The sequence below is a fragment of the Polaribacter sp. R2A056_3_33 genome (assembly GCF_019278485.1).
GTDB lineage: Bacteria > Bacteroidota > Bacteroidia > Flavobacteriales > Flavobacteriaceae > Polaribacter.
Genome location: NZ_CP058984.1, coordinates 3,256,029 through 3,486,714 on the forward strand (window position 1 = coordinate 3,256,029; position 230,686 = coordinate 3,486,714).

The 230,686-nt window shown below is 29.9% G+C and carries 182 protein-coding genes (2 of these 182 only partly in view); 108 read left to right on the forward strand and 74 right to left on the reverse strand.

Annotated features, from left to right (window positions below; translation table 11 throughout):
• From H0I29_RS13715 to H0I29_RS13725, 3 genes are all read right to left on the reverse strand, one after another.
• Positions 1 to 917: the 5' portion of a DUF4105 domain-containing protein gene (locus H0I29_RS13715; RefSeq protein ID WP_218752803.1), read on the reverse strand. 259 nt of this gene lie to the left of the window's left edge; only the first 917 of its 1,176 coding nucleotides appear in the window; it begins with the start codon at positions 915 to 917; its stop codon lies beyond the left edge, outside the window.
• A 5-nt stretch (positions 918 to 922) separates the two neighbouring features.
• Positions 923 to 1,993 carry a PorV/PorQ family protein gene (locus tag H0I29_RS13720; RefSeq protein ID WP_218752805.1) on the reverse strand — a complete coding sequence of 357 codons (1,071 nt, stop codon included), beginning with the start codon at positions 1,991 to 1,993 and terminating at the stop codon, positions 923 to 925.
• 70 nt (positions 1,994 to 2,063) lie between these two features.
• Positions 2,064 to 3,047 (reverse strand): YheT family hydrolase, encoded by a 984-nt coding sequence (locus tag H0I29_RS13725; protein WP_218752806.1) that lies wholly within the window; start codon positions 3,045 to 3,047, stop codon positions 2,064 to 2,066.
• A 168-nt stretch (positions 3,048 to 3,215) separates the two neighbouring features.
• Here H0I29_RS13725 and H0I29_RS13730 point away from each other — a divergent pair, with 168 nt between their 5' ends.
• Together H0I29_RS13730 and H0I29_RS13735 are read left to right on the forward strand one after the other, a co-directional pair.
• Positions 3,216 to 3,959: a phosphatidylcholine/phosphatidylserine synthase gene (locus tag H0I29_RS13730; protein ID WP_218752807.1), complete on the forward strand. Its 744-nt coding sequence runs from the start codon at positions 3,216 to 3,218 to the stop codon at positions 3,957 to 3,959.
• Complete coding sequence (locus H0I29_RS13735; RefSeq protein ID WP_218752808.1) at positions 3,931 to 5,163, forward strand: ATP-binding protein; 1,233 nt, start codon at positions 3,931 to 3,933, stop codon at positions 5,161 to 5,163. The genes H0I29_RS13730 and H0I29_RS13735 overlap by 29 nt, the downstream gene beginning before the upstream one ends.
• Here H0I29_RS13735 and lptB read toward each other — a convergent pair.
• From lptB to H0I29_RS13755, 4 genes are all read right to left on the reverse strand, one after another.
• Positions 5,160 to 5,897: an LPS export ABC transporter ATP-binding protein gene (gene lptB, locus H0I29_RS13740; RefSeq protein ID WP_218733284.1), complete on the reverse strand. Its 738-nt coding sequence runs from the start codon at positions 5,895 to 5,897 to the stop codon at positions 5,160 to 5,162. The two genes, H0I29_RS13735 and lptB, sit on opposite strands and share 4 nt — an antisense overlap.
• A gap of 135 nt (positions 5,898 to 6,032) precedes the next feature.
• The gene (locus H0I29_RS13745; protein WP_068448397.1) at positions 6,033 to 6,377 is read right to left on the reverse strand and encodes a carboxymuconolactone decarboxylase family protein; all 345 of its coding nucleotides are present in this window, start codon (positions 6,375 to 6,377) and stop codon (positions 6,033 to 6,035) included.
• Positions 6,352 to 7,179, reverse strand: coding sequence for a twin-arginine translocase subunit TatC (gene tatC / locus H0I29_RS13750; protein WP_218752809.1), 828 nt, complete (start codon positions 7,177 to 7,179; stop codon positions 6,352 to 6,354). Before tatC ends, H0I29_RS13745 begins: the two co-directional genes overlap by 26 nt.
• Positions 7,179 to 8,147, reverse strand: a complete 969-nt coding sequence (locus H0I29_RS13755) for an SIS domain-containing protein (protein WP_218752810.1) — start codon at positions 8,145 to 8,147, stop codon at positions 7,179 to 7,181. The genes tatC and H0I29_RS13755 overlap by 1 nt, the downstream gene beginning before the upstream one ends.
• Positions 8,148 to 8,287: 140 nt before the next feature.
• Here H0I29_RS13755 and H0I29_RS13760 point away from each other — a divergent pair, with 140 nt between their 5' ends.
• Positions 8,288 to 10,471, forward strand: a complete 2,184-nt coding sequence (locus H0I29_RS13760) for an ATP-dependent DNA helicase RecQ (RefSeq protein ID WP_218733288.1) — start codon at positions 8,288 to 8,290, stop codon at positions 10,469 to 10,471.
• 106 nt (positions 10,472 to 10,577) lie between these two features.
• On the opposite strand, the gene H0I29_RS13765 is transcribed toward H0I29_RS13760, so the two are convergent.
• Entirely contained in the window at positions 10,578 to 11,255 is a 678-nt protein-coding gene (locus H0I29_RS13765; protein ID WP_218733290.1) for a ZIP family metal transporter, read from the reverse strand.
• Positions 11,252 to 11,977: a class I SAM-dependent methyltransferase gene (locus H0I29_RS13770; protein WP_218752811.1), complete on the reverse strand. Its 726-nt coding sequence runs from the start codon at positions 11,975 to 11,977 to the stop codon at positions 11,252 to 11,254. Before H0I29_RS13770 ends, H0I29_RS13765 begins: the two co-directional genes overlap by 4 nt.
• A gap of 180 nt (positions 11,978 to 12,157) precedes the next feature.
• Here H0I29_RS13770 and H0I29_RS13775 point away from each other — a divergent pair, with 180 nt between their 5' ends.
• Positions 12,158 to 13,351 carry a class I SAM-dependent RNA methyltransferase gene (locus H0I29_RS13775; protein WP_218752812.1) on the forward strand — a complete coding sequence of 398 codons (1,194 nt, stop codon included), beginning with the start codon at positions 12,158 to 12,160 and terminating at the stop codon, positions 13,349 to 13,351.
• 397 nt (positions 13,352 to 13,748) lie between these two features.
• Here the strand turns inward: H0I29_RS13775 and H0I29_RS13780 are convergent, their stop codons facing one another.
• From H0I29_RS13780 to H0I29_RS13790, 3 genes are all read right to left on the reverse strand, one after another.
• The gene (locus H0I29_RS13780) at positions 13,749 to 15,515 is read right to left on the reverse strand and encodes an ATP-dependent endonuclease (RefSeq protein WP_218752813.1); all 1,767 of its coding nucleotides are present in this window, start codon (positions 15,513 to 15,515) and stop codon (positions 13,749 to 13,751) included.
• 187 nt (positions 15,516 to 15,702) lie between these two features.
• Positions 15,703 to 17,586 carry a membrane protein insertase YidC gene (gene yidC, locus H0I29_RS13785; RefSeq protein WP_218752814.1) on the reverse strand — a complete coding sequence of 628 codons (1,884 nt, stop codon included), beginning with the start codon at positions 17,584 to 17,586 and terminating at the stop codon, positions 15,703 to 15,705.
• Between the two features lie 211 nt (positions 17,587 to 17,797).
• Positions 17,798 to 19,411, reverse strand: coding sequence for a CTP synthase (locus tag H0I29_RS13790; protein ID WP_218733300.1), 1,614 nt, complete (start codon positions 19,409 to 19,411; stop codon positions 17,798 to 17,800).
• A gap of 224 nt (positions 19,412 to 19,635) precedes the next feature.
• On the opposite strand from H0I29_RS13790, the gene rpmH reads away from it, so the two are divergent.
• Positions 19,636 to 19,797, forward strand: coding sequence for a 50S ribosomal protein L34 (gene rpmH, locus H0I29_RS13795; protein ID WP_036820926.1), 162 nt, complete (start codon positions 19,636 to 19,638; stop codon positions 19,795 to 19,797).
• Between the two features lie 107 nt (positions 19,798 to 19,904).
• The gene (carB, locus tag H0I29_RS13800) at positions 19,905 to 22,760 is read left to right on the forward strand and encodes a carbamoyl-phosphate synthase large subunit (RefSeq protein ID WP_218733302.1); all 2,856 of its coding nucleotides are present in this window, start codon (positions 19,905 to 19,907) and stop codon (positions 22,758 to 22,760) included.
• Positions 22,761 to 22,900: 140 nt separating this feature from the next.
• Here carB and H0I29_RS13805 read toward each other — a convergent pair whose 3' ends face one another.
• The 5 genes from H0I29_RS13805 to H0I29_RS13825 form a co-directional block, all read right to left on the reverse strand.
• The gene (locus H0I29_RS13805) at positions 22,901 to 23,431 is read right to left on the reverse strand and encodes a flavodoxin (RefSeq protein WP_254712633.1); all 531 of its coding nucleotides are present in this window, start codon (positions 23,429 to 23,431) and stop codon (positions 22,901 to 22,903) included.
• Positions 23,419 to 25,482 carry a PepSY domain-containing protein gene (locus tag H0I29_RS13810; RefSeq protein WP_218752815.1) on the reverse strand — a complete coding sequence of 688 codons (2,064 nt, stop codon included), beginning with the start codon at positions 25,480 to 25,482 and terminating at the stop codon, positions 23,419 to 23,421. The genes H0I29_RS13805 and H0I29_RS13810 overlap by 13 nt, the downstream gene beginning before the upstream one ends.
• The gene (locus H0I29_RS13815) at positions 25,482 to 25,784 is read right to left on the reverse strand and encodes a hypothetical protein (protein WP_218733305.1); all 303 of its coding nucleotides are present in this window, start codon (positions 25,782 to 25,784) and stop codon (positions 25,482 to 25,484) included. The genes H0I29_RS13810 and H0I29_RS13815 overlap by 1 nt, the downstream gene beginning before the upstream one ends.
• Positions 25,785 to 25,786: 2 nt before the next feature.
• The gene (locus H0I29_RS13820) at positions 25,787 to 26,116 is read right to left on the reverse strand and encodes a hypothetical protein (protein ID WP_218752817.1); all 330 of its coding nucleotides are present in this window, start codon (positions 26,114 to 26,116) and stop codon (positions 25,787 to 25,789) included.
• Positions 26,117 to 26,188: 72 nt separating this feature from the next.
• The gene (locus tag H0I29_RS13825) at positions 26,189 to 28,813 is read right to left on the reverse strand and encodes a TonB-dependent receptor (RefSeq protein ID WP_218752818.1); all 2,625 of its coding nucleotides are present in this window, start codon (positions 28,811 to 28,813) and stop codon (positions 26,189 to 26,191) included.
• 587 nt (positions 28,814 to 29,400) lie between these two features.
• On the opposite strand from H0I29_RS13825, the gene H0I29_RS13830 reads away from it, so the two are divergent.
• From H0I29_RS13830 to H0I29_RS13880, 11 genes are all read left to right on the forward strand, one after another.
• Positions 29,401 to 29,739 (forward strand): hypothetical protein, encoded by a 339-nt coding sequence (locus H0I29_RS13830; protein WP_218733309.1) that lies wholly within the window; start codon positions 29,401 to 29,403, stop codon positions 29,737 to 29,739.
• A 7-nt stretch (positions 29,740 to 29,746) separates the two neighbouring features.
• Positions 29,747 to 30,433 carry a class I SAM-dependent methyltransferase gene (locus tag H0I29_RS13835; RefSeq protein WP_218752819.1) on the forward strand — a complete coding sequence of 229 codons (687 nt, stop codon included), beginning with the start codon at positions 29,747 to 29,749 and terminating at the stop codon, positions 30,431 to 30,433.
• Between the two features lie 512 nt (positions 30,434 to 30,945).
• A complete protein-coding gene (locus H0I29_RS13840; protein WP_218752820.1) occupies positions 30,946 to 31,530 on the forward strand; it encodes a TetR/AcrR family transcriptional regulator in 585 nt (194 codons plus the stop codon).
• A 27-nt stretch (positions 31,531 to 31,557) separates the two neighbouring features.
• A complete protein-coding gene (locus tag H0I29_RS13845) occupies positions 31,558 to 32,913 on the forward strand; it encodes a TolC family protein (RefSeq protein WP_218752821.1) in 1,356 nt (451 codons plus the stop codon).
• Between the two features lie 13 nt (positions 32,914 to 32,926).
• The gene (locus H0I29_RS13850; RefSeq protein WP_218733317.1) at positions 32,927 to 33,919 is read left to right on the forward strand and encodes an HlyD family secretion protein; all 993 of its coding nucleotides are present in this window, start codon (positions 32,927 to 32,929) and stop codon (positions 33,917 to 33,919) included.
• A gap of 91 nt (positions 33,920 to 34,010) precedes the next feature.
• Positions 34,011 to 35,090 (forward strand): ABC transporter permease, encoded by a 1,080-nt coding sequence (locus H0I29_RS13855; RefSeq protein ID WP_218752822.1) that lies wholly within the window; start codon positions 34,011 to 34,013, stop codon positions 35,088 to 35,090.
• Position 35,091: 1 nt separating this feature from the next.
• Positions 35,092 to 36,315, forward strand: a complete 1,224-nt coding sequence (locus tag H0I29_RS13860; RefSeq protein ID WP_218752823.1) for an ABC transporter permease — start codon at positions 35,092 to 35,094, stop codon at positions 36,313 to 36,315.
• A 267-nt stretch (positions 36,316 to 36,582) separates the two neighbouring features.
• The gene (locus H0I29_RS13865; RefSeq protein ID WP_218752824.1) at positions 36,583 to 37,506 is read left to right on the forward strand and encodes a DUF368 domain-containing protein; all 924 of its coding nucleotides are present in this window, start codon (positions 36,583 to 36,585) and stop codon (positions 37,504 to 37,506) included.
• Complete coding sequence (locus H0I29_RS13870; RefSeq protein WP_218752825.1) at positions 37,507 to 38,514, forward strand: DUF368 domain-containing protein; 1,008 nt, start codon at positions 37,507 to 37,509, stop codon at positions 38,512 to 38,514.
• A complete protein-coding gene (locus H0I29_RS13875; protein ID WP_218752826.1) occupies positions 38,495 to 39,253 on the forward strand; it encodes a shikimate dehydrogenase in 759 nt (252 codons plus the stop codon). Before H0I29_RS13870 ends, H0I29_RS13875 begins: the two co-directional genes overlap by 20 nt.
• Positions 39,254 to 39,508: 255 nt before the next feature.
• Entirely contained in the window at positions 39,509 to 41,398 is a 1,890-nt protein-coding gene (locus H0I29_RS13880) for a DUF349 domain-containing protein (protein ID WP_218752827.1), read from the forward strand.
• Positions 41,399 to 41,939: 541 nt separating this feature from the next.
• On the opposite strand, the gene H0I29_RS13885 is transcribed toward H0I29_RS13880, so the two are convergent.
• Both H0I29_RS13885 and H0I29_RS13890 read right to left on the reverse strand, forming a co-directional pair.
• A complete protein-coding gene (locus H0I29_RS13885) occupies positions 41,940 to 42,713 on the reverse strand; it encodes a zinc ribbon domain-containing protein (RefSeq protein ID WP_218733330.1) in 774 nt (257 codons plus the stop codon).
• A 2-nt stretch (positions 42,714 to 42,715) separates the two neighbouring features.
• Positions 42,716 to 43,810, reverse strand: coding sequence for a Nif3-like dinuclear metal center hexameric protein (locus tag H0I29_RS13890; protein WP_218752828.1), 1,095 nt, complete (start codon positions 43,808 to 43,810; stop codon positions 42,716 to 42,718).
• 439 nt (positions 43,811 to 44,249) lie between these two features.
• Between H0I29_RS13890 and lpxK the strand changes: the two genes are divergently transcribed.
• Complete coding sequence (lpxK, locus tag H0I29_RS13895) at positions 44,250 to 45,263, forward strand: tetraacyldisaccharide 4'-kinase (protein WP_218752829.1); 1,014 nt, start codon at positions 44,250 to 44,252, stop codon at positions 45,261 to 45,263.
• A gap of 299 nt (positions 45,264 to 45,562) precedes the next feature.
• On the opposite strand, the gene H0I29_RS13900 is transcribed toward lpxK, so the two are convergent.
• The gene (locus tag H0I29_RS13900; protein ID WP_218733335.1) at positions 45,563 to 46,279 is read right to left on the reverse strand and encodes a YebC/PmpR family DNA-binding transcriptional regulator; all 717 of its coding nucleotides are present in this window, start codon (positions 46,277 to 46,279) and stop codon (positions 45,563 to 45,565) included.
• A gap of 164 nt (positions 46,280 to 46,443) precedes the next feature.
• Between H0I29_RS13900 and H0I29_RS13905 the strand changes: the two genes are divergently transcribed.
• Positions 46,444 to 47,604 (forward strand): T9SS type A sorting domain-containing protein, encoded by a 1,161-nt coding sequence (locus H0I29_RS13905; protein WP_218752830.1) that lies wholly within the window; start codon positions 46,444 to 46,446, stop codon positions 47,602 to 47,604.
• Between the two features lie 78 nt (positions 47,605 to 47,682).
• Here the strand turns inward: H0I29_RS13905 and H0I29_RS13910 are convergent, their stop codons facing one another.
• The 7 genes from H0I29_RS13910 to H0I29_RS13940 all read right to left on the reverse strand — a co-directional run bounded on the left by H0I29_RS13910 (position 47,683) and on the right by H0I29_RS13940 (position 60,058).
• A complete protein-coding gene (locus H0I29_RS13910; protein WP_218733339.1) occupies positions 47,683 to 48,867 on the reverse strand; it encodes an acetate/propionate family kinase in 1,185 nt (394 codons plus the stop codon).
• 1 nt (position 48,868) lies between these two features.
• A complete protein-coding gene (pta, locus tag H0I29_RS13915) occupies positions 48,869 to 50,962 on the reverse strand; it encodes a phosphate acetyltransferase (RefSeq protein ID WP_218752831.1) in 2,094 nt (697 codons plus the stop codon).
• A 134-nt stretch (positions 50,963 to 51,096) separates the two neighbouring features.
• Complete coding sequence (locus tag H0I29_RS13920) at positions 51,097 to 52,725, reverse strand: acyl-CoA carboxylase subunit beta (RefSeq protein WP_218752832.1); 1,629 nt, start codon at positions 52,723 to 52,725, stop codon at positions 51,097 to 51,099.
• A 218-nt stretch (positions 52,726 to 52,943) separates the two neighbouring features.
• Positions 52,944 to 57,485, reverse strand: a complete 4,542-nt coding sequence (locus H0I29_RS13925; protein WP_218752833.1) for a T9SS type B sorting domain-containing protein — start codon at positions 57,483 to 57,485, stop codon at positions 52,944 to 52,946.
• A gap of 120 nt (positions 57,486 to 57,605) precedes the next feature.
• Positions 57,606 to 58,451: an ABC transporter permease gene (locus H0I29_RS13930; RefSeq protein WP_218752834.1), complete on the reverse strand. Its 846-nt coding sequence runs from the start codon at positions 58,449 to 58,451 to the stop codon at positions 57,606 to 57,608.
• A gap of 21 nt (positions 58,452 to 58,472) precedes the next feature.
• On the reverse strand, positions 58,473 to 59,372 hold the full coding sequence (locus H0I29_RS13935) for an ABC transporter ATP-binding protein (RefSeq protein ID WP_218733349.1): 900 nt from the start codon (positions 59,370 to 59,372) through the stop codon (positions 58,473 to 58,475).
• A gap of 182 nt (positions 59,373 to 59,554) precedes the next feature.
• Entirely contained in the window at positions 59,555 to 60,058 is a 504-nt protein-coding gene (locus tag H0I29_RS13940; RefSeq protein ID WP_218752836.1) for a plasmid pRiA4b ORF-3 family protein, read from the reverse strand.
• Between the two features lie 72 nt (positions 60,059 to 60,130).
• Here H0I29_RS13940 and H0I29_RS13945 point away from each other — a divergent pair, with 72 nt between their 5' ends.
• Complete coding sequence (locus H0I29_RS13945) at positions 60,131 to 60,550, forward strand: PaaI family thioesterase (RefSeq protein ID WP_218733353.1); 420 nt, start codon at positions 60,131 to 60,133, stop codon at positions 60,548 to 60,550.
• Between the two features lie 10 nt (positions 60,551 to 60,560).
• A complete protein-coding gene (locus H0I29_RS13950; protein ID WP_254712634.1) occupies positions 60,561 to 61,610 on the forward strand; it encodes a chorismate-binding protein in 1,050 nt (349 codons plus the stop codon).
• Between the two features lie 154 nt (positions 61,611 to 61,764).
• Here the strand turns inward: H0I29_RS13950 and H0I29_RS13955 are convergent, their stop codons facing one another.
• The gene (locus H0I29_RS13955) at positions 61,765 to 62,142 is read right to left on the reverse strand and encodes a PUR family DNA/RNA-binding protein (RefSeq protein WP_218733355.1); all 378 of its coding nucleotides are present in this window, start codon (positions 62,140 to 62,142) and stop codon (positions 61,765 to 61,767) included.
• A gap of 81 nt (positions 62,143 to 62,223) precedes the next feature.
• Entirely contained in the window at positions 62,224 to 63,978 is a 1,755-nt protein-coding gene (locus H0I29_RS13960) for an ABC transporter ATP-binding protein (protein ID WP_218752838.1), read from the reverse strand.
• Between the two features lie 195 nt (positions 63,979 to 64,173).
• On the opposite strand from H0I29_RS13960, the gene nusB reads away from it, so the two are divergent.
• From nusB to H0I29_RS14005, 9 genes are all read left to right on the forward strand, one after another.
• The gene (gene nusB, locus H0I29_RS13965; RefSeq protein ID WP_218733359.1) at positions 64,174 to 65,112 is read left to right on the forward strand and encodes a transcription antitermination factor NusB; all 939 of its coding nucleotides are present in this window, start codon (positions 64,174 to 64,176) and stop codon (positions 65,110 to 65,112) included.
• A 51-nt stretch (positions 65,113 to 65,163) separates the two neighbouring features.
• Positions 65,164 to 65,628 (forward strand): DUF1573 domain-containing protein, encoded by a 465-nt coding sequence (locus H0I29_RS13970; protein WP_218733361.1) that lies wholly within the window; start codon positions 65,164 to 65,166, stop codon positions 65,626 to 65,628.
• A gap of 5 nt (positions 65,629 to 65,633) precedes the next feature.
• Positions 65,634 to 65,954, forward strand: coding sequence for a preprotein translocase subunit YajC (yajC, locus tag H0I29_RS13975; RefSeq protein WP_165730628.1), 321 nt, complete (start codon positions 65,634 to 65,636; stop codon positions 65,952 to 65,954).
• Positions 65,955 to 66,119: 165 nt separating this feature from the next.
• Positions 66,120 to 66,998: a CdaR family protein gene (locus tag H0I29_RS13980; RefSeq protein ID WP_254712635.1), complete on the forward strand. Its 879-nt coding sequence runs from the start codon at positions 66,120 to 66,122 to the stop codon at positions 66,996 to 66,998.
• Position 66,999: 1 nt separating this feature from the next.
• Positions 67,000 to 67,596, forward strand: coding sequence for a dephospho-CoA kinase (gene coaE / locus H0I29_RS13985; RefSeq protein WP_218752842.1), 597 nt, complete (start codon positions 67,000 to 67,002; stop codon positions 67,594 to 67,596).
• 103 nt (positions 67,597 to 67,699) lie between these two features.
• The gene (locus tag H0I29_RS13990) at positions 67,700 to 69,268 is read left to right on the forward strand and encodes a sensor histidine kinase KdpD (protein WP_218752844.1); all 1,569 of its coding nucleotides are present in this window, start codon (positions 67,700 to 67,702) and stop codon (positions 69,266 to 69,268) included.
• Positions 69,269 to 69,278: 10 nt separating this feature from the next.
• Positions 69,279 to 69,980, forward strand: a complete 702-nt coding sequence (locus tag H0I29_RS13995) for a response regulator transcription factor (RefSeq protein WP_165730636.1) — start codon at positions 69,279 to 69,281, stop codon at positions 69,978 to 69,980.
• A 74-nt stretch (positions 69,981 to 70,054) separates the two neighbouring features.
• A complete protein-coding gene (locus tag H0I29_RS14000) occupies positions 70,055 to 70,675 on the forward strand; it encodes an L-threonylcarbamoyladenylate synthase (protein WP_218733369.1) in 621 nt (206 codons plus the stop codon).
• Positions 70,675 to 71,163 (forward strand): SRPBCC family protein, encoded by a 489-nt coding sequence (locus tag H0I29_RS14005; RefSeq protein WP_218752845.1) that lies wholly within the window; start codon positions 70,675 to 70,677, stop codon positions 71,161 to 71,163. Before H0I29_RS14000 ends, H0I29_RS14005 begins: the two co-directional genes overlap by 1 nt.
• Here H0I29_RS14005 and H0I29_RS14010 read toward each other — a convergent pair.
• A complete protein-coding gene (locus H0I29_RS14010; protein ID WP_218752846.1) occupies positions 71,155 to 72,153 on the reverse strand; it encodes a glycosyltransferase family 2 protein in 999 nt (332 codons plus the stop codon). The genes H0I29_RS14005 and H0I29_RS14010 overlap by 9 nt on opposite strands.
• A 152-nt stretch (positions 72,154 to 72,305) precedes the next feature.
• Entirely contained in the window at positions 72,306 to 72,749 is a 444-nt protein-coding gene (locus H0I29_RS14015; protein ID WP_218733373.1) for a type I restriction enzyme HsdR N-terminal domain-containing protein, read from the reverse strand.
• Between the two features lie 17 nt (positions 72,750 to 72,766).
• Here H0I29_RS14015 and holA point away from each other — a divergent pair, with 17 nt between their 5' ends.
• Positions 72,767 to 73,768, forward strand: a complete 1,002-nt coding sequence (gene holA / locus H0I29_RS14020; protein WP_218752847.1) for a DNA polymerase III subunit delta — start codon at positions 72,767 to 72,769, stop codon at positions 73,766 to 73,768.
• A 1-nt stretch (position 73,769) separates the two neighbouring features.
• Positions 73,770 to 74,222: a DUF1569 domain-containing protein gene (locus tag H0I29_RS14025; protein WP_218733377.1), complete on the forward strand. Its 453-nt coding sequence runs from the start codon at positions 73,770 to 73,772 to the stop codon at positions 74,220 to 74,222.
• A gap of 68 nt (positions 74,223 to 74,290) precedes the next feature.
• Here H0I29_RS14025 and H0I29_RS14030 read toward each other — a convergent pair whose 3' ends face one another.
• The 4 genes from H0I29_RS14030 to H0I29_RS14045 form a co-directional block, all read right to left on the reverse strand.
• Entirely contained in the window at positions 74,291 to 77,071 is a 2,781-nt protein-coding gene (locus H0I29_RS14030; RefSeq protein ID WP_218752848.1) for an alpha-amylase family glycosyl hydrolase, read from the reverse strand.
• A 67-nt stretch (positions 77,072 to 77,138) separates the two neighbouring features.
• Positions 77,139 to 78,458 carry a SusE domain-containing protein gene (locus H0I29_RS14035; protein WP_218752849.1) on the reverse strand — a complete coding sequence of 440 codons (1,320 nt, stop codon included), beginning with the start codon at positions 78,456 to 78,458 and terminating at the stop codon, positions 77,139 to 77,141.
• 11 nt (positions 78,459 to 78,469) lie between these two features.
• A complete protein-coding gene (locus tag H0I29_RS14040) occupies positions 78,470 to 80,044 on the reverse strand; it encodes a RagB/SusD family nutrient uptake outer membrane protein (RefSeq protein ID WP_218752850.1) in 1,575 nt (524 codons plus the stop codon).
• An 11-nt stretch (positions 80,045 to 80,055) separates the two neighbouring features.
• The gene (locus H0I29_RS14045) at positions 80,056 to 82,968 is read right to left on the reverse strand and encodes a SusC/RagA family TonB-linked outer membrane protein (protein ID WP_218752851.1); all 2,913 of its coding nucleotides are present in this window, start codon (positions 82,966 to 82,968) and stop codon (positions 80,056 to 80,058) included.
• 199 nt (positions 82,969 to 83,167) lie between these two features.
• Here H0I29_RS14045 and H0I29_RS14050 point away from each other — a divergent pair, with 199 nt between their 5' ends.
• From H0I29_RS14050 to H0I29_RS14090, 9 genes are all read left to right on the forward strand, one after another.
• Entirely contained in the window at positions 83,168 to 84,190 is a 1,023-nt protein-coding gene (locus H0I29_RS14050; protein WP_218733387.1) for a LacI family DNA-binding transcriptional regulator, read from the forward strand.
• A 146-nt stretch (positions 84,191 to 84,336) separates the two neighbouring features.
• Positions 84,337 to 85,686 carry an MFS transporter gene (locus tag H0I29_RS14055; RefSeq protein ID WP_218752852.1) on the forward strand — a complete coding sequence of 450 codons (1,350 nt, stop codon included), beginning with the start codon at positions 84,337 to 84,339 and terminating at the stop codon, positions 85,684 to 85,686.
• 65 nt (positions 85,687 to 85,751) lie between these two features.
• Positions 85,752 to 86,405, forward strand: a complete 654-nt coding sequence (pgmB, locus tag H0I29_RS14060) for a beta-phosphoglucomutase (RefSeq protein ID WP_218752853.1) — start codon at positions 85,752 to 85,754, stop codon at positions 86,403 to 86,405.
• A 95-nt stretch (positions 86,406 to 86,500) separates the two neighbouring features.
• The gene (locus H0I29_RS14065) at positions 86,501 to 88,795 is read left to right on the forward strand and encodes a glycoside hydrolase family 65 protein (protein WP_218752855.1); all 2,295 of its coding nucleotides are present in this window, start codon (positions 86,501 to 86,503) and stop codon (positions 88,793 to 88,795) included.
• 58 nt (positions 88,796 to 88,853) lie between these two features.
• Complete coding sequence (locus tag H0I29_RS14070) at positions 88,854 to 90,785, forward strand: glycoside hydrolase family 13 protein (protein WP_218752857.1); 1,932 nt, start codon at positions 88,854 to 88,856, stop codon at positions 90,783 to 90,785.
• A gap of 41 nt (positions 90,786 to 90,826) precedes the next feature.
• Positions 90,827 to 93,247 carry a TIM-barrel domain-containing protein gene (locus tag H0I29_RS14075; protein WP_218752859.1) on the forward strand — a complete coding sequence of 807 codons (2,421 nt, stop codon included), beginning with the start codon at positions 90,827 to 90,829 and terminating at the stop codon, positions 93,245 to 93,247.
• Positions 93,248 to 93,257: 10 nt separating this feature from the next.
• Positions 93,258 to 95,135, forward strand: coding sequence for an alpha-amylase family glycosyl hydrolase (locus H0I29_RS14080; protein ID WP_218752861.1), 1,878 nt, complete (start codon positions 93,258 to 93,260; stop codon positions 95,133 to 95,135).
• Between the two features lie 56 nt (positions 95,136 to 95,191).
• On the forward strand, positions 95,192 to 96,844 hold the full coding sequence (locus H0I29_RS14085; protein ID WP_218752862.1) for an alpha-amylase family glycosyl hydrolase: 1,653 nt from the start codon (positions 95,192 to 95,194) through the stop codon (positions 96,842 to 96,844).
• Positions 96,845 to 97,440: 596 nt separating this feature from the next.
• Entirely contained in the window at positions 97,441 to 97,977 is a 537-nt protein-coding gene (locus H0I29_RS14090; RefSeq protein ID WP_218733401.1) for a M48 family metallopeptidase, read from the forward strand.
• Positions 97,978 to 98,012: 35 nt separating this feature from the next.
• Here the strand turns inward: H0I29_RS14090 and H0I29_RS14095 are convergent, their stop codons facing one another.
• Positions 98,013 to 98,663, reverse strand: a complete 651-nt coding sequence (locus H0I29_RS14095; protein ID WP_218752864.1) for a peptidoglycan-binding protein — start codon at positions 98,661 to 98,663, stop codon at positions 98,013 to 98,015.
• Between the two features lie 52 nt (positions 98,664 to 98,715).
• Entirely contained in the window at positions 98,716 to 99,744 is a 1,029-nt protein-coding gene (locus tag H0I29_RS14100) for a LacI family DNA-binding transcriptional regulator (protein ID WP_218733820.1), read from the reverse strand.
• A 154-nt stretch (positions 99,745 to 99,898) separates the two neighbouring features.
• Here H0I29_RS14100 and H0I29_RS14105 point away from each other — a divergent pair, with 154 nt between their 5' ends.
• The 11 genes from H0I29_RS14105 (at position 99,899) to H0I29_RS14155 (ending at position 111,616) form a co-directional block, all read left to right on the forward strand.
• A complete protein-coding gene (locus H0I29_RS14105) occupies positions 99,899 to 100,945 on the forward strand; it encodes a sugar kinase (RefSeq protein ID WP_218733404.1) in 1,047 nt (348 codons plus the stop codon).
• 98 nt (positions 100,946 to 101,043) lie between these two features.
• Entirely contained in the window at positions 101,044 to 102,261 is a 1,218-nt protein-coding gene (locus H0I29_RS14110; protein ID WP_218752866.1) for a 6-phosphofructokinase, read from the forward strand.
• A 112-nt stretch (positions 102,262 to 102,373) separates the two neighbouring features.
• Entirely contained in the window at positions 102,374 to 103,042 is a 669-nt protein-coding gene (locus H0I29_RS14115; protein WP_218733408.1) for a bifunctional 4-hydroxy-2-oxoglutarate aldolase/2-dehydro-3-deoxy-phosphogluconate aldolase, read from the forward strand.
• Positions 103,043 to 103,221: 179 nt separating this feature from the next.
• Complete coding sequence (locus H0I29_RS14120; protein WP_218733410.1) at positions 103,222 to 103,635, forward strand: response regulator; 414 nt, start codon at positions 103,222 to 103,224, stop codon at positions 103,633 to 103,635.
• A gap of 2 nt (positions 103,636 to 103,637) precedes the next feature.
• Positions 103,638 to 104,177 (forward strand): heme NO-binding domain-containing protein, encoded by a 540-nt coding sequence (locus H0I29_RS14125; protein ID WP_218733412.1) that lies wholly within the window; start codon positions 103,638 to 103,640, stop codon positions 104,175 to 104,177.
• Between the two features lie 81 nt (positions 104,178 to 104,258).
• A complete protein-coding gene (locus tag H0I29_RS14130; RefSeq protein ID WP_218752868.1) occupies positions 104,259 to 106,622 on the forward strand; it encodes a PAS domain S-box protein in 2,364 nt (787 codons plus the stop codon).
• Positions 106,623 to 107,768 carry an FIST signal transduction protein gene (locus H0I29_RS14135; RefSeq protein WP_218752870.1) on the forward strand — a complete coding sequence of 382 codons (1,146 nt, stop codon included), beginning with the start codon at positions 106,623 to 106,625 and terminating at the stop codon, positions 107,766 to 107,768.
• On the forward strand, positions 107,768 to 108,811 hold the full coding sequence (locus tag H0I29_RS14140; RefSeq protein WP_218752872.1) for an ATP-binding protein: 1,044 nt from the start codon (positions 107,768 to 107,770) through the stop codon (positions 108,809 to 108,811). The genes H0I29_RS14135 and H0I29_RS14140 overlap by 1 nt, the downstream gene beginning before the upstream one ends.
• A gap of 2 nt (positions 108,812 to 108,813) precedes the next feature.
• Positions 108,814 to 109,131, forward strand: coding sequence for an Hpt domain-containing protein (locus tag H0I29_RS14145; RefSeq protein ID WP_218752874.1), 318 nt, complete (start codon positions 108,814 to 108,816; stop codon positions 109,129 to 109,131).
• A gap of 5 nt (positions 109,132 to 109,136) precedes the next feature.
• On the forward strand, positions 109,137 to 109,847 hold the full coding sequence (locus tag H0I29_RS14150) for a LytTR family DNA-binding domain-containing protein (RefSeq protein WP_218733422.1): 711 nt from the start codon (positions 109,137 to 109,139) through the stop codon (positions 109,845 to 109,847).
• A 98-nt stretch (positions 109,848 to 109,945) separates the two neighbouring features.
• The gene (locus H0I29_RS14155) at positions 109,946 to 111,616 is read left to right on the forward strand and encodes a T9SS type A sorting domain-containing protein (protein ID WP_218752876.1); all 1,671 of its coding nucleotides are present in this window, start codon (positions 109,946 to 109,948) and stop codon (positions 111,614 to 111,616) included.
• A 51-nt stretch (positions 111,617 to 111,667) separates the two neighbouring features.
• Here H0I29_RS14155 and H0I29_RS14160 read toward each other — a convergent pair whose 3' ends face one another.
• Entirely contained in the window at positions 111,668 to 113,758 is a 2,091-nt protein-coding gene (locus H0I29_RS14160; protein ID WP_218752878.1) for a lipopolysaccharide assembly protein LapB, read from the reverse strand.
• A gap of 252 nt (positions 113,759 to 114,010) precedes the next feature.
• Here H0I29_RS14160 and H0I29_RS14165 point away from each other — a divergent pair, with 252 nt between their 5' ends.
• Complete coding sequence (locus H0I29_RS14165; protein ID WP_218752880.1) at positions 114,011 to 115,276, forward strand: oligosaccharide flippase family protein; 1,266 nt, start codon at positions 114,011 to 114,013, stop codon at positions 115,274 to 115,276.
• A gap of 112 nt (positions 115,277 to 115,388) precedes the next feature.
• On the forward strand, positions 115,389 to 116,573 hold the full coding sequence (locus H0I29_RS14170; protein ID WP_218752882.1) for a glycosyltransferase: 1,185 nt from the start codon (positions 115,389 to 115,391) through the stop codon (positions 116,571 to 116,573).
• Here the strand turns inward: H0I29_RS14170 and H0I29_RS14175 are convergent, their stop codons facing one another.
• From H0I29_RS14175 to H0I29_RS14185, 3 genes are read right to left on the reverse strand one after another with little or no spacing between them, the layout of a single operon-like run.
• The gene (locus H0I29_RS14175) at positions 116,574 to 118,091 is read right to left on the reverse strand and encodes a glycoside hydrolase family 2 TIM barrel-domain containing protein (RefSeq protein WP_218752884.1); all 1,518 of its coding nucleotides are present in this window, start codon (positions 118,089 to 118,091) and stop codon (positions 116,574 to 116,576) included.
• Positions 118,085 to 119,302, reverse strand: coding sequence for a hypothetical protein (locus H0I29_RS14180; protein WP_218752886.1), 1,218 nt, complete (start codon positions 119,300 to 119,302; stop codon positions 118,085 to 118,087). The genes H0I29_RS14175 and H0I29_RS14180 overlap by 7 nt, the downstream gene beginning before the upstream one ends.
• The gene (locus H0I29_RS14185; RefSeq protein WP_218752887.1) at positions 119,302 to 122,391 is read right to left on the reverse strand and encodes a hypothetical protein; all 3,090 of its coding nucleotides are present in this window, start codon (positions 122,389 to 122,391) and stop codon (positions 119,302 to 119,304) included. Before H0I29_RS14185 ends, H0I29_RS14180 begins: the two co-directional genes overlap by 1 nt.
• 177 nt (positions 122,392 to 122,568) lie before the next feature.
• Here H0I29_RS14185 and H0I29_RS14190 point away from each other — a divergent pair, with 177 nt between their 5' ends.
• The 3 genes from H0I29_RS14190 to manA are packed head-to-tail and all read left to right on the forward strand — an operon-like array spanning position 122,569 to position 125,399.
• On the forward strand, positions 122,569 to 123,741 hold the full coding sequence (locus tag H0I29_RS14190; RefSeq protein ID WP_218733438.1) for a response regulator: 1,173 nt from the start codon (positions 122,569 to 122,571) through the stop codon (positions 123,739 to 123,741).
• Positions 123,742 to 123,760: 19 nt separating this feature from the next.
• The gene (locus H0I29_RS14195; protein WP_218752888.1) at positions 123,761 to 124,168 is read left to right on the forward strand and encodes a hypothetical protein; all 408 of its coding nucleotides are present in this window, start codon (positions 123,761 to 123,763) and stop codon (positions 124,166 to 124,168) included.
• 13 nt (positions 124,169 to 124,181) lie between these two features.
• Positions 124,182 to 125,399: a mannose-6-phosphate isomerase, class I gene (gene manA, locus H0I29_RS14200; RefSeq protein WP_218752889.1), complete on the forward strand. Its 1,218-nt coding sequence runs from the start codon at positions 124,182 to 124,184 to the stop codon at positions 125,397 to 125,399.
• A 9-nt stretch (positions 125,400 to 125,408) separates the two neighbouring features.
• On the opposite strand, the gene H0I29_RS14205 is transcribed toward manA, so the two are convergent.
• Positions 125,409 to 125,768, reverse strand: a complete 360-nt coding sequence (locus tag H0I29_RS14205; protein ID WP_218752890.1) for a hypothetical protein — start codon at positions 125,766 to 125,768, stop codon at positions 125,409 to 125,411.
• Positions 125,769 to 126,119: 351 nt separating this feature from the next.
• On the opposite strand from H0I29_RS14205, the gene H0I29_RS14210 reads away from it, so the two are divergent.
• The 20 genes from H0I29_RS14210 (at position 126,120) to H0I29_RS14305 (ending at position 163,571) form a co-directional block, all read left to right on the forward strand.
• Positions 126,120 to 126,914 carry a gluconate 5-dehydrogenase gene (locus tag H0I29_RS14210; protein ID WP_218752891.1) on the forward strand — a complete coding sequence of 265 codons (795 nt, stop codon included), beginning with the start codon at positions 126,120 to 126,122 and terminating at the stop codon, positions 126,912 to 126,914.
• Between the two features lie 217 nt (positions 126,915 to 127,131).
• Entirely contained in the window at positions 127,132 to 129,909 is a 2,778-nt protein-coding gene (locus H0I29_RS14215; protein WP_218752892.1) for a triple tyrosine motif-containing protein, read from the forward strand.
• Positions 129,910 to 130,130: 221 nt separating this feature from the next.
• Positions 130,131 to 133,133: a TonB-dependent receptor gene (locus H0I29_RS14220; protein ID WP_218733449.1), complete on the forward strand. Its 3,003-nt coding sequence runs from the start codon at positions 130,131 to 130,133 to the stop codon at positions 133,131 to 133,133.
• A 52-nt stretch (positions 133,134 to 133,185) separates the two neighbouring features.
• Positions 133,186 to 134,628, forward strand: coding sequence for a RagB/SusD family nutrient uptake outer membrane protein (locus tag H0I29_RS14225; protein ID WP_254712754.1), 1,443 nt, complete (start codon positions 133,186 to 133,188; stop codon positions 134,626 to 134,628).
• A gap of 5 nt (positions 134,629 to 134,633) precedes the next feature.
• Complete coding sequence (locus tag H0I29_RS14230; protein WP_218752894.1) at positions 134,634 to 136,655, forward strand: PKD domain protein; 2,022 nt, start codon at positions 134,634 to 134,636, stop codon at positions 136,653 to 136,655.
• Positions 136,656 to 136,665: 10 nt separating this feature from the next.
• Entirely contained in the window at positions 136,666 to 138,345 is a 1,680-nt protein-coding gene (locus H0I29_RS14235; RefSeq protein WP_218752895.1) for a family 16 glycosylhydrolase, read from the forward strand.
• A gap of 105 nt (positions 138,346 to 138,450) precedes the next feature.
• Positions 138,451 to 139,710, forward strand: a complete 1,260-nt coding sequence (locus H0I29_RS14240; protein WP_218752896.1) for a glycoside hydrolase family 2 TIM barrel-domain containing protein — start codon at positions 138,451 to 138,453, stop codon at positions 139,708 to 139,710.
• Positions 139,711 to 139,819: 109 nt separating this feature from the next.
• Positions 139,820 to 143,278, forward strand: a complete 3,459-nt coding sequence (locus H0I29_RS14245; protein WP_218752898.1) for a hypothetical protein — start codon at positions 139,820 to 139,822, stop codon at positions 143,276 to 143,278.
• 94 nt (positions 143,279 to 143,372) lie between these two features.
• Positions 143,373 to 145,004 (forward strand): glycoside hydrolase family 30 beta sandwich domain-containing protein, encoded by a 1,632-nt coding sequence (locus tag H0I29_RS14250; protein ID WP_218752900.1) that lies wholly within the window; start codon positions 143,373 to 143,375, stop codon positions 145,002 to 145,004.
• Between the two features lie 114 nt (positions 145,005 to 145,118).
• Positions 145,119 to 146,387 (forward strand): glycosyl hydrolase family 17, encoded by a 1,269-nt coding sequence (locus tag H0I29_RS14255; RefSeq protein WP_218752902.1) that lies wholly within the window; start codon positions 145,119 to 145,121, stop codon positions 146,385 to 146,387.
• 11 nt (positions 146,388 to 146,398) lie between these two features.
• A complete protein-coding gene (locus H0I29_RS14260) occupies positions 146,399 to 147,889 on the forward strand; it encodes a glycoside hydrolase family 30 beta sandwich domain-containing protein (protein ID WP_218752904.1) in 1,491 nt (496 codons plus the stop codon).
• A gap of 12 nt (positions 147,890 to 147,901) precedes the next feature.
• Entirely contained in the window at positions 147,902 to 149,317 is a 1,416-nt protein-coding gene (locus H0I29_RS14265; RefSeq protein WP_218752906.1) for an MFS transporter, read from the forward strand.
• Between the two features lie 635 nt (positions 149,318 to 149,952).
• Positions 149,953 to 151,779 carry a T9SS type A sorting domain-containing protein gene (locus H0I29_RS14270; protein ID WP_218752908.1) on the forward strand — a complete coding sequence of 609 codons (1,827 nt, stop codon included), beginning with the start codon at positions 149,953 to 149,955 and terminating at the stop codon, positions 151,777 to 151,779.
• 258 nt (positions 151,780 to 152,037) lie between these two features.
• Positions 152,038 to 152,808, forward strand: coding sequence for a LytTR family DNA-binding domain-containing protein (locus tag H0I29_RS14275; RefSeq protein ID WP_218752910.1), 771 nt, complete (start codon positions 152,038 to 152,040; stop codon positions 152,806 to 152,808).
• Position 152,809: 1 nt separating this feature from the next.
• A complete protein-coding gene (locus H0I29_RS14280) occupies positions 152,810 to 154,447 on the forward strand; it encodes a histidine kinase (protein WP_218752912.1) in 1,638 nt (545 codons plus the stop codon).
• A gap of 96 nt (positions 154,448 to 154,543) precedes the next feature.
• Positions 154,544 to 157,090 (forward strand): zinc-dependent metalloprotease, encoded by a 2,547-nt coding sequence (locus H0I29_RS14285; RefSeq protein WP_218752913.1) that lies wholly within the window; start codon positions 154,544 to 154,546, stop codon positions 157,088 to 157,090.
• 3 nt (positions 157,091 to 157,093) lie between these two features.
• Positions 157,094 to 160,387: a SusC/RagA family TonB-linked outer membrane protein gene (locus H0I29_RS14290; protein WP_218752915.1), complete on the forward strand. Its 3,294-nt coding sequence runs from the start codon at positions 157,094 to 157,096 to the stop codon at positions 160,385 to 160,387.
• 10 nt (positions 160,388 to 160,397) lie between these two features.
• Positions 160,398 to 161,714: a RagB/SusD family nutrient uptake outer membrane protein gene (locus tag H0I29_RS14295; protein ID WP_218752917.1), complete on the forward strand. Its 1,317-nt coding sequence runs from the start codon at positions 160,398 to 160,400 to the stop codon at positions 161,712 to 161,714.
• Between the two features lie 86 nt (positions 161,715 to 161,800).
• Positions 161,801 to 162,844, forward strand: coding sequence for a DUF5018 domain-containing protein (locus H0I29_RS14300; RefSeq protein WP_218752918.1), 1,044 nt, complete (start codon positions 161,801 to 161,803; stop codon positions 162,842 to 162,844).
• A gap of 85 nt (positions 162,845 to 162,929) precedes the next feature.
• On the forward strand, positions 162,930 to 163,571 hold the full coding sequence (locus tag H0I29_RS14305) for a hypothetical protein (protein WP_218752919.1): 642 nt from the start codon (positions 162,930 to 162,932) through the stop codon (positions 163,569 to 163,571).
• Between the two features lie 230 nt (positions 163,572 to 163,801).
• Here the strand turns inward: H0I29_RS14305 and H0I29_RS14310 are convergent, their stop codons facing one another.
• The 4 genes from H0I29_RS14310 to H0I29_RS14325 all read right to left on the reverse strand — a co-directional run bounded on the left by H0I29_RS14310 (position 163,802) and on the right by H0I29_RS14325 (position 172,133).
• Positions 163,802 to 164,167 carry a YchJ family protein gene (locus H0I29_RS14310; RefSeq protein ID WP_218752921.1) on the reverse strand — a complete coding sequence of 122 codons (366 nt, stop codon included), beginning with the start codon at positions 164,165 to 164,167 and terminating at the stop codon, positions 163,802 to 163,804.
• A gap of 240 nt (positions 164,168 to 164,407) precedes the next feature.
• Positions 164,408 to 166,933, reverse strand: a complete 2,526-nt coding sequence (locus H0I29_RS14315; protein WP_218752923.1) for a hypothetical protein — start codon at positions 166,931 to 166,933, stop codon at positions 164,408 to 164,410.
• Positions 166,934 to 167,014: 81 nt separating this feature from the next.
• Positions 167,015 to 169,540, reverse strand: coding sequence for a hypothetical protein (locus tag H0I29_RS14320; protein WP_218752925.1), 2,526 nt, complete (start codon positions 169,538 to 169,540; stop codon positions 167,015 to 167,017).
• Positions 169,541 to 169,619: 79 nt separating this feature from the next.
• Positions 169,620 to 172,133, reverse strand: a complete 2,514-nt coding sequence (locus tag H0I29_RS14325; RefSeq protein ID WP_218752927.1) for a hypothetical protein — start codon at positions 172,131 to 172,133, stop codon at positions 169,620 to 169,622.
• A gap of 237 nt (positions 172,134 to 172,370) precedes the next feature.
• Here H0I29_RS14325 and H0I29_RS14330 point away from each other — a divergent pair, with 237 nt between their 5' ends.
• From H0I29_RS14330 to H0I29_RS14370, 9 genes are all read left to right on the forward strand, one after another.
• Complete coding sequence (locus H0I29_RS14330) at positions 172,371 to 177,377, forward strand: DUF4132 domain-containing protein (protein WP_218752929.1); 5,007 nt, start codon at positions 172,371 to 172,373, stop codon at positions 177,375 to 177,377.
• 121 nt (positions 177,378 to 177,498) lie between these two features.
• Entirely contained in the window at positions 177,499 to 177,912 is a 414-nt protein-coding gene (locus H0I29_RS14335) for a hypothetical protein (protein ID WP_218752931.1), read from the forward strand.
• Between the two features lie 18 nt (positions 177,913 to 177,930).
• Positions 177,931 to 178,254: a hypothetical protein gene (locus H0I29_RS14340; protein WP_218733496.1), complete on the forward strand. Its 324-nt coding sequence runs from the start codon at positions 177,931 to 177,933 to the stop codon at positions 178,252 to 178,254.
• Positions 178,255 to 178,312: 58 nt separating this feature from the next.
• Positions 178,313 to 178,798: a phosphoribosylaminoimidazolesuccinocarboxamide synthase gene (locus tag H0I29_RS14345; protein ID WP_218752933.1), complete on the forward strand. Its 486-nt coding sequence runs from the start codon at positions 178,313 to 178,315 to the stop codon at positions 178,796 to 178,798.
• A 303-nt stretch (positions 178,799 to 179,101) separates the two neighbouring features.
• The gene (locus H0I29_RS14350) at positions 179,102 to 179,713 is read left to right on the forward strand and encodes a DUF1444 family protein (RefSeq protein WP_218733500.1); all 612 of its coding nucleotides are present in this window, start codon (positions 179,102 to 179,104) and stop codon (positions 179,711 to 179,713) included.
• A gap of 169 nt (positions 179,714 to 179,882) precedes the next feature.
• Positions 179,883 to 180,518, forward strand: a complete 636-nt coding sequence (locus H0I29_RS14355) for a DUF1444 family protein (RefSeq protein WP_218752935.1) — start codon at positions 179,883 to 179,885, stop codon at positions 180,516 to 180,518.
• Between the two features lie 236 nt (positions 180,519 to 180,754).
• A complete protein-coding gene (locus H0I29_RS14360) occupies positions 180,755 to 181,129 on the forward strand; it encodes a hypothetical protein (RefSeq protein WP_254712636.1) in 375 nt (124 codons plus the stop codon).
• Between the two features lie 78 nt (positions 181,130 to 181,207).
• Positions 181,208 to 183,583, forward strand: a complete 2,376-nt coding sequence (locus H0I29_RS14365) for a hypothetical protein (protein WP_218752936.1) — start codon at positions 181,208 to 181,210, stop codon at positions 183,581 to 183,583.
• A 34-nt stretch (positions 183,584 to 183,617) separates the two neighbouring features.
• A complete protein-coding gene (locus tag H0I29_RS14370; protein ID WP_218752937.1) occupies positions 183,618 to 184,388 on the forward strand; it encodes a hypothetical protein in 771 nt (256 codons plus the stop codon).
• 79 nt (positions 184,389 to 184,467) lie between these two features.
• On the opposite strand, the gene H0I29_RS14375 is transcribed toward H0I29_RS14370, so the two are convergent.
• The 12 genes from H0I29_RS14375 to H0I29_RS14430 all read right to left on the reverse strand — a co-directional run bounded on the left by H0I29_RS14375 (position 184,468) and on the right by H0I29_RS14430 (position 193,565).
• On the reverse strand, positions 184,468 to 184,899 hold the full coding sequence (locus H0I29_RS14375; RefSeq protein ID WP_218752938.1) for a hypothetical protein: 432 nt from the start codon (positions 184,897 to 184,899) through the stop codon (positions 184,468 to 184,470).
• A gap of 20 nt (positions 184,900 to 184,919) precedes the next feature.
• A complete protein-coding gene (locus H0I29_RS14380; protein WP_218752939.1) occupies positions 184,920 to 185,429 on the reverse strand; it encodes an endonuclease V in 510 nt (169 codons plus the stop codon).
• Positions 185,426 to 186,250, reverse strand: a complete 825-nt coding sequence (locus tag H0I29_RS14385) for an alpha-ketoglutarate-dependent dioxygenase AlkB (protein WP_218752940.1) — start codon at positions 186,248 to 186,250, stop codon at positions 185,426 to 185,428. Before H0I29_RS14385 ends, H0I29_RS14380 begins: the two co-directional genes overlap by 4 nt.
• An 18-nt stretch (positions 186,251 to 186,268) precedes the next feature.
• Positions 186,269 to 187,492: a hypothetical protein gene (locus H0I29_RS14390; protein WP_218752941.1), complete on the reverse strand. Its 1,224-nt coding sequence runs from the start codon at positions 187,490 to 187,492 to the stop codon at positions 186,269 to 186,271.
• Positions 187,492 to 187,947, reverse strand: coding sequence for a hypothetical protein (locus tag H0I29_RS14395; protein WP_218752942.1), 456 nt, complete (start codon positions 187,945 to 187,947; stop codon positions 187,492 to 187,494). The genes H0I29_RS14390 and H0I29_RS14395 overlap by 1 nt, the downstream gene beginning before the upstream one ends.
• Before the next feature lie 32 nt (positions 187,948 to 187,979).
• Positions 187,980 to 188,408, reverse strand: coding sequence for a hypothetical protein (locus H0I29_RS14400; RefSeq protein WP_218752943.1), 429 nt, complete (start codon positions 188,406 to 188,408; stop codon positions 187,980 to 187,982).
• A 152-nt stretch (positions 188,409 to 188,560) separates the two neighbouring features.
• Positions 188,561 to 188,749: a hypothetical protein gene (locus H0I29_RS14405; RefSeq protein ID WP_218752945.1), complete on the reverse strand. Its 189-nt coding sequence runs from the start codon at positions 188,747 to 188,749 to the stop codon at positions 188,561 to 188,563.
• A gap of 21 nt (positions 188,750 to 188,770) precedes the next feature.
• Positions 188,771 to 189,526, reverse strand: a complete 756-nt coding sequence (locus H0I29_RS14410) for a DUF2314 domain-containing protein (protein WP_218752947.1) — start codon at positions 189,524 to 189,526, stop codon at positions 188,771 to 188,773.
• A 131-nt stretch (positions 189,527 to 189,657) separates the two neighbouring features.
• Positions 189,658 to 190,389, reverse strand: coding sequence for a hypothetical protein (locus H0I29_RS14415; RefSeq protein ID WP_218752949.1), 732 nt, complete (start codon positions 190,387 to 190,389; stop codon positions 189,658 to 189,660).
• A gap of 182 nt (positions 190,390 to 190,571) precedes the next feature.
• Entirely contained in the window at positions 190,572 to 191,828 is a 1,257-nt protein-coding gene (locus tag H0I29_RS14420; protein WP_218752951.1) for a hypothetical protein, read from the reverse strand.
• A gap of 54 nt (positions 191,829 to 191,882) precedes the next feature.
• A complete protein-coding gene (locus H0I29_RS14425; RefSeq protein WP_218752953.1) occupies positions 191,883 to 192,530 on the reverse strand; it encodes a hypothetical protein in 648 nt (215 codons plus the stop codon).
• A 126-nt stretch (positions 192,531 to 192,656) separates the two neighbouring features.
• Complete coding sequence (locus tag H0I29_RS14430; protein ID WP_218752955.1) at positions 192,657 to 193,565, reverse strand: hypothetical protein; 909 nt, start codon at positions 193,563 to 193,565, stop codon at positions 192,657 to 192,659.
• Between the two features lie 161 nt (positions 193,566 to 193,726).
• Here H0I29_RS14430 and H0I29_RS14435 point away from each other — a divergent pair, with 161 nt between their 5' ends.
• The 9 genes from H0I29_RS14435 to H0I29_RS14475 all read left to right on the forward strand — a co-directional run bounded on the left by H0I29_RS14435 (position 193,727) and on the right by H0I29_RS14475 (position 205,349).
• On the forward strand, positions 193,727 to 194,077 hold the full coding sequence (locus H0I29_RS14435) for a hypothetical protein (protein ID WP_165730891.1): 351 nt from the start codon (positions 193,727 to 193,729) through the stop codon (positions 194,075 to 194,077).
• A 2-nt stretch (positions 194,078 to 194,079) separates the two neighbouring features.
• Positions 194,080 to 194,943: a hypothetical protein gene (locus H0I29_RS14440; RefSeq protein ID WP_218752957.1), complete on the forward strand. Its 864-nt coding sequence runs from the start codon at positions 194,080 to 194,082 to the stop codon at positions 194,941 to 194,943.
• Positions 194,944 to 196,080 (forward strand): adenylosuccinate synthetase, encoded by a 1,137-nt coding sequence (locus tag H0I29_RS14445; protein ID WP_218752958.1) that lies wholly within the window; start codon positions 194,944 to 194,946, stop codon positions 196,078 to 196,080.
• Positions 196,081 to 196,191: 111 nt separating this feature from the next.
• Positions 196,192 to 197,235: an SMI1/KNR4 family protein gene (locus H0I29_RS14450; protein ID WP_218752959.1), complete on the forward strand. Its 1,044-nt coding sequence runs from the start codon at positions 196,192 to 196,194 to the stop codon at positions 197,233 to 197,235.
• A 56-nt stretch (positions 197,236 to 197,291) separates the two neighbouring features.
• Complete coding sequence (locus tag H0I29_RS14455) at positions 197,292 to 199,781, forward strand: hypothetical protein (protein ID WP_218752960.1); 2,490 nt, start codon at positions 197,292 to 197,294, stop codon at positions 199,779 to 199,781.
• Positions 199,782 to 199,784: 3 nt separating this feature from the next.
• Positions 199,785 to 200,444 carry a DUF1266 domain-containing protein gene (locus H0I29_RS14460; protein ID WP_218752961.1) on the forward strand — a complete coding sequence of 220 codons (660 nt, stop codon included), beginning with the start codon at positions 199,785 to 199,787 and terminating at the stop codon, positions 200,442 to 200,444.
• Complete coding sequence (locus H0I29_RS14465; protein ID WP_218752962.1) at positions 200,441 to 202,690, forward strand: hypothetical protein; 2,250 nt, start codon at positions 200,441 to 200,443, stop codon at positions 202,688 to 202,690. The genes H0I29_RS14460 and H0I29_RS14465 overlap by 4 nt, the downstream gene beginning before the upstream one ends.
• A 23-nt stretch (positions 202,691 to 202,713) precedes the next feature.
• Positions 202,714 to 204,681 carry a tetratricopeptide repeat protein gene (locus H0I29_RS14470; RefSeq protein ID WP_218752963.1) on the forward strand — a complete coding sequence of 656 codons (1,968 nt, stop codon included), beginning with the start codon at positions 202,714 to 202,716 and terminating at the stop codon, positions 204,679 to 204,681.
• A gap of 5 nt (positions 204,682 to 204,686) precedes the next feature.
• Complete coding sequence (locus H0I29_RS14475) at positions 204,687 to 205,349, forward strand: response regulator transcription factor (protein WP_218752964.1); 663 nt, start codon at positions 204,687 to 204,689, stop codon at positions 205,347 to 205,349.
• A gap of 36 nt (positions 205,350 to 205,385) precedes the next feature.
• On the opposite strand, the gene H0I29_RS14480 is transcribed toward H0I29_RS14475, so the two are convergent.
• On the reverse strand, positions 205,386 to 206,378 hold the full coding sequence (locus H0I29_RS14480) for a hypothetical protein (protein ID WP_218752965.1): 993 nt from the start codon (positions 206,376 to 206,378) through the stop codon (positions 205,386 to 205,388).
• 150 nt (positions 206,379 to 206,528) lie between these two features.
• Here H0I29_RS14480 and H0I29_RS14485 point away from each other — a divergent pair, with 150 nt between their 5' ends.
• Positions 206,529 to 206,924 (forward strand): hypothetical protein, encoded by a 396-nt coding sequence (locus tag H0I29_RS14485; protein WP_218752966.1) that lies wholly within the window; start codon positions 206,529 to 206,531, stop codon positions 206,922 to 206,924.
• Between the two features lie 107 nt (positions 206,925 to 207,031).
• Here H0I29_RS14485 and H0I29_RS14490 read toward each other — a convergent pair whose 3' ends face one another.
• Positions 207,032 to 207,433, reverse strand: coding sequence for a hypothetical protein (locus H0I29_RS14490; RefSeq protein ID WP_218733550.1), 402 nt, complete (start codon positions 207,431 to 207,433; stop codon positions 207,032 to 207,034).
• Positions 207,434 to 207,685: 252 nt separating this feature from the next.
• Here H0I29_RS14490 and H0I29_RS14495 point away from each other — a divergent pair, with 252 nt between their 5' ends.
• The 8 genes from H0I29_RS14495 (at position 207,686) to H0I29_RS14530 (ending at position 212,983) form a co-directional block, all read left to right on the forward strand.
• A complete protein-coding gene (locus tag H0I29_RS14495; protein ID WP_218733552.1) occupies positions 207,686 to 207,853 on the forward strand; it encodes a Lacal_2735 family protein in 168 nt (55 codons plus the stop codon).
• 13 nt (positions 207,854 to 207,866) lie between these two features.
• Positions 207,867 to 208,268, forward strand: coding sequence for a DUF2452 domain-containing protein (locus H0I29_RS14500; protein ID WP_218733554.1), 402 nt, complete (start codon positions 207,867 to 207,869; stop codon positions 208,266 to 208,268).
• Position 208,269: 1 nt separating this feature from the next.
• Positions 208,270 to 208,560 carry a TIGR03643 family protein gene (locus tag H0I29_RS14505; protein ID WP_218733556.1) on the forward strand — a complete coding sequence of 97 codons (291 nt, stop codon included), beginning with the start codon at positions 208,270 to 208,272 and terminating at the stop codon, positions 208,558 to 208,560.
• Between the two features lie 109 nt (positions 208,561 to 208,669).
• Positions 208,670 to 210,127: a cryptochrome/deoxyribodipyrimidine photo-lyase family protein gene (locus H0I29_RS14510; RefSeq protein WP_218752967.1), complete on the forward strand. Its 1,458-nt coding sequence runs from the start codon at positions 208,670 to 208,672 to the stop codon at positions 210,125 to 210,127.
• A complete protein-coding gene (locus H0I29_RS14515; RefSeq protein WP_218752969.1) occupies positions 210,127 to 210,753 on the forward strand; it encodes a flavin reductase family protein in 627 nt (208 codons plus the stop codon). The genes H0I29_RS14510 and H0I29_RS14515 overlap by 1 nt, the downstream gene beginning before the upstream one ends.
• A gap of 2 nt (positions 210,754 to 210,755) precedes the next feature.
• Positions 210,756 to 210,884, forward strand: coding sequence for a DUF2256 domain-containing protein (locus H0I29_RS14520; protein ID WP_218752971.1), 129 nt, complete (start codon positions 210,756 to 210,758; stop codon positions 210,882 to 210,884).
• Complete coding sequence (locus H0I29_RS14525; protein WP_218752973.1) at positions 210,881 to 212,362, forward strand: cryptochrome/photolyase family protein; 1,482 nt, start codon at positions 210,881 to 210,883, stop codon at positions 212,360 to 212,362. The genes H0I29_RS14520 and H0I29_RS14525 overlap by 4 nt, the downstream gene beginning before the upstream one ends.
• Before the next feature lie 129 nt (positions 212,363 to 212,491).
• Positions 212,492 to 212,983 carry a CIA30 family protein gene (locus H0I29_RS14530; protein ID WP_218752975.1) on the forward strand — a complete coding sequence of 164 codons (492 nt, stop codon included), beginning with the start codon at positions 212,492 to 212,494 and terminating at the stop codon, positions 212,981 to 212,983.
• 37 nt (positions 212,984 to 213,020) lie between these two features.
• Here the strand turns inward: H0I29_RS14530 and H0I29_RS14535 are convergent, their stop codons facing one another.
• Positions 213,021 to 213,704 carry an SDR family NAD(P)-dependent oxidoreductase gene (locus H0I29_RS14535; protein ID WP_218752977.1) on the reverse strand — a complete coding sequence of 228 codons (684 nt, stop codon included), beginning with the start codon at positions 213,702 to 213,704 and terminating at the stop codon, positions 213,021 to 213,023.
• 103 nt (positions 213,705 to 213,807) lie between these two features.
• Here H0I29_RS14535 and H0I29_RS14540 point away from each other — a divergent pair, with 103 nt between their 5' ends.
• Positions 213,808 to 215,058 carry an FAD-dependent oxidoreductase gene (locus H0I29_RS14540; RefSeq protein WP_218752979.1) on the forward strand — a complete coding sequence of 417 codons (1,251 nt, stop codon included), beginning with the start codon at positions 213,808 to 213,810 and terminating at the stop codon, positions 215,056 to 215,058.
• A gap of 230 nt (positions 215,059 to 215,288) precedes the next feature.
• Here the strand turns inward: H0I29_RS14540 and H0I29_RS14545 are convergent, their stop codons facing one another.
• The 8 genes from H0I29_RS14545 to H0I29_RS14580 form a co-directional block, all read right to left on the reverse strand.
• A complete protein-coding gene (locus H0I29_RS14545; RefSeq protein WP_218733571.1) occupies positions 215,289 to 215,747 on the reverse strand; it encodes a DUF2062 domain-containing protein in 459 nt (152 codons plus the stop codon).
• Positions 215,748 to 215,893: 146 nt separating this feature from the next.
• Entirely contained in the window at positions 215,894 to 216,439 is a 546-nt protein-coding gene (locus H0I29_RS14550; protein ID WP_218752981.1) for a YceI family protein, read from the reverse strand.
• Between the two features lie 59 nt (positions 216,440 to 216,498).
• A complete protein-coding gene (locus H0I29_RS14555) occupies positions 216,499 to 216,966 on the reverse strand; it encodes an OB-fold putative lipoprotein (protein ID WP_218752983.1) in 468 nt (155 codons plus the stop codon).
• A 73-nt stretch (positions 216,967 to 217,039) separates the two neighbouring features.
• Complete coding sequence (locus tag H0I29_RS14560) at positions 217,040 to 217,321, reverse strand: hypothetical protein (protein WP_218752984.1); 282 nt, start codon at positions 217,319 to 217,321, stop codon at positions 217,040 to 217,042.
• Between the two features lie 15 nt (positions 217,322 to 217,336).
• A complete protein-coding gene (locus tag H0I29_RS14565) occupies positions 217,337 to 217,918 on the reverse strand; it encodes a sigma-70 family RNA polymerase sigma factor (RefSeq protein WP_218752985.1) in 582 nt (193 codons plus the stop codon).
• Between the two features lie 240 nt (positions 217,919 to 218,158).
• Positions 218,159 to 219,553: a tRNA uridine-5-carboxymethylaminomethyl(34) synthesis GTPase MnmE gene (gene mnmE, locus H0I29_RS14570; RefSeq protein ID WP_218733580.1), complete on the reverse strand. Its 1,395-nt coding sequence runs from the start codon at positions 219,551 to 219,553 to the stop codon at positions 218,159 to 218,161.
• A gap of 95 nt (positions 219,554 to 219,648) precedes the next feature.
• The gene (locus H0I29_RS14575; RefSeq protein ID WP_218733582.1) at positions 219,649 to 220,524 is read right to left on the reverse strand and encodes a mechanosensitive ion channel family protein; all 876 of its coding nucleotides are present in this window, start codon (positions 220,522 to 220,524) and stop codon (positions 219,649 to 219,651) included.
• A gap of 49 nt (positions 220,525 to 220,573) precedes the next feature.
• On the reverse strand, positions 220,574 to 221,074 hold the full coding sequence (locus H0I29_RS14580; RefSeq protein WP_218733584.1) for a Dps family protein: 501 nt from the start codon (positions 221,072 to 221,074) through the stop codon (positions 220,574 to 220,576).
• Positions 221,075 to 221,246: 172 nt separating this feature from the next.
• On the opposite strand from H0I29_RS14580, the gene H0I29_RS14585 reads away from it, so the two are divergent.
• Positions 221,247 to 221,585, forward strand: coding sequence for a DUF4870 domain-containing protein (locus H0I29_RS14585; RefSeq protein WP_218752986.1), 339 nt, complete (start codon positions 221,247 to 221,249; stop codon positions 221,583 to 221,585).
• Between the two features lie 404 nt (positions 221,586 to 221,989).
• Here the strand turns inward: H0I29_RS14585 and H0I29_RS14590 are convergent, their stop codons facing one another.
• The 3 genes from H0I29_RS14590 to H0I29_RS14600 are packed head-to-tail and all read right to left on the reverse strand — an operon-like array spanning position 221,990 to position 223,429.
• Positions 221,990 to 222,421: a DUF4268 domain-containing protein gene (locus H0I29_RS14590; RefSeq protein ID WP_218733588.1), complete on the reverse strand. Its 432-nt coding sequence runs from the start codon at positions 222,419 to 222,421 to the stop codon at positions 221,990 to 221,992.
• Positions 222,422 to 222,424: 3 nt separating this feature from the next.
• Positions 222,425 to 222,838, reverse strand: a complete 414-nt coding sequence (locus H0I29_RS14595; protein WP_218752987.1) for a hypothetical protein — start codon at positions 222,836 to 222,838, stop codon at positions 222,425 to 222,427.
• 9 nt (positions 222,839 to 222,847) lie between these two features.
• On the reverse strand, positions 222,848 to 223,429 hold the full coding sequence (locus H0I29_RS14600) for a tRNA-(ms[2]io[6]A)-hydroxylase (RefSeq protein WP_165731051.1): 582 nt from the start codon (positions 223,427 to 223,429) through the stop codon (positions 222,848 to 222,850).
• 791 nt (positions 223,430 to 224,220) lie between these two features.
• On the opposite strand from H0I29_RS14600, the gene H0I29_RS14605 reads away from it, so the two are divergent.
• Positions 224,221 to 226,041: a sodium:proton antiporter gene (locus tag H0I29_RS14605; protein WP_218752988.1), complete on the forward strand. Its 1,821-nt coding sequence runs from the start codon at positions 224,221 to 224,223 to the stop codon at positions 226,039 to 226,041.
• A 499-nt stretch (positions 226,042 to 226,540) separates the two neighbouring features.
• Here the strand turns inward: H0I29_RS14605 and dnaX are convergent, their stop codons facing one another.
• Positions 226,541 to 228,235, reverse strand: coding sequence for a DNA polymerase III subunit gamma/tau (gene dnaX, locus H0I29_RS14610; RefSeq protein WP_218752989.1), 1,695 nt, complete (start codon positions 228,233 to 228,235; stop codon positions 226,541 to 226,543).
• A 423-nt stretch (positions 228,236 to 228,658) separates the two neighbouring features.
• On the opposite strand from dnaX, the gene msrA reads away from it, so the two are divergent.
• The gene (gene msrA, locus H0I29_RS14615) at positions 228,659 to 229,318 is read left to right on the forward strand and encodes a peptide-methionine (S)-S-oxide reductase MsrA (RefSeq protein WP_218752990.1); all 660 of its coding nucleotides are present in this window, start codon (positions 228,659 to 228,661) and stop codon (positions 229,316 to 229,318) included.
• Between the two features lie 1,007 nt (positions 229,319 to 230,325).
• Here the strand turns inward: msrA and H0I29_RS14620 are convergent.
• Positions 230,326 to 230,686, reverse strand: the 3' portion of a protein-coding gene (locus tag H0I29_RS14620) for a DUF1572 family protein (RefSeq protein WP_218733598.1). The gene runs 200 nt beyond the window's last position; only the last 361 of its 561 coding nucleotides appear in the window; the start codon falls outside the window, past its right edge — the gene reads right to left on this strand; the stop codon is at positions 230,326 to 230,328.

The window sequence follows — 230,686 nt, forward strand, 5'->3', positions numbered from 1 at the left end:
AAAAACCAAAGAAAAAATAATGCACAACCTATAAGACCTGTAACAAAGAATAAGGTAAAATCTAAAGACTTCGTTCTTTTATTATTTTTAAAGTCTTTATATGTAATGTAAATACCTAATAAGGCTAAAACGCTAAAGATTAAAAAAGGATTAAAAATAGATGTCTTAGCTTTTTTTTCTTTAAAGTTTAGAAGTACTATTTCTTTCTTTATCAATTTTTGTGGTTGATTTTTAATAAAAACAGTAGCGCTTTTAAATGAAGTATACACATAGTCTGGTAAGTACATATATTGCTCAAAAGTAGCTTGTTCATCTAGTTTTGTACCTGCTATTAAATTTAAGCCAAAAGTTCCCCAAGAGTTCCAAGGAATTTCATTGTTTGTTAATTGTCTAAATGTGAGGTTTTTTTCTAGGTTGTTGTCGTCAAAGACAACTTTGTCTCCTAAAATAGTTTTGGTAATATCTCTTAATTTGGTAGCGCAATTATCAAAATAAGGATCATATTGATAGTTGCTGTTTTCTGGCAAAGCATTGTTTTCTAAAAACTTAAAATAGCGTTGTTTCTCTTGCTGTGTTAAATTTAAAACTTGCTCTTTTAACCAACGTTTGTCTCTTCTGTAACTTGCTATAAAGTATTTAAAATCATAACGAGCTAAGCTATAAATCATATTTCCTTTTGCAAAATTTGTATAAAAGTTAGGCTGATTAAAATCAAACATTCCGTAATTGTAAACTAAATCTAATTTTAAAACGGGATCTTTAATTCTAATGGCAGAATGTCCAAAAGCTTCATATAATTCTTCTCCTGGTCCTGCAGTAACAATACTTACTTCTGCATATTCAGAAAGTTGTACTTGTGCTTTTAAGGGTGAAAATATGGAAAGTAAAAATAGTAAGAGAAAGTACTTTTTGTTCATAAAAACTAAGGTCTAAAAAAACTATAATCTATAGTGATTGAAAAAATATTTGAATACAATGCATTACCAACACTACCAATGTTTGTTAAAGCATAATCTATTTTTATGCCATTGTATTTAAAGCCAACACCAAAATTGGGTTGCATAGAAAGTGATCTTGTGTTGTCGAATTCTGTTATGTATTGAAAATTACCAACACCGGCTCTTAAGAAAACTAATTCATCATAATCTAACTGAAAACCCATTGCTGGATCTATACTTACTACATCAGAAGAAAATATATCATTGGTTTTGGTAAAACGCATATTTGCATTTGCTTCCGAAAGTAGATTAAACATATGGCCTATTCTCCAACTTTTAGCCACTCCTAATTGTAATTTAGGTTTGGTAATTTCTGTTGTTTCTGGTAAATCTTGATTTTCTCCAGGAATGGCGTCTTTAATCTTGTTAAATTCATCTTCATTAATTGCCCAACTATTAAAAGTAGTGGTAATATCTCTTGCCATCAATCCAAATTTCCAAGAATTTCGTTCAAACTGAATTCCTGCATCAAAGCCAAATCCGTAAGAAGAAGCAAAATCACCAATAATTCTTCTAACAATTTTAGCATTTACACCAAATTTAACATCCTTAAAAATTAAATTTCTAGCATACGCAAAGTTAAAAGCATAATCTACGGAAGAAAATAGTTGAATTCTGTTATAATCGATGTTTCCATCACTATCAATTAACTCTGTGGTATTTAAAATATCATCTACCCCAAAACGAATTATAGAAACTCCAACGGCACTTTCTTTGTCTATTGGCATTGCAAAACTAGCGTGATTATAATTTGCAATTCCGGCAAAGTAAGAAGCATGCATTAACGATCCTTGATAGTCCTCTATACCTACTAATCCCGCAGGATTCCAATAAATAGAGTTTACATCATTGGTTGTAGCAACAACACTTTTACTCATTCCTAAGCCTGCCGCATCAACTCCTATTGTTAAAAATTCATTAGAGTAACTTCTAAATGCTTGTGCAGATAAAAGGAGCGGACTAAGTAGTATAAAAAATAATATTTTTTGTTTCAAAGAGTGAAAATTATCAGTAACAAATATCTAAAAACATACTAAAATAACAGTAGTTTTTTAAAGATATTGTTTACAATAGATTAATCTGGATATTTTGTTTGATAAATCTTTCAATTCTAAGTTCTAGCCAGTTGTTTTTAGCGTTGTAAAAAGAAGAAATAAAGCCACAATGACCGCCATAATTTGTAGTTTCAAAAAAGAAATTTTTAGAATTATTAGCTTCCTCAAAAGGAAAGCATTTATCAGATAAAAAAGTATCATCTTTAGAGTTGATGAGTAAAGTTGGTATTTTTATTTTTGATAAATACGGTTTGGCACTCGCTTTTTCCCAGTAATCTTCTGGACTTTTAAAACCAAAAATAGGCACAGTATATAGGTTTTCTAAATGTTTAAATCGGGTAGCCTTTGCCAATTGATCTTTATCTACATGAAATTCAGGAAATTTTGCTGCTTTTTCTAAAATTTTAATTTTCATGCTTTTCAAAAACCGCTCTAAATACAATTTGTTCTTTAATTTTTCTAATTCATATTCTCCAGAAGCAATATCAATAGGAACAGAAACAGCAATTCCTCCTTTTATTTTAGAAGATATATTTTCAGATTGTTCACCTATATATTTTAAGGTTAAATTACCGCCTAAACTAAAACCAATTAGTACAATATTCTCATAGTCATAATGGGCTAAAAGGTGTTTTACAACAAAATCTACATCTTCTGTTTTACCACTATGATACGTTCCTAAAAGTAAATTATCTTCACCAGAACAACCTCTTAAATTAAAACAAACAGTATCTAATCCTTTTGTATTTAAATGTTTTGTGGTAGATATGATGTATTTAGAATTAGAACTTCCTTCTAAACCGTGAATTAATAAAGCCAAGGTTTTAGAGCCCACTAAAGAAAAGTCTAAATCAATAAAATCTTTATCCCAAGTAATAATTCTTTTTCGTTGATAATTACAATGTTCTTTGGTAAAAACAGATCTGTAAATAGTATTAAAATGACCACTTTTAAAGAGAAAAGTAGGAGTGAAGTCCGACGTAAATACAGGCATATATTGAAATTAAACTATTTTAAAAATTGAAATTAAAAGTTTTACTCGTTGTATAGTATGAATTGTGATTTTTTCTAAAAAATACTTACAAATATCATAAAAAAATAAAGAATAATTTAAACCACGCAAATTTGATTTCTTATTTTAGCTTTTCAATTAAACTAAAAAATGAATTTAAAGAAACACATTCCTAATTTAATAACGCTAGGTAATCTTTTTTGTGGAACAGTAGCTACTATTTTTGCGGTTGAAAGTAATTTTATATATGCAGGTTTATTTGTTGTTTTAGGAATTTTATTTGATTTTTTTGATGGCTTTGCAGCGCGTTTACTAAATGTTTCTGGAGAGTTAGGTAAACAATTAGATTCTTTGGCGGATATGGTTACAAGTGGAGTTGTACCCGGAATTATCGTTTATAAATTATTGATAGAGAATGCTGCAGGGATACAAGATTTTAATGAGCAAAGTTATTTGCCTTTTTTAGGTTTACTATTAACTTTAGGAGCTTGTTATAGATTGGCCAAATTTAATATTGATACAAGACAATCAGATTCTTTTATAGGTTTGCCAACACCTGCAATGAGTTTATTTATCATTTCTTTGCCTCTAATTCAAGAATACTCAACGGTAGCATTTGCTCAGGAGTTAATAGCAAGTAATTACTTTTTAATTGCTGTTACTTTGATTTTAACCTATTTAATGAATGCAGAATTACCTTTATTTTCTTTAAAATTTAAAGATTATTCATTTAAAAAGAACATAATTGTATATTCTTTTCTTTTTGCATCTTTAATTTTAATTTACACTTTACATTTCCTTTCTATTCCATTTATTATTATATTGTACATTATAATATCACTTATTAACAAAATAATTGTATTTAATGGAAATAGCCAGAATCCCCCAAAATGAACAAGAAAGGTTAGACGTTTTAAAAAGTTATAATATTTTAGACTCTTTACCGGAAGATGAATATGATGCAATTACAAAAATAGCATCAAGTATATGTAATACTTCAATTGCCCTAGTTTCTATTATTGATAAAAATAGACAATGGTTTAAATCTACACACGGTATAGAAGGCGTAACAGAAACACCAAGAGATGTCGCTTTTTGTTCACATGCAATTTTAGATCCCAATGAGTTATTTATAATAAATGATGCAACAAAAGATAAACGTTTTTTTGATAATCCTTTAACGATTAATGAACCGAATGTAATTTTTTATGCAGGCGCACCATTAAATAGTTCAGAAGGGGTTCCTTTAGGTACTTTGTGTGTTATTGATAACAAACCAAAGATTCTAACAGATAATCAAAAAGATTCTTTAAAATTATTATCAAAACAAGTAGTTGTACTTTTAGAACTTCGAAAAAAAAACAAAGAATTATCTACTTCTAATAGCGAGGTAAAAAAGTTAAACGACCAACTAAATAGTTTTGCTTATCGATTAACACACGATTTAAAATCGCCAATAAATGGTGTAAGTTTTTTGTTAGATGTTTTAAAAGAAGATCATATTGCTCTTTTTAAAAATACAGGAGCAGAAGAGTACATTGGTTTAATTTCAGATAGAGTTGTATATATAAATACTTTGATAAACGAAATTCTAAATTATTCTAAAGTAACCAGTGAAAATATTGTTTTTGAACATTTTAATTTAAAATTATTTTTAGATAGCATTATAACAAATATAGATTTTGAAAATAAGATATTCTTAGATACTTCTCATTTAAATCTAAATGTTTTTACTTCTAAAATAGGGCTTCTACAAGTTTTTCAGAATTTAATATCTAATTCAAGGAAATTTTTTGACGAAGAAAAATCTATTATTACTGTTAGTTTTAAAGAGGATGTAGAAAGCTATTATTTCATTTATGAAGACAATGGTCCTGGTATTGAAGAAAAATACTTTAAAAAAGTCTTTGAAATGTTTGAAACTTTAGGAAGTACAAATGATAATAATACCGGTATTGGTTTATCAACAGTACAATCTATAGTAAAAAGACTTGGAGGTAATGTTGGTTTAAAGAAAAGAGAAAATAATAAAAAAGGAGTTTGTTTCTATTTTAATATTTCTAAAAAAGAAGATAAATTATCAATCTGTAAAGATTAAAAAACTCTCTTCTTTTTCAATTCGAAGTCTTTACCTAAATATACTTTTCTAACCATTTCATCTGCTGCCAATTCTTCTGGAGTCCCGCTTTTTAGAATACTTCCTTGGTACATTAAATAGGTTTTATCTGTAATCGCTAAAGTTGCTTGTACATCATGATCTGTAATTAAAATACCAATATTTCTGTCTTTTAAATGAGCCACAATGCTTTGTATATCTTCTACAGCAATAGGGTCTACACCAGCAAAAGGTTCATCTAATAAAATAAATTTTGGATCGGAAGCTAAGCAACGTGCAATTTCTGTTCTACGTCTTTCTCCTCCAGATAATAAGTCTCCTCTGTTTTTACGAACATGGCCAATATTAAACTCTTCAATTAAAGACTCTAATTTTTCTTTTTGTTCTTTTTTAGATAAATCTGTAAATTGTAAAACAGACATAATATTTTCTTCAACAGATAATTTTCTAAAAATAGAAGCTTCTTGCGCTAGATAACCAATCCCTTTCTGAGCACGCTTATACATGGCATCTTCGGTAATTTCTTCATCATTTAAGAAAATTTTACCAGAATTTGGTTTTATCATCCCAACAATCATATAGAAAGAAGTTGTTTTTCCGGCACCATTAGGACCTAAAAGTCCGATGATTTCACCTTGTTTTACCTCTAAAGAAATCCCGGTAACAACTTTTCTACTTCCGTAGATTTTTTCTATGTTTTCTGCTCTTAAAATCATATTTTATAAATATGTAATTGTTTAATTGTTGAAACGTGTAATGTTAGTTTGTGTAAAAGTAATAAATTATGTTTTTTTTAATCTTAATAGATTCACAACATTCATTTTTTACTGATTAATGCAACTCAAAAGAGCTTACTTATTTTCTAGCATTTCCCAATACTCAACAGCTCTTCTTAAATGCGGAATTACAATAGTACCACCAACCAAGGTAGCAATAGACATTGTTTCCATCATTTCTTCTTTAGTAACTCCATTTTTCATAGCAGCTTCTAAATGATATTGTACACAATCATCACATCGTAAAACAGCAGAAGCAACTAAACCTAAAAGCTCTTTTGTTTTAACAGGTAAATGACCTTCTTTAAAGGTATTTGTGTCTAAATTGAATATTCTTTTTATTACTTTATTATCAGAATCTAAAATTTTATCGTTCATTTTCTGACGATAGTCATTAAACTCCTGTACCTTTTCGTGCATTTTTATTTTGTTTTTTTATTACTATTTTAGAAACTCTAATACTTACCTCATATAAAATAAGGATTGGAATGGCCACAATTACTTGACTAGCAACATCTGGTGGCGTAATAATAGCTGCTAAAATTAATACAACTACTAAAGCATGTTTTCTGTATTTTCTTAAAAACTCTGGTGTTACTAAACCAATTTTAGTTAAAAAGTAAACTAAAACGGGTAGTTCAAATAAAATTGAAACACCTAATAACATATTGGTGACTAGCCCTATATGAGAGTCCATTGTAAAGTTATTCTGAATTAAATCTGTAATTTGATAATTATACAAAAAGTGTATAGAAATAGGTGCAATTACATAAAAGCTAAATGCGATACCACAGAAAAATAAAAAAGAAGCTATAAAAATAAATCCTCTAGACTTATTTACTTCTTTTTTTGTTAATCCAGGTGCCACAAAACGCCAAATTTCCCATAATAGATAAGGGAACGCCAAAATAATACCCAATATAAATGAAGACCAAATAGAATTCATTAATTGTTGGGTGGGCTTTAAACTTATTAAGTTGTCTTTAAAAACAACATTACAAAAGCTACTATCCAACTTAAAAAAAGTGAAAAAATCACAAAATAGTTGATAGGTTATAAAATCGGATTTTCTGTGTGCTAATAAGAAGTTTTCATACACTTCTTTTTGAAACACAAATAATACAATTGCTATGATAAATATTGCGGCAGCACTTCTTACCAAGTGCCATCTTAATTCCTCTAAATGACCTAAAAAGGACATTTCTTTTTGTTGCTCTGCCATTAAAAAATACCTTCTTTAATTAAATCATGTAAATGTACAACACCAACATATTTGTTTTTATGGTCTACAACTAACATTTGTGTAATGCTATTTTTTTCCATTAGAGTTAATGCATCTACCGCCATTGCATCTTCTAAAATAGTTTTTGGGTTTTTACCCATTATATCTTTTGCTGTAATTTGAGAAATTTGTGTAGATTTAGAAAGCATTCTTCTAATATCTCCATCGGTAATAATCCCTGTTAATTTTTCTTTATTTAAAACAGCAGTAACCCCTAATCTTTTTTCAGAAATCTCTACAATAACTTTTGCAATACTATCTGTTTCGTTAACAGTAGGAACTTGGTTTTTTTCTACCAAATCAGCTACTCTTAAATACAAACGCTTACCTAAAGCGCCTCCAGGATGGTATTTTGCAAAATCTTTACTTGTAAAACCGCGTAAATCTAGTAAACAAACAGCCAGTGCATCACCCAAAACTAATTGTGCAGTGGTACTTGTTGTTGGTGCTAAATTATTTGGGCACGCTTCTTTTTCTACATAAGCATTTAATGTAAAGTCTGCATGTTCGCCTAAATAGGAGTCTACATTTCCTGTAATTGCTACTATTTTATTCCCATAATTTTTTATCAATGGAACTAAAACTTTAATTTCTGGAGTATTACCACTTTTAGAGAGACAAATAACAACATCGTCTTGTTGTACATTTCCTAAATCTCCATGAATAGCGTCTGCAGCATGCATAAAAATAGCAGGTGTTCCTGTAGAATTAAATGTAGCAACTATTTTAGCAGCAATGTTTGCGCTTTTACCAATTCCGGTTACAATAACCCTTCCATTAGAATTTAAAATAAAATTAACGGCCTCTTCAAAGTCCGCATCAATTAATTTTGCTAAATTAGCAATAGCATTACTTTCTGTTAAAATAGTTTCTCTGGCAGTATTTATAATTGTGTTTGTCTTTTTCAAATGTTTGGTGTTTTATCAGAATAAAAAAAAGTTATATCTTTAGATTAAGAAACAAGCAAATTTACTATAAATAATAATTAGAGCAAATATAATAGTATGTTTGTGAGTTGATTTTAAAGTTAAAATAATATTTAATAAAAATGGATTTATATACCCCTCTAAAAAAGTTCTTTGGATTTAATAAATTTAAAGGTTTACAAGAGCAAGTAATTAAAAGTATTGTTGAGAATAACAACACTTTTGTAATAATGCCAACAGGTGGAGGAAAGTCTCTTTGTTATCAGTTACCTGCATTAATGACAGAAGGAACTGCTATCGTAGTTTCTCCATTAATTGCTTTAATGAAAAATCAAGTAGATGCAATTAGAGGTATTTCTGAACACAATGGTGTGGCACATGTTTTAAATTCATCTTTAAATAAGACTGAAATCGCTCAAGTTAAAGAAGATATTGCTAACGGAATTACAAAACTTTTGTATGTAGCGCCAGAATCTTTAATAAAAGAAGAGTATGTTGCTTTTTTAAGAACTCAAAAGATTTCTTTTGTAGCGATTGATGAAGCACATTGTATTTCTGAATGGGGTCATGATTTTAGACCTGAATATAGAAATCTAAAACATATCATTAAAGCAATAGATAATGTACCTGTTATTTGTTTAACGGCAACTGCAACAGAAAAAGTACAAGAAGATATTTTAAAAACTTTAGGAATTCCGGAAGCGAATAGATTTAAAGCGTCATTTAATAGACCTAATTTATTTTATGAAGTAAGACCAAAAACAAAGGAAGTAGAAAAAGATATTATTCGCTTTGTGAAACAAAGAATGGGTAAATCTGGAATTATCTACTGCTTAAGCAGGAAAAAAGTTGAAGAAGTTGCTCAGATTTTACAGGTAAACGGAATTAAAGCTGTTCCGTATCATGCAGGTTTAGATGCTAAAACAAGAGTAAAGCATCAAGACATGTTTTTAATGGAAGATTGTGATGTGGTTGTTGCAACGATTGCATTTGGTATGGGAATTGACAAGCCAGATGTTCGTTTTGTAATTCATCATGATATTCCTAAAAGTTTAGAAAGTTATTATCAAGAAACTGGTAGAGCGGGGCGTGATGACGGAGAAGGGTATTGTTTAGCGTTCTATGCTTATAAAGATATAGAGAAGTTAGAGAAATTTATGGCTAGCAAGCCTGTTGCAGAGCAAGAAATTGGGCATGCATTATTGCAAGAAGTGGTTGGTTATGCAGAAACCTCTATGAACAGACGTAAATATTTGTTGCATTATTTTGGCGAAGAATTTGACGTTGAAAATGGTGAGGGAGCAGATATGGATGACAATTCTAGAAATCCGAAGAAAAAACACGAAGCAAAAGAAGACGTTAAACTCTTATTAAATGTTGTTAAAAAGACCTTGCAAAAATATAAATCTAAAGAGATTGTAAATACAATTGTAGGAAAAGAAAATGCTTTATTAACATCTCATAAAACACATTTACAACCATTTTTTGGAAGTGGTAAAGATAAATCTGCACTTTATTGGATGGCACTTATCAGACAGATTTTGGTGGTTAATTTAATAAAGAAAGAAATAGAACAATATGGTGTTGTTAAATTAACTGAAAAAGGAGATGCTTTTATAAAGAATCCTACTTCATTTATGATGACAGAAGACCATTCTTATAGTGAAGAAGATGATAACTCTATTATTACAAATGCCAAATCTTCAGGTGGTGTTGCTGATGATAAGTTAGTAAAACTATTAAAAGATTTACGTAAAAGTGTAGCAACAAAACAAGGAGTGCCTCCATTTGCTGTTTTTCAAGACCCATCATTAGATGATATGGCTTTAAAATACCCAATTAACTTAGCGGAACTTTCTACAGTTCATGGAGTAGGAGAAGGTAAAGCAAGAAAATTTGGAAAGGATTTTGTGAAATTAATTGCTTCTTATGTAGAAGAAAATGAAATTCTAAGACCAGATGATTTAATAGTAAAAAGTACGGGGACAAACTCTGGCTTAAAGCTTTTTATTATTCAGAATACGGATAAAAAATTGCCTTTGGAAGATATTGCAAAGTCTAAAGGACTTGAAATGGGAGAATTAATTAAGGCTATGGAAGGAATTATTTTTTCTGGAACGAAGCTGAATATTGATTATGCTTTAGATGATTTGCTAGATGAAGATCAACAAGAAGAAATTCATGATTATTTTATGGAAGCAGATTCTGATAATATACAAGAGTCTTTAGATGAGTTTGATGGTGATTATGATGAAGAGGAATTAAGGTTAATGAGAATTAAATTTATAAACGAAGTCGCTAATTAATACAGGTTCTTATAGAGAATAAAAAAAATATTAGTAGAATATTTATTACAATACAAAAAAGCACCTAGAAATAGGTGCTTTTTTGTATTGTAAAAGAAGTAAAATTCTATAAAGTAAAAATAGTAAGTAATACCCCTAAAATAATGGCAATAAATTTTTTTAAATTAAATTTATGATTTTCAGAGCCTTCAAAAAGAATAATGGTAGAAATATGAAGAAAAACACCAATAATTATAGCTGTTATTTCTTTTGCATAGGTTGTAAAAAATGGAATTTTATCTCCTAATAATAATCCAAGAGGACTCATCAATGCAAAAACAATCAAGAAAATAAACGTTATTTTTTTAGAATATTTTGTCTGAATTAAAAAGGTTGTTAAAACAAATGCAATTGGTATTTTATGCACTATAATTGCCCATAATAAATTATCTCCTGCATGATGAATAGGTAAACCTTCGGAAAATGCGTGTAAAGACAAACTTATAAATAACAAGGTTGGAAACTCTTTACCATCAGAATGAATATGAATATGTCCGTGTTCTGCTCCCTTAGAAAAAGATTCTAATATAGACTGAATAATAATTCCGATTAATATAAAAATTCCTATTTTTTTATATTCTGTAGTTTCAGCATATACTCCTGGTAGTAAATGCAGAATAGTAACAGATAATAAATAAGCGCCACTAAAAGCTAATAATAGACGAACAGCTTTTTTACTTGGTTTTATTATATAGACCAGTAAAGAACCAATAAAAACTGCTGTTAATAATAAGACATAACTCATTTTGCAATAATAATTAATCGATCAGAATTTTTTGATTCAAACGTATCTAAGTTGTAATTTCCAAAAACGCTTGTAATTGTAAATCCTACTTTTTCTAAAAATGTGGTCATTTTAATAAGATCTAAGTCTTTAACTTGTTCTGTATAAGAGTGGTTTTTTCCATCAGCAAAAAAAGAAATATGCTTTAAGATAAAACCATCTTTAATTTCTCTTTCTATATGAAAGGTGATATTGTCTACAGTTTTTGTTTCTTTCTTAACCAAATTCAGTTTTACTTTTTCGGCATTTAAAAAGTCAAATACAAAAACTCCGTCTTTATTCAAGCTATTTTTAATATTCTCTAGAATTAAAATATCCTCTTTATCGTCTTTAAAATAACCGAAACTTGTAAATAAGTTAAAAATAGCATCATAAGTATGATGAAAAGGTTTGCGCATGTCATGCACATTAAATTTTAACGTATCATTTTCAAATTCTTTTGCAGCACTAATACTGTTTTCTGCCAAATCACCACCCGTAACAGTATAGCCTAAAGAGTTTAAAAAGACAGAATGACGCCCTTTACCACATGGTAAATCTAAAATATGCGTTGTTTTTGGCAAGTTTAAAAAAGAAGTAATATTCTTCATAAACAATTGCGCTTCATTGTCATTTCGTTCCTTATAAAGTGTGTGATAGTAAGAGGTGTTAAACCAATCTGTAAACCAATCTTTTGTTTTCATTTTTATAAAATTTGCAATAACCAGCGAATTACTTTCATTGCTATTGGCCATTCTTAGCCTTGTGCCATTATAGACATTTCAGTCTGTAAAAGTAACCAAATCTTACGTTCTGTAAAATGAATTTCTTAATTAGTATAAAAGCTATTTATAAATAGTATTTTTGCAGTCAATTTTATGAGCATGAACAAAGATTTTAAAATGACAGCAACAACACTTTTCGGATTAGAAGGTGTTTTGGCAAAAGAGTTAAGAGACCTAGGAGCACAAGATGTTAATGAGGGAGTTAGAATGGTTTCTTTTAGAGGAGATACAGGTTTTATGTACAAAGCAAATATTGCTTTAAGAACCGCTGTAAGAATTTTAAAACCGATTAAAGTTTGTAAAATCTACGATGAAGAAGATTTATATGAAGCAATTCAGAAAATTAAATGGGAAAACTATTTAGAAACTGAAGGGACTTTTGCAATAGGAGCAGTAGTAAATTCTAAGAACTTTACGTCTAACTCACATTATATCTCTTTAAAATCTAAAGATGCAATTGCAGATTATTTTAGACATAAATATAGTAAAAGACCTAATGTAGATTTAGATTATCCAGATTTAAAAATTCACATTCACATTCAAAAAGACTGGTTAACCGTTTCTTTAGACTCATCTGGAGATTCTTTACATAAAAGAGGGTATAGAACAGCGACTAATATTGCGCCAATAAACGAAGTTTTGGCTGCAGGTATGGTATTATTATCTGGTTATACGGGTGAGGAAAACTTTATAGACCCAATGTGTGGTTCTGGTACGATTTTAATTGAAGCTGCTATGATTGCCAATAATATTCCGGCAAACATTAACAGAAAATTATTCGCTTTTGAGAATTGGAAAGATTACGATGAGGATTTATATTTTACAATTCAAGAATCCTTATTAAAGAAAATACGTTCTTCTCATTTTAAAATAATGGGGTTTGATAAAGCTCCTTCTGCGGTACAAAAAGCACAAGACAATGTTGCAAATGCTAATTTAGATGATTTTATTGGTGTGCATCATGTAAACTTTTTTAACTCAACAAAAGAAGTTTTTGGAAACACTACTATTTTGTTTAATCCACCTTATGGTGAGCGTTTAAACATTGATACAGAAGAATTTTATAAAAAAATAGGAGATACACTTAAAAATAATTATCCAGGTTCTACAGCTTGGTTAATTACATCGGATACTGATGCTTTAAAATGTGTTGGTTTAAGAACCTCTAAAAGAATAGCTCTTAAAAACGGAGATTTAAACTGTAAGTTTGTAAAGTACGATTTGTACGAAGGAACGCGTAAGTTTAAAGAACGTAAAGAAGATACGGATACAGAAGAAGAAACAAATGATTAAGTCATTGCGAGGAAAGAAGCAATCTGTTAATTATTAAGAAATGAGTTCTTTTAACGATTGAGGAATCTTTATTAGAAGCTATTTCCTGCTTTCCGTTTTATCTTTTTGTGAAAAACAAAAAGGATGTCACTTCAATCAGGGCTAGACTAGTTTGTAAACCTCTAGTGAGTATTAAATTATTCCTTACTAAAATATAAACAACACCTTACAAAAACTGAATAGCACTCAGCTCTGGTAAGGTGTTTTTTTTGATTTAGCTAACGTTGTTGTATATGGTTTGTTGCGTGTTTCAAGCAACTAATTTAGTAAATAATTACAGACCAAGAAAGTCCGCTAGGACTTTTGTAAGTAGGTAAAAAACTAGCAATAAGTTATATACGGGGTTGTGCTTAGTGTTTTAGTTCAGAAGCCAATTAATACAGTCTGAAATTTCTTGATGGTCATTCGGTAAAGCGAGAACTATTCCGTTTGTCTCTATGTTATTTTTTAAAGCAGCCCAAACTTGCTCGTTTTTCCCTTGAATGTTAAGATGCTTTTCAATTGCTCCTTTTGTCCAAATCCATATTCCATTAGAGGTTAGTTTTGCTTTTAAATTTTGAATATTGACTTGTATTGAAGGACTCTGTGCAAGTAATGCAAAAGCTTCTTCAGCTGTCATTGAACTATTCCTTTTAGTTGGCCAGCCATTATTTAAGTTTATTCCATTGGTGGTAGCTAAATTTGCCATTTCAGTTTGACAAGCTAAAATATCGGTGTCATTTGCTTCTAGAAAACCATCGTCAATAGCTTGTTTAAAAGCATAATCCAAATCTACAATTGCTTTACAAGGTAAATCCATCATATCTAATACGAGTTTTGATTTTTTAGTATTACCTGAACCACCTTGTTGGACTAATGCACATTTATTTACTCCTAAAGAGTTTCCTGATATTTTTTCAATTAAGAAAGGCATTAATCTGTTTTCAGTTTTTCCTTCTGTTAATATCACTCTTTCTGAAAACAATATATTACTAGAATTACTAAGCGCAAACATTAATGTTAATTGATGTTGTGCGTTTTGTTCAACTTGTGGGATTGCTGATTTTAAAGAATTTCTTTTATGTGTACCTAGCGTTGTATTTTTACGAACAAGAATAGTATTTGCAATATCTTTTTCTGTAATTATAAAGGGTGAGTGAGTTGTAAATATTATTTGATAACCTTGATTAGCTAATGTTTTTAAAGATTTTCTTAATATTTCAATAGCTTGAGGATGTAAATATAGTTCTGGTTCATCAATTAATAACAATGTTGTTGTTGTTTGTTGTTGAGAAGCCGTTTTTAAATCTGCAAGGTGACGTATTAATGTCATTTGTATAGAACGTTGTGCTCCGTGACCTAATGCTGACACATCTGTTCCGTTTAAACTTTGATTTTCATAAACCTTAATTGTTCCCTTAGAGAATACTTCTTTGAGTTCAGGTGTAGGAACGTGTACTTTAATATTAATATCTGGAAAAAATGAATCTAATTTCTGATTTACTTCTGTGTCAAAATCAGATAATTCGGTTGCTCTGTTACTTCCATCTGCATCAAGAACATCTTTTAAACCATCCAACACAGTTTTCAGTTTAGCTCCATATTGTTGTTCTATTGGTCCAATAATTTCCGATAATAATTTACCAATTGTAGTACTAGACTTTGATTTACTAACATCTTCTTCTGAATTCTCCATAGCTCCAATATGTATAGGCTCAGGAAATAAGTCTTTAATGGCATTATCAATTCCTGTTGGGTTATTTTGCCATTGCCCATCTGTTGTATTAAGAACTTCAAGTCGGATTTGAGCAGCTGTAGCATTTGGTACTAATTGAGTTCTTCTTATAGTTAGTGATTCTGAATTTAAAAACGGTTCTATTCGTTGTCGGTGATTATCATTTAGGTTATCGAGAATAGCTTGACTGATTCCTTCAATTTTAGCGGTCATAATAACTGAATTATTTGGGTCATTAAAATCAGTTATTTTTAACGAGCTTTTACGTAAAACCCATTTTATTGCTTCTAGAATATTCGATTTTCCTGCATTGTTATATCCAACTAATGGTGTGTATTCAGAAAGTTCAAATTCAATCGTTTTTATTGATTTAAAATTCTCGATTTTTACTGTAGTTAATTTATGGCTCATTGGTTGGTTTTATATTATGCACAACGTTAACACTGATATGACACCGTTTTAATGAATTACATCAGTAGATAGCTAAGTTAGCTTTTTTGTGACAAAAGTAAAGAGTAATACTACCTGTTTTTCAACCAAAAAAAATCCAAAACAATTAAGTTTTGGATTTTTAAAAATGATGGAAAAGGATTGCCCTTTATTTTTTGCCTTTCTTTTGCTGCGCTTGTTGTTCTTGCGCTTGTTTCATAGCATCGTCTATTTTTTGACGGAATTTACTCTTCTTCTTTTCCGGCTTCTTTTTGTTTTCTTCTATTTGAGCGTGTATCTTATCTTCATCAATTACGTAGTTTTTAATTACTAACATAATTGCAATAGTTAACAAGTTAGAAATAAAGTAATACAAACTTAAAGAACTTGCATAGTTGTTAAAGAAAAACAACATCATAATAGGAGAGAAGTAAATCATGTACTTCATCATTTTCCCCATATCTGGCATTCCTTCTTGCGTAGGTGGTTGCATATTTGCTTGCTGACTTTGGTTCATTTTCATATAAAAGAAAATTGCTACAGAAGCTAATATTGGAAACAAACTTACGTGATCTCCATAAAATGGTATCTTAATAGGTAATTGATAAATCATATCGTAAGAAGATAAATCATTTGCCCATAAAAAGTTTTCTTGTCTTAATGCTAAGTTTGTAGGAAAAAACTTAAATAAAGCAAAGAATACTGGCATTTGCAATATTGCAGGTATACAACCAGACAACATACTAACTCCAGCTTTACGCTGAATAGCCATGGTTTCTTGCTGACGTTTCATTGCATTTTCTTTCCCTGGATATTTATCATTTAAAGCTGTTAACTCAGGTCTAATTACCTTCATTTTAGCACTTGATAAATAAGATTTATATACTAACGGAGACATGATGATTCTAACAACAATTGTCATTAAAATAATAATTAATCCGTAATTAGATAAAAATCCTTTTAAGAAATTAAATACAGGGTAAAATACAGTTCTGTTTAAGAAACCAAAAATTCCCCAACCTAAATCTGCTGTATGATCTAAATCTGTACCTTCAAAAGTTTTTAATAAGTTATAATCACTTGGTCCGTAAAACCATTTCATGTTATAATTTAACTCACCACTAGCTAATTCTAACGGAGTTTTTAACTCATATCGTTTTGTGAATACTGTATCTAATTCTTCATTTTTAATAAGATCTGTAGAAGTTACAGTACTATTATTAAAAGGAGTATCAGTTAATAAAATAGACGTAAAGAAGTGTTGTTTATAAGAAATCCAATCTACATCATTTAAAATTTCTGTTTTACCAGCATTCAAATAATCTACATCATCTTCTGTTTTATAGTACAGATGAGAATACATGGTGTTTTCTGTCTTTACACTCTTTTCATGTGCATAACCATCTAAAGACCAATCTAAATTAATTGGGTTAGAAGAGTTAATTACAGTACTTAAACCTTGAGAACGAACAGCAAAATTAACCATGTAATTTTTTGGTTTCATCTCATATCTATATTCTAGAAATTGAGTGTCTGAAACTTTTAATTTCATAGAAAGAACAGTCGTTTCTCCATTTTTAGAAACTGTAGGTTCAAAGAATAAGTCTTTAGTGTTTAAAATTCTATTGTCTGTAGTACCAAAATTGATGTTAAAAGACGCGTTTTTGTCTTTTATCATATATAAAGGTAAAGAATCATGAGTTTTATAATTCTTAATTTCAGCCTCTATGATTTGTCCACCTTTATTACTAACGGTTAATTTAACCAAGTCGTTTTCTAAAACAGAAGTACCGTTAGTACCTTTTATTGCACTTTGCGCAAAAGCACCAAGTTTAGTTGTGTAGGCAATTTGTTTTAAAGAATCGTTTTCAAAAACAGGTGTGTTTTCAGTAAAAGTATTCGATGTGTTGTTTTTAGAGTCTACAATTTGTTCTGTATTCGTAGAAGGATCCGTAGTTTCATCTGGTTTGGTAGAGTTAATCCAGTATAATAAAATACCTCCTAATAATAACATTCCTATAAAAGAATTGATATCGAATTTTTTTTGTTCCATGTGTTATTTTAAAATGTCAATTTGTCATTAAACCAAAAATGTCTTTTGATTAAAAAGCGACAAATGTAGTTAAAAAGCAGCTTTATATAATTTTTGCTACTTTATTTTTGATACTAACTATGTAGTTCAAATAGTATTCCTAATTTTTATAATGTCACTTTAAGAGCAGTCGAAATATTTAAGTTTCGACTGCTCTTAATTAAAATCTTTTTTATTTTTGAGACTGTTTTAAGGCAGCTTTAATAAAATCTACAAATAAAGGATGTGGTTTTAAAACGGTACTTTTATATTCTGGATGGTATTGTACACCAACAAACCAAGGGTGTGTAGGTACTTCTACAACTTCTACCAATCCTGTTTTTGGGTTGAATCCTGTTGCTTTCATTCCTGCAGCTTCAATTTGTTCTAAATATGCGTTGTTAAACTCAAAACGGTGTCTGTGACGTTCACTAATCAATTCAGATTTATAAGCTTTGTATATTTTAGAATCTTTTTTCAGTTCACAATCCCAAGCACCTAAACGCATGGTTCCACCTTTTTCGGTAACATCTTTCTGACTTTCCATTAAATTAATAACAGGGTCTTTAGTGCTTTTGTTCATTTCTGTAGAACTTGCGTTCTCTAAACCTAAAACGTTTCTAGCAAACTCTATTACTGCCATTTGCATTCCTAAACAAATTCCGAAGAAAGGAATATTATTTTCTCTTGCATATCTTACAGCTCTAATTTTACCTTCAATACCTCTATCACCAAAACCAGGAGCTACTAAAATACCATTAACACCTGCTAATTTTTTCTCTGCATTTTTAGGTGTTAAACTTTCTGAATGTACCCAACGTACTTTTACTTTAGTTTCATGAGTAGAACCTGCATGAATAAAAGCTTCTGTAATAGATTTATAAGAATCTTGCAACTCAATATATTTACCAATTAAGGCAATTTCTACTTCGTGCTTTGGGTTTTTGTGTTTCTCTAAAAAGTTGTTCCAAACTTTTAATTCTGGTTCTCCTTTAGAAGAAAGCTTTAATTTATTTAAAACAACGGTATCTAAACCTTGTGCTAACATTAAATTAGGAACATCATATATAGTCTCTGCATCTATAGACTGTATTACGTCTTCTTGCTTCACATTACAAAATAAAGCTAATTTACGTTTAATGTCGTCAGAAATTTCATGTTCTGTTCTACACACTAAAATATCTGGGCTTACACCACTTTGCATTAACATTTTTACAGAGTGTTGCGTAGGTTTTGTCTTTAATTCACCTGCTGCAGCTAAAAAAGGAATTAATGTTAAATGAATAACAATGGCATTATCTTCTCCTTTTTCCCAAAGCATTTGTCTTACAGACTCTACATAAGGTAAAGATTCAATATCACCAACAGTTCCACCAATTTCTGTAATTACAATATCATAATCACCGGTTTCTCCTAAAATCTGGATTCTACGTTTAATTTCGTCTGTAATATGAGGAATAACTTGTACCGTTTTTCCTAGAAATTCTCCTTTACGCTCTTTATTAATTACAGATTGATAAATTTTACCTGTAGTTACGTTATTAGATTGACTTGTAGGTATGTTTAAAAAACGCTCATAATGACCTAGATCTAAATCTGTTTCTGCTCCATCATCTGTAACATAACATTCTCCATGCTCGTACGGATTTAAAGTTCCTGGGTCTATATTAATATAAGGGTCTAATTTTTGGATAGTTACAGAAAATCCTCTTTGCTGTAATAATTTTGCTAATGATGCAGCAATAATTCCTTTTCCAAGGGATGATGTTACGCCTCCTGTTACAAAAACATATTTAGTATTACTCATGGTATTCTTAGGTTTGCGCAAAAGTACTAACTCTAAAAATTCTGTCAAATAAAAAAGGTGAAAAGATTTACAAAACTTGTACTTTTGTCTCGTTAAAAAATATTTCATTTTTTTTTAAAATAGTGTTTGTCATAAATAAAAACAGTTGTATATTTGCCAACGCTTTAAAAGAGTAGAATTTAAAGCAATAACATAATAATAGAAGACATTTAAAAATACAGATAATGCCAAAAAGAACTTACCAACCGTCAAAGAGAAAGAGAAGAAATAAACATGGTTTCATGGAAAGAATGGCTTCTGCTAATGGTAGAAAGGTGTTAGCTCGTAGAAGAGCTAAAGGAAGAAAGAAAATTTCTGTTTCTACTGAAACTAGACATAAAAAATAAATGATTAACATTTGTTAATATATAAGGTGTTACTTTTTTAAGTAATGCCTTTTTTTATACCCAAGCACTAACTATTTTTGTAAAACAACATAACACAACAACTTACAATGCCAAAAAGAAAAGACCTCAAATCAGTTTTAATTATTGGATCTGGACCAATTGTTATTGGACAAGCTTGTGAATTTGATTATTCTGGTTCACAATCTTTACGTTCTTTAAGAGAAGATGGAATAGAAACAGTTCTAATCAACTCAAACCCTGCAACAATTATGACAGACCCATCTATGGCTGATCATATTTACTTGTTGCCTTTAACAACCAAGTCTATCATTCAAATTTTAAAAGAGCATCCACAAATTGATGCTGTTTTACCAACAATGGGTGGGCAAACTGCATTAAACCTTTGTATTGAAGCAGATGATAAAGGAATTTGGGAAGACTTTAATGTAAAATTAATTGGTGTAGATATCGATGCCATTAATATTACTGAAGATAGAGAGCAATTTAGAGAGTTAATGTTAAAGATTGATGTGCCAATGGCGCCTCAAGCAACAGCTACTTCATTTTTAAAAGGAAAAGAAATTGCACAAGAATTTGGTTTTCCTTTAGTTATTCGTTCTTCTTATACCTTGGGTGGGGCAGGAGCTTCTATTGTTTATAAAGCAGAAGATTTTGACCAACTATTAAGTTTCGGTTTAGAAGCATCTCCTATACATGAGGTGATGATTGACAAAGCAATGATGGGCTGGAAAGAATACGAATTAGAATTATTACGTGATAAAAACGATAATGTTGTTATTATCTGTTCTATCGAAAATATGGATCCTATGGGAATTCATACTGGAGATTCTATTACAGTAGCACCTGCAATGACACTTTCTGATAAAACATATCAGAAAATGCGAGACATGTCTATAAAAATGATGCGTTCTATTGGAGATTTTGAAGGTGGTTGTAACGTACAGTTTGCAGTTTCGCCAGACGAAAAAGAAGATATTATAGCTATTGAAATTAATCCTCGTGTTTCTCGTTCATCCGCTTTAGCGTCTAAAGCAACAGGGTATCCTATTGCAAAAGTAGCTACAAAATTAGCGATTGGGTATACATTAGATGAGTTAGAAAACGGAATTACAAAATCTACATCGGCTTTATTTGAGCCAACTTTAGATTATGTAATTGTAAAAATACCTCGTTGGAATTTTGATAAATTCGAAGGTTCAGACAGAACTTTAGGTTTACAAATGAAATCTGTTGGAGAGGTAATGGGAATTGGACGTTCGTTCCAAGAAGCACTACACAAAGCAACACAGTCTTTAGAGATTAAAAGAAACGGTTTAGGTGCAGACGGAAAAGGATATACAGACTATAACCAAATTATAGAAAAATTAACCAATGCAAGTTGGGACCGTGTTTTTGCAATTTATGATGCAATTGCAATGGGAATTCCATTAACTCAGATTTACGATATCACAAAAATAGACATGTGGTATTTAAAACAATATGAAGAGTTATTTCAACTTCAAAAAGAAATTTCTACCTACAAAATTGATACTTTAGGAAGAGATTTATTATTAGAAGCAAAACAAAAAGGATACGGAGATAGACAAATAGCACACATGTTGGGCTGTTTAGAAAGTGAAGTATATACAAAAAGAGAAGAATTAAAAGTACAACGTGTTTTTAAATTAGTTGATACTTGTGCTGCAGAGTTTAAAGCAAAGACTCCTTACTACTATTCAACTTTCGAAAATGAAATTGAAACAGCAGACGGAGAAATTATCATTGCAAACGAAAGTATTGTAACTGATAAAAAGAAAATCATCGTTTTAGGATCTGGACCAAATAGAATTGGACAAGGAATTGAGTTTGATTATTGTTGTGTGCATGGTGTTTTAGCAGCTGCAGAATGTGGTTACGAAACCATTATGATCAACTGTAATCCAGAAACGGTTTCTACAGATTTTGATACTGCTGATAAATTATATTTCGAACCTGTTTTTTGGGAACATATTTATGATATTATTCGTCATGAAAAACCAGAAGGGGTTATTGTACAATTAGGAGGACAAACCGCTTTAAAATTAGCTGAAAAGTTAACGAAATACGGAATTAAAATTATTGGTACTTCTTTTGAAGCATTAGATTTAGCTGAAGATAGAGGGCTTTTTTCTGAATTGTTAAAAAAGAATAGCATTCCTTATCCTGAGTTTGGTATCGCAGAAACTGCGGATGAAGCTTTGGCTTTAGCAGATGAATTAGATTTCCCTATTTTAGTAAGACCTTCTTATGTATTAGGAGGGCAAGGGATGAAAATTGTGATCAACAAAGAAGAGCTTGTAAAGCATGTTGTTGATTTATTAGGAAGAATGCCAGGTAATAAATTACTGTTAGATCATTATTTAGATGGAGCGATAGAAGCAGAAGCAGATGCAATTTGTGATGCTGATGGTAATGTGTATATTATAGGAATAATGGAACATATAGAGCCTTGTGGAATTCATTCTGGAGATTCTAATGCTACTTTACCTGTATTTAATTTAGGAGATTTAGTTTTACAACAAATTAAAGATCATACACGTACTATTGCAACAGAATTAAAAACGGTAGGATTGATTAATGTTCAGTTTGCTGTTAAAAATGATATTGTTTATATAATTGAAGCAAACCCAAGAGCATCTAGAACAGTACCTTTTATTGCAAAAGCATACAAAGAACCGTATGTAAATTATGCAACTAAAGTAATGTTGGGTCATAATAAAGTAACTGATTTTAATTTTAACCCTCAATTAGAAGGGTATGCAATTAAGCAACCTGTATTTTCTTTTAACAAGTTCCCGAACGTTGATAAGAAACTAGGACCAGAAATGAAGTCTACTGGTGAGAGTATTTTATTTATTGATAGTTTAAGAGACGATCAGTTTTATGATTTGTACGCAAGACGTAAAATGTATTTGAATAAGTAATTAGAAATTATTAGAACATAAAAAAGCATCCAAATTTTGGATGCTTTTTGTTTTTATAATAAACCACTTATTTTAATAGCAATATAAAAGATTAGTTCTAAAAGTTAAGAGAATTATCTATTAGTTTAAGGTTATCTCTTCTAATTTAAAAGAATAGAAAATTCATCTTTTAAAACAGAAAGCCAATCGCTTAACCTTTCTTCGGTTAATTCCGATTGATTGTCTTCATCAATAGCTAATCCATAAAAGAAATCATCATTGTATAATGCTTTAGATTGTTCAAAATCATAGCCATTAGTGGACCAATAACCTGTTATTTTTCCATTATTCTCTAAAATAACTTTTGCTAACATTCCAACGCCATCAATAAAATATTCTCCATAACCATATTGGTCTCCCAAACCATAAAGAGCAACTGTTTTACCTGTAAAATCTATTGTTTTAAATTCATCATAATAAGACTCCCAATCGCTTTGTAAGTCTCCGTCATACCAAGTTGAAAGGCCAAGAATTAGGATGTCGAATTTATTAAAATCTTCTTTTTTTACTTGAGAAACTTCTATAACGTCTATGTTGCATAAATTCCAATTATCTATAATAGAACTTGTAATTTCTTCGGTCATTCCAGTGTCTGAACCGTAAATTAAGCCAATGTCTTTTATTTTTTCCATAGATACAAGTTTCTTACAAGGAAAATACTAGCTAGAGAAACTAGCGCAAGCATAAAAATTTCAGAAATATTATCACTTTCAAAAATTAGTGCTTCAATAAAATGATAAATATTATATATTCCAGCAATAATAGCCCAAATAAAAGAAGTCCATTTAAACCATTTTTTTGAAACCTCTATGGTTAATAAACCAAAAAGTAGACAAAGACCTTCGAATAAAATTCTGTAAATATGATGATTAAAAGGAGTTTCTCCTGTTGCACCTTCAATAATTAAAGTTTCGTTATAATAGATATTAAAAAGACCATAAATGTGATGAACAATCCAACCGATTGCTAAAAATATCCAAAGGATTATAATTTTTGTTCTCATAGGAATCTCGTTTTTATTTAGTAAATCTTTATCTGTAATTTCTGTTTTGTTAGTATTGGATAGTTTATTCTTTTCTTCTGATAATAATTTTTTTCGATTCTTATAGTCAATAGGATGTTTTGTAAATGCACTTTGTTCTTTCACTTTAGGTTTTATTTTTAAGTAAAACAGTAATGAAATTGAAGCAATAATAATCCAAAGCACATCAATTGTTAAAATATCAAATTGGTTTTTTGCAAAGGTTTTCCATAACCAATTCTCAGAGATAATTCCGTTTGTAATTGGTACTAAAAATCCGAATATAGCACCTAAAAGAAGGCTTACTTTATTGGTGTAATAATTATCTCTTTTAAATCTAAAAAATAGAATAAATAAAAGCCATGTAATAAAGTAAAACCAATAAATAGCAGCTTGATTATCGTTAAAGTAACCTATACATGTTTTAACAAACAAAAAAGATAAGGCTGTAACCGGCAACATAGATAAGCATATTGCTAAATAAATATGACCAACTTTAGCTGTATATAATCGTTGTTTTAAAGTGATGCTTTTTTTGTTTCTGGCCTCTACGTAAATTAAAACTCCAGTAATTATTACAAAACAAGTAATTAAAGAAAGTAGAAAATAGATGATTTTAATGGGGGTTCCGCCAAAATCAGCAAAATGTAAACGTCCTAAAACCCTCTGAAAATCTTCTATGTAATTAATTTTATTAGGATTTTTTATAGATTCAACAACACCTGTATATGGATTGTAAATAATTCGTCCAATACCTATAAAACGTTCGCTATCTTTTAGGTCTCCAATAAGAATATACTTCATGTTAGTACCTCCATAGTTTCTTACAAAACCTCTGGTTAAATGAAAATGATCCCATTCTTTTACTGCTTTTTCTGCAAATTGGTTAAAACTAGGAATGTTTTTATCTGATTTAGTAACCCATTCGTAAATTTTTCGATCAGGTCTTACATCTTCCATTAATTTAGCTTGATCTCCATTATATAAAAAGTTAGCAGGTATTAAGACCAATAAACTTAAGCAAAAGTAAGCTCCAGTTACGGCAAACATAAATTGAAAAGGTAAGCCAATTACACCTAATGCTGTGTGAGCATCTGTCCAAACTCGTTTTAATGCAGCTTTAGGATTAAAAGAATAGAAGTTTGATATTATTTTTTTCCAATGAACAATAACTCCCGTTACAATAGCAAACAAGAAAAATAGAGAAACAAAACCAGCTAAGTAAATACCTATATATGGAAATTGAGCAAGAAAATGTAATCGATATAAAAATTCTCCTAAGCTATAATGTTCTTCATAATTTTTTGCCTCACTTGTATTGATGTTAACAGAAAAGTAATTTGTTTTTTTTGTTTCTTCCGTGGCTAAAGAGTCTCTATTTTTACCTAGAGAAACATAAATATGGTCGTCTTTTTCTCCGAAATTTAATTGCAAATCTCTTCCTGTTAATTGATGATCTTCATCTAAAGATTTAAAAATTTTATCGAAATCAATATCTTGTCTTTCTGTATGAGTTATTGAGTTTCCATTTTCCCAAATAGCAATTTCTTCTTTAAATAGAGAAAAAGCACCTGCAAAAAAAATAACAAATAAGGCAAAACTAATAACAATACCACTTACAGTATGTGTATTAAAAAAAACGTTGTAATTTTTATTACTCATTATATAAAAGGATTGTTTTTAGATGCTAAATAATAAACACTAAAAAGAATTAGAATTGTTAAAAGGTAAAGTAACCATGCTTTCCATCCGTTTTTAAATAAAAAAGGGACAATTAAAAGTATGCACCAAACAATAAATATGGTTATGGTAGATGTTATTAAAACTTCTTTTGGATTTGGAAGTAATAATGACAAACACATATGAAAAAGTGCGGCAATTAAATAGCCTCCTATAATACCAGCAGAAATTTTTGCAAATTGTTGCCAAGGAGATTTGTTTAAGTATTTAGTATTTGCAGGCATATTTATGTTATTAATTCTAAAACGAGTAGTATTAAAAATAAAATGATTAAATGTTTATAGTTGACGATCTTTAAAGGATAAATAATAACGATAGTACTTAAAAAAGAGATGAATGAGATTAACCAAAAAATAATTCCAGAGGTAAAACCAAAGATTAAAATTATAGATAGTAAACTAACTATTAAAAACAGTAAGGCTATAGCTTTTGAATAATTTTTATTTACTTGAATCCAGGTTTCTATTGCTGAATTATATAGCAATAGTGCTTTTTTAGAAGTGTTATAAAAAACTAAACTTGCTAATAAAATTAATAATAAACTAATTGTAATCATTTTAATCATTTAAAAATAAACAACTCTAAACCATTAGATTTAGAGCTGTTTAAAAATCAACTCAAATAAATATTAAAACTTGTATTGTATCGTTCCTAAAAATGCTCTAGGTGCTTGTGCGTTAACAGTGCTCCAACCTTTATAATAGGTTTCATCTGTAATGTTATTTACTTTTAATCCGATTCTAATTTTATATGTATTATAGTATATTGTTGAATTGAATACTGTATAACTTGGTAATGTAAAGGTACCTGTCACTGCATTATTTGCTGTTATGTGTTCTGAAGTACCATTAAAACCTGCTCCAAAACCTAAATTCTGTAAAAATTTATTATCAGAATTTACTAATCTATAGTCTGCCCAAAAGTTATAAGTAGCATCCGGTCCGGCAGATTCTGGTCTTCTGTCTTGTAATTCATCGTATTGTAATCCGGTTGTTTCGCTATACGCATCCGTTATTTTACTGTCGTTATAAGAATATGAAGCGCGTAAATTTAAACCAGCTAAAGGATTTGTGTTCACTTCTAACTCAATACCTTCACTTTGTGATTCATTAAGAATTAAACTTTCTGGAAATAAAACTGAATTAGGATCTGATCCTACAAAATCTTCTACTGTAATATTGTAATAACTTGCGCCAACATTTAACTTTCCTTTAAAAAAGTTTGTTTTAATACCACCTTCAAACTGAATGGCTTTTGTTGGTTTAAAAGTGTCTACAGTTCCATCAGAATTTACAGAAGGATCGTTATTTACAAAGCCTGTTTGGTAATTGGTAAATAAAGTCAATTTATTAGGGATTGCTTGGTATAGAATCCCTGCATTTGGAGAAAACGTTGTTTTAGTATAATCATCTAAAAGATCATCATCATTACCATCTTGGTCAAAATGATCTAAACGAAGTCCTAGATTAACCGTTAAGTTATCAGTAATATTAACTACATTAGAGGCATATAAAGCAAAAGTTTGAGAACTTGTACTAATGTGGTTTGCTGTTAGTGGATCAAAAATTGCATCTAAATCAGATTTAGTAGTCTTATAAGTTGCATTTGGGGTAAAGGAAGTTGCTACTACTTCTCCGTTTGAAGAAAAGAAACCATCAAAATAAGGAAAACTAGCTAATTGAGCAGCAAAAGCATCACCAGCTCCTGGAATTGCATAGTTAAAAGTATTCACTATGTTTGGGAATTGTGAGTTTTGGGCTAATGTAGGATTTCCATTTTTATTTCTTGAATTAGTATTTCTGTAAACATAATCTAAGCCTAAAATTAATCGATTACGAACCTCTCCAATTTTAAAATCACCTATAAAATTTTGTTGAATATTTGTTTTTACTGCATCCGCATCTCTTTTGTCATACAAACGAGCAAATACATCATCTTGTAATAGAATGGCAGATTCTCCAAGAATTAAATCTAAATCATTTTGTACATAAGCAGCAGCATCCCCTAATAAATTAGGAATAGTAAAAAAAGCAGCACTTGCGCCGTCAATTAAATATTGATAGTATCCTTTAGCTTCAGAGTAAGTTGATGCAAATACGGTTTGAGAAGTCCAATTATCTGAAATTTTGTAATCAGCAATAGCACGTGTGTTAAAAATATGGCTAGTTAAAGTGATGTCATTAGAAGTAAAAGATTTATTTGGATCTATGCCTAATTGTTCAATATTATTAGAAACCAAAGGCAACCCTCTTCTTAAAAATAACATAGAAGGATTCGTTTGTTCTGTATTAGAATATTCGATACCTACAGATATGTTTAAACGATTATTTACAGTGTAAGATAGAGAAGGAGCAACAAAAAATGTGTTTCTAAACCCTGCATCCTGAAAACTATCTTGTGTTAAGTAAGAGGTATTAATTCTAAAAAATAAATCGTCATTGTTGCCTAAAGGAGTATTTACATCCGCAGATACACGATTCATTCCAAAAGATCCTCCTGTATAAGAAACGCTTCCTCCAAAACCTTTATAAGGTTTTTTTGTTACCACATTTATTAAACCTCCAAAAGAAGAAACTGTGCTACCAAACAATGTTGCAGATGGTCCTTTTATAACTTCGATCCTTTCTATATATGATGGATCTACAGCACTAAATGTAAAGCCTGGCATACCATCAACTAATGAAGGTTGTACAGAAAACCCTCTGGTAGAAAAATAAGCAGTACCTTCTCCTGGAGCACGTCCTGTAGATTCCCAAAGTTTTGTAATACCGGTAGCATTTGTCATTGCATCATCAAAATTGGTTACAATTTGAGATTCTAATAACTCGTTTGTAATTGTACTGTATACTATAGGGTTTTCTAAATCTTTTAAAGGTAATTTAGAAACATAAGCGGTTTTTTTACGAGAAAATTTATTATTTCTACTTTTTAATACAATCTCACTTAAAAGCTCATTACCTTCAAACAGTACAATTTCTCCTAAGTTTGTTTTATCGTTGATTACAATTACTTTCGTTTTAAAACCAAGGTATGAAAGCACTAAGGTTTGATTTTTTTGAGTATTTTTAATTTCAAAATTACCTTTAAAATCGGTTTCAGAACCTTTTTTTGTACCTTTAATAGTTACACTTACTCCTGCAAGAGGTGTTTTTTTATTGTCTAAAACTGTACCTTTTATAGTATTCTGTTGCGCTACAGCTGCGGTTAATGTTAGTACTAATATAAAAAAAGTTACTATTTTTTTTATTACCATTTTTAAATAAAAATTAAATTATAAATTATTTCACAAATGTATTTTAACTAAATTTAACATCAAAATTTATTTAGATTAAATTTAAATAAGGTTAATTTTGTTTTTAAATTATATTTATGTTTCTGTATTTTAGTACTTTATTTGTGTGTGTTTATCTGAATTGTATTTGAGTTTTAAAATTAACTGTTTTTTAAAACGATTTCAACTGGAAATCGTAACACATGTTTTCTGTGTTTATATAGAAATACAAGTGTTGACTTAAAGTTTTACTTAAATTATATTCTAATCAAAAAAAATAATATTGTATAAATACACAATGGTTTATTTTATTAGTTCCTAAATATATTTATCATAATGCTTGATAATCGTTACTCATAAATTATATGTCGTTCTAACTCTTAATTTTTTTGCTTTCTTCATCTTTAGTATGCGTATTAACATGTATTTACAATTAGATTTCTTCAATATTTATTAATTGATGTTTTATTTTATTTAGAATTGTTCTAAATAAAATAAAAAACTATATTTGCTAAATATTATTTAGAGTCGTTCTAAATAGAGCTAGGCAAAAACCTTTAAAATTAAATATGGAATTAATTTATAAAAATAAATATGGAGCAAGTTATAAAGTAAATAAATACCCAAACCAAAATTATGAAATGCAAATAGTTATTGGCTCTGTAGGAGTTTTTATGGCAGAAAATGAACTAGATAATTTATTAGATGTTGTTCGAGGATCTCATGTTCCTTGTAATTGTGACAGCTGCAAAGGAGAACGATGTAATAAAATTTGGACTACAAGTGAATTAGTTGATACTTGTATTAAAGTGGATGACACAATTTTAGGGCTTTTAGAGGATTTAATTTTAGGTACTCAATTTATTTTAAATATAGACGATATTTTAGATGAGTATAGAATTAAATAGAGTATTTATGAAAGAAGAATTAATAGAATCGGTTGATAAAGAAGAATTAAATCAATTGGCACAGCAACTTCGTTGTCCAAAGGGAGAAAAGGGTATTTCTATAGGTGAGTTATTAAGCGACACTAATAAAGGTATGGTTTTAGAAAGTGTGAAATTACTTGATGTACAAGATAAAGATAGGGTATTAGAATTGGGGCATGGAAATGCTTCTCATTTACCCGATGTACTAAAACAGGCTAGTGAATTGAAATATTTTGGAATGGAGATATCTGAAATTATGCAACAACAAGCAGTAAAAATAAATGCAAAATACATTAAGAAAAGGGTTGCATTATTTTTATTATACAATGGACTAAACATTCCATATGTTGTTAATTTTTTTCATAAAATTATTACTGTAAATACTATATATTTTTGGACAAATCCCATAGATTTTTTAACAGAAATACACAGAGTACTTAAATCTAATGGTGTTTTTGTAGTGTCTTTTGCCAATAGTAGTTTTATGAAACAACTTCCTTTTGTTGCTAATACAAACGTTTTTAGTCTTTATGATCATGAAACGTTTATAAACCTAATAGCTGAGACTGATTTTAAATTAGTAAAGATTAAAAATAAAACAGAAACAGTAAAAAGTAAAACGGGAGAGTGGGTCAGTAGAGAGTATTCTATTGCAGTATTACGAAAAAATTAAATCTCTTTATTTTCAATCAAAAAATGTCTAAGAATCTTTATTTATACAAACAATAAAAATAACTAACAGAACAGATCTGATTACAGCTTCATCCGTTAGGAATTAAAGCTTATTTTAATATGTTTTATAATCTTCTCCTTAAAGTTTTGTATTCAATGTGTTTATTAGCACTACTGTTTTTCTCTTCCATATAAATTTCTTATTTATCAATAAAAGATGAAATATTTAAACTTCATATTTTCTCCATTCAAAGCATACTATTTTATATAACAGTAAGCTTTGAATAGAGATTATTTTTTATTTAGTTGGAACATATTTTTTTCATAAATCTATGTTTTTATATCTAAAAAAGAAGCGGTTTTATATCTTTTATTTACAATAATGTTTTAAATTTTATGATTATATATTTATAGTAAAATATTTAAGTTAATTACAATTTATAAAAAATTATTCACTTTTAATAAATGAATGAACATTTATTCATAACTTTGTATTGGAAAATAATTCTAAGTATGGCGCGTAAAATTGATGAAGATAAAATAGCAAGAATTAAAGATGCGATTATGCATACCATTGTAGAACATGGTATTGAAGCAACTACAATTGCTATGATTGCTAAAAAAGCAAACGTAAGTGGTGGGTATTTGTATAGAACTTATACGGGTAAACAAGATTTAATAAATGAACTCTATCGTGATAAGGTAAACTCTTTATATAAAGAGCTAGAATATTTATTAACCATAAACACTAATACTATTAAACCACTTATAGAAGAGTTTATTAGAAATAGAGTTACTTACTTTTTAGAAGAGCCAAATGCATCAAAATTTTTTTATCAATTGTTACATAATGAAAACTTTTTTGCATCAGAAATCATTAAAGAAAAGAGTGCTGAGTTAATGAATAGCATCAAAAAAATTGGAGTGAAATCTGGTGAGATTTCGAAAGAAACAACGGTGTATCAATTGCATTATCACATTTTGGTCTATGCCGTGGATTATATCAATTTTACAAGAAAAAATATTTTTGGAGAACAAGAAGTTACTATAGATGATGTAGATAAACTAACTGATAATATTTTAAATATTTTAAAATAAGTGAATATCAATTTAAAAAATAAATCAATGAAATTGAATGGAATAGGAGTGTTTTTCTCTGTTGTATTAGGTTTTATAACAACATTTACAAACGCCCAAGATATTACCTTAAGGCAAGCGTATGACTTAATGTTGTCTAAAAACGGAGATGCAAAAGCCTCTAGCTTTGAAGTAAAAGCGATGGAAGAAGAGCATAAAGCTACAAAAGGATTGCGTTTACCAACGGTAGGTGTTTCTGGTACTTATATGCATTTAGATAAAGATATTTCGGCTGATTTAAATGAGCAAAGAAATATGGTAGGTGGCTTGTTAGGGATTACAGATCCTGCAGCCGTTTTAGGGAGTTGGGATTTTACTCTGCAAGAAAAAAATATGGGGTTTGCCACTGCAGATATATCGATGCCAATTTATGCAGGAGGAAAGATTAATGCCGCTAACAAAGCTTCAGAAATAAAATTAGCATTGTCAGAAACCAAGCATAAAATTAAAGAAGATGCATTGACGATTCAGTTAATCAATTACTTTTTTAAGTTAAAATTAGCCGAAGAAGCAGTTCAGTTAAGACAAGAAGTATATGATGTTATTTTGTTACATAACAACCAAGCAACTAAGTTTTTCGAAAATGGTATTATTCCAGAAGTAGAAACTTTAAACGCTAAAGTAGCTTTGTCTAATGCAAATAGAGAGTTGTTAGGGGCTAAAAAAGATGTCGATTTGGCTACTACGGCTGTTCAGAACTTAATAGGAGTAAATTCCATTTCTGGTTTCAGTAGTGAATTTAAGGAACCCACCATAGTAAAACCTTTGCAAGATTTTACCAATGATATGTTGACAGACAATGAACAGTTAAAAATCATTGAAAAAAATCATGAGTTAGCAAAAGTAGGTGTACAAGTAGAAAAGAGCGATTATTTTCCGAAAGTAGGAGTTTCTGGAAAATACATCCTTTGGAAAGATAATTTACCATTGGTAGATACAAAATGGTTTGTTGGTGTTGGTGTAGAATGGGAGTTGTTTAATGGTTTTCAAAGAGAACATAAAATAAAAGCATCAAAATATAAAATTTCTCAAGTAGAAGAAATTGATAGACAAGCGCGATTAAATTTAACGACGTATACAGAAAAACTGTACAATACAATGCAAAAAGAACTGGAGCAATACGAAAGTTTACATACAGATGAAGCGTTGGCAAATAGACTAAAATTTATGAGAACACGTGCCTTTGAAGAAGGAACTGGAACTTCACTAGAAGTGATGGACGCAACTCTAAAGTTATCAGAAATTAAATTACATAAAATAAAAGCTTTATACGAGTACAATGTAGCTTACGGAGAGTTAATGGTACTTACAGGAAAAACAGCTTCTTTCTTAAATAAAAATTAATAATAAAATTAAAATGAGAAATTCAAAATTTATAAAATCATTAATAGGTGTTGTAATTATTTCAATTATAGTTCTTACAGGTGTGTGGTTTTTAACGAAACCTAAATCGGTTGTTTTACAAGGTAGAATTGAAGCAAAAGAAATTTATTTGTCTTCTAAAATACCTACACGTATCAATTCTTTTGAAGTGAAAGAAGGAGCAAGTGTAAAAAAAGGACAATTGATAGCAACGCTTTTAAGTCCAGAAATTATGGCAAAAGAGCAACAAGCGTTAGCTTTAAGAGATGCTGCAAATGCTCAAAAGAATAAAGCACAAAATGGAGCAAGGTCAGAAGAAATTAGAGCAGCAAAAAGTGTCTATGAAAAAGCAACAGCAGCAGCCAATGTAATGAATAAGACATACACTCGTATGGCAAACTTATTTAAGGATGGCGTAATTTCTGAACAAAAAAGAGATGAAATATTTGCAAAAAAAGAAGTTGCGTTAAAAGACCAAGAAGCGGCGTTAAGCATGTATCAAATGGCAAAAAAAGGTGCTAGAAATGAAGATATAGATGCTGCAACAGCAATGGTAAAACAGGCAGATGGCGCTTTAATTGAGTTAGAAGGTTATAAAAATGAGCGTAATATTATTGCACCTATAGATGCAGAAGTTCTTGATTTTTTACCAGAAGAAGGAGAATTAATAGGAGCAGGTTACCCTGTGGTTCATTTGGTTGATTTAACAAATAGTTACGCTATCTTAAATATCAAAGAAACGAGTCTTTTCAATTTTAAAAAAGAAAGTGTTTTTGAAGCAACGATTCCTGCTTTAAATAATAAAAAAGTACAATTTAAAATTTATTATGTTGCTGCTTTAGGGGATTATGCTACTTGGAGTGCAACAAAAGCTACTGGAGATTTTGATATTAGAACTTTTGAAATTAAGGCGATGCCTGTTGAAAAAGAAGTAGAGTTAAGACCTGGAATGAGTATTTTAATTGATTATTCTCAATTTAATGAGTAAAATGAAACCCTCTTTACGGATTGCAAAAAGAGAGATCGCACTGTTATTTAACAGTAAGTCGACTTTTGTTCTTGCAGTAATATTGCCTTTTGTGTCCATTTTGTTTTTTAATACGCTTTTAAGTGAAGGTGTTGCTAGAGATTTACCAGTAGCTGTGGTAGATTTAGATCATACTGCAACCTCAAGAAATGTTATTGCTCAGTTAGATGCTGCACCGGATATTAAAATTGGTTTTTTTCCTATAAATCAGCAAAAAGGAGAAGAATTAATTAGCTTGGGAAAAGCGTATGGTGTCGTTACAATTCCTCAAAACTTTGAAGCAGATTTAAAAAGTGGAAAACAAGTAAACATCATCAACCAGTACAATAGTAATTTTTTATTGGCTGGTGGATTAGAATATAAAGCATTTCGGAAAGTTATTGGCACAATTTCGGCAGGTGTAAACATAGAAAAGCAACGTAAAAAAGGAGTGTCAAAGCAACAAGCATTGGTGAATTATCAACCTATAAAAGCAAATAATCATATATTGTCTAATCCGTATACAAATTACTCCTATTACTTAAATACCGGATTTTTAACGATGTTTTTTCAATTATTTGTCATGCTAACCACTATTTATTGTTTTGGGGCAGATCTAAAGTATAGCAAAGGAAATAAGTTATTGAGCATTACAAACGGAAGTTTATCTGCTATTATTTTAGGAAAAGTTTTACCCTATACGATTTGGTTTTTATTTGTAGGTATTGTTACATTATTAAGTATGTACGTATGGCAAGATTTTCCTTTTTTTGGAAGTAAAACAACCGTTTTAGCAGGTTTACTTTTATTGATTTTAGCAAATCAGTCATTTGCATTATTCTTTATTGCTATTAGTGGTAGTTTTAGAGAAGCCTTAACAATTGGATCTGGTTTTGGAGCTGTAAGTCTTTCTTTTTCAGGAATTACATTTCCAATTTTTGGAATGCCAGAAATATTGCAATGGTTGAGTCAGGTTTTTCCGTTTACCCATTTCTTTGAATTATTACTAGATCAATCGCAACGAGGGTTTCCTGCATTTTACTCTTTAAAGGCAATCATTATTTTAGTTGTTCTGTGTATTGTGCCAATTTCAATAAGTTGGTTTAAGTTAAAAAGATTGTTTTTAAAAGGGAAGTTTAATCACAGTATTTAAAATGAAGAATTTATATAAATTATTTTACAAAGGCATCATCTCATTTAAGAATACATTCCGTACCGAATGGAATTCAATTAAATCGGATAAAGCGGTGGCAAGTACTTTTTTATCTGTAACCCTTATTATTTTGGTGGTGTATACTTATATATATTCAAATCAAATAATTAAAGAAGTTCCGGTTGCAATTGTAAATCAAGATGGTACCAGAATGAGTAGAGATTATATTGCTATGTTAGCGGCTACAGAAGGGACAAAAACAATAACATCATTTGCCGATTTAGAAACAGCTAAAGTAGCCTACTATTCTAGAGAAGTGCAAGGAATTGTTATAATTCCAAAGAATTTTGAAAAGAATATTAGAAGTGGCAGACAAACAACCATTACTACTTTTTCTGATGCTGCTAATATGTTATTTTACAAACGTGTTTTAGGAGATGTTACTGCGGTTAACGGATATTTTAGTGCAGGAATTGCAGTAAAAAAAGAAATGGCAAAAGGAGTTTCTTTTGATGAAGCTCAGAAAAATTATACGCCAATAAAAGCAATATCCACCAGTTTGTTTAACACAAATTCTGGATATGCAACTTATTTAATTCCGATGTTAACTGCTTTAATTATTCAATTAGTTTTATTGATGGGAATTGGTCTTTTAAGTGGATCTCGACGAGAATCTAAATCTACACATAAAGAATTTCCAAGGATACTACATAAAGGAGGCGTGCTATCTGTTTTATTAGCCAAAGCGTGTTTATATACTTTAATTTATATCGTTATTATTCCTATTCAAGTTGGCGTTGTGTACACGTTGTTTGGAATTCCGGTGCGTTCTTCATTATTATCAATTTACGTATTTATAATTCCCTATATATTTTCTGTGGTGTTTCTAGGAATATCCATCAGTTCCTTTTTTAAAAGAAGGGAAGATTCTATTGTTTTTTTAGTCTTGCTTTCTATTCCGTCATTAATGTTAAGCGGGTTGTCTTTTCCTGTTGAAGGGTTTTCTAAGTTTTATAAATTTATTTCAGACATCATTCCATCAACACCAGGTATGAATGGCTTTGTTAAATTAACACAAATGGAAGCTTCATTTTTAGATGTAATAAAAGAATGGAATCACTTATGGTTGTTAACGGTAATTTATTTTGTCATTGCTGCCATCTCTTTAAAATTAAGAGCAAAAAAGGAAGTAATGTTAAAAAAAGGATTAGAGGTAAATAGTTAATTATATAGATTATAAGAGTCGAAAACTATATTAGTAATCGAATTAGTTCTCAACTGCGATCTAACTGACAAAAATAAATTAAGTAGCTACTATAAAACAAGAAGTTAAGGTAAATAAAAAGCAGGTTTTTATTTACTGATATATAAAAGTGATTATAAAATCTATACATCGCTTTTTTTTGATTTGAAGACCTTGAAATTACTAAGCTTTTCATAATCTTTCTCAAATTTCTATTATCTTCGTTTTTCTAAAAAAAAGAGACAGAAAATGAGTAGAAATATAAAGGACTATTTAGTTATTGGTTTAAAAGGAATGGGAATGGGTGCAGCAGATGTAGTGCCTGGAGTTTCTGGTGGTACAATTGCCTTTATTTCTGGTATTTATGAAGAATTATTAGGATCTATTAGCAATGTAAATCTAGACTTATTTAAGACATTAAAAAAAGACGGATTAAAAGCAGCTTGGACACAATTAAACGGTAATTTTTTAGCTTCATTATTTATAGGGATTTTTATAAGTATAATTTCATTAGCAAAAGTCATTAAATATTTATTAGAAAATGAGCCTATTTTATTATGGTCGTTCTTTTTTGGTTTGGTATTGGCTAGTATAATTTACATCGCTAAGCAAATTACAAAATGGAATGTTATTTCTTTAGTAGTCTTGGTTTTAGGAGCCTTTTTAGCGTATTATATTACGACTCTAAATCCTTTAGTTTCAGAAAATTCTTCTCCGTTATTTATATTCCTTGCAGGAGCAATTGCTATTTGTGCAATGATTTTACCTGGAATTTCAGGTTCTTTTATTTTAGTGTTATTAGGTGCATATAAACCTGTTTTAGATGCTTTAAATAATAGAGATTTTAAAACGATATTCGTTTTTATGGCTGGTGCAATTATTGGCCTATTAACATTTTCTAGAGTTTTAAAATGGTTGTTTAAACATTATAAAAATATAACGTTAGCTGCTTTAACAGGTTTTATAATTGGATCTTTAAATAAAATTTGGCCTTGGAAACAAACCTTAACATGGCGTACAAATTCTCATGGAGTAGAAGTGCCATTTAATCAACAAAGTGTAAGTCCTTTTTCTTTTAATGGAGATGCAGAGTTAACCATGGCAATTGTATTGGCAGTTGTTGGTTTTGTAATTATTCTAGGAATGGAAAAATTAGCAGTAGCGAAAAAATAAATGTTAGTAGAAAGAACTTTTTTACAGAAATTAATCCTTTTTTTTAAAGGGTTGGCAATGGGAGCTGCAAATAAGGTCCCTGGTGTTTCTGGCGGAACAGTTTCTTTCGTTTTTGGCTTTTATGAAGAATTAATTTACTCATTTAGAAAGGTAAACTTAAAAGCATTTAGGTTGCTGCTAAATGGTCGATTTAAAAGTTTTTATAGCTACATTAATGGCTCTTTTCTGCTTTTAGTTATGGGCGGAAGTGTCTTTAGTTATTTTAGTATTTCTTTAATACTAGATTATTTTTTAGACAACTTTGAGTTGTATGTTTGGAGTTGGTTTTTTGGAATGATTATAGGATCTATCTATTATATTGGAAAAGATTTTGGAGATTGGAATTTTAAAAACATACTATCTTTAGTTATTGGAGCGTCTATAGGAATTGGAATTAGTTTTTTAACGCCAGCAACAGAAAACGACAATCTTTGGTTTGTTTTTGTATGCGGAATTATTGGTGTTTCTGGAATGACGCTTCCAGGACTTTCTGGGTCTTTTATCTTAATTCTGTTCGGGAACTATGTTTTATTATTGGTCGATTCTGTGAATGTATTATTTAATGTAGTTACCAGTGTTTTATCTGGAGATTTTACGGTTTTGTCTGATCCGATAAAAGTACGTTATTTAAAAATAATTAGTGTTTTTACTGCAGGTTCTGCTTTTGGATTGGTTTCTATTAGTCATGTTTTAGGCTATGTTTTAAAACGTTGGAATCAAATTGTAAATGCAGTTATTATAGGTTTTATTACAGGATCATTAGGTATTGTTTGGCCTTGGAAAAAAGCAGTGTATTTACAAGAACAAGGGAGTTTTTTAATTGATCAAAAAGGAAATAAGATTGTTGAAAATTACGAACGTTTTGTTCCTGATTTTTCAAATTTAGAAACCTGGACAGCTGTATTTTATATTGTGTTAGGTGTTTTGTTAATTTTAGTAATAGATTTTTATGGGAGAAAGAAAAAATAAAGTTTTTGGATTATTAGGGAAAGATATTGAGTATTCTTTTTCTCGTGGGTATTTTACCGAAAAGTTTAAAAAATTAGATTTACAAAAATGTAGATATGTTAATTTTGATCTTCAAAAAATAGAAGATTTTACTGCTGTAATAAAAGAAGGAGGAGATAGTTTAGTCGGAATAAATGTTACCATCCCTTATAAGGAAGAAGTAATGAAATACTTAGATAAATTAGATGAAACAGCAAAAGCAATTGGTGCTGTAAATACTATTAAATTTACTAAAAGAGGAAATTTAAAAGGATATAATTCTGATGTTGTAGGTTTTGAAAAATCAATATTTCCATTGATAAAAAAACACCATAAAAGAGCTTTAATTTTAGGTACAGGAGGTGCGTCTAAAGCAATTGCATATGCCTTAAAAAAGAATGATATTAAGTTTAAATTTGTTTCTAGAAACCCAGAAGGTAAAAAAGAAATTTCTTATCAAGATTTAACGGAAGAAATCATGGAGAAATATCAAATTATTATCAATTCTTCTCCAGTTGGTACATCTCCAAATACAGATAGATGTCCGGATATTCCGTATCAGTTTATTACAGAAAAACATTTGTTGTACGATTTAATTTACAATCCAGAAGTGACAACTTTTTTAGCAAAAGGAAAAGCACAAGGAGCTACAATTAAAAACGGATATGAAATGTTGCAATTACAAGCAGAAGAATCTTGGAGAATTTGGAATAAAGCATAATTAGAATGATATTATTTATTTAATATTAAAAGAATAGTTGGCAATTAGCGCAGCGCGTTAGTGGGTGCATTGGAAATCCTTTTTATGAAGAATGAATAAAAAGATTGTAAAGGAAAGCCCGACCTGCAAGGGAACGCCCAAAAGTAAATTATCTATGTTATTTTATAGTTAGATAGTTTGTAGATTTAGTAAGTTGTCAGTATCTTTATAAGATATATAATAGTAGTATTATAGTAGACCTTAAACATTGTAGATATGTTAGAAAAAAATGAAGTAAACGTTGATAAGACGGAAAAGAAAGTAGAAGAAGTTTTAAATGAAACTAAAAAAGTTGAAGTTGTAGAAAATCTTGAAAAAACAGATGATACTGTTGATGCAGTTGATGAAATAGAGAAATCTATTGCTAAGGATGCTGAAAAAGATACTGATAAAGATGCAGAATCTGATGTTGTAGATTATTCAAAATTATCTTTAGAAGATTTAGTTTTAGAACTTAAAAAAACACTTTCTGATAATCCTGTTCAAAAAATAAAAACTCAAGTTGAAGGTATTAAAAGTGCTTTTAATCAGAAATTTGGAGCTCTTTTAGCAGAAAAGAAAGCAGCTTTTTTAGAAGAAGGAGGTAATTCTATCGATTTTCAATTTTCTAGCCCTATAAAAACGGATTATAATACGCTGTTGTCTGATTATAAAAAACAACGTGATGCACATTATAATGATTTAGACAAGCAACTTTCTTCTAATTTAGAAAAAAGACTTTCTGTTATTGAGCAATTAAAAGATTTAATTGAAAATGCAGATACAGCAACAATGTATAAAAGTTTTAGAGAATTACAAGATTCTTGGAAAACGATTGGACCTGTTTCTAAGAACCATTATAATGATACTTGGAAAACCTACCATCATCATGTAGAGCGTTTTTATGATTTATTACATTTAAGCAATGATTTTAGAGATTTAGACTTTAAACATAATTTAGAAGAAAAATTAAAAATTATAGAAAAAGCAAATGCATTGGCAGAAGTAGCTGATATTAATGTTGCTTTTAAAGAGTTACAAGATTTACATAAAATTTGGAAAGAAGATATTGGACCTGTTTCTCAAGAAATGAGGGAAGATGTATGGGGTAAATTTAGTGAAGCAACTAAAAAAATTCACGATAGAAGGCATGATCACTTTAGAGAAATGCGTTCTAAGCATCAAGAAATTATAGAGAAGAAATTATTGGTGGTAGAAAAATTAAATGCTTTTGATACTTCTAATAATAAAACGCATAACGATTGGCAAAAAAGTATTAAAGATATAGAAGAATTAAGACAAGAATATTTTAATGCAGGTAAACTTCCGTATTCTAAAAGTGAAGAAGTTTGGCAAAAATTTAAAGCGGCTACAAAGAAATTTAACAGCGCTAAAAATGTTTTTTATAAGCACGAAAAAAACGATCAGCAAGAGAATTTAAAGAAGAAAATGGCGTTAATTGAGCTTGCAGAATCTTTAAAAGAAAGTGAAGATTGGGAGTCTTCGACGAATACTTTAAAGAAAATACAAGCAGATTGGAAAAAAATAGGGCATGTACCTCGTAAATTTTCTGATGATATTTGGAAGCGTTTTAAAGCAGCTTGTAATCATTATTTTGATAGATACCACGAACAGAAAAACTCTTTAAATAAAGAGCAACAAGAGGTTGTAGATGCTAAAAAAGAATTCTTGGAAACGGTTAAAGAATTAAAAGATCCTACTAAAGAAGGTATTTTCGAAATTATAAATAACTGGAGAAATTTAGGTGCATTGCCAAGAAATGCAAGACACATTGATGGTAAATTTAATAAGTTAATCGATAGAGCTTTAAGTGGTTTAGATCTAGACAAGAATGAAGTTGCTATGTTAAAATTTACACATGTTGTAGATAGCCTTGCAGCAGATAACGATGTTAGAAAGTTAGATTCTGAGCAAATGTTTGTTAGAAAGAAGATTGATGATGTTGTTAAAGAAATTCAACAATTAGAGAATAATTTAGGTTTCTTTTCTAACGCAACAGATGATAATCCTTTAGTATTAAATGTAAAAAATAGAGTAAATGAGTTTAAAGCAGATTTGACTATTTGGAAAGAAAAGTTAAGTTATATTAAGAACTTAGATTACTAATTTACTTATAAAATATATGAAGTTTAAAACTCGAAGCAATTTGCTTCGAGTTTTTTTGTTTATATACGGTGCCCAAAATTGTATAAGTATAACTATTTATTTCGTGTGTTCACTTTTAATTTACTATTTCCAAAATGCCGAAGTGACATGTTTTAAATTTCGGGATGTTTTTATATTTTTCAATAATTTTTCTCAAAGTTTGACCTTTCGAGCTTAGAGAGAAATCACACAAAGTTGCTCAACGTTGTGTTCTCTTCTTTATGTGACTTCTCATTCCATTCGAAGTGATAAGTTAGAGTTTTGTTCTTTTTTCTACTTGGTTAGTATCTTTGAAAAGTCTATCTACAAAAGGGTAAACATAGAGTGGGTTAAAAGATTCTTTTCAGAATGACAATCTATGTGTGAAAAAAGAATAATAAAAGTTAACTTAGTCTTTATTCTTGTCTCTTTTAGCGAAGCAGTTTTGAATTATTTTTCTATATAAAACAAAAAACTCGAAGCCTAAAAGCTTCGAGTTTTTTATAATTTATGAGTAGAAAGATTAAGAAAAGAATTTCTCCATTTTTAATTTTTCTTCTTCAGCCAAAGCAGCATCTACTAAAATACGACCACTATGCTCATCGATAGTAATTTTCTTTCTATTTGCTATTTCTAATTGCACCTGAGGTGGAATTGTAAAATAAGAACCTCCAGAAGCACCACGCTCAATAGCAACTACTGCTAAACCGTTTTTTACTTTAGTTCTAATTCTTGTATAAGCAGCAAATAAATGTGCATCTAAAGTTTGAGAAAACTCTTCAGATTTCTGAGCTAATAACTCTTCTTCTTTTTCAGTTTCTTTTAAGATTGCATCTAATTCAGCTTTTTTATGGCTTAAATGTTTTTCTTGTTTCGCTAACTTTTCGTTAGTAGCATCAATTACCTCTTTTTTCTGAGCTATTTTTGCTTTGTATTCAATAATTCTTTTTTCAGCTAATTGAATTTCTAAATCTTGATATTCAATTTCTTTAGATAAAGAGTCAAATTCTCTGTTATTTCTAACTTTCTTTTGTTGCTCATCATACTTTTTCATTAACCCATTAGACTCATCAATAGCTAATTTTTTGTTGTTAATGTCAGTTTCTAAGTTTGCTGCGTCTTGGTTTAAGTTCGCAATTCGCGTGTTTAATCCGGCAACTTCATCTTCTAAATCTTCAACTTCTAAAGGTAGTTCACCTCTAACGTTTCTAATTTCGTCAATTCTAGAGTCGATTAATTGTAAATCGTATAAAGCTCTTAACTTTTCTTCAACCGAAATTTCTTTCTTCTTTGCCATGTTTATATATAATATATAGGATTTGTACTTTCTTCTGATAAAATGACTGCAAAATTACTAAATTTTTTCGTAAGATAGTCTACCAAAAGGTTTTTTGTAAACTGTTCACTCTCATAATGTCCAATATCTGCCAAAAGGATACTGTTTTCAGCTTTAAAAAACTCATGATATTTAAAATCTGCACTCACATATGCATCTGCACCTGCTTTTATTGCATTAGAAATGGCAAAACTACCAGATCCACCTAAAACAGCTACTTTTTTTATTTTTTTATTGATTAAATTAGAATGTCGCACACAATCTGTTTTCATTGTGGCTTTTAAATATAAAAGAAAGTCGGTTTCATCCATCTCTGATGGAAGTTCACCAATCATTCCCATTCCAATATTTTGGTGTATATTTTCTGTGGTTATAATTTCATATGCTATTTCTTCGTAAGGATGATTTGCTTTTAAAGTTTTTAAAATAGCAGCTTCATTCTTACTTTCGAAAATGATAGAAATTAAAGTTTCTTTTTCAGTTGTATCTTTTCCTTTTATACCAATAACCGGATTCGATTTTTCGTTTCCTCTAAAAGTTCCTTCACCTAAAATATTAAAAGAACAATTATCATAATTCCCAATATTTCCTGCGCCTGAAGCAAATAGAGAATTTCTTAATGCTTCTGAATCTTTAGTAGGAACATAAGTGGTTAGTTTTTTAATAATTCCCTTCTTAGGAATTAAAACTTTAGGGTTTTCTAAACCTAAAACTTCGCACATTTTAGCAGAAACACCATTATTAGAATTATCCAAGGCAGTATGCGTTGCATAAATGGCAATGTCATTTTTTATGGCCTTTAAAACTACGCGTTCTACATACGAATTTCCGTTTAGTTTTTTTAAACCTCCAAAAATAATAGGATGAAAACTAACAATTAAATTACAGTTCTTAGCAATTGCTTCATCTACGGTTTTTTCTAAGGTATCAAGAGTTACTAGTACACCAGAAACGGTAGTATTATAATTCCCCACTAATAAACCAACATTGTCAAAGTCTTCAGCATAATTTAAAGGCGCTAATTCTTCTAAGTAGTTGGTGATGTTTTTTATGATCATAAATAAATATTGTGTCAAAAAATCAAAGTTAACATTTCTGTTTATAAATTCATAAAAATGACTTACTTTTTGGATGTGAATTTCTTCAATTTGTTAAAATAATTGCGTTATAGCCTATGGAAACTCTTTAAAGTAGATTTTAAAAGAAAGTTGCGTAGACAAATTCATCCTTTTCTTTGATTAAACTTATTTGTTTTAAAACAATTGCAGGTTTTTGTAGTGTCTGTTTGAGAGTGTCGAGAATTATTAGGTTTCTAGAATAAGTTTCGATTAACATCAACTATACATTTAGATTGACACTAATAATTTATATAACGAACTAATTTCCGCTTTAAAGAATACAGCAATCAAAATAATCGATAAACTTTACAAAAGAAATTTACGTGAAATTCGTGTTTTTTTCTTTTTTAATGTGTGTAACCTGCTTATTTTTGAATCAATGAAATTTCTAAGATTTTTACTTTTTCCGTTTGCCATTATTTATGATGTGGTCACTAGCATACGAAACTTTTTTTTTGAAGTAGGTTTTTTTAAACAGACTTCTTTTAAGATTCCGATAATTGTGGTTGGCAATTTAAGTGTGGGAGGAACTGGGAAAACTCCGCAAATAGAATATTTAATCCGTTTATTAAAAGATGGTTTTAAGACAGCTGTTTTAAGTAGAGGATACAAACGTAAAACAGAAGGTTTTGTATTGCTTAATAGTACGCATTCTGCGGAAGATGTTGGAGATGAACCTTTACAATACTATGAAAAGTTTAATACCATTGATGTTGCTGTTGATGCAAATAGAGTAGCAGGAATTACTAAGTTGATTACAGACAATGCTCCTGAAGTTATTTTATTAGATGATGCTTATCAACATAGAAAAGTAAAAGGTAGTTTTTACATTTTATTGACAAAGTATGATGATTTATTTACGGATGATTTTTTATTACCAACAGGAAATTTAAGAGAAAGTAGTAGTGGAGCAAAGCGAGCGGATGTTATTTTGGTTACCAAATGCCCTGTAAATTTAACGGAGTCTTCCAAAAACAGCATTAAACAGAAGTTAAAGAAGTTCCATAAAAAGGTGTTTTTTACAACGATTTCTTATGATGTTCAAACGGCTGGATCTGAATCTATTTTGGTGAATGATTTAAAAGACTACGATGTTTTATTAATAACAGGAATTGCAAATCCAACACCACTTTTATCTTTTTTAACGGAGAAAAACGTAAATTTTAAACATTTAAAGTTCCCTGATCATCATCATTTTACAGATAATGAAATAGAAATAATTAAGAAGGAATACACGAATTTAAAGTCTTCTAAAAAGCTTATTTTAACAACAGAAAAAGATTACGTGCGTTTAGAAAATAGGGTGGAAGCACTTTCATTTTTAGGAATACAAACTTCTTTTTTAGAAGAACAAGAAGTGTTTAATTCAATACTTAAAAACCATATACAATAAAACCAGCGTTGTTAGGACGCTGGTTTCTTTTTTTGATTTTTGTTAGAAGTATCTTTTTAAGAACACCTCATCTATAGGACACCATTTTTTTTAATAAGTCACATGGTGTTTATTTTACCCTGAATTTATAAAATATAAAGACCTCAGATGGTTTTAATATCTAAGGCCTTTGTATTTATTATACTATTTTAAAATCTAAAACTTCTTGCGTTAGGGATAGAAGTAGAAAGCGCACATCCCAGAAAGGGAGAGGACTTGTAACGAATAGCCCGACCCTTGTGGTAACGCCCAAATACTTTTTACATTTCCATAGAATGAAAGACGTTTTGCACGTCATCATCTTCTTCTAGTTTCTCCAACAATTTTTCTACATCTGCTTGTTGCTCTTCGTTTAATTTTGTGGTTGTAGTAGGAATTCTTTCAAATCCTGAAGATAAAATTTCTGTACTATTTTCTTCAAAGTAAGTTTGGATAGCTCCAAATTGCTCAAAAGGAGCATAAATGATAATTCCTTCTTCATCATCAAAAACTTCTTCAACTTCAAAATCGATTAATTCTAACTCTAATTCTTCTAAGTCGATTGTAATATCTTCTTTTTTGATTGTAAAAGTACATACATGATCGAACATAAAAACGACAGAACCAGAAGTACCTAAATTACCATCACACTTATTAAAAGCAGACCTTACATTGGCTACAGTTCTATTATTATTGTCTGTTGCAGTTTCTAAAAGAACCGCTATTCCGTGAGGTGCGTACCCTTCAAACAAAACTTCTTTATAGTCTGCAGTATCTTTATCGGTAGCTTTTTTAATTGCACGTTCTACATTATCTTTAGGCATGTTTGCAGCTTTTGCATTCTGCATAACCGCCCTTAATCTAGAGTTAGAATCGGGATTTGGACCACCTTCTTTAATAGCCATTACAATATCTTTACCAATTCTAGTAAAGGTTTTTGCCATTGCTGACCAACGTTTCATTTTTCGTCCTTTTCTAAGCTCGAATGCTCTTCCCATTTCTAATGATGTTTTTATAAAAATTATAAATACAAATGTAAAAATTAGCAAGTTGATTCACAATTTTTTAAACAAGGATTTTTTAGAAATATACCTATTTGTAGGTATTGTTCTGAGTAACTATTTTTTATAGTTTTAAGGTGAACCTTTTAAATATATAAATTATGAAAAAAATTACTTTATTATTTTTATTTTTTTGTTCACTTTCTGCTTTTTCGCAAGTGAAACTAACGTCTTCTACAAAAGAATATAACAATGGTACAACTTGGGATCTTAGAAACAAAACAACGTATACGTATGATGCGAACGAAAACCTGATTTCAGAAAAATATTATGATCGGAATAATTCTTCTTCTAGTTGGACGTATAGTAGTAACGATTCCTTTGTATATAATAGTGAAAATAAGGTTGTAAGCGATACTTATGAAAGTTTTGATTATTCGGGAAATGTTTCTTATGGTTATAAAGCAAATTACACATACAATGCTAATAACCAAATTGTAGAATCTATAAATTTAGAATTCAAAGATGGTGTTTATGTTGATGATTATAAAAATATATATACGTATTCTGGTAACAAAATAATAGAAGTTGTAGATTATTATTGGAATGGTTCTGCTTGGGTTTTAACTGCAGATTATTCTTCAAAGAGTACAGTAAATTATGGAGCTAATGGTTTAGTTTCTGAATTTTATTATTATGAATGGAACGGAAGTGCTTGGAGTTTAGATGGTAAAGATGTGTATGGCTATAATGCAAATAATAAATTAACAAGTTCTATATATTATGATTGGAACGGAGCTGCTTATGAGGCCAATTATAAAGATGAATATGGTTATGATGCTAACGGTAATTTAATCTTGGAAAAATGGTCAGATTATAATAATGGATCTTTTGAATTATATTCTGAAGAAAATTATACGTTTGATGTAACTCAAATGATGAGTAGTTTTACGCATCCATTTAAAGATAAATTTGGTTTTGAAGCGTTGACAGGACAAGGTAATCGATTTGTAAATAAAGTATTAGGTTATAGTAATGTAGATTATAGAACTACACACAATTATGGAGAAGTTACAGCAAGTGTAAAAGATTTTAGTTCTATTGATTTTGCAGTGTTTCCAAACCCAACTTCTTCAATTTTAAAGATTGATGATACTCGTTTTACTTTAAGAAATATAGAATTATTTAACGTTTTAGGAAAAAAAGTATTTGTATCAACTAAAAATGAAATAAATATAGCACATTTAGTGAATGGCGTTTATCTATTGAAAATAGAATCAGAAAAAGGTAATGTGGTTACAAAAAGAATAATAAAAAATTAAAAGTAAAATTATTTTATGTACCAAAAAGAGCCTTTATGTAGTGTTACTAGAAGGCTCTTTTAATACATATGCGTATTGTTATTTTAAAAGATCGTACGTTTCTTTTGCAATTTCTAGTTCTTCGTTGGTAGGAATTACTAAAATCTTCACTTTGCCTGTATCTTTCTGAATTTCTCTAATTTCTTTAGAACGAATGTCGTTTTTTTGTTCATCTAATTCAATACCAAAAAACTCTAAGTTTTCGCAAGACATTTGTCTCATTAAAATTGAGTTTTCTCCAATACCGGCTGTAAATATAATAGCATCTAATCCATTTAAAGCAGCAGTATAAGCACCTATAAATTTCCTAATTCTATAACCTGCTAAATTTAAAGCGATTTGGCACTCTTCATTACCATTACCTGCTTTTTCTTCAATTTCTCTTAAATCAGAATAACCAGTTAAACCTTTCATTCCAGATTCTTTTTGTAAAATATCATTTACTTCATCTGCAGATTTACTAAATTTCTTCATTAAAAAGAAAATAACAGATTGATCGATATCTCCAGCACGAGTTCCCATAACTAAACCGTTGGTTGGTGAAAATCCCATAGTGGTATCAATACATTTTCCGTCTTTAATTGCAGACATACTACAACCATTGCCTAAGTGAATTGTAATTATTTTTGATGATTTTTCACCTAAATGTTCTATTGCTTTTTCGGAAACATATTTATGACTAGAACCATGAAAACCATAAGCTCTTACTTTATTTTCTTTTAAATAAATAGTAGGAATTGCATATTGGTACGCTTCCTTTGGCATTGTTTGATGAAAAGCAGTGTCAAAAACAGCTGTTTGCTTTGCAGAGGTAAAAATGGTTTCAGCAACTTCTATACCAGTTAAATGTGCAGGATTGTGTAAAGGAGCTAAATCAAATAAATCTTTAATATTAAATTTTACTTTTTCAGTAATAAGAACAGTACCGCTATATCTGCTTCCTCCATGCACAACTCTATGTCCAATTGCTTTTATTTCATCAACCGAATTTATAACACCTAATTCTGGATCTAATAAAGCTTTTGCTATTTTTTTTAAACCAACTTCATGATTTAATATTGGTGCGACTTCAGAGTGTTCTTTATCTTCTTTTTTGTGTGTGAAAATGGCATCTTCCATACCAATTCTTTCTACCAAACCAACGCATTTTACAGCTTGAGAAGGCATTTCTATTAATTGGTATTTTAAAGATGAAGAGCCTGCATTTATAACTAAAATATTCATATTATCCTTGGTGTGCTTGTATTGCTGTTAATAAAACGGTGTTAAAGATATCTTCTACTGTACAACCTCTACTTAAATCGTTTACTGGCTTGTTTAAACCTTGTAACATTGGGCCAATTGCTAAAGCTCCTGTTTCTCTTTGTATAGCTTTGTAGGTATTGTTTCCTGTATTTAAATCTGGGAAAATTAATACAGAGGCTTGTCCAGCAACTTCAGAATCTGGCATTTTTGTTTTTGCCACAGACATATCTACGGCTGCGTCATATTGTATAGGTCCTTCAATTTTTAACTCTGGATGTAAGCGTCTCACTATTTCTGTAGCTTTTCTCACTTTTTCTACTTCTTCTCCTTTTCCAGAGCTTCCAGAAGAATATGATAACATTGCTATTTTTGCATCTATACCAAAAGCTTCTGCAGATTGCGCTGAAGAAATTGCTATTTCTGCTAATTGTTCTGCGTTAGGATTTGGATTTACAGCACAATCTCCCATTACAGAAACTCGGTCTGATAAACACATAAAAAATACAGAAGAAACTACAGATACACCTGGTTTAGTCTTAATTAACTGTAAAGATGGTTTTATGGTATGCATAGTTGTGTGCACTGCACCAGACACCATTCCGTCTGCTAGACCATTCATAATCATTAAGGTTCCGAAATAAGAAACATCGTTTACTAAGTCTTCGGCAATGGTTTCTGTCATGCCTTTATGTTTACGTGCTTCATATAATGTTTTTACAAAAGCATCATTATGTATAGAGTCTTCCGGATTTAGAATGTTTATTTTATCTAAATCTATTTGTAATCCAATTTGATCACATTTAAGCTGAATTGTGTTTCTATCTCCCAATAAGGTTAAATCAACAATGTCTAATAATTGTAAACGTGCTGCTGCAGTAATAATTCTTTCATCATCACCCTCTGGTAAAACAATATGTTTTTTATAAGCTCTTGCTTTTTGTAGCAAGTTGTATTGAAACATACTTGGTGTTAATTTTACGGAATTGTATGAAGTTAGTGTGTTTGTTAAACCTTCTGCATTTACATATGTATCAAAAGTATCTAGAGATAGTAATATTTTTTTGTTGTGGCTTGCGTAAATTTTAGATTTTACTGCGCCAATCTTATTGGTAATACCAAAAGTACCTCCCTTAACGGAAATAATAGGCACGGTAGATTGTACACCTTCAATTAGTTTGGTAATGGATTCTTCTGGTAGTAAAGAACCTGTTAAAACAATTCCTGCAATTTTTGGATAGTTGGTAGAAGCATTAGCTTGTAAAGCACCCAAAATAATATCTGCTCTGTCCCCAGGAGTAACTACTAAAGCATTTTCTCTAATTCTTGTTAAATAGTTGCGCAGTTGCATAGCTCCAGTACTATAACTTCCTATGGCATTGTCTAGAAATTGTTCTCCAAATAATACTTTACCTTCTAAAGCTTGTAAAACTTCTCTAACGGTTGGATATGCTAAAAAGTCTATTTTAGGAATTACGTTTATTTGTAAGTTTTCTGGAAAACTTTTTTCTAATTCTTGTTGAATGTAGTTTACCTCATCACCTTCAATTTTATTAGCAATAATACCAATTACATCTACTTCTTTTTTGATAAAAGACTTATAAGTAAGTTGCATGGTGTTTACAAAATCTTTCTTTTTCTTGCCATTTCCAGAACCCACTATTAAAGCAGGAATACCTAGGTTTTTGGCAATCATTAAATTTACATCTAGCTCTGTAAAACCACCTTCACCAGAAAAGTCTGTACCTTCTACTAAAACATAATCATATTTAGCTTCAAGCTTTTTATATTTTTTAATTACTTTATGAATAACGTCATCTGTTTTTCCTTCACTTAAAAGTTCTACAACCTCGTTGTGCTTATATGCATAACAGTCATCATAATCAATATCTAAATTAAAAAAGTTAATAGCAGTATTGGTATGATCATCAAATTTACTGTCTTTAACTTCGTTGATAATAGGCCTAAAATATCCTACTTTAGATGATTTAGTTAGCATCATTCTTAAAAGACCTAATGACACCAAAGATTTACCACTGTCGGATTCAATTGCGGCAATATATATAGCTTTACTCATTTTTTTTTGTTAATTGTATTTGCAAAAATATGTTTTAAAGGAACTATTAAGTATGATAATAGTCACTTTTGGATGTTGATTTTATAGAAAAAAAATACCTGTTTAGATATTATTTACAAAATGTTGGCAGATATTTAAACTTGTAAAACACCCATATTAAATTGTTTTGTAATAGGAGCGTGGTTTGCTGCTTCAATTCCCATGGAAATCCAATCTCTAGTTCTTAACGGATTAATTACAGCGTCTGTCCAGATTCTGGCAGCGGCATAATAAGGTGAAATTTGCTTGTCATAACGCGATTTTATTTTGTCAAATAATTCAGCTTCTTTTTCTGGAGTTATTTCTTCGCCACGTTTTTTAAGTGATGCCGTTTCTATTTGTAGCAATACTTTTGCAGCAGAATTTCCGCTCATTACTGCTAATTCTGCACTTGGCCACGCAACAATTAATCTAGGATCGTATGCTTTACCACACATTGCGTAATTACCTGCTCCGTATGAGTTTCCTATAACAATTGTAAATTTTGGTACTACAGAATTACTTACTGCATTTACCATTTTTGCACCATCTTTTATAATTCCACCATGTTCAGATTTAGAACCGACCATAAAACCGGTAACATCTTGTAAGAAAACCAACGGTATTTTTTTCTGATTACAATTGGCGATAAAACGGGTAGCTTTATCTGCGGAATCGTTATAGATTACTCCTCCAAATTGCATTTCTCCTTTTTGTGTTTTTACTAATTTACGTTGATTGGCAACTATACCAACTGCCCAACCATCAATACGAGCGTAACCAGTAATAATTGTTTTTCCGAAGCCTTCTTTGTATTGTTCAAATTCAGAATTATCTACCAAACGCTTTATAATTTCTAACATATCATATTGTGCGTTTCTTTCCTTCGGAAGGATTCCGAAAATATCATCTTCATTTTCTTTTGGCGGAAAAGCTTCGGTTTTACTAAAACCAGCTTTGTCATAATCACCAATTTTATCTATAATGAATTTTATTTTATCAAGCGCATCTTCATCGTCTTTTGCCTTGTAATCTGTAACTCCAGAAATTTCACAATGTGTAGTTGCGCCACCTAAAGTTTCATTGTCTATAGATTCGCCAATTGCGGCTTTTACTAGATAACTTCCAGCAAGAAAAATACTTGCAGTTTTATCTACTATTAAAGCTTCATCACTCATAATTGGTAAGTAAGCACCACCTGCAACACAACTTCCCATAACAGCAGAAATTTGTGTAATTCCCATACTGCTCATAATGGCGTTATTTCTAAAAATACGACCAAAGTGTTCTTTGTCTGGAAAAATTTCATCCTGCAATGGCAGATAAACACCCGCAGAATCTACTAAGTAAATAATTGGTAATCTATTTTCTATGGATATTTCTTGAGCACGTAAATTCTTTTTTCCTGTAATAGGGAACCAAGCACCTGCTTTTACAGTAGCATCGTTTGCTACAACAATACATTGTTTTCCTTTTACGTATCCCATTTTTACAACTACACCACCAGAAGGGCAACCGCCATGTTCTGCATACATATCTTCACCAGCAAAAGCACCAATTTCTATAGATTTAGAATTGCTATCAAGAAGGTAATCGACTCTTTCTCTTGCGGTCATTTTACCTTTTTCATGCAGTTTGTCAATTCTTTTTTGACCACCACCTAGTTTTACTTTGGCAAATCTTCTTTTTAGATCTGATGCTAACAATTTATTGTAATCTTCGTTTTTATTGAAGTTGATATCCATCGAAATTTATTTCTTAATTTATGCTAATTTAAGAAATATTCTTTTGATTAAAATGATAAAAAAAAGAGGTTGTCTAAAAAGGAGTTTTTTTGTCAATCTGAATTTATTTCAGAATCTTAGAATTACCTAAATTTAGTAAGTTTAGATGCTGAAACAAGTTCAGTATGACAAGGTTTAAAACTTTTTAGAAGACCTCTTTTATTTTTTTAAAGACGCTTTTATTTTCTTAATAAAGAAAAATGGCCTTTTTTAAGAATTGGCTTTTTTTCAGTATCAATAGGTATTAGTTGTACAGAAAACCAATAGTCATTAGAAGCGAGGAGTTTACCATTGTAGGTACCATCCCAACCGTCACTATTTATGGTTGTTTGTGCTATTAACTTGCCATATCTGTTAAAGATGTTAATAGTACTGTTTGACTGATATAAGCTGGTATTAACTCCTTTTACTGCCCAAGTATCATTTTTTCTATCGCCATTTGGCGTAAAGAATTTAGGGAATTGAATAACCGAAACTATTAGTTCTGAAGAACCACAACCATTTTTATTTTCAACAATTATTTTATAAATTCCACCTTCTATATCTTCAAAAACATTACTGTCTTGATAAGATCGAATTGTCATTCCGTTTTCATCTTCTAGCGCATATAGAAAATCTTCGTTAATTAGTGGATTTCTAGGAATGTCTATTCGGATATTTAAATTAGAATTTATAATAGAAAGATCATCTGTAATGGTAACAAAACTTTCTTCTAAATTCTCGAAATCTGATTTATAAACGGTGATGGTTCTAGAACGAGAACAACTGTTTGTTGATGCTGTAACTGTATATTCGCCAGCATTACTAATATCTAAGTTTTTGCTATTTCCTAAAACATCTCCATTTTTGTTTGTCCATTGGTAATTGTATGTGTCAGCAGGGTTTAATAGATATAATGTGTAAGGAATATTTTCTGTACATATAATTATTGGTTCACCAGGTGATTCCCCTTCAACAGTAAATTCTGGAATCTTATTTACCTCTAAATAAAACTCACCAATTCCTTGACAATTGTTATTTGTTATACTGATTAATTTGTAAAAAATAGTGACTGGAACACCTATATACGGATTGTTTTTATTTCTGTAATTTGCTAAGTTTTGTGTTTCTGTAATTTCATTTAAAGACCTTGTTCTATCATCATCAGACTCATAAAATTCAATTTTTATATCAGAATCTGTAGAGATTTTATTAGGTATACTGCTTAAGTCAAAAAAAGTAATTCCGTCTTTATCGTCGTTGTTAATGGTGTTATTTCCTTCCGTATCTAAAAAATCGTCACATTGATAAATGGTGTCATTAAAAGTTTCGTTAGGAGCATAACTAACGGTTAAATTAATTTTAGAAATAGAATAACAACCTGTTGTATTAGAAATGGTTTTTACCCAAGCTTCTCCTGTATTGTCTATAAAATAACTTGTTTTATCTGCAACTTCTGGTGAGTCATTTTTGGCGTCTAATTCAGTAGCATAGTATTTAAAAGTTACATCAGTTTCATTTGTAATGTTAATTTCTGCTTCCGTAAGGTTAAATGTTGTTTGGTAGTCATCATTATTATCACATTGAAATAATTCTACTGGATTATTTACAATAGGTTTTGGGTTTACTATTAAAGTAATTGTATTAGAGATTAGACCACAAGTATTACCTAGTTTGTTAAGTTGTACTCTAAATTGATAATTGTTTATTTCTTTAGAAGCTGCTGTAATTTTTAATTTTGAAGTATCTACATTATTAAATTTAGTATCATCAATAATTGAATTCTCGATAATATTTACGAAGCTAATTCCATCATCAACGGATATTTGCCATTGAAAAGTTGAGGCATTTGTTTCAATTTCTATTTCGTTTACATCTCCTTCACAAAAAAGAACATCTTCAAATGTTGTTATAATAATAGGTGCTGAGGTTGTGTAATTGGTATTAATAGGATTTATATAACCGTCAGAGTTTATTACTTTTCCGTTGTTATCAACATCTAAATAATTTGGAGATAACCTACCAGAAGCATCTCCCGTAAATTCAGCTTCAATAACATCAAAACAATTATCACCATCAGAATCTAAATCAATAAAATCAAAGAAGGAATCTTGGTTAGTAACGATTAATGTAGTGCTATCAGAATTTTTGAGAGGAGTTTTTAATACTCCTGAATCTGGTGAAGTTTCTAAGTCGTCTAACAAACCATTTGTACCAACTGTTCCATTAATTTTTCCATCATTATCGGTATCAAAAACTCCATTTCCAGATTCAATAACATCATAAATACCATCGTTATCAGCATCGTAATCTAAATAGTTTTTAACACCATCTGCATCTGCATCTAAATTTGTTGTAATGGTACCAAAAACATCATCTAAACCATCAAGATTTGCATCTGTTTTTGTTAACGAAATATCTTGACCGTAAGCATCATACAAGTCAGGAATTCCATCATTATCAGCATCTAAATCGAACATGTTTTCAATTCCGTCACCGTCTGAGTCTAATGAGAAACATGTTAAACCTAAAGTTCCATTAAATGTAGAAATAGCACTGCTATTATTGTTATAATGTTCAAAAGAGATGTTTTTAATTTGACTGGCTACAAATTGAAATGTACTTGCACTTCCTACTAAATTTGACTTAAACTTGAATTTAATAACTGATGATGAAAACTGCGTAAAATCATCTTCAAATTCATCATCAAAATTAGAGTCTACTAAAATCTGGTTGTCAGGATCTACTAATGTAATATTTTTATTTGCTTGAGATAATCTTATAATAAAATATTCTTCAGAAGAAATAGTGTGATCTTTTGTAGTATTTTGAGTTAATTTAAAGTTGATATTATCATCAGTAAATGTTAAAGTGTATTTAGAATTTGATGTTGCACCTGCATTAGCAGTAGATATAAAATCACCAATTGAGTTTCCTATAAAAGTTGTGCTTTCTGTAGTTAAACTAGAAGTAATTGTTGTTACATCATCTTCTACTGTTGGAATGTTTATGTTTGATAAATCAATAGTTTTATTACCCAATGATTCATCACAATTTAAAATTCCATCATTATCTATATCTACATCTAGATTGTCTATAATGCCATCTTTGTCATAATCATCAGGACAAATACTAACTGGGATTTCTGTAGATTCAAAAGTTTTTAAGGTAAATGGATCACAAACAATTATACCAACTAATTTGTAGTTTCCTGGCTGAGTAGGTGTAATTTTAGGAGTAGTAATTCCTGTTGAAACATTGTTAAAAAACCATTCATAAGTATCAAATAAGTCTAAATTTGCAACTTGTAACTCTAAACCATTACCAAGACAGTTTCCTAAAGTAGCAATATCAACATCAAATTTAATTTCTGGATTAGAAGGAAAACCAGAAAAGAAACTACCAGAAGAAGCAGCTCCGTTTTGGTTAAAATAAGCACAATATAATTCCCCGCTACTTTCTATAGAGGTATTGCTCAATAAATTGGTTACTTTATAAGTTACATACTCCGTGTTTCCATCAACATCAAAAGGCCCAAGTGCAGTGAATTCAGAAATAGGTCTAGCATTAATATTAATAGTAGCTCCTTTGTTCGTAACAATAGTAATACCACCATCAAAGGTTGTAGCGCCGATATCTTCAATATTAGGAATATTATCTACTTTACCTCGGTTTTCGCAACTTAAAGGCGGAACAAAAAATAAACCTTGATTTGCTTCACTTGTATTTGCTCCAATTCCTTGATACGCAAAAACAGGTAGAGAAGTTTGTACGTACATATTACCATTAGAATTGTACTCATTTCCTTCAATCAAGTAATACTCTCCTGCATTTATAGTTGCTTCAGAAGTCGTCTTTCCGTTAATAAAAATATCAGTATTATTTTCATGTGCAACAATTAATACGTTTTCCCAACCGTTAGAACCTTCACCTTTTACAAAAATATATTCAGAACCAATTTTATCTACTCCTACAATTTGGTCTATTCCATAATCTCTACCACTTCCATTATGAAAACTTCCATTTGCAGAACCAATGTTTACTACTATATCTTTATCAGACTCAATTAAAGTACCAATTAAACCGTCTTTGTTAATATTGTCCTCAGAGCTATTTGTTGCAACGATATAACTATCTCCTTCATTTAAAGTAACAGAAATTGGTAAACTCCCAGAATAATTTTTGATTAAAATTCCAGTTGGTAGATCATCAAAATCTACAATAGTATTATCTTCTGTAGCCATTACAGAGATAAAATTTAAGTAGTTGTCTTGTGGATTTTCATTTGTAAACATTCCTGCTCTAAAAGATGTTCCTAAAGCAGAAGCACCTTTACTAACCAATGCACCTGCTTGTGCACCAGAACCAGCTAAAACTCTTACAGAAACATACACAACATCACTAGCTTCAATTATGTAACCTTTATCGGAGTGCACAATACTTGTTTGTCTTGAATCTACAAAAAGTTGACTGTTTCCTGTACCAATAGATATTTCTTTTGGAGAAGTATTAGTGACAATACCAGTAATAGGTGTAGTAGAACCAACTTGCGTAACTGTATAACTTACATTTTGATTGCTTGGAGTAGAAATATAAATATACTGTTCCTCAGGATTTGCATTTCCTACTTCAGCGTAAGTTAATGGCGGAATAAAATGCTTTCTACTTAATTGTGCATTTATATTTTGAAAAGTAATAAAACAGATAAAAAATAGTAATACGTGGGGGAAACTTTTTCGCATTGTAACATTAAATTAAGTATTCTTATTATTAGTGGTTAAACAATTTTAACAACACAATAATTTAATGCCAAATTACAAAAGTTTATTGATTTTTTTTATTTAATTATAGTATTAATATGGTTATAAATCTCTCTTTTGTAGTAATCTGTAAGATAGGTAAACAAATATGAACGCCCAGAAAGAAACAATAAGAATAGAAGAAAAATGTACATCGTAACTTTTTGTAAAACTTTCTCCTATTTGGCTTGCAACAGATTTTACAGCACCCAATCTAGAAAAAGGTTCTTTTATTAAGTTTGATATAGCTTCTAGAGGTAAAAATTGCATAATGGCGTCTACAGATTCAGTTGTTTTGTCTGCATCTCTAAAAGTCCAAAATAAATACCCTTTAAACATACTTTCTACAATAAGCCAAACTACCATAGCTCCAACAGCAAAAGCAGAACGTTTTACTAAGATTCCAAAAAATAAACCCATAGAAAAGAAACCAACTAGCTTTATAAAAAAAGCTAATAAGTAAACTAAATCTGTTGTAATTATTGAAAGTTCATTGTAATCTGAATACACTAAGCCCAAAATTAAAGAAACTACAAATACAAAAATGGTTGAAATTAAAGCAAATACAACTACTGTATAAAATTTTGAGAGTATAAATTCTTTTTTACTTAAACCATCAATTAAATTTTGCTTTAACGTTTTATAGCTATATTCATTGGCCATCATAGAAACAATAACCAAGAGCAAGAAAAACTTTAAAATTGAAGCCATGTAAGTATTAAAATGCCAGATGTAAGGAAAATTAAAAATGCCCATATCTGCTAAATGGAATTTTATTGGACCAATATCAAATTTTATCACTGCAATTAATGCAATAGAGGTAAGTAGACCAAAGTAAATAAGAGATAATACTTTACTGGCGCTGTTGTGTTTTAATTTATGAAATTCTATAGTAAGTAGTCTTAACATGACTTTGTAGTTTAAAGATGATTAATTATTATTGGTTAGATCTAAGAATTGTTGCTCTAAACTAGGTTTGCGTTTTACCAAGTGAGATAGAATAATTCCATTTTTAAATAGAAATTCATTTATTTCTGTTGATGAAATTTCGCTGTTTAAAGTAGCAATTATGGTTTCGTGATCTTTACTAATTTTACCAATTGCAGGATGTTCTTCTAAAATAGTCATTAATTTATCTTCGTTCGTTTCTACTTTTAATTCGAATAAACCATTAGAAGCTGTCATTTCATCTACACGACCTGCATATAATTTTACACCTTTTCTTATAACAACTACGTGAGAACATACTTTTTCTACTTCGTCTAATAGGTGAGAAGCTAATAAAATAGTCGTTCCGTTTGCTGCAATATTTTGTATAATCTGACGAATTTCGTGAATTCCTTGTGGATCTAAACCGTTAGTGGGTTCGTCTAAAATTAAAATTTCAGGATCATTTAATAGGGCAGAAGCAATAGCTAAACGCTGCTTCATACCTAAAGAAAACGTACTAAACTTACTGTCCTTTCTGTCAAAAAGATTTACAGTTGCAAGTTTCTCGTTTATTTTTTCTGTTGATATTTCTTTTATCTTACAAATTAGAGCTAAGTTCTGAGTAGCTGTCATGTAAGGGTAAAAGTTAGGGCGCTCTATAATTGCACCTACTTTTTTTAAGGCTTGATGTGTAGTTAGTTTTCCGTTAAACCAAGAAAACTCTCCAGAAGTTCTGTTTACAACGTTTAAAATAATACCTAAAGTGGTCGATTTTCCACTTCCGTTTGGTCCTAAAATTCCGTAAACATTCCCTCTTTCTATATCAAAAGAAAGATTGTTTACTGCGTGAACTTTTCCGTATTTTTTATCGAGATTTTTGAGTGATAAGATAGTTTCCAAAGAAATTGATTTAGTCGATTATGTTTGTAAGACGACTAATTTACAATTTTGTTACGGGAAATTGAGGTAAATGTTAAACTGTGCAAAGTTGTAATTGTCAAAATTAGAGCCTCAATAATTATTGTAAGTGTAATTTTAAACACAGTTACACTAAAAAACGCTTAAACAATTACACGTATTTCCTAATATTCAGTAAAATCGTAATCATCATCAAAATGACCAAACTCATCATCGATGTCTTCTTCATCACCAAAACCATCGTCTAATTTTTCTGCAATAAATTCTTTTTCTGGTGCTTCACTAGGTATTTCTCCTACAGTTAAAATAATTTGTGGTAAATCACCTTTTTTATCAGCCGAAACCTCAATAACTTCAACGTAGAAAGTCCACATTTTTAAGAAATCGTAAACATAAATTAGTTTATCACCTTCTTGGGGTAACGTCTCATTTAAAATACAAGTCTGCATTGAAACACCTTCGCCAATCTCTTCCATATTAAACAACGGAATTTCTTCGCCTTGGTTCCACTCGTCATCGGTTTTATAAAAAGAAGCCATTTCTTGACCTCCAAAACCAAAAGATTTTGCAATGGTTGCATGTAAAACTTCTAAGTTTAAGCTGTCATCAACTAAAATAGTTCTGATTACATCTTCTTTTGTGTCTAAAATTATGCGTATTTTGTACATGAAATGGTTTCGTTTTTTCTGCTGCAAAAATACAAAATTTTATATGTACTTTTACCATATAAAACGAATGATATGGATACAGTTGCTATTTTAAAAGCATTTAACGAGAGTTCTAAAAACACATTAATGGAAACTCTTGATATTGAATATGTTGCTCTTGGTGACGATTTTTTAACTGCAAAAATGCCTGTAAAATCTAAGGTTCATCAACCTTACGGACAATTACATGGAGGCGCAACGGCGGCTTTGGCGGAAAGTGTAGGGAGTGCTGCATCTAATTTTTTTATAGATAGTAAAACGCAGTTTGTAAACGGAATTCAGTTGTCTATAAATCATATAAAAAGCAAAAGAGAAGGTATGGTTTTTGCTACTGCAAAGAATATTCATAAAGGTAAAACAACGCATTTATGGGAAGTTAGAATTGTTGATGAAAATGACGATTTAATTTCCGTAGCAAAAATGACAAATATTGTTTTAACAAAGAGATCATAAATACAATACATTGAATATTATTTTTAATAAAATTGAAGAAAATTACAAAAGAAACATCCCTTTTGTAGTTTATAGAAAACCGAATACAGAATCCGTTAATGGGTTTTTTATGAAGGATGATGCATTGAATTTTACAACACAATTTAAAGAAACCGGATTTGTTTTTGCGCCTTTTAATTCCGATGAAAAAGCTGTTTTATTTCCTTTAGAAAAATCAGAATTTATTCATGAAAATATTTTAATTGAAGAAAATTTATCTCTTAATGATACTATTTCAAGTGAGGTGAATTCTGATAAAGAAAAACATCTTCATTTGGTAGAAAAAGCGCTAGATGATATAAATAATAACGAACTTATTAAAGTAGTTGTTTCTAGAAAAGAAGAAATTCAGTTAGATGAATTTGATGTACTTCTTACTTTTAAAAAATTACTAAATACCTATGCAAATGCATTTGTATATGTTTGGTTTCATCCAAAAGTAGGTTTGTGGTTTGGTGCCACTCCCGAAACCCTTTTAAATATTAAAGGAACCCGTTTTAAAACGATGTCTTTAGCAGGTACACAGGTTTATGTGGATTCTAAAGATGTTGTTTGGAAAAACAAAGAATTAGAAGAGCAACAATTGGTTACCGATTTTATTGAAAGTCAATTAAAACCAGTTTCGACCAATCTTAAAATTGACAAGATAGAAACGGTAAGAGCTGGGAGTTTGTTGCATTTAAGAAGTAGTGTAGAAGGTGAGTTGAGGTTTACGTCCAATTTAAAAACATTAATTAGAAGTTTGCATCCAACACCTGCTGTTTGTGGTCTTCCAAGAGAAAAAGCTGAAGAGTTTATTTCTAAATATGAAAACTATAAAAGAACATTTTACAGCGGTTTTTTAGGAGAACTAAATATTGAAAATAATAGTTCTTCTCTTTTTGTAAACTTAAGATGCATGAGTGTAGCAGATAAAATAGCTTCTATATATGTTGGTGGCGGAATTACAAAAGATAGTTCAGCAAAAAAAGAGTGGGAGGAAACCATTGCTAAAACAAAGACAATAAAGAAAGTGCTTTAACTTATAAAAATAAAAATAAAAATCAAAAAACCGCAAATAGTAAATTTGCGGTTTTTCTTTTTGTGTAAAACTTGAAATAAAATATTTTTAACGTATTTATTTGTTCCTACTTTGATATTCTCAATTATGCAAATACAAAAATAGTCTAGGACTGTTATATATCGTCAAAAGAAACATTTGTAAAACTCTCTGTAGATTTTATTTCTTCAGTTGTTTCAGTTCCTTCTTCCTTTTTAAAATCTTTTTGGTGGCGCTCACTAATTACTTCGCTCCCTTTTTCATTTAAAATATAGTCGGTTGCTTTACCTAGCATTTCTTGAAAATCTGTAAAATCTTCTTTATATAAGTAAATTTTGTGTTTTTGGTAATGGAAAGACCCATCATCATGTGTAAATTTTTTGCTCTCCGTAACAGTTAAGTAGTAATCATCTGCTTTTGTTGCTCTTACATCAAAAAAGTAAGTTCTTCTTCCTGCTCTTAATACTTGTGAAAAAATTTCTTCCTGTTCAACTCTCTCTGCTCTCTCTGCCATAATTATTGTAAAATAGTAATTATAATATTTTTTTTATACTTAACAAATCTAACAAAATATTTTATGTAGCAAGGTTAAAGATTAAATTTCTTTTTCTAAAAGTTGTTGGTCATACAAATCTTTATAGTAACCGTCTATGGTTATTAGTTGATTATGAGTTCCTTGTTGTATGATTTCTCCTTGGTCTAAAACAATAATTTTATCGGCATTTTTGGCCGAAGAGATTCTGTGACTAATTATAAAAGTGGTAATATTTTTTGATATTCTCTCTAAATTCGAAAGGATTTTTTCTTCAGTTTCTGTGTCTACAGCAGACAAGCAATCATCAAAAATTAAAATTTTAGGTTTCTTTATTATTGCTCTTGCAATAGAAACACGCTGCTTCTGTCCGCCAGAAAGGGTTACACCACGCTCTCCCAATACGGTTTTGTATCCGTTAGGGAAATCGATAATATTTTTATGTACATCTGCATTTTTGGCTGCAGCAATAATCTCTTCTTGTGTAGCGTCTTCTTTACCAAATTTAATATTGTCTTCTATACTTTCAGAGAATAAAAATGGATCTTGTGGAACAAAACCAATCTGACTTCTAACAGCGTCTAAATTGGCTTCTTTAATAGGGATGTCGTCTAGTAAGATTGTGCCTGTTTTTGTATCGTACAACCTAGAAATTAATTCTATAATAGTAGATTTCCCCGAACCTGTTTTACCTAAAATAGCAATGGTTTCGCCAGATTTAACAGAGATGTTGATGTTTTTTAGAGCAGTTATATTAGTATCATCATATGTAAAAGTTACATCTTTAAAAGTAACATTTCCTTTTAACTCTATTGGCAAATTGCTGCTATTTTGTATTTCTGGTACGTGCTGTAAAAACTCATTAATTCTAGCTTGTGAAGCTTCTGCTTGCTGCACCATAGAGGTGACCCAACCTACAACAGCTACGGGCCAAGTTAAGATATTTACATAAAGCATAAACTCTATAATGGTACCTATTTGTATTTCATTTTCTATATATAATTGACCTCCAACATATAAAACTAATAAGTTACTAATACCAATTAAAAAGACCATCAACGGAAAAAATAATGCATTTGCTTTTTGAAGATGGATGTTCTTTTCCTTGCTTTCATCTGCAATTTTATCGAAGTCTTTTATAATTGAAGCTTCAATTCCGTAAGATTTAACCACATTAATTCCTGAGAAAAATTCTTGATTAAAAGTGGTTAATTTTGATAAATATTGCTGAACAATAGTACTTCTTTTATGTATTACTTTACTTAAAACGAATATTGAAATCGATAATAAAGGAAAAGGAATTAAAGTGTATATGGTTAGTTTCACATCAATACTCATCATTTGAGTAAAACCAACAACTAACAAAACAATCATGTTAATGGTATACATCACTGCAGGTCCTACATACATTCTTACTTTAGAAACATCTTCAGAAATACGATTCATTAAATCTCCTGTTCTGTTTTTTTTGTAGAAATTGAGTGATAACCTCTGATATTGTTGATAAATTTCGTTTTTTAAATCAAATTCTATCAACCTAGAAGTAACAATAATAGTTTGCCTCATTAAAAAAGTAAAAAAACCAGATAATATGGCAACTCCTATAATAAGAAGCACATTTATTAATAATTGGTGCTGTACTTCTTCTAGATTAGTAACAGTACCGTCTTGGTAATCTTCTACAATGTTTAAAGAATCTCCTACTATTTGAGGGATTTTTAAAGCTAAAAATTTGGCTAAAATGGTTATTGATAACCCTATTAATAATCGCCATTTATATTTAGAAAAGTATTTGTTTACGTGTCTTAGTTCCTTCAATGAATATTGAATTTTTAAAAAATAAAATTACAATAATTATAATATCTATAAATTATTTTTTTGTTAAATAAGTAAAAATGCAAAGATACAAGATTCAGGATAGAATTAATTCTTAAAAAAGAATAAAAAGGTAGTCGAATAAAAGTAAAATAACACTATTTTTGCACCCAAATTTATATATAAGTTCTTTAGAAAATGATTAACAGGAGACATATTCGAGTTAAAGTAATGCAATCTGTGTACGCTATGTTACATTCTTATAATGATGATATCATTAAAGAGGAAAAATTTTTAAAACATAGTATATTAAAAATGTACGATTTGTACGTTTTAAACCTACAGTTATTGGTAGAAGTACAAAAATTAGCAGCTAAAAAAATAGCACTTTCTAAAAAGAAAATTCTTGCTACCAAAGAAGATTTAAACCCAAACAACAAGTTTTTAAACAATAGACTTATAAATACCATCGCAGAAAGCGTAAGTATAGAAGGTTATGTTGAGTTAAATGATGTGAATAATTGGGAAGAAAATGATGAGTATGTAAAAATTATTTTTGACAAATTGCAAAATAGCGATTTGTATAAAAAATATTTAGCTACTGAAGAAGATTCTTATAAAGTAGATAAAGCTTTTGTAATTGATTTCTTTAAAGAAATTATTGCACCAAATGAAAAATTAGGCGAATATTTTGAAGACACTATGATTTCTTGGTCAGATGATATTCCTTTTGTAAATACTTGGGTTGTAAAAACGTTAAGTAAGCAAAAAGATAATACTATTTTTGTTTTAGGTAAATTATATAAAGATAAGGATGATGAAGATTTTGTATCTAAAATGTTTAAGAAAACAGTTTTAAATAATACAGAGTACGAGTCTATTATTGAAGAAAAAACACCAAACTGGGAAACAGATAGAATTGCCGATATAGATATGATTCTAATAAAAATGGCAATTGCAGAGTTTTTTAATTTCCATTCTATACCAACCAGAGTTACTATTAATGAATATATAGAAATATCTAAAGATTATTCTACAGAAAAGAGTAGCTACTTTATAAATGGAGTTTTAGATAAAATTTCTAAAGAATTTATAGAAAGTAAAAGAATTGTTAAAATAGGTAGAGGATTGCTTTAAACTATTGTTTTAGGTAATTAATTTATTATTTTTACGCAAAATTAAATCATAATGAAGAAAATAACAATCTTATTAGCATTTGTAATTACAGCATCTTTCTTTACAGCTTGTAAAGACGGAGGAAGTGCCGTTAAAAAAGTAAATCAAGAAAATTTAGATAACGCTGCATCTAGAGATAATGAAATTAAAAAAGGAACAGCTTTAATTTCATTAGATAAAACAATCTATGATTTTGGTACTGTAAATGAAGGAGATTTGGTAGAAACTAGTTTTGTGGTTACCAATTCTGGAAAAACAGACTTAGTAATAACAAACGCACAAGGATCTTGTGGTTGTACAGTTCCTACTTGGCCAAAAGCACCAATTAAACCAGGTGAAACTGGTATTGTTGATGTGAAGTTTAATACAAACGGTAGACCAAATAGACAACAGAAAACAGTAACCTTAACAACAAACACAGAAGCTGGTAGACAGGTTTTAACAATTAAAGGTTCTGTAACACCAAAAGCAAAATAAAAAATATGTATACTGTAATATTTTTACAAGAAGGAATGAGTGGTAGTTTAATGAGCATGTTGCCTTTTTTAGCAATTATTGTTGTGTTTTATTTTTTTATGATAAGACCACAAATGAATCGTCAGAAAAAAGAAAAAGCTTTTCAATCTGAAATTAAAAAAGGAGCAAAAGTGGTTACTTCTAGTGGTATTCATGGTAAAATAGCTGAAATTAATGAAGCGGAAGGTACCGTAACTATAGAAACTGGAGCAGGGAAAATTAAGTTTGAACGTTCTGCTGTTTCTATGGAATTAACAAACAAAAAGTTAGCACCAGCTAAAAAATAAATAGTTAGTTAATTAAAATATTAAGTGAGCTATGTCTTTTTAGATACAGCTCACTTTTTTGTTAACAAGCTTTTGTGTAGATTGCATTAAAATTGATTTATTACCTTGATAAAGAATAGAAAAATAACGAAAAGTTTTATTAGTTTTTTAATAGCCTCTATTTTAATGTGGTTTTTAATTACGCTTTCTAAAGAATATACCACTAGTCTCACTTTTTCTGTAAACTATAAAAATATTCCTCAAGATAAATTATTACAGAATAATCCTACAAAAGAAATAGATATTATTGTAAAATCTACTGGGTTTAATATTATAAGATCTGGTTTTGGTGATAAAACAATTACCCTAAACGCTAACAGTTTACGTAAAAAATCTTCTGGGAGCTATTATTTTTTAACAAGAAACCAAGTTAGCACAATTCAAAAACAATTGCATTCTGGCATTGAATTACAACAAATTGTGTTGGATACTATTTATTTAGATATTGGTACTTTAACTTCTAAAAAAGTGGCCTTAAAACCAAATTTAGATATTAAATATCAAATTGGTTATGATATTTTAGAGCCAGTAAGTGTGGAACCAGATAGTATCTTTATTTCTGGTCCAGAAGCACAAGTAAAGAACATAACTTCCATCGATTTAAAAGTAATAAAACTAGAGAATGTTAGAGAAGATTTTTCTAAAGATGTTGAAATTGTATTGCCTAAAAACTCCGGTAACATTAAGTTTAATTCTAAATTTACAACTATTAGTGGTAAAGTAGAGAAGTTTACAGAGGGTACTTTAGAGGTTCCGTTTACAATTAAAAATCTTCCAAGAGGAGTCGATTTAACGATACTTAATAAAACTGTAGAAATAGTTTATGTAGTAGGTCTTTCTAACTTTAATAAAATTGATAAAAACTTTTTTGAGGTTGTTTGTGATTATAATCTTTCTAAAGATAATAACCTTGGGTATTTGTTACCTAAAGTTATAGGAAAACCAGATTATGTTAAAAGTTTTAAAGTGATACCTAATAAAATAGATTTTTTAATTCAGAAATAAAATGGTTGTAGGTTTAACAGGTGGTATAGGAAGCGGAAAAACTACAATAGCTAATATTTTTGCCAATTTTAATACGATTGCTATTTACAATGCAGATTTAGAAGCTAAAAAGTTAATGAATACCTCTCCTGTAATAAAGTCTAAAATTATTGAAGAGTTTGGAGATGAATCTTACCTAGATAATCAATTAAACCGATCTTTTATAGCGAACCTTGTTTTTAAGGATAAAAACAAATTAGCAGCCTTAAATGCAATTGTGCATCCTGAAGTAAAAAATCACTTTAATGAATTTGTAAAACTACATACAGATAAAGAGTATATTTTATATGAAAATGCGATTCTTTTTGAAAGTAAAAGTAATCTAAAATGCGATATTATTATATCTGTTTATGCACCTCTTAACGTTAGAATAGAAAGGACAATGCTAAGAGATAACAGTTCTAAAATAGCGGTAGAAAACAGAATAAAAAACCAATGGTTAGAAGATAAAAAGTTACTACAATCTAATTATGTTATTACCAATTTAAGCAAAGAAAATACTCATTTTCAGGTCCTTAAAATCCATAATATTTTAACAAAAAAAGAGGTCTCAATTTAATTTTATTCAATAGGATTGTTAAAATAGTCTTAAATTTAAAGTTAAGTTGTTAATTTAGGTTAAAAACAATAAAATCAACTTTTGAAAGCCGTAACTTTGATGTATGGGTAAGAAAATGTTTGTTCTTATTGTGGTTTTAATGAGCATTTCCTTGATAGGAATTATTGCTGTACAATTGTTTTGGATAAACAATGCGGTTGAAAGCAGAAATGAGCAATTTAAGAATGATATTCAAAAATCTTTGGGGAATGTAACCCAGAGAATAAATGATAAAGAGGAAGCTTTTTTTGATAAAAAAATGGAAGATTTCTTTGATAACGTTGGTTTGGCTAACGATGCTCAAATAAGAAATTATTTATTTCAAGAAATAGATACTATTACGAAAGAGCGTTTTTCTATAGGAACTACTTATTTAGAAGAAAATTTTAAATTACCAACAGAGTTTTTAGACAATGATTCTATCATAGTAAAAAGAGTTACTGGCAAACAAGATTTTTTTCATTCAAGATTAATTAAAGGAGTAGACAATGCTTTTTCTTCAACAGATGAAAATAGATACTCTTTTACTAAAAGATTTAAGAAAATTGAAAACGCTTATAATTCTGCATATTTTGAAGACTATAAGAAAATTACTCCTCTTCATCAAAGAATAAGTAATAACGATTTAAATAATACGATTAAGGAAGAGTTAGAAAAACGAAATGTATATTTAGATTTTAAATATGGTGTTTATAGTAAAGATGGTTTAGCTACAAAACTAAAATCTGGATATTATACTATAAACAAAAAAGAAAGCTATCCGTATCCTCTTTTTTTTAATGAAAATGGAGATGTTGAATATGAGTTATATGTAACTTTTCCGTCTAAAGATAAACACATACTTTCTGGTCTTTCTGGAATTTTAATACTTTCATTGTCATTTATATTTATCATTATTATCGCTTTTTCTAGTTCTTTGTATCAATTAATTAGACAGAAAAAAATATCAGAAATAAAAACTGATTTTATAAATAATATGACGCATGAGTTTAAGACACCAATTGCTACCATTAACCTTGCTTTAGATTCTATTAAGAATCCAAAGATTATTAATGATAACGAAAAAGTGTTGCGTTATGTAAAAATGATTAGAGACGAAAATAAAAGAATGCACTCTCAAGTAGAAAATGTCTTAAGAATATCTAGGTTAGAAAAAAATCAGCTAGATATTAGTAAGGAAACTATTGATATGCACGACACAATAGAAGATGCAATAACACATGTAAGTTTATTAATTGCAGATAGAAAAGGGACGATAAATACACATTTTGAGGCAATTATAACAGAAATTCCTGGTAACGAATTTCATTTAACAAATATAATTGTTAATATATTAGAAAATGGTTTAAAATATTCTGAAGGTGCACCAAAAATTGATGTCTATACAGAAAGTACTAATAAATTCTTTATCTTTAAAATAAAAGATGAAGGAATAGGAATGAGTAAAGCGGTTCAAAAACAAGTTTTTGATAAGTTTTATAGAGAACAAAAAGGAAACATACATGATGTAAAAGGCCATGGACTTGGTTTAGCATATGTAAAAGAGATTGTAGAAAAACATCATGGTACTGTTTTTGTAGAAAGTGAAAAAGGAAAAGGAAGTACGTTTACAGTAAAATTACCTTTAATTTAAAAACATAACAATGGGAAGTAAAAAAATTTTATTAGTTGAAGATGATCCAAATTTTGGAACAGTCTTAAAAGATTATTTAGCATTAAATGATTATAATGTAACACACGCTAAAGATGGTATAGAAGGTTTAATCATGTTTAAAAACAGCGATTATGACTTATGTATATTAGATGTTATGATGCCGCGTAAAGATGGTTTTTCTTTAGCACAAGATATTAGAACTACTAATAAAGAAGTGCCAATTATTTTCTTAACGGCAAAAACCTTAAAAGAAGATGTATTAAAAGGGTATGCAGTTGGTGCAGATGATTATTTAAATAAACCATTTGATTCTGAAGTCTTATTACATAAAATTAAGGCAATTTTACAACGTAAAGACACAGATAAAACAGCAGAATCAGAACAATTCGAATTTGTTATTGGAGGCTTTTTCTTTAATTCTAAATTAAGACATTTATCTATTGGTGAAAATGGAGAACCTATAAAATTATCTCCAAAAGAAAGTAAATTGTTACGTATGTTGGCAATTCATAAAAATGATTTAATGCCAAGAGAATTAGCATTGACAAAAATATGGAGAGATGACAATTATTTTACATCTAGAAGTATGGATGTGTATATTGCAAAACTTCGTAAATACCTAAAACCAGATGAACATGTAGAAATTTTAAATATACATGGTGAAGGATTTAGAATGGTAGATAAATCTTAAATAAAAATAAGTTTCCCAGAAATAAAAAACTCAACATGATTGGTTATCAGGTTGAGTTTTTGTATATTTAATATATGGCAGAATTTATCAAAATATATAATGAGAATCCAAACCAAAAAGAAATAGACAAAGTTGTTGCTGTTTTAAAACGTGGCGGTTTGGTTATTTATCCAACGGATACTGTCTATGGTTTAGGTTGTGATATTACTAATAATAAAGCTTTAGAAAAGGTAGCTAAGATAAAAGGTGTAAAATTAGAAAAAGCAAATTTTTCTTTTATTTGCAACAATTTAAGTCATTTATCAGATTATGTAAAGCAAATAGATAGTGCTACCTTTAAAGTTCTTAAGAGAGCATTGCCAGGTCCTTATACATTTATTTTACCAGGAAGTAACAACTTACCAAAAGTCTTTAAAAAGAAAAAAACAGTAGGTATTCGTATTCCAGATAATAATATTATTAGAACTTTAGTAGAAACGTTGGGTAACCCAATAGTATCTACTTCTATTAGAGATGAAGATGAAATCTTAGAATATACTACAGATCCAGAATTAATCTTTGAAAAATGGTCTAAACGGGTCGATATTGTGATTGATGGTGGCTACGGAGATAATCAAGGATCTACAATTATAGATTTTACAGATGGATATCCGGAAGTAATAAGAGAGGGCAAAGGAAGTTTAGATATCTTGTAATGCCAAAAATTCACTTAGAAACTATTATTAATATAGCTGATATTGATATTGTTTTCAATTTAATTAGAAGTATCGATTTACACAAAATTTCTACAAAAAACTCTAAAGAAGAAGCAATTGCTGGTAAAACTTCTGGATTAATATCACTTAATGAAACAGTAACTTGGAGAGCAAAGCATTTAGGCATTACCCAAGAATTAACTTCTATTATAACAGATTTCGAAGCATCAACTTTTTTTGCTGATGAAATGGTTCATGGTGCTTTTAAAAGTTTTAGACATGAACATTTTCTTGAGCAGAAAGGTGATAAAGTGATTGTGAAAGATATTTTTGACTATGTTTCTCCTTTTGGTGTTCTTGGAAAACTTGCTGATTTTATTTTTCTAAAAAAATATATGCAGTGTTTTTTAATTGAAAGGAATAAGGTGATAAAAGACTATGCAGAGTCTGGGAAATGGAGAGAAGTTTTAGAAAAGAAATTACTTTAGTTCGTCAAACTTTTTTCTACCCAATGCAAAATATTGCCAAACAATACTTGTGTGTAAATTGTAGTCTTGTTTTTTTTGTAAAACTCTACGTTTTTTCAAAAATTTAAAGAAGTTTTTATAAAGGCTCAAATGAGCTTTAACAATTGCTAATGTATGAACTGGTTTTAATTCTAATAAAAATTTTAACCCCGCGACTCCGTCTAAAATTAAACGAGAAAAAAGAACGAACAGAAACCATCTTTTAGGAACGTTTTTTACAACATTCAGTAAGCTATTTCTAAAATTTAAATATGTTTTCTGTGGATTTGTTTCCTGTAAAGTAGCGCCACCAACATGGTATACTGTAGAAGTGCCCACATATTTTATTTTAAAACCTCTATTTTGTGCTCGCCAGCATAAATCTATTTCTTCTTGATGCGCAAAATAATCTTCATCTAAACCTCCTAGTTGATGATATACTTTAGAGCGAATAAATAAACATGCTCCAGAAGCCCAAAAAATAGTAGCCTCATCATTAAATTGCCCGTTGTCTTTTTCTAATTGATCAAATACACGTCCTCTACAATAAGGATACCCGTATAAATCTACAAAACCTCCTGCAGCGCCAGCGTATTCAAATTTTGTTTTGTCTTTAAAATCTAATAATTTAGGTTGAATAATAGCAGTGTTTTCTTCATTTTTAAAGACAGTTTTAATTGGTTGTAACCAATTTTCTGTAACCTCAACATCAGAATTTAAAAGACAGTAAATATCTGCATCTATAGATTGCAAAGCATCATTATATCCTTTTGCATATCCACCATTTATAGTATTTTCTATTACTTTAACGGTTGAGAATTTTTCTTTTACATAGGTAACAGAAGAATCTGTAGAGGCATTGTCTGCTATATAAATATTAGCTTCTTTAGAACTAAAATCTATAACCGATGGTAAGAACTGTTCTAACAGTTTTTGACCATTCCAATTTAATATGACGATTGCTATTTTCAAGAATGCGAATTTACTATTTATAAGTTATTTTTTTTATATAATTTGTCTTAATAAAAGTATAAATAAATTGAACTTACACATAAATTTAAGCAAAAGAGAAGTATACTTTTTCTATTCTTTATTCTGTTTTACTTTTAGAATAATGACAATTGTTATTTATAATCAGGAATATTCTTTAAAAAAATATAAGTTTCCTTTTCAAAATCCATTTTACAATAAAAATGCTCTAAACCGTTGGTAACGATTAAGTAATTGGCTTTTAACTTTAAATTATATCGTGCAATTTGATCGAAAGTATCTTGTGTGATTTTAATAGAAGGTGCTTTGCATTCAACAATAATTTCATGGTTTCCTTCTTTATTAAAAACTAAAATATCTGTTCTTTTTTTGCGATTATTAATGGTTAACTGTTTTTCTAAGGCAATTAAAGTAGTAGGATATTTTTTTTCTTCAATTAAAAAAGAAACATAATGTTGACGTACCCATTCCTCTGGAGTTAAAACCATATATTTTTTTCTCAATTTATCAAAAATAAGCGTCTTATTTTCGCTACTTTTGAGTTTGAAATTATAAGAAGGTAGGTTAAGTTTTTGCATCAGTCAAAAGTAAGTAAATGAACGAAATAAAAGACATTGTTTCAGATATAAAGAAAGGAATTATAAAGCCAATTTATTTTTTAATGGGTGATGAGCCTTATTATATTGATAAAATTTCTGACTATATAGAAGAACATATTTTAGAGGAAGCCGAAAAAGGGTTTAATCAGCAAGTAATGTATGGTAGAGATGCAAGCATAGAAGATATTGTTTCTGCTGCAAAACGTTACCCAATGATGGCGGAAAGACAGGTTATAATTGTTAAAGAAGCACAAGATTTAAGTAGAAATATAGAAAAGTTAGTTGCTTATGCAGAGACGCCACAACCAACCACTGTTTTAGTTTTTAACTATAAATATAAAAAACTTGATAAACGTAAAAAGCTACACAAAGCAATTGCAAAAACAGGTTTAATTTATGAAAGTAAAAAACTGTATGAGAATCAGGTTTCAGATTGGATTCGTAGAGTTTTAAGTGGTAAAAAATATAAAATAGAACCCAAAGCATCTCAGATGTTAGTAGAGTTTTTAGGTACAGATTTAAGTAAAATTTCTAACGAGTTAGATAAATTAATGCTAATTCTACCTAAAGAATCTATTATTAGTGATAAGCATATAGAAGACAATATTGGTATTTCTAAAGATTTTAATAATTTTGAATTGCGAAAAGCAGTAGGAGAGAAGGATGTTGTAAAAGCGAATAGAATTATAAATTACTTTGCAGAAAACCCAAAGAATAATCCTTTGGTGATGACTATTTCTTTATTGAATGGATATTTTACACAACTCCTTTCTTTTCATGGTTTAAAAGACAAGTCTAAAAGTTCTGTAGCAAAAACATTAGGTGTTAATCCTTATTTTGTTGATGAATATTTTTTAGCCGCTAGAAATTACCCAATGCGTAAAGTGGCACAAATAATTGCTTTTTTAAGAGATGCAGATGTAAAAAGTAAAGGTGTGGGAGCAAGCCAATCTCAAAAAGATATATTAAAAGAATTATTGTTTAAAATATTACATTAAAATGAAAAATATTTTCGAAAAAGAAATTACAAACGACGTAATTAAAAGAATCAATAATTTATCTGCTACATCAAAACCAACTTGGGGGAAAATGTCTGTGTCTCAAATGTTAGCGCACTGTGCTGTTACTTATGAGATGGTTTTTACAGAAAAGTATCCAAAACCAAATGCTTTTACCAGATGGATTTTAAAAATGATTGTCAAAAAGATTGTGGTGTCAGAAAAGCCGTATGCTAAAAATGGAAGAACAGCAGCTCAATTCATTATTGCTGATGACAAGGAATTTGAAACTGAAAAGAAAACTTTAGTAGATTATATTATTAAAACCCAAGAATTAGGAGAAACTTATTTTGAGGGTAAAGAATCTAATTCTTTTGGTAAACTAACTGCTGTAGAATGGAATAATTCATTTTACAAGCATTTAGACCACCACTTAACTCAATTTGGAGTTTAGGTTTGCATATTTTTTATAAATAAAGAAAGCGAGTAATATTTATATATTGCTCGCTTTCTTTGTTTAAATTAATAATTATTTAGTTCGTTTAAAATCAATTTTTTAGTAAGAATTTGATTCTTTGCATCCTTAATTCTAATAAAATAAACACCTTTTTTAAATGCTGATATTTCAAAGTAATTACTGTCTATTACTTCTTTAGAAAACGATTTTACTTGTTTTCCGGTAATATCAAAAATGGTAACTTCATTTGTTTTATCAGAAAGAACAAAGTGTGTTTTAGCCGGATTTGGATACAGCTTCATAGAACTTTTATCGTCTATAGTAAAATCATCCGAAGAAAGAGAAGCCGGATTATTTGCATACACTTTAAATTCACCTGGAGCTAACGATATACTAGCAGTTGTATTTGTAACTGTTATTGTAGTATTGTCTTCTAATAAATTATACCAAGTACCTGTTTGTTGAAAAGCAGGAGAAATATTCTGCGTGGTTACTCCAAAATTACCGATAATAGTAATGTTTTGTATATCTGTAGCAGATGTATTTGTTAAATGAATTTTATTTAAGCCATTAGCATTGCCAACATCTAGAGTGAAATCTGAAGTTTCAAAAATATCATACTTCAGTTTTAATTGAATTAATTTAGACCAAGTTTCTTTTAAACTTTCTCTATTAACATTGTCTAAGTAGTTCCATAAAATTGGTTTATTACCTGTTCTACCATTTTCTTCTATAGAAATATCATACCCTAATTCTCCAAATTGCCATATCATTTTTGGACCTGGAACTGTAAAATAAAAAGCACCCGCTAATGCTTCTCTAGCTAATGCTGTATTTAAGTCTTTAACACTGTAGCTTCCGTTTGCGTTACCAAATTGTATGTTTTTATACATTAAACGTTCTTCGTCATGGCTTTCCATATAGCTTACATTTGCTGGCACAGACCAACCTCTATTTTTGTAAGAAATCCAAGAAAAATCGGCTTCAGTTCCATAACCCATTGTAGCTTGGTTGTATTGATGGTTGTGGTTACCCCAAACCATAATTCCTTTTCCTTCATTTAATTTATAATTCACCCATTCAGTTTCCTCTTCATTGGTGCCTAAATGTTCGAAAATAATATAAAAATTAGGGTCTATTTCCCATTGATCATCAGCATATTCTTTTAAAACATCTACTCGGTCTTGCTGGTATGCATTTGTACAAGCATCACCAGAAGCACAGTTTTGAGTAAACCCTTTTGTTAAATCCCATCTAAAACCGTCAATTTTGTATTCGTCAATCCAATATTGAGAAACGCTTTTTACATAATCTTTTACACCTTGTTTAGAGTGATTAAAATCGTTAAAAACACTGTAAGAATGTGTTGCAGTTGGATTGAAAAAAGGGCTATCTGAATTTGCTTGTCCGCCATAACCACCATTGTCTGTATTGTACATTCTATAATACGGATTTTGACCTGAAGCATGATTAAAAGCAACATCTATAATTACCGCAATTCCTCTTTTATGACATTCATCTATAAATTGTTTAAAAGAAGTAGTATTTCCATAATATTTGTCTAAAGCCATGTGAAAGGAAGGATTGTAACCCCAAGATTCGTTACCGTCAAACTCCATAACTGGTAAAAATTCGATAGCATTGATACCTAATCCTTCTAAATAACCTAATCTTGCTTTTATTGCATCATAAGAATGCAATGCATCAAAATCTCTTATTAAAAGCTCATAAATAACCAAGTCTGTTTTTTCTGGCTTCGTAAAGTTGGTAGTTTTCCAAACATAATCTGAATCTCCAGTTCTTAATAAAGTAACTGCGTGGTTGGTTTCTCCGGTAGGGTAACTTGGTAAATCAGGATAAGTTGTTGCATTTATATATTGATCATTATATTCATCTAAAATTACAGTAGAGTAAGGGTCTGCAACTCTTAAATCTGCATTAATAATATATTGATATGTATAATCTGTTTGCGGAGTTAAATTTGTAAGTTCTATCCAAAAACGATCTGTAGCACTGTCTTTTTTTAATAAATAAGTATTGTTGATTTGCCAGTTGTTAAAACTACCAATTAGGTGAACAAACTCTTTATTGGGTGCATAAAACACCAAAGTAGCTTTTGTATTGTCTGATGCGTTTAAATTAATTCCATCTTTCATTCCTGCAGGAACAGCTGCTTCTGAAACGGTTGGTTTTACAATTACTTTAAATGTTGTGCTTTTAGTTTCAGCGTTATTTGTAGCTTCTAAAATGAAAGAAGTACTTTCTGTAACAGTAGGACTGTAGTTGTATGTTGATGTATTATTTTGTTGATTAATAACAACTCCATTTGCTTTTAATACAAAGTTTGCAGATAATGAAGTAGTTGCTTCTATTGCTAAACTTTCTCCTGAATTTAGTATTGTTGTAGTAGTTGTAGGAGCATTTAAAGTTAGTTGATAAGCGCCAACTTCAAAATATTGGTCTTGCGTTTTTTTATCTCCAGAACCATCCTTAGCTTTAACTAACATACCAATACGTCCTAAACCAGTTCTGTTATAAAGAGTTGAGGGTTTAAGAGTTATTGAATACGTACCATCGCTATTGTTTGTTAGTTTTTGAGCTTCGTTAGAGTTTGTCCAACTTCCATTTGTTGGAGAATCTATAGAGTTTGCATCATTGATATCATAAGACCAAGACCATAAATAGATATCTGAAACACCCCAAGAAGCAGTTGTAATGCCTGAGACTGTAATTGTTATGTTATCACTCTCGTTAAAAGTAGTAGGGGAAACAGAAAAAGTAGCATTTTGTACTTGACTATAGCTTAAAGTAGTTATTAATAATAAAAGTAGTGTAATTTTTTTCATAAGTAATAGTGTTAAAAAACAAAGACTACCGCTTTTAGGGGTAGTCTTTGTAAAGTTTAAAAAAAAATTAATTTATTGTATACGTTGGATTTTCTGGATCTGTAAAGTTTAATATAAAAGAATAAGTTCTAGCAGTCGCTACTAAATTAGCTCCTCCATTATCTAAAATTCCATCTGCATTGTCATCTCCATAATTTAATGCCCATGCTCCATTAGATCTAAATTTATATTCACCAGCTTTAAGAGCAACATTATTTAATATCCAAATATCATCATTAGGTTGAGACCAATCTCTTGTAAATAATACGTCTGGACCATCCCATCCATTAGGAGTTGCTTCTCCTACAAGTCCCCAAATATCTTCTATTGGTTCTAAAGAATAAGATAGATCGTTTAAGTTTACAGTAACAATATATCTACCAGCTGTAGTAGCAATATTAGGTCCAGATGCATCTAAGAATCCTGCAGCACCTGCTCCGTAACCTGTAGCCCAATCATTATTCATTCTAAATTTCATTTCACCATCTAATAATTTTACAATTCCTCTAAATTGATCTGAATAAGAATCGTAAGTAAGAGCAAAATCTGGAGTTTCTCCCCAATTATTATATGAAGAACCAACAATACCTAATGAGAAATCTTCTATTTTATAGGTGTTGCTATTTAAGTTCATGGTAATTTTATAAGCACCAGCCTCAACAGCTATGTTACTTCCACCAGTATCTAAAGTTCCGTCTGCACCGTTATCTCCAAAATCATTGGTCCATTCATTGTTTTCCCTAAATTTAATTTCTCCATCAATTAAAGTAACATATGCAACTAAAACACCAGCTGTACTTGTTGTAAAGAATGGTAAATCAGGAGTTGCACCCCAGTCATTAGCTGCAGAACCTATAATTCCCCATGTAGTAGATAAATCTAAAATACTTGAGTATGGAGTTATATTAATTGTTTGTAAATTAGTATCAATTAACAATTGATTGCCAATAAAACCTTGTAATTTTATAGATAAATCTGAAGCAACATCTGCTTCTGCACCTAAAGCCAATGCAATAGAATTTAACTCTAAAGTTGTAAATGATTTCTCTAATTTGTCACCAATTTCTATGGTTTCTGCACTACTAAAATCTCCTGTGGCTAAATCTATTAAAATTTTATACGTTGGCACTGCATCAAAACCAAAATCTGGTGCTGTCCAATTTGTATTTAAAGCAATTTCATCTTGATTTTCCTCTAAAAGTACAATAGGTGTAGTTTCTTGAATAATCAACTCTGTTGTAGCTGCTACATCTGGGTTTATGATTACTCTGTCATTAATATCTTCACAACTGGTAAAACCAATTGATACAATAATAAGAGCGAATAATGAATTTATTATTTTTTTCATGTCTTTAGTTATTAGTATCCTGGATTTTGTGTTAAATTAGGATTCGTTGTTATAATATTGTTAGGTAAAGGAAAAAGATTTCTATAATCTTGAACTCCAGATCCGTTTTTAGAATTACCTTTAAAAGGCCATAAATAAGTATCAGAAGTAAAGTAGTTGTATCTTATTAAATCTGTTCTTCTTTGTCCTTCCCAATACAGCTCACGAGATCTTTCATCTAAAACAAATTCTAAAGTTAAGTCTGTTGTACTGATGTTTCCACTTGCATTTCCGAAAGCTCTTTCTCTTAATTCGTTAATTTTAGTTACAGCCAATCCTAAATCTCCACCGCCACCTCTAAGAGATGCTTCTGCGTAGTTTAAATAGATTTCTGCTAATCTTATTAACGGTAAATCTGTATCTACAAAATCTCCTGCAGCATCAGATCCTTGGTTTCCATTAGAATCGATGTTTTTAAATTTAGTAACAGCATATCCATTTTCAAAAGTAGGAATCTCTTCGATTTCTAAAGTTTGTCCATCTGAATGGAACATCCCTCTTTTATCGTTTACATCAAATTTATTAACCAAGTTTTTGGTAGTTCTTAAGCCTCCCCAGCCACCGTTTACACCAAACTCTGTAGCATTCATGTTTCCACCAATCGCAGCATGTACTAAAAATGTAGTACCTCCATAAGTTTGAGATCTAAGACCATCAAAATTTAATGCGAAAATAAATTCATTTTGTGCTCCGTTTGTATTGTTGTCTGCTAAGAAAAGTTCGTCATAAGCACTTCCGTTTCCATTAGCATCTGTAGTGTTAATAGAGTAACTAGAAGACATAACGTTGTTTGAAAAAGTTACTGCTTCTGCATATTTTGCTGTTCCAGTAAAAATTTCTGCATTTAAATATAATTTAGACAATAATGCCCAAGCTGCAACTTGATCTACTCTACCATACTCGCTAGATCCACTTACTTTTAATTCATCTTGAATTTCTAATAATTCAGTTTCAATAAAATTGAATATTTCTGTTCTTGATGCTTGCATTCGTAACTCAGTAGAAACTGAAGTTACTAAAGGTACGTTACCGTATATATCCATTAAGTTATAGTAAGCAAATGCTCTTAAAAAACGAGCTTCGGCAATATAACTTGCAACTTCTGTATCTGTTAAAACAGCTGCATTATTTATAAATGAGTTACAAAAAGATACTTCTTGTGCTAACCTATAGTACAATGCTTCAGAAAAATCATTACTACCAGACCAATACATACCGTGTAAATCAGGTAAACCTGCATCTCCCCAACCAACTACAGCGTGGTCTGTTGTTAATTCATTTAAGTTGAACAACATTCTAGAATATTGAGAAAAACCTTCATCTATATCTTGTATGTCTGCTTCACCTGAAGGTCCTTTTTGGCCTGTTAAAGCTAAACTTGCATATAATTTAGCAAGTGCTCCTTGTGCTTCTGTTGCATTAGAAAACACATCTTGTTCTGTAAAACTATCTGGATCAATTGGTAATTGATTCAAATCTTCGTGACATGATATAACTCCTAAAGAGAATAACATGATTACAATTAAATATTTAAATTTTTGTTTCATTTTTCTTTTTATTAAAAGTTAACGTTTACGCCTAATACAAAAGATCTAGGTCTTGGGTAAAAATCATTATCGATTCCTAAGTTAATTTCTGGATCTAAACCATCATAATCGGTTATTGTTAAAACATTTTGTAATGATCCATAAAAACGAAACGTTGTGTTTTCTATCTTATCTAAAGTATAACCAAGTGATATATTATCAATTTTAAAGAAAGAAGCATCTTGTACAAAATGATCACTTAAGGCCGTTCTATCATTAATAACTGTAAAACCACTATTGTAGTAATCTGCATGTAAATTAGATAATATGCTGTTGTTTGTAGCGTTTTTTTCAACACCTTTATTCGCAGCAACATCATTATACATATAGTTACCAAAACTTGCTCTAGTTTGTATAGATACATCCCAGTTTTTGTAACTAGCACCTGTGTTAAAGCCCATTAAAACATCTCCAAAAGGGTCTTCATTAATGTATTTATCATCATCATTAATCATATTGTCGTTATTTCTATCAACAAATACGCCTTCTAAAGGTTTTCCATTGGCACCGTACACTTGTTGAAAAACTAAGAAACTATTTGCAGTTTCACCTTCTCTATGTACTTGTACATTATTACCAACACCTGTAGAGATTCCTCCTTGTGGTTGGTCTGCAGATAATTTGGTAATTTTATTATCATTTAATGAAATGTTGTAATCTACAGTCCATTCAAAATTATCTGTTCTAATAGGGGTTGTGTTTAAGTTAAACTCTAAACCTCTATTTTCCATATTACCAATGTTGGCGTTAATTCTGTTTCCAAAATTTGTAAAAGGATCTACAATAGAACTAGCAATAAGATCGTTTGTTTCTTTTAAATAAGCATTTACAGAACCTGTAATTCTTCTATCAAGAAAAGCAAAGTCTACACCAAGATTTAAAGTTCTTCCAACTTCCCAACGTAAATCTGTATTAATTGGTTCTGGTCTAAATGTTTGGTAAAAAGAGTTTCCGAATTGATAGTTAGCAGTATCTGTACTACCTTGATACCTAGTTAAAAACTGATAATCACCTAAACCATTAATATTACCTATTTCACCATAACCAACACGTAATTTTAATTCATTAAAGAAAGAATCTTCCATAAAATCTTCTTTATGAATGCTCCAAGCTGCAGCAAATGATGGGAAGAATCCCCAACGATCATCAGGGTTTAATTTAGATGAAGCATCAGCTCTTACTGTTGCTGTTAAATAGTATTTACCTTTATAATCGTAATTAGCACGACTAAAATATGATAATAACACATTTTTAGATTTATCTACAAATTCATAGGTATTACCATCTTCTTCTGCTTCACTATCATAACTATAGTTATCATATTCAAAAGACTGATATGCATAACCAGCAACTGCTGTGAAGTTATGCTTTTCATTAAAAGTTTTTGCGTACGTTAAGTAAGCGTCTAAAACTTTGTTGTCTGAATTTTGAGTAAATCTTGATAAAGAACCATTAAAAGTTGCATCTGAAGTTGGAATAAATTCTGAAGTAACTTTTCTACCATGACTGTTAGAAGTATCATACCCTAAGTTAACTGTTGCAGTTATATCTTCTAAACCATGAATTTTATAATCAAACTTTACATTACCTACAAAACGTCTAATTTCTGCAGAATCATCTATTAAGTCTAATAAAGCTAAAGGGTTTGTTGGCGCTAAGTTGTTTTGGTTTCCGGTACCAGCGTCTAACCATGCAAAGTAACCACCGTATTGAGAATTTGAATCATAAGGAGATTGTGTAGGATCAAAAGATACAGCTCCACCAATTGCACCTCTATCTGCAAATTCATTTTCTGTGTACATTCCTTTTACATTAAAATCTATCTTTAAATGTTCATCAAATAGAGTAGGAGATAAGTTCATAGAAGCAGTAGTACGTTGTAAGTTATCTCCTTTTAAGATTCCTTCATGTTCAGAATATCCTAAAGAAGCTCTCATTGGTATTCCATAAATTTTACCTAATGCACTAAAGTTATGATCTTGTCCTATAGCAGTTGTATAAATTTCTTCTTGCCAATCTGTATCAGCAGTACCTAATAAAGCAACTTGATTAGGTGTACCAATATCATTTATTAAGCTTCTAAATTGATTTGCAGATAAAACATCTACTTTATCTCTTAAAGTATAAACAGTTGTTTGAGAGCTGGCGTTAAACTTAAACTCACTGTCTTTCCCTTTTTTAGTAGTAATTAAAATTACCCCGTTTGCAGCTCTAGAACCATAAATAGCAGTAGAAGACGCATCTTTTAAAACTACAAATGTTTCAATATCATTAGGATTTATAAAGTTTAATGGATTTCTAGATCCTTCAACACCACCATTGTCTAATGGGATACCATCTATAACATATAATGGTTGGCTATTTAAAGATAAAGAACCCGTACCACGAATGTTAATGGTTTGTCCATCTCCTGGAGCACCAGAACCTCCAATTACATTTACACCTGCAACTTTACCACTAATAAGTGATTGTGCAGATACAATAGGTCCTTTGTTAAAATCTTTACTTGTTAATAAATCTGTTGTACCTGTTAAATCTTCTTTTCTTACCGAACCGTAACCTACGACTACAATTTCATCTAGAGATTCTAAAGATTCTTCTAATACTACAGAAAGGTTAAAATCTGTACCTATTGTAACCTCCTTGTCTGAAAAACCTAAATATCTAAAGACAAGTACGTTTCCTGTTTGTACCTTATCTAGAGTGAAAATCCCATCAAAATCGGTTTGCATACCTCTAGTAGTACCTTTAATAACTACACTAACACCAGGCAAAGGATCGCCAGATGTTTTATCTTTTACAACACCTTTAACTGTTTGTTGTGCAAACACGCTAAAAGTTGATGTTAAAAGAATTCCAATTAACAATAATTTAAATTTTTTCATGTATAATTTGTTAAATAATAACTGTAAATTTGATTTTTTGATTACAATAAACTTACATTCCACTCCGTAAATATACCCATTAGTAGTATGTTTACAACATGATATAAATCACGAAAACGTTTTCGTGTTAACAACTTTTTTCATGTGATTATCATTATATTGATAAAAAATCACGCTAATATTTTATATTTAATAAAGAATGAAGCAAAAAATTACTATAAAAACAATTGCGAAAGAATTAGGAGTTTCTACGTCTACCGTATCAAAAGCTTTAAAGGACAGTCATGAAATTAGTAAAGAGACTAAAGAAAAAATTCAAGCTTATGCAGATTACTATAATTACAAACCTAATAGTTTAGCGCTTCAACTTCGCAATCAAAAAACAAAAGTAATTGGTGTTATTTTACCTAAAATAGTGCATCATTTTTTCTCTACGGTTATTATGGGGATAGAAGAAGGTGCTATTGAAAAAGGATATCATATTATGGTTTGTTTCTCTAATGAATCTTATAAAAAAGAGGTAGAAACCTTAAAAGTGTTATCAAACGGAAGTGTAGATGGTTTAATTGTTTCGATTGCAAGTGGAACATTAGAAAATAAAGACTTTAAACATTTTGGAGATCTTGTTGCAGAAGAAATTCCGTTGGTCTTAATAGATAGAGTCGTAGATGAAATTTTGTGTGATAAAGTAGTGGTAGATGATGTTGGTGCTGGTTATAAAGCAACGAAGCATTTGTTAGAAAATGGTAGAAAAAAAATTGCGCTAATAACAACACCAAAGCACGTTAATGTTGGAGCTTTAAGAAGGCAAGGTTATGAGAAAGCATTGATAGAAGCCTATATTAAAACAGATTCTAATTTAATCCTTGAAATTGATGAGGAAGCTGATATCTCTGATCAAATAGAAAAAGTATTTGAACAAGATATTGATGCAGTGTTTGCTGTAAATGAAATTTATGCAGCTAAGGCAATGAGAGCAGCAAAACAAAAAGGACATAAAATACCAGAAGATTTTTCTGTAATAGGTTTTACAGATGGTTTAATCTCTAGATATTCTTCACCTTCTATTACAACAATAGCACAACATGGTTTTGTAATGGGGAAACAAGCAGTTGAACTTTTAATAGAACGAATAGAAAAAGAATCTGAAGTATTTAAACCTAAAAAAATCGTAATTTCTAGCGATTTAAAACTACGAGAATCTACGAAACCGTCGTCGTAGATTTTTACTTTCCTTTTCTTCACATATATAAAAAACACATATCTTTGTTAGATATTTACGATTTATCAATAAATTACATTCCACAAAATTTATGAATTGATAAGTCTAAACGCTTATCGTTATATTCACTTAATAGCATACGATAAATGGAAAAGCGTAAATTAAGTTTTTGGCAAATCTGGAACATGAGTTTTGGGTTTCTAGGAATACAAATGGGGTTTGCTCTACAAAATGCAAACGCAAGTAGAATTTTACAGATTTTTGGAGCTGATGTTCATGAACTTTCATGGTTTTGGATTATTGCACCATTAATGGGATTAATTGTTCAACCAATTATTGGGCATTATAGCGATAAAACTTGGGGGAAATTCGGTAGAAGAAAACCTTATTTTTTAGTAGGCGCTATTTTAGCTTCTATAGGTTTAGTTTTAATGCCACAAGCCGATATCTTTATAGCCTTTTTACCAGCACTTTGGGTAGGAGCAGGTTTTTTAATGATTATGGATGCTTCTTTTAATATTGCCATGGAGCCTTTTAGGGCGTTAGTTGGTGATAATTTAAGAACAGACCAAAGAACGCAAGGTTTTAGTGTACAAACAGCTTTAATAGGTTTTGGAGCAGTAGTTGGTTCTTGGTTACCGTATGCATTACACCATTGGTTTGGTGTTTCTAATAGAACATCTTTAGGCGTTGTACCAGATAATTTAATTTGGTCATTTGTTATTGGTGCTGCAATTTTAATAATTTCTATTTTAGTTACAATAACCACTACAAAAGAATACTCACCAGAAGAATTAGCAAGTTTTGATGTGGATTCTGAAGAAGATATAGAAGAAGAAAGTTCTAGTTTGATGGATATTTTTGAAGATTTCAAAAAAATGCCAACAACAATGCGTCAATTAAGTTGGGTGCAGTTCTTTTCTTGGTTTGGTCTTTTTGGAATGTGGGTTTTTGCAACCCCTGCAATTGCACAACACATCTATGGTTTACCTTATACAGACAGTAGCAGTGCTACGTATCAAAATGCAGGAGATTGGGTAGGAATTCTTTTTGGAATTTACAATTTAGTATCAGCATTTTATGCATTTGCATTGCCTTACATCGCAAAGAAAATTGGAAGAAAAAGAACACACTCTATATCATTAATTATTGGTGGTTTAGGATTATTGTCAATTTATATAATGCCTAATGAAAACTGGTTAATAGTTTCTATGATTGGAATTGGAGTAGCTTGGGCAAGTATTTTAGCGATGCCTTATGCTATTTTAGCAGGTTCTATTTCTGCTAAAAAAATGGGTGTTTATATGGGGATTTTTAACTTCTTTATTGTTGTTCCTCAGATAATAAATGCTTTAATTGGTGGGCCATTAGTAAAGTATGCTTATAATAATGAAGCAATATTTGCTCTAATGATAAGTGGTGTTAGTTTCTTAATTGCTGCAGCATTGGTCTATAAAGTAAAAGATGTAGATGATGTTGTACAAGCAAAATTATAAGAACATAAATAAAATTAATTAGTTGCAAAACTAATATTATATCAAAATTAAAATATTAAAAGTAGATGAAAAAAGGATTTATTTTCGATTTGGATGGGGTTATCGTAGACACTGCGAAATATCATTATTTAGCGTGGAAAAAATTAGCAAACGAATTAGGTTTCGAATTTACCAAAGAACAAAACGAATTATTTAAAGGCGTAAGTAGAAAACGTTGTTTAGAGATTTTGTTAGAAATTGGAAAAAGAGAAGCAACTCAAAAAGAGTTTGATACTTGGATGATCGAAAAAAACGTAGATTATTTAAAGTATATAGAAAATATGGATGCTTCAGAGATTCTTCCTGATGTGCCTAAAGTATTGGCCTTTTTAAAAGAACAAAATATACCAATAGCCTTAGGTTCTGCAAGTAAAAATGCGCAACCTATTTTAGAAAAAGTAGGTCTTTTACATTACTTTGATGCTATTGTAGATGGTAATAATGTTACCAAAGCAAAACCAGATCCAGAAGTATTTCTTTTGGCAGCAAAACAATTAGGTGTAAATGCAGCTGATTGTGTAGTTTTTGAAGATGCAGTTGCAGGTGTAGAAGCGGCAAATGCAGCAAAAATGATCAGTATTGGTATTGGAGATAAAAAGATACTTTCTGAAGCAGTGCATAATTTTAATGACTTTACTGAAATCAGCACAGATTTTATACAGCAGTTGATTGATAAATAAGTCAACGGAAACAATAGAATAGAAAAAAATAAATTACAGAGCAAGAATCAGTCTAACTATATAGTTTCTATGTTCTAATATATTAAAAACACACAATGAATCAAGATTACATCATACCAAACGAATGGTCTATTATAGAAGAAGGCTTTAATTCAGAGAAAGTAAAATCATCAGAAAGTTTGTTCAGTATTGGTAATGGCGCCATGGGACAAAGAGCTAATTTTGAAGAAAATTATTCAGGAGAAACTTTTCAAGGAAGTTATATTGGTGGTGTTTATTACCCAGATAAAACTAGAGTTGGATGGTGGAAAAATGGATATCCAGAATATTTTGCAAAAGTATTAAATGCACCAAATTGGATTGGTATTAACGTATTGATCAACGATGAGAAATTAGATTTAAACACTTGTAAAGAGGTTTCTAAATTTAAAAGAGAACTCAACATGCAAGAAGGTTGGTTGTCTAGAAGTTTTGAATCTGTTTTGCAAAACGGAATCAAGATTAAAGTAGCTACAAAGCGTTTTTTAAGTTTAGAGTTAGATGAAATTGGAGCCATTAGTTATAATATAACTCCATTAAATTCAGGTGCTAAAATAACGTATACTCCTTATATAGATGCAGGAATTACCAATGAAGATACTAATTGGGAAGATCAGTTCTGGGATGTCTTAAAAGTATCTCAAAATAAGCAACAAGCTTACATTGAGGCAAGAACCATGAAAACACATTTTTATACATGTACTTTTATGGAGTCTCGTTTGTTTGTAGACAATAAAGAAGTAGAGTTACCTTGTAAAAGCGAGCAAACTTCAAATTTAATTTCTTGCACATATCAACAAGAAATTAAAGAAAATGAGACATTTACCATCCATAAATTTGGTGGTTATGTGGTTGATAGAGATTATGATAAAGACACATTAGTTGCTGCTGCAAAAGTAGCTTTAGACAAAGCTGTAAGTTTTGGTTTTGATGTTTTATTAGAGAAACAAAAGGAATCTTGGGCACAAATATGGAGTATGAGTGACATTACCATAGAAGGTGATGTAAAAGCACAACAAGGAATCCGTTTTAATATTTTTCAATTAAACCAAACGTATTTAGGTACAGATGCTAGTTTAAATATAGGACCAAAAGGTTTTACAGGAGAAAAATATGGAGGAAGTACTTATTGGGATACCGAAGCATATTGTATTCCTTTTTACATGGCAACCAAAGACCAAGCTGTAGCAAGAACGTTGTTAGAATACAGATACAATCATTTAGACAAAGCTATTGAAAATGCAGAGAAGTTAGGTTTTACAAACGGAGCAGCATTGTACCCAATGGTTACCATGAATGGTGAGGAGTGCCATAACGAGTGGGAAATTACTTTTGAAGAAATTCATAGAAATGGTGCCATCGCTTTTGCCATTTATAACTATCACCGTTTTACCGACGATTATTCTTACATTCCAGAAAAAGGATTGGAAGTTCTAATTGCCATTGCACGTTTTTGGCAACAAAGAGCTACTTTTTCTTCAGATAAAAACAAGTTTATGATTTTGGGTGTTACAGGTCCAAATGAATATGAGAATAACATCAACAATAACTTTTACACTAACTACATTGCAAAATGGTGTATTAATTATGCGTTAGAGAATATTGAAATTGTAAAAACAGACCATATTTCAGATTACATCAGAATTAAAGAAAAGGTAAATTTCTCTGATGAAGAATTGGCAAAATGGAAAAGTGTTGCAGATGGTATGTATTTTCCATATTCAGAAAAACACAATGTGTACTTACAACAAGATGGCTTCTTAGATAAAGAATTAATAACGGTTGCCGACTTAGATAAAAGTCAGAGACCGATTAACCAAAAATGGAGTTGGGACAGAATTTTACGTTCGCCGTACATAAAACAAGCAGATACTTTACAAGGTTTTTATATGTTCGAAGATGATTTTTCTACAGAAGAATTAGAGCGTCATTTCGATTTTTATGAACCATATACAGTACACGAAAGTTCATTATCTCCTTGTGTGCATAGTATTCAGGCTGCAAAGTTAGATAGAATGGATCAGGCATATACGTTCTATTTACGTACTTCTCGTTTAGATTTAGACGATTATAATCACGAAGTAGAAGAAGGATTGCATATTACTTCTATGGCAGGAACTTGGATGAGTATTGTAGAAGGTTTTGGAGGAATGAGAGTGCAAAATAATACCCTTTCTTTTTCGCCAAAGATTCCTAAAGGATGGAAAGCTTATTCATTTAAAGTGAATTTTAGACATCAAGTTATTACAGTTAATGTTTCTCAAACAGGAACAGAATTTACATTGGAAGGAAAAGAAGCAATTGATATTTTAGTTGATGGAAAACAAGTAATTGTATCACCAAGTATATAAATATAAATAGATACCTCAAAGGTTTTAGCTCCTTTGAGGTATTATATCATTAATAAAAATGAAAAACTTATTCTTAATTTTTGTTATTGTATTTTTGTTTTCATGCCAAAAAAGAGAACAAAATAAAATGGAGGTTACTAAGGAAATTACAGTAGTAATAAACGAAATTGAAAGAGTAGAACCACCAAATTGGTTTGTAGGTTTTAAGGATACTTCGTTGCAATTATTAGTAAAAGAAGAAAATATTGGTGATGCAATACCTTCTATTTCTTATGAAGGAGTTACTCTCGAAAAAGTGAACAAAGCTAGAAGTAATAATTATCTATTTATTGATTTAAAAATTGATGCGTCTACAAAAGCAGGGAAAGTTAATATCGATTTTACTTTTACGGATGGCACAAAAAAAACACATACTTACGAGTTAAAATTAAGAGATAAAAAGTCGGACGATTTTATAGGTTTTAACAGTTCTGATGCTATTTATTTAATTACTCCAGATCGCTTTGCAAACGGAGATGATTCTAATAATATCAATACAGCATTAAAAGAAACAGATATAGACCGTTCTGATAATTACAAGCGTCATGGAGGCGATATACAAGGAATTATAAATCACATAGATTATATTTTAGACCTTGGTTTTACAACTGTTTGGCCAACGCCTGTACTTTTAAATGATATGGCAGAAAGTTCGTATCATGGCTATGCAATTACAGATTATTATAAAGTAGATTCTCGTTTCGGAAATTTATCAGAATATAAAGAGTTAGCTGATAAATTAAGAAAAAAAGACATGAAATTAATCATGGACCAAGTTGCCAATCATTGTGGTATTGGACATTGGTGGATGGAAGACTTACCTTTTGGTGATTGGTTAAACAATCAAAAAAATTATGAAGAGAATATTGATAATTGGAACAATGAAACCAATATTGGGTCTAACCATAGAAGAACTACAAATCAAGATATATACGTATCAAAAGCAGATTTAAAAGGAAATAATGAAGGATGGTTTACACCTGCAATGCCAGACTTAAATCAGCGAAATCCGTTTCTAGCAAAATACATTATTCAAAATAGTATTTGGTGGATAGAAACCTTGGGTTTAGGAGGTATTCGACAAGATACATATCCATACCCAGATAAAAACTTTATGAGTGATTGGGCAGGAGCTATTATGCATGAATATCCTAATTTTTCTATTGTTGGGGAAGAGTGGAGTTACAATCCGTTAATTGTTGGTTATTGGCAAAAAGGGGCTAATAATAGAGATGGTTATGAATCTAACTTAAAATCTCCCATGGATTTCCCAATGCAAAAATTTATTGTAGAAGGCATCAATGAAGAAGAGTCTTGGGACAAAGGTTTGATAAAACTATATGAAGGTTTAGCCAATGATTTTCATTATGCATCGCCAAAAGATGTGTTTATCTTTTTAGATAATCATGATAAAACAAGGGTTTTTACCGAGCTTTGGGAAGATACCTCAAAAGTAAAAATGGGGTTGAGTTATATGTTAACTTTACCTAGAATTCCTCAAATTTATTACGGTACAGAAATTTTAATGAATGATTCTGCAAACCCTGGAGATCATGGTTTAATACGAAGTGACTTTCCAGGAGGTTTTAAGGATGATGCTGTAAATGCTTTTACGGGTGAAGGATTAAATGAATACCAAAAAGACATGCAATCTTTTGTAACAAAGGTTTTGAATTATCGAAAAGAGAGTAAAGCAATTCATGATGGTAAAACCATTCATTTTGCTCCTTTTATGGGAACTTATTTCTTGTTTAGAACAAAGGATGATGAAACGGTTGTAAATATTATCAATAAAAATGACCAACCAATTACAATAGATTTAAAGCGATTTGAAGAGGTTGGATTAGAGGGGAAAACCTTAAAAAACATTATTACGGGCGATACTTTTATTTGGGGAAATGAAATTCATTTATCTGAAAAAGGTAGTGTTCTTTTAACAACAAAAATATAGGTAGTACGGTCTAAACCTTTTGAGGTTTTTAAACATAAAATATGAAGAATTATAAAATATTTTTTTTATTACTTTTTATAACAACTTTTTCGTTTTCACAGAACACAGACAGAGTCTTTAAAAGCATAAAACAAACAGCTAATGGTTTTAATATTAATGTTAATGATGGTTTGTACATTGTTACATTTTTAAACTCAAAAATTATAGAAACTAGCTTTATTCCTGCTGGTGAGCAGCAAATTAAAGAATCTCATGCGGTAGTTCTAAAACCATCAGAAGTAGATATTACCCCTGTAATTAGTGCAAATGAAAGTAATTTCTTTTCAGAAGGAATTTCTGTACTTGTAAAACATAAACCTTTTCAAATTATTTATAAGTATAATAATGAGGTTGTTATCTCAGAAAAAACAGGTTATTTTAAGTCGGAACACCAAGCAATGGATTTGGTTAGAGGCAATATTGTTGCCGATAAAACGGATAAAATTGAATTCAATTTAACTTCAGATGAGGTCTTATATGGTGCAGGATCAAGAGCTTTGGGCATGAATAGAAGAGGCAATAGATTGCCGCTTTATAACAGAGCTCAGTATGGTTATGAAACACATACGGAGTTAATGAATTTTACGATTCCTTTGGTCATTTCTTCAAAAAAATACATGCTTCATTTTGACAATGCCCCTATTGGTTATTTAGATTTAGACAGTAAAAAAGACAACACATTAACGTACGAAACTATTTCAGGAAGAAAAACCTACCAAGTTATTGTTGGTGATTCTTGGCTAGAATTGGTTGACAATTATACAGATTTAACAGGAAAACAGCCTTTACCAGCTCGTTGGACTTTAGGGAATTTTTCGAGTAGATTTGGTTATCATTCTCAAGAAGAAACAGAAGTAACAATTGCAAAATTTAAAGAAGAAAAAATACCTGTAGATGCAGTGATTTTAGACTTGTATTGGTTTGGAAAAGAGTTGCAAGGAACCATGGGGAATTTGGAAGTTTACAAAGATTCTTTTCCTGATATGAAAGGAATGATTTCTGGACTTAAAGACAAAGGTGTGAAAACGGTTTTAATTACAGAACCTTTTATTTTATCTACTTCTAAAAAATGGGATGAAGCTGTAGCAAAAAAAGTTTTAGCAACAGATTCAATCGGAAATCCTGCAAAATATGATTTCTATTTTGGAAATACAGGTATAGTAGATATTTATAAAAAAGAAGGGAAAGAATGGTTCTGGAGCATATATAAAGAACTTATAAATTTAGGAGCAAAAGGACTTTGGGGAGACTTAGGAGAGCCAGAAGTTTTGCCTTCTTGGGTCAATTTTCAAGATAAAAAAGCAGACGAAATTCATAATATTTACGGGCATGATTGGGCACGTTTAATTTTTGAAGGATATCAAAAAGATTTTTCGAATGAAAGACCTTTTATTTTAATGCGAGCAGGTTATTCTGGGTCGCAACGTTTTGGGATGATTCCTTGGTCTGGAGATGTTAACAGAACTTGGGGAGGATTACAATCTCAACCAGAAATTTCCTTACAAATGGGAATGCAAGGTTTGGGATACATGCATTCTGATTTAGGCGGTTTTGCTGGCGCAAATTTAAATGATAATTTATATATCCGTTGGTTACAATATGGTGTTTTTCAACCGATATTTAGACCTCATGCTCAAGAAGATGTTGCAAGTGAACCTGTTTTTAGAAGTGATAGAGCTAAGAAATTGACAAAAAAAGCAATTGAATTACGCTATAAATTATTGCCATATAATTACAATGTAGCGTTTGAGAACAATCAAAAAGGAACGCCTTTGATGCGACCTATCTTCTTTGAAGAAGACGATAAAAGATTGATGACTAATTCATCAACCTATTTATGGGGAAAAGATTTTTTAATCACACCAATTTTAAAAGATTCGGTAGCAAGCAAAGAAATTTATTTTCCAAATACAGCCAATTGGTTTAATTTTTATACAGATGAAAAAGTTATTGGTGGACAAACAAAATCCGTTGAATTAGATGAAGCAACAATTCCTACTTATGTTAGAGGAGGTGCTTTTATAACGATGGCAAAATTAGTACAGACTACAGATGCTTATAAAGGTGATGTTTTAGAAGTTCATTATTATTTAGATACTTCTGTTAAAGAAAGTAAAAGAACATTTTATAATGATAATGGTTTGCTTTCTAAAGCATTTGAAAAAGGAGCTTATGAAATTCTAGAATTTAAGTCTAAATTAACCAAACGTTGCTTAGAATTTGAAATGAAAGCAGCATTTGGTGAATATTGGAATCCAGAGCAAAAAGAAATTACGTTGGTATTGCATAATATCAATTGGAATCCTAAAAAGGTAAAAGTTGATGGAAAAAGAAGACGAATTTTATCAGAAAAAAACACCCTTACAATTCCATTAAATTGGAATCCTAAGAAAGAATTAAAAGTAAAAATTTTATTAAAATAAGAAATCAATTATGAAAAAAATATACAGCGTTATATCTGTTTCAGTGTTAGCAATAATAATTGGTTGTTCAACAGAAAAAACACCAAAAATTAAGAAGATGAATACAAATCAAGAGAAAAAAACAGTGGTCTATCAGGTATTTACACGATTATTCGGTAATACAAATACCACTAATAAACCTTGGGGAACTATTGAAGAAAATGGTGTTGGTAAATTCAATGATTTTACTGATAAAGCCTTGTCTGAAATTAAAGATTTAGGAGTTACACATATTTGGTACACAGGTGTTCCGCACCATGATGTAATTAGAGATTATACCGCGTTTGGCATTTCAAATGACGATCCAGATATTGTAAAAGGTAGAGCAGGATCTCCATATGCAGTAAAAGATTATTACAATGTTAATCCAGATTTAGCAGTAAATGTAGAAAACAGATTAGAAGAATTTGAGGCTTTAATAGCGCGTTCTCATAAAAACGGATTAAAAGTAATTATAGATATTGTACCAAATCACGTTGCTAGAAATTATCAAAGCTTATCTAACCCAGAAGGGACTAAAGATTTTGGAGCAGATGATGATAAGACAGTGGAGTATAATGTAGATAATAACTTTTATTATGTGCCTAATAAAGCTTTCCAAGTACCAGACTTTTTAAATGGATATGCGCCTTTAGGCGGAGAAAAAAATCCGTTATCAGATAATAAATTTGATGAAAACCCAGCAAAATGGACAGGTAATGGTTCACGAGCTGCAAAACCTCATTTTAATGATTGGTATGAAACTGTAAAAGTAAATTATGGTATTGCTCCTGATGGGAAAAAAGATTTTGAAGAATTACCAGAAGGTTTTGATAATGAAGATTACAAAAAACACTTTGAGTTTTGGCAAGACAAAAAAGTGCCTAGTTCTTGGATTAAATTTAGAGATATTGCATTGTATTGGACTGCAAAAGGAGTAGACGGATTTAGATACGATATGGCAGAAATGGTGCCTGTAGAGTTTTGGAGTTTTATGAATTCTGCCATTAAAATGAAGAATGAAGATGCTTTTCTATTGGCAGAAGTGTACAACCCAAATGAATATAGAAATTATATTAGAAAAGGAAAAATGGATTATTTGTATGACAAAGTGCAGTTGTATGATACCATAAAAAATATTATGCAAGGTCATGGATTAACAGATCATATTGCGCCAATTCAAGAAGATCTAAAAGATATTGAACACAATATGTTACATTTCTTAGAAAACCATGATGAGCAAAGAATTGCAAGTCCAGAATTTGCGGGAGATGCTTTAAAAGGAAAACCAGCAATGGTGGTTTCTGCAACAATTTCTACGGCACCAACAATGGTGTATTTCGGGCAAGAATTTGGAGAACCAGGTGCAGAAAATGCGGGGTTTGGTACTCCATCTAGAACTTCAATTTTCGATTATATTGGTGTGCCTACATTACAACGTTGGGTAAATGATAAAGAGTATGATGGAGGCCAATCTACAGATCAAGAAAAATCATTAAGAGATTTTTACAAACGTTTGCTAAACTTTACCATTAAAAGTGATGCTTTAATGGGCGAGTATCAAGATATTCATCATTTTAATCGTGAAAATGCAGAATGGTATAATGAAAGAGTTTCTTCTTATGTAAGATGGAGTGATGATGAAAAATTAATTATCGTTTCTAATTTTAATGCTCATGATACTTATGGTTTCGAGTTAGGTTTACCACAAGATATTATTGCAAAATGGAACTTAAAAGAGGGGGAATATCAAGTAGAAGATCAATTGTATAAAGAGTATTCATCAACTTTAAAAGTAAAAAACGGAGAAGCTAGAGTTAGATTAGATCTAAAACCATTAGAATCATTTATCCTTAAAGTTAAGTATTAATAACATAAACCTCAAAGGTTTTAAAACTTTTGAGGTTTAAAACATAAAATATAATTATGAAGAACCTTGTTTTTTTCATCTTCTTAGCATCTATTTTTAGTTGTAAAGAAAATTCATCAAAAGAAAAAGTAGCAACACAAACTGCTCAAAAAGAGTTTGTTTGGGAAGGCGCAAATATTTATTTTTTATTGACAGACCGCTTTAATAACGGAGATACCTCCAATGATATTAATTTTGAAAGGACTAAAGAAACAGGGAAGTTACGTGGTTTTGAAGGTGGAGATATTAAAGGAATTACTCAAAAAATAAAAGAAGGTTATTTTACCAAGTTAGGAATTAATGCTATTTGGATGACGCCAATTGTAGAGCAAATTCATGGTGGAACCGATGAAGGAACTGGAGTATCTTATGGTTTTCATGGCTATTGGACAAAAGATTGGACAAGTATAGATCCAAATTTTGGGACTAAGGAAGACTTGAAAGAATTGGTGGCTATTGCGCATAAAAACGGAATTCGTATTTTATTAGATGCCGTTATCAATCACACAGGGCCTGTTACAGAAAAAGATCCTGTATGGCCTTCAGATTGGGTAAGAACAGAGCCTACGTGTACGTATGATTCATATGAGCATACGGTTTCTTGTACGTTGGTAGAGAATTTACCAGACATTAAAACAGAAAGTAATAATGCTGTAGAATTGCCAATTCAGTTGGTAGAAAAGTGGAAAGCAGAAGGACGTTACGAGCTAGAAGTAAAAGAATTAGAGGAGTTTTTTACAAGAACTGGTCACCCAAGAGCACCTCGCTTTTACATTATGAAATGGCTAACGGATTATATTACTGAATTTGGAATTGATGGTTACAGGGTAGACACCGTAAAACATACAGAAGAATTTGTATGGCAAGAATTTAAGCAAGAATGTGATGCCGCTTTTGCTATTTATAAAAAAAATAATTCTGAGAAAGTTTTAGATGAAAATAATTTTTATTTAGTAGGCGAGGTGTATAATTACACGATATCAGATGGAAAAGAATTTGATTTAGGTGGAGAAAAAATTAATTATTATGACAATGCTTTTCAAAGTTTAATCAATTTTGAATTGAAATGGAATGTGAAACAGATGGCAGAAACAGCTGTTTTTCAAAAATACGATTCACTTTTAAATACAGATTTTAAGGGATACGGAATTTTGAATTATCTAACCTCTCATGATGATGGTCAGCCTTTTGATAAAGAAAGAGAGCAGCCTTATAAAACAGCCACTATGTTGCTATTAACTCCGGGAACTTCACAAGTATATTATGGAGATGAATCGGCAAGAAATTTAATAATAGAAGACGCTGTTGGCGATGCAACCTTGCGTTCTTTTATGAACTGGGAAGACATTCAATCGAAAGAAGAAACTCAGAAAATTTTAGAGCATTGGCAAAAATTAGGTCAGTTTAGAGCCAATCATCCAGCGGTAGGTGCAGGGAAACACTCCCTTATTTCAAAAGAAAATGGAGTTGTTTTTTCGAGAGTTAGAAAAGAAGATAAAATTATTGTGGGTATCAATTTACAGAAAGGAAATAAAGAAATTGAGGTTTTATCATTATTTAAAAATGGAGAGAAATTGAATGATTTTTATTCTAACCAAACTGTAGAAGTGAAAGACGGAAAAGTCGTTGTAAACTCAGAATTTGATCTTGTTTTGTTAGAAAAACAGTAAATTTTAATTATTAAACTAGTAATACAAACGTTCAAAATTTATTTTTGGACGTTTTTTTATGTATACTAATTTATTTTCAGGGCGTTACCTAAAGGTCGGGCTTTACACTATATCTTTTTGAGAAAAACAAAAAGGATGCCGTTTCAATCCCTAACGCAAGGACGTTTGCTAACAAAAGATCAAAATTAAAGAATGAATAGAATTTTAAAAATTATACAAAGAAGTCTGTTTTTAGATTGTATTTTATTTTCATTTTTCTGTTTTAAAAAAAAAGAAAAGTCTATAAAAAAAATAATAAAAAAATCCGCAAAAATAGAACAAACAGAGCGTACTTTTGTATTTGCTAAAAAACAGTGTAATTAAAAGCAATTTAACTAGCAATTATTCATAAAGTAAGTGCCTACTACAAATTGGCATAATTAATGAATAGATAAACAAAGTAAGTGTGTTATTTAGATATTACAAAAAAAAGTTGTAAATTATAATATCAAGTGCACAAAAAGAAGTATCATTTAAGTTGGTTGCTGTCAGCTTAAAACGATATTTTTTTGAGAAAATAAAGAGTCATTATGTAAAATGACAAATAAAGAAATAATATGGGGACATTAGTAAATAATTATATTTTTAAAGCATTAGAGAGCTACCCTTTCGATTTGGAGGAGGTAATGGAGGCTTTAAATTTTGCATTATCTTATGATGATAAAAATACAATGGCATTAACTTTAATGGGTAGGGTTTATGCGGAAAAATTGTATAAATATGAAGAAGCAATTGTGTATTTTAAACAAGCTTTGGCAGAAAATATTCATGCTTTTGAGGTATATACACCTTATATTAATACACTTCTATGGAATGAAGATTATAAAGAAGTAGAAGATTTTATAGATTTTGCTTTAACTGTAAAAGGATCTGATAAAGCACTTTTATATCTAAAGAAAGCAATTTTGCATGAGCAATTAAAAGACTATAAAACAGCGCTTACTTTTATAAAGTTAGCAAAAGAGCATACTTTTAATTCAGAATTTATGGCAGATATTGTTATCGAAAAAGAGAGAATAAAAGGAAAAATGCCTAAGAAAAAGAAAGCAAAAGCAACAAAGAAACCCGGTAAGACTTCTAAAAACAAGAAATAAGTAAAGGGTGTTAGCAGAAAAAGCTAACATCTTTTTTATTCAAATAGAGCGTCTAGAGTTAAAACGTCTATAACACCATCTACAAAAAGGTTGTTTTTTTCTTCAAAATCTTTAATAGAATTTAAAGTTTCAAGCTTATAAAACCCATCTAATTTTATATTGAATCCCTTTTGATTTAATTGCTTTTGAATTTCAAATATCAAAGCACTTTTATACCCATAAAGCATTGTTTTATCAGGATTAAACATACTTTTAATTTTATTGATTGCAATTGATTTTTGGTGAGATTTTAAGTCGGTTCCAGTATTTTCTAAAAACTGAATTTCTTCATTAGACAAACCTTTCGTTTTTAATACAGCAGATTTTTCTAATTTACTTTCATAAAATTTAATAGTTGCAACTTTATCTGCATATTTTTTAACGGCTAATTTGGTTTCTTCTGTATCCTCTTCAGGAGTTCTAACATCAATATTATTAGCTGTCCACTGCAGTTTTACAAAACTATTTAAATCTTCAATAGCTTTATAATAATTGATAACCGTTTCCTGGTTGTAATAAGCGTTATCTATTTCTTTTGTCGTTTTATAATCAACATTAGGAGAATTGAATCTTTTATATTGAGAATATTGTCCGTAACCAATAAAAAAGGCAATAATCAATAAAAGTAAAATAATTAATTGTTTCATAAGGTTTGATTATTGTCTATTAGGTATTAACAAAAATAAGCAAAAGAAAAGGTTAGGAGTGTTTTCTATTAGAAGAATCTCTAATAAGTAATTCTACATCTAAAATCTTTTTGGTAAGTGTTTGTTTTACAACATCATTTTTAACATGTTCTAAAAAAGAAAGTGCAGCTAGTTTACCAATTTCCTCACTATGTTGCTCTATACTTGTAATAGAAGGAGTAACCATAGAACTAAAAGGTTCATTACCAAAACCAACCAAAGCTATTTCATCCGGAATACTAATTTTTTCTTCATTTAACACTTGTAAAGCACCAAGAGCGGCATAATCTCCAGCTACATAAACAGCATCTGGTCTATGTTCTAACGCTAGTAATTGATGCATTTTTTCTCTACCATCTTCAGTTGTTAAGTTACTTTCTATCAATAACTCATCTATGAGAGGTAAGTTGTGTTTATTTAAAGCATCTATATATCCTTTAATTCTGTTGTTAAAAATTCGGGTACGTTTAAAACCACCAATATGTGCAATTCTTTTACATCCTTGTTCTGCAAGATGTGCTACTATTAAATGACTGCTATTGTAATCATCTATACCAATATAATCTACATTTAAATCATTTTCTCCACGATCAAATGTGATCAAAGGAATTCCTGCTTTTTTAACTTTTTCAAAATAACTTAAGTCCACAGTTTCATTTGCCATGGAAGCAATAATACCATCTACTTGAGTAAATAATAAAGTATCTATACTAGCACATTCTTTTTTAAAAGATTCGTTAGATTGGGTGATAATAATGTTATAGCCTTCTTTATTTAGTACTTCTTCTATATTTTGTATTACAGAAGAAAAAAAATTGCTATTTGTTCTAGGAACAATCACACCCACTAGTTTACTTTTTCCACTTCTAAGAGCACTTGCTAGGTGATTTGGCTGGTAGTTTAGGTTTTTTGCAACTTGTCTAACGGCTTTTTTTGTTTTCTCACTTATTCGAGAATCGTTATGTAATGCCTTAGAAACAGCTGCTGGAGAGATGTTTAAAACACTTGCAATATCTTTTATGGTAGTTTTCTTTTTGATAATACTTTTTTTTATATATTTGCTTAATCGATTAAGCAAATATAATTCGATATTTAATATAATCAAAACGATAGTTCATTTCTTTCCTTTTGATTTTATTTTGAAACATTGCTTAAACGTTTAACCAATTAACTATAATATTAAAAAAAGGATTAAAATGGCAAAAGTAGTAACATTTGGAGAGATCATGTTAAGATTAGCTCCTCAAGGATTTCTAAGATTTTCACAAGCAAATAATTTTGATGCAGTTTACGGAGGTGGAGAATCTAATGTAGCAGTATCATTAGCAAACTACGGAATTGATGTAGATTTTGTAACGCGTTTACCAAAAAATGATATTGGTGAGTGTGCAATGATGGAAATGCGTAAAAGAGGTGTTGGTGTAGATAAGATTGTTTATGGAGGAGACCGTTTAGGAATTTATTTCTTAGAAACTGGAGCTGTATCTAGAGGATCTAAAGTGGTTTATGATAGAGCGCATTCTGCTATTGCAGAAGTAGAGTCTGGAATGATCGATTGGGATGCAGTTTTTGAAGGATGTGAATGGTTTCATTGGACAGGTATTATCCCTGCAATTTCTCAAGGTGCAGCAGATGTAACTTTAGAAGCTTTAAAAGCAGCTAGTGCAAAAGGAATTACTATTTCTACAGATTTAAACTACCGTGCAAAATTATGGAATTTCTGTGATGATGCTCATAGAGAGTCTATTATGACTGAATTAACTTCTTACTGTGATATCGTTTTAGGAAATGAAGAAGATGCAGAAATGCATTTCGGAATTAAGCCTGATGGAGCGGCAGTTCAAACAGCAGGACATGATGTAAAAGCAGAAGCTTTCTTATCTGTTTGTAAGCAAATGATGGAAAAATTTCCAAGAGCTAAAAAAGTAATTACTACTTTAAGAGGTTCTATTTCTGCATCTCACAATACTTGGGCAGGAGTTTTATATGATGGAAATGAAATGTTACAAACGCGTCAATACCAAATTACAGATATTGTTGATAGAGTAGGTGGTGGAGATTCTTTTATGGGAGGTTTAATCTACGGATTATTAACATACCCAGATAACGATCAAAATGCATTAGACTTTGCAGTTGCTGCATCTTGTTTAAAACACACTATTAAAGGTGATGCAAACTTAGTTACAGTTGCAGAAGTAAATAAACTTATGGGTGGTGATGCATCTGGAAGAGTAGCTAGATAAATCTAGTTTTTTGTTTAACTGTTAAGTAGTTTACACTATTTAACAGTTAAATAAATTTATAACTGTACATATACTAACTTTAAAATCAACGATATAATATGAAGAAATCTATAGCTATAATGTGTGGAGGTGGTCCTGCTCCAGGAATTAATACAGTAATTAGTACTGTTGCTAAAACCTTTATGAAAGATGGTTATGAAGTTATTGGTGTTCATCATGGATATCAAGGATTGCTTTCGGAAAACCCTGAATTGGAGATTTTTGATTTTCATCGTGCAGATCGTATTTTTAGTAGAGGTGGTTCTAGTCTTATAATGAGTAGATTTAAACCTAAAGACAGTGATTTTAAAGCAGATTTTTTTAAGAAAAATAACGTAAAATTATTGGTTACTATTGGAGGAGATGATACTGCTTCTACTGCAAATAGATTAACCAAATATTTAAAAAGTGAAGCATTAGACGTTAGACATATCCATGTTCCAAAAACAATAGATAACGATTTACCTTTGCCAGATAGAAACCCAACATTTGGTTTTCATACAGCAAAAGATGAAGGTGTTCGTATTGGAAATACCGTTTATGAAGATGCTAGAACCAGTCAAAACTGGTTTGTAATGTCTGCAATGGGACGTTCTGCAGGACATTTGGCGTTTGGAATTGCTTCGGCATGTCATTTTCAAATGGTGATTATTCCAGAAATGTTTAACAAAACAACGATTACATTTGAGAAGTTAATCAATATGATTATTTCTTCTATTATAAAATGTAAGGTTATGGGGGTAGAATACGGTGTCGCTTTAATTAGCGAAGGTGTTTTTCACTTTATGGAAGAGAAAGAAATTATCAATTCAGGGATTAACTTTACCTATGATGATCACGGACATCCAGAATTAGGAAACGTAAGTAAATCGCATATATTTAATTACTTACTGCAAGTTAAATTAAAAGAAATAGGATTAAATATTAAATCTAGACCAGTAGAATTGGGATATGAATTAAGATGTTGCAATCCTATAGCGTTCGATTTAACCTTATGTACTTTGCTTGGTATTGGAGTTAAAAAATTATTTGATCAAGGTGTTACAGGTTGTATTGTAAGTGCTAATTCTAATGGAGATATTTCACCTTTATATCTAAAAGATTTTGAAGATGAAAATGGTAAAATTCCACCAAGATTAGTAGATATCAATTCTGATATGGCACAATTATTCATACAAAACTTATTCTTTTTAAAAGAAAAAGACTATGAAAATGCGAAAAAATATGTTACCAATCCGGAAGCATACGATTTCAAAAAAATATTAAACTGGGTATAATATTTAATTCGTGTAATTGTTTAATTGTTAAATTAATTGCAATTTTAAATTACGTAATTAAACAATAACCAAGTAAAGGATTAAACAAACAGTTAAAAAAACACAAAATAAAATGGCACAATTTTCAAGATTAGAAGTAGCGCAAGTAATGAAAGAAACAGGAATGATTCCTTTATTTTTTCATAACGATATAGAATTAAGTAAAAAAGTATTAAAAGCATGTTACGATGGTGGGGCTCGTTTAATGGAGTTTACAGCACGTGGAGATTTCGCTCACGAAGTTTTTGGAGCGTTAACTAAATACGCTATTGCAGAATTACCAGGTATGATTATGGGAGTTGGATCTGTAACAGATGCAGGAGCAGCATCTTTATACATGGCTTTAGGAGCAAACTTTATTGTAACTCCGGTTTTAAGAGAAGATATTGCAATTGCTTGTAACCGTAAAAAAGTATTATGGTCTCCTGGTTGTGGTACTTTAACAGAAATTACTAGAGCAGAAGAATTAGGATGTGAAATCGTAAAATTATTTCCTGGTGATATTTATGGACCACAATTTGTTAAAGGAGTAAAAGGGCCTCAACCTTGGACTAGCTTAATGCCAACAGGTGGAGTTTCTCCAACGGAAGAAAATTTAAAAGGTTGGTTTGATGCAGGTGTAACTTGTGTTGGAATGGGATCTAAATTAATTTCAAAAGAAATTATTGCAAATAAAGATTATGCTAAATTAGAAAAAGATGTGAGAGCAGCTTTAGCTATTGTAAAAGCAGTAAGAAAATAGTCTAAACTATTTAATACAAAAAGCTCCAACTGAAAAGTTGGAGCTTTTTTGTTTTTACAATTAAATATGGTCTATACTTTTTTGCATTTCGTCGATACTTTAACATTCCTGACCAACCACCTAAATAATGGTCAATTAAATTAACTTAGATTTGTATATATAAATTAAAAATTTCTGAAATGTCTAAGAGCTTAAAAATATTATTAATTGAAGATAATCTAATTGAAATAATGAAAATGAAAAGAACACTTTCATTATTAAAATTAGAACATACAATTCAAGAAGCTAAAAATGGTGAGGAAGCTTTAAAAATTTTAGAAGATAAAAGTAATTTTCCTGATTTAATTTTATTAGATTTAAACATGCCAAAAATGAGTGGTATAGAATTTTTATCTATTCTAAAAAAGGATGAAAGTATACAGCATATTCCTACTGTAATTTTAACCACATCAGATAATCAAAGAGATTTAGACCAATGTTATAAAATTGGGGTTTCTGGTTATATTTTAAAACCTTTAAAATATGATGATTATGTTCATAAAATTGAAAAAGTTTTATCCTATTGGAGTACAAATGAATTAAAAAAATATTAAAGATGAAGGGGATAGTTTTTACAGAGTTTTTAGATTTAGTTGAGGAAAAGTTTGGTTTAGAAATGGTTGATAAAATTATTTCTCAATCAGAATTAGCCTCTGAAGGAGTGTACACATCTATAGGAACCTATAGTTTTTCTGAAATGTTACAATTGGTAACTAACTTAAGTGGTAATACAGGTATCTCTACAGATGATTTACTTTTGGTTTATGCAGAACATTTTTTTTCCGTTATAAAAACGAGTTATCCTGGTCTTTTAGAAACATATAAAGACCCAATAGAAATGTTAGCTTCTATAGAAAATCATATACATGTAGAAGTTCAAAAAATATATCCAGATGCAGAACTACCAACATTTGTTGTAGAAGAAAAAACAGATAACTCTATTATAATGCTTTATAAATCTAGCAGAGCAATGCATCACTTTGGATTAGGTTTAATGAACAAAACTTTTGAACATTTTAATGCAAAGGCATCTATTGTTTTAGAGAAAATTAAAGAAGACGGAACAGAAGTAAGGTTTATTGTCCACAAAATTTAAAAAAGGTTTTATTTATATCAGAATTTTTTATGAGCTAAAAATAAATTAAATTTAAGAGCTATATTATAAAAGAAATATAAAATGAATACCCCTTTAAAAGAAAATCAAGACCAAATAGGAATATTACAGCGCGCTCTAAAACGCGAAAAAGCAGCAAGGAAAGCTGCCGAAAAAATTCTTGAAGATAAGTCTAGAGAATTATATTCTAAATCTGAAGAGTTAACAGAACTTTTAAACGAGAAATCATCTACACTAGAAGGAGTTTTTAAAAACATTAATGATGCATATTTAGTTATGGATTTATATGGAAATGTTTTAAAGATGAATGAAGTTGCTGTAGAAGTTTTTGGCTATGATATAAATAAAGAGGCATTTAATCTTTCGAAAATTGTTTATAAAGAAGATTTAGAATATACCGCTAAATCTTTTAATAAATTATACACAGAGGGTTCTTTTAATGATTATACCGCAAGAATTGTTGATAAGAATAATAATCTAAAGTGGATAGAAGTAAATTGTTCTTTAATTTATAATAAAGAAAATAAACCAATTGCTGCCCAAGGTATTATTAGAGATGTTAGCGAATGGGTAAGGATGAAAAAGCAATTAGAAGATCAAAAACACCAGTTAAGTATTATTATAAATAACTCTCCTATTGGTATTACTTTATCTAGAAATGATCAAAAAGGATTATTATTAATAAATAATTCTTTAAAAGAAATGTTAGGTTATTCTTCAGAAGAATTTGATAATATTAAAGTTGGAGACTTAACACACCCAGATGATATAGAAAAATCTAAAAAACTAACAGATCAACTTTATAAGGGAGTAATAAGTACTTACAATTTAGAAAAAAGATATATAAAAAAAAATGGCGATGTTTTATGGGCAAAAGTTACAGTTACTGCCGTAAAAGATGACAATAATATTATTAACTATAATGTAGTTACCGTAGAAGATATTGAGAAAGAAAGATTAGATAAAGAAAAAATTATAGAATCAGAAAATAGATTATCTGCGCTTGTTTTAAATTTAAATAGTGGTATTATTTTAGAAGATGAAAATAGAAAGATAGTTTTATCCAATACCAAATTTTGTCAACTATTTAATATAGATGTACAACCAACTGATTTAATAGGTATGGATTGTAGAGAAGCATCTGAACAGAATAAAGTGTTATTTAAAGACTCTTCTAATTTTGTTCAAAGAATGAATGAAATTGTAGAAAATAAAGTAGCTGTTTTTGGTGAAGAACTAGAAATGGTTGATGGTAAAATTTTAGAACGAAATTATACACCTGTTATAGTTAACGGTAAAATAAAAGGTTATTTATGGGCATTTAGTGATGTAACCTTAGAGAAGAAATACAACTTAAGTTTAGAGGTAGAAAAAGAAAAATACAGCAATATTATAGCTAATATGAATTTAGGATTGCTAGAGATTGATATAGATGATCAAATTTCGATGGTAAACCAAAGTTTTTTAGAAATGTCTGGTTATGCCAAAGAAGAATTATTAGGAAAAGTAGGTCGTGATATTTTTACATTAAAAGGTAGTCCGGAGGTTTTAAAAAATCAAAAAGAAAAACGACTTAGGGGTGAGTCTACTTCTTATGAAATTAAAACGGAAAATAAAAAAGGAGAAACTAAATATTGGTTGGTAAGTGCTGCTCCTAATTACAATTTATTTGGAGAAAATATTGGGTCTATTGCCTTGAGTCTTGATATTACAGAAATTAAAAAATTAGAATTACAAAAAGAACAAATTTTAAAAGAATTAGAAAACAGTAATGAACATTTGCATGAATACGCACATATTGTTTCTCATGATTTAAAATCTCCGCTTAGAAGTTTAGAAGCTTTAATTTCTTGGATTAAAACAGATAATGAAGGAAAATTTGATGAAATTACACTTCAAAATTTTGACCTTTTAGAAACTACACTAGAAACTATGGAAAAATTAATTTCTGATGTTTTAGAGTATTCGAGTGCAGGTTCTATTACACAAGAAGATGAAGAGGTAGATTTAAATACTACGCTATGCGATTTACAAAAGGTTTTATTTATACCAGAAAATATTTCTGTTAATGTCTTAAAAATATTACCGATAATAAAAGGAGATAAAACAAAATTTCAGCAGTTATTTCAAAATTTTATAAGTAATGCAATTAAATTTTGTGACAAAGAAATAGGGATTGTAGAAGTAGATTATATAGAAGATACTACTTTCCATCAATTTTCTATAAGAGACAATGGTATTGGAATTGAAAAGAAATATCATGATAAAATTTTTGAAGTTTTTACCTCTTTAAATAAAAGAGAAGATTCAACAGGAATAGGCTTGTCAATTGTAAAAAAAATAATTGACTTACATGAGGGAGCTATTTGGTTAGAAAGTGAACCAAATAAGGGAACTACTTTTTATTTCACCATTAAAAAAACTTAAATGAAAACCGTACAACTTAAAAAACATAAAAATGCTGATTGGAAATACTTATCGGAAAATATAACTTTAAAAGCACCGTTAGTACTTGTATTTGGAAATAGATATTTATTAGAAGATGAAATTATTTTTGAAGAAATTAGAGACAAATTTAAAGACGGACATATAGTTTTTGGTTCGGCTTGTGGAGATATTTCATCAGAATCTATTGATGATGAAAGTATTACTATTACAGCTATAGAGTTTGAAAAAAGTAATTTTATTATTAAAACTGCAAATGTTTTAAATGCTGCTTCTGATGCTAAAGTAGATAGTTTTAAAGTTGGAAAGGATTTAATTAGCCAATTTTCTGAAGAAGGTCTAAAGCACATTTTTGTAGTTTCTGAAGGTAGTTTTATAAACGGTAGTCAATTAACAGAAGGCATGAATTCGGCTACAGATAATAACTTATTAATTACTGGAGCTTTGTGTGGTGATGATGCTAGATTTGAAAAAACAATAGCTTCTTATAACGAAAAACCAAAGCCAGGAGAAATAGTTGCCATTGGTTTGTATGGAGAATCTTTAGAAATAACATTTTCTATTAATGGAGGTTGGACTCCTTTTGGACCAGAAAGAATTGTAACAAAATCTGAAGGAAATACGTTATATGAATTAGATAACTTACCAGCATTAGATTTATACAAAAAATATTTAGGAGAAAAATCTAAAGAATTGCCAGGAGCAGCCTTATTGTATCCATTAAATGTAAAAACAGAAAATGGACACAATACGATTGTAAGAAGTATTTTAAATATAAACGAAGCTGAAAATTCTATGATTTTGGCTGGTGATATCTTAGAGAATTCTAAAGTACAATTAATGATGACCAATGTAGATAATATTGTAAATGCAGCAGAAAAAGCTGCTAAAAGTGCGCTAGAGTTTAGAAATAAAAAACCAGAATTGGCAATTTTAGTAAGTTGTATTGGTAGAAAATTGGTTTTAGACCAAAGAGTAGAGGAAGAGGTAGAAGAAGTGATAGAAGTTGTAGGAGATTCAACAACAATAACAGGCCTGTATTCTTATGGAGAAATTGCTCCTTTTATTGGAGAAAATAGTTGTCAACTTCATAACCAAACCATGACAGTTACACTAATAAGCGAATAATGAATTCTTTATTAAAAAGACAAATAAGAAAGTATCTACCCCAAGAATTGCAATCTAATGAAGATTTAGAGCGGTTCTTAGATGCTGTTGATAAATCTTATACTACTTCAGAAGAGCAGTTTTTAATGCTTCAGAGAGCTACTAAATTTAGTTCTGAGGAGCTATTTTTTGCAAATGAGCAACTTAGAGAAGAATCTGATTCTCAGAAAAAAGTAATCTCAAAATTAGAAAGTGTCATAGACAAATTACAGTTTTATGATTTAAAAAATAACCGTCCTAAAGAAAGCGTAGATTCTTTAAAATTGGTTGACTTTATTGATGATCAAACTAAAGAAATCATTAAAATTAATCAGCAAAAAGATAAACTTTTAAGAAATTTAGAACGACAAAATCAGGAATTAAATGATTATGCTCACATGGTTTCTCATGATTTAAAATCTCCTCTACAAAGCATTGAAGCTTTGACTGCATGGGTCTTAGAAGATTATTCTGGGGTTTTAGATGCTGCCGGAAAGGAGAATTTACAATTTATTAGAGACAATGTAGAGAAAATGGATACACTTGTAAAAGGAATTTTAGAATACTCTACAATCGGTAGAATGGAAAAAGATATTTATGATGTAAATTTAAATGATTTAGTAAATAACTTAAAAAAGAAAGAAGAAAAATTAAATAGCGCTACTTATATAATTCCTGAAAGATTACCTACCATCAAAGGTGATAAATTTAGATTAGAGCAATTATTTTTACATTTATTAGATAATGCTGTCAAATTTAATGATAAAAAAGAACCTACGGTAGAAATAGGTTTTACTGAAGATTCTGATTTTTGGAAATTTTACATAGAGGATAATGGAAATGGAATTGATAACAAATATTTTGATAAAATATTTGTTGCATTTCAAAAATTAGAAGATGATTATAAATCTACTGGAATAGGTTTGTCTATCGTAAAAAAAATTGTTGAAGTATATAATGGAGAAATTTATTTAAAATCTGAGCAAAATGTGGGTTCTACTTTTTACTTTAGCATAAAAAAATAAAGATGGAACAACCAAACTTAATATATATAGAACAATTAGCAAGAGGAGATGAATCTATTAGAACAGAGCTTATTGGGGTGATTAAAACAGAGTTTCCTGAAGAAAAGAAAGAATACCATAATAGCTTAGAGCATAAACAATTTAAAAAAATTGAAGAAAATGTTCATAAGATTAAACATAAAATTAGTATTTTGGGACTTGAAAAGAGTTACGAAATGGCAAATAAGTTTGAACATAATCTTAGAGAACAAAGTTTAGAAGGTCAGGAAGATTTTGATAAAATTTTAAAAGCAATTTCAGACTATATAGAAACTATATAAGTTTTATGAATTGTATTATTATTGATGATGAAAAAATGGCAAGGGCTATTATAAAAACCCTTTGTAATGAAGTTAAGTCGTTAAACGTTGTTGAAGAGTTTTCTGGAGCTATTGAAGCCATGAAATATTTGATAGAAAATACGGTAGATTTAATTTTCTTAGATATCCATATGCCTGGTTTTAGTGGATTAGACTTTATAAAAACCTTAAAAAACCCACCTAAAATTATCTTAACAACTTCAGATCCTAAGTTTGCTATTGAAGCTTTTGAGTATGATTTTATTATAGATTATTTATTGAAACCGTTAGAATTTCCTCGATTTAAGAAAGCTATTCTTAAAGCAGAAACTAAAACGATTTCTATTAATGAACCTAAAAAAGAAGTTGTTGACTCTAAAAAAGTTGATAACGATTTTTATATTAATATCGATCGTAGATTAATAAAAATAGACTTACCAAGTATTTACTTAATAGAAGCTAAAGGAGATTATATTAAAATAAAAACAGAAACCAAAGATTATACGGTTCACTCTACACTTAAAAAGATAGAAGAGAAGTTGCCTGAATCCCTTTTTTTAAAAATACATCGTTCATATATCATCAATATTAAAAAAATTATAGATATTGAAGATAATAGTGTCTTAATCAAAAAAGATGTTATCCCTGTTAGTAGGTCTAAACGTCCAGAATTAATGAAAAGACTAGACTTACTTTAATGCTTGTCTAAACAAGTCTTACAGCTCATCTATAGTTAAAGTGTTAGTGGCTAAAAGTTTATAAACCACCTTTACTTTGTGCTTATTTTTGTGGTATAATGAAACATATCATAGAAAAAATAGTGCTAATTCTCCTTTTAATAACAATTGGAAACACAAATGCTCAAACAGACAAAAGTAATTTTGTTGGTGGAGATCGTGTGAAAAATAAGCAACAATTTTATAAAAAGAATTCTACAAATTCTTTTATCGATTATTTACCAGAAACAGGAATGAATCATACAGAAACAGCATTAGTTTCGATTCCTGAAAAACTTGTTGTAAATAAAAATATAAAAGATTTTTTATCGGTAGTTTATCATCAAGGAGATCAACAAGTGGCATCTGTTATAGCTACTGAAACAGAAGGCGGTATTTATAATCACTTTAAAGCAATTTGTAACAGGTTTAATGGCGTTAGTTTAGACAGTATTAATACAATTTTAATTAAAGAACATAAAATAATAAAAACTAAAATTAGCAACGTCTCAGGAGAATCAGAATATACTTTAAGTTTTTCTATTAACACACATAGAAAAGAGCATGAGTTGTTTAGTTTTTGGAATATAGACCAATATCCTACGGGTAATTATCAAAATTATTTTATTTGGGGAAGTTCTTTCGCTCAGGTTTATTCAATAGCAGATTATATTATAGAACAGCATACTGAAAAAAATAACTTAAAAAGTACTTTGGTGCCTAGGGTATTACCTAATGTTTTTGTAAAAAAAGGAACTTATTCTAATGGTATTCTTCATTTAAATTTGGTAAATAGAACACAAGAGAGATCTGTTAATTTTGTTGGTAATATAGCAGAAACTGAGATTGCAGAGCATGTTAAAGTGGCTAATACGTTTTCTCTATCAGGAGCATATAATGAAGCTTTATCAATACAAACAGGCGTTTTATTTGATATTGGTTTTTATTTAGAAACTTCTTCTTCTTCTCAAAAGGATGATTTGTATTTGGCAGGTGGACCTTGGGGTTTAGATTACTTAAAAGAATATGTAACGGTTTCAGACTTTGAAGTACAGACTTTTGAAAGAGAATTAAAAGAGGATGTATATGAGGTAGAAAGAAGTGTTAAGGCTATTGGAGAGGTAAAAGGAAATATTAATTTATTTAGACACCTTTTACCAGAAAATAAAACTTTAAATGTAACTCAATATGACTTGATTAATTTTAATATTAAAAATAATGAGCCTGTAGAAATAGTACTTATGTCTGGTGAAGATAGAGCTTGGGAAAATAGGTTACGTTATACAATTCCTGCAAATTCAGAAGAAAAAAGGTATAGTATTTCATTTTTAGATTTTGTAGATCATCAAGGAAATCATGTAAATATTTCAGATATTAAAACTATTGTATTTTCAATTATAGGTGATTATACCAATTACAAACCTTTTAATTTTGATATAAATAAAATAGCATTTACATCAAATAGTACTTTAAGTAAAGATGATCTTATCCTAGAAAATAATAACAAATTAATAAATTACCCTAATCCTTTTACGAGTTCTACAACAATTCAACTTTCAGCAGCTTCTAATGATATTCAAATTCAAGTTTATGACTTAATGGGTAGAGTAGTAGATATTCAAAAAATAAGCAGCCGTTCTTCTTTTATTAAAGTACAATACAATGCTCCTCAATTAAAAAAAGGAGTTTATAAATATAATTTGATTGACGATGAATACAAGCAACATTCCGGAACTTTTATCGTCAAGTAGTCCCCCAATTTCTAAAAGGAATGTTATTAGGCAAAAGAGAAATCTTTTGCCTTATTTTTTATATAAAGGTTTTCTTAAAAAAATCCATTTAAATCTTACACCAAACTCTGTATATGTAAAACCAGCAGAACCTACAGTGGCAACAGCAGAAGCAATATTACTTTGTAATCCGTAGATATTTAAGAGTGCGCGTTCGGAAAACTTATAGCCTAATTTAGCTTGAACCCTATAGGTGCTAAGAGCGTCATCATCTTCTATGTATTGCAAACCAGTAGCCGCCGTTAATCCATAAAACCACTCCTTGTTTTTTGCAGCAGCTTCTTCCTTTATAAGATTCACAAATATTTCTACAGCATTAAATTTACTAGGACTAAAATAATTGATATCATCTTCATCTTCTTGTTGTAACTTAAAAGAAATATTTTGATAATTAAGTCCTGCTTTTATAGAAGGTTTTGCAAACAGATTGTAATATAAAGAAGTAAATAATAAGTTTCTTGTATTTTCATCACTTTGCCAAGTATAATAATACTGAGTAAACCAACCTAAATTAAAGTTGGTATTTAAGCTATAATTTAAAATAAGATTATTTTGCACAATTTCATCATTCAATAATGCTGCATTAAAATTCTGAACATCTCTTTTGTATCCTAATTCTAAGCTTTGAAGCTTAAATGGTTTTATATTAAGTGAAATATCTGTTAATAGTTGATTGTATTTTTTTGATTCTGAATCAGAAGAAGTAACACCAAAACTACCTTTTAAGGTTAGGTTATTTAGTAATTGATAAGAAACACCTAACAATAAGTTATTTGTAGTGGCTTTTAATGAGTCAATTTGATTATTAAGAGTGGTTCTAAAGTTATAGTTTGCTAAAATTTTAAACTTTGTAGAAAACGGAACTTCAGCTTTCAAATCGTATGCATTTGCTTCGTTATTTCCATTATCATAAGAATAAGAATATTTGGTTTCTACATACGGAGTAAAACTTAAATCTAGTTCCTTAATAAAATTAGAGGCATCTTTTTGTTTTTCATAAAAAACTAAAGTGTTTTCTGCACTTTTATAAGCATTATTATAATAGCCAGATGCTTTTAAAGCATTTGCTTTTCCTAAATTACCATCAAAAGAAGCACTGTCTTTTTTTAAGATTAAATTATAATCATCAATACTTTTCTTAAAATCACTTTTATAAATATTAAGTGTTGCTCGTAAAGAAAGCATCCAATTTTCTGGAGTTTCATTATCATCTAATAGTTTATCAATTTCAGTTTTGGCAGACGTATATTTTTTATTCCAAATTAAAGCTTGAATGTATCTTTCTATCGTTTGTTTTTTTAAGGTTTCAGAGGTGTTTTTATCAATACTTTTTAGCGCTGTTTTGCTTACAGTTAATGCTGTTTTATCATCACCATCTAAGTGATGTGCTAAAGCTATTCCATTTAACGAAATAAGTTTATCTTCTGGCTTTTTACCTATAATTTCATAAGTGTTTTTTGCTTTTTCTATTTGTTTAGAAATTAAATATAAATTAGCAAGGTTTAGTAATGTTTCTTTATCGTCTTTAAATGAAGTGAAATTTTCTTTTAAAATGGTTTCTGCTTCCTTATATTTTTGATCACTTACTTTCTTACTTGCCAATCCTAATCTCATATATTTTTTAGAAACCAGTGCATTCGGGTTTCCAGGCAATACTTCTAAGGCTTTATCTACATTGATTAATGCATCTTCAAATTCTTTTAAATTAGATAGCGTATTTGCATATCCTAATAAAGCAGCAAAGCTTTTATCATTTTCTTTTAATAATGTTTGATAATAAATTTTTGCATCAGGGTAATTTTTACTCCAAAGTAAAGATTCTGCATAATTCAATTTTACTTCAAAATCAGCCGGATAGTCTTTTAACAAATCTGTAAAAAGTGTTACGGCAGCAGTAGCTTTCCCATTTAAACCAATAGCTCTTCCGTAACAAAGTCTGGCCGTTTTATTTTTAGGATACTCTTTTAATATGTCTTTAAAAAAAACTTCGGCCTCCTTGTATTTACCTGTTTCTAAATAGGTAAAGCCTTCTTGCATGTCTTGACTAAAACTTTGTATACTAAAGAAAAGAAAGAAGATCAGTGTTGAATATAAAAATTTCATAGATTTTGATTTAGCTTTGGCAAGTTAAGCATTAGTAATTAATCATTAAACTATATAAAAGTGTTTTTCAACTTAGAAATGTATTATTTTTAAAGGATCTAGATGATATTTGTCTAAGTATTACTTAAAAATTGAATGTTACTAATATCAGTAATTTTTGACTAATTGTAAAATAATAAAAGAATACTAGTGATTGTAAAGAAATTTATAATAATTTTAAAAGCCTAAATAGGATCATAAATTAGCAAAAAAATGCAAGAAATTATAAGGTTTGTAAAAAAAGGTATAAAACCTGAACAATTATTTATGCTAAGTGTGCTCTTAGTAAACGGAGGTAATTATATATATAATTTAGTTTTAGGAAGGGTTTTAGGTCCTGAGAAATTTGCAGATGCTGCTATTTTAATTACTTTTTTATTGGTTTTATCTTTTGTAGCCATGACTTTTCAGTTGGTAACAGCTAAGTTTTCTGTACTTTTTGAGGATAGTATTTTTTCGGGTTTTATTTCTAAAATTTATAAAAATGCTTTATTTACAGGAATTATTTTAGGTATTGCAATCATTGTTTTTGCTACACAATTACAACATTTTTTTAAAACGACCTCTTCTACAATGTTTGTTATTTTTGGAGTTGGTGTACCATTTTACTTTTTAATGAGTGTAAATAGAGGTGTTTTTCAAGGAAAGCAGGAATTGAAATCACTGTCTGTAACTTATCAATCAGAAATGATGAGTAGGTTATTATTAACATTTGCCTTGTTGTATTTTCTAGACATAGATTCTTCATTGATAATTGCTATTGGTATTTTTTTCTCTTTTGTTTTTGGGTTAATTCCTTTTAGAACGAGTAACTTTTCTTTATTCAAACCTTTTAAATTAGACAATGTTAATAAGAAATTGGTAAAGAATTTTTTTATTATTACGGCGTTTTATGAGTTAACTCAAATTATTATAAACAATAGTGATATTTTGCTAGTAAAACATTATTTTGATTCTTATGAAGCAGGTTTGTATGCTTCTTTAGCTTTAATAGGTAGAGTTGTTTATTTTATTGCTTGGATGTTTGTAATGTTACTTTTGCCAACAGTAGTTCAACTTAAAAAAGAAGGAAAAGATACGTTACCTATCTTATTAAAATATGTAGCATATATTGGCTTTATAGCTGCAACTATTGTAATTAGTTGCTTTTTCTTTCCCAATGAAATCATTAATATTTTATTTGGTAATGAATACGTGTCTGTAGCGTCATTACTATGGAAATATGCATCAGCAACAGGTATTTTTGCAATTTCAAACATATTTGCTTATTATTATTTATCATTAGACAAGTATGTGCCCGTTGTTCTGTCTGGTATTTTTGGAATGTTACAAATTGTTTTAGTTGTACTTTTTCATGAAAGTTTAGAACAAGTTGTACATGTGCAAATTATAGCAATGGTTTTATTATTAATAGTACAACTTAGTTTCTTCTTTTTTAAAGATTCTAAGTCTTCCAAAAACCCAAAAGAAATAACCTAAAAGCAATGTCTATAGTTATTTTCCAATCAACTATATATAATTGCGTTTGAGCAGTCTATTTAATTAAAATTGCTGCAAAATTTTGAAATTTGTAGTACCATAAAAAAACAATATGAAATTAGCAATCGTAACAGCGTATCCACCAAGTAAAGTAACCCTAAACGAATATGCATATCACTTAGTTAAAAGTTTTAGGTTGAAAGAAAAGGTTACAGAATTAATTCTTTTAACCGATGAAACTCTAGGTGAAAAAGACATTCAGTTTGAAGCAGATGGTTGCAAAATTACGGTAAAAGAATGTTGGCAATTTAATAGCTACGCTAATACTAATAATGTTATAAAAGCAATTAATGAAACAAAGCCAGATACTGTTTTATTCAACTTACAATTTATGAAGTTTGGAGACAAGAAAGTTGTTGCTGCATTAGGATTAACATTGCCTTTAATTTGTAAAGTGAAAGGAATACCTACCATTGTTTTATTACATAATATTTTAGAACAAGTAGATTTAGAAAGTGCCGGATTTACCTCAAATAAATTGGCTCAAAAAGTATATAATTTTATTGGTACTTCATTAACAAAGTTGATCTTAAAAGCAGATTTAGTTGCGGTTACCATGGATAAATATGTAACAACTTTAGTAGATAAATACAAAGTTGATAATGTAAAAATGATTCCTCACGGAACTTTTGAAATTCCAGAAAATCCATCACAAAAATTACCTGAAGGTCCTTTAAAGATTATGACTTTCGGAAAATTTGGGACCTACAAAAAAGTAGAATCTATGATTGAAGCTGTAGAAATTGTAAGAAAAGAAACAGGTTTAGATTTAGAAATTGTAATTGCAGGAACAGACAACCCAAATGTACCTGGTTATTTAGAGAATGCTCAAGAAACTTACAAACATGTACCACAACTTACGTTTACTGGGTATGTAGAAGAAAATGAAGTAGCACCGTTGTTTACAGAAAGTGCTGTAGTTGTTTTTCCTTATACGTCTACAACCGGAAGTTCTGGAGTATTACATCAAGCTGGAAGTTATGGTAGAGCAGTGGTAATGCCTAATTTAGGAGATTTAGCAACCTTAATTGAGGATGAAGGTTATAGAGGTGAGTTTTTTGAACCAGAAAGTGTAACAAGTTTGGCAAATGCAATTAAAGCAATTGTAACAGATGATACATATAGAATAGAACTTGGCGAAGCAAATTACAAAGCAGCAACGGCGTTCCCTATGGCAAGAATTACAGATATTTATTTAGAAGAATTTGATAAAATTATAGCCAAAAAGAAGTCATAATTATTCTTTAGAAATGTATTTATAAGATAATTTTTTTTCTCCTTTATTATTGATAAAACCAAATTTCTTCTGCGGATTAGTTCTCCAAGGCAGTCTACCTAAAACCTCTTTAGGAACCACATCAAAATCATATAAAGTCCATGACATAAAAGGAACAGAGTTCTTTGTCAGGACTTTTTGTATTTCTTTATAATAGTTAGCTTGTTTTTCTTCAGAACCAACAAAAGGTCTCCAAAAACCACCATAAGATGATAATCCAAACTCTTGTAATACAATAGGTTTGTCTTTTATTTCTTCTTTTAAGGCTAAGTATTCATTCTCAAAATTAAGTAAGTCTTCATAATAGTGAAAAGAAACAACATCTACTTTGTCTTTTAAAATAGTGGCACTTTTGGTGTTAGACCAACCAATGGTTACGGGATGTTTTTTATCAATATTTTTTATCAAAATAATCATAAAATCTAACCAAGCGGTTACATTTTCTTTACCTCTAGAGTTAAAATCTAAATTAGGTTCATTTTTTACGTCCCAAGCTAAAATAGCTTCATGTTCTTTAAAAGTTTCAACAATTTTTTCTGCATGTCTTTGGTTCAATGTCCAGTCTAAAACATCATAATTTCCATAAAAATCAAACAAAGTAACCACAACTTTTAGGTTTTCTGCTAATGCGGTGTCTAATACTTTTTTTAGTTTTTTTAGTTTTTCTGGTTTCACATTTGCTTTACCAAAATCTTCATAAGGCACAAAAATTCGAATAGAATTTAATGCAGCCTCTTTTATAATTTTAAAATCGTTTTTTATAATATCAATATCAAATTCATCACCGTACATATTCCAAGGGGTTGCTTGTGGGTAATAATTGATCCCTTTAATATCAGCAAATTCTAAGGATCTTTTTACAGGAGTATTTTTAAAATTTTCCGAAGCTTCTTTTACCATGTGTCTTACGCGCCAAAAGCCATCTTCTAATAATAATACATATTTATAAGAAGTAACTTCGGTAGTTTCTAAGATTAATTTTTCATCTTTAAAAACCTTTTTATACTCGATTGCATTGGTGTCTTTTAAAACAATTAATTGTCCGTCTTCACTAAAAAACTCGATGTCTAAATTATGTTCTAATGTAGTAGCTTCTATAGAAGTGTTGTTCAGTTTGTTGTAATCTAAATTAGCATAGATGTTTTTTCTTGCACTTTTAGTAAAGTAATCTTCTATACCAACTCTTGTGTTTGTTTTGTAAGCAATTTGCTTTACATACCACGCGTCTAAATAATCGTTTTGCACGGCAGCAATTTTTTGAGCACTTATTTTTCTGCCTTCATTACCATCATCTTTCCATGTTACTTTAGGTAAGTATTGTTCTGCTTTTTTAACTTCTGTATGCAACATTTTACTTCTATCTGCACCAGTGTTTAAAAAACTGTATAAAGAGCTTACCAAGAATAAAAGAACGCCAATTATTGCTAGGTAAGTTAGCATTAATACTCCTCTAAGAATTTGTTTATTTATTTTTACCATAATTTAATACTTTTAAAATCTTTTTTAAGACCTGCAGTTTCAATACTAAAATCATAAACATCATTTTCAAAAATATTGGGATCTAAGTAAAAAATTGCTATCCCGTTTAAAGACTCATTATATTTTTCTTTGATAAGTACGTTGTTTTTATAAATAGATAGTTTTACAGATAAACCGTCTGGAATGATTTGATTCATAAAACTTTTTAAAGGACCAATTTTAATACTTCTATTCTTCTCCAAAAAGGAAACGATATAATCTTCAACAACTTTTTTATACTTTACTGTTATTGTATTACTTTCTGCAATACCAATAAAATAGGCTTGCACGTTCCAAGTATCTTCAAAATCTGGATGTATAATTTTTGCGTGTGCGACTCCGTTTACAGTAGTACCAGCAGTTTTTAAAATATTTCCTTTTTTATTCGTAACGTAAAATTCAATATAACTACCATCACTAACAATATTTTTATTTTTGTCTTTTATTGTTGATGTAAAAAAAGTTGTTATTTGATTTCCATCTGCATACTCATGATTTCTACGAAAATATAGTTTAAAGTTAGTAGCAATTGCTGGCATTACATTTACATCAAATTCTTTAGAATTTAAACCGAAAGATTCTGAAGAAATAATCATTCTACCACTTTTTTTAGGAGCATAAATATTTTTATGACCAATTAGCTTATCTGTAAAAATAGCTTCGGTTTTTTCAGTTTTTAGAAATTGATACTTTACATCCACCTTACTTTTATTCGGTATAGGATTGTCTAAGCTATCTGTTGGTATTACCACCAACATTGTGTAATCGGTATCACCTGCATCTATACTTGGCGGACCTAAATAAGTTTCTATGGATGTTGATTCTTGCAGAGGTGAAATAGAAATGTTCCCTGAAATTATGGTATCTGTTTGTGTAGTTTTCCAAGAAAGTATTCCTCTTTTTCTTGTTAAAAAATCGGGGATTTTAAATGTAACTTTTTTATTGATACTTTTAGATTCTATTACTGTAGCTCCATAACTGTTAGTACAATATAATTGAAATGTGGTATCTTTTTTAACTTTAAAATCGAGTGATATTTTATCACCAACCAGATAATTTGTTTTTGTTGATACTAATAAAACAGCAGGTTTTTTAGTTGTTGTTTCTTGTGAAAAAAAAGAAACAATAACCAATTGAAAGAGAAGTAGAAAAAATACTTGTTTTAATTTCATTATTTAGGATTACCGATATACATACTTAATTCTATTCTAACATAGCTAAAAAGTGGATGGATTACTTTTTGTAGTTTACCAATAGTATGGTTTTTTATTCTATTTGGCATTATTTTAGAAGCAATATCTTTATTTGGTAAACCGTTTACAAAGCAAAAATCCATATTTTTACTTATTGTTTTAATGGTTGGGTTTAGAGGAATAGCATAGTTAAAACGAATTTTTCTTTCTTGTCGTATCCCTTCTTTTAAAAATAAATTATCTACCCAAATCATTTCTTTATCCTTGTTATAAAATGTAATAATTAATTGAGGAACCGTAATTTCTTGAATTCCACTATTAAATAAAGTTCCGCTTATGCTAGTTGGTTTTATATTTATTTCACTTAAAACAATATCCTTAAACAAGTCCGAATTGGTTGTGTTTCCTGCAGCTTGTAAGTTAAATTTTGTGGGTTGCTCACTGAGTTCTATAGGTGTAAATTCATCTGGATTAAAAGTTTTAGGAATAGAATCTTTTGTTTTAGACCAAGCAATACCTTCAAAATTAATTCTAAAAGCACTAATCTCTTTTGGCATTAATTTGTGTTTTAAAATGTGTTTAGCATTATAAGTAGCCAATTCTTTATTCTCATCATTATAAAGTGTCCCTTTTAAGACTACGTCTGATGGAACATTATCTATATTTTGTACTTCTCCAATAATAGCATAACGTTTGTTAAACTTTATTAGTTTGGCAGAAACAATTTCTAAAACGGGTTGTTTTAAAACATCTTCGTGATGGGTTTGTTCTGTAGTAATTCTTCTTCTTCCTTGATTAAAATAACCTGTAGAATTCTTAGAATATAATTGATCTGGTGGTAAATCTATCGATTTTCTTGTTGGTTTTAAATACCACTTACTGTTTCTTTTAACAGTTGTTTTAAATTCAGTTTTTGATAATTTTTCTAATGGAGTAATCCATTTTGTTTCTACCTTTAAAGTGGCCAAACTATCTGTCTGCTTTATAATCTCTGTGGTTATAGCGTCTAACTTTGCATAAGAACTTAACAAGCCATCTGTAACAGATATCTCTAATAAATATTGTGCTCTTGTAAGCTCATCTTTTGGATCTATGTAGGTATAACTTTTATTCAACTCTTTAAAATCGACAGCGTCATAATACGCTTTTACTACATTTTCTGGAGATCTTTGTGTATCGTTTTTAATATAAAACATATAGCATGCATAACCAATTGTAATTATTAAAATAACTGCCCAGAGATGAAATGCTTTTAATACAATTCTCGGAAACTTATTGTAATCTACTTTAAATTTAAAGTATACTGGAACAGCTTTAAACTTTGTTTTTAAACTATGAACAAATAAGGACTGTATATTTAAAATAAATGCAATAAGTACAGTTAAAAAAGGAATGATCCCCCAAATTATTTTTACCCAAGCAGGTACATCTTCTTTGGGTAAAATAGAAGAAATAGGGGGTACGTTTAATTTTTCCCAAACCATAATGCCGTTCTCTAATTGCGATAAACGCTGCCATCCGCAGAAAAATAATACGGGGTCATAAAATTTATCATTCGAAAAAATATATTTTAAATTATACTTTTCTGGTGTTGTTAAAAATTGTTGCAGAGAACCAATACCAGCAACTCCTTTAAACTTTGAGTTTTCTAAACGCTCTATAGGTCTTGTTGTTAGCTCTGGCAAACGTCTAGCAGAATGATAATTACCATCTACACTCATTGCGTTTGTTTGGGCTGCTAACCACGCCATTTGATCTCCAAACCCTAACGTTAAATACCTCCAATGGTCATGCGAATCTTGGCTTAGAAAGTTTACAATAGGAAGCATTTTTATCTTTTGAGGTTGAGAAGGTCTAAAATATCCCAAACTCATGGTAAAAATTACCATAGAAATATAAAAAGCGGCCAAAAGGCCTCCTAATAAACGGTGATAAACGGCACCAAATCGTTCTTGTATTAGAACTTTTAAATCTCCTTCTACAAACCTATAGATAAACTCTCCAAATATAGGAATAGACATGATTGAACCCCAAAGCGTAAACCTGTCTAGGGTTAAAATATTAAAGGCCGTTTCACCTAAAATCATTTTAGGTATTGGTGTTGTGCCACCCGTTCCCAAAATAACTAACATGGTAAAAGACAATCCGAAAAATAAATACCTTTTACTAAAGTATCTGTAAAAGATATAAGGAAAAATGAATAGTAAAATTCCCCATGGAATTGTGAAAAATACTAAACCCGAAGATGTTATATCTATAAAGCTATCCCTAGATCCATGAGGGATAGGTACTTGTGTTATTGGGTTTAATTTTGAATTCATCCAATAGGGAAAAATACAAAATATTATAAGGAACAGTGAAGAGACCCCAAACGCAAGGTTTTTCTTCAGTTGTTTCATAAATGTTTTTAGAAATAAAGATAAAGTAACTTCTTTATAAGAGTTAACTTCTTCTCTAGCAACATCCATAATAACTGTTCCTATTAAAGGAAATATAAAAAATAACATTCCAAAGATAGGGGTGACATGATGAGAAGTAACGGTAACAGCGATTAAGGAAAGAGAAGTAAAGAAAAATTTATATTTTCCCGTTTTAAGCCATAGGTATATTTCGGGTAACGAATGCATTAAAACAGAAACTCCTATAATACTGGGTAATTGACCAAATATATGCAAAGTCTCTACAAAAGAAGACGAAAAAACAGCTAAAATAGCAGCATAACCAGCAACAGTTCTATTAGATGTTATTAATAAAGAATATCTGTAGGCCCCAGTAACAAATAGAACAATGGCTATTAGAGCCACTGTAAACATCCCAAATTTTAAGCCTCCGATTAACGATAAAGCTCCAATTGTTTGATGCACCAATGGAGGATAACTCTGCACCGTAAAGCCAGTATACCATTTATAATTCCAAGGTTCAAACCAACTAGTTGCATAATGATCTGCAAAAAATAAATGAATTAAAGCGTCATAGGTAGTTTCTAATGTAAAGAAAATAGTAGAACCATGAAAAAGTACTGCTAATAGAATTGCAGTAATTAAGTATTTATTAGATTTTTCTTTCATTAATAGATATCTGACTTAGAATCATGTAAAGGTAAAAATTTTAAGCTTAGTTTTTTTTATTTGTCTAAAGTAACTTACCTTTCATCCTAATTAATAAACCTTTAAAGATCATATTATAAAATAAAAATAAAACAAAAGTATTTTTGAGGTGTAAATAAGTAATATAAAAATATCGTTATGAGAATTTTAGCTATTGATGATCAAAAATTAGTTCTAATACCTTTAGAAAGTAGGTTAAAAGAAATGGGGTATGAGGTATTAACAGAAACAGATGCTCTAAAAGGAATTGAATTATACAATTCTTTTAAACCAGATTTAGTGATTGTTGATATTAATATGCCAACTATTTCTGGTTTAGAGGTTGTAAAACATATTAGGGAAGTTAAAAAATCTAATACACCAATTATGATTTTATCTGGTAATACAGATGATGACATGATTACAAAAGGCTTTGATTTAGGTGTAAACGATTATATGAAAAAACCTCTAAGTTTAACAGAGGTTGGGTTAAGAACAAAAAGATTAATTGGTCTTCCTGAAAATACAGATACTACAAAAAAATATAAGAACACTATTATACAACAAAGATGTGTTGGGGTTGTAATACCTTGTTATAATGAAGAAGAAAGATTGCTTAGCAAAGAATTTACAGATTATATAGATAAAAATACCGGATATCACTTATGTTTTGTAAATGATGGAAGTAAAGATAAAACTTTAGAGGTTTTACATAAGTTAAGAAAAGGTAGAGAAGACTTTATTACTGTTTATGATTGTGAAAAAAATGGAGGTAAAGCAGAAGCTGTTAGGCAAGGTATGTTATATATGGCTAAGCAAGAAGATTTAGACTATATAGGTTTTTTAGATGCAGATTTATCAACAGATTTAGCCGATTTTGATGATTTAGTTTCAACTATTGAAAAATCTAATTATAAGATTGTAAGTGGTTCTAGAATTAGTAGAATGGGCGCAAATATTACAAAAGAGTCAGCAAGAAAGATTATTAGTTTGACCATTAATTACATCATTAGAAAAATTCTTTCTATGGACTTTAAAGATACCCAATGTGGTGCTAAAATTTTTCATAAAGATGTGATAGATATTTCTTTTAAAGAAAAATTTGTTACCCAATGGATTTTTGATGTTGAAATTTTTAGAAGAATAACGCTTCATTTTGGATTAAAAAAAGCGAAAGAAATATTATGTGAACAGCCATTAAAAAGATGGATTCATGCTGATGGTTCTAAACTATCAATGAAAGATTCTGTTAAAATAGTTGGTCAACTAGGGCAAATTGCTTGGCATTATAGAAGTGGAAAAAAAGATTATAAAAGTACTGTTGTTGCATAATCTTTTTTATCGAAAAAATATGAAAAAAGGAATCATAATAATATGTAATAAGAATGACCTTGATGTTTTAGAGGAAATCCGTTTTAAATCACTTTTTAATAAAGAGTTTAAAATATGTATCGTTAATAATGGTAACAATAATAAAATATTAAATTTCTTACTTAAGTTAAAAGAATCTTCTAAATTTGATATTTCTATTTTAAACTTGAGAAAAGAGACAGCTTTAAAGTTAGCAATGAAAGCAGGAGTGCGGTTTTTGTCTAACTTATATGATGTTCAGTTATTTGTGCATACTACCCCAAAAAGTGTTTTTAAACACAATTTAAAAAAGAAATTAGAAAGTATTAAGGATGAAAATTTCATAAATAAAAAAAATGAAAGGGTTTTGTTGCGAAGCGTGTATTCGTTAAACGAAATTACTAGTTGAAAAAAAATATATAATGAAAAACTTAGAAAACAAACTACTTAGAATTGAAGGTAAAGTGCAAAATTATGATTGGGGAGGAGAAAGCTTCATTCCTAATTTAGTTTCAGAAACTATAGAGCCAAACACTACATATGCAGAATATTGGTTAGGAGCACATTTAAAAGCACCTTCAAAAGTTATTACAGAAGAAGGTAGTGTTTCATTAGATGAGTTTTTAGAACAAAATATAACAGAAAATTTAGGCGTTGAAGTAGCAAAAGACTTTGGTAAATTACCATATTTATTCAAAGTTTTAGATGTCAGTAAAATGTTATCTATTCAAGTACATCCAAGTATTGCTGCTGCTAAAATAGGGTACAAAGAAGAAAATGAACAAGGAATTCCTTTAACTGCTGATAATAGAAACTATAAAGACGAAAATCATAAGCCAGAAATAATGGTGGCTTTAACCGATTTTTGGTTGTTACATGGATTTTTAGAAAGTGAAAAATTAGCAAAAAACTTAAAAGAAACTATAGAGTTAAGTTTCTTATTAAATACTTTCTTAGAAGAAGGTTATTTAGGGCTTTATAAAAAAGTGATGGAATACTCACAAGAAGAAGTAAATACAATTTTGAGACCTTTGGTAAAAAGAATTCTTCCAAAATTTGTAAATAATGAATTAGAGAAATCTTCACCAGCATATTGGGCAGCCAAATCATTAAACAATAAAGATTCTGAAGATATTGATAAAGGTATTTTTTCTATTTACTTTTTTAATATTTTAAATTTAAGTAGAGGAGAAGCAATTTTTCAAGATGCAGGAGTGCCGCATGCGTATTTAGAAGGTGTAAATATGGAGTTAATGGCAAATTCAGACAATGTGTTAAGAGCAGGGTTAACTAGCAAACACATAGATGTTGAAGAACTTATAAAAAACACAAAATTCGAAGAAACGATTCCTATTATTTTATTCGGTGACGAAAATAAAGAGAATGGAGAAGTTATTTTTAAAACCAAAGCAAAAGACTTCGAATTAAGTAAAATTGAATTGATTAAAACAATGTCTCATACTTCAACTTCAAATTCCGTAGAAATATTAATGGCTTTAAAAGGAGTTGCTGTTGTTACTCAAGAAAATGAATCTATCTCTTTAGATAAAGGGCAGTCTGTGCTTATAAAAGCAAATACTAGTTATAAAATTACTACAACTTCTGAAGTAGAAATTTATAAGGCAAGTGTGCCAAAATAAATTTATAAACTAATTTAAAATTGTTTTAGAGTGCTTTACTCTAAAACAATTTTCTAATCCCAAGAATTTAGGATCTCCTGCTTCTTCAGACCAAAATCCTTCTAGAATATCTTTATTCAAGCATTTGTAAACCACTACTCCTTTATAAACTTTATCTTCAAAACCTAAATATTTAAAGTTGATAACAAGAATATTATTCTTAAAGAAACCTACTCCTGTTTGCTCTTGAGAGTCACTAATATTCCACTTAGCAACAATTCTGTTATTTTCATCTAAAGTTAGTTGTAGCTCTCCTTTATACGAATTTTCATTAGCATCTTGGTTGCTACCAATAATAGAATATGTTCCAGCTAAATCTTGAATTGTCATTTTTTTGAAAGGTTTAGACTTTTAAGTTTACAATAATAAGCTATTTTATAATTTCATAATTAATTTTACTATTTTATATACTAAATCATGGTTTTAAAATATTATGTAATTTAAAAAATAAGCCGGATAATTCTGGTTGAGGAGCTTATATGGCTAAGAAATTGGAATTAGACGGTCTGTATAATTATTGAAAAGTTAGGAATAAGTATTGTTGAAACAAACATAGTTTAAATTTTGATGTGCAAATGAAAAGCACCCACAATAAAAATTAAGTTTTTATTTTCTAATTTTATCAGAAGAAGAAAAAAACAATATAGATGGGCACACAAAACATAAAATTAAGATAGAAATATGTCTCAAACATTATTTGATATTACAGGGAAAGTAGCCTTAATTACGGGGTCTACGCATGGTTTAGGAATGGCGATGGCTATGGGGTTAGGGAGAGCAGGTGCTACTATTATTGTGAATGGAAATTCATCACAAGAAAAAGTAGACAATGCAGTTGTTGAATATCAAAAAGAAGGAATTATAGCTTTTGGTTATCAGTTTAATGTTGCAGATGAAGAAGAAGTTATTGCTGCCGTTAAAAAAATAGAAAAAGATGTGGGGGACATTGATATTTTGGTAAATAATGCAGGAATTATTAAAAGAACTCCCTTGGTAGACATGGAGGTTGCTGATTTTAGACAAGTAGTAGATATCGATTTGGTGAGTCCTTTTATTGTTTCTAAACACGTAGTTCGTGGAATGATGGAAAGAAAATCTGGTAAAATTATTAATATATGTTCTATGATGAGCGAGTTGGGTAGAAATACAGTTGGGGCTTATGCAGCAGCAAAAGGAGGCTTGGTTATGCTAACCAAAAACATGGCAACTGAGTGGGCGCGTTTTAATATTCAAATAAACGGAATTGGACCTGGTTACTTTGCGACTTCACAAACAGCTTCTATTAGAATGGAAGGGCATCCGTTTAACGATTTTATTGTAAACAGAACTCCAGCAGAAAAATGGGGAAATCCTAATGATTTGGCGGGAGCAGCAATTTTCTTATCATCTAAAGCAAGCGATTTTGTAAACGGTCATATTTTATATGTTGATGGTGGGATTTTAGCAACCATAGGAAAACCATTCAACGAAGATTAAAAAAAATATAGTTTATTAATAAAAAAATAAAGATATAATAAGCTGAAAAAAATAGAATTCTTTTAATACGAATATATAAGATAGTTAGTAAAGGGAATTTCTGTATTGTTTATTAATAAGGTTTATTCTTTAAATAAAAAACCATACAACTTATTAATTTTAGTCTTATTTAATGATATTTAATGTAACTTAGTAACCAAACATATTATAACAAGTTATGTATAGACTTTTATTTTTTATTTTTTTTATTAACGTTGTTAGTACTGCTCAAGAATTACCGCCAATTAAAATTTTTACAGCAGAAGATTACAATGCTCAAAATCAGAATTGGGAAATTTCACAATCTGAAGATAATCTAATATATGTAGCGAATAATGGAGGTCTTCTAGAATACAATGGTGAGCATTGGCAATTGTATACTCATTTTTCAAATCCTATTTTAAGATCTGTGAAAGTAAAAGATAAAATAATCTATACGGGGTCTTTTATGGATTTTGGTTTTTGGAAAAAAAATAAAAAAGGCCAATTAGAATATAATTCATTAGTAGAAAAGTTACAAATAAAATTAAAAGAAGGAGAGGAGTTTTGGGAAGTTGAATTTTATCAAAACTGGATTCTTTTTAAATCTAAAACAAGAATTTACTTTGTAAATACCATTTCTAATGAAGTTAAAATAATTGATTCTGAGGAAACCATTTCTGGACTTTTTATAATAAACAACACCATTTTTTTTCAAAAAAAGAGCATTGGTTTGTTCACATTACAAAATGGAGAAGAAAAAATTTATTCAGATAATGTGTTTTTTAAAAACAATAATATTATCAATTGTTTTTATTATAATAAAGAGCTTGTTTTTTTATCTGAAGAAAAAGGTTTTGTTTCAGTAAAAGGAAGTAAAGTTGTGTCTCAAGAAACAGACTTAAATAATGAGAGTTTTTTAATTTTTAGTGCAATTCAATTAGAAGATAAAAGTTTTTTGCTAGGTACAATCTCTAATGGAATTGTTTTTCTGAGTAAAGATGGGGAAATTACGTCTACTATTAACCGTAAGAATGGATTAAGTAATAATACAGCGTTGTCTTTGCTTCAAGATAATTCTGGTAATATTTGGATTGGTTTAGATAACGGTATAAATTATTTAAATGTTTCTTCAGCATTTAAAATTTTTGAAGATGAAGAAGGTACTTTAGGTACCATTTATACCTCTTTGTTTTTTGAAAATGAACTTTATTTAGGGACAAATCAGGGACTGTTTTTTAAAGATAAAAATTTAAAATTTAAATTAATAGAAAAGACAGAAGGACAAGTTTGGTTTTTGAAAGAAATTGATGGGAATCTTTTTTGTGGGCATGATAAAGGAACTTTTATTATTAAAAACAAAAAGGTAATTAATGCTATAACCGAAGAGCTTGGAACCTGGAACATAAAAAAAGTACCAGGAAACAATAATTATTTAATTCAAGGGAGTTATCAAGGCTTGTCTATTTTAGAGAACGACAATGGGGATTGGCAGTTCAGAAATAAAATTGATGGTTTTGATGTTTCTAGTAGGTTTTTTGAGTTTTATAATGATAGATTATATATAAACCATGAGTTAAAAGGCTTATATGAATTACAAATTGATAATAGTTATGCTAAAGTTCAACAAAAAGAGAAAATTATCATTCCAAAAGTAGGTTATGGATCTAATATTTTTTCTTTTGGCAATAATTTATTTTACTCATCATCAGAAGGTGTGTATAAAAAACAAGACGATGATAGTTTTAAAGTAGACTCATTGTTTACAAAAAATTTAAAAGATTTAGATAACTTAACAACGATAAGGAAATTAGCTCAAAAAAAGAATGCTTTATATAGTTTCTCTAAAAATAATATTCTTTTTATCACCTCTAACAGTATTAGTTTAAGTCCGCAAGTAAAAGCGATTCCTATTGATGGTACTATAAGGAATAATGTTTTGGGGTTTGAGAACTTAACCCAAATTAGTGCAGAGAATTATTTAATAGGTACCTCTCATGGGTATTTACTTTTAAATGATGCTCTTGTAAAAAATGAAAAAAACGTAGATATTTCTTTTCAACAAATACTTGTCAATAAAATAGATAGTGATAAGATTCATCTTTCATTAGCAGAAGCCGTAGAATTAGAAAATAAGCAGAATAATATATCGTTTTCATATAGTATTTCTAAATATGATAAAATGATAAAGAATGAATATCAATATCAGTTAGAAGGATTGACTAATAAATGGTCAGATTGGACAGAGGACTCTACACAATTGTATGAAAACTTATCTTATGGAGATTACACTTTTAACGTAAGAGGTAAATATGGAAACCAGATGACGGATATTAAATCTTTTGAATTTTCTATCAAGCGTCCTTTTTATTTAAGTAACTTATATTTAGTTTTTTATGTAATATTTATGGTGTTTATTATTGTATTGATAAATATTTATTACAGAAGAAGGTATAAACGTAAAAATAAGATTCTATTAGAGAAAGCGCAGAAAGAGTTAAAGTTAAAAGAGTTGGAAAGTGCTCAAATAATTATGAAACTTAATAATGATAAATTAAAAGTAGATATAGAAAGTAAGAGTAGAGAGTTGGCTAGTTCTACAATGAATATTATAAAGAAAAATGATTTTTTAAACACAATTAAAACAGAATTGACAAACGGAGAAAGTAAAGACGTATCAAAAGTGGTTAAGATTATTGATAAGAACTTAAACAATACAGACGATTGGAAAATGTTTCAAGAAGCATTTAATAATGCTGATAAAAACTTTCTAAAAAAGGTAAAAGACAAGCACACTAGTTTAACTCCAAATGATTTAAGACTTTGTGCCTACCTTAGGTTAAACCTATCTTCTAAAGAAATTGCTCCTTTATTAAATATTTCTCCTAGAAGTGTAGAAGTTAAAAGATATCGCTTAAGGAAAAAAATGGGGTTACCACATGATGAGAACTTAACAAATTATATTTTGGAAATTTAACACCCCTACATCTTCTTTTTTTACCACAACAACACCTATACGCTGGTAATTTAATTGTGTTTTAGGTTAATATTTAACACATGTGTAAAGTCTTGTGTTTATTAGGGATATGGTATTTTTTAGCCATTTTATTTGTGATGTATGTTTTTTGTTGTGGTTGTTTTTATCATTTAACTATAATTTAACTATAATTTTATAATCAAATAATAAATACCTTATTCATGAGAAAACAAATCACATTATTACTCCTTTTATTTGTAGGTTTTTGTGCTTCTGCACAAACTATAAATGTAAAAGGTGTTGTTAAAGATGCTAAAACGGGTGATCCATTACCGGGAGTAAGTATATTAATTAAAGGAACAACTGTTGGAACTGAAACTGATTTTGATGGACTTTTTAGTCTTGCTAAAGTTGAGAAAGGAGCAACTTTTGTATTTAATTATTTAGGATACGCTGTAAAAGAAGTATTGGTTAATCAACAAACTTTAAATATTTCTTTAGAAGAGTCGGCAGAGGCTTTAGATGAAATTGTTGTTGTTGGTTATGGTAAGCAAAAAAGAAAAGATGTTACGGGTTCTGTATCTATAGTAGGAGAGAAAACCTTAGAAGCATTAAAACCTATTGATGCAACGAGTGCATTACAAGGAACAACTTCTGGAGTTGCTGTTAACCTTTCGTCTGGATCACCAGGTGCAAAAGTGAATATTTTAATTAGAGGTGTTAGTTCTAATACCAATAATCAACCGTTAACAATTGTAGATGGTTATGAAGGAGATTTAAATAGTATCAATCCAAATGACATTGAATCTATTACCGTTTTAAAAGATGCACAAGCAGCTATTTATGGTATAAAAGGAGCAAATGGTGTTGTATTGGTAACTACTAAAATTGGTAAGAAAAATAAAAAAGCAACTGTAAAATACGATACGTATGCTGCTTTTCAACAAACTACCAAAAAATTAGATTATTTAAACGCAACTGAATATGCTTTAGTTTTAAACGAAGCGTATGCAGCAAGTGGGCAAACATTACCTTTTAGTAATGTAGGAGAATTAGGTAAAGGTACGGACTGGCAAGATGAACTTTTTAATGATGCTATGTTAATGAATCATAATATTAGTGTATCTGGTGGTGGAGAAAGTTTTAGATACTTTGTAAGTGCATCTAGAACAGAGCAAGATGGTATTATTGCAAAAGATAAGTCTAATTTTATTAGAAACAATATCAAATTAAACTTAGGTATAGATATTAGTGAAAAATTAAATTTCTCTGTAATAGCAAACTACTACACAAGTGCTTCACAAGGTTTTGACGCTTCACTTTTATTTAATGGTTTAAATTATGCACCAACTTTTGGGCTAAATGAAAATGATACAAATAACTTTTTAGGGATAGAGGTTGTAAACCCTTTATCATTATTACAAAATACTTTTGGTGAAAATAATGGTAATGGAATAGAAGGTAATTTTAAGCTAGAATATAAACCAATAGAAGGTTTAAATATAGTTTCACGTGTTGGTTATAAGATTTATAATGAAAAGCAACGCTCATTTACACCTATTCAAGAATATGGTTTAGCTAAAGTATACAATAAAACACAAAGTTCTGTTTATCAATTTAAAGCAACTTCTACAAGAGTAAATTGGGAAACATTTGCAACGTATCAGAAAACATTTTTAGAAAACCATAATACTACTTTTACTGTAGGTACAAGTGTACAGAATGATTTGTTTGATGGTATCTATGCTACAGGATTTGATGTGCCTAATAACTCGTATGAATTTGCGGACATTAGTTTAACCAATAAACAAAGTGAACAAAGAAGTTTAAATACTGGGAATGGAGATATTAGGTTAACCTCTTTCTTTGGTAGAGCTCAGTATGATTATAAAGGTAAATATTTATTTTCTGGATTAGTTAGAAGAGACGGAGCTTCTGTTTTTGCAGAAGATCAAAGAGTAGATAATTTTTGGTCTGTAACTACAGGTTGGAAAATTTCTGATGAAAACTTCTTAAAAGATAATAAAACGATTAACTTTTTAAAATTAAGAGCAAGTTACGGTACTTTAGGAAACTTAGTTGGAGATAATCTGTACAGATCTTTATTAGATGGTGAAGGTGAGTATGTTTTTAATGGAAGCTTAGTAGATGGTACTGCACAAGGTGCTTTGTCTAATCCGTCAGCAACTTGGGAAACAGCAGAGAAATTAGACATTGGTTTAGATATGAATCTATTTGATGATAAACTGACAATTGTTGCAGATTATTTTGAAGAAACAAGAAAAGATTTATTAATTGAAGACTTCCCAGTTTCTGGTTTGTTAGGTTCTGGCGCAGCAGGAGGATCAAACCCAACAGTAAACGCAGGTACTTCTAAAAATACAGGTGGAGAGTTGGCAATTAATTATAATGCTATTTCTAAAGAAGATTTTTCTTTAAATATTGGATACAATGTTACCTATGTAAAAAACAAAGTAACAGACGTTTTAGACGACGCTATTGTAGAAGGAGGTGATTTTGGAATCGGTAACCTTCCAACATCAAGAATGGAAGTAGGACAACCAATTGGTTATTTCTTAGGCTTACAAACAGACGGAATTTTTCAAACACAAGCAGAAGTAGATGCACATCCTTCTCAAACAGGGCTAGGAGCAAGTGTTACTTCTCCTGGAGATATCAGATATAAAGATACAAATAACGATGGTGTTATAGACTTTGACGACCGTGTGAACATTGGTAATCCGCAAGCAGATTTTTATATGGGATTCAATATTTCTGCAAAATATAAAAATTGGGATTTTACTTCTTATTTATATGCAGAGCTAGGAAAAGACATGGTTAGAAATTTTGAACGTTTTTTACCAAATGTGAATAAGCCTGCTTATTACTTAGATAGATGGACAGGTGCAGGTACAAGTAACTCGGTACCAAGATTAACTAACGATGCTACAAATAACAGACTGTTTTCAGATTTCTTTGTAGAAGATGCTTCTTTCTTACGTATGCAAAACATACAAGTAGGATACACTTTTGCACCAGATTTATTAGAAAAAGTAGGGCTGTCTAAATTAAGATTATATACTTCTATCAATAACTTATTTACGCTCACAGATTACACTGGTTATGATCCTTCTATTAATGACGGAGCAATTGGTGCAGGTATCGATTCTGGTAACTACCCATCTGCTAGACAATTCTTGTTAGGTTTAAATGTTGAATTTTAAAAAATAAAAGATGAGAAATTACAATCAAATAATAAAATTAGGATTCATCTTTATGGCAAGCTTATTTATTTTAAGCGCTTGTTCTGATGACTATTTAAATAATTCTAAAATTTACGCGGAAGATTCTGAATCTTTTTTCAATTCAGAAACAGATTATTACAATGCTTTGGTAGCAGCTTATGATCCTTTACAATCTACATTTAGAAATGTATTAATGGGAGAAATAGCTTCTAACAATACTTTGTGTGGTGGTGAAACAGCTACAGATGTTCCTGGATATCAGCAAATAGATGATATGACTCATACTCCTGTTAACGATCAACTTCAAGACCTTTGGAGCCTAATGTATGGTGGTGTTAATAGAGCCGCTTATATAATAGAATTTAAAGATAAAACAGACTTTACAGGTAAAAATGTAATTCTTGGGGAAGCTTATTTCTTAAGAGCGTATTATAATTTTGAATTGGTAAAATGGTTTGGAGATATTCCTATTAAAGCAGACGGTCGTTTTGTTTTGGGTGATGAAAAAACAATACCAAGATCGCCAAAAGCAGATGTATATGCTTTAATTGAAGCAGACTTAGAATATGCAATTGCAAACATGACGTATACAGCGCCTCAAGTTGGTAGAGCAACAAAAGGTTCTGCACAAGCATTATTAGGAAAAGTTTATTTATATCAAGATAAATTTGATGAAGCTGCAAGCATTTTAGAAAATGTAATTAATAACGGAGGATACGTATTAGAGTCTGACTACAACAAAATTTTTGAATTTGACGGAGAAAATGGTACAGGTGCTGTTTTTGAAGTGCAATATACAGATACACAAGGTGCAAGTTTCGATTGTTTACAGTGTAGTGAAGGAAATGTTGCCGTTGGGTATCAGGGTGTAAGAGGTTATGAAGGTAGTTTGTTTACTTCTGGATTTAGTTTTAATGTACCAACACAAGAAGTGGTAGATGAATTTGAAGATGGAGATAACAGAAAAGAGGTTGCTATTTTAGATATTGATGCATGGGCAGCTTCAACAGGTGCAAAATTTACTACAGGTTATGAGCATACAGGTTATTTTAATAGAAAATATCTTCCTAGAAAAAGAAATGAAGAGGCAGCAGGAGATTTAAACTTAACAAACCCTAATAATTATAGAGCTATTCGTTTTGCAGATGTTTTATTAATGGCAGCAGAAGCTTTTAATAGAAAACCGAGTCCAGATGATGCTAAAGCAAAAACATACTTAAATATGGTTAGAGAAAGAGCTTTTGGTGATGCAGATCATAATATTGTTACAACAGGTTCTAATTTAACAGCTGCAATTTATAAAGAGCGTAGAGTGGAATTAGTAGGAGAAGGTCATCAATTTTTCGACTTGGTAAGAACAGGTAGAGGATCTCAGATACCAGGTTTTACAACGGGTAAAAATGAGGTTTTTCCAATTCCGATTGAAGAAATACAATTTGCACAAGGAAATTGGGAACAAAACGATAAATACTAATAATTATGAAGAAATTAAAAATAATATACAAAGCATTAGTAATACTTTTGATCATTAGTGCTTGTACAGAAGAAGATAGATCTTTAGACTTCTTAGATAATGTAGTACCTCCATCAAATGTTGCTGCTAGTTATAACTTATCACAAGATAACTCAGGTCTGGTTACTATTTTACCAACAGCAGTTGGGGCTACCTCATTTGATGTGTATTTTGGAGATGAATCAGCAGAAGAAAAAGGTGTTGAAGCTGGTAAAATGGCACAACATACTTATGCGGAAGGTACCTATACAGTAAAAGTGGTAGCTTATAATACTAAAGGAGATACAACAGAAGCAACACAAGAATTAGTAGTTTCTTTTAAAGCTCCAGAAAATTTAGAAGTTACTTTAGAAAATGATATTGCTATTTCTAAACAAGTAAATATTACAGCGAAAGCAGATTATGCTGCCACTTATGATTTTTATTCAGGAGAAGCAGATGTACCACAACCAGCAGCATCAGCTAATATTGGTGATGCTATAAATTATCAATACTCTACAGCAGGTACGTATACTGTAAAAGTGATTGCAAAAGGTGGTGCCATCGAAACAACAGAATACACGAGTGAGTTTGAAGTTACTGCTATTTTAGCACCTTTAAAATCTGCAAGTACACAACCGGCAAGAGATGCTGTAGATGTTATTTCTATTTTTAGTGATAAATATACAGATGTTGCGGGTACAGATTTTAATCCAAACTGGAGCCAATCAACTATTTATACTCCTTTTGAATTAAATGGAGATGCAATGATTCAGTATAGTAATTTAAACTATCAAGGAATTCAAATAGGTTCAATGCAAGATGTTTCTACTATGGAGTTTCTTCATTTAGATGTTTGGACAGCAGATGCTACGGAATTAGATACCTATTTAATTAGTGTTGGCAGTGGAGAGAAAATGGTAAAAACTGCATTAACAAAAGATGCTTGGACTACGATTAACATTCCTATTTCAGCATTTACAGATCAGGGATTAACCTTAAATGATATTCACCAATTCAAGTTAGAAGGTTCTGGTACTGTTTTTATAGACAATCTTTATTTTTACAAAGTGAGTTCAACTCCTGTTTCTGGTGTAACACCATTAACTTTTGAAGTGGATTACCAATTAAGTTCTTTTGATGGTGGTGCAGCTGCTGTAGTAGCAAATCCAGATACAAATGGTAATAGTTCTTCTTCAGTTTTAGAGCTTGTAAAAAATGCAGGTCAACCTTGGGCTGGTTCTAAAGTTACAATTTCATCAACATTTGATGTTTCTAATGCAGTAATAACCGCAAAAGTTTGGTCTCCAAGAGCAGGTTTAAATTTATTATTAAAGTTTGAAGACGCTACACCATGGCCAAATACGGTAGCTTCAGAAGAAATAACAGCTACAACAACTACAGCGAATGCTTGGGAAGAATTAACGTTTGATTTTTCAGGAATAAGCACAACTGTAGATTTTAGTAATCTAGTTTTAATAATGGATAATGGTACAGAAGGAGATGGATCTGCTAATTATACTATTTATTTAGATGATATTTCTACAAGTCCTGTTTTAGATTTTGAACCAGAATTTATATTAAGTTCTTTTGATGGTGGAGCAATTTCTGTAATTGCAAATCCAGACACAAACGGAAATGAATCTGCAATGGTTGCACAAGTTGTTAAAAATGCGGGTCAGCCTTGGGCAGGATCTAAAATTACAGTTCCTACACCATTTAGCTTTACAGCTGGAACAAGTGTAAAAGTTAAAGTTTGGTCTCCGAGAGCAGGTTTAAATTTATTATTAAAGTTTGAAGATGCTACCGCATGGCCAAATACAGTTGCTTCCGAAGAAATTACAGCAACTACAACAACAGCTAATGCTTGGGAGGAATTAACATTCGATTTTTCTGGAATTAGTACTTCTGTAGATTTTACAAACTTAGTTTTAATAATGGATAATGGTACAGAAGGAGATGGTTCTGCTAATTATACTATTTATTTAGATGATATATCACAATTTTAAAATAATGATTATGAAAAAACTTAAAAATATTTATATAATCTTATTTTCTTTAATGACAGTACTTTATGGCTGTCAAGAGAATGAGCACGAATTTGGAGAAATTGTTTCACCAACAGACATCGTCATTACTGCAGAAATTGTAGGTGCAGATGTAGACAACCCTTATGGAGACGGAAGTGGTTCTGTAAATTTTACAGCTACTGCTGCCAATGCTTCTTCTTATGTATATTATTTTGACGGAGTTGCAGAAGCTGCACCTTCAGGAATCTTAACAAATAGATTTTCTAAAGTAGGTGTAAACTTGTATACAGTTGTTGTAAAAGCAAATGGTACAGGTGGGGTTTCATCAACAAAAACAATAGATGTAGAAGTTTATAGTTCTTTTTCTGATGTTGATGCAGAAAACTTTTTAAGTGGTGCCAATGTTGGTGACAGTAAAAAATGGTATTGGCAAGCAGATGTGGCTGTTCATGTAGGTATGGGACCAGCTACAGATGATTATGGAAATGGAGAGTTTGCTTACGAAGCTTGGTGGAATGGAATTAAAGCATGGGATGATGAAAAATCTTGTATGTATGATAATGAGTTTGTATTTACAAGAACAGCAACCGGACTTACTTTTGAACAAACTGTTGGACCTGCTTTTGTGCCAGGAACGTATGCAGGTGTATTAGGTGTAAATGGAGATCAATGTCATGATGAAACTGTAGTAACAACAATGTTTGGAACTAAAAATGTTTCTTTTGGACCTTCAACATCTAAAGCAGGTACAGAAGGTTCTTATAACAATGTGGAATACAGAGGTACTGAATTTGAAATTTCTGATGGTGGATTTATGGGATGGTATGTAGGTGCTAGTACGTATGATATTATTTCGATTTCTAATGATGAAATGATTGTTAGAATTATAGAAAATTCAAATTCTGGTAGTGGTGCAGCTTGGTATCATAAATTTACATCAACTAAACCTGTAGAAGGAGCAAGTACTCCAGATTATACCTACAATAATTTAGTATGGGAAGATGATTTTAATACAGATGGAGCACCAGATGCAGCAAACTGGACTTACGACCTCGGTGCAGGTGGTTGGGGTAATGGAGAATTACAAACTTATACCAATACAACAGAAAATGCCAAGGTAGAAGGTGGTTCTTTAATTATTACAGCAAAAGCTGATGGTAGTGGAGGTTATACTTCTGCTAGGTTAAAATCTCAAGGATTGTATAAATTTAAATACGGTAGAGTTGAGGTAAAAGCAAAGTTACCAGCTGCGGCAGGTACTTGGCCAGCAATTTGGATGTTGGGTTCTAACTTTCCAACTGTAGGATGGCCTCTATGTGGTGAAATGGATATTATGGAACAAACAGGTGCAGATAAAAATACGTCTTTAGGTACTTTACATTGGTTAGATAGTGCTAGTTCTACCAACGCAAGTTATGGTGAAACAACTTCTGTTTCTAACGCATCTTCAGAATTCCATTTATATACTTTAGAATGGTCGGAAGAAAAAGTAAAAATATATGTAGATGATGTTCCTTTTTATGAGTTAACAAACAATGCAGATTTACCATTTAATGCAGATTTCTTCTTAATTCTTAATGTAGCAATGGGAGGTTCACTTGGAGGAAGTGTAGACGATGGATTTACAGAAGATACTATGGAAATAGATTATGTAAAAGTATTTCAATAATATTATTGAGTTATTTTTTAATAAGGTCAGTTTTATATGGCTGGCCTTATTTTTCTATATTTTTATAACTACAATACTTTAAAATTTATGTCAAAGTTGATATTTATGAAATATATTTTCTTACCAATTATACTATTAGTTTTTATTTTAAATTCTTGTGATACAAAAACAGATAAAGTATCTATCTTAAAGAATAAGCAAGGAATGAAATTAGTTGTAAATGGAGAAGATTTTATAATTAATGGTATGAATTGGGATTATTTTCCGATTGGTACAAATTTTTCTTACAGTTTATGGGAGCAATCAGATGCGTTTATAAAAACGGCATTAGATGCAGAAATGAATTTATTGAAAGAAATGGGTGTTAATACAATTCGTGTTTATGAAGGTATTCAACCCAAATGGATTACTTATATCTATAAAGAGTATGGTATTTACACCATGTTAAATCATTCTTTTGGTAGATATGGTGTTGCTATAAATGGAAATTGGAAACAAGAAACAGACTACAGTAATGCTAAGGCACAACAAAGCTTGCTAACAGAGGTTAGTGAAATGGCAGAAACATATAAAAATACTCCTGGATTATTATTATTCCTTTTAGGTAATGAAAATAACTTCGGACTTTTTTGGGCAGGATCAGAAACAGAAGATTTTCCTGAAGGAGAGTCTGAAAAAAATAAGATAGGAGAGTTAAGGGGTAGAGCAATGTATAAGTTAATGAATGAAGCTGCCATTAAAATGAAGGAGATAGATAAAAATCACCCGGTTGCTATTTGTAATGGAGATGATTTGTATATAGATATCATTGCAGAAGAATGTACAGACGTAGATATTTATGGAACAAACATGTATCGAGGTAAATCTTTTGGAGATGCTTTTGAAAGAGCTAAAAAAACATTGGATATGCCCATATTATTTACAGAATTTGGAGCAGATGCTTTTAACTCAATAACGCAAAAGGAAGATCAAAAAATGCAAGCCTATTACATGTTAGAAAATTGGAAAGAGATTTATGAAAATGTTTCGGGTTTAGAAAAGGCAGGAAATGCTATTGGGGGGTTTACGTTTCAATTTAGTGATGGCTGGTGGAAACTTGGACAAACAACAAACTTACATATTCATGATAACCAAGCTTCTTGGGCAAATGGAGGATACGCTTTAGATTATATAAAAGGAGCCAATAATATGAGTGAGGAGTGGTTTGGTATTTGTGCAAAAGGACCAACTGATACAAAAGGTTTTTATACGTTAACACCAAGAGCTGCTTATTTTGCTTTACAAAAAGCACACCAATTAAATCCCTATGCAAAAGGGATTACAACAGATTTAATTTCTAAACATTTTAGAGAAATTAAAATTTAAAAGCTTTTAGCTAATTAATAACAAAAACGTACAAGGTTAAAAAAGCCTTACAGGATAAATAAATAACAACTTCTTTAATTAAGAATAAGAGGTTAAAAAAATAATTTTGATGACAAAAAAAACTGTTTTTTTAGGAAATAATAAGGCCGAGTTTAAAACGCAAGAGGTAAAAGGGGAAATGATCAACTTCGAAAATGAAGTATATTATAAAATTTCGAATAGTAATGAAATGAGACCTTTTTTTATGAGTATTGTTTCAGACTCTAATCATTGGATGTTTATTTCTAGTAATGGAGGTTTATCTGCTGGTAGAAAAAATAGTGAATACTCACTTTTTCCTTATTATACAGATGATAAAATTACAGAATCTGCAGATGTAACTGGTAGTAAATCTATTTTTCAAGTTTCAAAAAACGGGAATATTTATTTATGGGAACCTTTTTCTCAAAGACAAATAGGGTTATATAAAACAAAACAAAACTTATATAAAAACAGTTTTGGAAATAAAGTTGTTTTCGAAGAAATTAATGAAGATTTAGGAGTTACTTTTAGATATCAATGGAGTTCTTCTGATAAATTCGGATTTGTAAAAAAATCAACTTTAATAAATAATTCTTCAGATAAAACAGTTGTTACGTTTTTAGATGGTTTACAGAATATTTTACCTTCAGATGTAGAAACAGACTTACAAAATTCTAGAAGTAATTTAGTAGATGCTTATAAAAAGAGCGAACTGCAAGTAGAAGCTGGTTTAGGTATTTATGCATTAAGTGCTATTATTGTTGATAAAGCAGAACCTAGTGAAGCTTTAAAAGCAAATATAGTTTGGTCTTTAGGTGTTAAAAATCCTACGTATTTGTTATCATCATTACAATTAGATAATTTTAGAAGAGGTATAGAATTACAGCAAGAGGTGGCAATTAAAGCCGAAAAAGGAGCTTATTTTATTAGTGCAGTGGTAACTTTAGAAGCAGATGAAACGAAAGAATGGATTTTTATAGCCAATGTGAATCAAACTATTGGAGATATTCAAAGAGTTTCTAAAGCAATAAAGGATGATGAAAAATTATCAGAAATTATTCATAAAGATATAGCATTAGGAACAAAAAAGTTAATTGATTTAACAGGTGCAGCAGATGGTTTGCAAGTATCTAATGATGCTTTGGTAAACACAAGACACTTTGCAAATACACTTTTCAATTTAATGAGAGGTGGTACTTTTGATGATGATTATAAAATTGAAAAAGATGACTTTATAAAATATATTGGTAAGGCAAATAAAAAAGTTTTAAAATTAAAAGAGGCTGTTTTAAATGAGTTACCAGAATTATTTACACTAGATACCATTATAGCTATTGCAGAGAAAGATGAAGATAAAAATTTTAAAAGACTTTGTTTCGAATATTTACCATTAAAATTTAGTAGAAGACATGGAGACCCAAGTAGACCTTGGAATAAGTTTTCTATCAACACAAAAAATGAAATTGACGGTTCTAAAGTTTTAGATTATGAAGGTAATTGGCGTGATATTTTTCAGAACTGGGAAACATTAGCACATTCATATCCAGAGTTTATAGAAAGCATGATTCATAAGTTTTTAAACGCCACAACTTTTGATGGTTACAATCCTTATAGAGTTACAAAAGATGGTTTCGATTGGGAGGTTATTGAAGAGAATGATCCTTGGTCTTATATTGGATATTGGGGAGATCATCAAATTATTTACTTATTAAAATTCTTAGAATTTATAGAGAATCACTATCCAAATCAATTAGAAAAACGTTTTTCTGAAGCTGTTTTTGTATATGCAAATGTGCCTTATAGAATTAAAAAGTATGAGGACATTCTAAAAAATCCTAAAGATACTATTGATTTTGATTTTGAAGAGCAAGAAAATATAGAAAAAAGAAGAGAAAGATTAGGTGCTGATGGTGCTTTATTAAGGGATGAAAACTACTTTATTTATAAAGTAAATTTAATTGAAAAATTATTAGCTACAGTTTTAGCAAAAGTTTCTAATTTTATTCCTGAAGGTGGAATTTGGATGAATACTCAAAGGCCAGAATGGAATGATGCAAACAACGCTTTGGTAGGAAATGGTGTTTCTATGGTAACACTAAATTACTTAAATCGTTTTTTAAACTTCTTTGATAAAGTAGTTTCAAAATCAGATACTGAGCAATTTGAAATTTCATCAGAATTATCAACTTTCTTTAATGAGGTAGTTGCTACGCTTAAAGAAAATAAAAATATTCTTGAAGGAAAAGTATCTGATAAGAATAGAAAAGTTGTTTTAGATGGATTGGGTTCTGCAGCAAGTACTTATAGAAGTACTGTTTATGAGCTTGGTTTTTCTAGTGATAAAACAATGCTATCTAAAGCAGGTCTTTTAGAGTTTTTATCAGTTACAAAACAATATTTAGAGCATACTATAAAAGCGAATAAGCGTTCAGATAATTTATACCATTCTTATAATTTAATGACTATTGAAAATGATGCAGAAGTGTCTGTTTCTTATCTATCTGAAATGTTAGAAGGCCAAGTTGCTGTATTAAGTGCTGGGTATTTATCGCCAAAAGAAGCTTTAAAAGTTTTAGACGGAATGAAAGCTAGTGCGCTTTTTAGAGAAGATCAATACAGTTATATTTTATATCCAAATAAAGAATTACCAAGTTTTGATGAGAAAAACGTAATTCCGAAAGCTTCGGTAGACGGTTCTCAATTATTATCAAAATTAATTGCTGATAACAATACACAAATTATCAATAAAGATGTTTTAGGTAACTATCATTTCAATGCCAACTTTAACAATGCAAATAGTTTAAAAGCAACTTTTGAAAGTTTACCAGAAGTATATGCCGATTTAGTAGAAAAAGAAGCTGATTTATTAGCTTCTATTTTCGAAGAAGTTTTTAACCATAAGGCATTTACAGGTCGCTCTGGAACTTTCTTTGGTTATGAAGGTTTGGGGTCTATTTATTGGCACATGGTTTCTAAATTATTATTGGCAGTGCAAGAAAATTGTTTATTAGCCATAAAAAATAATGAAGATGAAGCTGTAATTGGTCAGTTATTAGATCATTATTATGAAATTCAGGCAGGAATTGGAGTGCATAAATCTCCTCAATTATATGGTGCTTTTCCTACAGATCCGTATTCTCATACACCAGCAGGAAAAGGTGCGCAACAACCAGGAATGACAGGTCAGGTAAAAGAAGATGTGTTAAGTAGAATAGGGGAGTTGGGTGTTTTTGTTAAAGATGGAAAAATCAACTTTAATCCAAGATTATTAAAAGGAAGTGAGTTTGTAGAAACTGCTAAGGTTTTTAAATATAATGCAATTAATAAAGAACCAAAATCTATCAATTTAGAAAAAGGTACCCTTTGTTTTACCTATTGTCAGGTACCAATTATTTATAAAAATTTAGGAGGTGAAGGTGTTACAATCTTTTTTACAAATGCAGAAACAGTCACATCAGAAAGCTTAATTCTTAATGCGACTATTTCGAAAAAAATGTTTGAGAGAACAGGAGAAATAGATCGTATAGAAGTTGCTATTAAAAAATAATTTAAAGAAGTATTTAAAATTATAATGTATTACGCATCTGCAAGGTCTTTTTACTTTGTAGGTGTGTAACATTAGAAAAAAATATAGAAAGAATATGTTTAGTATCAAAAATAAAAGAGAAAATTATAAAGGAGAGAGTACTCAATCTGATTTTCTAAAGATTACTTGGTTACAATTTCTGGTTATGTCTATATTACTTACGAGTTGCTCACAAAAAAGTGCTTATCAAGAGTACGTATCAGATGTGTATCAAACATCTCAAGCTGGAGACAACCTAAAATTAATAGCAAGTGATGTCGCTAAGACAACTTCTTCTGAAGTAAAGAAAGTAAGAATAGAGCTTCTTCCTAATCAAGAATTTCAAAAGTATTACGGTTTTGGAGCTTCATTTACAGAGTCCTCTGCATGGAATTTAGCTACTATTCCGGTTGAATTACGTAAAAATGTTTTGACCAAACTTTTTAGTCCTACAGAAGGTGCAGGATTCACCCTTACACGAACGCACATTAATAGCAGTGATTATTCAAACACGCACTATACGTATATTGAAGAGGGAGATGAAGATCTTTCAACATTCAGTATTCAAGAAGATATGAAAGGGTTTTCTGGTGATGAAAATGATCAGGTACGTGGTATTGAATTGATAGATCCAAATTATGATCTTATCCCAATGATTTTAGAAGCATCTAGCATTCCTGGTGCAGATTTTAAAATTATTGCTTCGCCATGGAGTCCTCCATCATGGATGAAAACAGGAGAAACAGCTAAAATGACTAACGGAACCTTGCTTCCTAAATATTATGGTCTGTGGGCTAAATATTTATCAAAATATGTAAGTGCTTATAAAGAAAAAGGGATTACTCTTTGGGGGCTAACACCACAGAATGAGCCACTACATGCTCATGATGCAGCATGGGATAGTAATGGGTTTACTCCTGAACAAGGTAGAGACTTTTTAAGAGACCATCTTGGTCCTCAACTTGTAAAAGATGGCCATCTTAAACTTGATGATTTGGATGCTGGATTACGCGTATTGATTTATGATCATAATAAATCGACAATGAATGATTATGTTGCAGCAACCTACCGAGATCCTGAAGCATCTAAATATGCTTGGGGAACTGCTTTTCATTGGTATACAAATTCTGAATTAAAAGAAAATAACTGGTATGCGAATGAATTAGCTGAGTTAGAAAAAACTTGGCCTAATAAAGGGATGATTCATACGGAATCAAGTATAGATATTGATGCTAATGACCCGATTGGGCAATATTGGAGAGCAAGTACAGACTATGCAGGTACTTTTGTTCCTTTTGAGACGTATGCTTACGATATTATTACAGATTTAAATCATGGAACTCAAGGTTACATTGAATGGTGTAGTATTCTTAGTAACAAAGGACAACCAAATCCTTACGACAACTTTAATAGTGCTCCGGTACTTATTAATCCTGTTACTGATGAGGTAACATACACGCCACTTTATTACTTGCTTAGTCACTTTAGTAAGTTCATTCGCCCTGATGCACATAGAATAGGTGTAAAAGGAGAAGAGGTAGATGGATTGATATACACTGCTGCTAAAAATTCTGATGGTTCAATTGCTGTTGTTATTTTTAACAAAAATGAAGAAATTAAAGAAGTATCGATTGCATTAGAAACAAAGACTTTTACATCGAGAATTGCACCTAGATCTGTTCAAACTATTCATTTACGTAGTAAGTAAAGAAACCAGAAACATAGCATTAGCTTAAGTGCTATGTTTCATTACAAATATTAGATAATAAAGATATTCAAAGTTTCAGCTTTGGAGTATAAATAGTATTTAATCATCAAAAATATGAATTCAATTTTTAAAATATCTTTTGTAATTATTGTGTTAATTTCTGTTGTTGGTTGTAATTCTAAAACAGCAATTAAAAAAAAGGAACTTACTGCAGAGCATATTTTAGGAAATCCTGATTATTTAGCAATTTCTTATGGAGGTTATAGAGGAAAATCAAGAGAAGATAATCAGCCAACAATTCTTCAACTAAAAGAAGATTTAAAGTTGATGCACGCAATGGGGATTCGTATTTTAAGAACCTATAACGTACAACCAAAATTGCCACATGCTGCAAATGTTTTAGAAGCCATTCATCAACTTAAAAAAGAAGATGCCAATTTTGAAATGTATGTAATGTTGGGTGCTTGGATAGATTGTTTAAATGCATGGACAGACAAAGAGCCAAATCATAATCTTGAAAGTCCAGAAAATGAAGGAGAAATAGCAAGAGCTGTAGCCTTGGCAAATAAATACCCAGACATTGTAAAAGTAATAGCTGTTGGTAATGAAGCAATGGTAAAATGGGCGGCAAGTTATTTTGTGCAACCGAATGTGATTTTAAAATGGGTAAATTATCTTCAGAATTTAAAGAAAAAGGGAGAGTTGTCTAAAGATGTTTGGATTACAAGTTCAGACGATTTTTCTTGTTGGGGTGGCGGAGATTCTTTGTATCACACTAAAGATTTAGAAGATTTAATAAAGGCGGTAGATTATATTTCAACACATACATATCCATATCATAATTCTCACCACAATTCAGAATTTTGGAAAGTACCCGATAATGAGTTTCATTTATCAGACAAAGAAAAAATTGATGCAGCCATGTTAAGGTCTAAAAAATTTGCCATAAAGCAATATAATGCTGTAAAAAGCTATATGAAAAGTTTGGGAGTAAACAAACCTATTCATATTGGTGAAACAGGTTGGTCAACTATTTCTAGCGGATATTATGGTGTAAACGGTTCTAGGGCTAGTGATGAATATAAGCAAGGATTGTATTACAATCATCTTAGAGAATGGACGAATAAAGAAGGTATTTCTTGTTTCTATTTTGAAGCTTTTGATGAACAATGGAAAGATGCGGAAAACCCAAATGGATCGGAAAATCACTTTGGATTGATCAACCTAAAAGGAGAAGCAAAATTCCCAATTTGGAATTTAGTAGACAAAGGTGTTTTTAACGGATTAACAAGAGGAGGAAAGTTAATTACAAAAACATATAATGGAAATAAAGAAGCATTAATGAATGATGTTTTGGTTCCGAATACAGAGTATAATAGATAAAAATAATAAAAATGAAAACAAACTATTTTTTTTACACGCTATTTTTAGTAGTGATGATTAGTTGTAATCAAAAGGATAATAAATTATCTGTAGAGGTTTATGAAACTTCGGAAGCAGGTAATAAGTTAACCCAAATTACAGATTTTGTTCCTGTTGAAAATGCAGCTACCATAACACTTAATCCTAAAAAAACTTTTCAAACAATTACAGGTTTTGGTGGTGCATTTACAGAATCATCTGCTTATTTATTAAATAAATTGAGTCAGAAAAACAGAGATACCATTATTCAGGCTTATTTCTCAGAAGAAGGCGCAAATTACTCATTAACAAGAACGCACATGAATTCGTGTGATTTTTCTTTAAGTCAGTATTCATATTCTCCAGTAGCGGATGATGTAAAATTAGAGCATTTTACAATTAAAGATGATATGGATGATTTAATTCCGATGATAAAAGATGCCATGAACGCGTCTAAAGATGGATTTAAAATATTTGCTTCACCTTGGACAGCTGCTCCGTGGATGAAAGACAATAATGAGTGGGTTGGAGGAAAATTACTACCAAAATATTATGATACATGGGCATTATTTTTCTCTAAATACATAGATGCTTACGAGGCTGAAGGGATAGATATTTGGGGGTTTACAGTTGAAAATGAACCACACGGAAATGGGAATAACTGGGAGAGCATGCATTTTACGCCTAAAGAAATGACCGATTTTGTAGAGTTTCATTTAGGTCCAAAATTAGAAAAAGATGGGTATGGTGATAAAATTATTTTAGGATATGACCAAAATAGAGAAGGTTTAAAAGAATGGGTTGATGAAATGTATAGAAGTGAAAGTTCATCAAAATATTTTGATGGAACTGCTATCCATTGGTATGAAAGTACGTATGAAATTTTTCCAGAAGCGTTGCAATATGCGCATGATAAAGCACCAGAAAAATACTTAATTGAAACAGAGGGATGTATCGATTCTGAAATACCTGTTTGGCAAGATGATGCTTGGTATTGGAAAAAAGAAGCAACAGATTGGGGATATGACTGGAGAGAGCCAGAGAATAAATATTTACACCCAAAATATGCTCCTGTAAATAGATATGCAAGAGACATTATTGGTTGCCTTAATAATTGGGTAGACGGTTGGGTAGATTGGAATATGGTTTTAGATACAAAAGGTGGTCCAAATTGGTTTGAGAATTGGTGTGTGGCTCCGGTAATTGTAGATCCAGAAAAAGATGAGGTGTATTTTACACCACTTTATTATACAATGGCTCATTTTAGCAAATACATTAGACCAGAGGCAAAAGTTATAGGGCTAGAAAATTCAGATAAAGATTTACAAGTTACAGCAGCACAAAATACTGACGGTTCTATAGCTGTGGTGGTTTTTAATGAAGGAAAAACAAAGAAAAGTTTTAAAATCTCTTTAGGAGAAAAAGAAACCCTTATTAATATTGATGCCCAAGCACTGCAAACTATTATGATTGCAACAAATTAAAAAAATAACAATATGTCTACTTATAAAACGTCTTCTAAAGTTCCATTGAGCCAAAAAATAGCCTTTGGAGTTGGAATGCTTGCAAATCAAATGTTTCCAGCTGTAATTGGTATTTTTATAGTCGTTTTGGTAAAAGACTTAGGCTTTCCAGGATGGATGTGGGGAGTTATTTCTTTAGTTCCAAGAATTTTTGATGCTGTCACAGACCCTATTATGGGATATATTTCAGATAACACAAAATCTCGTTGGGGTAGACGAAGACAATATGTTTTTATCGGGGCAATTGTAATGGGAATTTCTTTTATAATTATGTGGCAATTGTTTAGAGAAAACTCGCTTGATTATAATTTTTGGTATTTCTTATTAACCTCATTTGCATTTTATTTAGGTCTTACCATTTTTAGTGTTCCTTATGTAGCTATGGGTTATGAAATGAGTGATGATTTTCATGAGAGAACAAGTATCATGGCAGTTGCACAATGGATTGGTCAATGGGCTTGGGTTATTGCACCTTGGTTCTGGGTTATTATGTATGATCCGGAATGGTATATAACTGCGGACGTTGCTGTAAGAGAATTGGCCGTTTGGGTAGGCGTTATTTTTGCAATTTGTGCAATGATACCAGCAATTTTTATTGAAAGTAAATCTACTGTAAATGAGAATTATGCCTCTTTAACATTAAAAAATATTGGAAGAAGTTTAAAAGAAATAGGAGATAACTTTGTGGAGGCTTTTAAGTCTAAACCTTTTAAGAAATTATGTTTTGCTACCTTTTTTGTTTTTAATGCATTTAATACTGTAGCAAGTTTTACCTTTTTTATTATTGTGTATTATCTTTTTAAAGGAGATGCCGCTGCCGCGGGAATTTGGCCAACGTTATTTGGTAGTATAGGTGCTTTAGTAACTACTTTTTTAGTAATTCCTATTGTGGCTAAAATGTCTAAGATGTTAGGGAAAAAACAAGCTTTTATGGTTTCTCAAGGGATTTCTGTAGTTGGTTATATTATGCTATGGTTTTTATTTATTCCTGGTAAACCTTATATGTTTCTATTTGCATTGCCTTTCTTTTCTTTTGGTATTGGTGGCTTATTTACATTAATGATGTCTATGACTGCAGATGTTATCGATCTAGATGAGTTAAATACAGGTAAACGTAGAGAAGGTGTTTTTGGTGCTATCTACTGGTGGATGGTTAAATTTGGATTTGGAATTGCAGGTGGTTTAAGTGGTGCAATTTTATCTGTAGTAGGTTTTGATTCTGCAGTTAATATTCAGACAGAAGAGGCACTTATTGGATTAAGATTATTCTTTTCAGGTTTTCCTATAGCAGGAACTCTTATTGCAATGTACATCATGAGGAATTATGACCTTTCTGAAAAACGTTCAGGTGAAATTAGAATAGAGTTAGACAAGCGTAAGGGACACTAAAATAGAGAAATTGATGATGTTTAAGTTTCTATGAATAACAGGTAAAAGGTTAAGAAAGTAAAATTAAAATATTAAGAAATAAGATAAGTTACTTTTTAAATTATTTTTTAAACGCTATGAATATTAATTATTTATAGCGTTTTTTTTATAGGATCTATATTGTATAAATAAAGGAGTTTAAGTTGAGGTTTTAATGGTTATTGATGCCAAATTAGGAGTTGTAATAGTTATACTTTTTGTGTAGGATGGTGTAACGGGTTTTAATCCTTATTTAACTTTAAGAACATAAAGGGATTCAAATTGCATAACAGTAATTAAGATCTTGATAAATGAATTGTTTATTTTGTGTATAGTCGAAAGTTATTCGTTTTATTTTGGTTTAGAATAATCTCAAACAAAAATAGAACTCTACTTATGTTTCTTTAGCTATACATTACCAATACAAATAAGTATATCTATTTAATAATTAGTGATTTAAAATAAAAAATAAAACGTTGTTAAGTACTTATTTCATTGATAAGTAAACTTAAAATTCATAATATTTTTTGGTTGTATGTTTTTTGCTGTAGTGTTTTAGGTCAATATAGTACACAATAGAGTTAATATTGTTTTATAAATTTAAAACACAAATAATTATGAAAAAAATTACTTTACTACTAGCCTTTTTAATTACTTCAATAGGCTTTTCACAACAACAAGAATATCATTTAGATTTTGAAGAAGGTACTCCGTCAGGATTAGCGTCTAATTGGTATACCTTTGATAACGAACCTGCTCCAGCAGAAATAGTAGACAATCCAAATTTAAATGGTGTAAATACTACCGCTTCTAAAGTAATGAAAGTTGTTATGGGACCTGGTAATGCTTTTTATGCAGGTGTTAATAATAAATGGGAAGACTCTAAATTTGGTACTTGGAAAATTGATATGAGTGTTGCAAATAACTTAACCTTAACTATGGATGTACATAAAAATTACGTAGGTACTGTAGGTATTAAAATGGGAACAAATAGTGCAGGAACATCATTTCAAATTACAGACCAAAATGTTGGTAATTCAGTTGTAAATGAATGGCAAACTTTAACATTCGATCTTTCTGGTATAAATCCTAATGGCGATTTATCAAATATTAGTCAAATGGTTGTTTTTGTAGATTGGAGGCAAGATATGGCTGATAGAGCAGAAGGTAATACCATTTATATTGATAATATAAAATTTAATGCAGAAAAATTAACAGATGCACCATTAGCTCCTGTTGCAGGTACTGCTTCGTTACCATTAGATTTTGAAAGCGAAATAACTTGGTCAGATTTTGATGGAGGAGTTGTATCAACAGAAACAAACCCTTATAACAATGCAGACAATACTTCTACTAAAGTTGGTAAGATGGTAAAATTTGAAGGTAAAACTTGGGGAGGAAGTGCGTTAACCTTAAGTTCTGCAATGGATTTTGCTAATAATGATACTTTTACAATGAAAGTATATTCACCAAGAGTAGGAGCAAAAGTATTATTAAAAGTAGAAAATTCTGGAGATGCAGGAATTAATTATAGTAAAGAAGTTCTAACAACAATTGCTAATGGATGGGAAACTTTAACTTTTGATTATGCAGCAATAAGTAAAACGGCTTCTTATGAAAAATTAGTTATTATTTTTGACAATGACATAATGGGAGATGGAAGCGCAAATTATACTTTTTATATAGATGATATTACGTTGTCTTCTTCAGGCGTTGTACTACCTACAGTAGCATTACCTCTAGATTTTGAAAGTGCAACAACATGGACCAATTTTGACGGAGGAGTTGTCACCACAGAAACAAACCCTTATAACAATGCAGACAATTCTTCTGAAAATGTTGGTAAAATGGTGAAAAATGCAGGTCAACCTTGGGGAGGAAGTGTCGTCAAATTAAGTTCAGCAATGGATTTTGCAGCGAATGATACTTTTACAATGAAAGTATATTCTCCAAGAGCAAACGCTAAAGTATTATTAAAAGTAGAAAATTCAGCAAGTCCAGCTACTAGTTTCGAGAAAGAAGTAACCATATCTACAGCAAATGCATGGGAAACAATTACGTTCGATTATTCAGCAATTCCAAGCGGATCTTATGACAGTGTTGTTTTAATTTTCGATTTAGGAACCATGGGAGATGGAAGTGCAAACAATACCTTTTATATTGATGATGTTGTTTTATTTAATTCTGCAACAGCAGATGTAAAAGATAATGAATTAATAAAAATTTCGTTGTTTCCTAACCCTACTACAAGTAGATTAAACATTTCAGCTCAAACCCCTATTAAAAGTGCCGTTATCTATAATTTATTGGGTAAACAAATAATGAATTTGGAAATCAATAAAAATAACGAATCTATTGATGTTTCTAATTTATCCTCTGGAATTTACTTAATTAAGTATTCTATAAATAACGTATTTGCAACAGCAAAATTTATTAAAGAATAATTAATATTTTTATTTAACTTAAAAAGGATACTATTTTAGTATCCTTTTTTTTGTCCATTATATAAAATAATTTATAAAAGTTTAACAAAACGTCTGAATGACTAACTTTTTACATAAAAAAATCCTATATTTTTTATATAATTTAGTTCTAATGAAGATTTGTATTTTTGCTTTTCAATATCATTATAAATAACGATAATTATTTATAATAATATTGAGTAAGTTACCCTCGGCTTTAAAATTATAAATCAATTTAGAATGGATATTGTTATTATTGAAGATGAAGATTTGGCAGCAGCATCTTTAGAAAAGTTATTATTAAAAAGTAATTATCCGATACGTATTAAAAAACGATTAGAAAGTGTTGCACAATCTATAGAATGGTTTAAAAATAACAGTTGCGATTTAATTTTAAGTGATATCCATCTAGGAGATGGAGAAAGTTTTGAGATTTTTGAAAATTTAAAAATTAAAATTCCTATTATTTTTACAACCGCCTTTAATCAATATGCAATACAATCGTTTCAGTTTTTTGCTATCGATTATTTATTAAAACCTTATGATAAAGACAAATTAAATACTGCTTTAGAAAAATACACCAACTATACAGCAAAACCAGTTACTGATTATAGTGATTTAGAAAATTTATTATCTCATTTAAACACTTCTAAAGAAAGTAAAACAAATCAAAAAAGATTTTTAGTTTCTAGAGGAGAAAAATTAATTTCGATTAGCGATAGTGAGATAGCCTATTTTATGGCAGAAAATAAATCACTTTTTTTATTTACTACTAAAGGAGAAAGTTATTTGTATGACGATACTATATTGAATTTAGATTTAAAATTATCTAAAAAGGATTTTTTTAAAATAAATAGAAAATTCATTGTAAGACATAGTGCTATAAAAACAATTATAAAATACAGTCAGAATCGATTAAAAATAGAATTAGAACCTTTTTCTAAAGGCAACGATTTTATTTTAATTAGTTCTAAAAATGTTCGAGAGTTTAAAGAATGGTTAAATAATTAATATGCAATCATCTAAATTTAGTACCCGATTAAAAAAGAATCAGCAATATTTGTATATCAGTTTATTGTTGATCGCTATTTTTTTTGTTGGTAATTCGTTAATCACTCCTAAAATTACATCAGTAACAGAAGAATTAATTCAAGATATAATTCAAGGGAATTTAAAATCTAAAGAGAATATTGTTGCATTCGAATTTAATCAACTGAATAATTCTTTTAAAAATTCACAAAAAATCTTACAAAATTTAGAAAACAACTCTTTCGAGTTTGTAAAGGAGAAATTACTTTTTACTTCAGATTTAGCCTTAGAGCATCACAGTATTCATAATAGTTTTGTGTCTATAATAAGCTCTAATGATGTAAATGAAAATTATTTTTCTAATAAGAAAGATAGCTTGTATCAAAAAGAAATAAAAGCATTACTAAAAGAGATTCAATTTATAAATAAAGATGTTTTAATTGATACAATTCTAACTAAGAAAGGTAACGTAATTAATAGAAAAATATATGCAAAAAAATTGCGAAACAATAAGAATGTTTATACAGGGTACGATGTAGATTTAATCTCATTATGGAGTTATTTTTCTGAAACTTATAAAGGAGACGGAGGTTATACGGTAGTTGCCAATAAAGACGGTATTTGTATGCTACATCCCGATACAAAATACATCGGTAAAAAAATAGACATGTATTTTAATACCATTTCTGTTGAACAAATTTTAAAAAGTTCCCTTAAAATTAATGGATATTATGTGCCTGATAATGTCAATTCGTTAAAAGATAAAGCAATATCAGAATTTCTTGGGTTGGAAGTTTTACGTTATTTTGATACCATAATGACCGGAAATTCACCTTTAATAGTAGTTATTAGTTTTCCTATAGATATTCATTTAAAAGAAACCACAAAAAATATACAAGGGTATTTCTCTTGGATTAGTTTTTTAGCTTTTTCTACATTTATGTTAATCTTATTGGTTTCTAGATTACAGTTAAAAAAAGAATATGTAGAGAATATAAAGGTTGTAGAAGAAAAAGAACATTTAATAAATAGCAACGAGAAGTATCAAAAAGAAAATGCTATTCTGCAATTAAATCAACTTAAGAAAAAAATAAATCCACATTTTTTATTCAATAGTTTAAATTCTTTGCATGTTTTAATTGATTTAAATCCAGATTTATCTCAGCAATTTGTATTAAAACTTGCTGATGTATATCGATACCTTTTAGAAGAGCGTGAAGGAAATTTAATTTCTGTGAAAAAGGAAATTACTTTTTTAGAACAGTATGTCTTTTTGCAAGAAATTAGATTTAATAAAAGCTTAAGTGTATCCATCGTTAATAATTGTGATGCTGAAATTTTGCTAAGAAAGATTCCTTTTTTGTCTTTAGAAACCTTGGTAGAAAATGCGATAAAGCATAATGAAATCACTAAAATAAAGCCTTTAATTATAGAGATTATTATTGATAAAGATTTTATTACTGTAAAAAATAATTTTACACCAAGAAAGCATAAAGCTAAAGATAGCCATCATATTGGGTTGAATTATTTAGAGAATACCTACCAATATTATCAAATTGCTACCTTTAAAACAGGTGTTGTAGACGGTAAATTTGTCTGCACATTGCCTTATATAACCTAAAAACAGTATTTCACTCCGTTTTTTATAGAGTTCACTCTATTCCGTTTTGCTAAGTTGTTGATATCATGCAAATTTGATGTTTTAACACTATTATTTATGAAAACATCCTCTTTTAAAGGTGCTTTATTGGTTCCATTTTTAATGACTTCTCTTTTGATACTTACCTCTTTATCTGGTTTTTCTCAAGATAAAAAGGAAACAGCTAATGACGAAAAAAAAGATTCTATAAAATCTACTGATGATAAAAAACTTACCTATCAGAAGTTTTTAAAAGAAGGGAATGTTAAAGAAGGATTATTTAATGTTTACAGTATAAAAGAAGATTATTATTTCGAAATTCCAGATTCGTTATTGTCTAGAGATTTGTTAATTGTAAATAAGGTGTCTAGTGTTCCTTATGCTTTAAACGGACATGGCTTAAATAAAGGAATGACTTTTGAAACTAAGTTAATTCGCTTTTATAAAGATACTATTCTAAACAAAGTTTGGGTTAAAACGGTGAATCCAAGAGTTCAATCTCCAGAAAATGATGCAATTACTTTATCTGTAAAAGATAATTTTGGTGAGTCTATTATAGAAGAGTTTAAAATAGAAGCAATAAATACAGATTCTACATCCGTATTTATTAAAGTAAATAAAATATTTAACGGTAAAGAACAGAGTTTTAGTGATTTGTTAACCAATATAGGTTTGGGGGGGAGTTTAAAAACAAACTTATCTATTTTAGAAACAATTAAATCTTTCCCTAAAAATATTGTTGTAAAATCTTTATTAACGACTTCTGTTAAAGAGGGCGGAAGTGCAGCTTTACCTTTAACAATTGGAGTTACTACTAATATTGTTTTATTGCCAACAGATGTAATGAAACCTCGTTTTTCAGACAAACGTATTGGGTATTTTGATAAGCCAATGGATTATTTTTCTGATGATCAACAAGAAGTTGAGTCTAGAGGAATGATTACAAGATGGAGATTAGAGCCTAAAGAAGAAGATATTGAAAAATACAAACGAGGAGAATTGGTGCAACCCAAAGAACAAATCATTTACTATTTAGATCCTGCTACGCCAAAACAATGGAGACCTTTTATAGAACAAGGTGTGTATGATTGGAATGTAGCTTTTGAAGCTGCTGGATTTAAAAATGTGCTAAAAGTAAAGTTTCCTTCGGATGAGGACAAGAATTTTGATGCAGATGATGTTCGCTATTCTGTAATTACGTATGCAGCATCAGAAAAACAAAATGCTATGGGACCTTCTGTAGTAGATCCTAGAAGTGGACAAATATTAGAATCAGATATTATTTGGTGGCATAATTTAATGAAAGGATTGCATTCTTGGATTCGTGTACAAACGGGACCAATTGATCCAAAAGCAAGACCTAATAAATTTTCTGAACAACATATGGGAGAGGCAATTCGTTTTGTTTCTTCGCACGAAGTTGGTCATACCTTCGGATTAAAACATAATATGGGCGCATCATTTAGCTACCCAGTAGATTCTTTAAGATCTAAAACGTTTACCGCTAAAATGGGCGGAACAGCTCCTTCTATTATGGATTATGCTCGTTTTAATTATGTAGCGCAACCAGAAGATGAAATTACAGATATCACTCCTAAAATTGGTGTATATGATAAATATGCAATTGATTGGGGATATCGCTGGATTGAAAATACATCTGCTCATGAAGAACTTCCGGTTTTAAACCAATGGATTCGTAAACACGAAAATGATCCTTTATATTTTTATGGACCGCAACAAGCTCAAGTGATTGACCCGAGATCTCAAAGTGAAGATTTAGGTGATAATGCTGTAAAAGCGAGTGAATACGGATTGAAGAACTTAAAAAGAATATTGCCAAATATTTTAGATTGGACAGCAGCAGAAGGACAAGATTATTACAAAGCTTCAAAATTATACAAAGCGGTAATAGACCAATGGGGCACTTATAACGGTCATGTAATGGCAAATATTGGTGGCGTTTATGTAAACAATACGGTTTATGGAGATGGCAAAAATACTTTTGAACCAGTATCTGCTAAAAGACAAAAAGAGGCATTGAGTTATATCATAAAAAATGCTGTTTTACCTCAAAAATGGTTATTTATGCCAAAAATTATTAATAAGGTTTTTGCAGTAAGAGATGCGCCAGATGGAGAACGCTTTTATTCGCCTGTTTCTATGTTACGCATTCATCAAACCAATGCAATTTATGCGCTGATAAAAACAGATAGATTGATGAGGATAACAGAGAATAAGGTTTTATCAAAAGACAATAAAGACGTATTTACAGAACAATATTTATTTGATAAATTATTTGAAGCCATTTTTAAGAAAACAGAAAAAGGAAAGTCTTTAGATATGTTTGATAGAATTACTCAGAAAAATTATGTGGATGTATTAACTGTAGATCGAAATAAATTATTAGAAAAAACGAAAGAAAAGACCATTTCAGAAGATGCTAATACCTTTAAAAATGTACACTTTTCTTACCTACCAAGAGTAGCAGATATAGGTACCAATAAAAGAGCTGCATTAGAAAAAATATTAAAGCTTTTAAAGAAAAAAGAACATAGAGGAGATAGAGCTACTCAAGCACATTATAGTGACTTAATAGCAAGAATTGAATATAATTTGAAAAACTAAATCATGAATAAATTAATATACATATTAATTTTTATTCCGAGTTTACTTTTTGCTCAGCAAGAAAAAGTAATTAAGGGAAAAGTTATGGATGCCGCCTTCCAAATGCCTATTGTTGGTGCATCGGTCTACGCGTCATCGGCAATAATAGGAAATGAAACGAATACCAAAGGAGTTATACAAGGTACCATGTTAGGTACTACCACAAATTTTGATGGAGCGTTTTCTTTAAAAGTAGAAGCAGACATTAAATACATTTTGATTTCTTATATCGGCTATGAAACAGAAAAAATAGATATCTCTAATGTAACTTCAAACCTAACAGTTGTTTTAAAGGAAAGTGCAGAAAGTTTAGATGAAATTATTGTTACAGGATATCAAAAAATTGAAAAACGTAAAATAACATCTGCTTACGCAAAAGTAGAAATGACAGATATTAATCAGGCAGGTGTTTCTAGTGTAGATCAAATGTTGGTTGGTCAATTATCGGGTGTTGCCATTCAACCAATAAGTGGTGCTCCAGGAGCTCCTTCAAAAATATCTATTAGAGGAGCCGCTACTTTAAATGGCTCTTCAGATCCATTATGGGTGTTAGATGGTATTCCGTTAGACGGAAATGATATTCCACAAGATTTTAGAGATAAAGACAATATAGATAATTTACAATCGTATCCAATTGCAGGTTTAAATCCAGAAGATATAGAAAGTATTACCGTTTTAAAAGATGCTTCTGCAACTTCTATTTATGGAGCAAGAGCTGCCAATGGAGTAATTGTTATCACTAGTAAAAATGGTAAAAAGGGTGCAATGCGTATCAATGTAAACGCAAATGTATTTGTAACTCAAAAACCAGATTTTAGTAAGTTGAATTTAATGAACTCTTCGGAAAAAGTAGATTTCGAATTACTATTGGCAAGTAGACCAGATTTAAAATATCAACAAGATAGAGGAGGAGTTGCTAGAATTTTAAATAATTATGGCGAGTATAATAATTTTAGAGATAATGGTTTTGCTAGTATTTCTAGTGCCGCTCAAAATGACATCAATAATTTAAAAAACATCAATACTAATTGGGGAGACGAGCTATATCAAATGGCAGTAAACCAACAATATGGTGTCAGTATTTCTGGAGGAACAGAAAATAATGATTACTATTTTTCTACAGGAATTTTTGATGAAACAGGAGCTACTAAAGGTACTGGTCAGAAACGATTTAATATTACGTTAAAAGATAATTTTAATGTAAATGATAAATTAAAAGTAGGTGTGGCGTTGTTTGGTAGCCAAACAATAACATCATCTTACATAACTGGTGCAGATGCGTATACAAATCCTTCTAACTATTCTAGAAATGCCAATCCATATTTAGAAATAAAAGATGCAGATGGTAATTATGTTTATGATCCAGATTTGGTAGAAAGATCAGACTTAAATCTAAATTATAATATTTTAGAAGAAAGAGAAAATACCAATTATGAGTTAGTAGCGAGTTCATTAAAAGCCATTTTTGATGCAAGTTATAAAGTAAATGAAGAGATTCATTTTAATACACAGTTAGGTTTACAATTAGATTTTGATAAGACAGAAAAATATAGTGGTGAAGAAAGTTACTATACCCGTAAATATGAGCAAAGATCTCAATATGCATCATCTACAGGTACTTCGTATTATATGCCTAAAGGCGGAATTATTCAGAATTGGAATGCAGATGTTTTTCAATATAACTGGAAAACAACAGCAAATTACAACACTTCTTTTAATGATGTACATGAGTTAGATGTTATGTTGGGGACAGAATTTAGAAGAAATAAGAGAACCCAAATACATACCAAAGGTTTTGGTTATAATAGCAATACTTTAACGTCTATTGCTATTACAGATGAACGTTCATTAACAAATTCTTTGTTTGATCCTTATCAAAAAACATATAGTGAGAATGCGTATGCTTCTTTTTTCGGAACAGCTTCTTATACGTATGATCAAAAATACACAGCTTTTACGAGTTTAAGATATGATGGCTCTAACTTATTTGGGGTAAATCCTAAATATAGATACTTACCTATTTGGTCTTTTGCAGGTTCTTGGAATGTGTATAAAGAAGACTTTATGTATGATTTAGATTTTGTAAGCGATTTAAAACTAAGAGCATCGTACGGAGTACAAGGAAATATAGACAAAACAACATCTCCTTTTGTGGTTGGAGAATATTATACATCTTCTATTTTACCAGGTGTTAGTGAAGAAACTATTAGAGCTTTAAATGCGCCTAATGCAGATTTAAGATGGGAAAAAACAGTATCCTCAAACATTGGTTTGGATCTAGGATTGTTTAATAATAAAATCTATATATCCGGAGATTATTATGCCAGAAAAAGTACCGATTTAATTGGTTTAAGATCGGTGCCTTTAGAGAGTGGCTATAATTTTATCAATACCAATTGGGCAACTGTAAGTAATAAAGGATTTGAACTTTCTATCAATACCACAAATATTGATACACCTAATTTTAAATGGACGAGTGGATTTAATATTTCTCACAATAAAAGTATTGTTGATAATATAGAAATTAGAGAAGAAGACTTTAAACCTTCCTTAAAAGGATATAGTGTAAATGCCATTTTTGCAATTAAAACAGCAGGTTTAGATAGCAACGGATTGCCTTTGTTTTGGAAAGATGGTAAAAAAGTGTCTGCAGTAGATTTTTATAATTTAGAAGAAGGCACAAATGGAAATCAATTAACAAGAGAAGAACATAGAAACTTATACTCTTATGTAGGCGATGGAACTCCTAAATTTAGCGGAGGATTTAGAAATAGTTTTAAACACAAACAGTTTGATTTACGTGTATTAACTAATTTTAATATTAAGCAAACCGTAAAAGCAGCACCAAGTTACAATCTTGCTTTAGCACAACCAGGAAACAATTACAATACAGATATTTTAAAAGCAGGTACAGGGAATTATCCAGCTTTAATAGGATTAACATCACCCGGTTTCGATACAGATTTAGTGTACACTTGGTTTAACTCTTCAGATGATGGGCAAACTTATAACGATCTAGATATTTGGGTTAAAGATATTTCTTACATACGCGTAAGCAGTATTAAACTTAGTTATGCCATACCAAAAGAGAAATTAAAAAAGTTAAAAATATCAAGTTTAAATTTCAATCTAGAAGGACGTAATTTATTTGTTATTGGTACAGATTACAACGGATTCTTTGATCCAGAAACCTATGGAAGTTTGTATGCACAACCGATTCCTAGAATTATTTCAGCAGGATTTAATCTTTCTTTTTAAAAAAGAGTTTATGAAAAAAATAATATACAGCATCTTTATAACCTTAAGTTTTATCTCTTGTGATAAGTACTTAGATATAGAACCAGTAGGACAAGTTATACCTAAATCTGTAGAAGAATATAGAAGTTTTTTAACTTCTGCATATTCAATTACAAAAGAATCTAAAGTATTAACAACGTACAGAACTGATGAATTGGCTTTAAGTGCAGATGCTTTGGGTGTAGAACAATATGAGGATCTTTTTATCTGGAATGATGTAAATCCAAGTCCTTTAACAAGTGTTTTTCCGTATGCAAGTTTATACAATACTATTTTTTATACCAATCACGTAATAAATAGTGAAGCAACTATTGAAGGAAATCAATCAGATAAAGAGCAATTGGTAGGAGAAGCGTATGCTTTAAGAGCAATGCAATACTTCGAGTTGATTAATTTATATGCGAAACCTTACAATAAATCAACAGCAAATACAGATGCTGGTGTGCCAATTACTTTAGAATATGATGCCGAAAAAGAGTTTTTAGTACAAACTGTTGAAGATGTGTATGCCTTAATTTTAAGCGATCTTACCATGGCAGAATCTCTAATTAATATCCAAAAACAAGAGGCCGGTTATAACTATAGATTTTCTATGATCGCTGTAAAAGCTTTTAAATCTAGAGTTTATTTATACCAACAAGAGTGGCAGAAAGCGATTGATTTGGCAAATGAAGCTTTGGCAATCAATGCAGAAATTCAAAATTTAAATATAGACACTTCTATAATGCCATCAGAATATAACGCTGTAGAATCTATTTTGGCATTAGAAACAGTTGCTTCTTTTGATCTGGTTAACAATACAACTATTTCTAAGACTTTAATTGATGCTTATAATCAAACAGCAGATGTCCGTTTTTCGCTTTATTTTAAAGAAAATACAGACGGAAGTTTTAGTTCTAATAAAAGTGCAGAAACTAAATTTAAGGTTTCTTATAGAACAGCAGAATTACATTTAACCATTGCTGAATGTTTAGCAGCATTAAATGAAGATGTTTTGGCAAAAGAGAAGTTAATCTCATTTGCAGAAAATAGATATACAACCGATGGTTTTATTGCTTATAAAGCAAACGTAAATTCATTAAATAGTAACGACCTAAAAGCAGAAATCTTAGAAGAACGTAGAAGAGAATTTGCAATTGAAGGTCAAAGGTGGAATGATTTAAGAAGAACTAACCAACCTAAATTAACTAAGATTTTTGACGGAGTAATCTACACATTAGAGAATAATGACGACAGATATGTCATTCCTTTTCCTAATGATGCAACTATTAATAACCCTAATTTATAAATAATAAACCGTTGTAACCTGTTGTTATCTTATAGGTTACAATTTCAACAAAAAGATAAAAACAACCCAATTAAATATTTTAAATTATGAAGAAAATTTTTTCTATCCTTAGTGTTTTTTTAGCCTTAGCTATAACTACTGTTTCATGTTCTAGTGATGATGATGCTCCAATTTTATCGTCTTTGGCAACCATTACAGATTTTACAATTGCTATTGATGGCGTAAATGCTGATGATATTGTTTACGATTTAGGAACAGATATTATTGTAACTGTCCCTTTCGGAACAAAATTAACAGCAGTTGTACCTACTATTACAGTTTCAGAAAATGCAACGATCTCTCCAAATTCAGATACAGGAATTACTTTTGTAGACGGAGAAGCAAAAACTTTTGTAGTAACTGCAGAAGATGAAGTAACTACTAAAAACTATACTGTAACTGTTAATGTTCGTGGTGAAGTTGGTAGTGGATCTCAATTAGAAACAGCTGTTTTTACGGAAGATTATGTTTTTTTTGCAGCAAGCACAACTACTACTTATGGGTATGATGATAATTTTGGATTTGTAAATAAAATCTCTATAGATGAAGGATTTGGAGCTTCTGTTTTTACTTTAGTTTATGATGATAAAAACCAAGTTATTGAAAAAACAAGTGACGCAACAAGTACGGTTTATTCTTATGAAAATGGTCAAATTGTAAAAGGTGAATACAAAGAAGACGATGTGTTAGTTTATACTTATATCTATACCTATAATACATCTGGAAACTTAATTAAAGAAGAAAGAACAAATCATGAAGGTGATGATGCTTTAGTAGATGATATTACTACTTTTGAATATGACGCTAATGGTAATGTTATAAAAACGAACAGAGGAACAGCTCAAACAAATCCTTCTGAAGCAACTTATGACACAAAAAACAATCCTTTTAAAGGAATTTATCCAGCTGCATATGCTGCAATTAATGTTGGTTTTGATGCTGTAAATACAAACAATCCTCTTACTCGTGATACAGCAGATGCTAATGTTTCTTATGTATATAATACAGATGATTATCCTTTAGAATCTTCTTATACTAATAGTGAATTCGGCTTAACGGTACTTAGAACATTTACATATTACGCTAACTAATTAGATCAATTAATTCCCCTTTTTTATTTATTACACAGACACCCTTAATTTTAAGGGTGTTTGTTTTTATAAAACTTATTTTAAAATGAAGAAATCCTTTTTAGTACTCTTTTCTTTTTTGATGTTTGCTTGTAATTCTAATTCTTCAAACGAAGTAATACTTCCTGAAAATGAAGAGATTCCATTAACAAAAGAAGAAGAAATAATTAAAATATATAACGAATCTGTTTTACCTTTATTTAAAGAATATTCAGATACAGAAATACCTACACAGTTTAAAATAGATAAAAACGATTTAGGTATAAATGCAGGAGCAGCTTTTGGTTATGTAGAAGTGAGTCAGGGTTTGGTAAATTTAACCAAAGAAGATATTCAATTATTTGCTTTAACACATGAAGTTGCTCATATTGTAACTATAAAACAAGCAAGGCTTTTTGATTTACAAGGAAGTATCCCTAAAGGTACTGTAACAAATGATTATAAAAAAGCAGAATATTTAGCAGACTTAATAGCTATCCATTTAATTAAAACCAAACTGAATAAAGAGTTTAATTTGTTAACCTCTAATTTTCCTTTTTTGCAAGATTTATTGGGTGATACTACTTTTACACATCCTTCCGGAAGTGATCGAATTAATTGCATAAATACTTATTTAGAAAATACATTAGTAACAAGCAATGATATTGCTTTTAAAAATACGTTTCTAAACATATGGCAAATGGAGTAGTGATACCATGTTAGAAAACATTTATCAAAACTAATTGAAGGCTCGGTAATGGTTTTATAGTCATTTAAGATTATTGTAATAATTAAGATATTTCCTAAATGTAAATATTGTAAACAAAAAATGATGCTTTTAAAATTTTTTAAAAAAATAAGATGTTTATTCTTTAGGATTATTTAGATCATTTATTTTAAAGCTGTACCCTAATTTTTTTAGGGAATATATTAATCCTTTTACAATGCCGACTGATATACCCAATGATCATTTTCCTTTGAAAAAAAGGAATTTTCATGTATCAGATTTAAAGATTCATTTTCGTGAAAATATGCTTTAAATTCAACCGTATTTTCTGTAGATTCTAAAACATCTAGTTTTACCCATTCTACGGATTTTGTCCAAGTTAATATTTCCTTTTTTTCGAGGTTAGAGGGTCTAGTTGTACTATGGTGACTTTTTTGTAGGTAATCAATATTAGCCATAACAAATGCACTATATCTTGAACGCATTAAAATTTCTGGGGTAGCTACAGTATGTATATTTTGATGCGCTTTTTTACAACAATCAACATATAACTTGGATGGATTACACGGACATTTCATTGTTTTATTCTTTGCTAATACAATATTTCCTTTTAAGTAGAAGGATTTAGTGAATTATTTAATGCAAATATAAAGGTATATCATCTTATTAGTATAGCTTAAATTGCTATAAATTGATAGAGCAGCGAAACAATATATTTTTTGTAAAAATGAAGTTGTTAGTCTAATTGTTAATCAAATTAAACGAACAACTTCATTTTAGTAAACAAACCTATTCTTATTCCAAAATAAACATTTTAGCTACCCCCTAAAAGGCACTTCACTATCTTCTTCATCAAAATTACGTTGAGACACTAATTTATTTTCTAATGGCTCATAGAGTTCAGATTTCATATTACTACCATTAAATTTAGAGGTCCAGTATACCAACTTCTTTAGGTTAAGATTTCTAAAGTCTTCCGATACTTTTTCTGAAAACTCACAACCACTAAGACTTAATACTTCCAGCTGTTTTAATGATGCTAGTTCTACCGGTAAAACAACTTGCTTAAAATTGTTCATTCCTAAAACACGTAGATTTTTTAGATTCGCAATCCAAGTTGGTATTTTTTCTTCTTTATGATGTGCACTGATAAAAAGCGTTTCTAAATTTAATTCAGAAATCGATTCTGGATATGTGCTTCCATTTTCATCTAAACCTTCTAACCAAAGGTGTTTTAAAGAGTTCCAACGCGATATCACTTCAATACTTTCATCACTAATATGATCACATTGTATCAGTTTTACCGCTTCAATAGTTTCTACTTTTAGATTGTCTATAGTTTTAACAGCCACACTCTGCATTATTAATTTTTTAAGCTGAGGCAATGTTACCGCAGGAAAAGCATCAAAATCTCTGGCTTCAAATACATCTAAAAATTCAAGGTTTGGTGTATGTGTTAATAAACGCTCTAAAGCCTCGGTAGTTCCGTTATAATTATCAATTTTTAATACTTTTAAATTTTTATGTTGGTGAGCAGTTAATGCATTGTTATGTTCTGGGTTATTTTTTTTAAACGTAATGGTAAGCGCTTTTAAATTCACGAAGTTTTTAAGCAAACTACCTATTTGACTCACATTACTGGTAAAATCAAACGATTCAATTTTTTCTGGATGTCTAAAGGTTTCAAAATTTAAGACATTATTTACATCATTATTTCTATGTCCAAGATTAAATTTAGCCGCACTAATTACTGCATAAAATTCCTGTAAATTAAGAATTGGTGTGGCTTTAACTTCCACATTAAACACATCAAAAGGTTCTGTTCCTGCTTTTATGCCTTTAATTTCAGAAATAGTTAAATTGGTAATATGCTTAGGTAAATGGTCGGTGTCTACAACTAAAGCACTCGCATTTTTAATGGTAAGGTTTTCTAACTGCGTTATTTTTGAAAATACTGAAGGAAAAACTCTAACAGCTAATTTTATATCTCTAGTACCAGACTCTTGAAACCTGTATAATTCTACATTTTTTAGTTTTGTACATTGCTCAATCCCTTCTAAAAGCCAATCTAGTTTATGCTCTAGTTTGTAATTAAGCGTTGTTAAGTTTTTAAATGCAGCTAACGCTGTTTTATGTGGAATTTCTGGTGCTTCACAATCCACTGTTATCGTCTTTAATTTAGGGAAAAACGACGCATTATCTAACACAAAGTTAAGCAGTTTTGGTGAATCTATTTCTATAAATTCTCGCTGACTTACTTCCGTCATTGGTGATATATTAGTTTCGCTATATGTAATTTTTGTTACCAATTTAGGTCTAGGTGTATCTCCAAAACATCTAGACGCATCGCCAAAAAATAAGGTAGATGATATGGAATCTATCTTAGGTGCAATAAGCTCAAAATATTCTAATTTTGGTAAATCCTCAAAACCACTTGGTAAGCTATCTATGCTTTTAGATAACATTTCAAACTTTTTTAGTTGCTTTAAATGACTAACATCTTTAGGTAATGCTGTTAATTCATGTAAGTAAAACAATTCTATACGTTTTAAGGTTGCCGGAAACACGACCTGAGACAGGTCTTGGACACCTACATGGTACAGCTTTAATACTTTTAATTTCGTAAGATTTGTAAGCCAATTAAAATCATTTAAATTCAGGTTGACCTTACATGCTCTATTCCAATAATCACCTTCAATACGTAGTTTTTTTAAGGATATTAGCTGAGACATTGTACTTGGAAACTTTTTTAAACAAGGAGCAACAAGTTTTAATTTTTTTAAATTTGATAAATTACCAAAATCCTCTGGTAGTTGTTCATAATCACCTTCTAGATCTATTTCTTCTAAAGACGTTAATTTTGATATCTCATTAAGAATACTATCATAGGTATTGCCTTCTCCTTTTAAATGGATTTCTAAACTTTTTACGCCATTAAATCGTCTTAATATATGAGGATGTTCTAGCAAGCGATCTAAGAAGTCTGTTGAAAGATGAAAAGATCTCATTTCTCTATTCTTTCTCGTCATTAGATCAAATAATTTAAGAAGATCTAAGTCTTTAGATAGCAATCCATATTCTAAAAGAGATATCATTCTATCGTCGTGCCTTCCTGTTTGTGTTATTTTTTTTCGGCTTTTAAAGGCTAGTTGCAAAGCTTCTGGGGCTTGTTTTTTTATGATGTTAGCACACTCTGCTCTATTTTTTTTATCTGTTGTTGCTTTTGCAATCGTAAAAATTTCGTAATAAAAATCTTCTGGAAAGTTTTTACCCTTTTTAATCTCTTCATAATATTCATCCATTTTATAATAGGTGAATTCAGGGATTTCTGTTGGTCTTGTCATAGTAATCGTTAATTTTTAGGGTATAAATTTCTTTTGGAAATAGGGTTTTTAGATTGCGGTTCGCTCTAATTTTTTTTTTAGCTACCCCCTAAAAGGTACTTCACTATCTATATCATCAAAATTACGTTGAGATACTAATTTGTTCTCTAATGGCTCATAGATTTCAGACTTCATATTGCTACCATTAAATTTAGACGTCCAATACACCAATTTTTGTAGGTTAAGGGTTCTAAAGTCTTCGGCTACTTTTTCAGAAAAATCACAACCACTAATACTTAATACTTCAAGTTGTATTAATGTTGATAATTCTACTGGTAAAACAACTTGTTTAAAATTGTTTATTCCTAATACGCGTAAGTTTTTAAGATTGGCAATCCAAGTCGGAATTTTTTCATCTTTATGATGTGCACTGATAAAAAGCGTTTCTAAATTTAATTCAGAAATCGATTCTGGATATGTGCCTCCATTTTCATCTAAGCTTTCTAACCAAAGGTGTTTTAGAGAACTCCAATGCGATATTGCTTCAATACTTTCATCGTTAATATGATCACAATGTATCAGTTTTACCGCTTCAATAGTTTCAACGTTTAGATTGTCTATGGTTTTAAGCGCGACACTCTGCATTAATAATTTTTTAAGCTGAGGCAAATTTACAGCTGGAAAAGCATCAAAACCTTTGGCTTCAAATATCCCTAAGAATTCAAGGTTTGGTGTGTGTGTTAATAACCGCTCTAAGGCTTCGGTAGTTCCGTTATAATCATCAATTCTTAACACTTTTAAATTGGTGTGTTTAAAGGCCGTTAATCCATTATTATGTTCTGAATTGGCCTTCTTAAATGTAATGGTAAGTTCCTTTAAATTTATGAAGTTTTTAAGTAAGCTATCTAACTGACTCACATTACTGGTAAAATCAAACGATTCAATTTTTTCTGGATGTCTAAAGGTTTCAAAATTTAAGACATTATTTACATCATTATTTCTATGTCCAAGATTAAATTTAGCCGCACTAATTACTGCATAAAATTCCTGTAAATTAAGAATTGGTGTGGCTTTAACTTCCACATTAAACACATCAAACTCTTCTGTTCCTGCTTTTATTCCTTTAATTTCAGAAATAGTTAAATTGGTAATATGCTTAGGTAAATGGTCCGTGTCTACAACTAAAGCACTCGCATTTTTAATCGTCAGGTTTTCTAACTGTGCTATTTTTGAAAACACATTTGGAAAAATTCTAACCGCTAATTTTATATCTTTAGTATGCCACTCTTTAAATCTGTATAGTTCTACATTTTTGAGATTTGTACATTGCTCTATCCCTTCAAAAAGCCAATCTAGTTTATGCTCTAGTTTATAGTTAAGCGTTGTTAAGTTTTTAAATGCTGCTAATGATGTTTTATGTGGAATTTGTGGTGCTTCACAATCTACAGTTATCGTCTTTAAATTAGGGAAAAACGAAGCATTGTCTAACACAAAGTTCAGAAGTTTAGCCGAATCTATTTCTATAGATTCTCGCAGACTGACTTCTGTCATTGGTGATATATTAGTTTCGCTATATGTAATTTTTGTTTCTAATTTAGGTCTAGGGGTTTCTTCAAAACATCTTGATTCGTCTCCAAAAAAGAGGGTAGACGATATGGAATCTATCTTAGGAGCATTAAGTTTAAAAAGTTCTAATTTTGGTAAATCTTCAAAACCATTTGGTAAGCTATCTATGCTTTTAGATAAAACCTGAAACTCTTTTAGTTGCTTTAAATTACTAACATCTTTAGGCAATGCTATTAATTCATCTAAGCCAAAAAATTCTATAACTTTTAAGGATGCTGAAAACTTGACTTGAGATAGATCTTGAACGCCGATAAAACGTAGTTTCAACTCTTTTAATTCAGTAAATTTTGTAATCCAATTAAAATCAGTTAGATTCATATTGGGAGTAGATTTCCCAGTCCAATAAGCGCCTTCAATACGTATTTCTTTTAAGGATGTTAACTGAGACATTGTACTTGGAAACCTTTTTAAACAAGGCGCAACAAGCTTTAGCTTTTTTAAATTTGATAAATTACCAAAATCCTCTGGTAGTTGCTCAAACTCTCCCTCGAGATCTATTTCTTCTAACGACGTTAATTTTGATATCTCTTTAATAATACTATCATACTTATTACCTTGATCTTTTAAATGGATTGTCAATTTTTTAACACCGTTAAATCGGCTTAATATATGAGGATGTTCTAACAAGCGATCTAAAAAATGTACCGAAAACCAAAAAAATCCCAGTTCTCTATTCTTTCTCGTCATTAGATCGTGTAATTTAAGAAGTTCTAAGTCTTTAGATAGCAACCCGTATTCTAAAAAGGAAATCATTCTAGCTGCGTTCCTTCCTTTTTGTGTAATTTTTTTTCGGCTTTTAAATGCTAGTTGCAAAGCTTCTGGGGCTTGTTTTTTTATAATGTTAGCACACTCTGCTCTATTTTTTTTATCTGTTGTTGCTTTTGCAATCGTAAAAATTTCATAATAAAAATCTTCTGGAAAGTTTTTACACTTTTTAATATCTTCATAATATTCATCCATTTTATAATAGGTGAATTCAGGGACTTCTGTTGGTTTTGTCATAGTAATCGTTAATTTTTAAAGTATATTTTTTTTTTTGAAAACAGGGATTTGAGTTGCGGTACGTTGTGCTTAAATTTCTTTAGCAGTACAGATCATATTTTTCATATCTGTTATCAAAATCTTCTTTTAAGATTTTATTTTTAGCTAATGCGTGAAATTTAGACGATTTCATATTGTTTCCATTAAATTTTGAATACCTGTAAATTAAATCCTCTAAATTCAAATTCTTAAATTTATCAGACACTTGTACTGTAAAATCACACCCTCTGATACTCATTATTTTTAATTGGGTTAATTCGGCTAATTCTTCCGGTAATGGACAATAATAAAACTGTTCTATTCCTAGAACTCGTAAGGATTTCATTCTGCCTATCCATTTCGGGATTTGTCTTTTAGTTAAAAATCCATCAATAAAAAAGGTATCTAAATTTAAGTCTGCAATGGTCTCTGGGTAGGTTTCAAGATCTTGACTAATGCTTTGTAGCCAAAGAAACTTAAGCGTTTTCCAATGTGATGCCGTAACCATAGCATTGTAACCAAAATTGTCACACGATAAAACTTTAAAAAGTTCTATGTTGGGCACTGTTACGTTTTCTATAGACTGTATATCATCGCTATAAAATAATTTTAGTGTTTTTAGTTTGTTTAAAGTAACCTTAGGTAAATCGGCAAGTCCTACACAATCGTAAATTTCTAAAAACTCTAGATGAGGCGTATGCTCTAATAATAATTTAATAACACTAGTGTTACCATTAAAATTTTTAATAGTCAAGTTCTTTAAATTATGGTGTGTATAAGCGGTTAAACCGTTGTTTTGTTTGGCATTATCTACATTAAAATCAATGGTTAGTGTTTGTAAATTACAAAGTGCTTTTAATGCCTTATCTAAGCCTTTTACATTACTATTAAATATAAAATCTTTAAAGCTTTCAGGGTCTTTAAAATTATCAAAATCTAAAGTCTCATTTTTAACACTATTTACATCGTCTAACTTTATTTTTTTAGCACGTATTACTGAATAAAACTTTTGCAATGCGGTAATAGGTGTATTTATTACTTTTATATGATTTACCTCAAAATTTTCAATACCCGGCTCAATTACTTTTATATCTGTAATGGTAAGACTATCTGTCTTTATAGGTAAATAATCTGTATTTAAAACAAGTGCTTTTGCACTGTGCACTTTTAAGGTTTGCAAATACTCTATTCTAGAAAATGACTGAGGAAAATTAGCAACACCAGCGTTCGTTATTTCAGCATCAGCTCCATTATATATACCATAAATAAAAACGTCTTCTAGCTTTTTACATTCGTGAATATCCTCTAAAACCCATTCTAAATGATGCGCTAATCTATACTTAAGGTTTTTAAGTTTTTTAAATGCAGAAAGCGTATGTGCACTTCTTCTTTTTGGTGCATCACAAGTAATTTCTATCTCTTTTAAATTAGTAAAAGACAAGGCATTACCTAATACAAAACTAAGAAGCTCTGGATTGGTAAAAACGATTCTTTTTAGCTTAGTTACAGGGGTTACTCCATAAGGCATAAACTCTGTATACAAACCTAGTAAACGTTTAATATTTGGTCCAAAAATAAAGGATGCAGGAACTTTCTTTAATTTAGATAAATGAATAACTTCTAAAACCTCTAAGGTTTTAAATTCACTAACAGATGCAGGAAAGTGTTCTAACGATTCCATACCACTTAGCCTCAATTTTTTTAGTTTTGGTAAGTGACCAAGTGTTTCTGGTAAAGCGGTTATATTTTCTAACCTAAAAAGCTCTAATTCTTTTAAACTTGCCGGAAGCTGTACATCAGAGAGGTCTTGTACCGTAAAGGAACCTATTCTTAAATGCTTTAAACTTGTCAATTCTGTAAGCCAAGTAAAGTTAACTATGTTAGGGTTAGGATCGTCATTACCAAAAGAAAAACTCCCTCTAAACTCCAACTTTTTAAGTGCTTTTAACTTGGTTATTCCTACGGGAATCCATACCAAATTAGGTGCTGCTAGTATAAACTCTTTTAAGTTTACTAATCGTTCTAGTTCTTCTGGTATGTATTTATAATCAATGTTAAGTTCAAGTTTCTCTAATGAAGTAAGTTGCGTTATGTTGTTTACAACATTACTAAAACCTTCTTCCTGTCTAGAGGTGCTAATTGTTAATTCTTTAATACCATTAAACTGACTTAAAAGACGTGGTGTTTCTATGAAAAGTTCAATAACTTCTTTACTTCTATATTCAAGCGAAAGCGTTAATCGCTTACAAACAAGTGTGTATAGTTTACAAAGGTCTAAGTCTTCTGAAAGTACACCGTATTCTAATATAGCAATCAGTTTTTTGTTAAAAGATTGAGAATCTTGTATTGTCGTTATTTTTTTTCGACTCTTAAAGGCGAGTTGTAAAGCTTCTGGTGCCTGTTTTTTTATGATATTGGCACATTCGGTTCTAATCTGCTTGTTTTTAGTAGATTTAGCAAGTACAAAAATCTCATAATAAAAATCTTCTGGGTAATTTTTACAAGCTTTAATTTTTTCAAAAGATGTTTCATCTTCATAAAAATTGAAACCAAGTTCGTGCTTAGCAAGTATCATAAGGTTGTTTTATTTTGGTGTTACAAACCTATTTTAAAAGTGGATGTAATTTATCACTGTATTCTGTGATATTAATAATACACCTTCATTTTAAAAAGTTAAACCTTTACAAAAAAATATCACTAAATACCGTGAGTAAAAAAAGTTGAAGTACTTTTATCTTGCCACTAATTATAACTCCTTTTTTTGATAAGGTTTATAATCAGCATTTATAATTGATTTAAAGAATTAAAAGATATGATTCCAGTAGAAGACGCTAAAAAATATATAGAAAAATATAAAAAACCAGCAATAGATAGGTTTGAATTTCGTACATTTTCTGAGCCTTATAGAGTTTTAGCTAAAATATTAGGAGGTTTTGATAAAGGTGAAAGAAGAAACTATTATAATGTAAGTGATTTTGTTGCTATTTTTGACAATCCAATTACGATAAATCCTTGGAGAACCGAAGAAGGAATGCGTTTAGGCATACAGTTGTATGGTATTGTTCAAACTCCATATTTAGCCGATATGTGGGACTTTATGGATACGTTACCTTATCAAAGAGGATATGACAGAAAAGCTTTTAGATCTGTAAAAACGCAAGATACATTACGTAATAAATTACAGTTTTTTACGCAATTTTTACGATTAAGTAGAAGGGGGGTTGGCGGCTTAACATTACAAGAACAGTTTCAATACAGCACGTATTTTCCAGGTTCAAGTAGTTATTTCTTAGCAACCTTACTGCATAATGGAGATGGGATGTTTGATGAGTTATTAGACGATATTATTCAGGCTGAAGATGAAATTGGTGGTATTAGTATAGATATTATAAAGGCGTTATTACTTTCTGAAAATGAAAAGCATTGGGAAATGGTTGGTAAGTTATTACTAGCAGCCCAACGTCAAGAAGGTTTAAGGCAAACTATTTTAGAATCTTTAGACGAAGCTGGTCTTGGAGCTTTAAAATACATGATTAATATCGTTTTAGAAAACGACCTTACTCGTTTTAGTAGTGTTACTAGAGCAGTAAGTACTTGGTTTGGATTAAATTGGGATACGCCTAAAAAATCGGTAATCAATAGAGTTTTAGAATTGGCACAATCTTTAATTTTAAACTTAAAAGAAGTCGATACACTTCTTAAAAGTAAAGATAATTTAGAGGTTTTAGTCGCTTTATGGTCTATTGCAATTTTAGATGTAGACAAAGCCAATGCCAAAGCGTTAGATCTTGTGTATACATCAGAAGATAGAAATAAAAAGATTTTAGCATTATATTTTATATCTAAAACAGACAGAACAAATGATTCTTTAGTTGCTTATTTCAAAAATGAAATTGGTAAAGATTATGCTTTAGATCATTGGATGGCAGTAAATTTACCACACAATACTTCATTAGATAATGACACTTTTTCAAAATTATTTGATGTAGCAAAAGCAGCAGAAGAAAAAGGTAAAACTTTCGAAACTAAAATATTCTCTTGGTGGAGTTTTACACCTAACTCTTATTATTTTTATCAGTTTCTTTTAAGCGGATCTACAGAAGAGCAATTAGAATTAATGGCGAACGATTTAGAACTGTTGCCAACAGAATTTAGAGAGAGTTATATTCGTAAAGTTTTCCCTATAGATTACAGTTATTCTTTTTACAATTATCAACAAGATTCTAAGAAAAAAGAACCTTTAAATTTTGATAAAAATTCGTGGAAAAGAGCTTTAGCAAGAAAAGCAATTTATAACAGAAACGAATTGTTAATGGCTACCGGACTTAATTTGTTTAGTAGAATGCATCTTTATGATGAAGATTTAGAAATTGCAGAAGATTTATTAAGAAGAAAACATAAAGATTTACGCACCTCTTTAATTCAGTTATTGGTAAAATTACCAGCAGATCGTTTAAGAAACAGTGCTACAAATTTGGTAACAGCAAAAAGTATAGATCAACGTTTAGGTGGTTTAGAAATGTTAACGCTTTTACACGACGATAATAGACAGTCTAACTTTGTAGAAGAACAAATACGTATCTATAACGAACGACCTAGAATTTCTAAAAATGAACAGGTTTATTTAGATAAATTTTCTGACAATGCAGAAGAGTTTAATTATAGTAATGGTTTTGGTGCTATAGATTATGATAACTTAACACCGTTATACATACCACAATCTCGTTTTGAAAAAAAGACCAGTTTCTTCGATAAATTAGGCATTACCACTTCCGATTCAGCAGGGTTTAAATTTAAAGAATTTATAGACGCTAATAAGATTGTAAAAGAGGTAAATAAGTTAATAGCAATTGTTACTAAAAACAAACATTTCGAATATCAAGCAGAACTATATAGAGGAGAAATAGCAACCACTTATATAGAAAAAGGGATTCGTAGTATAAAAAAATTAGGTGATGATGCTACTGCAGAAGATCATTTACAGAACCTTCCTTTAGCAAAATTATGGATTGCTTGGTACGAGCAAAGTAAATTGAATGATTTTGAGATGCACGCTGCAATCCGTTATTTAACTCACCATAATAATCCATTTGGAGATTACAAAGAATTAGGCGCTTTTGCAAGACAATATTATCCAGATTTAGGCGGATTAAATTTAGATAAAGAAGATAGTTACAACTCAAAATCTGAAGCTTATAATGAAATTTTACAACGTCTATTTAAAGTTTATGTAGAAGAAAAAACAATAGCTAATTTTAAGCTAGATGTTATGGAAGATATGATTGCTAATTTTCCAGACAAGCTTAAGCTAGTTCAGTTTCAAACCTCTAATTACCGCTATAATAAAAAAACGTACAATTGGGCAAACATCATTTTACCACTTGTACCAAGTTTAAGTATTAATAATTTAGAACTTCTTACAGAAGAACAAGTTCAAAAATATTGGAGCTTTTATATGTATTTAGTTGCGCAAGATATTGAACATCCTAATACTACTGCAGATGTAAAAGTAATAACAAAACAATTCAGTAGACCAGGAATTGTACCATTCCCAAGTATTGCAGTAACCTTAAGACTTTATAAAAAAGGATTAATTAACGATGATGATTTATGTTTTCAAGCCTTACATTCTCGTGAATTAATGGTCATTATGGACGGTGGTTTTAATTATAGAATGAACTATAAATGGATAGAAAGAGACAGCGTACCTAAACACGTATTAGCACCTTTAAAAACCAATTTATTAGAAACAGAATTAGAACGTGGAGATTTAGAAACCACTGCAACAGGTTATATGAGTGGTATTCATCGTGTAGAAGGTGTAGATTATGTATTTAGAATTTTAGAACGTTTAGGAAAAGATAATTTTGAACGTGGTTATAGTTATTATGGAGAGAGTAAAAAAACTATTTTTAGTGCTATGCTTAAAAAATCTCTATTTAAAGATACTGAAAGTTATGCCGATTTTGCTGCACGTGCAGATGCTTCTAAAGTTACTAAAAAACGTTTGATAGAACTTGCCTGTTATGCAACACAATGGACAGGTGTTATTGGCGAATATTTAGGATTAGAAAAATTAGAAGATGCCGTTTGGTGGTTTCAAGCACACGCTTCAGATCGTATGAATAGCGAACAAGAAACCATTATTTCTCGTTATTCTAACATTCCAAAAAGCGATTTTGCACTTGGTGCCATAGATGTAGATTGGTTTAATAGAGTGTATAAAACCATCGGAAAAACCAATTGGAAATTATTACATGACGCAGCCAAATATATTTCTGACGGAAACGGACACCGACAAGTAAAATTATATTCTAGCGTAATGTTAGGCGAAGTAAAAATCACCGAAACATTAAAGAAAATTAAAGACAAACGAGATAAAGATTATGTGCGTGCTTTAGGCTTAATTCCGTTAAGTAAAACCATACCAGAAAAAGATTTACTAAAGCGTTACAACCTATTGCAAGATTTCTTAAAAGAAAGCAAACAATTTGGAGCGCAACGTCAAGAAAGTGAGGCTATTGCTGTAGAAATTGGTTTAGACAATTTATCTCGTAACGCAGGTTATCAAGATCGTGTACGTTTTAGTTGGGCAATGGAAGCAAAAGCTACTCAAAAAATTATGGAGAATTCTAAAATTTCCATAGAAGAAACGGAGGTAGAATTGGTCATTAACAATCTTGGTAAAACAGATATTAAAGTTACAAAAGGAGGGAAGTCATTAAAAAATATTCCTGCCAAATTACGTAAAGACAAACAAGTAATTGCTTTAAAAGAAAACAAAACATACCTTTCTAGACAATACAGTAGAACTCGTTTATCATTAGAAAATGCAATGGTAAATGAAGATGAATTTACAGCACTAGAAATTCATAATATGATGCAGCATCCTATTGTAAAAGTAATGTTGAGTAAATTGGTAATGTATGTTCCTGAAAAAGAAATTTCTGGTTTTTACAATGAAAATGTTTTAACAGATGCTAGCGGAAAAACGCATCAATTAGAAGAAAACGACCTTTTAGTTATTGCGCACGCCTCTCATTTATACAAAGCTATAGAATGGGATATGTATCAGAAACACTTATTTGCAGAGCGTTTAACACAGCCTTTTAAACAAGTATTTAGAGAGTTGTATTTAATTACAGATGATGAGCGCGAACACAGAAATCGTTCCGAACGTTACCAAGGACATCAAATTCAGCCTAAAAAAACCATAGCACTTTTAAGAAGTCGTGGTTGGACGGTTAGTATGGAAGAAGGTTTGCAAAAAGTATATCACAAAAAAGGTTTTATAGCAACCATGTATGCTATGGCAGATTGGTATTCGCCCTCAGAAGCAGAAGCGCCAACCATAGAAGATATCTGTTTTCATTCTGTAGATACATATCAAAGAATTCCGCTTACCGAGATTCCGTCTGTAATTTTTAGTGAAATTATGCGAGATATAGATCTTGTGGTAAGTGTTGCGCATGTTGGTGGTGTAGATCCAGAAGCAAGTCATAGTACCATGCAAATGCGTGCTGCTTTGGCAGACGAATCTGCAAAATTATTCAAGCTTAAAAACATTACCGTTAAAGAACGTTTTGTGTTTATTAAAGGAACCTTTGGCGAATACAGTATTCATTTAGGAAGTGGTCAAGTAAGCAAAAACGGATTAGCATTGTCTATAATTCCGGTGCATAGTCAGCACAGAGGACGTATGTTTTTACCATTTGTAGACGACGATCCAAAATCGGCAGAAATTATTTCTAAAATGAAACTTTTATCCGAAGATAATAAAATACAAGATCCAACAATTTTAGCACAGATAAATAGCTAATATAAATATAATAAGGGCGTTACCTCGCTTAGGCGAGGTCGGGCTTTTGTTGCAAGTCCTCGTGCTAACGCACTGTGGGCTTTCCACGACAATCCCTAACGCAAAAAGCATTTAGCATATTATGGAATTAACGTTACAACTTAAAAGATTAGGCAAAAAGAAAGTAAAAAAAGTACCTTTTACTTTAGAAGAAAATCCTAAAAATTTAGAAGAATTATTAATTGGTTGTGTAAAAAATCAAGTAGAAGCTTTTAATAAAAAACGAACAGAAGTTAATGTAATTGGGTTTTTAAGTCCGGCCGAAATACAAGAAAAAGCAGAAAGTGGTAAAGTAGAATTTGGCGAATTAGCCAATACCGATTTAGCAAACTTGCAAAAAGCAATCGATAATGTTTTACTCGCTTTTAAAGACGGGTTGTTTGTGGTTTTTGTAGATGAAGACGAAATTACAGATTTAAAAGCACCTTTAGACCTAACGTCAGAAAGTGTAATTGCTTTTATAAGAATGACCTTTTTAGTAGGTACGTATTGGTAGTTTTTTTAATCAATAAGTATGAAAACAGAAAACATACAAACCCAATTAGCTGTACAAATTTCTAACCATAATAAAACCTGGGGAAATTTATTAGCGAATACAAACTTTGGTAACGAAGCTTCTAGTTATTGGACTGTTACATTGCAACCAACTAATATTTCTGTAGATATTACAACTAATTCTTTCACTTTTAAAAAAGCAGAATTTTTATTTGATGTTAATGTAGGTGTTTCTTCGGGTGATGATATTAGGCTTTTTACAAAACAAGTTTCCGGTAAAGGAGTTTATCAATTTACAAACAAGAAGATGATTGAACTTACAGTGCTTGAAATTGAGGAATAAAGTTTTAAGAAGCTGTTGAAAATTAATTAGAAAACAAAAAATAAATCTATTAAAAATAATGGAAAAACAATTTAATACTAAAACAGGATTTTGTCATATTTTACCTGATAAGATTATTCTAACAAGAGACGGAATTATTGGAAATGTTGCAAACGTGGCGGTAGGAAAAAGCATAACTCGAGTTTTTATCATTTATGGAGGAATTGCTGCTTTTTTACTTTTTTCAGCATTTGATAGTTTTCAAAAAGGTCAAATTTTGATATCGATATTTTCTTTAATAGTTAGTTTATTTCTTATATATGGAATCTTTAAAAGCATTAATAATTCTGCAACACCAATAATTGAACGAATAGATATTAAGAGTATCAAATTTAAAAAAGCAATATTCGGAATAACGCGTTCTAGATTTGAAGTCCTTTTTAAAGACGAAAAAGGAAAAATTAAGAAACGTATAATAATGTTACCAGGTTCAATGAAAGATGGCACAAAAGAAACCGAAAAAGCAATAAAAATAATGAAAGAAGAGAATTTATTAAAGCAATAAAAAAATGTGAACCATTAAACTCACATTGGTAATATACTCTTTTATGTAAAAAGTGGTAATATTGAAGGTATAGCATATCTATAAATTTAAACGCTATGTTATAGATTTAGTAACGTTTTCTATTTCCAAGGAAATAATTATAAAAAAAAGGTATTCTTAATATTAAGAATACCTTTTTTTTATAATTTTATTTAGAAAACGTCCAGAATAGATAAACCGTTAAATTTTGAAATAGCTGAATACAGTGATAAAAAAAATTAGATACCTCTGTAGTTTTGTAGTAAATAATAAAAACAAAACATTATGAGCGGTTCAGTAAACGGAAATGAAAATTCAAAAGAAGTAGAAAAAATAATTGAACAAACTGAAAATAGTGATAAAAAAATATATCCTATTTTAAAACCAGGAAATTGGGTTGGTTTAAAAGCAGGTGCTTTAAGCAATACTTTAATTCCTTCCGAAAATGGAGCAGAAGTGGTAATTGCATATGGAATGGATACACCAGATAACTTTGTGTTTTTAACTCAAAAACATTTAGAAACTATGGATGGACAGCAAATTACAAGTGAAGCTTTTGAAAACTTAGGAAACTATGAAGCAGAATTAGAATTTGTTGGATCATTAGATAATAAAGCGGTTGCTACTAACGGAAACGACTTTTCTAGTGAAATAATTCTTTCTAAAGCACATATGTTAAAAGCACATGCTATGTTAGATGCAGAAGAGTTATTGGTATCTATTCCAAGAAGAACATGTATGACCATTATTTCTAGAGATGTAGATGAAGAAACAATGAATAAATTTGCGTACTTACATAACTTTACTTGGGAAGATGATAGCTTTGGAAACGCACCTATTACCAATTCTCTTTTTATTGTAAAAGAAGGAACTATTGTAGGACACATTCCATTATAATTCAATTTAAATAATTACAAAAAAGGCATTCTTATTTTTAAGAATGCCTTTTTTTATGGTTCTAATAAACATCATAAATAATTACTTAAATCTAGAAATAGCTGAATACGGTGATAAAAAACTTTATATGCTTCTCTAATTTTGAAGTAAATAATAAAAACTAAACATTATGAGTGGTACTCTTTACGGAAAAGAAAAATCAGAAAAAGAAATAGAAAAAATAGTTGAAGAGACTAAAAATAGTGATCAGAAAATATATCCTATTTTAAAAGCAGGCGATTGGGTTGGTCTTAAAGCTGGGGCATTAAATTCTAACTTAATAAGATCAGAAGCGGGACCAAAAGTAGTTATTGCGTATGGTATAAATACTCCAGATAATTTTGTGTTTCTAACACAAAAGCATTTAGAAACTATGGATCAAAAGCAAATTACAAATGAAGCATTTAGAAACTTAGGGAATTATGAAACAGAATTTACATATTCAGAAGTACTGCAAAATAAGGTTCTAACCTCTAGTGGAAACGATTTTTCTAGTGAACGTATTCTTTCTGAAGCACATATGTTAAAAGCACATACCATGTTAGAAGCCGACGAATTATTTGTTTCTGTACCAAGGCGCTCTTGTATGATGGTAATTTCGAGAAATGCTGAAGAAGAATTACTTAAGGCTTTTTTAGGCTTACACAAAGACGCTTGGGAAGACGATAGTTATGGAAATGCGCCAATAGCAAATATTCTTTTCACCATGAAAGCAGGTCGAATTACGGGACATATCGCCTTAGATAATATAACAAGAGAGGAATAAAAATAGCTAAATACTATTTCTTTTATCAATTGAAAATTATAAAATCTATCAGATAAACCACTAAATAAACAAATGGCTGAATACAGTGATGAAAAAACGTATGTGCTTGTTTAATTTTGTAGTAAATGTATAAGATGTAGTATTATAAGTCTAACAAATTACTGCCACTTATATTTCTTTTGTTGGTTGTAAATAGCGAAGGATACATATTAAAAATAAACTTTAAAAAATAAAAATTGAAAAATCTAGATTGTAGTATCAACTATAGGGTACAGAACTTAATGGTAGATGTTTTTGAGTCTATAAATGCTTCCGATAAAGCAACATTAATGATTAGTGAGCTTTTAGATACAAGAAGCATTTTTGAACTTGTTTTCGAAATTGTTAAAGAATCTGGTTTTTACAGTCAAGATGAAAACTTTAATCTAATAAAAGCTTTAAATATAGATACTGATGAAGCTAATATTAAAGACGCTTTGTATGTGACTTGGGTAACGATGGGCGAAAACTTAAACACAGCAAAAACTCAGGAAGAATTTAATGCTAAGTTTGCTTTGTTTGTACCTATTATTTTAAAACGTATGGAAGCAATTAACCACATTTCTGCATAAATTTTTACATTATTTACGATTCTTAATAATTCCATTTGCCTAATAAATAGCCACGATTTGTATTAAAAAAATTACATTATGACATTAGATCTATCGAACCTTCAACGTTATTACAACAATTTAAAAGAAAAAGAAAATTACCCTAAAGCTTATCTCTATGAGCTTTTTGCAGTTGGTAAAACTTCTAGAGATTCAATTATTATTGATGAGGTTTCTAAAACTTTAGAAGCGCACGGTACGTCAGAACTTCTTAGCGCTTTTAACACCCGTAATAAACTACCAGAAGATGGTCAGGATTCCTGGAAAATTTTAAACGCCTTGCTTAAATACGGACTAAAAGATCCATTGTTTCCTATTGGAAAAATCTACAATGATTTTCAATTTTCATCACTTTCTATTAGAGAGGAAACGATTGCAGAAACACTAGAAAAGCAACCTGATCTTATTTCGCGTTTAAATGGTATTAGCCACCTAAAAATAGATGATGTGTTTAGTAACGGTTTGCCAAAGGAAATTTGTGATATTACCTCTTTAATGTCCTTAGAAATTAAAGGCAATTACCAAGTATTACCAGTTTCTATAGGGAATTTACAACAGCTAGAAAGTGTTACTTTAAAATTACCAAAACTCGCTTCATTTCCAGAATCGTTTTGGTCTTTAAAAAACATAAAAGAACTAGAATTAAGCGACATAGAAACAGACTTTCAAGAATCACTTCACCTAGAAAAACTCACAAACTTAGAAGAATTAGATTTTATTTTAGTCAATTTAAAAGACGCCTCTCAATTACAATTACCAACAAGTTTAAAGGAAATAAGTTTTATTCGTTTAAAACATTTAACCCAACTTCCTGCGCGTATTTCTATACTTAAAAACCTTAAGAAATTCAATTTGTATATGTGTCCTAATTTGAGTGAAATACCTAACGGATTCAATCAATTAGACAATTTATTTGTACTGAAGTTAGATGCCATTCCTTTAATTAAAACCATAGAAGACCATCAAATATTTACAAAGCGTTGTGAATACATCACTTTAGATGATGGTTTAGAAATTGTACCAGGAACGTCTCCAATTTTAAATACTGAATTATTAATTAATGATGTCGAAATCTTAAATTACGTGTTATCGCATCCAGAACGTTTTACACATCTAGAAAAACTAAAAATTCAATATATCACAGATTTTTCTGATGTAACGCTAGGATTCGGACAATTAACAACACTTAAAGCTATTGATGTTCATCAAGGAAGCCAAATGGAAACCTTGTTTCAAAATATTGAAAATTGCACACAATTACGCTATTTAAAATTATACGGTGCCAACATAGAAAGCATTCCTGAAGGTTTAAAAGACTTGCAACACCTAGATTATTTATGCTTTAACAGTTGTAGAAGTTTAGTTTTAGAGGCTAAAAATTTACCTTCTAAAATTAACGAATTACATTTATTTGACATTAAGGAATATATTGCTTCAGAAAAATTATTAGAAACAGAACAGGCTTATTTTGGTAATTTAGCGATTGAAGCATCTCAAGTTTTGTTTCGTAATTTAATTACAACATCCCTTCATTTTTCTGGTATTAATAAAAGTGAAAACACAGAAGAAGACTTAATACAATATTTGCCAAAACCGGAAGTATTGACCACTCTAAAGGCTTATACTAATACTGGGCATTTTCAAAATATACTTCATTATTGTACCAACTTAGCGTATTTACATTTAGATAATAATGAAGCTAGCCTTTTGGCTTTAACACCTAAACCTGCGCCTCAATTAAAATATTTAAAATTAGATTTTTATAAAGCCGAAAACCTAGAGGACATTATTGCCAATATGCCAAATCTAGAAACCTTAGAAATGGCCCATTATGACGTTACACCTAGATTTCCTAAAGTTAAATTGCAACATCTAAAAAAATTAAATGTAAGTTATACGTCTTTTGAAACGCTTGAAACTTTAGAGGCACCTGTTTTAGAATCCTTATATATCGCGTTAAGTTACCAATTTGGAATGGAGGCTTATGCTAAATTAAATCAGTTTAAAGCTTTACAAAAACTAAACCTTATGGGAATTAGTGGCGATGTAAACAGCATTCCTAAAAGTATTACGGAGTTAAAGCTTACCGAATTTTTAATAGGTCACAAGTACGACGCTTTACCAGAATACATTCAGCAGATTAAAACTTTAAAAACCTTATCCTTAGGCGGAAATGACTTTGTAGATTTACCAACTTGGATAGCAGATTTACCTCATTTAGAACGCTTAGATATTGATGGTTGCTCATTTGAAAATGCAGTGCCAGAATACTTTACAAAACTAAAGCTGAAAGAACTAAAATATTACCTTTCTGGTTTTCGTGGTTATAACATGAGTCCAGATAAGTATAACAACTTAATAACGCAAGGTTACACCCAATTGAAAAAAGAGTTTAGCAAAGAAGCTATAGCCTAACTTTTGTGGTTATCTGCTATCTAAAACAAAATAGATGAAAATAGAAAAATTAACTAATAATCGTTCGCCTTACCACGAAATGTTGTTTGACAGTTTCTTAATCGAAAATATAAAATCGTACGAAGAACTTATGGAGGTTTATCAAAACTACAAACAAAATCATCCTGACAAGACTATAATCTTAACCCTTGATGATTTAGGTCAAGCCGAATATACTAGTGGTCATGCGTGTGACTATAATTCTTTGCTAGATACTGATAGCTATGATTTATCTGGACTTGATGAAGCTTGTTATGATGAAGACAACGAACATTTGGGGCATCTTTCTACACCATCTGAATATTTCATTATAAAGGAAAATTTTTTAAAACACACAAAAGGCATTGACTTTAAAACGGTTTGTGAAAAAGATTTAACCATTTCTGAAGACGAAGTTTTAGATTTAGAAAACATTAATGAATCTCCATTAGCCTTTTTAGACCAACAAATTATACTGAAAATTCTTCCCGTTGAAAAGCCATACGAAGGACTTACAGGATTTCCGAATGGATATTTTGATGCCGACTTAAGTCCTTTTGAAAATTACGCGCTATCGAAGTACTTATTTGAAACCTATAATTTTGAACTTTTTGGAATTGGCGCTTCCTTTTTAGGATTTATTAAAAATGAAAAATTAGAAGACAATAAAGTAAAAGCATTGATAGCTGACTTGGCAAAATTGTATAATACAACAGCATCAGAATTTGAAAAATTAGCAGAGATTATTAAAAATAAAAATCATTTATTTTTAAGATACACCGAATAATTTCAGTCATAAAAAAACTAAAAAGCCCAATTATACATTTATAATTGGGCTTTTTTTATTTATGATGAGTACCTGAAATTTACTCAGAAAATTGTTTAATAATTTCAAACAAGGTTAATTTAGTTCTCTTTATACTGCCATCATCGTGACGAAATATATGTACTTTAGTGTTATCATAGCATCCAAAAAACAATAAATCTCCTTCAGAATTAGCACCAATAGCTTTACCTAAAGCTAATTTTTCTAAACTCCACTTGTACCCATCTAAATCTTTAAATGACGGATTCATAAATTCACTTAATGTTTTAACATACGGGTTTAATGCGTGAATCTTACTGACTTCCATTCCATCTATGTTGGTAAGCTCCATCATCTTTTCAAAATTATATAACTTAAATTCCTCTTCCTCAAATACAACTACCCTTGGTTTTTCCGCAATAAATTCTCTGTAATTTTTTCTAAACATCAGTTTTAGTTCATCTACAGAGGTTATGATTAAATCTTCATTCATATTTTTAACTTTTTAAAGTATTAGTTCTTAGTATTTTCTTTTGTTTTAGTATCTACAATCTGTAGTAATGTTGGCATTCGGTATTTACCGTGCATTCGTTTTATGGCGTTACAAACCTCATCTCTATCAGTACCAATAGCAGTTACATACAATGGTTTTTTACTTTCGCCACGAAACACTTCTTTAAATACAGATGTTTTAGACACAAACTCAGATTTAGCGATACCAACAACCGGAATTTCAGCTTCTAAAGCTTGGTACAAATAACCACCTAAGCCCAAATGTTTTTCTTCTAGAATCACGTAACCATCTACAATAATGAAATCTATTTCTTCTAAATTCACTTGTTTCAACAAGCTTAAAATACATGGTAATTCTCTTTTGTAAAAAGATCCTGGTTCGTATGGTTCTATACCTTCAATAATATCCGTATAAATTTTTGTTGGTTCGTCGTCTTCCCAATCGTTAAAGCTTACCGCAATTGTTTTAGCTTTTCCGTTGTAATAATAAGTATCAAAAGCGAGTATCATAATTGTTGTGTTTTTTTGTTATTGCATGTATCGTTCTCTTCTAATTTAGGAACGATAAGATCTGCTTTACTAAGTGTGTATTTTATCTTTGGATATGTAAAGTTTAAACTTCTATTTTCTTCACCGCGTTGTTTATAAAATTCTTTTTCTTGCGTTTCATTTGCAAGTTCCATTATTGTATTATCTTCAAAATAAGGAGTATCATTATTGAATTTTACGAAGGTTTTAGAGGTTCTAAAAGTGATGCCCAACCATTTATTGTCTGTTAATTTTAATGCTTCACGGTTTGGGTTCTCTAGTATTATTTTATGAGAATATTTAGCATTCGTTTCCAAAGAAAATAAAACAAGAGAATTATGAGTTAGAGTGATATCAAATTCTTCTTCGGTAGATTTATCTTTAATTCTAAGGATACGAGTGGTTGTATCTGTTAACTTTTCTGGATGCTTATAGCACGAAAACAAACCAATATAAGAGTCCGTTTTTAGATCTAAACTTAAATCTGAATGGTAACCCATTTTTGTGTAATTCTCGTCGTATATCTCAATAAGACCACAATTAAAAGCTGTTTTTGGTTGATTTTCTTGTTCTAAAATCTTATTTATTTGGTTTAAAATATTAAGATGAGGTACAGTAAAATAATGCGACAGAATTGTAAACTTAGTGGTTGTTCTTACTATTGGAATAGCATCCATATACTTAACGATATGATTACCAACGCGTCCTTTTCCTAAAGTTTCAAAGACAATTTCTTTTGATAAAGATTCAAAAAGATTGGTTTCTAAAGGAAGTATCGTTTTATAAAATGGATGGTTATTCATAACGGTTACATTTTCTAATTAATAGATTGGTTTTTTATAATCTCCAGTATTCATACTAAAATGGACTTTACCATAATCGACACGTTTTACTGTTTTGTTTTCTTCGTAATAAGACGTTCTTAAATCAACAAGATTTTCAGTATCCATAGCTTCTAATTGTACTAATTTATCCTCTTGTTTTATATAGGTTTGGTTATTTGTATAAACTGCTTCTAAGTTAGAACAGCGAATTACATAGCCCATTCTAATGGGAATTAAATCGATGTCTAAAACCGATGGTCTAATTTCATGCGTGTATAATCTGTTGGTAGACAACGGAATTAAAAACACAGAATTTGGATATAATGTCACCGAAAATTCTTTAACTAAAGTAACATCTTTTACAGACGATTTTAATTTAAAAAGTAATCTAGATAAGCCGCTAGATTTACCATAAACCCTATCAAATTTATTGGTTTTAGAAGGACTTAATTTATCAAAATTAGTTGTATCGTAAAACGTACAAAAGGCAATTAGACCTTCTTTTGGCATGTCTTTCGTTTTATCAGAATGCGCTTTTATCTTTGCTTTTACATCTTTTGGATGGTCTTTGTCTTTCTTTTTGTTCTCGTAAATTTGAGCTAATACGTGGTTTAATTCGGTGTTTTTATCAAAATCGAATTGTACGGCTTCGTTAATTGTATTGACAATATGTGCGTCTGTTGCTCTAAAATTATCTGTTGGTCCGGTTAAATTACTAGAACATCTTAATAGTTTAAAATGAAGTTGCTCTTCGTTTTTATCTGATTCTTTCTTGGTTATTTTACTTAAATAAATTCCTTTTCTTAAAGCTACAGTTTGTTTGGTAGATTCTGTTAAATGCTGAAATTGATGTTCTTTTTCTACCTTAGAAAAGTAATTATCTTCTTTAAAAAACTGACGATAAAACACACCAGCATTATGGATATTTATAGGAACTTGTCCTTCATCAATAATTTTATATTTATCAGTATGAATGTCATCATAATTAAAAGAAAATTCTTTAATAATTAATACATCTTTAGCATCAGTGTTTAGTAATTTAATATCACCAATAACATATATTCTAGTTCCTTTTTCTGTGTTTTTAATCTCAGAAAAATGATTTACAATACGACCATTAAAATTGGTTTTTAAATAATTTAAAGCTTCAGAAGTATCTACTGAATTAGTTAAATCAATTAAAATATTTTTAGTTTTTGAGAGTGCATTTTCTATGTTCATTATTTTTCTATTTGATGTTGGTAATAACTCAATGCTTCCGCTCTCACTAAATCGGTATAATTCCTATTTTCAGAAATCGATTTTAATAAATCGATGTATTTTTTACGTTCTTCTTCTTTTAAACCATTAATAAACCGATTCAATAAAAGGGTAGCCATAATGGTTCCGTTTTCTGTATTGAACTTTAATAACTCAGCATTATAAATTTTGTAATTTGGCTTGTCTATATGTTCTATAAAATGGATAAAAGAAAAATCTTCATCTAATTCTGGATCTTGACGTTTTAGAAAATCAAAAAGTGTTTGAATTAATTGTTCTTTTTGCAAATCTGTAAAATCACCTACATCAGTTAATTCATCTCCAATAACATCAAAAAATTCACTTATTTCATAATCTTCCATATCGTCATTGACGTTGAAGTTTTTAATTTTTGTGATTGCGTTATCTAAATTCATTTAATCCGTTTTAACTTTTAATCTAAATATGTTTATTCGTCCTTTTTGTAAAAGCTAAAACTATTCAAATCAATTTCGTAGTTTAAAGCTTTCTCGTCGTTAACAGCCGCTTGTTTAATACTTACTTTGTTATTTTTATCATTCCATTCAAAATCTGTAATTCGAGCATAAAATTTGATAGGAATAAAGAATAAAGCTTTAGGATTATTCTTCTGTAATTTTGATGGAAATACACCTGCTTCTTTTAAATTTGGATAAACCGCTGTATCGAAAATAAAAACTTTACAATAATCAGCATCATGCATTCTCCCTGACTCCAAGTATATTGCTAAACGACCATCTAAAGATTGAGAAATATGACTTTCTTGCTCTTTATATTTTTCAAGACTTCTATAATTAATGATACTACCTATTAGTAAAGAAATAAGTATTAGAAGAAGTAAGGCTACTTTTTTATTCATATTTAAAGACTTATTTAACGTAGTGTTTTATCTTAAATAACCTTCTCTTATAAAAGAGAATTCAGTGTCAATCAGCATTTGTAAATAGGCTTCAAAACTATCTGCAATCACTTCAAACTCATTCGGATCGTGAAGAAACCTTACCACTTGTCCTATTTTTCCTTTTTCTGAAGGACTGCTCCGTTATCAGTATTTAGAGCACTAAAAATAATGTCACCATCTTTAATTTTTTCATTAAAAATTGAATTCGTATTAGCGCTTTCTTGGTTATTAATAAAGAACCAAGAAAGCGTAAGAATGGCTAAAAGACCAATAAAAATATATTTGATTTTTGCTTTCATTTAAAATGATGACTTATTATTTTATTTTAATACAGGTATAAGGTGAGACCAGTTTAAAGCGGTAGCAAAATCTAAAGCTGTTTTACCTGTTTTAGTTTTTGCTGTTTTATCTGCGCCTAATTCTAATAAAATATCTACCGCAGTTTTGTTTCCTGCAATGGTTTCTGTGTGTAATCTTGTCATTCCATTTTCATTTACAGCAACTACCACATCTAAGTTTTCTGTAAAGAAATCTCTTGCAGGTTTTTCCATAACTTTACTCATTGGGTGCTCAATAAGATTCTCTTTTTTCTCTTCTTGTAAGTGTGCAACCAGAATAGTATTGTAGTCGCCAAAGTTTAATCCCCAAGCATTATCATGGTTTTCTCTGGCTTTATCTGTCATATCAGAACGCAGTGCCTGAATGGTATATCCGCCATAAGTTTTACGATCTATAGACAACATCCAATCTGATATTTCTGATACTTTTCTAGTTACGGTATCTCCTTCAGTAACATTAGTCAATTTATTTGGTGCGTTTTGTAAAATACCTGTAATAAATTCTCCATCAAAATCAATTTCACTAATCCACATGTGTTCTACCAAAGGTTCTTCTTTTCCTTCAATTTTTTGTTGAAAAGGAATTTTTACTAAAGCTAAATCGTGAGCAGGAACAACTCTTTTAGCTTCCCAATAAATTTCGCGCCAAAAGTAGTTAAAGGTAGACTGCGCTTTAAGATAAGCAGCTTTCATTTTTTCGTTTTGTTCTGTGTAAAATATATTCTTTTCTTGACTCATAATTTCTTTGTTTTTAATTATTTATTTTTTTAAATTTTAATACCAAATCAAAAGATTTGATGACTTTGTAAATAGCAATAATCTTTAGATTAAAAAGAATAGCTTATTTGCTTTATATTGTATTACCAATTTTATTTTTGCCAGTTATAATCTTTAGGTTTTTCTAAAGCATACGTCTTCATTTTAGAATGACTTATTTTATTACTGACCTTAAAGTTTTTTTTATAAAGGTATTGTGTCATTATTGGATAATTATTTTTTTCATTAGCATTGGTAAGTCCCAATTCTGTAAATTCAAAAATGTTAAATGTCCAATAATTGTTATTTTCATAATGATCAAGTTTCATAGTAATCGTTTCAAAGATTCCATCCTTATTAAAATCTCTTTCTTCACGATTTCCATCCATCATATCATCATAAGAAATTTTTGAAAATCCTTTGTTTTTATTTTGTATCAGATATATTACACGAACATTTAAAGCAGCTATTCCATTACCCATATACGGAATTAAAAGTTTTATGTCTTTTAGATTATCAGCATTAAAATCAGTTATTCTAATTGGTTCAAAAATATTTAACGTACTAAAAAACATATCTTCAGAAAGTTTCTGAATTTGAGTTTTACCTCTAAATATTCTTATGGAAGATTCTTGATCTACATCATCTGTATAAGATGTTAATTGAATTGTTAGAGATTCTGTTTCGAAAAAATTATCAATTGTAATTGTATAATTTTCTTGTTGTTTGGTTTCTGTCCAATTATTAAATTCCTCATAAACAGGTTGAGGCAATTCTTCAAAAGGATATTGACAATACCCCGTTAAATAAATTAAATTGACTATAATTAGTAATGATTGTTTCATGTTATTGTAGCTTCTGTATAAAAAACATCTATTAAGTCTTTTTAATAAAAATGAATTGTTTTTATCTCTAAATGATTTCTTTATACGAACAAAGATGAAACTTTAGTGGTGTTTTTAAGTAACGGTTTTCAGTGATATTAAAATATCAAAAAGTGTTTTGCTCTTTTCTGTTTTTTACAGAATTACCACTTCATAATCGATTCTTCTTTCCAAAAAATGAACCTAAATTCTTCATAATGATTTCCATTTCCAATGGTGTGGTTATCTCTAAGACCTTTATCTAACTGTAATTTATGAAGCATTCCTGATGCAGAACCAATCCATAATGTGTTTTCATCATCAGAAATAGTAATACTAGTAATTGTAGAACCTAAAAAGTATTTCCAAATGCAATTTCCTTTTGTATCAATGGCTTTAATATATCCGAAAGCATCACCTAAAATATAATATTTAGAAGTTGCTACACCACAATAAACCCTCATTCCGTCATCTATAACGGTATAATCTTCGCTTTCTTCATAAGCTGTTATATTGATATTTGTTAAGTTTGTAGCATCTACACCAATAGTTACACCATTATAAAAGTGACAAGAATTTGTAATTAATTGATGGTCATTTTTAGAGAAAAGACAAAAATCTGGATAAGAAGATTGCGGACCAACTTCTCCAATTTCTTCGCCATTATTATCTAAAATTCTATGGTCGCTGCATTGGTCGCCAACAACAATGTATCTATTATCATTAGAAATAGTAGCATTTTCCATATCTATATCAGATTCCCATTCTTCATCTTCTAAATCAGGAATTGGATGTATCATGTTTTCCGAACCTTTAGAAATAATAAAAATTCCTTCGGATGTTGTGAGTAAAACTTTATGTCCGTCGTTAAAAGGAATTAATTCTGAAATCCCTAAATCTTTAGCTTTATCTAAATTAAATGTAGCTATAACAGTACCTTCCCAACCTTGTGTTGTTACAATAGTATTGTTTGATGCAATAGCAAAAACATTATTTTGTTTAGATTTTCCTATTGCATTAATAGAGGTTTTAAGTTCTATAATTGTATCGTCTTTAAGAATATATGCTTGTCTTTTTTGATAAGCAGTACCTATTAAAAACACAATTTTCTGCTCATTTATAAAATGTAACTGTTCTACACTTTGTCCTTTATCTTGTATAAATTTGATGAAAGGCGTGTGTGCAGGCGGAAAATCATCTCTAAATTGAGTAATGGTATTATTTTTATTAGCCTCTTTTAAAAGCTGATAAACAGCATCTGCTAAATACTCTCTTTCGTCTTTAGGTTCTTCTCCTTTCCAATTTTCCCATCCGTTCGTTTCACCAAACTGCACCATTTTATTTACGTCAGAAGCATATTTGCTTCCTAATAAATTCCAAGCTTGTTTGATGTCTTTTGTATTCTTGTCTGTGAATTTCATTTGTACTATTTTTTTCTTTTTTGGAGAGAACCTAAAGTTAAAAGAGGTTATTATTTAATTAAAAGCGATAGCTGTTTTGTTATTGATACTAAATTTAGCTGCATCTAAAAGAGTAACACAAACTAATATTTCTATCCAAAAATCACCTTCATCTGCTACAATTTTATTTAATTCGTCAATATTGGTAACATCATTATTTTCATCTAAACCAATACCTAAATGCTTTGTAATACTTTTTAATTCTTTTAAAAGATCGTAAGAAGACCCAATCATTGCGCCAGGTACAGGTGCTTTATCAGTATCGAAAAGAACTTCTGGTAATGCTACAGGAATATAAAAACCTTCAGCGTCTGAATGTGTTAAAAGATGGCTAGACATATAAGAATAATGATCTTCTAAAATGGCATCACCTTCTGGCTCTTCTTCCGAAGAAAAAGGAGTTGGTGTCCAATCCCAATTCTCATTATCTTTATGCTCCCAAACGTGGGCTGCAAAACGTCTTAAATGATGTAAAAAACTATAAGGAAAACCTCCAAATTGTAATGGCTCTATTTCCATTTCATTTGGTTCTTGGTAAGTTTCAACACCATTTTTTATTAATATTGTATTTATATTATCAAAAATGACTTTATAAGCCTCGTAACCTTCTGGTTCATTTTCTTTAAAATCTACTAATATTCCACTAGAAATTGTTAATCCCATAACTATTTTGTTTTTTATATTGTTAGACAAAATTAGAGGGAATGTGCTTTTTTTTTATCACTGAAATTAATGATATTATCAAATCATACATTTCATTATTAAGTAAAAAAAATAAAGGTTTTATTTTTATAACGATTCTGCGTCAATGCCCATTTTTTCAAACTCATCATAAACACAATCTTTAGCATAACATAAGGTTGCTTTTTTAAGGTTAGGAAATTGTTTGGCATCAACAGCCGTTTCCATATCCCAATCATCTTCACCACCACCAGAAAAAGGGGAGAGGTTCATATAAATATCGTTTCCCCCATCTTGATAAATGTCTGTAATTTCTGTAGCCAAACGTTTAGGAATTGGTAAATCTTTAAAATATTGCACCACTTCTGCTATAGGTTCATAACCTTCTTCATCAATATCTATTTTACGCTCTCTATACCAATCTGCAAATTCATAAATGTCGAATTTAGGTTCTAGTAAGCCTTTCATATACATTAATTCTTCTATTATAGACAGTTTAAAGCCAAAATCTACAAAAGTAATTTCTTCTTCATCTAAAGGTTTAATACTATATTTATCGTCTGGTATACCTTGCCAACGTACATAAGGTTGATAAGCACTTACTTCAATAGCCTTTATAGTTTCTTCTTCATTAACACTAAACCAAGCACAAATAGTATTTAGAACTAAAGCGCCAGAATCATCATCTTTAAAAAGCTGTACACGTTCTTCTTTATTAGTTTTATAATAATTGGTAATCTCTTGATCATTAAAATAAAACGCTCCAGAGAATTTATGCTTAGGACAAAAACTGTAAGTATCAAGTTGTAGTTCTAAAGTTAAAGATTCTATGCATTCACCATTTTTAGAATATGCTAGAAGACCTAAATCATCCCAAGTAAAAATAGTATTGCTTTTTCTTTTAGTTGTTCTGTAATTATCATTTAAACATTCCTTTAAAGTGTTTATAGAAATAGGAAATTGAATAGAAACTGAATTAATTAAAAAACCTGTTGAAGATAAATGTATTGTTGTCATAAGTACGTTTTAAGAATGCCAAAGATAATTACTCGTTTAAAAATGGTACTGCCTGATTTCAGTGATATTTAATTATAAATCTTTTAAATAAAAATATAAATCACCCTTTTCGGGGATAAAAAAATGAAGAGTTACCTATAATTTTGTTGAAAATATATTTTATGGAGGATAAAATTAAAAGTGCTGCTTTTTTAGATTCATTAAAGCGCAACAACGAAAAAATAAGAGACGATCGTGCAAGTGCTATTGCAGAAGACGCACAGTTAATGTATAAACGCGAAACGGAAGATTTAGCGTTATCATTAAAACGTTTAAAACGCGAGCAAGAAAACATGTTAGACATGAGTCCGACCGACGCAAATAGTTTGGTTTTAGCGTCAGATTTTGATGCAAAAGATTATGTAGCCAAAGACTTAGAAATGTCTGTAAAGATTAGAAATTTAGAAATTAAATTAGAATTAGCCAAAAAGCGTTACACGCATTTATTTGGTGGAATCATAAATGAATTATAATTATGGGAGGAGGAAGATTTAGTAACGACGCTTATAAACGATTAAGAAAAACGAAAGATTATAGTAACAAGTCTAGAGAAGAGATATTTACAGCTAGAAATATAGATGGAGAAATGGATCCTGTAAAGGCAATTGTAAGAGAATCTAGAGATTCTGAAGAACATCCAGAAACGGTATCTATTATTGTAGCTTTAGACGTTACCGGAAGTATGGGGTTTGTACCAGAACATATTGTTAAGGAAGCTTTGCCAGATCTTATTGGTTCTTTAATGGAAGCAGGAATAGAAGATCCGCAAGTATTATTTTTAGGGATTGGAGATTTTATTTATGATGCTGCTCCTTTACAAGTTGGTCAGTTCGAGTCTTCTGCAGAATTGTTAGACCGTTGGTTAACGCGCGTTTATTTAGAAAGCGGCGGCGGCGGAAACAACCAAGAAGGGTACAACTTGGCACATTTGTTTGCTGCGCGCCATACTTCGATTGATTGTTGGGAAAAAAGAAAGCAAAAAGGTTTTTTATTCACCATTGGTGATGAACCTGTTTTTCCTACAATTCCAGCAGAAATTATAAAAAGATACACCAGCGCAGAAGAAGCAGAAACAATTACTACGGAAAATATTATTAAGGAAGCTCAAGAAAAATATAATGTATTTCATATGCATTTAGAGCATAATGAATGGTCTAAAAGTGAACACCGAAAAGGAAATTGGAAAGCACTTTTAGGAGATAATTTTTTAGAAATTGCAGATTTTAAAACCGTAGCAAAACGTATTGCAGATGTGGTAATTCAAAATCATAAACCATTTAATGCAACCACAAATACCAATACTTCTTCTGATGATATAGAAGTAGAAAATATGTTATAAATGACAAAATGTAGTATTGTTATAGATTTAGGTTTTGGTGATGCCGGAAAAGGGTTAACTACCGATTATTTAGCATCACAAAACTCTAAAGAAAGTTTAGTAGTTCGGTTTTCTGGAGGACATCAAATAGGGCATACTGTAAGTACAGAAACACTTACGCATACGTTTAGTAATTTTGGTTCTGGTACGTTATTAGGCGTTCCAACGTATTATTCAGAACTTACTACACTTTTTCCGCCTGCTATTTTAGATGAAGGAGAATTCTTACAAAAATACCATCCAAAATTGTATTTTCATCCGCTTGCGATGATTACAACTTTTTATGATATTGCTTTTAATAGAGCGGTAGAAAAGCAACAAAATAATGGTTCTTGTGGTTTGGGTTTTGGAACAACTATTGCTAGAAATAAAGAAGAAGTTTATTTGTATGCAAACGATTTACAGTTTCATTGGGTTTTAAAGCAACGTTTAATAAGTATAAAAAACTATTACGAAACAAAGTTAAAAACGGAACCAAAAAGCGTTCAGGAATATTATAAAAACGAATTAAAGGACTATAACGAAGCGTATTTTATAGAAAGCTGTTTTTCTATTCAGAAATTTTATAACTTAAACGCTCTTTCTGATTTAGCAACCTCTTTTAAAAATTTTATTTTCGAAGGAAGTCAAGGTGTTTTATTAGATACACAACATGGTTTTTATCCGCATACTACGTGGAGTTATACTACTTCTAAAAATGCAATTCAGCTTATAAAAACTCATTTAGGAGTTGACGCAGAAATAGCTATTTTTTATGTTACACGCTGTTATCAAACAAGACACGGAAACGGACCAATGGCTAACACAGAACCTGTTTCACTTCAAAATAATGAAGATGAAGCAAACGTTACAAACGAGTTTCAAGGTGTATTTAGAACACAAGCTTTAGATACACAATTATTAAATTATGCTTTAAGTGTTGATGCAATTCATCATCAGAATTTAAAACTAAAGAAAAATCTAATGGTAACTTGCATCGATCAATTACCTAGTTTTTCTACTAAAAATCTACTTCAAAAGTTAGATGTAAAATTCAATATGGTTTACGAAAGTTACGGACCAAAACGAGAATGTATTACACAAACTTCATCAAAATAATTACTGCATATCTATTGCTAAAAATATTCTGTAGTATTTAAAATCATTAGTTTCAGTGATAAAAAAAATATTGATCCAAAGTATCTTCGCAGTATTAAAATATAAGAGAAAATGAACAATAGTATCAAATATTCAGAAGATTTTAAATTATTAAAATGGGATGATTTTAATTTTGAACCTATCAAAATAGAGACACTTCCAATTCTTGAAGATCCTGAACATTACAAGAATTCTTTTACGTTTAGAGACGCGCTTTTAAAAGCTGTAGAAAAAGCGTCTGAAAAAAATTTATTAAACCTCATATTTATTACACCAGATTATGAAACCATTCATAAATTTTATGGTATTGGGTATTTAGAAGACAAAACGCTTTTTACTGTTGAAATAGAGCATACGCCAATATTTGAAGCATGGTTTACAGTTATTCATGATGAACAACACAAAAGCGCTACAATTTATACCTTTAGTAAGAGTTGTTATAGTTCTCAACCTGCTTCTAATTTAAAGAATATTACTTTTCAAGAAAACACAGGTGCTTTTATTGATGAATTTATTCCGAATCAATTTATAGCAGAAAAATTAGCCAAAGAAAAAACAGATTTTATAAGCCCTTTTATTCAGTTAGAATCTAAAATTAATTTAGAAGAAGTAAAACAATCTTTTAATGCTTTAATTTTAGAAAAAGGATTGACAATACATCCACCAAAAAGCAATGAAGACATATATGTTAAGTTTGAAAAAGAAGCGGGTTTTCCTTTTCCAACAATAATTAAAGAGTACTTAACGTTGCATAGTGGTATTGATCGATGCGCCATAATGAGTGCCGAAGATATCTATAAAGAGTGGAAACAATGGAAAGATTGTTATGATGATTGGACGCAAGAAGAGTTGTTAGACACATATTCGACAAACAAAGGAAAAGCATTATTAATGTACACCACACCATATTGGATTCCGTTTTTCGATTTACAGAATGGTAATTTTTTAGCCTTCGATTTTGCTCCGAATACAAAAGGTACAGCCGGACAAATTATTCGTTATGGTGCAGATCAAGAAATTGGATATATTGAAGCAGAAGATTTAAATACTTTCTTAAAAAGTTTAATGGGTAACGAAGGCGAAATTGAAGAAAATGAATGGTTTTACATCGAATAAAATCTTCTGAAAAAGAATAAAGTATAGTACAATATAATTTGAATAACACTTAGTAAATGTCTGCGATATTTAAAGAGAAAATAGTTCCGAAATTAGAGATGTCATCTTTAGAGGCTTCTGAAATAAAAGCAATCCTTCAAGTTTTAAAATTGATGAATGCTACTGATAACGATGTTTATCTAAAGGCAAAAAACACTACTACTACAGAAGGTGTACATGCAGAATTTACAGAAAAAGTAGCACAACTTATTTACTTTCATCCTACTGTTTTTGCAAACGAAAAAGAAGGATTAGAATTTATTGCATCTTGGTTACCGTTGTTAAAAAACGGATTTTATCCGGATGAAAAAAGTAGTGATAAACTTGTTGAGTTTTTATATTTTAGTCTCAGTTATTTTCAATCACCAGCAATTTCAGAAGCTATTAGAATAGCTGTTTTTCAGGTGTTAAAAGCATTGGTACAAAGTGAGTCTGAGGCTTCACTTTCTGTAGCTCGTTTTTTAGTTCATAGAATTTTTGATATTAGAGATGTATTTAGTTCCGATTTTTTAATTCAGCATTGTATCAAAAATAATATTTTAAATGAAACCTATTCTGTCGTTAATTCAGACAAAACTATAACTACGTTTCCATTTAAAATAGACAACAACTTTATTCAATATTTTTTTGATAATGATTGGCGAAAATTCATTACAAAATTTCATCAAATACTACCTGTAGGTCGTGTTTATGTTAAAGGAGCATACGATTTAATGTTGCCTTGGTTTAGTACAGAATTAGCTGCGTATTATTACAATAATTTACAAATAATATTTGAAGCGCATAAAGCAATTAAAGAGCGCATTATTTATGTAGAAGCAAATAGTTTAGAGTTATTAAACCTAAAAACTACTGAAGGTTTCCACCCGTTAATTGCCGCTTTAGGACCTAAATTATTATGGGATGCAGGCGATGTTTTATTATTCAATAATCGTGATAAAAATATTCCGCAAGAGCAATTAGATGTTTGCTATTTAAGATTTGTAGATTGGTTAAACGCCGATGGCGGAAGCAATTTTTACTCAGAAACTTTTAAAGATTACGGAAAACAAATTTTTACTGAAAATAGGGCAGAAGCACTTCCGTTACAACTTATTCCGTTTTGGTTTGATAAATGTCACCCTAAAACAGGTGTTAAAAATCAGACAGAAACCTTCAATACTATATTTTCAAATTTATTAATTAAAGACAGAAAAGGAAAACTTCCTATAATGCGTTATGATCACAATGATTTTCAAATGACGGGTTCATTTTTAATTCAAAATGTTTATCAGAATAAAGACAACTTAAAAGGTTTTCTTGAAGACTTTATAAAAGAAGGCATTAAAAATCCTTTAAATCAGTTTCTAATTCGCACTTTTTATGATGCTCGCGAAGAATTATCAACTTTGTACAATGCAGTTCAGCAAGAAATTTTACAATTGTATTTATTAGAAATTGCTTATTCCGCAAGAGATGTTAGCGACGATATCAGAAAAGAAAATTTACCTTTTATTGTAAAAACACTAGCTGTTTTATGTGTAGAACCTGGTAATTTTACGCGTGTAAATGAAATTTGGGCACTAAAAAACATTGATTCTTGCGTTACCGATCTTTGTAACGATTTTGCAAAAGGCCATTACGTTAATGAAGATCGTCCTTTAAACTTACATATTATTCAAGCTTGGTTTAATTATTTAGGTGATTTTTATTACAGTTCTAGACAAGAAGCCGTTTGGATTTCAGATGTTTTAAGCACGCAAGGTATTCGTACAGCAAACTATTTTAATACTATAGAAGAAGATGCGAGTTACTTTTTAGATAGAGCTATTAATAGAATTATCGCTTTTCATAGAAAATGCAAACTCAAAGAAAAAGACAACGGTATGTTAGGCTACATTTCGATGCAAATTGATACGTATTTAACCGATTTTCTAACGACATTAAATAAAAGGAAATTAAATGCAAACACGGTAAAATACCTTACTGATTATAGTAGAAGTGTTATAGCGTGTTTTACATATCAAGAAGAATTATTAGCCACTATTGATGGTTTTTATCATTTTCACTTTAAAGGAGAACCTCAAACAGAAATGGAAAGTATTGCAGCAGAGTTGCAAACTATTAATGTTGAAATGGAAGTTAAAGAAATTAACCAAAAATATGTTGATGCTGTACTTTATAATCTAGAAAATTATAAGGAAAATGGAAGTTACGATATTAAACTCTTAGAGCCTTTAGATGAAAAAATAGAAGAATTTAAAGTTTGGTTAGCTAATGATAAAACAGGAATTGAAGCTAAACTTATTCAAGCGCTTTATATGACTTTACTTGATACAAATTTAGCACCAAAAACGGAACAAGAAACCTACGGAACACTTTGTAGAAGTTTATTTGTGCATTTGGTAAAAGGAACTAAAATGGCGCCTTCATACGGAATGGGATTAAAAGCGATGGCAAAATCTGGAGCCTATTCAGAAGATTTAACAACGGCTTTATTAGAACTAGTTGACCATTTAAAAGCTTAGATAATGACACAAGAAATAACACCAAAAATACAAGACCAATTAAATTTATCGGCCTTGATTTTGAAGAAAAATTATAAAAGTGCCGACTTAACAAGTTGGTCTGGTTTCGATTTAGAAAACCAAATGCATGTTAAGCAAGCAAAACGACTTTTAAGTTTATATGGCATAAAATCTGGTTTGCATTTACGTAATAGTTTACAGCGTTACGAAAACGGAGAAATGGTTTCTAATGCGTTCGAAAAACTAGCAATAGAATTCCGAATGAGTACCACAAGAGATTTTGATGCAAAATACAATGCCGAAGAAAACCCAAAAACGAAAGGCATTTATAAAATGGTTTGGAAATATCGGTTTAGTCTAAAAAAGCAAAAATTAATTGGGTACGAAATGGCGTATTATATTTTTCAAATACGCTTAGGGCACGTATTAGGTTTTATTGATACAAGAGAAATGATTTTACGTTTAGAAGAAGCGAACGACACTATAAAATCTACCTTTTCTAGTTGGGGAGAATTTCATAGAAATGTATGTTTAGGAGATGAATATGTTTTAGGAACAACAGAACAAGATATTAGTAAATTTCCAGGAATGGAAACACTTTGGGAATGCTACCAACGCTTATATATAGAACACGCCGATTGGTTTAAAACATGGAGAAAATGAGTTTAACAAGACAAGAAGTTATCACACAAATAGCGCGTGCAGAAGAACTTTATAAAGCAAATCTTTATGCTCCTTTGCAACCTATTATGGCCAATATTCAAGAAAATATTGAAATATTAGGAGAGAGTTATCCTGCAGATACTGCCAGATATTATCGTATGTATATGCTTTATATTGGTGTTTTTGAAGAACTAAATATGCCTGTTTTAGAGTCTTATTTACAGGCTTTAATCAATATAAATGAAGTTTTACCTTCAGATTACGAATACGTTTGTAGTTATTATAAACAATGTAAAGATTGGGTGTATGAAACGGCATTAATGGCACATCCGTATAACGAAACTTTACACATCCATTTTGCTTTAAAGCTGCAAGAAGAAAACCGATTTGAAGAAGCAATTGTTACGTTAAAATATATTTTAGAATGTTATCCTGTGTTAACCGAAGCTCGGTTTTTACTTTGGGAGGTGGAAACTGCTCGTATAGAGCAATTACGTATTTCTACGGAAGTAACAGATGCTTATGAATTATTAAATTTAGCATCAGATACTCATCGTAAGGAAATTTTAAAAGGCTTACAATTTGATGATAGTTTAGAGCAAGCAGATCAAAATTTAGCACGTATTCAAGTAGCCTTATGGGACAATAAATCTTCCGAAAATAAAAAGCAATGGATTGCAGAATGGAGACATTTAGAATTAACAGATATTACTCGTTTTTTATTAGCAGATTATGCTAAATCTTTTATGATGTACGATATGGTGTCACAAATTTTAGCAGCACCACAAAAACCTATATTTCCAGAAGAAAATTACACCAATTTTCAAGAATATCAAAATTATATGGAAGCCTTAGCAAACTCTGGTTGGCAATTGGCACAACATCAATATTTGTTAATAGGAAATTCATCATACTATTATTCAAAAAACAAAAAAACCATAGAAATTTGTGTAGAACGCGGTTTAGCTATAAACCCGAAAAATCCGTTGCTACTAGTTTTAAAAGCGAAGTCTTTTTTCTTTGTAAAAGATTATAATGCTACGGGAGCAGCTTATCATGAGGCCTTTAAAAATGGACTTAGAATGAGTGAATATTTGTTTTATTTACTAGAAGTGAATAGTAGAATAGAAAGTTGGCAAGGTATTTTAGATATTGTAGTACAATTTCACAGAAGAAAAGCACCAACGCTTAAAACCTTATTTTTTCAAGCGCGTGCGCTTATTAAATTAAACAGATTTGATGAAGCTTATAAAGTTATTAATGAAGCACTTTTAGATTTTCCGTTACCACAACATTCGTACGCACCTTGGTTGTATAATTTACGTATGATTATTCATAAAAGAAACCATAATTACACCGCCTTTTTTGAAGATATGCAAGAAGAAATTAACTTTTATAAAATTGGTGATGACGATTATTGTAGTACCATGAATATGTGTATTGAAGCACTTATAGAAAAAGGAGATTGTGAAGAAAGTTATAAATACGCGATCTATAATTATGAGCAAGGAAAATTATCGGCAGACTTATATCCTGTATTTCAATGGATCTGTTTTTACACCTTTTTAAAAAAACCAGACGATTTAAAGAAAGTTACGGAAGCCGATTTAGTACAAAACCCAACTACATTTATAGATTACAGAAATAACGGTTTTATCTTTTGGATGTTAAGAAATACTACGGATGGATCAGCATCTTTAAAAAAGGCAGCAGAACTTTCTACGAATAAAGGTGCTTATTTAAAATTAGCATTAGTGTGTTTAACAGAAGGGTTTGATAAGCCATCTGCTATAGCACTTTGTGAAACCATTAAAAAAGAAGCTCCGGAAGCTAGAGATTGGAAACTAGATTTTGAATATGCTAATTTATTAAAAGAAGATAACCAACATGAAAAAGCTTTATTAGCACATCAAAATTTATTACAACGTTATCCAGAAGAATCGTTTTTTAATTTCCCTAAAGATGAGTATCATGTAATGTTAAGAGTCTTTAAACATTTTTCTAAAGAGTTAAATAATGTAGAAGGATTTACAAAATACAATGCGATGTATCTAAGTAAAGATAATCCGTCTGAAGATGCTTTGTTAGAACAATTAGAAATTGCAACCACAAATTATAAAGAAGATGTATTTTTGCAACATAATTTACTGGAAAACGTTTCTAAATTAAATATTGAATTTAAAAACGGAGAAATTGAAATGTTAAAAGAATTGAAAACAAAAATTAGAAACATTTATTTCGCTTAAAGGTACTATGTTTACATAACTTAATGAAGCTACTTATAAAACATCATCTTTTAGTAATACTCCTTTTCTTAGGCGTAATTAATCTCACTTTTGCACAGGCGGTAAATAATACGCCTCGTATAGATTCTCTTACTTTAGAATATCAAAAGAACCTTAATTCTAATCCGCAAGTAGCAAAAAAAGCAGCTACAGAATGGCTTAAAGAAAGTAGAAAATTAAAAATTGATATTCAAGAAGTTAGTGCATTGTATGCTTTAGGTAATTTGGGTAATATTACTGGAGATTATAAGAGTACCATTACGTATACAAATGAAGCAATCTCTTTACTTCATAAATTAAATATAGAAAAAGGTTTAGCAGCTTGTTATAATATTATGGCATCTGCTTATAAAAACTTAGGAGAATACCCGAAAGCTATTGATAACTTTATGCAATGTTTAAGTTTTTCAGAAAAAACAAATGATAAAGTACAAGAGGCAAATGCTTATCAAAATATTGCAACCCTTTATTTGCTTCAAAAAGAATATCAAAAATCTGCAGAAAATTTAGATCGTGCAGCCAATATTTACAGAGAATTAGGTGACAATGATGGCGTTTTAACTACCTTATTTAATTTTGCTAATATTTTAAAAGAAGAAGGAAAGTTTGATAAAGCGCGTAAGCATTATAAAACAATTTTAGACTATAGAGAAAGAGAAGGAAATAAAGCAGTTATTGCTTATGTAAACATTAATCTTTCTCAAATGTTGGTGGAAGAAGAACGTTGTGAAGAAGCTGTAATTGCTTTAAAGAAAACGTTGGCACTTTTAAAAGAGTTAAAATTTAATTCTGATATTGCTATTGTTTTAAACGATTTGGGTTTATGTGAAGCTAAATTAGGAAATAAGAAAAAAGCTATTGGTTATTTTAAAGAAGCACTGTCTATTGGTGATGAACAATCTTTATTCGTTTACAAATCTGATATTTATAAGAACTTAGCACAACTTTATCAAGAAGAAAAAAACTATGAAAAAGCATTAGAGTTTTATCAAAAAGGAGTTACTACCGTTGCAGAGCAAAAGACATTAGATAAAGAAAAATATGTAGCGAAAATTCAAGAAGGGTATGAAACACAATTAAAAGAAGCTAGAATTCAGCTTTTAGAAAAGGAACAAAAAATAAGTGAAGTTGAGTTACAAAAAGTAGAATTGACTGTTAAAAGACAACGTATTGTTAGAAATGCTTTTATAGCTGGTTTTGTACTTGTAGTAGTCATTTTAATTATACTTAGATTATCTTACGTTAAACGTTTACGCATTCAGAAAGAATTAAATTTACAACAAGAAGAAAATGCAAAACAAAAAATTACAGATATGATGAAGGATCATAAATTATCTGTAATAGAACGTTATCAAGAAGGGCAAGATGAAGAACGTTCTAGATTAGCACGTGAAATTCATGATGGAATTGGAAGTGATTTGGCGGGTATAAAAATAGCTTTTGAACACTTTACAGAAAATAGTAAAGAGGAGTTACAATCTAAAAGAATTGCAAATGCTATAAATAATGCTTGTGTAGATGTGCGTAGTCTTTCTCATCAATTACATCCGCTTTCTTTTTCTAAAATAGGATTTACTAGCTTTTTAACTGATTTTATTGATCAAATAACAAAGAAATCTAAACTAGATATTCAAACCTATTTCTTCCCGGAAGAAGATATAGATAAATTACCAGCAGCACTTTTAGCAGATGCTTATAGAATTGTACAAGAATTATTAAATAACATTCTAAAACATGCAGAAGCAACAAGTGCAGATGTACAATTAACCAAACATGAAGACCATTTAAATATTGTAATTACAGATAATGGTAAAGGGTTTGTAAAGAATAAAAAACAAGGAATTGGGCTACGTAATATTAAAGAACGTTTACAAAAAATAAATGGAACTTTAGATATAGATAGCAGTTCTAATCATGGAACTTCTATTACAATAGACATTCCAACAACATAAATATTGTGAAAAAAACAAACATTATTATCGCAGACGATCACCTTATGTTTTTAGAAGGCATAAACACCATATTAAGTGATATGGAAGAAATTGGTGAAATACATATAGCAACAGAAGGTAAACAAGTAATTCGATTGTTAAGTCAGTTTGAAGTTGGCTTAATTATTAGTGATATTAGCATGCCAAAAATGGACGGTATTGAGTTACTTACCGAAATAAAGAAAAAGCATAGTAAGGTAAAAATTATTATGTTAAGCATGTTAGATAACCATAGAACGGTACATAAAGTAATACAAAAAGGTGCTGATGGTTTTGTGCCAAAATTTACAAGTAAAGACGAATTGCAAAAAGCGGTACGTACCGTTTTAGGTAACGAACAATATTTTTCTAAATTGATAAAAGAACGTTATATGGAAAGCGTTTTTAAACGTAAAAAATATAAAAATATAGAAATTTCTCCTCGAGAAAAAGAAGTATTAGCGCTTTTATCGGAAGAGTTAACGTCTAAAGAAATTTCTGAAAAATTGTTTATTTCTGTAAATACGGTAGAAACACATAGAAAAAATATCCTTTTAAAAACAGGCTCTAAAACAACAACCGGAGCTGTAAAATACGCCATAGAATCTGGTTTATTTGATAATAAAAAAAGAGGCTTTACATATATGTAAAGCCTCTTTTTTATCTAAAAATTGACGAAAAAATCATTATTTAGTTCTAATTCCTTCTTTTTCGATCGTTTCTACAATTTGTCTTAATTCCTTTACATAAGAGCTTTTGTCATTTTCTTCTGTTAACAATTCTCCGCGATAAATAAACTTAGAATCCAAGTCAAAAAAGACAATATAAATTCCTGTTTGTGGATTTTTCCATTTTCCTTTTCCTTCATTTACAATTCTCTTATCCTCTAAATACTGAATCCAAGCTCCTTTAGATAAAGAAGATTTATCTATATAAATTTTGCTATGTTTAGTAATTTTAAAATAAGGATATGGTGTTGCTAATTTAGTTTGTATATTTTTTGTAATCATTGTTTTTAAAATATCAAAATCAGTCACTTTTTTAGATAACACCATTGGTTTTACTTGCCATTTGCTATCATCAATATCTAATGGAATTATCATAAAACCATCTGGATGTTTCGCTGTTTTAATTAGTAAGCTAAATTGAAAACCAGTGTTTAACTCAATATAAGATTGATTTAATCGATCTATAAAACGTATAACTACATTTTCCAATTCATTAGGTTTTAGATCTCTCTTAAAATTTAATTCAATGTTTTTTGTCGAAAAAATTATTTCAGGAATTTCATTTTTAAAATCCGCTATAACCGCTTGTCTTGTTTTATATTGTTTTAATGCATCTTGATATAAATCATCAAAAGTTATTAATTCTGATGTTGGATACATCGGCAAAGTGTCATTTTCTAGGATTTCTTTTACATTGATGTGTGTATAAAACTCAATTTCAGGAATGTCTTTATCATAAATTAAGACACTAAACATATTAGGGTCCATTGTTGCTGCATTAAAAAAACGATTTAAATCACTAAAAACAAGTTTACCATTATATTCTCTTTGCAAATAGGTTTCTAAATTTAAAGAAGCTTTCTTTTTAGAAATTCCGATATAATTAGAACAACCTACAACGATTAGTATTAAAATTATTAAACAAATTACTGACATAATTGTAATTTTCATATGCTGTTATTTTATAAAATAAATGTAGACGAATCTATTGGTAAAGCACTCACGGAATTCAGTGAGTTTTTAGTTTCACTTAATGATGGTACAAATTTAAGAATCTCTTCTAATATCTTTGAAGTATTACAGAAATGAAAAAAAGGCATCATGAAATTAGAAGAAAAAAAAGCGGCGAAATTAATAGAAGACCAATATTTAGGAGCTTATCAGAAAGAAGTAAATGAGATTCTAGGTAAAGAAATCCCTATTAATATTAATTGGGATACTTTTGAAATATGCTTTATTAAATTTGTGCCAAGTATCTGTTTACAACGCCTTACAGATGGTTTAAAAGAAGTTTGTAAAAACGATAAGTTAAGAGAAGTTATTGCAGCAAATATAAACGCAATAGAAATATATTGTGTACCTAATGAAGATGCGGAAACTAAAAAAGAATTAAAATTAGGTGGTGGTGTATTTTCTTTAACAGCATGTTGGGGCGGTCATCAAAGTGGTTATTATACAGACTTAGATATTACCGAATATTTAGAAAGTAATTTATAGATGTGCTAATTATTTTTTTATGTTTTAAATAGGATTTATAAATTGAATAAGAAGGCCTTTTAGATGTAGATCTTAAAGGCCTTTTAGATAATTATACTATAGATTTCTTAATTCATTTTTACATCATTAAAAACAACACCTGATAAAATTCCACTAAAATAAGTACCTTGAGACTGTACGTTATTTTCTGAAAAAGATTGATTGTAATTATGGATGATAGCATCATCAAAAACAAAATTAATTACAGGTTCATCTTGGTTTTGGTGATAAATTTTTAAACTACCAGACCATTCACCTGGTTTACGAGATAACCATTCTAAAAAGAAAGTACAAATATCATTATTCATTGCTCCAGATATATTTACATCTAAACCTCTGTCTTGTTCTTCGTTTGGATAGAAAGTAGAAGATAAATTATAATCACATTGCGATAGCTTAAATAGCTTTTCTGTATGTTCGTCTTTTTTAATTCTTAACTCTATACGCTGAATTACATTTAATTCTTTCATATTATAATTGTTTTTTTATTTAATACAAAGTTGAAGGAATTAACTTAAATATTTCTAACTGTTTTCAGTGATATTTATAATCAACAATAAGAAGTGTGAATAGAGTGATGTGCATATGCTTTTTTACAAAACTTAACTTTTAACTGCTATAAAAGCATCACCTTATATATTACTAAATCTTCTTATATGTAGTTTTGTTTAATCAAAACAAGTAATTGTTAAACATTTTGTATATTTACACAAAAAATAGAGATGTTCGGAATATTTAAAAAGAAAACAGAAGTACAAAAATTACAAAGTAAATATGAAAACCTTATGAAGGAAGCTTATTCTTTGTCTACTTCGGATAGAAAAAAGAGCGATAAAAAGACATGTGAGGCAGAAGAAGTGATGAAACAATTAATAGCTCTTAAGGCATAGATTTTATAAAGATATGAAAGAAGATAAAAAACCAGACAATGTAGTTTTTAATACAGAAACTCAAAAGTATGATGCATCGCTGAAACCATATGCAACTTCTGTTGGTGCTCCGGTTATAACAACTTCTGATAGTATTGCTTGGAAAAATAGAAGTATTAATAAGGTGAATCATAAAATGAAGTCGAAGTATTTAGAGTTAAAAGCTGAATATGAAGATATGATGAAGGAGTATGAGTATAATAAAATGATTTTTGATGCGGAATTTACTTTTGAACCTATTCTTGGAGAAATATATCATTTGTACAAAAGAGATAACGAAGAAACTTTTTTGTCAATTATAGCTCCAAATGAATGTCGTTTTAATTCTTTAGGTAGTTTTTATTTAAGTGCAGATCAAATTTGGAAAAAGGTATAAGATGAAATTAGAAACAAAACAATTTACAGAAAGAGAATTAGATCGTATTATAGAGATGGCTTGGGAAGATAGAACTCCTTTTGAAGCTATTGAATTCCAATTCGGATTACCAGAAAAGCAAGTAATACTTGTAATGAGAGGTAATTTAAAAGAATCAAGTTTTAAACGTTGGCGTAAACGAGTACATAGTGGTGTAAGTCAAAAACACTTAAAAAAACGCAATCCAAGTATTACACGTTTTAAGTGTTCTCGTCAAAAAGAAATTTCGGGTAATAGAATTAGTAAACGTTAATAAGAGGGAGATAACAAGGTTATTACTTTCCATATTTTATAAGGATAAAAATAAAATAATATCTAAAAAAAACTCGTGTTTACATCGAGGTCATTTATTTAAATACGTATTGAAAAAACAGCCTATAAATATTGTTTGGTTAAAACGAGATATTCGTTCACAAGATCACGAACCTTTGCATAAAGCGGAGAAATCAGGTGTTCCGTACAAAATAATTTATGTGTTTGAACCTTCAATTATTGAATATCCAGATACCAGTCCAAGACATTTAAAGTTTATTTATAATTCTATTAAAGCTTTAAACAATACCCTTAAACCTTTTAACAGAAATGTAAGTGTTTTTTATGCGGAAGCGATGGAGGTATATCATCATTTGAATGAAGAATTCAATATACAAAATGTTTTTAGTTATCAAGAAAGTGGAATTCAAATAACTTGGCAACGTGATAAAACAGTTAGCTCTTTCTTTAATCAAAATAAAATAGTTTGGCAAGAATTTCAGCGTGACGGTATTTTACGAGGTATTAAAAATAGAGATAATTGGAATAAGCAATGGCATATCACCATGCATACTCCGGTAATTCAAAATAGGTATTCAATTTCTAAAGAAGCAGCGTTGAAACATCCTTTTTTGTTACCTGAAGCATTGGAAAAAGCATGGAAAGAATATCCAAAACAATTTCAACCTGCCGGAGAACGAAATGCTTGGCGTTATTTAAAATCGTTTGCAGCAGAAAGAGGCAAAAATTACCAAAAGCATATTTCAAAACCAACAGAAAGTAGGATTTCTTGTAGTAGATTATCACCATATCTTGCTTGGGGAAATATTACAATAAAGCAAGCTTTTCAGTTTGTAGGTACGCATCCTAATGGAACAAAAAACGATAAAGCATTTTCTGCAATGTTAACACGTTTGCACTGGCATTGTCATTTTATTCAAAAGTTTGAGGTAGCATGCAGTTATGAAACGGCATGTATAAATAAAGGTTATGAATTATTAGCACATCAAAAGAATGAAAAATTTATTAAAGCATGGAAAACAGGAATGACAGGTGTGCCTTTAGTTGATGCTTGTATGCGTGCCGTTGAACAAACAGGATGGATTAATTTTAGAATGCGAGCAATGGTAGTTTCATTTTTAACACTCAATTTAGACCAAGATTGGCGAGATGGAGCCTACCATTTGGCAAGGCAATTTTTAGATTATCACCCAGGGATACATTATCCGCAGTTTCAAATGCAAGCAGGCACTACAGGTATTAATACCGTACGTTTATATAATCCTGTAAAGAATTCTCAAGAACATGACCCTGAGGGAGTCTTTATAAAAAAATGGATTCCAGAATTAACAAATGTTCCAGTAGCATACATTCACGAACCTTGGAAAATGACAATCATGGAGCAAACGTTTTGTGGAGTTATAATTGGTGAAAATTATCCATTACCCATTGTTAATCTGCAAGAAAGTGCGCAATTGGCTCGAGATAAAATATGGGGACATAAAAAGCATCCTGCAGTAGAAAAAGAAAAGAATCGCATTTTAAATATGCACGTAAATAGAAAATAATGATTTACAATAAACAAGATATAGAAGGATTTGACCGTGTTACTAAATTAAAAATCATTAATTCGGTTACAGGTATAAAGCCAGCAAACCTTATAGGTACTATAAATAATAAAGGGCAAAGTAATTTAGCTATTTTTAGCTCTATAGTTCATTTAGGTAGTAGTCCTGCATTGTTAGGTTTTATTACAAGACCACAAACAGCAGAAGTAGGGCATACGTATGCTAATATTAAAGAGAATAAAGTATATACAATCAACCATATCCATCAAGGTTTTATAAAGAATGCGCATTATACATCAGCAAAGTTTGATGCAAACACGTCTGAATTTAAACGCTGTAATCTTACTGAAGAATATATGGAAGATTTTAAGGCGCCATTTGTAAAAGAAAGTAACTTTAAAATAGGAATGCGCTTTGTAGAAGCTGTTGATATAAAACATAACGGCACCAAATTAATTATAGGAGAAATAGAACAGTTAATTTTTCCAGATGATGTTATCGTAGATGGTGATATTGATTTAGAAGCTACCGAAAGTATTGGTATTTCTGGCTTAAATAGTTATTATTCCCTAAAAAAGATAGCAAAGCATCCTTATGTAAGAATAGATGAAGTTCCTGAATTATAAGAATGAAAAAACAACACCTTCCTGAAAAAATATGTATCGTTTGTAAACGACCATTTACATGGCGTAAAAAATGGGAAAAGAATTGGGAAGCTGTAAAGTATTGTAGTGAACGTTGTAGAAGAAATAAATGAAAACAATCAATTTAATATTTCCGCATCAATTATTTGAAGAATCTCCAATTTTTCAAGTAGATGCACCTGTCTATTTAATAGAAGAATATTTATTTTTTAAGGAGTATTCTTTTCATAAACAGAAAATAGCATTTCATAGAGCTACCATGAAACGGTATGCTGATTTTCTTCAGAAAGAAAAAAATATTGATGTACATTATATTGAAGCAATAACAGATACTTCCGATATTAGAGAATTGATTCCTGCTTTAAAGCAAAAAGGAATTGAGCATATTAACTATATAGACCCAACAGATAATTGGCTTTATAAAAGAATAGAAAAAGTGTGCTTAGAACATAATATAACTTCTACAATTTATGATTCTCCTCTGTTTTTAAACTCAAAAGAAGAGTTGCAAGTTTTCTTTAGAAAGGATAAAAAGAAATACCATCAAACAACTTTTTATACCGATCAAAGGAAAAAACGTAATATTCTTTTAGAACCCGATGGAAAACCAACAGGAGGAAAATGGACTTTTGATACCGAAAACCGAAAGAAATATCCAGCTAAAAAAACACCACCGTCAATTCAGTTTCCTAATGTTGATGGATATTTTAAAGAAGCACAGCAGTATGTGAATACTCATTTTTCAAATAATTTAGGGGATTTAACAAATTACGCTTTATATCCAACTGATTTTAAAACGAGTAAAGATTGGTTACATCAGTTTTTTGAACAGCGCTTTATGGAGTTTGGGGTGTATGAAGATGCTATTGTTGCTGAAAATTCAATATTAAATCATAGTGTGTTAACACCAATGCTTAATGTTGGTTTAATAACGCCTAAATATATAGTTGATGCTTGTTTGTTATTTGCAGAAGAAAATAATATTCCTATTAATTCTACAGAAGGGTTTATAAGGCAAATTATCGGATGGCGAGAATTTATAAGAGGTATTTACGAAGCGAGAGGAAGTGAAGAAAGGACTACCAATTTTTGGAAATTTACAAAGAAGATTCCGAAATCGTTTTACGACGGAACTACAGGTATAGGTCCAATTGATCAGACGATAAAGAAAGTATTAAAAACAGGATATTGTAATCATATAGAACGTTTAATGGTGTTAGGTAATTTTATGATGTTATGTGAATTTGCCCCAGATGAGGTATACAAATGGTTTATGGAATTATTTATAGATGCTTATGATTGGGTAATGGTGACTAATATTTACGGAATGAGTCAGTTTGCAGATGGAGGTTTAATAGCTACGAAGCCTTATATAAGTGGTAGTAATTATCTTATGAAAATGAGCAATTATAAAAAGGGAGAATGGCAAGCAACTTGGGATGGTCTTTTTTGGCGTTTTATGAATACACATCGTGATTTCTTTTTGTCGAACCCAAGATTAGGGATGTTAGTGCGTATGTTTGATAAAATGCCTTTAGAAAAACAAGAATTACATATTAAAAATGCTGAGAGGTATCTTTTAAAACTTTAAAAAAATCATATAGAGAAAGGAAAAAATATTACTTACAATAGTAATAGTAATAGTAATATTGGTATAGGTTTATTTTTTTTAAGGAATGCCAAATAAATATACTCAATAATTTAATTTTAAAAAAAAAATATGGAACAATTAGTTATTTTTGATAGTAATACAAATCGTAATGCTGATAATTGGAAGATTATTAATGATGCCGTAATGGGAGGGAAGTCGTCTGGATTATTTTCTTTAAAAGAAAATGGTAATTGTGTTTTTAGTGGAACTGTGTCTTTAGAAAATAATGGCGGATTTTCTTTGTTGAGGAATCGTTTTGATAAAATAGTACCGAACAAATATTCTAAAGTTATTATCAGAGTTAAAGGAGACGGAAAAAGATATCAATTTAGAATAAGAAGTAAAGTAACAGATGATCATGTTTATATTGCTTTTTTTGAAACGTCTAATGAATGGGAAGATATTGAAATATTGTTATCAGATATGTATCCTACCTTTAGAGGTAATAAATTACAAAAACCAAATTATAGTAAAGAGAGTCTAGAAGAATTAGCTTTTTTAATTGGAAATAAAAAGGCAGAAGGTTTTAAGTTAGAAATAGAGGCTGTTATTTTAGAATAATAACAGCCTTATTTTTTATAGTTTTGTTGAGGTTCAATTATATTTTAAACGATACAATACCGCAATCCATTTCAAATATTTGACCAGAAAAAGAAGCTGCATTGTCAGATAATAAGAATTCAGCGGTTGCAGCTACTTCCTTGGGATTTAAAAATCTTTTTAAAGGATGTCTTTCTGTTATTTTTTCAATCATTTTATCATTTCTTAATAATTTAGAAGACAATTCTGTATCTGTTATGGTTGGTGCAATTGCATTAACTCTAATTGTAGGAGCCAATTCAGCACCTAATGATTTTACCAAACCTTCTACCGCAGATTTAGAAGTTGCAATACTTGCGTGAAATGGCATTCCTAACTTAGAGGCAACAGTGCTAAATAATAATATGGATGGATTAATTCCTTTTTTTAATTGTGGTAAATATTTTTGAATCGCTTTTACGGCTCCTAAAACATTAATTTCAAAATCGTCTCTAAAATCACTTAATTTTAATCTAGAGATAGGTTTTAAATTAATACTACCAGGGCAATAAACAAGACTGTCAACATTAGTTAAATCTGGTAATTCGTCAGTAAGTATATCGCAATTAAAATGTGTTAAATTAGGGTGTTCATCTTCGGGTTTTGTTCTACTTATATTTATAACCTTGTTTTTATCCAAAAGTGAATTTACTATTTCGTGGCCAATACCTTTGCTTCCGCCTATTATTAATATATTTTTCATTATTTCTTTTTTTTAATAAATACGTATAAATTATTCTTGTATTACAACAAAAATACGTAATTTTGTTTAATACTTTTTGTTAAAGGTTAAACAAAATAAAAATATGAAGAAAGAAGATTATAAAATACATATTATTGGTGCGGGTATTAGTGGTTTAATAGCAGCTACTGTACTTGAACAAAATGGGTATTCTCCTACGATCATAGAAGTTACAGATAGTGTTGGAGGAAGGGTGAAAACAGATTTGATAGATGGTTATCAATTAGATCATGGTTTTCAAGTCTTACTTACAGCGTATCCTGCAGCTCAAAAATATCTTGATTTTAAATCTTTAGAATTACAATATTTTTTACCAGGTGCCACTATTTTTAAAAACGGTACGCAAACCACTTTAGGAGATCCTTTTAGAGATATATCGTTACTTTTTTCAACTTTATTTTCTGGTATAGGCAATTTTTCTGATAAAATTAAAATATTAAAACTGAATAAGAAGCTGAAGCAAAAAACGATGTCAGAAATATTTTCTTGCAAAGAGCAATCTACATGGTCATATTTAGAAGAGTTTGGTTTTTCTTTTAGGATGATAAATGATTTCTTTACCCCATTTTTTAGCGGGATTTTTCTTGAAAACAAATTAGAGACATCTAGTAGAATGTTCGAATTTGTCTATAAAATGTTTCAGGAAGGTTATGCTACTTTACCCAAAAAGGGTATTGGAGAAATTCCTAATCAATTATATAGAAACTTAAAGAGAACTACTTTTAAATTTGATACTAAAGTAGTTTCAATAAAAGAAAGGAAAATAACTTTGGATAATAATACAATATTAGAAAGTAATTTTACAATATTGGCTACAGAAGCACATGGTTTAATTCCTAATATGAAACATCAAAAAATGGCATGGAGCTCTTGCGATACATTCTATTTTGAAATCGAAACTCGAACTATTAAAAAACCTTTAATCGGTCTTATTCCTAAAAAAGGCACTTTGATAAATAACATTTTTTATCATACAAGTTTAAAAACAACTAAGCATTCAAATAAAGAATTACTTTCTGTTACTGTGGTTGACAATCAAAATTTATCAAAGAAGGTACTTCTTGAGCGTGTACAAATAGAATTAAAGAAATATTGCAATATTGATGTTGTAAGATTTATAAATCAATATAGTATACCTTTTGCTTTACCAAAATTAAGCAATTTAAAATACGAAATGGCACCATTAGAAACAAGATTAACGCGAGGAGTTTTTTTGGCCGGAGACACATTATTAAACGGTTCGTTAAATGCAGCTATCATTTCCGGAGAAAAAGCTGCACTAGGAGTTATAGAAACGATATCAAACATGCCTTAATATTTATATCTGTGATAATTTTATTAACCACGTTTAATCTTTTAACTACAATATTTAGACTTAAATGTTATCAACTTTATATCTAAATTGAAGTATCCCTGTTTGATCACTTGCTGAATCTTAATCTATTATAATCAATCTATTAAGGTTTTTGATGGAGTTCAAAAAAGACTGATTTAAAATATAATAATAATAAAATATAGCAATTGCAAAGAAAATTTCTTTTGATTTTATAGTTGATTATTTGGTTTTAACGTTTTCGTTTTTAATAAAATTATGGTCATAAAGCCTAATGGAAGTACAATTAATAGCCAACCAGTTATGCCGCAAATCAATTCAAAAAATAAACGCTTTATGGTATCTAAAAAAGAGACATTAAAAGCTGTTTTAATTTCTTCTACTGTTAATAAAGTATGATTGGTATTCATAATGCTTTCACCAATATGTATAAACGGTAAGAATAACATAAACTGTAATGGAGTTGCTATAAAGTTTACTGCAATCATAATTGGTAAATTCAATTTAAATTTAATTGAAACATATGTGAGTATTATAGTTGTTATACCATAAAAAGGAATAATAGTAATAAGAAGACTAATGATAATTGCTTTTAATATCGATTTCCAATGCAACCCTTGTTGAAAAGGTGCTTTAATTTTTTGAAAGATCTTTTTAAAATTTAATTGCATTGTAAAAATTTTAGTATTGTTTTATTATATAGACTTGATTATTTAGATTACTTACACTTTTTAGGTTTTTTATATAAAAAAACCAAGATAAAATACGATACCTTGGTTTTAATTATATTTAATAATACGATCTTCTTAGGGAGTTATTAATAATTTGCTTCAACAGTTACTTCCACAGTTTTAGCAATATTTGTTGAAGGTTTTCCTTTTTCAAAAGCCACTTCATAATCTGCCAATGTAATATTGAATTTAGAAGTAAGATTAATTTTACCTTCAGTTATTGTAAATTTTACATTTTCAGTTATTGGTTTACTTACACCGTTAATGGTTAAACTACCTTCTACTTTTGCAGTATAAGTTCCATTTTTACTAAACTTTACAGCTTCAATATTAACTACTTTACCTATTAATTTTGCTTTAGGATTTGCTTTTGTATTTAAAAATTTTTCACTGTTAAAATGTTTTTGCATTAAAGATTTTTCAAACTCAAAACTTTGCATAGGTACAGAAAATACAATGTTACCAGCATTTGTGTCTATAGTACTTACAGCTTTAAAGTTATTAGCTTCAATATCTTCTGCTGGTGTTGAAGAGAAAAATTTTAAGTGTGTATTTGTGCTTACTTGTTTTTGAGCAAACGAAGTTAAAGAAATAGCTATTACTGCAACGATTGTTAAAAATGATTTTTTCATGTTATTAGAATTTAATTTTAATTATTATTTGTTTGAATTATTTTGTAGTTATTCTTAATTTATTTTGTGATGACATCACACTTTTCAAGTATTACGTTTTCGTACATATCTAAATCAGTATCAAATGCTGCTCCAGATCGTATTACACCTTTTACGGTAATTTTGTCACCAATTTTAATGTTTAAAGTATGTGGGTTGGTTTCTGCTGTAAATGTGCAACTTACACCCGCTTTATCTGAGTCAGATTTTAGTAGAACAACTTTTTGTTTATTGAAGTCTTCAGAAATTTTAGCAACAATACCTTTAATTTCGAGCACTTTAGAGTTGCCTTCTTCGTCTAGGTATTTATTGTTTGCTTTTTCTGAATCTGTTAGATATTCATTTACAATTTCACTTGCACTATAGCTGAAATCTGTAGTAGTGTTTTGAACATCTCTGTGAGGTTGAAAGAAAAGTACTGCACCTATTATACCTGCAATTACAATTCCTAAACCTAAGGCGATAATTATTTTTTTCTTAATACTCATTTTATATCCTATTTTTTTGGTTACAATAGAATAGACTCTGAGTTTTAATTTACTGACAAAAAAAGTTTAAAAATTATTGTTTTTTTATTTTTTCGAGGATTTTAGATTTCCTATCTGCTGAGAGTTGAACCTTGTTATGAGGCTGTTTTTGGTTATATAACTTATCTACAGCTTCGTCTAAAAATTTTGAATGATCTTCATAAGCTTTGCATGTTTTGCAGATAGATTTGTGCAATTTTAATTTCGTTTTTTCTATTACCGATAATTTAGAAAACGTTTTTTTGTCTATTAACTCAACTGTCTTTTTACAAGAGTTGGTTAATTTATTCAATATTCTCGGTATTGTATTCTTCATTTAATTATTTCTTTATCAAGCCCAATTAGTTTCTAAACACTCTTTTAGCAAAAGTTTGGCTCTGTGTACTATCTGCCAATAATTAGACACAGTTACACCCAAATCCTGACAAATTTCATCGGTCTTTTTATCCGTTAAATATTTTGAAGTAATGGCAACATTCCACTTTTTCGGTAAACCACCAATGCAATTTGCAAAAATTCCATTAAAATTTTCATTATCCAATAAATGTTCTTCATTATCCCAAATTGGATCTACTTTTCTATCTTTCCAACTATTGGTTTCATCAAATAAGTCATCGGATAATTGAAAACCTTCTTTTTCAGAAATTTTAAATTCATGCTTTTTAATTTTAGCATTTTTTCTATAAAAGTCTATAATTTTGTTGTTTAAAATCGTAAATAACCATGTTTTAGGTTGGCTATTTCCTTTAAAACTATCTATTTTATGATAAGCAGACATAAAGGTGTCTTGCACTAAATCTTCAGCAATTTCTTTTGCAGAAGTTTTATATAATGCCCAAGAATACAATGTGTCACTGTATTCATTAACCCAATTTTCAAAAATAATTTTAGGCTTTTCTGTTTCAACTTCCATTAAAATATTGGTTAGTACTATTTATAAATCAAATATACTATTTTAAATTTATAGGTAAAGATATCTAATTTTCAGTTAAATAAAATTAGTGTGGCTTACAAGGTAAAATACTATAAATACATTTACATTTTTAAATTGGTCTAACAGAAAGTATTTTCATTCTGTTAGTTAAGTAATGAAACCAAATTTAAGATATATGGCAAACAAAATCCTACTAAAGGAAGCTAAAAGATAACAAATCTATTTCCCGATACAAAAGTTCCCAAAAATATGCCCTAAAATATCTTTATCAACATCATATTCACCGGTAATATTACCAAGGTGACGCAAACACTCTCTAATATCGATAGAAAACAAATCAGTAGAAATTTCTAAGTCGATACCTTCTTGCACAGAAGAAATTGCGATTAAAGCGTTATTTAAAGCCTCAAAATGACGCGAATTGGTAACAATCGTTTCATTGTTACTCAAAGCTCCAATATTAACCAAAGAAGTCAATTCATTTTTAAGTTCTTCAATACCTGTTTTATTTTTAGCAGAAAGTAGAATTAAATTATCAATTTCAGACTGTAAAATAGACGAATCAGAACAAGATAATGTATCAACTTTGTTAGCAATCACTAATAAGCGCTTGTTAGGGAAGCGTGTTTTTATAGTTTCTATTTCTTCTAAAAACTCTTCACTAGCATACGCGTATTTATTGGAGTCAATTAAGAAAATAATCAATTGGGCATTCTCTGCTTTCTCGTACGCTTTTTTAATCCCGATACTTTCTACAACATCTTCTGTTTCTCTAATTCCTGCAGTATCAATAAACCTAAAAGCAACACCATCAATAATCATTTCATCTTCAATAGCATCACGTGTTGTACCAGCAATATCAGAAACAATGGCTTTTTCTTCGTTTAAAAGTGTATTTAATAAAGTAGATTTTCCTACGTTTGGTTCCCCAATAATAGCAACCGGAATTCCGTTTTTCATGGCGTTTCCAAAAGAAAAGCTATCAATTAAACGCTTTAGAACAAAAGTGATTTTAGCAACCAATTCTTTAAACTTCGTTCTATCAGCAAATTCTACATCTTCACCAGAAAAATCGAGTTCTAACTCAATTAAAGCAGCAAAATCTAACAACTGAACACGCAAGTCTTTCAATTCATTGGTAATTCCTCCTCGCATTTGTTGAATAGCCATTTGGTGACTAGCAGCGGAGTTAGAAGCAATAACATCGGCAACAGCTTCTGCCTGACTTAAATCCATCTTACCGTTTAAAAAAGCACGCATGGTAAATTCACCATTGTCAGCCATTCTACAACCATTCTGTAAAAATAACTGAATAATTTCTTGCTGAATAAAGCTAGAACCATGACAAGAAATTTCAACTACATTCTCTCCTGTATAAGAATTAGGATTCTTAAAAACAGATACTAAAACTTCATCAATAAGGATTTCGTTTTGTACAATATGCCCTAAATGAATGGTATGTGTTTTCTGGTTTTTCAGTGTTTTACCTTTTTTAATCGATCTAAAAAAAGAATCAACAATAGTAATGGCATTTTCGCCAGAAAGTCTAATCACAGAAATTGCACCAACACCAGCAGGAGTTGCCAAAGCAATAATAGTATCGTTTTTAATCATATTGCAAAAATACACAAGATTTTACAGAAAAATAAAAAGCTCAACACAAAATGTGCTAAGCTTTTTAAGTAATTGGGGGAATAAAGTTTCTGGGGTTAAGATTGCTCTTTGTCAACAATATTCTTGATGTCTAACCTTTGATTTGGTAATATCTCTAATGTTCTCATAGGGAACGGGATACTAATATTTTCTTTATCAAAAGCTTGCTTAATTTTTATAATAGCGTCGCTCTTGGCTTTTAGTTTTTCTAATGCATTTGTAGAATCTATCCAAAATCTACATAAAAAATTAATAGAACTGTCTCCAAATTCAGTGAAGTAAAATTCTACATTTTTACCCAATTCATTCTGACTAAAATTAGAGCCAATCACTTCTTTTGTTAAAGCTTGCACTTTTTCTAAATCCGCACCATATTCTACACCACATTCTATAGAAATTCTCATTTTGGTAGTTAAAGAATAGTTTTTAAAAGGGCTTTCTAAAATAGTTTTATTGGGTATAACTACCATATTATTATCTGCCTCTTTAATAACAAAGTAATTTAAATTAATATCTATTACTTCGCCAGAATAGCCATTGGTCTCTACCCAGTTACCAATATTTAAGTTTTGCCTAAAGGATAAAACAACACCAGAAATGGTATTAGACAATGTACCTTGCAGTGCCAAACCAATTACAATACCAGACACACCAGCAGCAGAAATAATGGCTTTTAGGGTGTCATCAAATTTTAATACGGTCATTGCCAAATATAGACCTACTAAAATAGTTAGGGCAGAGGCAAATCTAGAAACTAAATCTCTAACAGATTTTTGTCTTATTTTTTTTCCTATCGTTTTGTTTACAATAGAATTCATTCCTCTTGAAGCAAAATAGGCTACAAATAGTACAACTACTGCAATAGCAATATTGGGAATATTTTTGATAAAGACATCTTTCCAGATCTCTAGTTTTTCAGTTATTTTATCCATTTTTTAATTAAGTGATGAAATTATTTTGAAGTAATGTAAGCTAATTTTATTATTCTACAAAACTACTGTCCAATACGTCACTCGTGTTTTTAGACCATGCATTCAACATCCAAGAAGATTTTTCTAGCTCTCTAATGTATGCTCCAATTAAATCTGCCGTACCTTCATCTTCGACCTCATTGGCTTTCTTTATTACTTTAGAAAGTTGTGTTAAAATTATATTTTGATCGTTTTTTAAAATGTTTACCATTTCAACATCTGTTAATAGTGGACTAGATTCTTTAACGTTAGAAACTTCTATGTAATCAGACAATTTACTAATTGGGTGGTATTTTAAGGTGACTATTCTTTCTGCAATATCATCAATTTTAAGTTTTGTATCATTATACATGTCTTCAAATTGATTGTGTAATTCAAAAAAGTTTTTACCTAAAACATTCCAATGAAAATTTCTTAATTTCTGATAATACACTTGGTAATCTGCCAACAGTACATTTAATTCTGATACTACTGGTAATGCTTTGTCTTTGTCAATATTTAAGTAATTCATAATATATGTTTTTAAGTTCCATACAAAATTACAATCAATGCATAGTTTGTCTTTGCTCAAATAGAATACATATTAACTCAAATACTTTTTTATAAAATAACAACTCAAAATATGTAACAAAACAAACTTTTTTAAGTCTAATAAGTACACAACTAAAACTTTATATATAAAAATGAAAGAAGATAAACAGCTATTAGTACTTACACATTTAAGTCAATTATTAGATTTTGTAACCGGCATTGGAGGCTTTATAGTTCCTTTAATTTTATGGATCACAAAAAAGGATGAAATCTTTGGAATGGATGCACACGGAAAAGCAATTCTTAATTTTAGAATCTCTATGTTTATTTATATCTTAATTTGTATTCCCTTAATTTTTCTTTTCGGATTAGGAATTTTAGGGTTCATTGTAATCGGGATTTTCTATTTAATTTTTCCAATTATAAATGCCATAAAAGTAAGTAATAATGAAGCTCCAAATTATCCTTTGAGTATTACATTTATAAAATAGAAAAAGAAGAAATTTGCTTATTAAAATCGTCCATTTTTAGGACGATTTTTTTTGTGGTAAATATGATTCCTAAGTTGGGCGTTCCCTAAAAAGGTCAGGCTTTACACTATATCTTTTTGTAAAAACAAAAAGGATGCCGCTCCAATCCTTAACGCAAACAAATTATAGACTATAAGAAAAATTGATAGTTATCTTTTTAATGGTTGTTTTTATTTTTATGGTTTTTAAAATCAATTAGTTAGGTGTTGTTTGTTTAAGTTTTAATTTAACTTTATTTTTATTAATTTATAGTTGTTTTTTATCACAATAATTACATTGTGAAAGACAATACGATCAATAAAAACACCATTTAAATCACAAAATAAGAAGTAACTATTTGAGTAAAATTTTGAAAATATATAAGATTAAATGTTCTTTATAATGTCTTCATATTCGTAAAAAAAGAGCTCGAATTTAGGCATGGTTTCCATGTAAAATTCAAAACAATCTCTCCAAGAATTTTTATTATAAACGCTAAATTTTCCTTCAAAAGGAACATAAATTCTATGAATTATTTTACCACTTTCTAGCTCAAATTCATCGTTAAAAATCACCTCTGGTAATTCAGTTTCTAGCAACGTTTTTAAAGATAACATTTGGTCATAATACAGCAGGTTTACCAATTCATCTGGGTGCTCAATGTCTAAACAAACCATAGCTTGTTTTCTTTCGGCAACAAATTTAAAAGAGAAACCTTTAATTTTAGTGTTGTATAATAACCATTTTCTAGGGAAAGATTTCCCAAAACTAGTCCAAAAATCTTTTCGTAAAAGTGCTGATTCTTCTTTAGAGAACATTTGTTATTTTTTATTCTGTGTAAATATGTGGACCTTTTCTGTGCTAAACCCAGTAGAAAACCAGGTTCTATAATATAAAAGATCTGTATTAAAATTAGTAGCAATAAGATTGGCAATTGCTTCTAATTTGGTGTTGTTAAAATCAGAATTCGATTTATCAATGTTTAAAACAATTCCAAAATTATGCTCTTTGGGTACATTATCATCCCATTCGTTTAAGACTCCAACTTTATAAGGTTTGTTTATATGATAATCAATTCCGTTACAATTAATTTCTGCGCTTTCTGTTTCATCTTCGGAAATAAAAGTCATTTTTGGTAATGATAAAACCGAACTAAATTGCTTACAAAACTCTTTTAAACTCACATCTACAAAAACAGAAAAATGTTCAATTTTAGAAATATTATCTATATCCATATCTAGTGTTTATCCGTGTATTTTAGCTGTATTACCACGTTCTTTCATTAATTCTGCTTCAAAAGCTAATAAGGCATTCCATTTTTCGTTAACAATCTCTTTGTCTTGGTATTGACGTGCAAACTGTAAAAAAGTAGTATAATGTCCTGCTTCAGAAATCATTAAGTTATTGTAGAATTTAGACAATTCTTCATCTTCCATATTTTCAGAAAAGACTTTAAAACGCTCGCAACTTCTTGCTTCAATTAGGGCAGCAACTAACAAACGCTGAATTAAAGCATCGGTTCTGTCTCCTGTCTTTTTAAAGAATTTTTGCAATCGGATAGCATAATCATTCTTTTGCTCACGTCCCAAAACCATTCCGCGTTTTACCATTAATAAATGCACCATTTTAAAGTGTTGCATTTCTTCAATAGCAATATTGCTCATTTCCTTTACCAACTCTGTCTCTTCAGAATAATTAATAATAATAGAAACGGCATTAGAAGCTGCTTTTTGCTCTAAAAATGCATGATCTGTAAGTATTTGCTGTAAATTGTCTTTGGCTATTTCTGCCCAAGAAGTTTCGGTTTCAAATTGTAATCCTAACATACTTTTATATTTTTTTGTAATCTAAAGCTCAAATAAGCTAGAGATTTAATTTTTTAGCATTTACAAAGGTTTTCTATCTACTTTAAAAATAGGGCAAGCATTTGTATTATAATTAGGTAATACGGTTGCTATAATAACCTGTTTTACAAAATAGTGTACCTTCAAAAAAAATTGAACGTCAAAAATAGTGCAATTTTCATTAAAAAGTACCTTACATTTTTTATTTACTTGTGGTGTGCTATGTTTAAAAATATTCGTTTTGTAAATGTATTTCGTTAGAAATCAATAAAAGTTGTCTTCAAACAAAAGAATTATAGAGGAGATAGGTAAAAAGCTGCTTTTAATTTAACTTAATTTGTTATATTTTTTTTCAGTTATTAAACTTACTATAGTCATATCTAACGCTGTAGAGAGTTATTAGATTAATAAATAGGTTTAGCTGCATTCAACCAGACTTTTTATATGTTTTTAACTAAATGCTATCCAATTAACTACTTAGCTTTAATGCTTTAACTTCAAAATTAATTATTGCACCTATTTTTAAAGGTTTTTGAATCTATATATTCGTTTTTAAAGCCATTAGTTCATATACATCTATGTTGAATAATAAGTTTAAATTTTTGAGAAAACGTAGCCTTATTTGTAATTTTATAAACTTTATGTAAAAAAGAGATATATAGTTTCATTTATCTGTAGAATAATGTAAAATTTAGATATAATAAAAAACTGCTTATTTTATTTTTATGATAGGCAAACATTCTTATTTTTACATTTAATAGAACGATTGATATATGATAGAATTAGCAGGTATAATTATTTTAGGAATATTAGCACAATGGGTAGCATGGAAATTTAAAATCCCAGCAATATTACCTTTAATTTTAATTGGTTTACTAGTAGGACCAATTGCTGCAGAGTTTTTAAGTGAAGATGGAACAAAGTGGATAGAGCCAGTCTGGAATGGGAAAAAAGGTCTTTTTCCTGGAGATAGTTTGTACTACTTTGTGTCTTTAGCTATTAGTATTATCCTTTTTGAAGGTGGCTTAACCTTAAAAAGAAGTGAAATTAAAAATGTAGGACCCGTAATTACAAAACTAATAACAATAGGTTCTACCATTACTTTTTTTGGAGCAGGAATGGTAGCGCATTATGTTTTTGATTTAAGCTGGGAACTTTCTTTTCTATTTTCGGGTTTAATTATTGTTACAGGACCTACTGTAATTACGCCAATTTTAAGAAACATTCCTCTAAAAAAAGATATTTCTACGGTTTTAAAGTGGGAAGGAATTTTAATAGATCCAATAGGTGCTTTAGTGGCGGTATTGGTTTTTGAGTTTATTAGTGTAGGTGGTGGAAGTGGTTTTACTAAAACAGCCTTATTAGAGTTTGGTAAAATATTACTTTTCGGAACCACTTTTGGGTTTACGTTTGCACATGCTTTAGCGTATGCTATCAATAAAAAAATGATACCGCATTACTTATTAAATGTAGTCTCTTTATCTACCGTTTTGCTGGTGTTTATAGAGTCGGAAGTTTTTGCACATGAATCTGGCTTATTGGCAGTTGTGGTGATGGGAATGGTTTTAGGAAACGGAAAATTAAGCAACTTAAAAGAATTGCTTTATTTTAAAGAATCTTTAAGTGTTTTGTTAATTTCCATCCTATTTATTTTATTGGCTGCAAATATTAACATGGAAGATTTACTCTTGTTATATACCTGGAAAACAGTAACTCTTTTTGCTGCTGTTGTCTTTGTAATAAGGCCTTTAGCTGTTTTTGTAAGTACTAGAAATTCTAAATTAAAATTCAATGAAAAACTATTTATCAGTTGGGTAGGACCTCGTGGAATTGTAGCGGCAGGTATTGCTTCTTTATTTGGGAGTAAGCTATTAAAACAAGGTGTAGAAGGAGCGGAGTATATTACGCCTTTGGTTTTTATGATTGTTTTAGGTACTGTTTTATTTAATGCCACTACAGCAAGGTTGTTTGCCAAAATGGTGGGTGTTTTTCTAAAAAGATCTGATGCTATTTTAATTATTGGAGCCTCTAGTCCTGCAAGGTTAATTGCAAAATATTTAAAAGACAATGACAAAAGGGTTATTTTGATAGACTCTAATAAAAACTTTATTCAAAAATCATTAAAGGCAGGTTTAGAAGCTATTGAAATAGATATTTACAACCAAGACTTAACGGATAACATTGAGTTAAATGATGTAGGTTATCTAATAGCTATGACGGGAAGTGAAGCGGTAAACAAATATGCTATAGAAAGTTTTTCTAATAATTTTGGAGAACAAGGTTCGTATCGATTGGCAACTTCCGAAGAAATAAAAAATCCAAATTTAAGTATAGAGCAACAACAAATATTATTCAATCCAAAAGGTGATTATATTAATTTAAGTGAAGCTTTTAGAGAGAATCCTAAAATTTATGAAGTAGAAATTAATACAGAAGAAGAATACAAAACAATGGTTTCTAGGTTGTTTAATGAATTTAAATCGGTGCTTTTATTTATCAGAAAAGATGATAAATTATACCTAATCCCTGAATTTGAAAAAACAGAATTAACCAAAGAGGATTGTACTTTAATTTACTTAGGTAAAAATGTGTAATAATTTAGTGAAAACAATTTGCTTAACTATAAACACTAATTAAATGAAAGCTCACAATTTTTTTCAGAGCTTGTCGAAGGATTTTATTTTAATTCTTAATTCTATAAGTATTAAAGTTTTTGTTTAAGTAGTTGTTTGTAAGTGTTGATATATTAGCATTTTATTGTTTTTTTTTAAAAATTTAATAAAGATATTTACTTAGCTAAAAATGCTAAACCAATATACTCACGATGCCCTCTTGAGTCTGTCGAAGGGTGCAGTTTAAGACGCTTAAAACTGCCCAGTTTTCACTTATTAGAATACTATTTAATAAAACACAAAAACTCAAACAATATAACTATCTTCAATCTCTTTAGTATCTTTTATTATTTCAGAAGTATATTTTTACAACTCTAAAATTTTAAGAGCATTTCTAGTCTTTCGTTTCCTTTCTTTTAAATGATGATCAAAAAACAGGTTGTTATTATTACATTTATAAGTAACAATAATCGAAGTATTGTTACATGTCTAACTCAAAAGCCTGACGTAGTTTGTCTATAAGAGGGTTTATTTCTTTCATCTTATTATATTTCTCTTGCGGAGTGTAGGCAAACTTCTTTTCTATGGTTTCGTTTAAGCGAACATCAAGACTGATACCATAATTGTTAAGTTTTTTTCTTAAGAAATTTATCAATTCAGATCTTCCTTTCTTAAATTGCTCTTCCATTAACTTATTAGGTACCGAAAAAGATATTTTATAGTTTTTACCTAATTGTGGTGCGTCTGTTCCTACAATAGAAGCCATACTACGCTCTCCTTTTTGAATTAACAGCGCAACATACTCTTTCCATAGAGTCTGTAAAGCTTCTTCTGTAAAAAAGTCTTTTGGATGGTTGTCGAAATTTTCTTCTACAACCGCTTTCTTTTCTACCTTTTTTTCGTGAATACTTTTTAAGGATAACGAAGATGCACGCCTACCAACAGATTTTAATATTGGTTTTATTCTAGGTTTAGGTGGTTCAACCTTTGGAGCTTGTGCAATAACAGGTTTTTCAATTTTTTTCTCAACCAGTTTTGCAGCCTCTTTTACAGCAGGAGAAAGTGCCTGAAAAAATGTAGCAGGAATTATGTAGTTAGCTGGTTTTTTTTTTTCTCCATCAAAAGTGATAGAGGCAATTTGCATAATGGTTAATTCTACCAGCAGTCGCTGATTTTTACTTGCTCTATAATTCAAATCACACTGATTTGCTTTTTCTATAGATTGCATTAAAAACGGAATGCTTGCCTTGGTGGCTTGTTCTAAGTATTTCTTTTTAGCAGCATCACCAACTTCTAACAGTTCTAAAGTAGCTTTGTCTTTAGCAACTAGTAAATCTCTAAAATGACTTGCCAATCCGTTTATAAAATGATGTCCTTCAAAACCCTTTGCTAAAATAGTATTAAAAGCATTTAATACTTGTGGTATTTTGTTGGTTAACATTAAATCTGTCATATTAAAATACGTTTCGTAGTCTAATACATTTAGGTTTTCGGTAACAGCTTCACGGGTTAAATTGTTTCCAGAAAAACTAACAACTCTATCAAAAATAGATAAAGCATCACGCATTGCGCCATCCGCTTTTTGAGCGATAATATGCAAAGCATCATCTTCTGCCGTAATATTTTCTTTTTCACAAATTACTTTTAGGTAATTTTTAGCGTCTAAAACACCAATTCTTTTAAAATCGAAAATCTGACAACGAGATAAAATTGTCGGTATAATTTTATGCTTTTCTGTAGTTGCTAAAATAAAAATAGCATGTGCAGGTGGTTCTTCTAACGTCTTTAAAAAAGCATTAAAAGCTGCCTGAGATAACATGTGTACCTCATCTATAATATATACTTTATACTTACCGGTTTGTGGCGGAATACGAACTTGGTCTGTTAAACTTCTAATATCATCAACAGAGTTGTTAGAAGCAGCATCCAGCTCAAAAATATTAAAAGCAAAATCTTCATCTGCAGAAACTTCTGCATCTTGTTGATTAATGTTTTTTGCCAATATTCTAGCACAAGAAGTTTTACCAACTCCACGTGGACCTGTAAACAACAAGGCTTGCGCCAAATGATTGTTTTTTATAGCCTTTTCTAACGTGTTTGTAATGGCTTGTTGCCCAACAACATCCGCAAAAACTTGTGGACGATATTTACGCGCAGAAACTATAAAATGCTCCATGTATAATAGATTGTATATTGTTAAAGTCTTTTTAAGTGTTCTTATAAATCAAAAATAAATTTTGATTAAAAAAGGCATTATAAGTTTAAAAAATTAGTAAACTTTCTGCTTCGCTTAACGAGACCGGTTTATTTTGTGACTAAATTATTCAACAAAAATAGGGGTATCAGGTATTTTTTACAAGATATTTTCTTAATAAAAACCTAAAGTTGTAAACAACGTGTAAAATATGTATATTTATAACGACTACTTAGGTAAGTTAAAATTAAATTTGATTCCCAAATAATGGGATTGAATGTTTCTAAGGGTATATTAAAGATATAACCCTTGGGATTTTTTTAATTAAAAGTTCGGAAAATTGTACTAAAGATCAACCAACTGTCTTTTGTGCAATTTTCTTTTTAACCCTAATCCTTAAGTAAAATGAATATTTTAAAGTCTGTTACCTTTTTAAGTTTATCAATATTATTAATTTCTTGTTTCGGTTTTACTGATAAAAAAGAAACTCAAACTGAAACCAAAGCAAGGTATACCGCTAAAGAAAATACCAAAGTCGCGTATTTTGCAAGTGGCTGTTTTTGGTGTGTAGAAGCTATTTTTGAAAGTGTAAGTGGAGTAGAAGAAGCTGTTTCTGGTTATGCTGGCGGACATACGTTAAACCCAACATATAAAAGTATTGGAACTGGTAAAACAGGACATTCAGAAACTGTAGCAGTGTATTACAACCCCGAAAAAGTTTCTTTTGAAACGTTAGTTACCGTGTTTTTTGGTTCTCAAGATCCAACAACAAAAAATGGACAGCATCCAGATTACGGAACTCAATACAGATCTATTGCTTTTTATGAAACTGCAGCAGAAAAGGCAATTATAGAAAAAATGATTGAAAAATTAAATGCAGAAGTGTACAATGGTAAAATAGCAACCGAAGTTACCAAGCTTAAAAAATTCTATAAAGCAGAAGAGTATCACCAAGATTTTGAACGTAGAAATCCGAATCAAGGGTATATAAAAGCGGTTTCTATACCAAGATTAAATAAATTTAAAAAGAGGTTTCCAGCGTTGTTGAAGACAAATAAACATTAAAGAATAGGTTTTATATATTGAAAAAAGCAACTCATTGAGTTGCTTTTTTTTGTTTTTAGCTGTTATACTTTAAATATAATGATTCAAGAACTAAAGTAAATGAGAAGAAAATATTATATAGTTATTTAATAATAATTAATTTCATCTTCAGTTACAATTTAATATTAGTTTCAAACTTCTTTTAGAAGCTATTAAAACAGGCTTTTGCTATCGCTAAATCGGGATTAACTTATGATAATAATTATAGAAGTGTTTTAGTGAAAAATTAATGAGTTTTTCTTGTTTTTTACCACAGTACTTTGTTCGCTGTAGTTTTTTCAATTCAGATTATTAATTAAGATTCAAGTAAAATGAAAAAAAACATATTTTATAAAATTATTGTTATAGAATTAATTTCAATATCAATTGGTCTTTTTCTTTTCTTTCGCTAAATAAATTTAATATAAACCATAAAAATGTTCTTACAAAAGTCACTATTATAGACATTCTTAAAAACTCTTTTAAACTTAATTTAAATTCATAACCAATATATGTGAGTAATGAAATCCAAAAAAGAACTAATATTCCAACAAAAAAAACAATTCTATCATAAAACAATTCAGAATTATTGCCCTTTCCAGCTATTAAGTAAAAAAATATAAAAACTGATAAAATATTAAGTATGACCCAACAAATTGAAATTGCTAATGAAACTCCGACAGTTATAAAAATTCCCTCTTCAAGAATATTATGTTTAAAAATATATAATTGTAAAAACTTAAAAATAATATTCCTAAAAATATGATTAGTGAGTTTTTTTGTATCGGTTCAATTTCAAATATTTCTTTTATCATAAAGTTAATTCTGAGTATGAGTGAGCAATTGCAGCTAACGGTCTCGGCGATTAGTAGTTGCGTGGTTTAGCACTAAACTTTGCAAGTACACACTAAACTGAAAATCCGTGAGGATTTTCAGAAGTAGGCGAGAACAAGCAATTGCTTATTATAGCCATTGTTGTAGCAAGTTTTTTAATTTTTTAAGTCATCAGAGAAATGTCCCTTATGTTTCCCTTTTGAAAATTTGTCTTTGTTAAATTCATTTGATTTTCCTTTCGGGATAGTCAAACTTTTCCATTCGTTTCCTTTAATCATTTTTCCTATGTAAACAATCTGCCCGATATGATAAGGATAATGAGCAAATTGTCGATTTATAGCTTCCAAAATTGAGTGTTCCTGATTTCTGATATAAACTTTTGTTTCAAAATTATCTTCGTTCACAGAGTCTAACGCATCGAACAGACATTTCCATCCGTCATTCCATTTTTCAAGCAATTCATTTTTAGTTTTTATCACCGATTCAAATTCCAAATCTCTTTTCCGCCATTCTTTT

Excerpts from the sequence above, each read along its gene's own strand:
- H0I29_RS14090 (WP_218733401.1), top strand. The coding sequence starts at position 97,441 with ATGGGGACATTAGTAAATAATTATATTTTTAAAGCATTAGAGAGCTAC.
- H0I29_RS14030 (WP_218752848.1), bottom strand. The coding sequence starts at position 77,071 with ATGAAAAAAATTACACTACTTTTATTATTAATAACTACTTTAAGCTAT.
- H0I29_RS14050 (WP_218733387.1), top strand. The coding sequence starts at position 83,168 with ATGAAGCAAAAAATTACTATAAAAACAATTGCGAAAGAATTAGGAGTT.
- H0I29_RS14140 (WP_218752872.1), top strand. The coding sequence starts at position 107,768 with ATGAATTCTTTATTAAAAAGACAAATAAGAAAGTATCTACCCCAAGAA.
- H0I29_RS14075 (WP_218752859.1), top strand. The coding sequence starts at position 90,827 with ATGAAGAATTATAAAATATTTTTTTTATTACTTTTTATAACAACTTTT.
- H0I29_RS14085 (WP_218752862.1), top strand. The coding sequence starts at position 95,192 with ATGAAGAACCTTGTTTTTTTCATCTTCTTAGCATCTATTTTTAGTTGT.
- H0I29_RS13910 (WP_218733339.1), bottom strand. The coding sequence starts at position 48,867 with ATGAATATTTTAGTTATAAATGCAGGCTCTTCATCTTTAAAATACCAA.
- H0I29_RS14605 (WP_218752988.1), top strand. The coding sequence starts at position 224,221 with ATGATAGAATTAGCAGGTATAATTATTTTAGGAATATTAGCACAATGG.
- H0I29_RS14110 (WP_218752866.1), top strand. The coding sequence starts at position 101,044 with ATGAAGAAATCTATAGCTATAATGTGTGGAGGTGGTCCTGCTCCAGGA.
- H0I29_RS14000 (WP_218733369.1), top strand. The coding sequence starts at position 70,055 with ATGGCAGAATTTATCAAAATATATAATGAGAATCCAAACCAAAAAGAA.
- H0I29_RS14535 (WP_218752977.1), bottom strand. The coding sequence starts at position 213,704 with ATGAAAAATATATTAATAATAGGCGGAAGCAAAGGTATTGGCCACGAA.
- H0I29_RS14445 (WP_218752958.1), top strand. The coding sequence starts at position 194,944 with ATGACAAAATGTAGTATTGTTATAGATTTAGGTTTTGGTGATGCCGGA.
- yidC (WP_218752814.1), bottom strand. The coding sequence starts at position 17,586 with ATGGAACAAAAAAAATTCGATATCAATTCTTTTATAGGAATGTTATTA.
- H0I29_RS14585 (WP_218752986.1), top strand. The coding sequence starts at position 221,247 with ATGAAAGAAGATAAACAGCTATTAGTACTTACACATTTAAGTCAATTA.
- H0I29_RS14225 (WP_254712754.1), top strand. The coding sequence starts at position 133,186 with ATGGCAAGCTTATTTATTTTAAGCGCTTGTTCTGATGACTATTTAAAT.
- H0I29_RS14530 (WP_218752975.1), top strand. The coding sequence starts at position 212,492 with ATGGAACAATTAGTTATTTTTGATAGTAATACAAATCGTAATGCTGAT.
- H0I29_RS14340 (WP_218733496.1), top strand. The coding sequence starts at position 177,931 with ATGAAAACAGAAAACATACAAACCCAATTAGCTGTACAAATTTCTAAC.
- H0I29_RS14555 (WP_218752983.1), bottom strand. The coding sequence starts at position 216,966 with ATGAGTATTAAGAAAAAAATAATTATCGCCTTAGGTTTAGGAATTGTA.
- H0I29_RS13920 (WP_218752832.1), bottom strand. The coding sequence starts at position 52,725 with ATGGATATCAACTTCAATAAAAACGAAGATTACAATAAATTGTTAGCA.
- H0I29_RS14335 (WP_218752931.1), top strand. The coding sequence starts at position 177,499 with ATGGAATTAACGTTACAACTTAAAAGATTAGGCAAAAAGAAAGTAAAA.
- H0I29_RS14400 (WP_218752943.1), bottom strand. The coding sequence starts at position 188,408 with ATGAATAAAAAAGTAGCCTTACTTCTTCTAATACTTATTTCTTTACTA.
- H0I29_RS14600 (WP_165731051.1), bottom strand. The coding sequence starts at position 223,429 with ATGTTAGGATTACAATTTGAAACCGAAACTTCTTGGGCAGAAATAGCC.
- msrA (WP_218752990.1), top strand. The coding sequence starts at position 228,659 with ATGAATATTTTAAAGTCTGTTACCTTTTTAAGTTTATCAATATTATTA.
- H0I29_RS14105 (WP_218733404.1), top strand. The coding sequence starts at position 99,899 with ATGGCAAAAGTAGTAACATTTGGAGAGATCATGTTAAGATTAGCTCCT.
- H0I29_RS13780 (WP_218752813.1), bottom strand. The coding sequence starts at position 15,515 with ATGAGCCATAAATTAACTACAGTAAAAATCGAGAATTTTAAATCAATA.
- H0I29_RS13930 (WP_218752834.1), bottom strand. The coding sequence starts at position 58,451 with ATGTTAAGACTACTTACTATAGAATTTCATAAATTAAAACACAACAGC.
- H0I29_RS14230 (WP_218752894.1), top strand. The coding sequence starts at position 134,634 with ATGAAGAAATTAAAAATAATATACAAAGCATTAGTAATACTTTTGATC.
- H0I29_RS13875 (WP_218752826.1), top strand. The coding sequence starts at position 38,495 with ATGGGAGAAAGAAAAAATAAAGTTTTTGGATTATTAGGGAAAGATATT.
- H0I29_RS14420 (WP_218752951.1), bottom strand. The coding sequence starts at position 191,828 with ATGAAATTCACAGACAAGAATACAAAAGACATCAAACAAGCTTGGAAT.
- H0I29_RS14150 (WP_218733422.1), top strand. The coding sequence starts at position 109,137 with ATGAATTGTATTATTATTGATGATGAAAAAATGGCAAGGGCTATTATA.
- H0I29_RS14545 (WP_218733571.1), bottom strand. The coding sequence starts at position 215,747 with ATGCAATTAAATTTTAAAAAGATCTTTCAAAAAATTAAAGCACCTTTT.
- H0I29_RS14215 (WP_218752892.1), top strand. The coding sequence starts at position 127,132 with ATGTATAGACTTTTATTTTTTATTTTTTTTATTAACGTTGTTAGTACT.
- nusB (WP_218733359.1), top strand. The coding sequence starts at position 64,174 with ATGATTAACAGGAGACATATTCGAGTTAAAGTAATGCAATCTGTGTAC.
- H0I29_RS14370 (WP_218752937.1), top strand. The coding sequence starts at position 183,618 with ATGAAAATAGAAAAATTAACTAATAATCGTTCGCCTTACCACGAAATG.
- H0I29_RS14165 (WP_218752880.1), top strand. The coding sequence starts at position 114,011 with ATGCAAGAAATTATAAGGTTTGTAAAAAAAGGTATAAAACCTGAACAA.
- H0I29_RS13805 (WP_254712633.1), bottom strand. The coding sequence starts at position 23,431 with ATGGAAAAAATAAAAGACATTGGCTTAATTTACGGTTCAGACACTGGA.
- H0I29_RS14190 (WP_218733438.1), top strand. The coding sequence starts at position 122,569 with ATGAGAATTTTAGCTATTGATGATCAAAAATTAGTTCTAATACCTTTA.
- H0I29_RS13745 (WP_068448397.1), bottom strand. The coding sequence starts at position 6,377 with ATGCACGAAAAGGTACAGGAGTTTAATGACTATCGTCAGAAAATGAAC.
- H0I29_RS14285 (WP_218752913.1), top strand. The coding sequence starts at position 154,544 with ATGAAAACATCCTCTTTTAAAGGTGCTTTATTGGTTCCATTTTTAATG.
- H0I29_RS14325 (WP_218752927.1), bottom strand. The coding sequence starts at position 172,133 with ATGATACTTGCTAAGCACGAACTTGGTTTCAATTTTTATGAAGATGAA.
- H0I29_RS13870 (WP_218752825.1), top strand. The coding sequence starts at position 37,507 with ATGTTAGTAGAAAGAACTTTTTTACAGAAATTAATCCTTTTTTTTAAA.
- H0I29_RS14590 (WP_218733588.1), bottom strand. The coding sequence starts at position 222,421 with ATGTTCTCTAAAGAAGAATCAGCACTTTTACGAAAAGATTTTTGGACT.
- H0I29_RS14460 (WP_218752961.1), top strand. The coding sequence starts at position 199,785 with ATGACACAAGAAATAACACCAAAAATACAAGACCAATTAAATTTATCG.
- H0I29_RS14380 (WP_218752939.1), bottom strand. The coding sequence starts at position 185,429 with ATGATACTCGCTTTTGATACTTATTATTACAACGGAAAAGCTAAAACA.
- H0I29_RS14065 (WP_218752855.1), top strand. The coding sequence starts at position 86,501 with ATGAATCAAGATTACATCATACCAAACGAATGGTCTATTATAGAAGAA.
- H0I29_RS13905 (WP_218752830.1), top strand. The coding sequence starts at position 46,444 with ATGAAAAAAATTACTTTATTATTTTTATTTTTTTGTTCACTTTCTGCT.
- dnaX (WP_218752989.1), bottom strand. The coding sequence starts at position 228,235 with ATGGAGCATTTTATAGTTTCTGCGCGTAAATATCGTCCACAAGTTTTT.
- H0I29_RS14450 (WP_218752959.1), top strand. The coding sequence starts at position 196,192 with ATGAACAATAGTATCAAATATTCAGAAGATTTTAAATTATTAAAATGG.
- H0I29_RS13760 (WP_218733288.1), top strand. The coding sequence starts at position 8,288 with ATGGATTTATATACCCCTCTAAAAAAGTTCTTTGGATTTAATAAATTT.
- H0I29_RS14565 (WP_218752985.1), bottom strand. The coding sequence starts at position 217,918 with ATGGAAGTTGAAACAGAAAAGCCTAAAATTATTTTTGAAAATTGGGTT.
- H0I29_RS14525 (WP_218752973.1), top strand. The coding sequence starts at position 210,881 with ATGAAAACAATCAATTTAATATTTCCGCATCAATTATTTGAAGAATCT.
- H0I29_RS14540 (WP_218752979.1), top strand. The coding sequence starts at position 213,808 with ATGAAGAAAGAAGATTATAAAATACATATTATTGGTGCGGGTATTAGT.
- H0I29_RS14350 (WP_218733500.1), top strand. The coding sequence starts at position 179,102 with ATGAGCGGTTCAGTAAACGGAAATGAAAATTCAAAAGAAGTAGAAAAA.
- H0I29_RS14515 (WP_218752969.1), top strand. The coding sequence starts at position 210,127 with ATGATTTACAATAAACAAGATATAGAAGGATTTGACCGTGTTACTAAA.
- H0I29_RS14040 (WP_218752850.1), bottom strand. The coding sequence starts at position 80,044 with ATGAAACAAAAATTTAAATATTTAATTGTAATCATGTTATTCTCTTTA.
- H0I29_RS14160 (WP_218752878.1), bottom strand. The coding sequence starts at position 113,758 with ATGAAATTTTTATATTCAACACTGATCTTCTTTCTTTTCTTTAGTATA.
- H0I29_RS14180 (WP_218752886.1), bottom strand. The coding sequence starts at position 119,302 with ATGAAATTAAAACAAGTATTTTTTCTACTTCTCTTTCAATTGGTTATT.
- H0I29_RS13845 (WP_218752821.1), top strand. The coding sequence starts at position 31,558 with ATGAAATTGAATGGAATAGGAGTGTTTTTCTCTGTTGTATTAGGTTTT.
- H0I29_RS14320 (WP_218752925.1), bottom strand. The coding sequence starts at position 169,540 with ATGACAAAACCAACAGAAGTCCCTGAATTCACCTATTATAAAATGGAT.
- H0I29_RS13830 (WP_218733309.1), top strand. The coding sequence starts at position 29,401 with ATGGAATTAATTTATAAAAATAAATATGGAGCAAGTTATAAAGTAAAT.
- H0I29_RS13790 (WP_218733300.1), bottom strand. The coding sequence starts at position 19,411 with ATGAGTAATACTAAATATGTTTTTGTAACAGGAGGCGTAACATCATCC.
- H0I29_RS13725 (WP_218752806.1), bottom strand. The coding sequence starts at position 3,047 with ATGCCTGTATTTACGTCGGACTTCACTCCTACTTTTCTCTTTAAAAGT.
- H0I29_RS14210 (WP_218752891.1), top strand. The coding sequence starts at position 126,120 with ATGTCTCAAACATTATTTGATATTACAGGGAAAGTAGCCTTAATTACG.
- H0I29_RS14115 (WP_218733408.1), top strand. The coding sequence starts at position 102,374 with ATGGCACAATTTTCAAGATTAGAAGTAGCGCAAGTAATGAAAGAAACA.
- pta (WP_218752831.1), bottom strand. The coding sequence starts at position 50,962 with ATGAGTAAAGCTATATATATTGCCGCAATTGAATCCGACAGTGGTAAA.
- lpxK (WP_218752829.1), top strand. The coding sequence starts at position 44,250 with ATGAAATTTCTAAGATTTTTACTTTTTCCGTTTGCCATTATTTATGAT.
- H0I29_RS13815 (WP_218733305.1), bottom strand. The coding sequence starts at position 25,784 with ATGCCTGCAAATACTAAATACTTAAACAAATCTCCTTGGCAACAATTT.
- H0I29_RS14455 (WP_218752960.1), top strand. The coding sequence starts at position 197,292 with ATGTCTGCGATATTTAAAGAGAAAATAGTTCCGAAATTAGAGATGTCA.
- H0I29_RS13765 (WP_218733290.1), bottom strand. The coding sequence starts at position 11,255 with ATGAGTTATGTCTTATTATTAACAGCAGTTTTTATTGGTTCTTTACTG.
- H0I29_RS13995 (WP_165730636.1), top strand. The coding sequence starts at position 69,279 with ATGGGAAGTAAAAAAATTTTATTAGTTGAAGATGATCCAAATTTTGGA.
- H0I29_RS14250 (WP_218752900.1), top strand. The coding sequence starts at position 143,373 with ATGTTTAGTATCAAAAATAAAAGAGAAAATTATAAAGGAGAGAGTACT.
- H0I29_RS13775 (WP_218752812.1), top strand. The coding sequence starts at position 12,158 with ATGAACAAAGATTTTAAAATGACAGCAACAACACTTTTCGGATTAGAA.
- H0I29_RS14415 (WP_218752949.1), bottom strand. The coding sequence starts at position 190,389 with ATGAAACAATCATTACTAATTATAGTCAATTTAATTTATTTAACGGGG.
- H0I29_RS14120 (WP_218733410.1), top strand. The coding sequence starts at position 103,222 with ATGTCTAAGAGCTTAAAAATATTATTAATTGAAGATAATCTAATTGAA.
- H0I29_RS14410 (WP_218752947.1), bottom strand. The coding sequence starts at position 189,526 with ATGAGTCAAGAAAAGAATATATTTTACACAGAACAAAACGAAAAAATG.
- H0I29_RS14435 (WP_165730891.1), top strand. The coding sequence starts at position 193,727 with ATGGAGGATAAAATTAAAAGTGCTGCTTTTTTAGATTCATTAAAGCGC.
- H0I29_RS14520 (WP_218752971.1), top strand. The coding sequence starts at position 210,756 with ATGAAAAAACAACACCTTCCTGAAAAAATATGTATCGTTTGTAAACGA.
- H0I29_RS13955 (WP_218733355.1), bottom strand. The coding sequence starts at position 62,142 with ATGGCAGAGAGAGCAGAGAGAGTTGAACAGGAAGAAATTTTTTCACAA.
- H0I29_RS14235 (WP_218752895.1), top strand. The coding sequence starts at position 136,666 with ATGAAAAAACTTAAAAATATTTATATAATCTTATTTTCTTTAATGACA.
- H0I29_RS14220 (WP_218733449.1), top strand. The coding sequence starts at position 130,131 with ATGAGAAAACAAATCACATTATTACTCCTTTTATTTGTAGGTTTTTGT.
- H0I29_RS13890 (WP_218752828.1), bottom strand. The coding sequence starts at position 43,810 with ATGATCATAAAAAACATCACCAACTACTTAGAAGAATTAGCGCCTTTA.
- H0I29_RS14185 (WP_218752887.1), bottom strand. The coding sequence starts at position 122,391 with ATGAAAGAAAAATCTAATAAATACTTAATTACTGCAATTCTATTAGCA.
- H0I29_RS14425 (WP_218752953.1), bottom strand. The coding sequence starts at position 192,530 with ATGGGATTAACAATTTCTAGTGGAATATTAGTAGATTTTAAAGAAAAT.
- H0I29_RS13945 (WP_218733353.1), top strand. The coding sequence starts at position 60,131 with ATGGATACAGTTGCTATTTTAAAAGCATTTAACGAGAGTTCTAAAAAC.
- H0I29_RS14025 (WP_218733377.1), top strand. The coding sequence starts at position 73,770 with ATGAAAAATATTTTCGAAAAAGAAATTACAAACGACGTAATTAAAAGA.
- H0I29_RS14330 (WP_218752929.1), top strand. The coding sequence starts at position 172,371 with ATGATTCCAGTAGAAGACGCTAAAAAATATATAGAAAAATATAAAAAA.
- rpmH (WP_036820926.1), top strand. The coding sequence starts at position 19,636 with ATGCCAAAAAGAACTTACCAACCGTCAAAGAGAAAGAGAAGAAATAAA.
- H0I29_RS14145 (WP_218752874.1), top strand. The coding sequence starts at position 108,814 with ATGGAACAACCAAACTTAATATATATAGAACAATTAGCAAGAGGAGAT.
- H0I29_RS13925 (WP_218752833.1), bottom strand. The coding sequence starts at position 57,485 with ATGCGAAAAAGTTTCCCCCACGTATTACTATTTTTTATCTGTTTTATT.
- H0I29_RS14480 (WP_218752965.1), bottom strand. The coding sequence starts at position 206,378 with ATGAAAATTACAATTATGTCAGTAATTTGTTTAATAATTTTAATACTA.
- H0I29_RS13810 (WP_218752815.1), bottom strand. The coding sequence starts at position 25,482 with ATGAGTAATAAAAATTACAACGTTTTTTTTAATACACATACTGTAAGT.
- H0I29_RS14055 (WP_218752852.1), top strand. The coding sequence starts at position 84,337 with ATGGAAAAGCGTAAATTAAGTTTTTGGCAAATCTGGAACATGAGTTTT.
- H0I29_RS14465 (WP_218752962.1), top strand. The coding sequence starts at position 200,441 with ATGAGTTTAACAAGACAAGAAGTTATCACACAAATAGCGCGTGCAGAA.
- H0I29_RS14275 (WP_218752910.1), top strand. The coding sequence starts at position 152,038 with ATGGATATTGTTATTATTGAAGATGAAGATTTGGCAGCAGCATCTTTA.
- H0I29_RS13940 (WP_218752836.1), bottom strand. The coding sequence starts at position 60,058 with ATGTACAAAATACGCATAATTTTAGACACAAAAGAAGATGTAATCAGA.
- mnmE (WP_218733580.1), bottom strand. The coding sequence starts at position 219,553 with ATGATTAAAAACGATACTATTATTGCTTTGGCAACTCCTGCTGGTGTT.
- H0I29_RS14240 (WP_218752896.1), top strand. The coding sequence starts at position 138,451 with ATGAAATATATTTTCTTACCAATTATACTATTAGTTTTTATTTTAAAT.
- H0I29_RS14130 (WP_218752868.1), top strand. The coding sequence starts at position 104,259 with ATGAATACCCCTTTAAAAGAAAATCAAGACCAAATAGGAATATTACAG.
- H0I29_RS14305 (WP_218752919.1), top strand. The coding sequence starts at position 162,930 with ATGAAGAAATCCTTTTTAGTACTCTTTTCTTTTTTGATGTTTGCTTGT.
- H0I29_RS14365 (WP_218752936.1), top strand. The coding sequence starts at position 181,208 with ATGACATTAGATCTATCGAACCTTCAACGTTATTACAACAATTTAAAA.
- H0I29_RS14260 (WP_218752904.1), top strand. The coding sequence starts at position 146,399 with ATGAAAACAAACTATTTTTTTTACACGCTATTTTTAGTAGTGATGATT.
- H0I29_RS14155 (WP_218752876.1), top strand. The coding sequence starts at position 109,946 with ATGAAACATATCATAGAAAAAATAGTGCTAATTCTCCTTTTAATAACA.
- H0I29_RS13900 (WP_218733335.1), bottom strand. The coding sequence starts at position 46,279 with ATGGGAAGAGCATTCGAGCTTAGAAAAGGACGAAAAATGAAACGTTGG.
- H0I29_RS14175 (WP_218752884.1), bottom strand. The coding sequence starts at position 118,091 with ATGGTAAAAATAAATAAACAAATTCTTAGAGGAGTATTAATGCTAACT.
- H0I29_RS14495 (WP_218733552.1), top strand. The coding sequence starts at position 207,686 with ATGTTCGGAATATTTAAAAAGAAAACAGAAGTACAAAAATTACAAAGT.
- H0I29_RS14255 (WP_218752902.1), top strand. The coding sequence starts at position 145,119 with ATGAATTCAATTTTTAAAATATCTTTTGTAATTATTGTGTTAATTTCT.
- H0I29_RS14575 (WP_218733582.1), bottom strand. The coding sequence starts at position 220,524 with ATGGATAAAATAACTGAAAAACTAGAGATCTGGAAAGATGTCTTTATC.
- H0I29_RS13865 (WP_218752824.1), top strand. The coding sequence starts at position 36,583 with ATGAGTAGAAATATAAAGGACTATTTAGTTATTGGTTTAAAAGGAATG.
- yajC (WP_165730628.1), top strand. The coding sequence starts at position 65,634 with ATGTATACTGTAATATTTTTACAAGAAGGAATGAGTGGTAGTTTAATG.
- H0I29_RS14430 (WP_218752955.1), bottom strand. The coding sequence starts at position 193,565 with ATGACAACAATACATTTATCTTCAACAGGTTTTTTAATTAATTCAGTT.
- H0I29_RS14470 (WP_218752963.1), top strand. The coding sequence starts at position 202,714 with ATGAAGCTACTTATAAAACATCATCTTTTAGTAATACTCCTTTTCTTA.
- H0I29_RS14195 (WP_218752888.1), top strand. The coding sequence starts at position 123,761 with ATGAAAAAAGGAATCATAATAATATGTAATAAGAATGACCTTGATGTT.
- H0I29_RS13880 (WP_218752827.1), top strand. The coding sequence starts at position 39,509 with ATGTTAGAAAAAAATGAAGTAAACGTTGATAAGACGGAAAAGAAAGTA.
- H0I29_RS14270 (WP_218752908.1), top strand. The coding sequence starts at position 149,953 with ATGAAAAAAATTACTTTACTACTAGCCTTTTTAATTACTTCAATAGGC.
- H0I29_RS14345 (WP_218752933.1), top strand. The coding sequence starts at position 178,313 with ATGGAAAAACAATTTAATACTAAAACAGGATTTTGTCATATTTTACCT.
- H0I29_RS14045 (WP_218752851.1), bottom strand. The coding sequence starts at position 82,968 with ATGAAAAAATTTAAATTATTGTTAATTGGAATTCTTTTAACATCAACT.
- H0I29_RS14005 (WP_218752845.1), top strand. The coding sequence starts at position 70,675 with ATGCCAAAAATTCACTTAGAAACTATTATTAATATAGCTGATATTGAT.
- manA (WP_218752889.1), top strand. The coding sequence starts at position 124,182 with ATGAAAAACTTAGAAAACAAACTACTTAGAATTGAAGGTAAAGTGCAA.
- H0I29_RS14440 (WP_218752957.1), top strand. The coding sequence starts at position 194,080 with ATGGGAGGAGGAAGATTTAGTAACGACGCTTATAAACGATTAAGAAAA.
- H0I29_RS14390 (WP_218752941.1), bottom strand. The coding sequence starts at position 187,492 with ATGAACATAGAAAATGCACTCTCAAAAACTAAAAATATTTTAATTGAT.
- H0I29_RS14490 (WP_218733550.1), bottom strand. The coding sequence starts at position 207,433 with ATGAAAGAATTAAATGTAATTCAGCGTATAGAGTTAAGAATTAAAAAA.
- H0I29_RS13885 (WP_218733330.1), bottom strand. The coding sequence starts at position 42,713 with ATGGCAAAGAAGAAAGAAATTTCGGTTGAAGAAAAGTTAAGAGCTTTA.
- H0I29_RS14355 (WP_218752935.1), top strand. The coding sequence starts at position 179,883 with ATGAGTGGTACTCTTTACGGAAAAGAAAAATCAGAAAAAGAAATAGAA.
- H0I29_RS14580 (WP_218733584.1), bottom strand. The coding sequence starts at position 221,074 with ATGAATTACTTAAATATTGACAAAGACAAAGCATTACCAGTAGTATCA.
- H0I29_RS14505 (WP_218733556.1), top strand. The coding sequence starts at position 208,270 with ATGAAATTAGAAACAAAACAATTTACAGAAAGAGAATTAGATCGTATT.
- H0I29_RS14405 (WP_218752945.1), bottom strand. The coding sequence starts at position 188,749 with ATGAAAGCAAAAATCAAATATATTTTTATTGGTCTTTTAGCCATTCTT.
- H0I29_RS13990 (WP_218752844.1), top strand. The coding sequence starts at position 67,700 with ATGGGTAAGAAAATGTTTGTTCTTATTGTGGTTTTAATGAGCATTTCC.
- H0I29_RS14170 (WP_218752882.1), top strand. The coding sequence starts at position 115,389 with ATGAAATTAGCAATCGTAACAGCGTATCCACCAAGTAAAGTAACCCTA.
- H0I29_RS14265 (WP_218752906.1), top strand. The coding sequence starts at position 147,902 with ATGTCTACTTATAAAACGTCTTCTAAAGTTCCATTGAGCCAAAAAATA.
- H0I29_RS13850 (WP_218733317.1), top strand. The coding sequence starts at position 32,927 with ATGAGAAATTCAAAATTTATAAAATCATTAATAGGTGTTGTAATTATT.
- H0I29_RS13970 (WP_218733361.1), top strand. The coding sequence starts at position 65,164 with ATGAAGAAAATAACAATCTTATTAGCATTTGTAATTACAGCATCTTTC.
- H0I29_RS14080 (WP_218752861.1), top strand. The coding sequence starts at position 93,258 with ATGAAAAAAATATACAGCGTTATATCTGTTTCAGTGTTAGCAATAATA.
- H0I29_RS13980 (WP_254712635.1), top strand. The coding sequence starts at position 66,120 with ATGTGGTTTTTAATTACGCTTTCTAAAGAATATACCACTAGTCTCACT.
- pgmB (WP_218752853.1), top strand. The coding sequence starts at position 85,752 with ATGAAAAAAGGATTTATTTTCGATTTGGATGGGGTTATCGTAGACACT.
- H0I29_RS14315 (WP_218752923.1), bottom strand. The coding sequence starts at position 166,933 with ATGACAAGACCAACAGAAATCCCTGAATTCACCTATTATAAAATGGAT.
- H0I29_RS14245 (WP_218752898.1), top strand. The coding sequence starts at position 139,820 with ATGACAAAAAAAACTGTTTTTTTAGGAAATAATAAGGCCGAGTTTAAA.
- H0I29_RS14485 (WP_218752966.1), top strand. The coding sequence starts at position 206,529 with ATGAAATTAGAAGAAAAAAAAGCGGCGAAATTAATAGAAGACCAATAT.
- H0I29_RS14500 (WP_218733554.1), top strand. The coding sequence starts at position 207,867 with ATGAAAGAAGATAAAAAACCAGACAATGTAGTTTTTAATACAGAAACT.
- H0I29_RS14385 (WP_218752940.1), bottom strand. The coding sequence starts at position 186,250 with ATGAATAACCATCCATTTTATAAAACGATACTTCCTTTAGAAACCAAT.
- H0I29_RS13835 (WP_218752819.1), top strand. The coding sequence starts at position 29,747 with ATGAAAGAAGAATTAATAGAATCGGTTGATAAAGAAGAATTAAATCAA.
- holA (WP_218752847.1), top strand. The coding sequence starts at position 72,767 with ATGAACGAAATAAAAGACATTGTTTCAGATATAAAGAAAGGAATTATA.
- H0I29_RS14310 (WP_218752921.1), bottom strand. The coding sequence starts at position 164,167 with ATGAAATGTCCGTGTAATCCATCCAAGTTATATGTTGATTGTTGTAAA.
- H0I29_RS14550 (WP_218752981.1), bottom strand. The coding sequence starts at position 216,439 with ATGAAAAAATCATTTTTAACAATCGTTGCAGTAATAGCTATTTCTTTA.
- H0I29_RS14395 (WP_218752942.1), bottom strand. The coding sequence starts at position 187,947 with ATGAATTTAGATAACGCAATCACAAAAATTAAAAACTTCAACGTCAAT.
- coaE (WP_218752842.1), top strand. The coding sequence starts at position 67,000 with ATGGTTGTAGGTTTAACAGGTGGTATAGGAAGCGGAAAAACTACAATA.
- H0I29_RS14560 (WP_218752984.1), bottom strand. The coding sequence starts at position 217,321 with ATGAAGAATACAATACCGAGAATATTGAATAAATTAACCAACTCTTGT.
- H0I29_RS14015 (WP_218733373.1), bottom strand. The coding sequence starts at position 72,749 with ATGCAAAAACTTAACCTACCTTCTTATAATTTCAAACTCAAAAGTAGC.
- H0I29_RS13825 (WP_218752818.1), bottom strand. The coding sequence starts at position 28,813 with ATGGTAATAAAAAAAATAGTAACTTTTTTTATATTAGTACTAACATTA.
- H0I29_RS13860 (WP_218752823.1), top strand. The coding sequence starts at position 35,092 with ATGAAGAATTTATATAAATTATTTTACAAAGGCATCATCTCATTTAAG.
- H0I29_RS13770 (WP_218752811.1), bottom strand. The coding sequence starts at position 11,977 with ATGAAAACAAAAGATTGGTTTACAGATTGGTTTAACACCTCTTACTAT.
- H0I29_RS14300 (WP_218752918.1), top strand. The coding sequence starts at position 161,801 with ATGAAGAAAATTTTTTCTATCCTTAGTGTTTTTTTAGCCTTAGCTATA.
- H0I29_RS14205 (WP_218752890.1), bottom strand. The coding sequence starts at position 125,768 with ATGACAATTCAAGATTTAGCTGGAACATATTCTATTATTGGTAGCAAC.
- H0I29_RS13820 (WP_218752817.1), bottom strand. The coding sequence starts at position 26,116 with ATGATTACAATTAGTTTATTATTAATTTTATTAGCAAGTTTAGTTTTT.
- H0I29_RS14295 (WP_218752917.1), top strand. The coding sequence starts at position 160,398 with ATGAAAAAAATAATATACAGCATCTTTATAACCTTAAGTTTTATCTCT.
- tatC (WP_218752809.1), bottom strand. The coding sequence starts at position 7,179 with ATGGCAGAGCAACAAAAAGAAATGTCCTTTTTAGGTCATTTAGAGGAA.
- H0I29_RS14035 (WP_218752849.1), bottom strand. The coding sequence starts at position 78,458 with ATGAAAAAAATAATAAATTCATTATTCGCTCTTATTATTGTATCAATT.
- H0I29_RS14070 (WP_218752857.1), top strand. The coding sequence starts at position 88,854 with ATGAAAAACTTATTCTTAATTTTTGTTATTGTATTTTTGTTTTCATGC.
- lptB (WP_218733284.1), bottom strand. The coding sequence starts at position 5,897 with ATGATTTTAAGAGCAGAAAACATAGAAAAAATCTACGGAAGTAGAAAA.
- carB (WP_218733302.1), top strand. The coding sequence starts at position 19,905 with ATGCCAAAAAGAAAAGACCTCAAATCAGTTTTAATTATTGGATCTGGA.
- H0I29_RS13840 (WP_218752820.1), top strand. The coding sequence starts at position 30,946 with ATGGCGCGTAAAATTGATGAAGATAAAATAGCAAGAATTAAAGATGCG.
- H0I29_RS13735 (WP_218752808.1), top strand. The coding sequence starts at position 3,931 with ATGGAAATAGCCAGAATCCCCCAAAATGAACAAGAAAGGTTAGACGTT.
- H0I29_RS14125 (WP_218733412.1), top strand. The coding sequence starts at position 103,638 with ATGAAGGGGATAGTTTTTACAGAGTTTTTAGATTTAGTTGAGGAAAAG.
- H0I29_RS14595 (WP_218752987.1), bottom strand. The coding sequence starts at position 222,838 with ATGGATATAGATAATATTTCTAAAATTGAACATTTTTCTGTTTTTGTA.
- H0I29_RS14280 (WP_218752912.1), top strand. The coding sequence starts at position 152,810 with ATGCAATCATCTAAATTTAGTACCCGATTAAAAAAGAATCAGCAATAT.
- H0I29_RS14290 (WP_218752915.1), top strand. The coding sequence starts at position 157,094 with ATGAATAAATTAATATACATATTAATTTTTATTCCGAGTTTACTTTTT.
- H0I29_RS13730 (WP_218752807.1), top strand. The coding sequence starts at position 3,216 with ATGAATTTAAAGAAACACATTCCTAATTTAATAACGCTAGGTAATCTT.
- H0I29_RS14135 (WP_218752870.1), top strand. The coding sequence starts at position 106,623 with ATGAAAACCGTACAACTTAAAAAACATAAAAATGCTGATTGGAAATAC.
- H0I29_RS14375 (WP_218752938.1), bottom strand. The coding sequence starts at position 184,899 with ATGAATGAAGATTTAATCATAACCTCTGTAGATGAACTAAAACTGATG.
- H0I29_RS14095 (WP_218752864.1), bottom strand. The coding sequence starts at position 98,663 with ATGAAACAATTAATTATTTTACTTTTATTGATTATTGCCTTTTTTATT.